Consider the following 203,665-nt stretch of genomic DNA (forward strand, 5'->3'; position numbering starts at 1 on the left):
TGTTAGTTCGTAATGAATTAACTGTTCAGTCACTCTTCAAGACTTTAATCTTTTTTTGCCTTTCGGCATGTCGATAGTGTCTTGCGAGTGCCCACACAGATTGTCTGATTAAGTTGTTAAAGAGCGGTGCAACCGGAAGTGTCTTCCGTGTTGCGAGGCTGCGTATCTTACGCTTTTCGCCTCCGGAGTCAAGCGTTTATTTTCGCTTTCGTTCCGCTGGCCTCGGCGGCTGTGTGCAGCTCAGCGTCGGTCAGTGGTGGCGCATTATAGGGAGTTTTTCGGCCCTGACAATAGTTTTTTTGCATTTTTTTCCGTTCGTTTCTTTTTTCAACAAAACCAGCAATAATGCTCACTTTCAATTCAATTATTGATGATATCTACAGCAGTTTTAAAATTCATGCGGCGAAACAAGAAATCTGCTGGGTATATTTTTATGCATTAAAATGATACTTAGTTACCAAATAATCATCATGACAACATCACAGGACATCTAATGGTCAAATCTGCGCGCAGCATGTCCGGATTGCCTTGGATTGCAGCCATGGCTTTTTTTATGCAATCTCTGGATGCAACAATCCTGAATACCGCACTTCCGGCAATTGCAAAAAGCCTAAACCATTCTCCATTAGCAATGCAGCCAGCGATTGTCAGTTACACCTTAACTGTAGCAATGTTGATTCCAGTCAGTGGTTGGTTAGCAGATAGGTTTGGTACCCGGCGGGTTTTCATTTATGCCGTGTCCTTATTTTCTTTAGGCTCTCTTGCCTGTGCATTATCCAGTTCACTTTCTTTTTTAGTCATTTCACGCGTTGTGCAGGGGATTGGTGGTGCAATGATGATGCCGGTTGCTCGTTTGGCTTTATTACGGGCTTATCCGCGCAGTGAACTATTATCTGTGCTGAATTTTGTCACGATGCCCGGATTACTAGGCCCTATTTTAGGGCCACTGCTTGGTGGGGTATTAGTGACTTATGCTACATGGCACTGGATATTCATTATCAATATCCCCATTGGCTTACTCGGTATTATCTACGCCAGAAAACATATGCCCAACTTTACTATGCCAAAAAGTCCTTTTGATTTTGCAGGGTTCTTGATGTTCAGTTCAGGCTTGGTGATGATTTCAGTCAGTCTGGATTTATTTGGTAATAGCTCGTTATCAAACTATGTTCCAGCTGTAGTATTCGTCTCCGGTATCATGATGCTATTCGGGTATTGCTTTTATGCCAAAAGACATCCCAATCCACTTATTAGTCTCAATTTATTTGAAACCAGAACATTCTCCGTTGGTATCGGCAGTAATATCGCGACCCGTTTAAGCACAGGATCACTTTCTTTTCTTATTCCGCTGATGCTACAGGTAGGTTTTGGTTACTCTGCTATCATTGCAGGTATTATGATGGCTCCGAACGCCATTGGCGCTATTCTAGCTAAATCTTTTGTCACTCGGATACTGTCCCTATTCGGATATAGAAATACCCTTCTTTGGATCACAGTCATTATCGGTCTTATGATTGCCCAGTTTTCGCTTCAATCCCCAGAACTGTCACTCGCATTTTTGATTATCCCTCTATTTATATTGGGAATGGTTATGTCTACTCAATTTACAGCGATGAACACAATTACTCTTGGTGATCTCAACGATAATAATGCAAGTGCTGGGAATAGCCTGCTGGCTGTGGCCCAACAATTATCTATTAGTTTAGGAGTTACCGTCAGTGCGGCTATCCTGCGGTTTTATGAAGCAGAAAATTATGGTTCTACGATAGATAACTTTCACTATACCTTTCTTACGATAGGTGTCATTACACTGGTTTCTGCCTTTATCTTTCTGCTCTTAAAGAAAAAGGATGGCATCAACTTGGTTAAGAAAAAGCGACCTAAAAAATGATGTTACGCCCGCAAAGCGGGCAACGTCCTTTGATGATTATTCCGGTTAACCTTGCTCAGACAAAAACTCATCAACTTCATTTCGCCAAGGAATGGAAGGCTGTGCACCACGACGAGTCACTGCTATCGCGGCCGCTGCATGGGCAAAACGAATTGCCGATAAAATTTCTTTTCCTTCTAATAATCCCGTAACCAAAGCGCCATTAAATGTATCTCCTGCCGCAATCGTATCGATGGCCTTTACCTGGAACCCAGAAATTACTTTACCTTGTTTGCCTTGTTCGCTGAGCCATACTCCACGACTCCCTAGTGTAATGATAACTGTGTCTATTCCTTTGTTATGCAGAACATGAGCCGCTTTTTCTGCTCCTGAATCATCTGTTACGGCAATACCAGTGAGATATTCTACTTCTGTTTCATTAGGAGTAATAATATCTACCAGAGAAAGTAGCTGATCTGAGATTTTTTGGGCTGGAGCAGGATTAAGGATCACTTTGGTATGATGTTTTTTCGCTATCTCTGCAGCCAACAGCACAGTATCCAATGGCGTTTCCAGCTGTAGCAGTAACGCATCTGCCTCCCTAATAACTTGTTCATGGTAGCGGAGATATCTAGGTGTCAATGCGCCATTTGCGCCTGAATTAATACCAATCACATTTTCTCCCTGTTGATTAACAAAAATCAGGGCGACTCCTGTTGTTTCACCTTCAATCACTTCAATGGCAGAAGTATTGATATTGTCTTCTATTAATTGCTGACGAATACGTTGACCAACATCATCCTGACCAACACAAGCAATAAATGTAATATCAGCACCACAGCGACCAGCAGCAACTGCCTGATTTGCGCCTTTTCCGCCGAATGCTACCTGATATTGCTGCCCCTGCACCGTTTCCCCTGCCTGAGGAAACGATTTAAGATTCAATATATGATCGACGTTAATACTTCCCATCACTACCAGTTTTGCCTTACTCATTATATTTACTCCTATCCGCTGACCATTCAGCTATCAAAACTAACAATCGTACAGTGATAATGATTTTTGGTAATACACCTCTGTGTAACTGTAATCGTGATATCAGTTTTTTGTACTCGATAAACATCTACATCTATTACAAGTACTGGTTCAGATATCCCACGAAGTTAATGCTAAATTAATTCCATAGGCAGAACCAGAAATTGGCAATGCAACAAAAATTCAACAAATATTCATCAAAACCTTTGCATAGATAGTTTTTTACCTATAAATAAATGACAGTTACTATTTGAGTTATGGTGTTCATGATATGCAATTGGTTGAGAAGATATCCCGGCTAAGTCAGTATCTGGAAAGTGGGCTGTATGAAAGACGGCAGGCCATCAGGCTTTGTCTGCTGGCTGCTTTATGTGGAGAAAGTGTTTTCCTTCTCGGACCTCCGGGTATAGCAAAAAGCCTGATCGCTCGTCGGATAAAATTTTCTTTTCAGAATGCCCGTCATTTTGAATACCTGATGACACGCTTTTCCACCCCGGAAGAGATTTTCGGTCCTCTCTCTATTCAGGCGTTAAAAGATGAAGGGCGTTATCAGCGTCTTACTGCAGGTTATTTACCTGAGGCAGAAATTGTTTTTTTAGATGAAATCTGGAAAGCAGGCCCTGCTATTTTGAATACGCTACTGACAGCTATAAATGAAAAAAAATTCAGAAATGGCAATCAGGAAGAACTGTTACCAATGAGGTTATTGATCACCGCTTCCAATGAACTCCCTGATGCCAATAATGGCCTGGAAGCACTTTATGATCGCATTCTGATCCGACTTTGGTTGGATAATATTCAGGAAAAGAAAAGTTTTCATGCTTTACTCACAGATCACAGCAATGAAAATACCAACCCTGTACCCGACCACTTTCAAATTACCAATGAAGAGCTTGATCAATGGCAGGATAAAGTCAGCCACATATCCCTTCCGATCCCTATTTTTGAGTTGATCTATCAACTGCGTCAGCAAATTAATACTATAGAAAATACTCCTCATACCTCAGATCGTCGATGGAAAAAATCTATTCGTTTATTACAGGTCAGTGCTTTTTTCAGTGGAAGAAACGCTATATCTCCCCTGGATCTCGTTCTACTAAAAGATTGTCTGTGGCACGACTTAAATGCTTTAAAACTTATCCCTCAACTTCTGCATAATTTACTGACAGAACAGGCTTATCAACAACGCTCTTTAACCCACAAAATGGAAGTGCTATACCAACAGTGGATGAAAGCCAGACAAGATAAAAATCCCCATCCACCTTTACAACTATCCACTAAAGTATCAGTTTTTGGTCGCCGTACTCACTATTTGCTTCCTGAAAACATCAATGGTGAGAAGCTGACACTATTTCTGTCATCTTCACTAAATTTACATGATCTTGCTGTTAATTTTATCGAAGTAGAGAAATGTCATCTGGAAAAATCCCTTAAAAAGAACGGTGGCACTTTATCTGTCCGGTTAAATGGAATTGGTTTTCCACAAAAAATTCCTTTTGAAATTAACAAAAAAAATCAAATTGAAATGCTGGATATCAGCCGAAATCGTGCTGTGTTATGTCTATCTGAACAAAAGCAGGTAATCCTGAAAAAAGAACAGGCACAATGGAAGGAAAAACTCTTGTCTATTGACGATGAAATCCAGCACCAGCACCAATTGTTTAGCCAGCATCAGCCCTGCTTATTTATCGAGCCACATTGGCTGGCTGATATTGAGCAAAGTTTTTCCCAATTAACCGAAGAGCTTCAGAAATTAAGATCAAAAATGGGGTGATGACATGCTAACTCTGACTTCGCTCGATCTTCTACTCGCCATAAATGAAAGTAATTTGATCGAGGAAATTATCTTAACATTCTTAAACACACCTCAATTGATCATCTTCTTTAAAAATTTTCCCGGAATAAAACAAGCATTGCTGAAAGAAATTCCAGACTGGCGAAAAACATTGCAGCAAAGGATAGAGGAAACCCTTATTCCTTTACCTTTGGCTGAGGAATTTCATTTATATCAACAAATAACAATAATGGAATCTGCTGAGTTTTATCAGAAATTACCTCACCTTGTTGAAAAGCTAAAGCAAATTCAATCCCCTTTTGCTAATGATGCCAACAAATTATATCAGCGATCATTTCAGGGGAGTAAAGCTGGGCATGTATTGTTTATTCAACGCTGGCGCGAGTGTCTGCTCCATCAAACGATGACAATTCATAAGACATTATTGGAACAAGAAAAGGATCTGTTTCTGACAGAGATCCAGAAAAGATTACTAGTAGCAAGTCATCTTGCGCCTATCTTCAATGAAAATGATCAATCAGCCGGGTGCCTATGGGATATGAGCAAGGGTCAGTTTCAACTGTCAGAACATAACATATCGCTACTAAATCAATATGCTGAATTCCTCAGACAACAACCTGAACTTGAGCAGTTAGCTCAACTATTGGGCCGTAGTCAAACCGCTAAATCATTACCTAAAGACAGCACAGCTCTGGAACCATTTACCCAAACTGAATGTATTCCCGATACCGTGCCAGAGCAAGTCAGCGGGCTTCAACAAAGTGATGACATTCTGAGAGTTTTGCCTACAGAGTTGGCCATGCTAGAGGTTGAAGAGTTGGAGTATGAGTTTTATCGTCGACTAGTAGAAAGAAAACTACTGACCTATCGCTTGCAGGGAAATAACTGGCAGACAAAAACTGTTTTAAAACCGGCTATTCATCATCATGACGAAAGGCAACCCAGAGGGCCATTTATTGTCTGTGTGGATACTTCCGGTTCGATGGGAGGCTTCAATGAGCGCTGTGCCAAAGCATTTTGCCTGGCTTTGATGCGTATCGCACTGGCTGATAACCGCCAGTGTCATATCATGCTATTTTCCACAGATATCGTTCATTATGACTTAACATCGCAGAATGGATTAACTCAGGCGGTGAATTTTCTGGGACAAACATTCAAGGGAGGAACGGATCTGGCCTTCTGCCTGAAAACAGCAATAGGAAAAATGGAAAAATACATCTGGAAAGATGCTGACGCTGTTGTCATTTCAGATTTCATTGCCCAGCGTTTACCGGGTGATCTAATCCATCAGGTACAAAATCTGCAACAGCACCAACAACACCGCTTCCATGCGGTCTCCCTGTCCAATTACGGGAAGCCCGGTATCATGCGAATATTCGATTATATCTGGCGTTTTGATACCGGGATTACAAGCCGTTTACTGCGAAAGTGGCAGCACTGAAAACTTAATTCTTTCAAAAAACAGACTTACAGGACACCTTCAACAGATTCAATTATTTCTGGTGACCAAACACCACACTGAACCTGACCAATGTGTGACATTTGCAGCAACAACATCACTAAACGGGACTGACCAATACCACCACCGATAGATTGTGGCATCTCACCTTTCAGAAGAGACTGGTGCCAGTCGTACTGTAAACGCTCTTCATCACCGGACAACGCAAGCTGACGCTCCAGCGCTTCCGCATCAACACGGATCCCCATTGAAGAAATTTCAAAAGCATCCTGCAAAACAGGGTTCCAAACGATAATGTCACCGTTCAGGCCAAGGAAACCATCGCTGTTTGGTGTTGTCCAATCGTCATAGTCCGGTGCACGAACATCATGTGCCTGACCATCAGACAGCTTACCGCCGATTCCCATCAGGAAAACAGCACCAAATTCTTTTGCAGCCGCACGTTCACGACCTTTGGCATCCAGATCAGGGTAGCGTTTCAGAAGCTCTTCACTGTGCATGAAGTGAATTTGATCTGGCAGGAACGGTGCCAGACCAAATTCCTTACTGACTGCTTGTTGTGTTTCTTTTATCGCTTCGTAGATTTTACCCACTGTCTGTTTTAAATAGTCGAGTGAACGGCAACCTTCACCCACTACTTTTTCCCAATCCCACTGATCAACAAAGACCGAATGGATAGGAGTCAGGCGATCCTCATCAGGACGCAGAGCCTTCATATGCGTATACAATCCTTGTTCTGCCTGAAAACCAAAGCGACCTAATGTTTTACGTTTCCATTTAGCCAGAGAATGAACCACTTCAAACGTTGCATCAGGTAGTGTCTTAACCTTAACCTGTACCGCTTTTTCGTGGCCAGACAGGTTATCCTGAGTACCATCACCAAGACGGCTCAGAATTGGTCCCTGTACTTCGATTAAACCAAGTTGCTTCTCTAGCAGACGTGAAAAGTAAGATTTCACAAAACTAATCTGCTGCTGTTTTTCAATAAAGGATGTTTTCATGATGCTGCTCTCTAAATTTTTTAGTGACCCTGTGTCCTGTTGATATATATTAAGCAACAAAACAGAGTATAAATTCAATATCTGATAATAAAAATATACACCAGTGCAGATAAACGATAATTTTTACACTATAAAAATGAATATCATTTAAAAATAGGGATTGAAAATGGCAGAAATTTATCAGATCGATAATTTAGACCGAGACATACTTCATGCTTTAATGGATAACGCACGTACCCCCTATGCTGAATTAGCCAAGAAATTCGCCGTCAGCCCGGGTACGATCCATGTTCGCGTAGAAAAAATGAAGCAGGCGGGAATTATTTCCGGCACTCGGGTTGATATCAGTGCTAAACAACTCGGGTTTGACGTATGCTGCTTTATTGGCATCATCCTGAAAAGCGCGAAAGACTATCCGGCAGCATTACAAAAGCTCGACATGTTGGATGAAGTCGTTGAAGTTTATTACACAACAGGGCATTACAGTATTTTTATCAAAGTCATGTGCCGGTCTATCGAATCTCTTCAAGATGTGCTTATTAACAAGATCCAAACCATTGATGAAATACAGTCAACGGAAACACTGATCTCGCTGCAAAACCCGATCATGAGGACGATAAAACCCTGATCCTGAAAAACCTATAACCATATTATCCACAGGTAGATCCCGGCAGACTCACAACGTACAATAGTTGCTCTTCAAATTTAGCAAGGATCATGATGAGCACGATAACCTTAATCAGCGGTAGCACAATGGGCAGCGCTGAGTATGTTGCTGAGCATATGGCAGAGATCTTGGATAATCTTGGTTTTTCAACAGAGATATTACATGGCCCTTCATTAGGTGATTTGCCTCTGAATGGGCTGTGGATTGTCGTCACATCAACACATGGAGCAGGAGATTTACCTGAAAATCTTCAACCTCTCGCGGATGAGATCGCACAACAGAAACCTGATCTGAGTCTTGTAACATTTGGTGCTGTTGGGATTGGCAGTTCTGAATATGACACATTTTGTGGTGCAATAAGATCATTGGAACAATTATTAGAAGATCGGCAGGCAAAAAGGATCGGCGATCGACTGGAAATAGACATCTTGCAACACGAAATTCCAGAAGATCCAGCCGAAGAATGGGTCAAAGAATGGGCAAAGTTACTCTGATCAGATTAAAATTTTAGCGATCAACTGTGGATAACTTAGCTAAAAAGCAGGGGTTAACCCGTAGTTATCCATTTAATAACCCTATCCCGATCTAACGGTTGTGCATAACTAGCTATTTAGATCCCAGCTTATACTGAGTTGGATCACGGATCATTCACAGCAAATGATCCTTTTCAGCATCATGATCTTTCTATGGAAAATCCACTTATCCACAGATGATCGCGATCCTAATAAAAGATCTAATAAAGAGATCTTTAAATAAAAAGATCTTATTTTAAATAATGACGATCACTCCTACTTGGTCTAATGACCAAACTTGAGTAGAATTCTCTCCCCAATGCAAACTAGCATTCTTACAATTGAAGGTTCGCACATGTTTTATCCAGAACATTTTGACGTCATCATTATCGGCGGTGGTCACGCAGGTACTGAAGCAGCAATGGCAGCCGCACGTATGGGGCGTCAAACCTTATTACTGACTCACAATATTGATACTTTGGGCCAGATGTCATGTAATCCAGCCATTGGTGGGATCGGTAAAGGGCATCTGGTAAAAGAGATCGATGCACTTGGCGGTCTGATGGCAAAAGCAACGGATCTGGCTGGTATTCAGTTCAGAACACTTAATGCCAGCAAAGGCCCTGCGGTTCGTGCAACACGAGCACAGGCTGATCGTGTACTGTATCGACAGGCTGTAAGAACTGCACTGGAAAATCAGCCTAACTTAATGATCTTCCAACAATCAGTCGAAGATCTAATCGTTGAAAATGACACAGTTATCGGTGTTGTTACTCGTATGGGACTGAAATTCAGGGCAAAATCTGTTGTCCTGACGGTTGGTACTTTCCTTGATGGAAAAATTCACATCGGTCTGGAAAATTACAGTGGTGGACGTGCTGGTGATCCTCCGGCGATCGCTTTGTCACATCGTTTACGCGAACTCCCTTTGCGTGTTTCCCGACTGAAAACGGGTACACCACCTCGTATCGATGCAAGAACCATTGATTTCAGCCAACTTGAACAACAATTTGGTGATAACCCAACACCTGTATTTTCTTTCATGGGAAACAGGGATCAACATCCACAACAGATCCCGTGTTACATCACTCATACCAATGAAAAAACCCATGAAGTGATCCGTAATAATTTGGATCGCAGTCCAATGTACGCGGGGATCATCGAAGGGATCGGGCCACGCTATTGCCCTTCTATCGAAGATAAAGTGATGCGCTTCGCCGATCGTAATGCACACCAGATCTTCCTTGAACCAGAAGGGCTTACCAGCAACGAAATTTATCCTAATGGGATTTCAACCAGCCTGCCATTTGACGTACAAATGCAGATAGTCCACTCCATGAAAGGCATGGAAAATGCGCGGATTATCCGCCCGGGTTACGCGATCGAATATGACTTCTTCGATCCACGCGATTTGAAACAGACGCTCGAAAGCAAATTTATTAATGGTTTGTTCTTTGCGGGTCAGATCAATGGCACGACCGGTTACGAAGAAGCTGCGGCTCAAGGATTATTAGCAGGCCTGAACGCTGCCCGTTATGCTACTGACGAAGAAGGTTGGTTCCCTCGCCGTGATCAGGCTTATATCGGTGTATTGGTTGATGATCTATGCACTCTGGGAACAAAAGAACCTTACCGGATGTTCACATCACGTGCAGAATATCGTTTGATGTTACGTGAAGACAATGCTGATCTACGTTTGACAGAACAAGGTCGTGAACTAGGATTAGTTGACGATCTGCGTTGGGAACATTATTCCCGTAAAGTTGAAATGATTGAGCAAGAGCGTCAACGCCTGAGTAATATCTGGGTTCATCCACACTCTGAAAGTCTGGATGAGATCAATCAAGTGCTGAAAACCCCATTGTCAAAAGAAGCCAATGGTGAAGATTTACTTCGTCGCCCGGAAATGAACTACGAATTGCTGACATCAATGCCACGTTTTGCACCGGGGCTGACTGAACCTCAGGCAGCAGATCAGGTTGAGATCCAGGTTAAATACGAAGGTTATATTGCCCGTCAGCTGGAAGAGATCGAAAAACAGCTGCGTAACGAAAACACGGTATTGCCTGTTGATCTTGATTACAAACAAGTCAACGGACTTTCGAATGAAGTTGTTGCAAAACTGAATGACCATAAACCAAGTACTATTGGTCAGGCTTCACGTATTTCTGGCATTACACCGGCAGCTATCTCCATCTTGCTGGTATGGTTGAAAAAACAGGGTTTATTGCGTCGTAGTGCCTAAGAGGACAAGGTTTTGTTTAACAAATTGGAATCGCTGTTAGCGAAGACTGACATTATTTTATCGTCGGAGCAAAAACAGCAACTTGTTGCCTACGTTGATATGCTCAACAAATGGAACAAAGCTTACAATCTAACATCTGTTCGTGATCCAGAACAAATGCTGGTTCGCCATGTTATGGATAGCATTGTCGTTAATCCCTTCCTTCAGGGAACTCGTTTTATTGATGTTGGAACAGGGCCCGGCTTACCGGGCATTCCACTGGCAATTGTACGGCCTGATTCTCATTTCACCTTACTGGATAGTTTAGGGAAACGCGTCCGTTTTCTACGCCAGGTTCAACATGAGTTAGGGCTTACTAACGTTGAGCCAGTACAGAGCAGGGTTGAAGCGTTTACGCCTGAGGTACTTTTTGACGGCGTGATCAGCAGGGCTTTTGCATCTTTGCAGGATATGCTGTCATGGTGCCATCATCTCCCTAAAGCCATTGATGGGCGTTTTTATGCGCTGAAGGGCATAGTACCGGAAGAGGAGCTGGCTCAGTTACCTGCGGGGATCAGTCTTGATGCAGTCATTCCGCTTCAGGTTCCTGAGCAAGAAGGGCAGCGCCATTTAGTGGTACTTAAGTAAAACAGATTTTGTTGTTTATCAATAAAAGTTTAAATAATTAGTGACGTCGGCCACAGTTATATTGTTACGGACGTTACTAATTATCTTCCCCGTCTTTTCATATTTATTTACCGGTAGATCACAGAAAAATAACTTTCATTTTATATTGAGCAAATTGTTCTTTCTAAGAAGAGACATCCATTTTCTTTATAAATAAATTTTAGAGAAAGTGTTCAAAATAAATCTTTAAGATTTTTTGGGGATATATTGAATAAAACTTTATGGCTATAATATTAATTAATTGATTTTATATAGAAAAAATAAAAGATAATCATCACAAATTTAATGATAAACAGTATTAATGTTTTGATTGAGTGTGATATGTATCACGTTTGTTTTCGGGCTCGATAGATTAAACGTTACAAAATACTAAATGGTATTTGTGAGCAATCTACCATCAAAGTTAGAAATTTAAATTATTATTCACTTTTTCGCTACTTATGGATTGAATTCATTTCGTCTGCCCGTATAATTTGCACGTTTTTGTCACTTGACACTCTTAAGCAAAGACAGTTTTATACAACATTCAGCAAAGCCTGATATGTAATGGTGTACTTCAGGGAGAAAACAAAAGTCATGTCTGTATCCCTTTATAGCGGTAAAATTGCACTGAAACTGTTACTTTTGCAGTTAATGACTTTTGTTATTCTCAGTGCGGCTTTTTATACCAGAAGTACCGAGTGGGGCGTTTCTGCTTTTGCCGGTGGGTTAGCATTTTGGCTGCCAAATGTCATTTTTATGCTGCTCACTCACTTTCAAAAGGTAAAAGAAGAGGGTGTACCTGTACGCATTGCATGGTTCTTCGCGATTGGTGAAGGGGTTAAAGTTATCACCTCAATAGCCATGCTGATAGTTGCCTTAGGGGTGTTCAAGGCGGCATTTGCACCACTTGGTGTGGCCTATTTAGCGGTGCTGATTGTGCAGATCATCGCACCTGCCGTAATGAACGGTTAGTGTTTTTAACAATAAAAGGGTAAAAAGCATCATGTCTGCATCAGGAGAAGTTTCAACTTCAGAGTATATAAGTCATCACCTGAGACACCTTCAGTTAGACTTGCGTACCTTTGAGTTGGTCAATCCCCAAGCTAATGGCTATGAAGCGACGTTCTGGACGTTGAACATTGACTCGCTTTTTTTCTCCGTTGTATTAGGGATGTTGTTTCTGTTTGTGTTCAGGAAGGTCGCGGTTAATGCCACTGCTGGTGTGCCGGGTAAATTCCAGACTGCAGTAGAAATGATTATCGGTTTCGTTGATAACACTGTACGTGATATGTATCACGGAAAGAGCAAAGTAATTGCCCCTCTGGCTTTGACTGTGTTCGTCTGGGTGTTTTTGATGAACGCATTGGATTTGCTGCCAATCGATCTCATTCCTTTAATCGGTGAATATGTCTTCGGCCTGCCTGCTCTGCGTATTGTTCCAACAGCAGATGTTAGTGTCACTATGTCGATGGCGCTTGGCGTCTTTGTCCTCATTCTATTCTATAGCATTAAGATGAAAGGAATCGGCGGTTTTGCGAAGGAGCTGGGGTTACAGCCTTTCAATCATCCTCTGTTTATTCCTATTAACTTAATTTTGGAAGGGGTTAGCTTGCTGTCTAAACCTATATCACTCGGTCTGCGACTGTTTGGTAATATGTATGCCGGCGAACTGATCTTTATTCTTATTGCGGCTCTCTTACCGTTTTGGTCACAGTGGATGCTCAGCTTACCATGGGCGATTTTCCACATACTGATTATTACGTTACAAGCCTTTATTTTCATGGTTCTGACGATTGTTTATCTGTCGATGGCATCTGAAGAGCATTAATTTTATCAATCATTAATAGTGTTTTAACTGAAACAAACTGGAGACTGTCATGGATATAAACATGGATCTGCTGTACATAGCTGCCGCTATTCTGATGGGTTTGGCTGCTATCGGTGCTGCGATCGGTATCGGCATCCTTGGGGGCAAATTCTTGGAAGGTGCAGCTCGTCAGCCTGATCTGATCCCTCTGCTGCGTACTCAGTTCTTTATCGTTATGGGTCTGGTTGACGCCATCCCGATGATCGCTGTGGGCCTGGGCTTGTATATGATGTTCGCTGTCGGTACCAAGTAACGAACAGAACTGAAAATTAAGCCGATTCATTAATTGAAATAGAGGTATTGTGCCGTGAATATTAACGCAACAATCCTCGGCCAGGCCATCGCGTTTGTCCTGTTTGTTTTGTTCTGTATGAAGTATGTATGGCCACCAATCATGGCGGCCATCGAAAAGCGTCAGAAAGAAATTGCTGACGGTTTGGCTTCAGCAGAGCGTGCTAAAAAGAACCTGGACTTAGCGCAAGCCAATGCGACCGACCAACTGAAAAAAGCGAAAGCAGACGCACACGCTATCATCGAGCAGGCTAATAAACAAAGAGCCCAGATTATTGATGATGCAAGGACTGAAGCTGAGCTGGAACGTAGCAAAATAGTAGCGCAGGCTCATGCTGAAGTTGAAGCTGAAAGCAAGCGTGTTCGTGAAGAGCTACGTAAACAGGTTGCGCTGTTGGCTATCGCAGGTGCCGAGAAGATCATCGAACGTTCCGTGGATGAAGCTGCTAACAGCGACATCGTTGATAAACTGGTCGCTGAACTGTAAGGAGGGAGGGGCATGTCTGAATTTGCTACTGTAGCTCGCCCCTACGCCAAAGCAGCTTTTGACTTTGCTGTGGAACACCAATCTCTCGAACACTGGCAGAACATGCTGGCGTTCGTTGCAGAGGTAACCCGCAATGAGCAGGTTGGTGAGCTGCTTTCCGGTTCATTAGCACCGGAAACGTTAGCCAATACCTTTATCACTTTATGTGATGATCAGGTAGATGAGCATGCTCGTAACTTTATTCGTGTCATGGCAGAAAATGGTCGCTTGCTGGTATTACCAGAAGTCTTCCTGCAATTTATCCAATTGCGTGCATCACTGGAATCAACAATTGATGTTGAAGTGATATCTGCGTCCGAACTGAATGAGCAGCAGCAGGCTAAAATTTCTGCGGCGATGGAAAAACGTCTGTCACGCAAAGTGAAGCTGAATTGCAAAATTGACAAGTCTGTTATTGCCGGCGTGATTATCCGTGCGGGTGACATGGTGATCGATGGCAGTATTCGTGGCCGTCTGGATCGTTTAACAGACGTCTTGCAGTCTTAAGGGGACTGGAGCATATGCAACTGAATTCCACCGAAATCAGCGAACTGATCAAACAGCGTATTGCTCAGTTCAATGTGGTGAGCGAAGCTCACAATGAAGGTACGATTGTTTCCGTTAACGACGGTATCATTCGTGTCCACGGTTTAGCCGATGTCATGCAGGGTGAGATGATCGCACTGCCTGGCAACCGTTATGCAATTGCACTGAACCTGGAGCGAGACTCCGTGGGTGCGGTTGTGATGGGGCCGTATGCTGACTTGGCCGAAGGCATGAAAGTCAAATGTACTGGCCGTATTTTGGAAGTACCTGTTGGTCGTGGTTTGCTGGGTCGTGTTGTTAACACACTGGGTGAGCCAATCGATGGTAAAGGCGCTGTTGAGAATGATGGTTTTTCCCCAGTAGAAGTTATCGCTCCGGGCGTTATTGATCGTCAATCCGTTGACCAGCCTGTCCAGACAGGTTACAAATCTGTTGATGCCATGATCCCAATCGGCCGTGGTCAGCGTGAGCTGGTTATCGGTGACCGTCAGACGGGTAAAACTGCGCTGGCGATTGATGCGATCATCAACCAACGTGATTCCGGTATCAAATGTATTTACGTAGCGATTGGTCAGAAAGCCTCTACTATTGCTAACGTAGTTCGTAAACTGGAAGAGCATGACGCACTGAAAAACACCATCGTTGTTGTTGCATCTGCTTCTGAATCTGCTGCTCTGCAATATCTGGCACCATATTCTGGCTGTGCGATGGGTGAATACTTCCGTGATCGTGGTGAAGATGCCCTGATTGTTTACGATGACCTGTCTAAACAGGCTGTTGCTTACCGTCAGATTTCTCTGTTGCTGCGCCGTCCGCCTGGACGTGAAGCATTCCCTGGTGACGTTTTCTATCTGCACTCCCGTCTATTGGAGCGTGCAGCGCGTGTTAACGCTGAATATGTTGAAAAGTACACCAATGGTGAAGTGAAAGGCAAAACAGGTTCTCTGACAGCACTGCCAATCATCGAAACACAGGCTGGTGACGTTTCTGCATTCGTACCGACAAACGTTATCTCCATTACTGATGGTCAGATCTTCCTTGAATCTGCTCTGTTCAACGCAGGCATCCGTCCGGCGGTTAACCCGGGGATTTCCGTATCCCGTGTAGGTGGTGCTGCTCAGACTAAGATTATCAAGAAATTGTCTGGTGGTATCCGTACTGCTCTGGCTCAGTACCGCGAACTGGCGGCATTCTCCCAGTTTGCATCTGATCTGGATGATGCGACTCGTAAGCAGCTGGATCACGGTCAGAAAGTAACTGAGCTGTTGAAACAGAAACAGTATCAGCCAATGTCTATCGCACAACAGGCTCTGTCTCTGTTTGCTGCTGAGCGTGGCTATCTGGAAGATGTCGAAATCGCGAAAGTGGTCAGTTTCGAATCTGCGCTGTTGGCGTATGCTAGCCATGAACATGCTGATCTTCTGAAAGAGATTGACCACTCTGGCGATTACAACGGAGAGATTGAAGCGAAGCTGAAAGCTCTGTTGGAATCCTTCAAGGCGACTCAGTCCTGGTAACACTATTCGGCCCTGTTTGATTCTGTTTAACGAAAAAACACGGGCCGTCTGGTTGAATACGGAGAAGCAGAAATGGCCGGCGCAAAAGAGATACGTACCAAAATCGCCAGTGTGCAGAACACGCAGAAAATCACTAAAGCGATGGAAATGGTCGCCGCGTCCAAAATGCGTAAAACGCAGGACCGCATGGCGGCCAGCCGTCCTTATGCAGATACCATTCGCAGCGTGATTGGACACCTTGCGTTAGGTAATCTGGAGTACAAACACCCATACCTTGAAGAGCGTGAAGTTAAACGCGTTGGGTACGTGGTTGTTTCTACTGACCGTGGTTTATGTGGCGGTTTGAACATTAACTTGTTCAAAAAATTGCTGATAGAAATGAAAGACTGGTCTGATAAAAAAGTCCAGGTTGATTTGGCACTTATTGGATCAAAAGCGGTTTCTTTCTTTTCTTCTGTTGGTGGCAACGTTGTTGCCCAGGTAACAGGGATGGGAGATAACCCATCATTGTCCGAATTGATCGGGCCAGTCAGCGTCATGATGCAAGCATATGACGAAGGGCGTCTGGATAAACTGTATATAGTGACAAATAAGTTCCACAATACAATGTCTCAGGTTCCGACAATCACTCAGTTATTGCCTCTGCCAGCCGGAGACGATGAAACACTGAAGAAAAAGTCCTGGGATTATCTGTATGAACCAGATCCTAAGGCGCTGTTGGATACCCTGCTGCGTCGCTATATAGAATCGCAAGTTTATCAGGGCGTCGTTGAAAACCTGGCTAGTGAGCAGGCCGCACGAATGGTAGCGATGAAAGCCGCGACTGATAACGGTGGCAACCTGATCAAAGAGTTGCAGTTGGTTTACAACAAAGCTCGTCAGGCCAGCATTACTCAGGAACTCACCGAAATCGTTTCGGGTGCAGCTGCGGTTTAACAGCTAGGTTTACGAATTACGTAGAGGATTCAAGATGGCTACTGGAAAGATTATCCAGGTAATCGGCGCCGTGGTGGACGTCGAATTCCCTCAGGACAGCGTACCAAAAGTATACGATGCCCTTGAGGTTAAAAACGGTGAAGAAAAACTGGTGCTGGAAGTTCAGCAGCAGTTAGGCGGCGGTATCGTTCGCTGTATCGCAATGGGTACTTCTGATGGTCTGCGCCGTAATTTGGAAGTGACTGATTTAGGTCATCCAATCGAAGTCCCTGTTGGTGAAGCGACTCTGGGTCGTATCATGAACGTACTAGGTGACCCGATTGATATGAAAGGTGACATTGGCGAGCAAGAGCGCTGGTCAATTCACCGTACTGCACCAAGCTATGAAGAGTTATCTAACTCTCAGGAACTGCTGGAAACCGGTATCAAAGTAATGGACCTGATTTGTCCATTCGCTAAAGGTGGTAAAGTCGGTCTGTTCGGTGGTGCGGGTGTAGGTAAAACCGTTAACATGATGGAGCTGATCCGTAACATCGCGATCGAGCACTCCGGTTACTCTGTATTTGCGGGTGTCGGTGAACGTACCCGTGAAGGTAACGACTTCTATCATGAAATGACAGACTCCAACGTACTGGACAAAGTATCTCTGGTATACGGTCAGATGAATGAGCCACCAGGAAACCGTCTGCGTGTTGCTCTGACCGGTCTGACCATGGCGGAAAAATTCCGTGATGAAGGCCGTGACGTTCTGTTGTTCGTCGATAACATTTACCGTTATACCCTGGCAGGTACCGAAGTATCGGCACTGTTGGGTCGTATGCCATCTGCGGTAGGTTATCAGCCAACGCTGGCGGAAGAGATGGGTGTTCTGCAAGAACGTATCACCTCAACCAAAACGGGCTCAATCACTTCCGTACAGGCCGTTTACGTTCCTGCGGATGACTTGACTGACCCATCACCAGCAACAACCTTTGCTCACTTGGATGCAACCGTTGTACTGAGCCGTCAGATCGCATCTCTGGGTATCTACCCAGCGGTTGACCCACTGGATTCAACCAGCCGTCAGCTTGATCCACTCGTTGTTGGTCAAGAGCACTATGATGTAGCTCGTGGCGTTCAGTCTATCCTGCAACGTTATCAGGAACTGAAAGACATCATCGCTATTCTGGGTATGGACGAACTGTCAGAAGATGACAAACTGGTTGTTGCTCGTGCTCGTAAGATCCAGCGCTTCCTGTCTCAGCCATTCTTCGTTGCAGAAGTATTTACCGGTTCACCAGGTAAATTCGTGTCTCTGAAAGACACCATCCGTGGCTTCAAAGGCATCCTGAACGGTGATTATGACCACCTGCCAGAGCAGGCGTTCTACATGGTTGGTACCATCGAAGAAGCTATAGAAAAAGCTAAGAAGCTTTAATACGGCTGACGGGAGGTTGATATGGCTGCAATGACGTTCTCCCTGAACGTAGTCAGCGCTGAAAAACTGATGTTTGAAGGGCTGGTACAGAAAATTCAGGTGACTGGTAGTGAAGGTGAGTTGGGGATTTATCCTCAGCACACCCCGCTGCTTACTGCCATAAAACCGGGCATGATACGTATTGTTAAGCAGTTTGGTGAAGAAGAGTTTATCTACCTGTCAGGTGGTATTCTGGAAGTTCAGCCAAACGGCGTGATCGTACTGGCCGATACAGCGATCCGTGGTAAGGATTTGGATGAAGCCAAAGTGCTTGAAGCCAAGCGCAAGGCGGAAGAACATGTCCGTAATTCCCACGGCGATGTTGATTATGCTCAGGCATCTGCTGAATTGTCGAAAGCGATTGCAAAACTTCGTGTAATCGAACTGACGAAACAGCTGATGTAGGATTACCCAATAAATTTCAAATATTAGCTGATAAGGTTAAATTTGAGAGATAAAAGGTAAATACCCAATGGATTTCGAATTGCATTGAGACAATTGGAAAGACAGAGGGTAAGGCAGTAGATAAAAAGCCAGTTAGTCATGCTAACTGGCTTTTTTGCATTACGAAATATGTAGCAATTTATTTCGTAAACAGGTTTACTTTTATACTTAAAATCGGAATTGTCAGGTTTCTTATGTCTATTACACCCAACGCAACTGTTTCCAAGCCAATTACTTCCAAATCAACGAGTGCAAAAAGTGTTGTGATACTGGCTGCGGGAAAAGGAACCCGCATGTATTCTGACCTCCCTAAAGTCCTGCACTCACTGGCGGGAAAGCCGATGGTTCAGCATGTCATTGATACTGCAATGGCATTGGGTACCCAAAATGTTCATCTGGTATATGGGCATGGTGGTGACCTAATGAAACAAACGCTTTCAGGCCAGAAAAACGCTAATCAAAACCTGAACTGGGTATTGCAAGCAGAGCAGTTAGGTACTGGTCACGCGATGCAGCAGGCTGCTCCACATTTTGCCGATGATGAAGATATTCTGATCCTCTACGGCGATGTACCACTGATTGCTCAGGATACGTTAGAACGTTTGATCGAAGCTAAACCAGAAGGTGGTATTGGCTTATTGACTGCTATTTTGGATAACCCGACCGGATATGGTCGTATCATCCGCGAAAATGGTGAAGTCACAGGGATCATCGAACAAAAAGATGCCACTGACGAGCAGCGTAAAATCAACGAAATTAACACCGGCATTCTGGTCGCAAACGGTGGTGATTTGAAGCGCTGGTTATCCAAACTGGAAAACAATAATGCGCAGGGTGAATACTACCTGACAGACGTTATTGCACTTGCACATCAGGAAGGCTGTCAGATTAAAGCTGTTCATCCAAGCCGTTTAAGTGAAATGGAAGGGGTTAACAACCGTCTTCAGCTTTCTGCTCTGGAACGTATTTACCAGTCTGAACAAGCAGAAAAATTACTGCTGGCGGGTGTCATGTTACTCGACCCGGCTCGTTTCGATCTGCGCGGAACACTAGAGCATGGCCGGGATATCATCATTGATACCAATGTCATTATTGAAGGTCATGTCGTATTGGGGAATAACGTTCAGATAGGTTCTGGCTGTATTCTGAAAAACTGCGTTATCGGTGATGGTGTGGTAATCAGCCCTTATACTGTAATAGAAGATTCTGAACTCGCAGCTGAATGTACCGTCGGGCCTTTTGCGCGCTTGCGTCCGGGATCTAAATTGGCGGAAAAAGCCCATGTCGGCAATTTCGTTGAAATGAAAAAATCCTCCCTTGGCAAAGGTTCCAAAGCAGGGCACCTGACTTATTTGGGTGATTCTGAAATTGGAAGTAATGTAAATATCGGTGCAGGAACCATTACCTGTAACTATGATGGCGCCAATAAATTTAAGACTGTCATTGGTGATGATGTATTTGTGGGGTCTGACAGCCAGCTTGTTGCTCCTGTAAACATTGCTAAAGGTGTGACAATTGGCGCAGGAACTACCGTAACAAAAGATGTTGCTGAAAATGAACTGGTTATCAGCCGTGTTAAGCAAACACATATTAGGGACTGGAAACGTCCTGTTAAGAAAAAATAAAATATATCTATAAATAATAAAAATCCCCATCTCTACAAAGCTCGGGGAACGGTAAATCCAGAACGAGATTTGCCGGAACACAATCAGGTTGTGAGACATAAAAAGGGCGTTTACAGCCCTATTTTTAGGAATAAAAACACATGTGTGGAATCGTTGGTGCAGTAGCACAGCGTGATATAGCAGAAATATTGATCGAAGGTCTTCGTCGTCTGGAATACCGTGGTTATGATTCTGCGGGGTTGGCTGTCGTTGACAGCGAAAATCAGATGACTCGTCTGCGTGAAGTGGGCAAAGTACAGATGCTGGCTGATGAAGCAGATAAACAGCCTGTTATCGGTGGTACAGGTATTGCTCATACCCGTTGGGCGACACACGGAGAGCCAAGTGAGCGTAATGCTCACCCTCATACTTCTGAGCATATTGCAGTTGTGCATAACGGTATTATTGAAAACCATGAAGAACTGCGTGAAGAACTGAAAGCACGTGGTTATGGTTTCTCTTCAGATACCGATACTGAAACCATTGCTCACCTTGTTCACTGGGAACAGCAACAGGGTGGCTCATTACTGGAAATCGTACAGCGTGTTATCCCACAATTGCGCGGCGCTTATGGCACCGTCATTATGGATAGTCGTCAGCCAGATGTGCTGGTAGCTGCGCGTTCCGGTAGCCCATTAGTGATTGGTCTGGGCGTTGGTGAAAACTTTCTGGCATCTGACCAGTTGGCATTACTGCCGGTGACTCGCCGCTTTATCTATCTGGAAGAAGGCGACGTTGCTGAAATCACCCGCCGCACTGTTCGCATTTTTGATGTGCAGGGCGAAGCCGTTGAGCGCGAGCAGATTGAATCCAACGTTCAGTATGATGCAGGTGACAAAGGTGTTTACCGTCACTACATGCAGAAAGAGATTTACGAACAGCCAATGGCGATTAAAAACACGCTGGAAGGCCGTGTGAGTCATGGTGAAGTTAATCTGTCAGAGCTGGGCGCTAATGCAGCAGAATTACTGTCTCAGGTTGAACACATCCAGATCGTTGCCTGCGGAACGTCTTTCAATGCCGGTATGGTTTCCCGTTACTGGTTTGAATCACTGGCGGGTATTCCGTGTGATGTAGAAATTGCCTCTGAATTCCGTTACCGTAAACCAGCCTGCCGTAAAGGCAGCCTGCTGATCACCCTATCCCAATCCGGTGAAACAGCGGATACACTGGCCGCACTGCGTTTATCCAAAGAACTGGGTTACCTGACTTCCCTGACTATCTGTAACGTTGCGGGTTCATCGCTGGTACGCGAATCAGACTTTGCTCTGATGACCAAAGCGGGTGCAGAAATCGGCGTAGCATCCACCAAAGCGTTTACCACTCAGCTAACCGTATTACTGATGCTGGTGGCTTACATGGGGCGCCTGAAAGGTGCGGATGACTCTCTGGAGCAGAATATCGTTCATGCCCTGCATGCGTTACCAAGCCGCATTGAAAGCATGTTGTCGAAAGACAAAGTGATTGAAGCACTGGCAGAAGACTTCTCTGAAAAACACCACGCATTATTCCTCGGCCGTGGCGATCAATATCCGATCGCGGTCGAAGGTGCGCTGAAACTGAAAGAGATCTCTTACATCCACGCAGAAGCTTACGCAGCGGGTGAACTGAAACACGGCCCACTGGCACTGATTGATGCAGATATGCCTGTTATCATCGTTGCACCAAACAACGAACTGCTGGAAAAACTGAAATCCAACATTGAAGAAGTCCGCGCCCGTGGTGGTCAGCTGTACGTCTTCGCTGATCAGGATGCTGGTTTTACTGACAGCGAAAACATGAAGATCATCTCCCTGCCACACGTAGAAGAACTGATCGCCCCGATCTTCTATACCGTGCCACTGCAATTGCTGTCTTACCACGTTGCCTTGATCAAAGGTACAGATGTGGATCAGCCGAGGAATTTGGCGAAATCTGTGACCGTGGAGTGATCGTGTAGTACGCACTAAACTAAATCTAAATAAATTCTTAATCCGGTCATGCGCTAAGCAGGCCGGATTTTTTTATGCTCAGCGATATGATTTAACCTAAACGTACGATATCGTGACGAACAGAATTCGGGTTAACCACTCATTTCACAAGCAATCTAACTATTGGGTTCATGACTTTTTTGAATGCAGCCCCTGACGTCGTTGCGTTTTACACACTGCTTGGATTTGTTTAACTGGGAATGCCTGCATCCAATGGTACAACCCCCATATTTTCAAAGGTTCAGGATTCATTGGCAGCAATAAAGTTGTTTTAGCAATCCCATACCCGCGAGCGTATTAAACTGCAAACCGGAAAGTCTGCGTCAGCAATGGCAGGATATCTGCTTTTCTGGGTAATGCGTTTTCAATAGGACCCCATTTATATTCAATCGTTACAAATCCCCAAAACTGCAAAAAACGTGTTATAAAGCGAGATTCGATCACCATGTTGAGTGACTCTGTTGGCGAAAAGTACTCACCCGGTATGAACTGATCAAGTAAAGCAGGGAATGCAGTAGTGACTTCTTCACTTAATTGATCAACAGAACCATGGCATTGTAGACGCCAAACCATAAACAGCCAGAAAGTGCGTATATCAATGTCTTCCCAATTGTCTAAGTAGCCCCAATTATACTGTGTGGTTGCGGCTTCTAGCATAGGTAAGAAAAAGGCATTAATGCCATGGGTTTGATATTGCTTCTGCGCATCTTTTTTCACATAGTAGCGACCACTTCTACGGTAAATAATGCCTGCAATTTCTGCCAATATCCGAGTGTAGTGCAGTGCATTAAATTTATCTTCATTACTACCAGAAAATTCATTGATCCTAATAAACTTAGCCACTGGAAATTCAGGCAACAAATCACAGGCTTGTTTTACCAGTTTTGTGGGTAAGTTACCTTTGGTGGTCGCTTTAAATGAGCCTTCATTTTGCATCGCTTCATCTAAGATTAACCCTAAATAGCGCATCACCGGGCTACTTGATAAATCATCCGGCGTGCTGATGGTTACACAAGACAATTGATCGAATGGTGCATACATCCAATTGTTCATTTGGGTTGGTGATAGGCCACAAAACTCAGTATTAGGCTGATTATTATGCTCATTTATTCTATGTTGAGTAACCGCATTTAGCTCATCTAGCGTCAGATTGGGGTTCATAGCAGCGAATTGCGAAATATCATCTAACAATTTCGCCTGTTGCTTTGAAACGCTATCCATACAACAACGTTTGTATTTTTTCCCGCTGCCACAGGGACAAGGATCATTTCTGCCAAATTTCATTTAAAATTGCTCTATTTTATTTTTGCTGATGTACGATTTCGGTACTGCTTACCCCATTTTAATTAAACTTATTAGTGGGTTAACCATACTTACGGGCAAACTCTTCATCGGAATTGCACAGGTAAATAATGAATTCAATGAAAGAAATGATGTAAGGGATAAACGTCCAACAGAAAATCAGATATAAAAAGCCTTGCGCGATTTTACCCAGATAAAACTTATGAACGCCAATACCCCCTAGAAAAAATGCTAAGAGCGCAGCAGCGATACGGTTTTTAGTTCCTACAGTGCCTTGTATTGCACCACAGTTTGGACATGCCTTAGCTGTTTCGTGAATTTTATTACCGCACCCACGGCAAAATACCATAATCGACATTGGGATTAATCCTTTTAATTAACCTGAGTTCTGGATAGAAATTATCTAACCACCTGTTTAAGAAGAAAATTTTTGGTAGATAATGAAAAACTACTCTGAGGAAGAACAAGCTATGGTTAAGCTAGTAGAAATTTTTTATCATGTCGACGATTTTTGTCATTTATTCATTCTTCCGGCTGGAGTCAATTACCCTAACCTAATAGATATCCTATCTTAAATAGTAGTTACAAATTTATTCTAAATATAGATAAAAAAGTAAAATGAGTCTTCCATAAGACACCCACCTCAGCCTCACTTATACTCACTGCTTCCGAACTGTAGTGGCACACGGAATTTGATTGTCTGAATAGATATGATATGAATTACTATGCAGAGGATCACTTCTAGGTAACGTATTCTCTGCTTGAGGTACATAGGCTGCTTTATTTTATGCAAGAGGCTGGGGAGCCACTGTACTGGCTGATTAAGTATGAACACACAATAAAGTTCAAAGTAAATAATTCGGGCTTGTACACAGTTGGAACCAGCACAAACAGCAGGTTATTCCAAGGCAGTTTGAAGTTGCCGTTAAAACCCTTAATAAAAATCCATTGGTTAGCATTTTAACTTAAGGTGGAACTAATTGTGGCTATTAAAACGAGAGGAAATTTATTATGAAACTAAAAAAGCTTAAGAAAGAACTCGATACATTAGGGTTATCTGAAAAAGATCCTGATGTGGTCGGTTATGTACTATTTAACACGCGTAATCGTCGATTTGTGACGCTGGATGAAAATGAGTTTGGCATGGTGATGTACGCGGATGATATCGAAGAAGCCTACTTGGCACCGTCACGGTTTGCTGCATTAATGGATATTGATTTTTTGCCGGAGCCAGACAAATTTGATACCGCGGCTGTCCCGGTTGTCGATAATCCTTTATTTGGTTTAATGCTTAAAGATCCTATTTGAATTAATACGATAAATAAGAAAGGATAATAATAGTGTTCGATCCAGAAAAGTATCCCGATAAAGCAACTATCCTTAAAATTATTAAGGAAAAAAAGATGTTCCGAGAAAGAATTATTACACAGGCCCATCAATGGATCACGGAACGTGCATATATTCTGGATACTGAAACCACAGGTTTAGATAAACAGGCACAGGTCGTAGAGATAGCCGTTACAGATATCGATGGGCAGGTGATTTTTCAGCGCTATCTCCGCCCGTCTGTACTGATTGATCCTGAAGCTCAAGCTGTCCACGGTATAACCCTGAGTGCTTTGAGTAATGAACCTCAATGGCCGCAGATTGCTGATGAACTTATCCCGCTTTTGGCCAGCCGTCCTTTGATTATTTTTAATGAAAAGTTTGATCTCAGGCTTATAGCCCAGACTGCGAAGGCATTTGCGATGGATACACGTTGGATAAAGCAGTTGCAGTCTCAGTGTGCAATGGAATTAGCTGCTCAGTTTTATGGCGCAACAAACCGATATGGCACTATTTCACTGGCCAATGCAGCACGTGCTGCGGGAGTGTCGGTGAAGGGAAAGGCGCATACGGCTGTGGTAGATTGCCAGACGACTGCCGCAGTGATTCGTTCCATTGCGGATTTATACTCTCAGCTAAAGTAGGAAGTTATCCTGCTCACTGTATTCCCCACCCAAAACAGCCACAAAAGGACGGGAAATTAAATTACATACTACCCTGATACTTATTAATTTCCTGATTGAGTAATTCCAGTCGTTGAACTAATGTTCTTCTTCTCTCTATACCCTTGGCAAATACCTGATAAATTGTCACAAATTCGGCTAATGCATTATTAATCTGATAAGCAGCGTACAGATCTTTTATTTCTCTGACCGCTTTATCGTAAGTGCTGGCATGGCCTTGTTCACTGTATGTCTTCGCATTTTTCCAGTGAATTTCTTTTGCGGCAAAGACCGCATTGAGCAGTTTTAATGTTGCAAGCCGCTCTTGTTCGCGCTTTCTTTCTTCAGCCAGCAAGCGTTTCCGCTCCACTTCCTCATTTGCAGCCTGCCAATAAGTATGAAGTGAGGAAGGGTTCAGCCAATATTGATAATCATTGCTGGTTGACGGTTTGCAAACTAATGCTCTCGCTTGATGTGCAGTAAGTTGTCCTTTCTCAAATAAGGATTTCAATAATAAATCTTTATCTACATCAGATAGCCGACTAATTTGCTCTTTTGCGGTCAACTGTTTAACCTCTGCGGGATGTGTTGGTGATGATTTAAGCAGCATATCCAAAGCCTTGTATGCTTCAGGAGGAATACCGAATAATTCTGCAAATGCCAATTGTGCTTCAGATAATTGATTAAAATCGAAATTAATCAGAGGGAGTTCAGACAGAGTCTCATCGTTATCAAATGCGAGTTTCAGCCAGGGGAGATATAGCAGACGGTAATCTCCTCTCAGTAACTCTGAACGTAACTCAACCAAATGATTCAGATAATCATTTGCATCGTCATCGTCCATATAATAATCATTTTCATCCACAGAAAATGTGAATAGTACGTACCCATTCACATTCTCACAGGTTACAGAGTCACCATCATCAATGCGCATAAATACTGGAGGGATCGTATCTAACGGTACTTTTAGGTAGAAAATAACCTGGCCCCAATTCGCATAGTAAAGCCCGATATCAAAATACTGAACCATTAGTTTATCTGGATCAGCTTTTAAATCACTATAGTTATAATGAACAGAAAAATGACTCGAACTGATTTCAGCGCGGCTGGAGATCATTCTCAGACTGGCTTTTTGTTGTGCGGACAACACGCCATCCAGCCGTTCAAAATGGTAATATTGGTATTCACTCATGGGCAGAGCTCTATAAATTCAGGTTAATATGATGTTGTGATAACCTCACTTTAACACTTGATCAATTCAAGAGGAAATTACTGTGGCAGTCTACCAACCTCCTTACCGTATCACCTCATCTATACTTAATCGTGTTATAGAAATAGGTGAGTTATTGGGGCGCTGGTCAGTACAAAGTGAGATGAGTTCTCCTTTGTTACGTAAAGAAAACCGGATTCGCACAATACAAGCGTCATTGGCTATTGAGCATAATAGTTTATCTATTGAGCAAGTCACAGCAATTATGAATGGTAAACGTGTACTGGCTCCTGCAAAGGATATTCAGGAAGTACACAATGCCATATTAGCTTATGAGAAATTACCGGATTGGCGTAGTCACCAATTATCTGATTTATTAGCCGCACACCGATTATTGATGATGGGATTAATTGATTTTCCGGGGCAATTACGTGGCAATGATGTTGGTATTTATCGTGAAAATAAACTTATCCATATGGCACCTCCTGCCAGCCAAATATCCCGTTTGATTAACGAATTACTTACATGGTTAAAGCAAACTGATATCCATCCGTTAATTGCCAGTTCTATTTTTCATTATGAGTTTGAATTTATTCATCCATTTGCTGATGGTAATGGCCGCATGGGCCGTTTATGGCAAACGTTGATTTTGAGTGAATGGCGCTCGGAGTTGGCATGGTTGCCGGTTGAAACCATTATTCATTATCAGCAGCAGGCATATTATCAGGTGCTTAGAGAATGTGATAAGACCAGTGATTGCACGGTATTTATTGATTTTATACTGGAAAAATTAGCTGAAGCACTTAAGGAAAGTATTGATACAGAACAGCAGGATACTATCTTAGAGTCGGAAGAAATGTCGGTACAAATGTCGGTACAAATGTCGGAAGAAAATACACAACAACTGAACGCGACTGCGAAAAAAATCCTGTCTATTATTGTCAATCATCCAGCTATAACAATATCTCAACTAGCTGATGATTTAGGCGTTACTCCTAGAACAATAGAACGAAATATTAAAGTATTGCAGGAATGTGGGTATTTAATTCGGGTTGGTGCGAAAAAAGGGGGATATTGGCGGGTTAGATAAAATTGGTTGATTTTAATTTTAGTTAGATCATTTTTAGATCCCTGTGAATTCGAACAATTAGCCTCAATCCTAATGGGATTTTACGACTATAAATTAGCTATTATCATGGTATAACATCATCATTTAAACGGAAGTTATCCTAAAGCATGATGCAATACACAGACAGAGTTACCCATTCATTAATTTGCATAGCAGTTTATATCGGCTGGTTTGCCTTGTCTTTCCTGCTGATTTTCTTTCCTAATGCGGTAGAACTATATCGTTCTGAATTAGCTCTCCCTGTATTAGCCCTGCTGATCTGGTTGCCCTATTCAATAATTTGTTGGCGCAGTTATCAGAAAACATTTAACTTAATGCCGATGGGTAAGTTAAGTTTAACGGATCTTGTTCTACCCGTGCTGGCACTTTTCACTCTGAATTGGATAAATGGCACTCTTGGGATAGAAGAATCCTGGACTTCAAATCTTGTTTATCTGCCCGCTTTTACTGTTTTCCTACATATCATTGCTATTTGTATTGCAGCTCCGATTGTTGAAGAGATTATATTCCGTGGTTTTTTACTCAATGCAGGAATGGGATACGGGGAAAGAGGAAAGCAGGTAGCCATTATAGCGACATCGTTGTTATTTTCTGCTGGGCATGTGCAATACTCATCACCCACTATTTTTATCGTGTTGTTCATCTTTTCTGTTATCCTATGCCATGTCAGGATACATACTCGTTCTCTTATTATTCCGATGGTGCTACATGCACTTAATAATATTCTTGCTGTTTTATATGATTTTTAATTGATTTCAGGGTATGGAAATTTCATACCTATTTGATATTTTAAGTTTCAGAGAATAAATCTAATTGTCAAACATTATTATAAACAAGGAAACTAATGTATGAGTAACCAAAAGAAAGAAAAAAACGGGTTTAAAGATTTTACTTTAGATTTCTTAAAAAAATTTATTGTTGGTAATATTATTGGTATGATAATTTTTTTTGTAATTACGACTATAGCTGCTTATGTTTTAAATGTTATTTTTGGAGTTGCTGCAACTTTAGCGATTTTTATAATTATATGTGTTATTTTGTTTTTTATTTTCACATAAATAAACCTCTGTTTAATTATATAATGAGTCATGTGAACTATATATTTTCAAATCTGACTCATTAATAAGTTAATTGCTAAACCAATAAAAATGAAACTTGTCACTTTATTTAAAATAGTTTGTACAAATGAATTATTAGCGATAAATTTATGTAAAAAACCAGACAAGTAAGATATCATCGTAAATGAAATAAAAGCTACAGCGACAAATATTAATCCTAAGTATAATAATTGAAGTGAAACAGGGATCGCATCTTCGCAGTTGCTGGTAAACTGAGGAAGAAAAGCCAAAAAGAAAATAATTACTTTTGGGTTTGATAAATTCATTATCAGCCCTTTTTTAATGAGTTTTCTGCTTTTACTGAAAAGCCTAGAACTATCATTGAGGCTAACAGGCTTGGCATTGAAAGCTCCCCATGCCAGATAGGTTAAGTAAAGTACTCCAAGCCCTCTAATAACCTCAAAAGCGATAGCATTTTCCCGTATTATTGCGGCAATACCTAATGAGACTAAAGATGTCTGTATGATTAATCCGATACATAATCCAATGGTAATGGATATGCCTGTTTTCCGTCCATTCAGGGCTGATTGACTTAAGACTAAAATATTATCCGGCCCCGGTAAGAAGCATAAAAATGATGATATTCCAATAAATGGAATGAGTGTTTCTATTGATGGCATTATATATTCCCTCTATCCTTCGTCTTTCAAGTTGCCTCTTTGTTGGCTGCGCTCACTCACCCCGGTCACATAGTTATCTATGCTCCCGGGGATTCATTCCCTTGCCGCCGCGACGCAACTTGAAATCCATTGGATATATATTGATTGGATAGTATATTAATGCCATTAATCTGCGTGTAAATATAATAAATCTACTTGTGGGTATGAATTAATTTCATACCGTATTTTATTGTTCTTTCAAGGTGAATTTTAATTAAAGGTAAGCAAAGTTCTCTGAACCATTTATGCTCCGGGTCTTCATGGTGTTTAGCATGCCAGAGTAAGTAGTATTGCTGTGGTTTGATATCAATAGGTAAGGTTTTTATTTTTAAATCATATTGTTGAGCAAAATCAGCCGCTATATGCAGTGGCATAGTCAGCATTGTGTCCGTTTTTAATACCAATTCAATGGCTGATTGGAAAAAAGGAACTGTTGCGAAAATATGTCGTTTCAGGTTCATCATTGCCAATTGCTGATCAACCGGGCTGTTTTTATCTCCGCCGCCACTGATGAGAATATGTTGGCCATTAATATAATCGTTAATAGTTATATTATTATCAGAATACGGATGAGCATTCCTGAATACCACTACAAGCGGGTCTTCGGCCATTAAATTCCCGTATAAATTATCAGGTACTGAATCAGCAATTGTTGCTACTAAATCCACATCCTGCTCAGCTAAGTTATACAGGTTATCATTATGCCACTGTTTATATTCAATACTGACATTAGGTGCTTCTTTTTCAATATGGCTCAATATAGAGGGTAAAATAGCCTGAGCAACATAATCGCTGGAGGCTAAGGTAAACTTCCTGTTACAAAGACTTGGCTTCATTAATTCAGGTAAATACAGATTATTTAACTGTTGAAGTAAGTCTGGTAACTGTGTTTTCAGTCTCTCTCCTTTTTTCGTCAGGATGAACTGATTGGCTTCCCGCACAATAATTCTGTCATGAAAATCTTCACGTAGCTGATTTAACGTTTTACTCATTGCAGACTGGGTAACATTTAACTGTTTTGCAGATTCGGTCAGGTTAAGTGTTTTCAGTATTGATACCAGTGCAGGGAGTAGTTTGTAATTATTCAAAATATGATTTCCATATATTAAATGGATAATGATTTTATGTAATTAGCGTGTGCTTATCTATGAGAATTATCGCTCTATTCCAAATAATGCTCCTTAAAATAACGCTCTAAAAACTCAACTGTCACTCTGATACGGGCGGACATAGCCAAGCGTGTAACATAAACCGCCCAGATATTCGCAGATTGGTAATATTCCGGCAGAATATGTACCAAAGCGCCTGATTTAATACTTTCTCTGACATCCCAATATGATCGCAGGATAATACCGTGCCCATCCAGACACCATTGGTGAATGATCTCACCATGATTGGATGACATTGGCCCAGTGACTTTTATTGATTGGACTCCTGTGCTGTGCTGTAGTTTCCAGATCCCGAACGGATGATCCCGCTCTTTGATCACCAGACAGGCATGAGAAGGGAGTTCATTAATTGATTTTGGCACTGAATACCGGGCAAGGTAAGCCGGTGAGGCACAGAGGATCCGGCGGTTGGATGCCAGTTTGCGGGCAATAAGATTGTCATCAATCTCATCGCCGATACGAATATCGAGATCAATCCCTTCCGTCGCCAGATCCACGAGGCGATCTTCCACATCAAAGCGAAGATCAAGCTGTGGATAAGTCTGGATCAAGGCTGATAATGCCGGAGCAACGAACTTCCGGCCAAAGCCAAAGCTGCTGGTAATTCTGATCTTTCCCTGCGGTTCTTGCCGAAGTTCACAAAGCTCATCCATCATCTGGTTAACATCATTCAGAATATGCTGCGCCCATTCATAAATCCGCTCACCATCTTCTGTAATAGATACCCGACGTGTGGTTCGGTGTAACAGACTGACATTCAATACATTCTCTAATATTGCAATGCGCTTACTGATAAAAGCGGGAGAGGCGCCGATCTCTTCCGCAGCGGCGGCAAAACTGGCTCTTTTCGCCACTAAAAGAAAGACGCGTAGATCCTGTAAAAAGGGAAGATTATTCATATATTGTAAATTATGTTTCTACATTTTTAGTATTGAATACAAATCAGTCAATTATAAGATATCCAGAAAGTCAATTCTGTACCCTGATAAATGAGATATACTCGATGAAAAAAACGTTTAAAATTGCAGCAATTCCGGGTGATGGAATTGGTCATGAAGTGCTCCCTGAAGGTATTCGGGTTTTGCAGGCGGTGGCTGAAAAATGGGATCTTCATTTATCGTTTGAATATTTTGAATGGGCAAGCTGCGATTATTATCTCAGGCACGGCAACATGATGCCGGATGACTGGTTTAATCAATTAATGCAGTTCGATGCTATTTATTTTGGCGCGGTAGGCTGGCCTGAAACCGTGCCTGATCATATTTCACTTTGGGGATCATTACTTAAGTTTCGCCGTGATTTTCAGCAGTATGTTAATTTGCGTCCTGTGCGTTTGTTGCCGGGAGTGCCTTGCCCGTTAGCGAATAAGAAACCGGAGGATATCGATTTTTATGTCGCCCGGGAAAATACTGAAGGGGAATATTCCGCGATTGGTGGTCGTTTTAATGAAGGTACAGAGCATGAAGTGGTGATTCAGGAATCAGTTTTTACCCGCCGTGGGGTTGATCGCATTCTGAAATATGCATTTGAATTAGCCCAGAGCCGTCCCCGTAAATTATTAACTTCCGCAACGAAATCCAATGGGTTATCGATAAGTATGCCTTACTGGGATGAGCGGGTTGAAGAGATGGCAAAACAGTACCCTGATATTAAATGGGATAAACAACATATTGATATTCTTTGCGCCCGCTTTGTGCTGAACCCGGAGCGATTTGATGTTGTTGTCGCTTCCAATTTATTTGGCGATATTCTTTCCGATCTGGGGCCGGCATGTACCGGAACTATCGGAATTTCACCGTCTGCTAACCTGAATCCGGAAAGGAATTTCCCTTCTTTGTTCGAACCTGTACACGGCTCTGCGCCGGATATTTATGGCAAAAATATTGCTAACCCGATTGCTATGATTTGGGCGGGCGCCATGATGTTACAGTTTTTAGGTGACGGAGATAAACGTTATCAGGATGCTCATGATGATATCTTAGCAGCGATTGAAGCGGTAATAATGCAAGGGATCGTTACGCCGGATATGAAAGGCAGTGCATCAACACAGCGGGTCGGGAAAGCAATTATTGATTGTTTGAATTATTAAAATTTATTATCTTTTTTTTAAAAAACCGCTCTTTATTCAAAGAGCGGTTTTTTATTATTTATGGCTTTAGCCAGCTTAAGAAGCTAAGGTATATTAAACTGGCTAAAGCCATAATAAAAATATTAATAATATAAATGTAATATATACCTTTTCATAATAGTGAGAGTATCAGCATACGTTGTTCCTTACCCCGCGTGTCACGCGGGGTAAGGAATACTTTTATCATTTTGAAAAGCTATTTATTGGAATTTAACATCATTTTTTGTTTTTTGAGATAATTGTGATAGTTTAGATATTGAGTGACTTGCTATATTAAGTCCGTAGTTGCGGATTTTGGAAGTAAATTTATTAATTTCATAATAGTATGTGTTAAATATAAAGATATAAAAATATTATATATATTATATGTGTTTTTTATATATCAAATACATAATTTTATTTTATATGTTTAATTGAAAATTGAAATATAGGTATTTTTATAATGAATAAAATAAATGTGGTTGTTATAAATCCTGCACCATCAAGGCAGTATCTATATGAAAAAATTAAAGATAATAATATAAATTGTTATGCTGTTTATACCACACCTTTTCTCAATGTCCCTAAACTAACTCCTGTTGATAATAACTTATTTGATGCAATATATTATATTGAGCAGGATGAGCTCAGTGAGGTAAAAAACGTTCTTTTTTCTCTTAAAATTGATTATGTTTTATGTGGATCTGATGCCAGTAGCTATATTACAGATATTATTGCAGAAAATATAAATTCTACTTACTCTAATAACAGCGCGACTTCTTGCTTTAGGAGTGATAAGTATTTGATGCAACAGAAAATAAAAGAGAGTTCTCTTAATTATATAGAGACAATTAGGATTAATGTTCAGGACGATAATATTGAGGATTTTAATATATTATGGCCACGATTTTGCAAGCCTGTAAATGCAGCAGGATCTATTGGGGCCTTTATAGCTACAAGTAATGACGAGTTTAAAGAAAAAGTTAATACACAGTACTCTGGCTATATTATTCAAGAAATTTTAGTCGGTAGAGAATTGTTTGTTGATACTTTTTCTGTATTCGGAGAGCATTTTATAAGTTCAGTACAGCAGTATAAAAAAACGATAAAAAACAATACTCCTATTCCTCAATATAATGAAATAGTTACTGATCCTATCCTTTACCAAGAGTGTATAGATTATGTTACTCAATGCCTAGATGCGTGCGGTTTAAAAAATGGTTTTTCTCATACTGAAGTATTTTTGACTCAGGAAGGATTCAAACTAATTGAAATAAATAATAGGATCAGTGGTGCTTCAGGAATGCCAAATAAAATGGCAACATATGTTGGTCTTAAATCACAACCCGATCTACTAAGCTGTTTTTTGAAGGATGGCTTATCTGTACTTAGGGGGCTTCCAACTGTACCAAGAGGTTATTCCCGAACTATTTCTTTGCACAAATATGATGATGGAATATTGAAAGACCCTACAGAGACCCTAAAAAAATTTAAGTCTGTAAAAGAAATACACTTTCTTTTTCAGCCAGGTTCGAGAACATTTAAATCTTTCTTTGGTGATCTTACAACTGTCTGTTTTGTCCTGCTCTTTAGCAACTGTGCTGACGAAATAGATAGAGATACTCAAGCTATTCTGGAGCTTGAAGCCGATAACTCATTTCTCTGTGTTGATATTTCCTGATAACTAATGGGCTTAACTCAGCCAATTATCTTTGTATATTTAGGTTTACATAATGGGAAAAAAGATGAATGAATTTATAAAAATAGGTAGGATTATTAATCCTCCACTAAGAACATATTCAACTACCACTCCGGTTGCCAAAAAATGTACTGTTGTAGCCCCGGCGAGAGTTGATACCTTTCTTTGTAAAACTCAATATTTCGTCGATCCCCCACTGAGTCAGTTTTACCCTATAGGATCAATAAATTTCGTCGTTAATCAATATACTACTGCTTCAGTAGAAATAAATACTCAGAATTCTGGCAGCAAAATCTATTCCAGCAGAAAAAAAATTATTTCTCATTTTTATCAGATACTAAAAAAAGTCTTAAATTTTAAAGAAGAGTTGATAATTAAAGCTGAAAATCAACACAATATTATTCATGGTGGATTGGGTTCGACAGTATCATTGATCAGCTCCATTGCTGTTGCGATTAATGAACTTTATGGTTGTCCGTTATCTTCAACTGAGTTAATTACTTTTCTTTCTCGGAATTATGGTGAGGAAAGTGAAGAAAATGCATATGTACTCCATCCGGCAGCAAGCATTGGCGGTGGTTTTGCTGCATCTCTATTACCCGGTGATATTATTATTATGCAGAGTGATAGCGGTGAGCCACTTTCTTTCAATCTTCATTCATCTTATAAAATTGTAACTTTTTTTCCTGAGTTACAGAAGTTACCTTCTGGATATGATGATTATCAGTTGACAGTGATTGGCTACTCCCGGCTAAAAAATATGGGATTGGAATATGGAGAAATGCGTAAAAATATTTTGGAGGAAATCATTATTCCATCTTTGAAATCAGGGGATTATGCTGATCTTTTTTTTATATTAATCAATATACGTTGGGACGATATGGCAATATTCCAGAATATTTCTCCAATAGATGGGCTACTTCAGGGTTACGATTTGAAGAGATTTTATCGTTTATTAGTAATCGAATATTTAGTATTTTTAGTGATAAGGAATGTTGTTTCTTTGTTTCATCAGGTGGACCATTGATCAGTATAATAACACCTGATGTACATAAAACGCTTCAATCTTTACAGGGGCTTTCCGGTAAATTATCAGTACTGGATTTGCATAACTCTGCCGCGATAGTTAAGTGTAATAAATAATATTATTACCTTAAAGTATATTCTTTTTTATTCAAGGGGTAATATATGAAACCAAGAATAATGAATGTTTTCTCTTATGTTAGTGATATATTAAAAGACATTCATTTTGATATTTGGGTATATTTTCGTCATAGAGATGAAAGTTATTATGAGTGTGGTGATAATCAATCTAATTATTATACTGATTTTATTGAAAGTAATGTGGATTATTTAAGAAGGTCAGTTGATCATGTTCTGGATGAATATTTTTATATTCCTGAGTTTTTTGATCAAAAAATAGAAAGCATCAGGTTGCGTCGATACATTAATAATGAGGAGGAAAATAGAATATTTATGATAGTTAAGCTTCCTGATAATATTGTTAATGATAATTTAATCAGGGAAGTGATTGTCTTTATTTTCCGAGAAGATCAGTCTATCAATAAACTTTATGAGAGAATAAAAAATATAATTTATAAAACTTTTAAAGTGGAAAATTCATTTATGATTGATAAACAGAGATCCAAATATACTTTATTTGAGGAACTTCACACGATTGATAACCATCAGCAAGGTTCTTCACTAAGAATTACTGTTGATAAAATAAATCGCGTTATAGATCTATCAAAGAATAAAGACCTTACGAATCTTTTACCAAGCACTCTGATTATTGAATTTGAAAGACCTTATTATGGCTGGTCAGAGCAGGCAGAAAAGCAGTACTCTGAAGTCACTTCCCGAATTATTGGTGTGATGAAAAAACAGGGTATATTACGAAAAAACAAGAGTAAGTTTTGTAATATTATCCAATTTTAAATTTACTTTTAGTTTAATAAAATACTGTAATTAAATGAGTCAGAATAAGGGAAAATATAGTTTATTTAAATTAAATATAGGAAAGTTATGCAATTGCGTAATAATATCTTCCGAGCGCTGAAAAGCCGTAATTTTAGAATTTATTGGTTAGGTATGAGTGCTTCGCAAATAGGAAATTGGGTGCAACAAATAGCCATTGGCTGGGTTGCCTATCGATTAACTGAATCAGCGGGAGCTCTTGGCTTACTGAGCCTCTGTAACAATATTGGCGTTTTAATTCTTGCGCCATTTGCCGGTGTATGGATTGATAAACTGAATAAGCACAGACTTATTTATTATACTCAGGCGTTGTTTCTTTTAGAAGCATTGGTACTTGCTGTGCTTTCTGTGACAGGAAGTATACAATTCTGGCATTTGGTTACACTTTCCTTAACTATGTCAGTTGTTGCTGCTATAGATATGCCATTACGTCAGACATTAGTCGCTGAGTTAGTTAATGAAAAAGAGTTATTATCTAATGCTGTCGCTCTCAATTCACTCTCATTCAATTTATCCCGCATCATTGGCCCGGCAATCGGGGGATATTTACTTGCTAATGTTTCTGAATCTGCCTGCTTTATCCTTAATGCCTTCAGTTTTCTGATGATTATGTTTTCATTATCCTGCCTTCGTTGGTCATTTGAGCCCAAAATACCATTTACTGAAAAACATCACTTCTGGAAAAACTTGCGTGATGGTATTCAGTATGCGTTTTTGTTTGTACCGATTAGGTCTTTATTACTGACTTTATGCTTGAGTGGTCTGACTCTTGCGCCTTTTTCAACACTGGTTCCTGCTATTATTCGCCAGTTATATGATGGTAATTCGGTCATGGCGGGGAGTATTTACGGTGGATTTGGGCTTGGAGCTATCATTGCGGTGGGCTATTTAGCTTATCACCAAAGCGCGAAGGGGCTAGAAAAAGCCATTTTTATTGCCATACTTTCTGCCAGTATTGCGTTAATAGTGTTATCCAGCACTCATGTTTATTGGGTTGGGTTGCTCTTATCGCCAATACTGGGAGCAGGGATCATTACCAATATAGTAGCCAGTAACAGCTTGTTACAGATTTTGGTAGAGGATGATAAACGAGGTCGAGTGATGAGTTTATTTGTCATGATTAGTGTAGGGGTTTATCCATTAGGTGCTTCTGGAATTGGATTTATTTCAACTTATCTTGGTCTATACCTAACTTTGATAATGGCTGGCGGGTTCGGTGTGTTAGCTGCGTTCATATATTGTTATTATCTGCCTCATCTTCGTACCGCCATAAGCTCAATAGATTAGTATCGCGTTAGCTACCAACGGATACCTTAGATTTTCAACCTGCTTCACAAAACATTAATTACGATATGTGTTTTATCTATTTACTGTTTGGCTAATTGTTTAAATAGTGTAGCGACACTATATTTTTATTGTTAACAAAAAGAAGCGATAAGTTTTGTTCTTACTTAGTTGCACGTTTTCCTTTTGTCCTGTCCATAACAACGATAACAGGCAATTTTGTGTATTCCATAAAAAATAAGGAGATATACAAAATGGTAAAGCGGAGGTTTTATGCTGAGCAACCCAAAGAAAGATATTCCGTTAATTGTCATCAGTCTGGCTTGTATTATTGTGATAGCAATAACACTCGGTGCGTTTCCTGAAAAAACAAGTGTTATTGCTAATACAATTTTTAATGGTCTGACTCGTTTACTTGGGTCAACCATTCAGATTTTAGTGCTTGTCGCTTTGATGTTTGTCCTTTATCTGGCTCTGAGTAAATACGGCAATATTCGTCTTGGAGAAGGGAAGCCAAAATATGCCACTGCACCGTGGTTATGCATGTTTATTTGTGCGGGGCTGGGTTCATCGACGTTATATTGGGGGGTGATGGAGTGGGCCTATTATTATAAAACCCCCGGTCTGAATATTGCTCCTCATACTCCTAAAGCTCTCGAGTACAGTATCAGTTACTCTTTTTTCCATTGGGGAGTCAGTGCCTGGGCTACTTATGCTTTGGCTTCATTGGTCATGGCTTACCATTTTTATGTCAGAAAAAATAAAGGTCTGAGCCTGTCAGGGATCATTTCTGCCATTATCAAAATCAATCCTCAGGGTTTTTGGGGCCGTCTGGTTGATATGACATTCTTAATTGCGACGGTAGGCGCATTAACGATTTCGTTAGTGGTGACTGCATCGACATTAAGTGGTGGGCTTTCAGTGTTAACCGGCATACCGAACAATTTTATGATTCAGGCCGGAATTACATTATTAGCCGCATTAATTTTCAGCTTAAGTTCTTATATTGGTATTGATAATGGTATGCGGCGATTAAGCCAGATGGTGGGTTGGGGTGCATTGGGGTTTGCGTTTCTGGTTCTGATGGCAGGGCCGACAGAATTTATCATTAATAATATTATTCATACCATTGGTCTGACGACGCAGAATTTCCTACAAATGAGCTTGTTTACCGACCCTATGGGAGATGGCCAATTTACCCGTAGCTGGACTGTTTTCTATTGGTTGTGGTGGATTTCATATACCCCCGGTGTTGCTATGTTCGTGACGAGGGTTTCTCACGGGCGAAAAATCAAGGAAGTGATTTGGGCGTTGTTATTAGGCAGTACGTTTGGTTGCTGGTTTTTCTTTGGTGTTCTGGAAAGTTATGCGATGCACCAATTTATTACCGGAGCCATTAATGTCCCTGAAATATTAAATACGTTAGGTGGTGAAACTGCGGTTCATCAACTATTGAATGCGTTGCCATTCGGCCAGTTTTTCCTTATTGCCTATCTTTGCATTATGATTATTTTTCTGGCCTCACATATGGATGCCGTGGCCTATACGATGGCAGCAACCAGTACTCGTAATTTAAGCGAAGGTCAGGACCCGAGCCGGAATTTACGTCTTTTCTGGTGCGTGGTGATTACACTCATTCCCCTTTCGATTTTGTTTACACAAGCTTCTCTGGAAACAATGAAAACAACGGTAGTGCTTACAGCACTTCCCTTTCTGGTGATCCTATTATTTAAGGTCTATGGTTTTATTCGCTGGATAAAACAAGATTACGCACATGTTCCTGCTCATCTTATTGATACTTCTGAACAGCAGGCGAATGTTGTTATTCCGGTGCCGATAAAAGCAAAAAATACTAACAATACCTTCATCCACGACAGCAATAACTAACAGAATAGTCAATGAACGCCATAAAAAGATTAAGGAATTGATATGAGCATCCAACATCCTGATTTCACATTGCCAAGAGATTTTTGTGCGAATCCGACAGAAGCTTATACCATGCCAGCCCGTTTCTATACTTCTCAACGTGTATTTGATTATGAGAAAGAAGCGATTTTCGCTAAGAGTTGGATCTGTGTTGCACACATCAGCGAGTTGGCTAACCCGAATGATTACATTACGCGTGAAATTATTGGTGAAAACATTGTCATCGTGCGTGGGCGTGACAAAGTATTACGGGCATTTTTTAACGTTTGTCCTCATCGTGGGCACCAGTTATTAAAAGGGGAAGGTAAAGCAAAAAATGTGATTACCTGCCCTTATCATGCATGGGCCTTTAAACTTGATGGCACCTTAGCACACGCACGTAATTGTGAGAATGTGGCCAATTTTGATAAAGACTTAGCGACTCTGACCCCTGTTAAACTGGAGGAGTATGCTGGTTTTGTCTTTATTAATATGGATGTGAATGCTGGTACAGTTGAACAACAGTTGCCGGGATTAGGCGCCAAAGTACTGGAAGCCTGCCCTGACGTTTACGATTTAAAACTGGCGGCGCGTTTCACGACATCAACTCCCGCTAACTGGAAAAGTATTGTTGATAACTATCTGGAATGTTATCACTGTGCGCCTGCACATCCGGGTTTTGCTACTTCTGTTCAGGTAGATCGCTACTGGCATACCATGCGTGATAACTGGTCATTACAATTTGGTTATGCCGTTCCCTCAGAACAATCTTTCAAATTTGAAGGTGAATCTTCATTCCATGGTTTTTGGTTATGGCCTTGTACTATGTACAACGTTACGCCCATTAAAGGCATGATGACGGTGATTTATGAATTTCCGGTTGATGCGGAAACTACGCTACAGCACTACGATATTTACTTTACTAATGAGGATCTGACGCAGGAGCAAAACGATTTGATCGAATGGTATCGCGATGTTTTTCGCCCGGAAGATCTTCGTTTGGTTGAAAGCGTACAAAAAGGGCTGAAATCCCGTGGTTATCGTGGTCAGGGGCGCATCATGGCAGACAGTACCGGAAGTGGGATGAGTGAGCACGGTATCGCTTATTTTCATAATCTTATCGCGCAAATCTACCATGAAGAATGAGGTGTAGTTTATGGCTACTTATCAAATGGTTGGCGTTATTGTCAGCGATATTGAAATGATGACGCCAACCATTAAGCGTTTCACGTTAATCCCTGATCAAAACACGTATTTACCTTCGTTTACTGCTGGCAGTCATATTTTTGTGCAAATGCAGGATGGTAGCAGCAATTATAGTAATGCCTATTCGTTGCTCAACTCTCCTTTTGATGAACAACGTTATCAAATTGCGATTAAGCGGGAAGCCTGTTCACGCGGTGGTTCGGCATTTATGCATGAAAAAGTCACTATCGGGGATAAACTTTTTGTTTCTGAGCCTAATAATTTATTCTCAATCGTGCCTGAAGCGAAAAAACATATCTTAATTGCGGGAGGGATCGGGATCACGCCGTTTATGTCTCACCTGCATCAGCTGGAACAGCAACATGCTGATTATGAACTGCATTATTGTTACCGGGATGCCAATGAAAACGCATTCTGGCAGGAATTAATGGCATCAGAATTTAAAGATAAAGTCATTTGCCATGTTTCATCTGAAGGTTCCCGTATTGAGCTGGATACTTTTATTACTCAATTGCCTGAAGGAAGCCACATTTATACATGTGGTTCAAATTCATTAAGTGAAGGCGTAAAACAAGCGGCACAAAAAGCCGGGTTTCCACAACATCAGTTACATTTTGAGCAGTTTGCGGTTGAAGATAAAACCGGTGATGCCTTTACCCTTGTGCTTGCCAGATCAGGCATTGAACTGGAGGTCGATAGTGAATCGACAATTCTGCAAGTCATTGAAAGAAATAACGTCGCAGCGGTTGAAAGTTTATGTCGCGAAGGTATCTGCGGAACTTGTGAAACCGCGATTTTAGAAGGTGAGGCTGATCATCGCGATCACTATTTTAGTGATGAAGAAAGAGAGAGCCAGACATCCCTGCTGATTTGCTGTTCCAGAGCGAAAAGTAAACGGCTGGTGATTGATTTATAGCGAACGTATTTTCTAGGGCTACGCGGAATATTCAGTAGCTCTATATTCCACATTGCTCAATTTGCCTGTTATGTTGTCAGCGCTTGCTTATTTTTGTCACAACCATTGCTGTACAAAAGCTATCCATACCCCCGCCTCGATTAATATTAGTCCCCCCTCATAAATACAAATGGTTGTTTTATTGAATAAAAAATAACATGTCGTGATGGTGGAAAATTGCCCTTGTCAGAAAGTGTGTTTTAGAGGAGGTAACATGGATAACCATTATGATGTTTTGATTATGGGGGCTGGCGTTGCTGGTATTGGTATGGCATGCCATTTAAAAAGAGAATGCCCCGCTAAAAAAGTCATGATATTAGAGCGCCGTCAATCCATTGGTGGTACCTGGGATTTATATCGTTATCCGGGGATCCGTTCTGATTCCGATATGATGACTTTTGGATACAGATTCAGGCCCTGGACTGAAACCAGTGTTTTTGCTGATGGGCCTTCAATAAAAAAGTACGTTATTGAAACTGCAAAAGAATATGGAATTGATAAAAAAATCCAGTTTGGATTAAAAATCACGAATGCTAACTGGTCTAGTGTGACCAGCCAATGGACGATTACGGCTATTGAGGAAACGAGCGGGGAAATTCAAACTTTCACTTGTAATTATCTGATCGCCGCAACGGGTTATTTTAATTACGATGAGGCATATTTACCTGAGTTTAAAGGGGCTGATGATTTTAAAGGCCCGATTATCCATCCTCAATATTGGCCTGAAGAATTGGATTATAAAGGGAAAAAGGTTGTCGTCATTGGCAGTGGGGCCACGGCAGCGACGATAGTTCCGGCAATGGCAAATGATGCTGAACATGTCACTATGTTACAACGCTCTCCCAGTTATTTTCTTTCTATTCCCGCGATAGATAAAATCTCCATCTATCTCAGTAAGTTCATGCCAAAGCGGTGGGTATATAATATCAGCCGAAATCGTAATATTTTCCTCCACCGCTTGCTGTATAAAAGCAGCCGTCATTTACCCACTGTATTGAAATCATTTTTGTTGTCATCAACTCGTAAAAGAGTCGGAATGAATTTTAATATGGATCATCTGACACCAAGATATATGCCTTGGGACGAGCGGTTATGCGTGATCCCAAGAGGGGATTTTTTACGGTCACTGGAACAAGGTAAAGCATCGATTGTCACCAATCAGATTGAGCGTTTTACTGAAAATGGTATTTTGCTGGAATCTGGCGAGGAATTACCTGCGGATATTATCGTTTCGGCGACAGGGCTGAGATTACTGGCTCTGGGGGGAATAACCCTTTCGGTTGATGAGAAAGAAGTTCGGGGTAATCAGCGTATGCTCTATAAAGGGACACTGATACAGGATATTCCCAATTTCGCCTACTTGTTCGGGTACAACAATAGCTCTTGGACATTAAAGGTGGATCTCTCTGCGGATTATGTTTGCCGTTTATTGAAAGAGATGGATCGCCGCGATGCTAAGGCTGTGCTTCCACAAGCTCCGCCAAATGAAATGTTGAAACACAGTAGTGTTTTTGGCGAATTAACCTCAGGTTATTTAAAACGTGGTGATCATGCTCTTCTTCGTCAGGGACGCAGCCCGAATTGGCAGGTACCACATGATTATAAAAAAGATAAACAGGTGTTGGGTCAGCCCGTAGAAGATTCGGCACTAAAATGGACATAATCATTATCAGCCTGTTGTGACAACGGGCTTGGTCGCGTTTTTTAATCAGTCTGACGCTGGTTCAGGGACTTAGTCAACCAAGAGAAGGCTAGCCCTGAAATAGCCCCAAAAACGTGGCTTTCTGTTGAAACATAGGCATGCCAGGGGAACAGATTAATAGCTATACCGCCATAATAGATAAGTACAACAATGGCGAAGAATAAATCTTTGGCTCGTTTAAGGAAAAAGGCGTTAGCCAGCAATAAACCCCACAGGCCAAAAATCCAGCCGCTGGCACCAACATGAATGGCACTACGCCCGAATAGCCAGACTAACAACCCTTCTGTAACAATAATGAACAGACTGGCCAGAATGTAATATCGGATGGAGTGAGCCATCAGTAATGCACTCAGGATTAATAAAGCGGGCAGGTTACTGAACAGGTGTGCCCAGCTACCATGCAGAAACGGAGACAGAGGAATGCCAATCAACCCCTGAATGTATCGGGGAATAATACCAAAATTACTTAATGCTCCGTCGGTTAAGGTATTGAGTAATTGGAGGAGGATAAGCAGTGAGGTTAGCCCTATCAGGATATAAAGACGTTGTTTAAGCCATATAGCCATCATTATCTACCTCTGTTTAAAATGCCTATACACTCGTCTTTCAAGTTGCCTCTTTGTTGGCTGCGCTCGCTCACCCCAGTCACATAGTTATCTATGCTCCTGAGGATTCTCTCTCTTGCCGCCGCGATGCATCTTGAAATCCATTGTGTCTATTCTACTATTTTTTTCGCTGTTTTTTTCTGGGTTTCTTGCCTGTTATTTCTGGATTATCAATAGGAGAAAAGCTATTGATATAATTTGCTAGCTCCTGATAGTTAAAGGCAATAAATAAAAAACAGCTCAGAAAAATAACGGTACTAACAAAAAACAGGTGTATACCCCCTATCCCTAAAAATAAAAGTATACTTAATATACCAAGGTTAGGGAAAACCCCCAGTGCAATTGTACCCGCAGCAATATTAGATAAGACTCTTAGAATAGGAATTCTTTCCAAAATACCTAAAAAAATTAAAGGAATAAACATACCAAAGGTAGAAAGAAAAAGGATATAGGCCGGACCTTGCACAATGCTATCGGCAAATCCAAACAGATTGAAAGGGATGGTCAACATGGAAGATCCTCACTCGCCGATTATATAGGAATTAAGCATGGTGCGTGGTTTATAACCCAGAATTTTAGCGAATATCAAGTTGGGTAATGTTTGTATTCCGGTATTATACAAGGCGACACTTTCATTGAAAAACTCACGGCGATCAGCGATTTTTGCTTCCAGCAACGTTATACGTTTTTGTAATTTATTCAGATTATGTATTGCCTGTAATTCAGGATAACTTTCTGTCACCGACATAATCTGTTTTAAGTAATCAGTGAGTTGATTATTAATAATGATTTTTTGTTCGGCCTGATGGTGGTTTAAATAGCGTTCGCGTGATTGAGTGAGTTTTAGTAGCAGAGATTGCTGATGTAACATGACTTTTTCAACAATATTCACCAATTTTGGTATTTCGTTGGCCCTTTGCTGTAAAAGTACATCAATATTGGCAAATGCTTTTTCAGTATAGTTTTTTAATGCAACTACTTTATTGTAGGTATCCATCAGATAGTAAAACAAAAGCACTGACATGATAATAATGATAAAAGCTGAAATTAGAACATTCATTTTAAAATAACCAGCTGAATAAAGGCGATTTATTAAACATAATCGTTAGTGTTTGTTCGTGATACTCATAAGGGATAGTTAAAATAACCGCAATTAAAAATACTGCGGCCAAACTGAAAACCAAAGCCGATCTGACCAATGGACGATGTTTATTCCAATGTGTAACAGATTCAACGCGTGAGGCGGCCAATATGTTATTTTCGACATCTTTTTGAATAACGATTTGGTTGCCTTTTCCGGGGATATTTTTTTCAGCCGCAGCACCAATCAGCATGATCATGTCATGATTGAATATTGCCCGTTCAACATAGCGAATATTGTTTTTCTCATATTTTAGGGTGGGAGGCAGAGAGACTAATGATAAATCATGAGTAATAACAGCGACTGAACCTGTTTCATCCTGAATCTTGAAAGGTGCACAATAAGTTTTATCAGTAATGGTTTTATAATATGTTTTCCCTTCGGAATCCTTAGTTTTTTTATGTTCTGTATAGAGGTAAGCAATGCATTTCTTTTTGCTGAGTGGCGCGGTAGCTAATCGCTGTTTTTCTGCGATGGCTTTCCCTTGTACTTCAACTAACCCCATTGCCATTGAACCTATCTTGGATGTGGGGAGTATTTGCTGGAGTTTGAAAAACTGTTTTTTGGGTGTTTTTTCTCGCCAAACTAAAATCAGAGCAGTGGCAAAAAATATGGCAAACAAACCGAAGATGATGAGGTTGTCTAAAAAATTCATTGCGTAAATAATACCAATAGTTACAGCAGTTAATATTGATTGAATGATCGTTTTTAAGACCGTTGTCTTACCTTGTCTTATATCATTTTTCAGGCTGATAATATTGCTTATAAATTCTCCAGCCGGGACAGAAAATGATGCAAGAAAAGGGAGTGCAAAGAAAAAAATAAGTACATACAATATATTATCTTTATCAAGATAAGTTACGATACAGGCTAAAAAACTGCTGACGATGATTGTTATTGCCATCCATTTTAGCGTAATTCGAAAGTTAAAATTTGATGATAATACGAGTAAAGTAGTACCACTCAATATGGCACTAAAAACGAGTGCCATGATAATCGTAGTCATCCATTACCTGCTTTTATTTTGTTTAATCGAATTTAATTCCATTGTATTTTATTTCTTCCGCGGAAATTTCCAGCAGAGGCATCGATTGGTATTGCAGGGCTTTTGCCATGATAAGTGCAGGAAAAACCTGAATGCCAATATTGTAAGTTGTCACAGCATCATTAAACGTTTCACGGCGGCGGGCGATTTTATCTTCAACGTCGCTGACTGTTTTCTGAAGTTCGATAAAACTTTTACCGGAGATTAATGTGGGGTAGTTTTCTGAAATCGCAAACACCGTTTTTAGAGCGTTAGTCATTTGGTTGGAAGCATCGATTTTTTCAGGCAGTGAACCCGCAGTTAAATACTTTTGGCGGGCATGACTGAGGGCTGTAAAAATTTCATTTTCATGCTGCATTGTTTTATTAACTATTGAAACTAACGCAGGGATCTGATCGGCACGTTGTTTCAGGATAACGTCTATATTGGCAAAAGCGTTGTCTACATTGTTACGCAGTAGAACCAAACGGTTATACAGTGAGATCCCTGCACTTATTAGCCCAGTTATCAGGAGAAAAATCACTATAGCAATAATTACTATTTCCACATTATTTCCTTTATAAATTCTTTTTAGTTATGCCCTAATGCCTGAACACTCTCAACCAAATCAGCAAGCTGAGCTACAACCCGATCGCCTACATCGGCGTTATCGCCACCCAATGCTTTATTGCGCATAAAATCACGTTTTATCTGCTGCCAGCGTTGTTCTTCCTCTGGTGTCAGGGTGCCACGAAGTTCTGCCAGTTTAAGTAAGTTTTCTTCTGCTCCGCTGGTCAGTAGTTGTGCTTCACCTAAATAGTGATCATCCAGAATGCGCTGTATTTCTGCTTCGTTCATGACCGCAGAAACTTTTTCGCTGAGTTTATTCATATTGCGGTAACTACCTTGTAGTTTGAACGGTGGTTCTGTCCGGTATTTGTCTGACTGGGCGGCACTGGCAATATATTGCTGGTTAACTTTGAAAACGATACGCCTCATGATTAACAACCGTTCAAGGATCGCGACGATTTCGGTAATTTCAGCATCACTATATGGGTAACTTAAGGCATTGCCGGAGAAGGGCTTGCCCATTGCTTTATCGATAAACAGGTAAAGATCGTTCATATCGCGTAATGCCAGCGGAGCCAATACCGGGTTTGAGGTCAGGCTGTTTTCGATATAGCTCAGGGTGAAGGCTTCTTCCATACCTCCCAGTACTTCACCGAGGTTATAAATATCGGCACGGTTTGCCAGCATATCAGGAATTTTGAATAACTCACCGGATTCGGTATAAGGGTTACCGGACATAACGACGCAGAATTTCTTACCGCGCATATCGTAAGTTTTGGTTTTGCCTTTCCAGACACCTTCTATACGCCGTGTTCCGTCACACAGGGAAATAAATTTTTGTAGAAATTCAGGGTGGGTATGCTGAATATCATCAACATACAGCATCACGTTATTGCCCATTTCCAGTGCCAGATTGAGCTTTTCCAGCTCCTGACGAGCTGTCGCATTCGGTGCCTGAGCCGGATCGAGTGAGAGTACATCATGCCCTAATGCAGGGGCGTTAATCTTCATGAAGATCAAACCAAGACGGTTGGCGATGTATTCCATTAAGGTGGTTTTACCGTAGCCCGGCGGGGAGATCATCAGTAACATGCCCATCAGGTCTGTTCGCTTACCTTCTCCGATAGCTCCAATTTGTTTGGCAAGGTTATCGCCGATTAATGGCAGATAAACATCGTTGATCAGTTTGTTGCGGACAAATGAACTCAACGGTCGGGCCTTGAATTCATGGAGTTTTAGGGATTGACGCTGCTGATTAAGGACACTCTGACGTAATTCCTGATAATGATGATAAGCAGGAATAAATACCTTGCGCTGTTTTCTCATGCGGCAGAAATAGTCATCAAGGCTGAGAGTCAGCGTCTGGTTAATGATGGAAGGATGTTCGCCAATTAAATCGGTGACAGTAAAATGTAGATCGACTTCACTGAAGCGGGCGTTAAGTGATTTATCCAACACGGTCAGAGTAACCGCTTCCGAAATATAATTTTTTAGTGGCGCAAATTCAGCTAAGGAACACAGCCCGTTCAACCAGTTCTCCACCAGCATCCAGCGTTGAGCAAAGCGCTGGCCGAGATTTTGCTGTGAGTGAATGAAATCACCCCACATATGTGCTTTTTCCAGCGCAGATTGCAGACCTTCCAGCAAGGTTCGGGCATATTTACTGAAAGTAAATTCTACAGTCATGCGGTTCAACGCCAGACACAGATATTCAGCGGCCTGTGTTTGCTGATAGGGTTCACACCTGATTGGATGGCGTTCAAGGAACAGGCTGATTTCTGCTTCTATTTCGGCTTCCAGATCCCGTAAGCCAGCATCATTACGGAACAGCTGGTAAATATTGGTGCAGGTACGTGCGCGTTCCGGCCATAAAGATGGTTGCTCTTCTTGCTGAACCTGCTCCCAGAACAGAAAGGCAATTGCTCTGGCGTGGGGATTGAAACGCAGAAGATCGGCACTTTCCCCTACAGGAATGAGTTTGCGCAGAATGGCGATGGCATCATGATCATGAATTCCTTTTTCATACCCTTCTTTATAACGGGGAGCAGCAAAATCACGCACGGTTTTTTCCAGCATAGCCGGCTGGCTCATCAGGGTTTTTAGCCCATCCAGCGTTAATCCGGCCTGCTCTTTGCTGGCTGAGTAAATGAGTGAGTAAGCAAGGTATTCAGCCCGGTAGACTGAGGGGGATTCAGATTCAAGGGAAATCGCCCAGTAGGGTTTCAATGATTCAAGTTCCGGGCTGTTTATCGGTTCCTGATAATCGGTACCTGTTAAATGCAGGTATAATTTGTCGCCTCGTGGCAGGATGGTCAGATCCAGTTCCTGTGTATTTACACTGAAACGGTGACGAGGCCCGAGTTTGATAATGTTGCCGCCATCTTCGTAGATGTCCTTTTTATCCCGCAGGCTGCGGATCGCCTGATCACGTGCGGCTCTGAATTTGGCATCGATATCATCCGCTTTAACGCTGTCTTTCAGGTCACGCAGGCGCTCGATAATTTCACGGGCTTTCAGCGCCAGAGTATCAGCAGCAAAGAAGGCATTAAGTTCATCAAGAGAAGAAAATTTAGCTGTTCTGCGATTGATGCTGTCCAGTAAGCGTTCTGCTGCAACCTGTAAATTCTGAGCCTTGCGCTGGCGCTCATCCAGCAGCGATTGTTTGTGCGTTTCAAATGTTTCCAGCAACTCTTCGCGTTTATCCAGAATGTCATTCAGGAATTCATCGTGGTCACTGAACTGGCTTTCAAGTTCTTCTAACTGAACTAACAGGCGTGAGAGTTGTTCCTCACAGCGTTCGGGATCAGTGGAAAGAGTCAGGGCGTTGGTGATCCCTTGACTGAACAATTTAAATTGCGCACTAAATTGTGCGACGGATTCAACCGCGCCTTTTTCTTTGCGGCGCTGTTGTAGTCTGGCTTTCGCCTGATTCAGCAGGGCGTAAATTTCAGAGATGGATTCAATAATATGCGTTTGCTGGGTTGTATCTTCAAATTTCAGTGAAGCCATCAGGTTTGACAGCATATCCAGATCAGCTGACATCTTCTCCATGCCCGCCAATGGTTCTGCCAGTTGAGCGCTGTTAGCCGCTTCTTGTATTTGTTTATCCAGTATTTGTAAATGTTGATTGAAAGGCTGTAATGCTTTTTCGCTGGCGAGGAAATCTGCGGTTGCCAGTGAAATACGTTGTTGACTGTCAGCCAGTTGTGCTTCCATTTCATCAAGGCGGACGAGGTCAATATAACGGTGGTCACGCAGGGTAATTAAGTGACCACGCTGGATACTCAGGCTGTTTAAGGCATCAATATATTGCTGAGTTTCAGTCCAGCTTTCCGGCAGCATGGCAATCATCAGCTCTTTTTGATGCGATGTGGCCTCATTCATCGCCCGGACGGATTGACGACGAATACTTTCAACTTTTTCGTATTCATCTAATACGCGTTCGCCGGTGTTGGCGATCTCTTTGAGAAGTGCTGCAATATGCAGGCTCTGTTCGTCACTCAGCCACTTTTCGTCACTTAGCCAATAGTAGATATCCACCAGACGGCGGGTATCCTGACAAAGTTTTTCATAAAGCTGAGAAGAGATCTGCTGTTGTTCTATTTCTTTAGCGATATGGTAAAGGTCGGAAATTCCCCGCACCAGTTCAGCATTGCCGATACGTCCCAGAAAGCTGTTTTTTGCCGGTTGGCGGGCGGCATATTCGTCAGAATAGAAAGGAGTTTGCCAGATTTGCATTGGATGGATACGTGTTGGCTCATCTGACTGGCCTTCGAACAGCACCATCTGGCCATCTTCAAACATGGCATAACCGTGTCCGAACAGCGGGTTTTGCAGTTTACGTTCGATCAGGTTGTAATTGAACAGTGCCAGCCGGCCGAGTTTAGGCTCATAGAAGATATACATAACATCTTCGCCATTCGGAGAGCGACGAACCCGCCTGAAACGCATTCCGTCCATAGGCTGGTCGAAGGTTTTGTACTCGCCGTTTTGCAGATAATAGCCGCCAGGGAAAATAATGCCGTGATCTTCCGGTAGCTGAATACAAGCCAGCCCAATGGCATCAATGCGTTGTACCGTCTGAGTCAGCGTGTTGTAAACCAGATAACGCCATGTATCCTCGCGATAAGGCAGAATTTTCAGCAGAATAAGACTGCCGGTCTGGGCATATTCGATCTGTGCATCATCCAGCGATTGGGTTTTATCCAACACCGCTTCCCGATAAATACCCAGCCCATCTTCGGTATTATTTTCACATTTGATGGTCAGGTCGCCACCAATCGTTTCCACAAATACCGTATCGAGAATGTTCATATGTGGATAGCGACCATGAACAGTATTTTCCCGTGTTGTTCGCTGCCATTCAAAATCATAGGCCGGAGGCAGGGCGATATCACGTTCTCCGCGATTATCAATGTACTTGATTTCGGTTTTATCGCTGGAGATTGCCCAGCGGAATACGCGGATATCGGTGATACGCTCACCAATCTGGAAACTGGCAAGGAGTTTGCCATCCCGCTCAACCAGTTCCAGTAATTGGGTGTTTTTATAGTAGGTATAGAGTTCGTGGAAATCCTGCACAAAGCTGGTGATGTTAAGAAACGTGCCCGCCAGCGGGACGGATTCAACATCATATTCATCATTTTCTTTTTTCAGTTTGTACAGGGAGAAAACATCTTCGACCCGCGTTTCTTTTTTCAAGCCAAGGAAAACATTGTAGCCAAACAGTAGCCAGTCACCGACGCGGACAATATCCCTAGCAACGCAGTTATTTTCTGTGCGGATACGAATACGGCCAATAATATCTGTCTGGTTTTTGCCAAATTCTTCCAGACGACGGTTATTCAGCAGGCTGACTTTTTCGTGGAGCTGTTGGCCCTGTTCAGACAGACGATTGCGTAAGATATCATAGGCTCCACCTTCAGCGACGGCGTTATCCAACAATTCCTGTTCGCGGGTGTTTACTTGATTATCATTCAGTTGGCTATCTGACATGGCGTAAGTGTTTCCTTGCTTTGATGAGATTAATTCGGGTTTCAGGGCATGTGGATCACCCACCGGCACGGTTGCCGTGACGGTGGGGATGACTGATTACTCTACGGAATTATCTTTATTCGGGTTTTTTGGAGTCTGATCTTTCTGACTGCCACTGAACATATTGACCAGAGACTGGACTTCCGGGTTTTGCAGCAGGGAGTTGAAATCCAGTTTCTTCTCGCCCACTTCTTTTTCCATAAATTTTTCTACAATGCCCTTATCACCTTTACCCGTCAGCAGCTTATCGACGGCTGATTTGACTAATGGACTTTTGTCTACCACGCCATTAATGGCTTTGCCGACAGTAAGCGCTTTGGAGAAAGTATTGAAGAAGCTACCGTCGCCACCCACGATATCAATGTTGGTTTTGCTGAGTGCCGCTGCCAGAACTTCTGCCTGCTCTTTGGCGATCTCTTTATTAGCGGCAATGGCAGACATGGCCTGCTCAAAGTCTTTCTCAAGACGCATACGGAACTCTTCGTGATCACGGGCTGTATCGTTAAGGTTGCCCATGGCAGTGAATTTATCGGTCAGACCATCAGCTTCTGCTTTCAGGCGCTGGCGAATAACTTCTGCTTGTGCTGTACCGAGCTGACCTTCACCGCGCGCCTGTGCCGTCAGTTTTTCTTCCAGTACTTTGGCATCTACCAGCCCCAGCTTCTCTTTGGCGTGAGCTTGTTGTTCATCACCACGAGCCTGAGCTGACAGCTTTTCTTCCAGAACTTTCGCTTCTGCCAGCCCTTGTTTTTCAGAGGCATCAGCCTGAGCTTCCATGACCCGCGCTTCAGCCAGACCTTTTTCCTGTGTACCACGGGCTTCTGCCAGTAATTTCTCGGCAATGATATTGGCCTGAACCAGACCTTCTTTCTCTTCTGCTTCAGCTTTGGCCTGACGAATACGGGCTTCAGCCAGACCCAGAGCCGCTTCTTCCGCTTCAATACCTTCAGCCATCCGTTTTTTCGCTTCAGATTGTTTAGCTGCGGCTTCGAGTTCTGCCTGTGCCATCGTGCTGATTTCCAGCGCTTTGTATTTTGCACTGTTCTCATCCGCTTCGGCCTGTTTCACCTGCCTAACCAGCTCCTGCTCTGCTTTGGCATGAGCATCAATAATGGTGATTTGTTTCTTGCGATCAGCCTCAGAAACCATGCGCACTTCTTTAATACGTTCTTCTTCCTGCGCAACGGTTTTTTCTACCGCAACACGTTCACGAATGACGTTGGAGATATTTTTGCGCTCTTCTTCCAGTGCCTTCTCTTTTTCGATGCGCTGGAGTTCGACTTCACGCTCGCGGGAGACAATTTCCAGCTCTTGCGCGCGGGTGACCTTTTCCATCTCGATGATCACGGCCCGTTCACGGTTTTGTTGAGCCACTTCTACCTCGCGCAGACGGTTCTCTTCGCGAATTTCAATTTCTTGTTGGGTCTGAATGCGGGCCTGCTCTGCTTTCAGTCGCTCTTCTTCTTTGACTTTCAGCGTTTCGGCTGATTCGCGGGCACGAATGCTTTCAATTTCGCGTTTCTGGCGGGCTTCGGCATCAGCCTGTTGGCGTTCTAAAGCAAGGCTGGCTTCGCGGGTTTCCACGTTTTTCTTCTGGATAGCCAGTTCCTGATCCCGCTCTTTCTGGTTGGTTTCAATATTATGGATTGCTGTAATTTCAGTGATTTTACGGATACCTTCGGCATCGAAAATATTGTTCGGGTCCAGCGAGTTTTTCGGCGTTTGTTCCAGATAATCGATGGCAACGTCTTCCAGAGCATAACCATTTAAATCTTTGCCGATCACATCAACAATACGGTCGCGGAAATTCTGGCGATCTTCAAACAGTTTTGATAGTTCGAATTGTTTACCGACGGTTTTCAGGGCTTCCGAGAATTTTGCGCTGAACAGGGCGTTGACGGCATTATGGTCAGATGCGCGCTCAACACCGATGGATTTTGCCACTTTCAGAACATCTTCAGTGGTTTCATTGACGCGCAGGTAGAAAGCAACCGTAATGTCTGCACGCAGGTTATCTTTACAGATCAGGCCATCTTTACCCCGGCGATCCACTTCCAGCGTCAGCAGGGAGATGCGCATAAATTCTTTCTTATAAATAACGGGGTAGACCAGAGCACCGGTGAAATGTACTTTGGGCTGCGCTGACATATCGTTAACGATCAGGGCGGTTCCCTGTGGGACTTTGATATAAAACGCTTTGAAAAGCCCAAAGAAACCCAGAATGACGATAATAATTGTCGCAATAATGATCAGGAAAGGCATGAAATCAGCCAAGTTAATATCTGACATGTGTATGTGTTTCTCCATTTTGTTTTAGGGCAAACATTGTCGAGCAAACCTGTTTCGGGGTTAACGTAATTCCCCGGAGTTTAAGCTGCTATTCATCCATGACCGGAATGTAGAGTGAGGCATGTCAGATAGCAAAATTTACGGTACCGGATTGAGTAACAAGCACGTTGTCACAACCTGAATTCATCTTCACTGACGACGGTATAGCTGTTCGTTGTGGCATCATAGCTAATCAGGACGACACGATCCCCACGGGCAATGCCATCATTTTCCGGCGCACGGATCTGCAAGATAAGGCTGGCACCATTGTTATTCATCAGTGCTTCGCCCCGTTGTTCGGTGACAACAGGAGAGCGGACTTCAGCGATTTTCCCGATTAAGTTATCAACACTGTTGGAACGATTAAGTTTGGCGAGTTTCGGTTGTAACGGGCGCAGGAGCAGGGTTGTCAGTAATAGGGCAATAAAACCAACGATAAGCAGCGCTACTGTACCTAGTAAGTAACGGATGACATCAGTTTCAATGAAACGCAGCATTAAATGTTCGCTGAAATAGCTGAGTGGCCAGCCGATCAGAGTAATCAGAGTGATAATAATGGTGACGGGAATTCCGCTCAGGCCAAGTTTTGTTAACCATCCCGCCAGAACAGAAGCATCAGAGGCATCGAAACCATCGACATCGATATTAAGAATATCAATGTCTAATAAGCCAAAAGCAGCACAAATCCAATAAAATAAAACAATAAGTAATAGCCCGCTGAAAATAACCACCGGGAAAGCTAAGCAGTTTTGTAAAAAAAGCTCCATTGGAATGCTATCTCTGGATGATAATAATTTTTAATAATACTCAATTAAATCAGTTTTCAAAATAACTGAATAGAGGAAGAGATGGTTTTTTTGAACCCTAATGTAATAATTGAAAATTGTTATTTGTTTATGTTTTTATGGTGAAGGATAAAATAATTTATTTTCTTGATTGGTTTTTATTCTGTGTGGAAATAAAAATAACTATAAGAGTATTTAAGATGTAAATTCAGCGTGGAATATTATTTTATATAATTCATTGTATAAATTATAAGTTAATTAATTATTTTTCTATAGCTAATTATACTCGCTGAAAAAGAACTAAGATGAGCTGTAAAAAATGGTGTTTAACATCACAAAACCGTTATGCCTGTAGTGCATAAATTTACTTGCACCTTTTCACATATTTTGTCAGCTTTAGTGGTGTCAGGGGTGCTGACAACGACTTTTTTAAGACAGGGTAAAGATGATGAAAAATGTAGGTTTTATCGGCTGGCGTGGCATGGTTGGCTCAGTATTGATGCAGAGGATGATCGAGGAAGGGGATTTTAATGAGATTAATCCCGTCTTCTTTACCACTTCCCAACACGGGCAAGCAGCGCCGGAATTTACAGGTAAATCAGGTGTATTGCAGGATGCTTTTGATATTGAAGCACTCAAAGCACTGGATATTATTATCAGCTGTCAGGGGGGAGATTATACCAATAACATTTACCCTAAACTGAGAGCAACGGGTTGGCAAGGGTATTGGATTGATGCAGCTTCTGCACTGCGTATGAATGATGATGCTGTCATTATCCTTGATCCTGTTAACCATCAGCACATTCAGGACAGCCTGAATAAAGGCATTAAAACGTTTGTTGGTGGTAACTGTACCGTCAGCCTGATGTTGATGTCATTGGGGGGCTTATTTGCTAATAATTTGATTGAGTGGGCATCTGTTTCAACTTATCAGGCCGCTTCCGGCGGTGGTGCCCGCCATATGCGTGAACTATTGACGCAAATGGGAATGCTGCACAATCAGGTCGCGGGTGAACTGCAAAATCCGGCTTCTGCTATTTTGGATATTGAAAAGCGCGTCACAGACTTTACCCGCAGTGGCACGTTGCCGACAGATCAATTTGGTGTTCCGCTGGCGGGAAGTTTGATCCCGTGGATTGATAAGCAATTGGAAAATGGCCAGAGCCGTGAAGAGTGGAAAGGGCAGGCGGAAACCAACAAGATCCTGAATACAGGCAATAATATTATTCCGGTTGATGGTCTGTGTGTTCGCGTTGGTGCATTACGCTGTCATAGTCAGTCATTTACCCTGAAACTGAAACGAGATATCCCGATCCACGAAATTGAGACGCTGCTGGCTTCCCATAATGAGTGGGTTCGCGTTATTCCGAATGATCGTGAGCTGACCATGCGTGAATTAACTCCGGCTGCGGTAACGGGGACTCTGAATACACCAGTGGGGCGCCTGCGTAAGCTGAATATGGGGCCTGAATACCTGTCTGCCTTTACAGTTGGTGATCAGCTATTGTGGGGAGCGGCGGAGCCACTTCGTCGTATGTTGCGTATTTTGTTGTAGAAGTGATTTAATCATCCAAGGTGATAATTGGATTAACCCGCCAATAGAATCAATGAATGATAATATTGGCGGTGATAATTAAATATAAATCTTCCAAAAATAAGAATGGGAAGAATTTAAATGCTCTTAAGAAACCGTTGTTCCCAATGTTAATGTGACACAACGAATAAACGCAGTACTGACTCCTTTACGATTTTCAAGGTCTATCACCGATGTCGTGTGATATTTCGGACAAAGTCTGTAAAGTAGTTCAGGCGATATTTCTGCTCCCAAAGATTTAAGTACAGCAGAAGCTGTTTCAGGACTAAAATTCATCAGGGCTTTATGTTCAGGAAGAGCATGGCGAATTTTCTGAAATATCTCTTGGTTTTCATCCAGAATTTTTTCCAGATTACTGTCATTAACGTGTGATAGAACATGATCAAAGTCCGTGACTCCCCGCAGTGCGAGAAAACTCACATCCATATTATGTTCGGTAGCAAGTGATTCAGAGCCTGCTTGGGATTGGATTTTAGCATAATTGAGAGATTTAATTTCATGGTGGATTTTACTTGCTACTTCCGGAACGAAGCCGAGTGTCAAAGCAATCTTTTCAAGGTACTCAGGAAGCATTGCGAACATGACACCTTCCCATGAATCGGTCAGTTCCATCGCTTTAGCCCGAAGAGCATCAGCATTGCCCTGAAGGCGGTGGAGATCATGTAGACTCACCATTTCAGCATTAATAATATGGGGCGAAGTGGACTTTTGATCAGTAGAAACATGCATGATTTTCTCCTAAATAACATTACAATATATTTATTAATAATGAAGCAGGATTTATTAAATCACAGGGTATAAACGAACTGATATTAACTATTGGAAAGAAAAGTATTTTTTAAAATTAAAATATGGAATAAAGAATTAACCAATATATTAATTAACATAATAATTATATGATTGCCAATGAATGATTAAATTGTTTGATTTATTATTTGTTATATTTTCATTTTATAGCGGATAAATAAAAATGATTATCATCATTTTTGTGTTTATGCAGGGAATATTTATCTGTTTTAATATTTTTTAATTTTACTGAAAATAATAGATTAGCAGGGGGATTTATCGCATTATCATTCGATAAATGAGTAATGAGGTTCAACAGCACCCTCCTCCACTAAGTAGAGTTCAGCGTGAGCCAGATCACGTTCCTGACAGTCAGCCAGCCCAGAAGGCCCGCCAGATCCAGTGCATCTTTACGGCGGGTCATTTTGGTATTTCTTGGATCATAAGCACAAACCAGTGAATCGAAAACCCCCATGTTCAGGAGAAAATAACCAAGCACGGTTTCCATTTGGGATTAGTGACATTTCTTCCTCTGTATAGTGGGTAAACCCCATCCGATGATAAGCATCTGAAAGTGCTGGTGTTGCAATTAATAATTTTAAATTTCCTTTGCAGCCTATTTTATGGGATAAGTTAACCGCTTTTTCTACCAATAAATAAGCCGCATTTTTTAATCCTGGGTGCATGATAAGGTAAGTAATTTCAGGGTAATAACGCAAATCAGGATCATAGCGGTATAACATAACTTCTTCGTAGCATCTCACTATCATAATTCCTACAGGGATATTATGCAGATAGCAAATAAAATAAACAAAGTTTTTATCTGCTTCATCTTCTCTTTTATCATCAAGATTATTCTGAACACTAATTAATAAATTAAGTGTTATGCTATATTTCAAATTCCAGGAGTCATCGGTTGTTTTTCCTGTTTTCTCATTTAATTCATCAATGTAATCGACTAAATCACTAGAGTCCTCAATGCGGTTTAATATATGATCAAGCCAACCATCATTTCCTATTGAGTAGTAAAGTTTATTCACAGCACTTATCATTTCATTCAAGCTTACTTCTTTAACTATTGATGGTATATATCCATTAATTAATTTAGCGTTACAATAATTAATGTTTTTATTCAAAATGTCATTTGGTGGTAGAGTATGGAAAGAGTTTGAACGGGACAATGTTCTGTATGATGTTTTGTGTATATAACTATTAAAGGAACTTGTTCTTTTTAGCATTCTAGGAATCCTCATAATCAAGGAGATATCAGGAATATTTAAAGCGAGTACATAGAATATTTCTTTAACAATAACAATTTTTCTTAATATGAGGGTTCATAAATTAATATTTATGAGTAATTACCTCAATCCAAACATGCTTCTAAAAATATTATCACGTTTTCTTGGGCAATGCCCAAATTTGTATTTTGTTGCCTTATTGTTATCTCTTAATTTATCGCATAATTGTGCAATATCTTTAGGTGTCCAATATAAATTTTTCCCATAAGCGATTCTATTAAAATTGTTCAATAATCTCTCTACTCCGCCTGCTTTCAATATTCTGCTAACAACGGTTGAGCAATTTTTTAATAAGAAACTGTAATGCATATTAGGATGACATATGTTTCTTTTTGCTTCGAGCATTGCATCTACATCCAAATCATATAACTCATAAATTACATGATACATTTGCTGCACCATTTCTCCAAAGGGCTCGTCATCTCTACACATTCCGTCTTGCCACAGTACATCTCTAATATTCTCTTTATTATTAGAAGAGTAAACATCCACACGTTTATGCATATACTCAAGCCCTGGATGTGGGTCATGTTGACCAATATACATTGCCGCATGACCAGACGGTGAGTCAGTACAGGGATATCTAATAAATACTGTCGCGCTAATTGGTTTAGGTGGTTCAGTGGTTATTATCATTTATGACTCCTTTTGAATTTATATACACTTCGTCTTTCAAGTTGCCTCTTTGTTGGCTGTGCTCACTCGCCCCCGCTCACCGTTTTTATAAACATACGGTTGGGAGTGATCTCTCTTTCTGCCGCGACGCATTTTGAAATTCATTGTGTATATTTTCTATTATTTGGGAAGTATAAACATTTTTCGCCTTTTACTCGGAATTCATTCCATGCAATCTTGTAGATACTAAATGAAACCTAATCGTCGATAGACTCTTATAGGTAACTCATCCATTTTGTAATATAGTTCTTAATTGATTGATTATTATGATGACTATCTAAATTAAAATATTAATTGACGGCCGAGAATTGAAGGGTTCTGATATCAATAATGGAGGCGGAATATAATTTATATTACTATCGAGATCACTGTTCTTTCATTATTAAATGTTACTAATTATTTTTCAATCGGCCTTGGAGATAATATAAGGCAATTTTTAATGGTTTCCAAGTAATCAATAACTATTTCAGGAATGAAATTCAATCGGCTATTTTACCCCGGATAATGATAAGTTATCCGGGGTAAAATGATTCCCTTTATATTTCAAGCTGAATCTTGAAATCTATTGGGGGATGATAGGGATATCAGATATCAATATTCGCTGATTTCAGCGCATTCTCTTCGATAAATGCACGGCGAGGTTCAACCGCATCACCCATCAGGGGGGTGAACAGTTGATCCGTTGTAATGGCATCTCAGGGTTGCCATTTCTTGCGAAAAGAGCATTTTGTCAAAACGCTATTTTTCAACGTTCAGAATCTTACCTTTCAGTGACAGGATCGCCCGATTCTTACGGTTATGTCCCTGTTTTGCAGAACCACCTTCCACTAAATATGCCACATTGGAGAGGTAGGTTACTTATTATTAGATATTCTGTTTATTAACGGAATTTAATAATAATTATTATAAACATTTACTTATAAAATTGAATTTTTGCAATGACGAATCGTATTTCCATTGCTGACTCACTAGAGGTTCTAATACCATTTCCCCTAGTGATTGCTCAATAAATCCTATTTTGGCATAAACATCTAATAGTGATTCTGCTGCTGTTACTAGTTTTAGATTTCCTTTATATTCCTTTGATTGAGAAAAATTAACTGCTTCTTCTATAAATAAGTAGCCACAATTTTCTAGTCCAGGATGTATAATAAGAGTATCTATTACAGGGTAATTAGGTTTCCTGCTTGTATTCAGCGTAATCTTCATAATTCCTATAATAATTCTTCTTGTATCCAAGGTGTTAAGATAACCCAAAAAATAAATATCATTTTCAGCTCGGCTGCTTGATAAAGTTCTTATAAGAGTACTTAACAGGGATTTTGTTAAAAAAAATTTAAGTGTTAGCCGTTGATCTGAACTCAGTTCTGTTTTTTTAGAGTTCATCATTTGGCTAGCATCTGTTATGTATTTAAACCAGTCGTTTTGAATTAAGTGTTTTTGGAATTCATTAATATATCTTCCTACTTCTGTTATGTTATCACATTTTTCAATAGCTATTTTTTGATCTATAATAGATATTCCTGATAATGGATTGGTACTGCCTGTTCGCATAGTAAAATCCCTCATGTTTTTCAGAAAAATATATTGTTAACTTTTCAATGTGTTTTTCGGGCTACAACTATTTTTATGATATATTATTGAAAATTATTTTGATTATTTTAAATAATAACGAAGATATTATATTTCCGGATGTATAAGTTTTTTTAAAAAAATTTTAAATAATGTAAATACTACATGTTTATAATGAAAACAATATATATTTTAAGTCTAAAAAATTATTAATGTACTTTCATTTATTTTTCCATATGATAGGTTAAAACCACTGTCTTTAGACGGTGACTTTGACTTTAATGTTTTGACCTATGCGCGTTTACGAGGTGCGTGGTTCGACGACTTTCAGTCGTCGGCACCGAAGTGCGCTAACCCACCTACTTCAGTAGGTGGTAGTTAAGTAAATAGTCTATATCCACCCCATTTAATTGGAGGTGTTTTTGGAATTGGTAGTGTGAATATTGCTGCTGAAGTTGTAATTATAGGAAAAATATTTGAATAGAGTGGGGAAGGATGGGTTTAGTTCTGTAAAGAATAAGTAACCCAGATAATGGTCGTTATCTGGGTTAATGGATGAATATTAAATATCAATATTCGCTGCTTTCAGCGCATTCTCTTCGATAAATGCACGGCGAGGTTCAACCGCATCGCCCATCAGGGTGGTGAACAGCTGATCCGTTGCAATGGCATCTTTCACCGTAACACGCATCATACGGCGGGTTTCCGGGTTCATTGTGGTTTCCCACAACTGTTCCGGGTTCATTTCTCCCAGACCTTTATAACGCTGAATAGAAAGGCCACGGCGTGATTCTTTGCCCAGCCATTCCAGTGCCTGTTCAAAACTATTGACTGGCTGATGACGTTCACCACGTTCAATGTAGGCACCTTCTTCAATCAGATTACCAATCAGTTCACCCAGTTTGCTGATACGACGGTACTCGCCGCCGTGGATGAAATCGAAATCCAGATTGTAGTTGGTATCAACACCGTGGGTGCGGATACACAGAACCGGCTCATAAACCTGACGTTCGCGGTTTTCATGGATTTGATAGCTATAAGTGCTGCCATGCTGCTCTTTATCATTCAGGCGAATAGTCAGAGCACTGACCCACTCTTCCACTTTGGTCTGGTCGGTTAAGGTTTCTTCTGTCAGTTTCGGATGATAGATCAGGTTGTTCAGTAACGCCTGAGGATACAAACGCTCCATACGTCTGATGATTTTTTGCGAGGCATTGAATTCAGTGACCAGCTGTTCCAGAGCTTCACCTTTCAGAGCCGGAGCATGTGGATTGGTATACAGTGATGCGCCATCCAGTGCGATGGACATCTGATACGCTTCCATTGCATCATCATCTTTGATGTATTGTTCCTGTTTGCCTTTCTTCACTTTGTACAGTGGTGGCTGGGCGATATAGACATAACCACGCTCAATGATCTCAGGCATCTGGCGATAGAAGAATGTCAGCAGCAGGGTACGGATGTGGGAACCATCAACATCGGCATCGGTCATGATGATAATGCTGTGATAACGCAGTTTGTCCGGGTTGTATTCATCGCGGCCGATACCACAGCCCAATGCGGTAATCAGGGTTGCCACTTCCTGTGAAGAGAGCATTTTGTCAAAACGCGCTTTTTCGACGTTCAGGATCTTACCTTTCAGTGGCAGGATCGCCTGATTCTTACGGTTACGCCCCTGTTTTGCAGAACCACCCGCAGAATCACCCTCCACTAAGTAGAGTTCAGAGTGGGCCGGATCACGTTCCTGACAGTCAGCCAGTTTGCCCGGCAGACCCGCCAAATCCAGAGCACCTTTACGGCGGGTCATCTCACGCGCTCTACGTGCTGCTTCACGGGCACGGGCTGCATCAATGATTTTGCCGACAACGGTTTTGGCATCGTTCGGGTTTTCCAGCAGGTATTCCACCAGCTTCTCATTCATCAGCGTTTCAACGGCGGTTTTCACTTCAGAGGAAACCAGCTTGTCTTTGGTCTGGGAAGAGAACTTCGGATCCGGAACTTTAACGGAGATAACGGCAATCAGACCTTCACGGGCATCATCACCGGTCGCGCTGACTTTGGATTTTTTGTTGTAACCCTCTTTATCCATATAACTGTTGAGGGTACGGGTCATCGCGGTACGGAAGCCCACTAAGTGAGTTCCCCCATCGCGCTGAGGAATGTTGTTGGTGAAGCAGTAAATGTTTTCCTGAAAACCGTCATTCCATTGCATGGAAATTTCAACACCGATACCGTCTTTTTCGGTGGAGAAATAGAAGACGTTTTGGTGAATCGGATTTTTGTTGCGGCTCAGGTATTCAACAAATGCTTTGATCCCGCCTTCGTAATGGAAGAGATCTTCAGCATTGGTACGTTTATCAACTAAACGGATGGAAACGCCGGAGTTCAGGAATGACAATTCGCGCAGGCGTTTTGCCAGAATATCGTATTCGAACTCGGTGTTAATTTTGAACGTATCCATACTAGGCCAGAAACGCACGGTTGTTCCCGTTTGTTCTGTATCACCGACGACTTTCAGTGGTGACTGTGGAACCCCATGCTGGTAAGTCTGTTCGTGCACTTTGCCGTCACGACGGATAGTCAGTTCCAGTTTTTCAGATAAGGCGTTAACAACAGAAACCCCTACGCCATGCAGACCGCCGGAAACTTTATAGGAGTTGTCATCGAACTTACCCCCCGCATGCAGCACGGTCATGATGACTTCCGCTGCTGAAACACCTTCTTCTTCGTGTATGCCGGTAGGAATACCGCGGCCATCGTCCTGTACAGAAACAGAGTTATCTGCATGGATAGTAACAACTATTTTGTCACAATGACCTGCGAGGGCTTCGTCGATAGCGTTGTCAACAACCTCGAAGACCATGTGGTGCAGGCCAGTACCATCATCGGTATCGCCGATATACATGCCTGGACGTTTACGAACAGCATCCAGCCCTTTTAATACCTTGATACTTGAGGAGTCATATGTATTCGACATCAACGTTTCTCGCTTATCTTAATCCTGTGGTTGAACCTCTTACCCTTCGTCTTTCGAATCACCTTTACTATGCTGGCTGAATTCGAAATCCATAGGGCATATTTTGCCATGTTCTACGCTAAACATCCTGCTATTTACGTCAATCATGTCTGCAACCTGCTCGGGAGTAATTGCACTGACAAACACCTGAGCCTGCGTAGATTTAAGACGCTCGGCTAATAACTTACGACGGCCGGCATCCAATTCAGAGGCAAAATCATCAAGCAGATACAGGCATTTTTGCCCGCTCTGTCGGGTGAAATATTCACCCTGCGCTAACCTAAGAGCACACATCAGTAACTTAAGCTGACCACGTGAGAGCATATCCTCTACAGATGTGCCGTCTGCCCTGATCCGCAGATCGGCTTTGTGGGGGCCGGATGCGGTATAGGTTAATGCTTTATCGCGCTCAAACTGCCGCGCGAGGAGTTCTGCATATTCACTCTCTTTGTCCCAGCCCTGCTGAAAAGAGATATTGAGAGTGAATTCAGGTAAAAACTGTTTACAGGTTTTCTCAATATCTTCAGCAATACCTGCAATATATTCAGCCCGCCATTGGCTTATCTGAGTTGCCAATGGTGCAAGCTCATGATCCCAATGCTGGATCTGGCTATAGCGTGTGACTTGCCGTAATGCCGCATTCCGTTGTTTGAGTAACCTTTTCAGATTAGCCCAGCCCGCAAAAAAACGCGGTTCATTATGAAAGCAGCCCCAGTCGATAAAAGCACGGCGGTATTTCGGGCCGCCATTTAACAACGTAAAACCTTCCGGAGTGATAAGCTGCATCGGTAGCATTTTTGCCAGTTCTGCAATTTTATGCCCATCACTGCCATCTATTCTGACTTTGCTGTCACCCTGACGATTTTTGCTCAGCCCAACGGATAATGTTCGCTCGTGGGATTGCTGTTCCAGTCTTCCATGAAGAATGAATTCTTCACTATCATGGCGAATGACTCTTCCCGCCTGAATACTACGAAAAGCGCGCCCGTGACCTAATGTGTAAATGGATTCCAGTACGCTCGTTTTTCCGCTGCCATTCGGCCCGACCAGAAAATTAAAGCCCGTCGCCAATGGCAGGTCGGCATTGGCGATATTACGAAAATCGCGGATCAATAAACGCGAGAGAATCATGTTCAATGAGTTAATATACAGGCGTATTATTTACAGGCGCATCGGCATCACGACATACGTCGCGGCCTGACTGGCTGAATTCTCTATTTTTACACTGGATGTTGCATCCGTCAGTAGCAAACTGACCTGCTCGCATTTCAGTGCATTGAGAACATCCAGTACGTAGCTGACATTAAAGCCGATTTCCATTTCTGTGCCCTGATAGCTGACATCAACAATCTCTTCTGCTTCTTCCTGCTCCGGGTTATTAGCCGTAATTCTGAGCTGATTTTCGCTCAGATAGATGCGAACCCCACGAAATTTTTCGTTGGATAAAATTGCAGCCCGTGAAAATGCCTGCTTAAGTGTGTCGCAATTTGCTATCAGTGTTTTATCCGGATTTTTGGGCAGGACACGGCGATAGTCAGGAAAACGCCCATCAACCAGTTTTGATGTAAATATGAAATCACCAACGTGGGCGCGAATATTGTTACTGCCGATCTGCAATTGAAGCGGGTTATCTCCGCCATCCAGTAACCGCATCAATTCGATAACGCCTTTACGTGGAACAATCACTGAGTGTGAAGGCAGACTCTGGCCGATATTCATAGAGCAGACAGCCAGACGGTGGCCATCTGTGGCAACAGTACGCAGTTCTTCCCCTTCGGTTTCGAACAGCATCCCGTTCAGATAATAGCGGACATCCTGATGTGCCATTGAGAACTGGGTGGACTCAATCAGACGTTTCAGTGTTGCCTGTGGGAGAGAGAATTCAACTTCACTTTGCCAGTCATCCAGATTGGGAAAATCGGAAGCAGGCAGAGTAGAGAGCGAAAAGCGGCTGCGGCCGGATCGAACCAGAATGCGGTCACCATCCAGTTCAACGCTGATTTCGGCACCGTCAGGCAACCCGCGCCAGATATCAAAGAATTTACGCGCGGGAATGGTGGTTGCACCCTGTTCATGTGGCTGAGTGAGCGTCACCCTAGCCTTCATTTCCATTTCTAAATCTGTACCTGTCAGTAACAGGGAGCCTTCTGTCACCTGCAATAATAAATTACCTAAAATAGGCAGGGTAGGGCGACCGCCTAAGGGGCTGCTGACCTGTTGCAGGGGTTTTAATAATTGCTCACGTTCAATGATAAATTTCATAGCGCTAGGACGACAATGTTCTGATTAAGTTAGAAAAATCTTCTTTGATATCATGACTCTCTTCACGCAGTTGTTCGATTTTACGACATGCATGAAGTACCGTAGTATGGTCACGACCACCAAAGGCATCCCCGATTTCAGGCAAGCTGTGGTTTGTCAGCTCTTTTGCCAGCGCCATTGCCATCTGTCTTGGACGGGCAACGGAGCGTGAACGGCGCTTGGAAAGCAGATCGGCAACTTTGATTTTGTAATATTCAGCAACCGTTTTCTGAATATTATCAATCGTTACCAGCTTTTCCTGTAGAGCCAATAAATCACGTAATGCTTCGCGTACAAAATCAATAGTAATCGCCCGACCCGTAAAATTGGCATTGGCGATAACCCGATTCAACGCGCCTTCGAGCTCACGAACGTTGGATCGCAGGCGTTTAGCTATAAAGAAGGCCACTTCTCCCGGCAACTGAATCTGGTTTTCGTCTGCTTTCTTCATCAGAATCGCAACGCGGGTTTCCAGCTCCGGTGGTTCTATGGCAACGGTCAGGCCCCAGCCGAAACGGGATTTTAACCGATCTTCAACGCCATTAATCTCTTTTGGATAGCGATCTGATGTCAGAATAATCTGTTGATTACCTTCCAGCAGGGCATTGAACGTATGAAAGAATTCTTCTTGAGATCGCTCTTTATTAGCGAAAAATTGAATATCATCGATAAGCAGGGCATCTACTGAGCGATAATAGCGTTTAAATTCTTCTATCGCATTGTTCTGCAATGCCTTAACCATATCCTGAACAAACCGTTCAGAATGCATGTATACCACTTTTGCATTGGCTTTGCGTGCCATGATGCTGTTACCGACAGCATGTAAAAGGTGGGTTTTACCTAACCCGGTGCCGCCATACAGGAACAGAGGGTTATAAGCTCCGCCCGGATTATCGGCAACTTGCCTGGCTGCGGCTCTGGCGAGTTGGTTGGATTTACCTTCGACAAAGTTATCGAATGTATGCTTTGGATTCACATTCGAACGATAAGATAACTCAGGCTGCGCTTTTGCATTATCCCAGCTAGGGCGTACAGATAAACTGGATGGTGCAGCAGCCACCGGCATATCAGCAATGATTTTCTGAGATGTAGACTGGCTTGCTGAAACAGGCTTATTACCTACTTCAAAACGCAGTAACGGTACTTCAGGACCACAGAAATCATTTAATAACAAATTGATATTATTTATATATTTCTCTCTGACCCAATCCAGCACAAAGCGGTTGGGTGCATAAAGAGCCAAAGTGTTATCACTTAGTTCTGCCTGAAGGGGTCGTATCCACATACTGAATTCTGTGGCAGGTAACTCATCCTGCAATCGGGCAAGACATTGCTGCCAAAGCGAAAGTGACACGGCGAACTCCCCTAAAACAAGACCAATAAAAGAAACTGGAATAATAGATACGTTATACTGGGCACAAGGCATTACTTTTTATCGATAAGATGCTCTCGATAAAGATATTACCGATAAGAACATTTCTCGATGAGAAGACTCGCAGTACCTTGTGGCGATTTCTAGTTTCATCGCTCTCCCAACGATCCGTACAGCGAGATCGGAATCGTGACCAGTGATCATAACGCAAAAGACGACATAAATCCTCATTCTTTTACACAGCTTTGATGCTTTTTATCCACAGGGAGATCACCACGCTTTGGTACGCGGAGAAGATAAAGCCCATAGAAGATACTGTAGTGGAATCATGGTATATAGCAAATTCCATTTAGCTATCGTTTAAAATTCAAAGGGAAAGCAAGAGTATAATTACTACTCAAATAGCAGGATCGGTGTAGGATCCTTGCGCTTTATTACACAGTCCGTATAATCTTGCACCCTGTGTGTAATACCAAACGATTTTTTCCGGCGGTGGCTGGTGGAAGTCAGGGTTAACACTTTAGATAGCAAAAACTTTGGGTAGCAACAAGTCTGGCGCCCGCTGAAATGCGGTCAGGCTCGCGTCATCTTGGAATTGACTAAGGGTAGTACATTTTATTACAATCCTGCCTCTTTCTATATATTGATGTTGCGATTGAGGCATCGGTGTCTACTTATTTCCACTGGTCGCCAACGCATTTGCTGAATCAGTTACAAATTTTAAGTTAGGTAGAAATCGCTATGAAACGCACTTTTCAACCATCCGTACTGAAGCGTAACCGTACTCACGGCTTCCGCGCACGTATGGCCACTAAAAATGGTCGTCAGGTTCTGGCTCGCCGTCGTGCGAAAGGCCGTGCTCGTCTGACTGTTTCTAAGTAATAAAGCTAACCATTCCACGTGGTTAAGCTCGCTTTTCCGAGGGAGTTACGTTTGTTAACTCCCGAGCATTTCACTTATGTTTTCCAGCAGCCACAACGGGCAAGTTCCGCAGAGATAACGATTCTTGGACGCCTTAATCAGCTGGGGCATCCCCGTATCGGTCTGACCGTCGCCAAAAAAAATGTTAAACGCGCCCATGAGCGAAATCGCATCAAACGATTAGCCCGTGAAAGTTTTCGTTTAAACCAGCATAAATTACCGTCAATGGATTTTGTGATTTTGGTGAGGAAAGGGGTCGCTGAGCTTGATAACCGTGAGCTAACGGAAACGTTGGGCAAATTATGGCGTCGTCACTGTCGCTTGGCTCGCGCCTCTTGATTGCGTTAATCAGAGGTTATCAGTTAGTGATTAGTCCACTGCTGGGGCCTCGTTGTCGTTTCAATCCTACCTGTTCTCAATATGGCATTGAGGCACTGCGTAGGTTTGGCATGATGAAAGGCAGTTGGTTAACGGTGAAACGCATATTAAAATGCCACCCTTTACACGAAGGTGGTGATGATCCTGTCCCACCTAAAAAAAACGAAGATAACAGAGAACATTAACGATGGATTCGCAACGCAATCTTCTTTTCATCGCTCTGCTGTTTGTTTCGTTCCTGGTCTGGCAGGCGTGGGAAAAAGATCAAAACCCACAACCAACAGTACAGGTCTCGCAGCAAACCAATACGCTGAGTAATGAAGCAGTCAGTGGGCAAGGTAAACTGATCACCGTGAAAACGGATGTGCTTTCGTTGCACATCAATACCCGTGGTGGTGATATCGAAGAGGCTGACCTGCTGGCCTATCCTGATACCCTCGGTTCCAAGATGCCGTTCAAACTTCTGGAAACAACCCCAGAATTTACTTATCAGGCTCAAAGTGGCTTAACAGGCACTAATGGCCCGGATAATCAGGCTGAACGCCCTCTTTATACCGCAGCTCAGAACAACTACGTTTTGGCTGAAGGTCAGGATGAGTTGCGTATTCCTATGACTTATACCGCGCCGGACGGTGTTGTGTATGTCAAAACTTTCGTATTGAAACGCGGTAACTATGCTGTCTCTGTTGATTACAGCATTGATAACGTGACTGACAAGCCGTTACAGATGGCATTCTTCGGTCAGTTGAAGCAGAGTGTTGATCTGCCGAAACATCGCGATACCGGCAGCAGCAATTTTGCTCTGCATACTTATCGTGGTGCGGCTTACTCATCTGATCAAGAAAAATACGAAAAATACAAATTTGATGAAATTGAAAGTAAACCACTTTCCGTAACCACACAAGGCGGCTGGGTAGCGATGCTTCAGCAGTATTTCGCCACTGCATGGGTTCCCGGAGAAGGTAAAACCAGCAATTTCTACACCATTGACCTGAAAAACCAGAAAATGGCGATTATCGGGTACAAAGGTGACACCATCAATATTGCACCGAACAGCAAGCAGAACATCGCTTCTACTCTGTGGGTCGGTCCTGAAATTCAGGACAAAATGGCGGCTGTTGCACCACATCTGGATCTGACTGTTGATTACGGTTGGTTGTGGTTTATTTCTCAGCCTCTGTTCAAGTTACTGAAATTCCTGCATGAGTTCATTGGTAACTGGGGCTTCTCCATCATCGCTATTACCTTTATCGTGCGCGGTATCATGTACCCGCTGACTAAAGCGCAATACACTTCTATGGCGAAGATGCGCCTGTTGCAGCCGAAAATCACTGCCATGCGTGAGAAATATGGCGATGACCGTCAGCGCATGAGTCAGGAAATGATGGCGTTGTACAAAACAGAGAAAGTAAACCCGCTGGGCGGCTGTTTACCTCTGGTTATTCAGATGCCAATCTTCCTTGCACTGTATTACATGCTGATGGGCTCTGTTGAATTGCGTCACGCGCCATTTATCGGCTGGATTAATGACCTGTCTGCACAGGATCCATACTACATCCTGCCATTGCTGATGGGTGTGACTATGTTTGTGATCCAGAAACTGTCACCAACGACGGTTACTGACCCAATGCAGCAGAAGATCATGACTTACATGCCTGTCGTGTTCACTGTTTTCTTCCTGTGGTTCCCGTCTGGTCTGGTGCTGTACTACATCGTCAGTAACTTGGTAACCATTATCCAGCAGCAGGTTATTTTCCGCAGTCTGGAAAAACGCGGTCTGCATACCCGCGAAAAGAAAGAGAAGAAAGAAAAGAAAATCGATCTGACAAAGAAATAATTTCTTGAGAAACGGGTCTTTTAAAAAATAAGTAGAAGGCGGTCATTGGCCGCCTTTATTATTTCCATTCATTGGCAAATTGGTAAAAGAGAGAATTCCATGAATACCACCGATACGATAGTTGCTCAGGCCACCCCTCCGGGACGAGGTGGTGTTGGTATCCTGCGTATTTCTGGTCCCAAAGCTGCGGCAGTTGCTGAGGTGGTATTAGGGAAACTCCCGAAACCCCGCTATGCTGATTATCTGCCGTTTCGTGATGTAGATGGCACCGTTTTAGATCAGGGCATTGCTCTTTATTTCCCCGGCCCTAATTCCTTTACAGGTGAAGATGTACTGGAGCTTCAGGGGCATGGTGGCCCGGTTATTCTTGATTTACTGCTGAAGCGTATTCTGACTATTTCCGGCGTACGAATTGCTAATCCCGGTGAATTTTCTGAACGTGCTTTCCTGAACGATAAACTGGATTTGGCTCAGGCTGAGGCGATTGCCGATCTGATTGATGCCAGTTCTGAACAGGCTGCGCGCTCTGCGATGAACTCCTTACAGGGAACATTTTCCAATCAGGTTCACCAAATGGTGGAGGAACTGACTAACCTGCGCATCTATGTTGAAGCAGCGATTGATTTTCCTGATGAAGAAATTGATTTTCTTTCTGATGGCAAGATAGAAGCCAAGCTGGATGAAGTGATCGCGGAGCTTGAACAGGTCCGTTCGCAGGCTCGTCAGGGGAGTCTTTTGCGTGAAGGGATGAAAGTCGTCATTGCAGGCCGCCCGAATGCGGGTAAATCCAGCCTGCTGAATGCGTTGGCGGGGCGTGAAGCCGCGATTGTGACGGATATTGCGGGAACAACTCGTGATGTGTTACGCGAGCATATTCATATTGATGGAATGCCCCTGCATGTGATTGATACTGCGGGTCTCCGCGAAGCCAGTGATGAAGTAGAACGCATTGGTATTGAGCGGGCATGGCAGGAAATCGAACAGGCGGATCGCGTGTTGTTTATGGTAGACAGTACGACGACGGATGCCATCGAACCTGAAAAAATCTGGCCGGAATTTATGGCTAAGCTGCCGGAATCCCTGCCGGTAACGATTATCCGTAATAAAACAGATATGACAGGTGAAGCCAGCGGTATATCAGAAATTAATGGCTACACGTTAATTCGTCTTTCTGCTCTTGCAGACGAAGGGATTAATTTGCTGCGTGACCACCTCAAAGAAGCGATGGGCTTTAACAGTAATACTGAAGGCGGGTTCCTCGCCCGACGTCGTCATTTACAGGCATTGAATACCGCAGCAGAACATTTGCAGGAAGGCCATCAACAATTGGTATTCGCTCGTTCCGGGGAGTTATTAGCGGAAGAACTCCGGCTGGCACAACAAGCATTGACTGAAATCACCGGAGAATTTACATCTGATGATTTGCTTGGGCGGATTTTTTCAAGTTTTTGTATTGGGAAGTGATGTTCTGATAAATCAGAAAAATATATTTTATTGAGCAAATCTGAGATTTTCTGCTTCGTATGTGCTCCGATTTTGGTATTTCGGAGCACGATTTAACATTGCTTCTGAGAATAGTGTATTGATTTTTTTTACATTTGTCTGATTCTTGCTCAATAGGTCGGTTATGGCATGTATATTATCGAACCAGCTCAAAGCTGATTCGCAGTGTGATATCCGCTGCCAGTGTTGCTGGTCTCGGGCCAACAGATTTAGCAAGACCGAGTGCTTTCAGTGCTTCATTATCCATTGCACTGTAGCCTGAGGATTGAACGATTCTGGCGGCAGTAATTGAACCATCATCCTGAAGGATAAAATTGACGGTGACTGTCCCTTCCTGCTTCATTCGTTTTGCTTTGCGGGGGAAACGCTTATGACGATCAATTTCCTGCCGGAGCCTTGCATAGTAGTTATCTGACTCACTATTACCCTGCCCCACTAAAGGTTGAGAAGTTGTCGCCTGACTCATCCCACTTTGTGAATTGACCTGATCAGTACCATCCGTTTCAAGTTCCTCTGGGTTGTTTTGGAGAGTTGGAGACGATTGGACAGATTTCTTTTCTGTATTTTCTTTCGGTTTTTCTTTTGGCTGTTTTTTAGGTTTTTGAGTTTTAACCGGTTCAGCCGGAGTATCGATCTTTTTTTCTGTTTGAGCGACTTTATCCAGTGCAATGACCGGGGTTACCGGTGATTCAGCAACAGTCAGAACTGGCTGAGATAATTCAACCGGTTCCGGTTCTTCTGTTAATGCTGAGGCCGCCACCATCGTGATTGAAAAACTTGTCAAAGGAGAATTCTGATTAAGATGATGGGCACTGTCATCGTTTGGCTCGGTATGTCGGTTTAACAGCCATATCAGACTGATATGCAGTAAAACAGCGATAAGAATACCAACCAGAAAATGTTTACTGAATGTTTTCTGAGCGTTGATCACTGCGTTGTCTGATATAGCTGTGTTGAGCATACTATCCTCTAAAACTGGCTGGTAAGACTGAGTTTAAAGGTTCTGCCCGGTGCCGGTATCATTGAGCGAGTCAGTGGATCAAGATAATAGCGGTTAGTTAAGTTTGTGCCAGTCAGTTCCATTGATATCGCTGGGGTGATCTGGTAGCTCACATAAGCATCAACGGTAAAGACGGAGTTCCAGCGCATCGGGTTATTGGATATCCCTTTATATTCATTCGGCAAAACATCCATCAACCATTTTTCATCTTTGTTTTCTGCTCCGCTGTGGTAGAGCATCCGGCTACCGAGTTCCAGTTTTTCATCAAACAGGCGTCCGCCGATATTCAGATTAGCGGTATATTTTGGCTGAATGGAAGTACGCAGGTAACCGCCCGGAAAGCCACCATCAATACATTCAGGAATGCCATAACGATTCTGAGAATCCATTCTTGCGGCGGAGTTATTGTCACACACCTTGTTTTTCATGTTGTAGACCAAACCCATATCAGTAAAGAAGCTGCCGTTGTCGTAACGAGCTTGTAATTCTAAACCTGCCAGTTTTTGTTTATCTAACTGGGCGAAACTATAGGTATTATCCCGGTCGAACACATTTTCAATAACCGTGTTGTAATAGGAGAGTTTGACGTCAGCATTACGCTCAGCATTCACTAACTGGCTGAAATCATAAACGAAACCTGTTTCTATGGTTTTGGCTCGTTCTGGTTTAAATTTCAAACCAATGTAATTTTCTTTAACGCCAGAAAAACCGACAGTATCTTCAAAAATACTGGGCATTCTTACTGCTTCGGCATAACGGGTATAGGCCCGTAGATCGTCAGTGATATAGGCAGTAGCAGAGAAGGTCGGTGCCCATGCATGAGATTTACGTTTTGGGGCTGGTTCCCAAGGAGAATCTACATCTTGTGAGAGTTTATTATTACTCAGACCGTTTGCACTATACTCATATTTATAGGCTTCTTTGCCACTGATTGGGTCTATAACCCTTTCACTCATATTTAGTTGGCCATTGAAATAGGGGTTATTGTTTTTATTGAGTCTGCCGTTATTGGGATCATAAGACCAAGTGAATTCTTCTTTAACCATCCTACGAGTTTGTTTATCTCGATTATCAGAGTGAGTTTCACCAATCTCCGGATACTTATCATCCACCTTCCTGAGGAGTTTAAATTTCTCCATAAAGTTCATTTTTGAAGCTGCAATAGATTTTATATAGCTCTCTTTTTCTCGTACTACAGCAGCTTCTTCGGTTGTCAATGTTCTCCAATAACTCATTGAATACGCGGTGATATCACCGGTTTTTTTATAATCCTCATCTCTGGCAGAACGTCTTTCATTAAGAAAATCATCTTTGGACCAATAGGAAACACGTTTAGCACCAGCACCTAATGCCAGCCATGAAGTAGGACGCCAGTCAAAGTTAAAAGCGAGATTAATTTCCTGACGTTGCCCTTTTCTTGCTGGGGACTGAAAGAAATACAGATTATCAATATGGCTGATGTCATCATCAGAACCCAAGCGTTCGCGTTGGAAATTTCCCATCAGAGTAAGATCCAAATTTCGGGTCAGTTCGAATTTATTGGAAATATCTACACCCCAACGATTATTTTGGGCATTGGTGACGGCTGTATTGATTAAGGTCCCATCAATATTAGTGCTCCTGCCTTTTCCTCCGTCCCAATCATAGTCTCTGGTAACCGGACTACGCGGATATCCACCTGAAGTATTGGTGTTACTTGTCGTGCGGGTTGCCCACAGATTCATATCAAAATCAATGTAGGGGTTTGCAGTAGGATGCCATTTATAATTCAGGTTAGCCGCTTGTTGGCGAGAGTTGGCCAGCGGCCATTGAGGAACCCTATTTTCCTCAGCAAGCACCGATGCCAGCCTTGAAGGCATAATATCGCCGAACTCCATACGGGTATTGCGGAAAGCAAGTTGCAGTGCCTGATCATCGGTGAAGTGCCAGGTGTTTTTGATTAACACCGATTGCATTTTGCTGGAAGTATTGGGGACTTCATTACCGGGGCGATAAATGCGTGCTGCAAAAGGGAGGTAAGGATCTAAACTCGCTTTTGGGTTGAGCATTAAGTTTATATCGGCTTCTGTTGCTGCTGCATCATAGCGATGTGCACCACCTTTACCGGCAAAATAGTTACCTTTATGGCGGTAAGCATAGGCCAGCATTAAATCAAAATATTCTTGCCGCGTTCCCACGGCAACGCGAAAGGCATTATCTTTGAAGCCGAACAATTTATTGTCTTTTGATGAGTGAGGAGTGATTTTTAGTGCAGGATCGGATTCGATTCCATTTTGGATAAAATTGGGAATATCACGATAGTCCTGCCCTAATGACAGTGACGGTTTTCTTTCCCTAACTGAATTACTGCTGGTTTCCAGTTTGGTATTAATGCCAAATGTTTCACCTTCCGGCACGACATCATCAATATTGAGTGTTTTGATGGAGACAGCACCCCCGACTGAACCTTTCACCCTGCGATTCAGGGAGGGGCCTTTTTCGATTTCAATACTGCTGATTAAGTTAGGATCAATATAGTTGCGGTTATTAGCACCGTTATAGCCACGTCCAACGGTAATTGCCTGTTCTGTTCCATCAATCGTGACGGGAATTCGCCCTTGTCCCTGAATACCACGAATATTGATATCCAGAGCACCGCTATTGCGGGCATCACCGCTGTAAACACCAACAGCACCTTTAATGACATCAGCAGGAGATGCACCTTTGTAGCGTTCTATCTCTTTTTTACCGATATAAATATTGGAGATATCTTTGTCATAAACCGCATCATAACCGGCTTCATCTTTATCTCTGTTATCTGTCACCCGGATTTTACCTAAATCAGCTTTGCCATCTGACGTCGTTGTAGCCGGTTTGGATTCAGCAAATAAAGGAGGTGCTGCTAGTGAAAATGCCAGTGACAGAGCGATTGTGATGGGTGTTAGTCCGGTTTTAATTTGATATGCCATTGATATTTCTTGCCTCAGTTATCATCGCACAAATAAAAAATCATCAGATTTTGATTAAAAAAACTTTTCCAGCCTGAGCAGCACTTCGTTTTTGTTATAGCTGTACAGCCAATCCACATTGCTGTGATTGCGTCGGTGGCGGAAAGTAATAGCAGGAGTCATACCCATTATTTCAGCCGCAGGCGCTTTAATAACAGCGACATAAATTTGCTCCGTATCATGGCGTCTGGCATTCAGCATCGGGCTATAAGCGCCAAAGTGCCGATCACGCAATGTGGCAAAGAGATAACCGTCAATGCCATCGTAGATCTGTCCTTTTACTCCTGCCCGAACTTCCCACTGCTGATAGCGGTCAACGGGATATTGGTCGTTACCGCGATAAGTCCAGTCTCCACCACCAAGCAGAATAAAATCTTTGCCGATGTCGTGGAATAAATTAAAGGAGGAAGAGGTCAATCCTCCGTCTTTTCTGCGGTAATTGTGTTGATGGCGTAGTTGTTTATGTTCAAATTCAATATCAAGAGTTGTCTGAGTGGTTATTCCCCATTGCCATACTGTTTTGATCCCAGTGGCGTGGTAGAAGCGATCGCCAGCACTTTGTTTATATTCAAACAACGGGCTAAAGGAGATATCGTGGTTTCTGTTTTTATAACTGTAGCCACTGGCTAGCTGGAAAGTATTTTCATTGCCATCTTGGTAATTTCGGTAGTTTTCACCATAAATAAGACCACGGATAGCAATGCCGTGATAACCAGAAAGTTGGTGTCTTCGGCTTAGTGTCGCGTCATAGGACATACCCCATGCTTTGACGGCTTTTGGTATCTGCTGTTGAATACATTGATTTTCGTTTATTTTCAGGCAGGCAAAGTTCCGATTAGAAGACATATTCACATTATCGTTGTAGGCGTAACCGACAGAGAATGAACCACGCCAGCTATTTCTCAGCTCTATTGCTTCAAGATAACTGTTAATGTTCTTCAAAACTGATTCTGGTACTTGTTTTTTTTCACTCAATTCTGCAAACAGACGTTCAGCTTCCCGATTTTTATAATCTTCAAAATAGACTCGGGCCAGTTCTACTTGAACGCGCGGAAAATTAGGCTGTTGGCTCAGAATTTGTTGGTAATGATAAGTGGCCAGATCTAAATTACCATCAAAACGAGCGAGTCCACCCTGAGCAAAATTCACTAATAAGACATCATGCTCTGATAATTTTTTATAAGCAGTGAGAAAACGTCTTACATCCGGCCATTGTTGGTGATTTATTGCAAGGAAAAGCGCCAAACTAACATTGTCCAGATTATTCTCTACCTGAAATTTTTTCCCATCAATGACAATCAACGCAGCATTATTTTCAGCAAAAATGGGGTCAGGTGTAATCAGTTTTTTTTCATTTTCCTGTTGATGATGTTGGGCTTCCTGCCAAATATTGCGTGAGGTATCTTCATTGGCATATATCGGCAAGGAGATGAAAAAAGCCATCAATACGGTTAATAATATCGGTATTTTTCTATCAGACATCGCAAAATCAGCTCACAAAACTTACGTTATTAAAAATAAAAACAGAGAACAGTGCCATTTTTGGCGCTGTTCTCTGTAAAATTAACAATTACTGTTTAGAGCCACCGAAAGCAGTATCTTTGGAATGATCACCATCAAATTTGGCATATCCAGCCAGACTTGATGCATTGTCGCCAAAGAAGTGACCTTCTGTTTTGCCTACCAGATCCTCTGTGAGCGCTCTACCCGTAAATTTTGCGTCAGATTGGATTCGGGCATCAATGCCAATTTCCATTGTATTATTGGCCATTGAGCCAACCAGTGTTTTCTCACCAAAATCTGCGGTAAATGTACCGGACAGCGCGTTATTACCGCTGTATTGGTTAATACCAGTCACGGTATAGGTTGCTGTGCCATCGGTTGGAATATTGGTAGTCACATCCTTGCCTGCATAATAAACCGTATGGGTATTATCATTTGCCTGACCGGTCTGAGACCATTCACCGAAGTAAACCTCTTCATTAGCGACTTTGCTGAAATGGAATACGCCCATACCACCATGAGTGCCCGGAGCACCAGCCATTGCGATATTGTGAATTCCATTATTATCGGCAGGTGCCATACGGGTCAGGCCAGCAAAGCCAGTGATTTGACCACCATAAACGGAGCTAATACCGATACCCGGTTCACCACCTTTGCCGCCGTGTGGGCCTTTACCGGGTTGAGTTGGGCCAACCTCAACGTATGTTGGTGAACTTACCTGACTCTGACCAAATCCTACTGCTGCGTGAGCCTGTGCCATAAATCCCAAAGCACCTAAAGCGGCGACTAATACCTTAACTTTTTTCATCATTATCCTCATTTAGAGTGGGGGATCCCTCGTTACCCAATCATAAAAATGGCCTGATTTATTGCGCGGGAGAAATGTACATTCTTCAAATGCTAATGTAAATGATAATTATTTTTATTTGATATTGATTTTGTTGGGGTTTTAATCAGTAAAAAAGTCAATTAATTGTATTTTAATGATTTTAATTTTTGATAAGAAGAAGAGATATTTTGTCGTTTTTCTGAAAATGTGATGAGGTTAAATTTAATGGCCTGTAGTGATTGCGTGATTAATAGTCCCATTCTGGCTGCAAAAACACATTTATTTTACTTGGCTAATTCATTAATTTTTTTGTATATATTATTTTGATTCAAAGAACCGCCTTTAATAGGGAGTTAATTATGGATGCAAAAGTTATTATTCAGTCTGCCAGAGAGAGGGAAGATATTGAGGAAAAATCGAGTGATTTTATTGATGCCAGCTGGCCTTTATTTTCGAACTACGACAAGGTGTCTGAACAGTATTGGGATACCTTATATGAACCCCCGTTTAGTCATTTTCAAAAATATGCCATTCTGCAACAGGGGCAGGAAGAGCGTCTTATTGGGGTATTAAATTCAATTCCTTTTTTATGGGAAGCTCCTTCACTGGAGCATCTGCCTGACGAGGGATGGGATGCAATACTGCGGCTTGGTATGGAGGCTAAGGGACAGGCGAATATGTTGTCAGCACTTTCTGTTACCGTTGATCCTGAATTTCGTGGTTGCAATATTCCAGCGCTATTAATTAATAATGTGAAGCAAACCGCTCGTGAAGCTGGATTACAAGGTGTCGTTGTACCTGTCAGGCCAAGCCGAAAAAGCTGTTATCCATTGCAAGATTTTGTCGAATATTGTAGTTGGAAAAATGAAAGAGAGGAGCCATTTGATCCCTGGATACGCACTCATTGGCGTTTAGGGGCCAAAATCATTAAACCTGCATTCCGTTCTATGAATATTGACGGAACAGTGGAAGAATGGGAAAAGTGGACAGAAATGAAGTTCCCACAAAGCGGGGAGTACATTATTCCGGGCGCATTGGTTCCCTTGGTGGTGGATACAGAAAAACAGATCGCCCATTATATTGAACCTAATTTATGGATGCTTCATAGCATTGATTAATTAGTTAACCTCTGAGAATGTGTATACACCGTTGCTCGCCCCGGTTTACAGAAGCTTACCAGCGTCAGATTACATTTTTCTGCTACTTCGATAGCGAGTGAAGTCGCAGCAGAAACGGCAAATAATATTTCCACGCCACAATTGGCAGACTTCTGTACCATTTCATAACTGGCACGGCTGGAAACCAAAACAGCACCTTGTTGCCAGTCTGTTTTTGAACGCATTCCTAATAGCTTATCTAAAGCAACGTGGCGGCCAACGTCTTCACATCCACCAAGTAAATTGCCTTCTGGGTCAATCCAGCCAGCAGCGTGTGTACAGCCAGTCAATGAACCGATTTCTTGCAGGAGCGGTAATTGTGCGAGTGCCTGATCCAGATAATCCAATGAAAAAGTTTGTGTAAAAGGCAGTGGAGTGATGGGGCGGAAGATTTCTGATATTTGCTCAGTGCCACAAATACCGCAACCGGTTCGGCCTGCCATACTGCGTCGGCGTTCTTTCAATTCAGCGAAACGGCGACTGGAGAGTTCGATATTGACTTCAATACCGCCGTGGCAACCGGAAGTGGTATCAATCCCGCGAATTTCCTGTGGAGAAGTGATAATCCCTTCAGATAGGGAAAAGCCAATTGCGAAATGTTCGAGATCTTTTGGACTTGCCATCATAACAACATGGGAAATGCCATTGTAGACTAAGGCCACCGGTACTTCTTCAGCCACCCAGTCCAGCTTAGGGGTATGCAGATGATTTTTTTGTTGTACATAGATGCGGGTAGCGCCACTGACAGCTTGCTGATTTTCTGGCTTTTTTTGATCCATCTGGCTAATTCTCAATCGGCTTCACTTTTCATTTCATTGCCAAGTTTACATTATTTATCCGTAAATAAAAAAAACATATTTCAGTGACTAAATTAAATACAGGTTTTTTATATTTTATTTAGTAGATACCGATATTATAAAATAATCGTTATTGACATAAATTATATTTTTATTTGAGTTGTAAATATTGGCTTGAATATTTTGTTTTTTATATGTGTTTTCTGTGAATTTTTAATGTGTTGTTTTTGAATGTTTTTATAATAACTATTTTGTTTATTTTAATAATTATTATATATGCTTTTAGAACGTGATGATATGATTTTGAATGTTTTATTGTTTGTATTTAATATTTTTTATTAATAAGTTAAATTTAAATTACCCTTCCTAAATAATAAATTATTTTATCTTTCAATAATTACATTAAATATTCGTTCAAAGGGTAGTTATCGCTATATTAAACACGTCTTCTTTCTATTAATGAAAGGTGATTTAAGTGAATATATTAGATAAAAATCTAGGTGTTACAAAATTAATCTCACAATCACAAGTGAATGAAAGTGAAAAAGACTGGCATCATACTGTCCTCAGTGATATAGGATTTAGGCTTGATCATGTTGATTTTCCTTGTGTCTTCTCAAAGAGAGCATTTAAAAAGAAGTTATTAAAATTTCTCTTCGTAGATAATATAGAGACAAGTGGCATTCAGCATTTAGCTGAAGGGCTTAAAGATTATGTTGAACTTTCGCAGAACTGGGATGGTGATTTAAATACAGCATACCCGCTGATTGTTGCGTTCTCACAAGAAGCAATAAGTGTTCAGTCTATTAGTGATTATCACGATTTTGGCTGGGAAGTTTTGCAGAAATTACATGAAATAGATCCTGAACCTTGGCCGGAAGGTATTAATAAAGATCCCAATTCTTCAGCCTGGTGCATGTGTTTTAACGGGATGCAGCTATTCTGCAATATGAGCAGCCCGGCGAATCAGTTACGCCATAGCAGGAATCTAGGCGAGCATTTTATTATGGTTATCAACCCGCGTGAGCGCTTCGATATCGTAGCCGGTAATACGCCGGATGGCCGTAAAATCCGTGAAAATATCCGTAATCGCATTGATAAATATGATGATATTCCCCGTTCTTTGCAGCTTGGCTCTTATGGTACCGAAGCACTTGAATGGCAGCAGTATGGCCTTCTGGATGAAAATGTGAAGAGAGAGGGTAAGTGCCCGTTTATGCACAGGAAAAAATGAAGCCAGCCTATTTTTTATGAGTTATGACCGAAGGTTAGCCTGAAATTTTTATTGATAATAATGAAAAGGAAACTGTTCCATGATTGATCTTATCGTTTCTCAGGGTCGCATAGCTGATAGGGCAGCACATATGATCGAAGGTGCTGCTCGTACCGCTGAGGCGTTAAAAAAACACTATGGTATTCAGGGGCATTTTATTGGAAAGAGCTCACCCCCTGAGAACGATGACTGGAGTGTTAGTCTTCCTCAAGCCCGTGAAACGCTTGTTGAATTGCGTCAGGCTATTGAAGCGAGCATTAAGGGAAAAAACCGGACGTTTATGCTCGCTAATACCTGCTCTGCGAGTCTTGCTTCATTACCTGCTGTCGCGCGGGAACACCCGGAAGCGGTGGTGCTTTGGATTGATGCACATGGTGATTTTAATACCCCAGAGACAACGGAGTCAGGTTACCTTGGTGGTATGGTACTTGCGGCTGCCTGTGGTCTGTGGGATAGCGGACACGGTGCTGGTTTACGTCCTGAACAAATTATTCTGGTTGGTGCCCGTGATATAGATCCACCTGAGCGTGAAATTTTGCAAAAGCAGGGTGTTCGGATAATTCCACCAGCAGAGGCAACACCTGAAAATATTCTGAAAGCGATTAATGGCGCTCCGGTCTGGATCCATATCGACTGGGATGTCCTTGAGCCCGGTTTTTTACCGGCAGATTATTCAGTGCCGGATGGTATGTTGCCATCGCAAATTCAGGCGATATTTGAAGCAATGCCTTTGGAACAGATTCTGGGGGTTGAACTGGCAGAATTTAATGCTTCGGATGATGAAGAAAAGAACGAAAAAGCGCTTTCAATTATTCTCGATATTGTTGCTCCTGTATTTGAAACCGCAGCAAAAGTGAAATAACAGGAGACGATTTTCTTATGCCTCTCTACAACAGTATTCTTGAGACAATTGGCCGTACGCCTATCGTTAAATTAAATCGTATGGCTCCCAGCCATGCCACGGTATACGTGAAGGTAGAGTCTTTCAATCCCGGCGGATCGGTAAAAGACAGGCTGGCTCTTTCCGTTATTCTTGATGCCGAAGCAAAAGGGCGACTGAAACCCGGCGATACGATTTGTGAATGTACTTCCGGTAATGTCGGCATTGCATTAGCAATGGTAGCCGCTGCCCGTGGCTACAAATTTGTGGCGGTGATGTCTGATAGTTATTCGGTAGAACGCCGTAAATTAATACGTATGTATGGTGGAAAAGTTATTCTCTCCCCCGGTCATGAAGGAAGCAGTGGTGGGAACCGTCTGGCCGATAAGCTTGCCGCAAAACATGGCTGGTTTCGTGCTAATCAATTCCAAAATCCGGCCAATCCCGCTTATCACCGTGAAACCACAGCAGCAGAAATTCTCAGTGATTTTGCCGGAAAACGGCTGGATTACTTTGTCACCGGTTTTGGTACCAGCGGTACTCTGACCGGAGTCGGTCAGATGTTAAAACTGGCACGGACTGACGTAAATATTATTGCTACCGAACCTGAAAATGCGGCGGTACTGGCGGGTAATCAGTGGAATTTACATCAGATTCAGGGGCTGGCACCTGATTTTATTCCTGACATACTCGATAAAAGTGTTATTGATAACTTACTGACCGTAGATGAGATCTCGGCGCGTGATACATCCCGCCGCCTCGCTAGGGAAGAAGGCATATTTGTGGGTATTTCCGCAGGGGCGACTTTGGCAACGGCACTTCGCGTTGCTGAGAATGCACCAGAAAACTCAGTATTACTCGCAATGCTGCCTGATACGGGGGAACGTTATCTTTCCACGTTCTTGTTCGAAGGGATAAATGAAGGATCAGATGATGAGTGGCTGGCATCTCTGTAATCATTTTTGAGGACACTTGCACTGATGGGAATTGCTTAATGAATACAGTTGCATTGATTACCGATGAAGCCAGCTTGCCAGAAGATTATGATATGCCGCTGTTACTCGATGCTTGTCGCACAATCGGGCTGAGCGCTGAGATATGTTCCTGGCAGGATCAGTCTATTGATTGGTCACGTTTTGATGCGGTGCTTTTGCGCTCTCCGTGGAGCTACGTCGATCAACTACCTGAATTTCTGGCTTGGTGTGAGCGTATTAGTGCCTTAACAGAACTGTTGAACCCCTTGCCAGTAGTACGCTGGAATCTTGATAAGTTTTATCTGGCTGATCTCGCTGCGTACGGTGTGCCGGTTGTACCGAGCAGGTTTATTAGCCCCGATATGAATATATTACAGAATCTGCGGGTATTTCTTGCTGAACATACGGAAGCGGATGAAATTGTCATAAAGCCTACCGTAGGAGCTTATTCGAAGGATGTTCAGCGTTATAAACGACAGCAGGAGGATAAGGCTGTCGAGCATATCACTTATCTGACAGAAAAAGGTTGTCACGTAATATTGCAGCCCTATCTGGCGTCAATCGATAGTGAAGGCGAGACTGACCTGACCTACTTCAACGGGGTTTATAGTCATGCTATCCGTAAAGGTGCTTTGCTTATGTCCGATGGAACAGTGAATTTTCCATTACAGGAATTTCGCAAGGCGCGAGTGGCAGATGAAGATGAACGTGCAGTTGCTTCACTTGCCCTTGATACTGCGGTTCGGCATATGGGGCTTGAACATGCTTTGCTTTACGGGCGTGTGGATCTTGTGCGGGGTAATGATGGTAAGCCGATGGTTCTGGAAATAGAGATATGTGAGCCTTCGCTGAACCTGCCTTTTGCTGAGGATGGTGCGATACGATTCGCACAGGCTCTGGCTGACCGACTGATAAAATAACGGAATAACATCCCTGAGAAGCAGGAGTTTGCTTCTCAGGGGGACAAATTTAGCCCTGATAATCCAGATAATTGAATAAGGAGCCAAGTCTACGGTTAGCCTGTTGTTTATCAAAAGGCTCTAGTGGCTGATGCGGAGCCAGTTCCAGTAATTCTAAGATTTCTGCTTCTTCTTCCGTCAGCAGTTTCTTTTTTCTCAATTTGAGTACATGGTTCCACTGCCAGATACCGCCGGAATCTTCAGCCGGGCATGTCCCGTTTCCTGCGGTGACTTTAGGTTGAATGATGTCTTTTTCCAGAACTTTTTCTACTGTGATCTGATGATCCCAGCAGTCACCAAAGTCATATTGGTAGTAAAGCTCGCTTCCGACATCACGTAAAAATAGACCAAGACAGACCTGATCATAATTTTCTTCCGGGATTGTTATTCCGCCAAACTCAAAACAGAACAGGTGTGCATCTTCCCATCCCATAGCAGCTTGTATCACATCATGTACTTCATTCAGTGTCATCTGGTTACTGAGATGCACCCGGCGCCAGACCGCAGGGCTTGCTTCATCTAAGCTGATTTTAACAACCAGCCCATGTGGGGATATTGAATCTGAGGTATCAGTCATCCCCATAGCAAAGAGTTGGAAACTGGTTTCAGACAGACTGTCGAATAAGCCAAATCTTTTGCGATTGATAGCCGGATCGTAAAGTGCGTGAGCCAAATCCAGATATTCATTGGTCAGGCGAGTCGCTTCTGGTGGTAGCTTATATCTTTCGATAGCAGCCGAGTAGGTCAGTCGCCCGGCAAAAACGTCTTTGTTGGCATAGTAGTAGAGTTTCAGTAATTCTCTGGGTTTTTTCGCTTTCAGTAGATACTCTTCAGGTGGCAACCAAGTCATCATGAGCGATGATTGAATATTGTGACCATAATTGGCGTAACCGAGACGGCTATTTTCCTGTCGCTTAGGATTGACCTCATAACTCAGTTTCCGGCTCCATTGCTCAAGATCAAACTCTTCTGGCTGCGTCCAGTCGATGGGAAGTTGGGCAATCCAATACAGTGAGTAGAGGTCGAGTGGTGTGTTCTTATTTTTCTGAACGGAAAGGATCCAGGGTAATATCTGTTTTAGCCAGTCCGGAGAAACCGGAGTGAAGTTAATATCGTTGCTTAACTGTTCTAACAACTCAGGAATGGGTTGGTCAGGATCAATATTCAGCATGCTCTCTCTGATGCCTGATTTAAAATCGAGCATCATACTTAACTGATATTCCTGATTATTCAGCATGATTTTCATCATCATACTGGCACAGTCATTGCCATCCACCTCAGAAGCGTATATTTCATATATTTCAGCGGCTGCCCGTGCTTTATGGTGTGCCATCGCGCGTTTTTTCCATCGCTTCATATAGGATTTCACTGAAGGATGCCGGTTGAAGTGGGCACACAGGTTCACAAGCTGCAAATAGGATAAATTTTTCCACGCCGAAGAAGGGCATTGATCCAGCACTTCAGCACTGGCAAGTGCAACTGGCTCTTCAAAATATTGTGTCAGCAAAAGCAAAGCATCAATACCCCATGGATATTGAACGACTTCCTCCAGAATATAAGGCAGCACTTCAGGTGGTGCGACAGAAAAACCACTTTCAAAAACCTCAATGAATTCGATACTGGATTTCAGGTTAAACTCATTAATCAGTTGCCTGATTTTCTGGGGTTTTTGTGGGAAAGGGGTAACATTAGTCTCATCAGGATACTCAGATTTCTGCATCAGTTGTGCAAGGTCCGTCCTGATATGAAACTGATATCGTTTCAGGATTGAGATACATAAAAGTACATTCTTGTGATTAAGCTCGAAGTTTTCTTTGCAATACTCCAAAACTAATCCAACAGCCTGCTCAAATTGTTCTTTGGTTCCCTTCGGGGAATGAATCGCGACTAACTCTAGTTCTGCGATGGCAACATCAAGCCAGTCTTTAACGGCATCCCTGATATCATCCATCGTTTCTTCAGGGAGTGTTACCACCAGAGTGAGCAACATAAAGACATTCTCTGGCTCGGAAAACCAACGTGTTTGCTGTGGAGTTAATTGCCGTTTCTGCTCAGGCTGTTTGGCGTATTCTTCTATTGCTGAGGATAATTTTTCAGGGGTTATTTTCATCACTAAGCTCTTTATCTATTGATGGGGAACTAAAAGAGTGATCATGATTACTGTCAAATCCACCCTTCCGTTTTTTATGAACATGAATAATCTAGATTGTAAACCCAGAATTAGCGGAATTTCATGCTGATAATACCTGTTATTGTTGTCTTAATCGCGAATTTATTCAGTAAATGGATAAGCTGGTAGCTAATTATCATTAACTTATTGATCACTGTACTAAAGTTAAAATGACAGGCGCACAATTTCATCAAAACTCAGTCTTATCATCTGAACGATAAATTCACCATGGCGTGAGGGGCTTTGTTTTATTTGTAGTATGTTGAGAAACTTGTGTTACTTTCATTTACTGATGTTAAACCGGTCTCATACACTCATACATGGAACACAAGAGTATGAATAAAAAAATAATTTCAGGATGCTATTTTGGGCTATTGTTGATTGCATCCTTGCTGTTAGTGTTTGAAAAAAGCAGTGATATCTATCCTGCACTGATTTCTGTTGGGGTATTCAGCATTCTTTTTGGCCTGACTTTTCTGCTTTCAGCGCGCTGGTTATTTTCCGTGGTATTTACCGGAACCCTTTTTATCATCACCAAATTCCTCAATCAGATAAAAGTTCATTATTACAAAGATCAACTGATGTTTTCTGATTTGAATATTATGCTTGATCCTTCAAATCAGGAAACATTACAGCATTATTGGCTGGCAGGTCTGGCGGTTGCAGCGATGCTGGTCTGGCTAATCTTCAATATGTTCCTGAGCTGGAAAAGTGTAAAGCCTGTACCGGGTATCAAGTGGCGTGGATTAAGCGTAGTACTGGTTGCTGTCGGTGTCTGGGATGTCAATATGACAGCCAATGCTTACCATAACGAATGGCAGGCAGAGTTGCCAAAAGGGCGCGGAACGATGACTAATATGGTCATGTCAGCCCGTGATGCACAATATCAACCTCCCCAATTTGGTGTATCCGCTGATTACTTTTTGCAACAGGCAAAAAATGTTTCCCTGCCTGAACCACAGTCAGAGATAAAACCTGATGTAGTGGTGTTATTGCAGGAATCGACAGTTGACCCACATATTTATCAATTACCGGCAGGTATCCGTCTGCCTGATCTCTTTATGTTCCGGCATGATGCCGATGTAAGCGCGCAGAGTTTGCTGCGGGTACAAACTTTTGGGGGGGGAACGTGGTTATCAGAATTCTCTGTTCTGACAGGATTGGATACAGATGATTTTGGCTCGCGTAAAAATGGTGTGTTTTATTTTGTGGTTGATCACCTGCAAAACAGCTTGTTCCGTACGATGAAAGATAATGGCTACTACACTGTTGTACTGACTCCATTCAATAAATCGGCTTATCATGCCGGACATGCTTACCAGACACTGGGTGTTGACCGCATTATTCAGCCACAAGAGCTGGGTTATCCGGCAAGTATGGATGAGAATTTGTGGAAAATCAGCACACAGGATATGTTGTCTTATGTGAAAACTATTCTGGCGAAGGAAACGGATAAACCCATCTTTATTTATTCTCTGACCATGTATGAACACGGGCCTTATGAAGAGAGCCATAGTGATGATTATGGGCTGGCAGGCAAATTGGAGAATTCATCGGCTGTCGGAAAATTCAGTCATTATATGGAAAAAATCATCGCATCAGACCCATCGATCAGAGAATTCAGTGAGTTTGTGGCTAAACGCGAAAAACCGACCATTTTTCTGACATTCGGTGATCATCAGCCCAATCTCCATTTTGACGATTACGCTTCTACCCTTTCTGATCCGGCACATCTGACGCAATTTACGATGAGAGATAACCTGAAACAGGGAGCGCCGATAACGACAGGTAAACTGACCGATATTTCTTTTCTTGGTGGTATGATTTTAGAAAGAGCACGGTTGAGCGTTCCCGCTTTTTATCAGGCAAATATGACCATGCGTCATTTGTGTGAAGGTGAACTTAACGACTGTCAGGATAAGGCGCTGGTAGAAAGCTATAAGCATTACATTTACCAGCAGTTATCTGTGGCGGGTAAGGAATAGCCACTGTTCTGGATGCAATAGCCTGACTATGCTCAGATAAAATGCAGATAAACCTACACCCGCTCATTGGTGTAGGTTTATCCCAGTGGTGTAATACGGTAAGCACAGCGCCGATCATCATTCAGAATATATTCAGTTCGTTCTACTTGTGCCTGAAGAATATCCCGGAACATTTTCAGCTCAGTACGACAAAAACTCTGGCATATACTGGCGGCAGCACAGATGGGACAGTGGTTTTCGACAAATAAAATCGCGCCATCTTCCTGAATAAAATATTGCGCCATGTAACCCTCCTGACAGCGGATTGTAACCAGACGCTCAATCTTTTCTTGTAGATCGACAGCGTTTTTTAGCGCCGTTTTATACTTTTCAGTAATTTCCTGCTCGCGGGATTTGATCACTAAATCCAGTGCGGATTCACCTAATTGCTCACGGATGATTGTAATCATCTGAACGGTCAAATCTGCATGTGTATCCGGAAATTTGGCGTTCCCTTTGTCCGTTAAATGCCAAAGCTGGATAGGACGGCCGACTCCCCTTGACTCAGATCGCCCTTCAACCAGCCCTTCTTTAGCCAGTTTCACAAATTGTTGACGGGCTGCTTCCCCTGTCGTGCCTAAGATCTTACCGGCATCTGCGGCTTGCATAGCGCCTTGTGTTTTTAACAGCATCAATAACCGTTCACTAACGGATTGTACGGAAATGGTGCTATTTTCCAAGTCAATACTTGACATATTGTTGAACCTGACAGTAATTTATTCCAAGATTTACCTTGTTTAATTTAACGTAAGATATTTCACAACTCAACCTGAGTTCAGGATAATAAGCATGATAATAACTGAGGAAAATCGCTGGAGGGATCTGTTTTCCAGTAAAAACGCACCCAGTGCAATAGTACTTTCGATCGGTATCGGACTGATGGCCGCCAATACCTTAATTGCGATTACGCTCCTGCCTTCTGCTGTAAAGGATATCGGAGGATTAAATCTCTATGCCTGGAATACAACGCTGTTTGTTGTGGCATCCATTATTGGTTCCATACTCTCAGCGAGATTACTGCATACATCAGGTGCGAGAAATGCCTATTTGGTGGCTGCCCTGATTTTTTTCATCGGTAGTTTGTGTTGTGCTTTAGCACCGACAATGGAATCCATGCTAGTTGGGAGAACCATACAGGGACTTGGTGGCGGATTTTTATTCGCGCTTTCTTATTCGATGATTAATTTGGTGTTTGAGGAATCTCTCTGGCCTAAAGCAATGGCGTTGATTTCTGGTACTTGGGGAGTGGCAACTTTAATCGGGCCGGCTATTGGTGGCATTTTTGCTGAAATGAACGCATGGCGTTATGCATTTGGCATGATGTTACCTGTTATTTTGCTTTATGCCTTATTTAGTTATCGAATCTTACCTCCGAAGCAGGAACAGAAGACAAGCACAATGGCTTTACCCATTACACAGCTGATTCTGTTATCTGTTGCTGTACTTGCGGTGTCCTCAGGAAGTCTGTCACAAGATGTGATAATCAATGTTCTCGGTATTCTGACGGCGGCAGTACTCGTATTTCTGTTAGTTCTCTATGAACGTAAGGCGTCTGTGAAGTTACTGCCCGAAAATACCCTGAGTCTGAATTCACCTCATCTCATCTTATTCGCAACCATGATGTTTTTGGTTATTGGGTTGTCAGGAGATATGTTTGTTCCCTATTTTTTGCAAGTTCTGCACGAGCAGTCTCCTTTAGCTTCTGGTTATATGGTCGCAATGGCAGCAATTGGCTGGACTATTGGGGAAGTAATGAGTGCCAGTTGGCAGGGGGCGAAAATGCGTTTTGCGATTGTAAGCGGCCCTGCATTTATGCTGGTGGGGATGCTGCTACTGCTTGCTATGCTGCCTTATAAATCCATAGGTGAATGGCAAATCATATTACCAATCATTCTGGGTCTTGGGCTATTTGGTTTTGGTGTAGGCTTTGGCTGGCCTCATTTACTGACCCGTATTTTGCAGGTTTCCAGTGAGGCTGACAGAAATATTGCCGGTTCATCCATTACAACGATTCAGTTGTTTGCTGCTGCATTTGGTTCTGCACTGGCCGGAATGGTGACCAATATCTTCGGGTTTTATCGGCCGGGTGGTTTAGAAGGAGCGGCTTCTGCTTCTCACTGGCTCTTTTTACTTTTCGCTATTGCACCCATACTGGCGCTATTTACTGCATGGAAATCAGCAAAGATTATCGCAGAGAGCCGTTAGAAAAGAGAGTCGTTAGAAACAGATCATCACCGCAGGCACCGCCTGAAATCCGTTACCTATATGATGGCTACATTGGCTTTCTTTAGAAAAGCCAATGTAGACGAAACCGCGCTATTTTTTCACTTCGTTCCATATTAAATTCGGCATTATTAGGTAAATTATTTAGATAATTACGGTATTAGACGTCAAAAGAAAGATAAATATAATATATTGCCGCAATATATTAGAAAATAAACCTAAGGATATTTGATGTTCATGATTTCCAGCCAACCAACGGATGGTTTTAGTACCAGCAAGACATCCACCCAAAGATACAGCCACTCAATAATAAAACATATTGTTATCCTATTTACGCTGCTTTTAAGCATAAGCAGTGTATCCGCAAAAGAAGTCCGACAGGAAACGAAGCTCGTTGAAGTTCCGGCTCTTAGCCAGAGTGTCACGGATATACCCAATATCTTGACTAAGAATGAACATCAGCGACTGACTCGTCAGTTGGAAAAACTGCGTTCGGAATATAAAGTGCAAATGGCGGTTTTGATTGTTCCAACGATAGGAAGCGATAGCGTTGAAACTTTTTCTTCCCGCGTATTTGCAGAATGGAAGTTAGGTAGTGAACAGCGTAATGATGGCATTCTGTTTTTGGTGGCATACGATGACCACAAAATGCGGATTACTGTAGGTTCTGGCCTTACAAAGCCGCTGCCTGATTCAAAAGTAGCGAATATTCTGAGTAAGGATGCAAAACCGGCCTTCAAAGAAAATGACTATTACGAAGGAATACGTACCAGTATTGATTCCATCGGGTTATTGATAAAAAACGCAGGGCAAGAGAAAGCACCGCAGGGTGTATCGAACATTGCTGGTGATAACGACAATATTTTAGATAACATATCATCAGGTGAAGATTTTTCAGCTCCGTTGATCTTCTTACTGCTTGGTATGATAGTTCTGCCATTGGCTGTATTCCGCACAGGTGGCTGGTTTAAACGTTTTCTCAAATGTGCCTCAACAGTCGCTGTTAGCACGTTTGTACTTAGTCTGGTAGGCGTGTTTCCTTCTCTTCCTCTGGGATATTATCTGTTTATTTTCTTCCTGCCCGTTATTCTGGTGTTAATTGTGCTCTTTTTAGGCGCATCGCTGGTGGGAGGATTATTTAAACGCCTCTTTGGTGGTTCGGGTGCAGCATCTCCTGTTAGTCATTCCGATATATCCGTTGAAAATTCAGAAATTTCTGATAATAAAGATATTTTCACTGGTGGTGGCGGTAAGAGTGATAATAAGGGCGCCTCAGATAGCTGGTGATTTATTTAGTTAGGAATACAGCATTGATGAACAACTGTGATTTATCTACTATTGTGATATGAAATTTTTATTTTTGTGATCTTAGCCAAAATAAGTAGATAAAAGCGCTTTTTTTTTTGCTTTTTTCGGGAAGCTGTCAAGAGAATATAAAGGGTTATTTTTAGTCAGTCATATTTTATGGCTGGCTAAAATGAATTTTTTACATTTTCTTTTTTACAAAAAGGGCATGGATATGAAAAAAGTTTTTTTGTTGTCTTTGCTTACATCAGGATTGGTGGTGGGTTCTTTTGCTTATGCTGATTCACAAAACGCTTCCATTGGTTATGCACAAAGTAAAGTAAAAAATTTCAAAGATATTAAAGGGGTAAATCTCAAATATCGATATGAATGGGATGATCCTGTCAGTGTTATTGGCTCTGTGACCTATATGGCAGGCAAGGGTGGTTTGTCTAATAAATCAGTGACAAAAGGTTTGAAAAAACATGAAGGTGATATTAAATACACTTCATTCCTTGTCGGCCCTGCTTACCGAATACATCCTCAGGTGAGCTTGTATGGCTTAGTGGGTTTGGCTTATACCAATGCTAAGATTAATTTCGAGCATGGTAAAGGTCGCGGTGATATATCCAAGAAAAAAACCTCGTTTGCGTATGGTGCCGGTGTTGAAATTAATCCCATAGATGATTTCGTGATCAACTTGGGCTATGAAGGTACTACGTTCAAAATGGCGGATATGAACAGCCCTATAAATGGATTTAATATTGGAGTAGGTTACAGATTTTAAGCCCGATATTCTCCCCGCCATCTGGCGGGGAACTATTCGTGTTGAGGAATGGGGGGGCAATTTAATCTCAGGGGAATTTGGTAAATATCGGCCAGAGCTATTTAGCTATCACGAATATGATTAATATTCCGATTTATTTCATGGCGTATTTTATTCGCAAATATTTCTTTTTCCTGCAATGTCATTTTCTGTTCATACTTGCTAAAGAAATCATCCGGGGAATCAAATAGACCTAAGTCTTGTACAATACCCTCTCGTTGAATATAAGTGTTATTATCTCCATACCATTCAATAGGCGCATTAGCTAAATCATCAATTGCTACACCATAACCCACAAATTTTCCTTTATGAGTTGCGTGTTTTTTCTGTAGCGACGTAAGATAGCTTTTATCTAAAATGATACCTTCAAAGTTTAGCCATTGCCCATTAATATAGACTTCAACCCATGTATGATAAATCTCCTGTGGCACCATTTCATATATTTTTCCCTGCATAATTCCGTACTGTAGTGATTTATCAATAGTAAAGCCGTGTAAGCGGCAGGGAAGGCCTAATGCACGAAGGAGAGCCATAAATAAAGTAGATTTGGTATTACACTGACCATAACCCGCTTGTAAAATATTTGACGCTGTAAGCAAATCATCCTCATTAAATCCAAAAGCAATATCATCTTTAACAAAATTATAAACTGCTTTTATTTTTTCAGTCTGAGTCAGGTTTATCCAGCCTTTCTCTGTAATGAGTTGTTGAATATTTTCAGCATAAAAATCTAATAAAGGGGTACTTGAGAGATAGCGTTTCATTACTTATTTCCTCCTTATTTAAATTAATTAAGTCTAAAAAATTTATGAGGAAAAAACTTTCAAAAATCCGCTGATTTTTTTCGCAAAGCTCGGTTTTATGCCCATCAATTTTCTGGCTGTGGAGGAAAGGTGTGAAGCACTATCAAAATCACATTGCATAGCAGCATCTGTTACTTTTTTACCTTCGGTGATTAAAAATAAAGCATTAATGAGCTGGTGAAAAAGAATATAATTCTTTAGGTTTCCTCCTGTTTTTTCAGAAAAAAGATGTGATAAACGGCTTGGAGAAAGAGGTGTTTTTGCTGATATATCGAGGACACTATGATAGATTTCTTGTGAAAAAATCAGGTGGCCTAATATCGCTTTTAAGCGGTTATCAGCTATTGTGTGATTAAGATTGCAAGTCTGCGTCAGTATCTTTCTATGTAGATTATTCCAGTATGCGAGATAAGTTTTTTCGTGCAATGAAATATATTGAGCGGATATTGCCTTACACTCGGATGCCAATTTACTGTAATCCAATACTAAATAACTGACTTTCCCATTTATTAACTGATGTTTTAAACACAATCCTAAAGGTGATGTGTGATTAATCAAAGTAAGCCAATAAAATCTATTATTCAATGTAACATCATGAATGATATTACTATTAATTAAAATCGATTTAGTTCGTAGCGTTTTCCCAGAAATAGTCACTGTTATTGGTTTGCCATCTAAGGAGATCAGTAATTGCAGAAAAGTATGTTTATGGGCATGAGTATCAATATCTGTTCCGATGAGAGTTAGATGATCTTCAGCAGCAAATACTGTGACAAATGGAGCAGAAGACATATTTTATGACTCCTTAGTAGAGCGTTTATATTATGGGAATTACCCATGAACAGTAATCATAAGTTTATTAACAGAAAATACGGCACGAACTATCAGAAAAAAGCCATTCGTGCCGTGGTATTTTCAGGCTAATCCGCTAATAACGTTGCTTAGGTTGCCTACTATTAATAAAGTAAGAAAAACAAAGCACGCCTATTGCCAGAACCAGACAATAAACGATAATCGGCCAGGTAGTGGTATTGGAGAAAAATGTAATAGTGAGTGTTCCACCGATTCCCAATAACACCCCACCCAGACAGGAGTAGAATGCTGTTACCGTTCCTGCCATATGATCAAAACCCTGTAATGCACCATTAGGTGCGACTGCAATTGCTATAGCGACTCCAACGCCGACAAGCCACATCGGGACAATGAAACCAAATACTGAACTAGGTATGAGAGTTTCGCCGGCTGATAGCAACAATGCTCCAGCTATCAGGCAAAACATACCCATTCGTAACGTATTCAGTAGCCCCCAACGGACGATTAAATTTCCCACACTTCGCGCTGCCACCATCATTGCGATAGCCACCGTGGCAAACAGCAAGCTGAAAGTCATTTGTGATAATCCTTGCCGGTTCATCATTACCCATGGCGCGGTTGAAAAGAAGACGAAGAAGCTCCCCAGACCTGCACTGTAGCAGAATGTGTATAGCCAGAAATTCATGCTTTTTACAGGAAGAAGTAACTGCGACCATTTTAATGCAGCCGTCCTTTGTTGCCGGGTTTCTGGGCAGAATATCCCGTACACAATAACCGTAACTGCCATCGCAATTCCCAATAAAACAAAAATTACGCGCCAGCCCAGCCAGACATCAACCATCGTTCCGAGCAAAGGGGCGATAGCTGGGACCATAGCAAGCATGGAGCCGAGTAAGCCATAGATAACGTTGATTTCTTTACGGCCAGAATAAATATCGCGTACAGCGGCGAACATTGCGACGAGACATGCTGAAGCTCCGCAGGCTTGAATAATTCTCAGACCCAAAAAAATTTCTGGTGATGACGTGATGGCAAGGCCAAATGAAGCTAATGCGTAAACAACGCCACCACTAAGTAAAACCGGGCGGCGACCAAACCTGTCTGACAGCGGGCCAAATAGAAGCTGACCAACGCCAAACAGGATCATGTATACCGTCAACGTCAGTTGGATTATTCCTGCTCCGGCACCAAGTGCATCAGCGATGAAAGGCATTACGGGCAGATACATATCCATCGCCAGTGATGGCAGTAAATTAAATGGGGATAACAATAATATTGTGGCGGTAAGAGAATATTGCCAGGAAAAATCTTTTGTATGCACGAATCCATCTCCTAAAATTAAGGATTTGGCGGCGTGCTCATAGAATTGATAGGTTCTTGAGGACGCCGCAACAATCGAAAAACGAGGATTGTTGCGGCTTATCTATCTGTTGTGTATTCGTTGACCATTCTCATAGGGTTATCCTGTTAATTTGGGAGACAAAGCGTCTTAAATTACGATGGATACTTTATAGACGATAATTCATTTTTTCTAACTATTTTTATTTAATTGTGACCGGCACGACATTTATCTGTTCGTCGTGATAGGGCTGTTAATTCTGCTGCAATAATTCCACACACTCCTGTGCACCACGCTTAAGCACATTTCCTTTCAGGCACACAACATGTATAGGTAATACTAATCCATTTTTTGTATTACGGAATTCCAGTTGTTTCAGTGATCCATCAATTAATTTTTCTTTAATGAGCGAGTGAGGAAGATTTCCCCATCCCATACCAGCTTCAACCAGACCGAGTGCCATCGCAAAATTATCCGTGCGCCAATATTTAGTTGCTACCTGAGTACGAAGGTCACTCGGTTCACGATGGTGACTGGCGATAATAATCTGCCGGGTTTGGACTAAATCCTCAATATAAAGGGAAGTCTGATGAGATAAAGAGGGATGGGAGGATGAAATTGTTGCAATAAATGACTCATGACCAATGCAATAAATTTGTTCCTGTGGATTAACATGTAATCCGCCAAAAACTAATGCCAATTGAATACGATTCTGATGCAGTAAAGGCAGAATATCATCCTGAGGAGCGGTAATAATCTCAACATTCATTAATGGATAACGTTGATTAATTGTATGCAAAGCGAGGAATAATTTTTGTGGATTAACTCCCGTAGATACACCAATAGTGAGTGTACTCTCGACTCCTTGCGTCAATTCATATGAAAAAACATTAAGCTGCCGTAAGTTATCGACAATCTCCCTCGCGTAAGGAGCCAACGTTTTTGCTTTCTCAGTCGGTACGGGTTCCCGGCTTTTTCGATCAAATAAGGCAAATCCCAATTCCGCTTCAAGATTAGCGATTGCCATGCTAATCGCAGAAGGAACCCGGTGTAGTGCTCTGGCTGCGGCTGAAAATGAGCCTTTATCTAATACTGTCAGGAACACGAGCAAGTTGTCACTGGTGAATGGCATATCCAACCTTTCAATAGAACTGATAGTAGTTAACTTTTATTATCACGTTTGTTGATTTAATTTGCCAGTTTCAAAATAACAGCACAAAAACAGGTTTCGAATAAAATATGCAGGGCATTAAACGTAAAGTGGTTTTCATTACTGCTTATGAAGTTATCGGCTGGATGACTTCATCGCTGACACTCGCTTTCTTATCCGGTAATTCAGCAGGCGTTACAGGTCCATTGGCTCTGGTTATTACAACCATCGCAGTCAGTTGGAATTTTCTCTTTAATACATTGTTTGAATTTTGGGAATCGCGTCAGCAATCACGCATCCGGACATTTCGGCGTCGAGTTGTACATGCTGTTTTATTTCAGCTAACTTTGGTTATCTTCTTAATCCCACTTATCGCATGGTGGCTTTCAATCAGCTTGCTTCAGGCGCTTGTACTGGATTTCGCACTGATTATTTTTATCCCTATCTATACGTTCTTTTTTAACTGGGCTTTTGACAAAATTTTCGGATTGCCCAAATCCGCTCTTCCACAGGAAGAAACCGTGCTTCGTTAAAATCATAAAAGCCAGTAATACTCAGATATTACTGGCGTTGTGATTTGTTATGAGTCGCTAAGAACTGTTTGTATTTGAAACGCTATTCAATATTTTGAATCTGCTCACGCATCTGCTCAATCAACACTTTCAACTCAATTGCAGAGTTTGTCACATCGGCATTAATTGATTTTGATGCCAACGTATTCGACTCACGGTTAAATTCTTGCATCATGAAATCCAACCGGCGGCCGACCGCTTCTTTCTTTTTCAGAATATTATGTGTTTCTTTGATATGTGCGTCTAAACGATCCAGCTCTTCCGCAACATCAATACGTTGAGCCAACAGGATAAGCTCTTGCTCAAGACGGTTGTTTTCTAACTGAATTTGGGCCTCTTCCAGCTTAGTTTGTAAACGCTCTCTTTGCCATTGCAGGATGGCCGGCATCTGTTCACGAACTTTACCCACTTCTACTGTTACGGCATCTAAGCGCTTTTCGATCAGCGCCTTAAGTGCCTGACCTTCCGTTTCACGGCTTTGAATAAAGGCATCCAGTGCCAGATCGAGTTCCGCCAGCAGTTGTGTGCTGATGGCATCCAGATCTTGTTCTTCGGCAGACATGACACCCGGCCAGCGCAGGATATCGACAGGATTGATTTCCCCTTCGTTACTCTGCTGTTTAATCCAACCAGCGGCTTCAACGAGCTGTTTTGCCAGCTTTTCATTAAGAATCAATGTGCCCTGAGTACGAGTATCCAGTTCAAAGCGTAAGTTACACTCCACTTTGCCGCGAGTCAGGCGGGAACGGATACGCTCACGGATGACGGGTTCCAGACTTCTGAATTGCTCCGGCAGACGAATGTAAGTTTCCAGGTAACGTTGATTGACAGAACGCAGTTCCCAAGCTGCGTTTCCCCAGTCTCCCTTGATATCTCGCCGCGCAAAAGCGGTCATGCTACGGATCATAACTCATTCCCAATTTATAAAATGATGAAAGATTATAACGCTCCATGCAGATGCAGGATAGGCATTCGCCACGTTAGGCCGTATAATGCGCCCCCAATAAAGTACTAACAGCGGAGAGAACACTATGAGCCAGATAGGAATGCGTCCGGCAGGAAGAGCGGTAGAGCAGGTTCGTCCTATTAAAATCACCCGTAATTACACTAAACATGCGGAAGGCTCAGTTCTGGTTGAGTTTGGGGATACCAAGGTGTTATGTAATGCCTCCGTTGAAGAAGGGATCCCTCGTTTCCTGAAAGGTCAGGGACAGGGCTGGATCACAGCAGAATATGGGATGTTGCCGCGGGCGACAAATACCCGTAATGCCCGTGAAGCAGCAAGAGGCAAGCAGACTGGCCGTACAATGGAAATCCAGCGTCTGATTGCCCGTTCATTGCGTGCGGCAGTCGACCTGAAAAAACTCGGTGAATATACTATCACATTGGACTGCGATGTTATTCAGGCGGATGGCGGTACTCGTACTGCTGCGATTTCCGGTGCATGTGTGGCTCTGGTAGATGCGCTGAATAAACTGGTTGCTGATGGCAAACTGAAAGAAAGTCCATTGAAGTCAATGGTAGCAGCAGTTTCTGTTGGTATTGTTGAAGGTGAGGGCCGTTGTGATTTGGAGTATGTAGAAGACTCTGCGGCTGAAACTGATATGAATGTCGTCATGATGGATGATGGCCGGATGATTGAAGTTCAGGGTACGGCAGAAGGTGAACCATTCAGCCACGATGAACTGCTTTCATTACTTTCCCTCGCAAAAGGGGGAGTGGAAACTATTTTTGCAGCGCAGCGAGATGCGCTAGAAAAGTAAATAGATCAGGCGACTGAAGAGTCGCCTTTTTTATGTCTGTAATTTGCTTTATGTCTGTAATAACAGCGACAAGAATGATAATAACGCACAAAAGGAGAAACCCATGAAAGCCTATCAGCGCGAATTTATTGAGCTGGCACTGAAAAAACAGGTGCTGAAATTTGGCGAGTTTACGCTGAAATCCGGTCGTAAGAGCCCATATTTTTTCAATGCGGGTCTTTTTAATACCGGGCGCGATTTGGCATTGATTGGTCGTTTTTATGCTGCTGCACTACAGGATAGTGGTATCCCGTGTGATCTGCTGTTCGGGCCAGCTTATAAAGGGATCCCAATCGCAACGACAACCGCTGTGGCATTGGCGGAACATCATGATATTGATATGCCTTATTGCTTTAATCGCAAAGAAGCGAAAGATCATGGGGAAGGTGGAACGTTGGTCGGCAGCCCACTGCAAGGCAGAGTTGTGGTGGTAGATGATGTGATAACCGCCGGAACTGCGATTCGTGAATCGATGGAAATCATCAAACAACACGGTGCAACGTTATCTGGCGTTCTTTTGTGTCTGGATCGTCAGGAGCGTGGGCGGGAAACACTTTCAGCAATTCAGGAAATTGAACGTGATTATCACTGTCAGGTCTTCTCTATCATTACTTTAAATGACTTGATCACTTATCTGCGGGAAAATCCGGAAATGCAGTCTCATTTGGATGCTGTGGAAGCTTACCGTCGCGAGTATGGTATCTGATTGATAAGTTCTGCCGTAATAGCAGGCTAAAAAAAAATCCCTCGCCCAATGGTGGGCGGGGTGAGTAGTAGAAATAACATTCCTTATATAATATGGCTGGAATGTCATTACTGAGCGATTGGGTAGTCAACTCAGCTAGCCAAATCATGTTAACACAAATTAATATAAAAAAACGCCTGTTATCACATTTCTATCATGAAAAGTGGTAAGCGTGATTTATTGTAATTGCGTTAATATCAAAGGCCAGCGCACTTCAAATTCTTTTGTTGGTCGATAACGAAATTCAGAGCGAACGAAGCGAGAGAGCATTCCTTCACAAAAAGCCAGCAATTGTGATGCCAACACGGTTTCATCATAACTGAACCCCTGACCATCCCGTATTTTCTTCTCTTTTAAGATCTGGCGAAGCTGTACTTCAATGCGTTCAAACAGCTGGTTGATGCGACTTTGTAGCTTGTCCTGCTCAAACATCAGGGCATGGCCTGTCATAATGCGGGTCAGCCCCGGGTTTTTTTCGGCAAAGCCTAAAATCAGCATCAGGATTAACCGGAGCCGGGGAATAGTCTCTTTTTCATCCTGTAGGATGAGATTGATACGTGAAATCAAAGAGTCTTCAATAAACTCGATCAGGCTGTCAAACATCCGGGTTTTGCTTGGAAAATGACGATAAAGTGCGGCTTCAGAAACGCCGACGTTGGCGGCAAGTTTTGCTGTAGTAATACGCTGGCTGCCATCACTGGATTCAAGCATGTGTGCCAGTGCCTGCAAGATTTCTTCACGTCTGTTTTTCTTTTTTGTACGTTCTATTTCTGCCATGTCTGGTAATACCCCTGCTAAGACAGCAAAATATCTATACCCTTCGCCTTTCAAGCTGCCTCTTTGTTGGCTGCATTCATTCACCCCGGTCACATCGTTATCTATGCTCCCGGGGATTACTGAGAGGCTCCTGCCTCTCACCGGAGGCCAGCCTTTGGCTGGGCAAATTCGTTCCCGACGAATTTGTCATTCCCTTGCCGCCGCGATGTAACTCGAAATCCATTGGGTATAAATCGCAACTCAAAACTGATTGGGTATACATTTTGCCCATGCAAAGATGGGCAAAAATATAAAAGTGGATTGATGGTATCAGGCGTTAGGAAAATTATTGACGACCGGAATGACCAAAACCACCACTACCACGTTCACTGCTTTCAAAATCTTCGACTAAGTTAAACTCAGCCTGAACAACGGGGACAAACACCATTTGTGCAATGCGCTCACCCGGTTCAATGATGAAGGTTTTATCTCCGCGGTTCCAGACCGAAACCATCAGTTGCCCCTGATAATCAGAGTCAATCAGCCCGACCAGATTACCCAGTACTACTCCGTGTTTATGGCCCAGACCAGAGCGGGGAAGAATGACAGCCGCTAGTTGTTCATCCGCGATATGGATAGCCAGCCCCGTGGGAAGAAGTTCAGTCTGACCGGGAGCCAGTTCCACTGCATTATCCAGACAAGCACGTAAATCTAAACCCGCAGAACCAGGAGTAGCGTAAGTCGGTAAAGGAAACTCTTGCCCGATGCGGGGATCAAGGATTTTAACGTCGATTTTTTTCATCATAGCGTTTGAATATCTCGTCTAATAAGCGGTGACTGAGTTGTAATTTACCACTGTGCGGTAAATTAATGCTGCCATCATGCCAGAACAGCTGTAATGCGTTGGTATCACTGTTAAAGCCATGTTCAGCCAGCGATACATCGTTCGCGCAAATCAGGTCCAGATTCTTCTGCCTGAGTTTTCCGCGGGCGTATTCTTCCACATTCCGGGTTTCGGCTGCAAATCCAACGACAAAGGGGCGATGTTTTTCCATTGCCGCAACACTCGCTACGATGTCAGGATTTTTGACTAATGTATAGGTGATTTCATCACCCTGTTTCTTGAGTTTTTCAGTTGCAGTCTGTTTGAAACGATAATCAGAGACGGCAGCACAGCCGATGAAAATATGCTGTGAAGCAGCCGTTTCCTGTACTTGTTTGTACATTTCCAGTGCGCTGGTGACATCTATGCGTTTGATGTTCAGAGGCGTTGGTAAATTAACAGGGCCGGTAATCAACGTGACTTCCGCACCACGTTCCGCCGCTGCCTGAGCGATAGAAAAGCCCATTTTTCCGGAGCTATGATTAGTTATAAAACGGACAGGATCTAATGCCTCACGAGTCGGGCCGGCAGTAATTGTGATTTGAAGACCCATCAAATCTCTGACAGGATTGAAGTGTTGGGTTGCCCGTTCGACGATCTCCATCGGTTCAATCATTCTTCCCGGCCCCACATCACCACAGGCCTGACTTCCTTCATCCGGGCCCCAAATCAGCACATTACGCTCTTTGAGTATGTTGAGATTATGCTGAGTCGCTTGGGCACGGTACATTTGCTGGTTCATGGCAGGAACGACCGCCAGAGGTGCTGCTGAAGCCAGACAAATAGTCGTTACTAAATCGTTTGCCATACCAGAACTCAAACGGGCCAGTAGATCGGCTGTAGCAGGGGCAAGAATGATCAAGTCAGCCCATTTCGCCAGTTCAATATGCCCCATGGCCGCTTCTGCCGCTGGGTCTAAAAGATCATCAGAAACCGGATGGCCTGAGACGGCCTGTAATGTCAGAGGAGTAATAAAAGCTTCTGCTGCTGGTGTCATCACTACGCGCACTTGTGCACCGCGATCGCGTAAACGACGTACCAGCTCTGCTGTTTTATAAGCAGCAATACCTCCACTGATACCGAGCACAATCTGTTTACCAGAAAGATGCTTACCAGAAAGTTCGTTGCCGGAAAGTCCTGCCATTCTGATTGTCCACCTGTAAGTTACGATTACCAAGATTCTATCATAAGAAAATAAGGTACTGAGAATACCGAGTTGAGAACGCCGCTGTTTTGTGATGGGTAAATGACAAGTTTGCGAAGCGTTACGCAAAGCATAAGAATGGCGCTGGCGGTTGTTTTTTCATCATGAGATATTGGTGATGTGAGTATCGGTAGTACGCGCCATGATGGCTGTTCACCAGACAATGGATAAGTAAAGGGGGGGAGCGAATGGATATCACTATGGTGGAAAAAAGCGATGAAGTGAACTCAGATCTTGCTCCCCGGGAGAAATTACTGGCATATGGTGCGGTTGCTCTGACGGATGCAGAACTGTTAGCGATATTTTTACGTACAGGAGCCAGAGGAGTACCTGTTGTACAAATGGCAGAGCATTTATTGCAATCATTCGGTTCCCTTTACCATCTGCTTTCAGCTGATTATGCTGATTTTTGCTCACATAAAGGCATGGGATTATGTAAATACGTGCAGTTACAGGCAGTTTCTGAACTGGCAAAGCGTTTCTTCTCCAGCCAATTTATCAACGAAGATGTGATGAGCAGCCCGACTGCAACCCAAAATTACTTGCAGGATTTATTATCCTGGCAGGATCGGGAGGTTTTTGTCGTTCTGTTTTTGACAAATCAGAATAAAGTCATTTGTCATGATGAAATGTTTAAGGGAACGATAAACAAAGTTGAAGTCCACCCGCGTGAAATTGTAAAACAGGCCGTTAAAGTCAATGCTGCATCAATTATTCTGGCTCATAATCACCCTTCCGGTAACCCGGAACCCAGTCTGGCGGATAAACAGGTAACAGAAAAAATCATTGAGGCTTGTGATTTAATCGGGGTTAAAGTTTTAGATCATATTGTTATTGGCAGGCAATATTGTGTTTCATTTGTAGAAAGAGGCTGGATTTAATACGGTTTTTGCACGAACCGATCAGATCTTAGCTGTTCGGGACTTGAGCATCAGCGAATGAGGGCGTATACTACGCCACCTTTGAGGATCTTGGGCCTGGCGAGAAGAGCCTATCTCAGTGAATTTTTTGCTGAGAGATTGTGAGTCTTTTCAGCAACGTTTTTTATCAGTAAAGAAAATTTGCTGAGATGGGCTCCTAAGCCTGACGAGGCGGCCATACCCAATACAAAGCTCGAGCTGAATTGATTTTTGGAGAATAGACATGTCCCGAGTCTGCCAAGTTACTGGCAAGCGTCCTGTGAGTGGCAACAACCGCTCTCACGCATTAAATGCGACCAAGCGTCGTTTTCTGCCTAACCTGCACTCTCACCGTTTCTGGGTTGAGTCTGAGAAGCGTTTTGTAACTCTGCGTGTATCTGCTAAAGGTATGCGTGTGATCGACAAAAAGGGTATCGATACAGTTCTTGCTGAACTGCGTGCCCGCGGTGAGAAATACTAAGGAGCTGAAAAATGGCTAAAGGTATTCGCGATAAAATTAAGCTGGTTTCTTCTGCTGGTACTGGTCACTTCTATACCACTACGAAGAACAAGCGTACTATGCCTGAAAAACTGGAAATGAAAAAGTTTGATCCAGTGGTTCGTCAGCATGTAATGTACAAAGAAGCTAAAATTAAATAATTTTAGTGGATTGAAAAAACCCAGCTATTGCTGGGTTTTTTTATGCCTGATGTCATTGAAACCCTCATATATTTAGACGGATACGGTTACTCGTGAACGTAAACGGTCGTTCAGTTATACTACGCTTTTTTGATATATGAACTGTCAGGCGTAACTCTGAAAATGACTAGAAAAAGCTTAAATATCTTACACACAGAATCATCTTGTGGTTGGGGTGGGCAGGAGATTCGTATTCTGACAGAATCTCAGGGTATGATGCGTCGCGGGCATCATGTCGTTATCGTTTGCTGTCCTACTTCTACACTCTATCGTGAGGCTCACCATTATGGTGTTCCTGTTGTGGCGCTGCCGATCGAAAAAAAGCGCCTCTCATGTTTTACCGCAATGCGCCGCTGGTTAAAGGCGGAAGGCCACCGGTTTGATGTCATTAACACCCACAGTTCGACCGATTCCTGGCTGGTAGCTGCGGCGAGTGCCACATTAAAGAGAATGCCCCCGATAGTCCGGACCCGACATGTTTCCACTAATGTTTCAACTTCTATAGCGACCCGCTGGCTTTATTTGCAGTCTAGCCGTCATATTGTGACGACGGGAGAAAAATTGCGCCAGTCCCTGCATACAAATAATCGTTATCCTTTATCCCACATGACATCTGTCCCTACCGGCATTGATCTGACCCGTTTTCATCCTGAAAATAAACAAGTGTGCCGCCAACGTATCGGAATTGCGGATAGACCGACAATTGGGATTGTGGCGACAATGCGAACCTGGAAGGGGCATCGTTATCTGTTGGATAGCTGGAAAACACTCCATCAACGTTATCCGGGCTGGCAATTACTGTTTGTTGGCGACGGACCACAGCGAAAAAACCTCGAACCATGGGTTAAGCAGGAAGGCCTGACGGATAGTATTATCTTTCTTGGCAATCGTCAGGATGTACCGGATTGTTTAAACTCAATGGATATTTTTGCATTGCCTTCTTTTGGTAACGAAGGGGTGCCGCAAGGTATTATGCAGGCAATGGCGTGTGGTTTACCTGTCATATCAACATCGGTTGGCGCTATTTCTGAGGCTGTGATTGATGGTGAAACTGGCTATATTATCGAGCCTAAGTGTGTTGAACAATTAACTAATAAGTTAGAATTGCTAATAAGAAATGCTGAACTACGTTCACAGATGGGAGAGGCCTCACTGAAGCGGGCAATATCTGAGTTTGGTATGGATAATATGCTGGATAAAATGGAATCTATATTTATTACCAGTGGTAGAAAATAGTAATTTATGCTCTTATCCTTGCTTTATCAAACGCAGCACGAATTATTATATTAAAGCAAAATTGGTAATTAGTTTCACCAATACATATTAAATAACCTTAATTTCAGTTATTTTAAGCAATATCTCTAATGGATAATTTTATAATTCATCATTATGCAGCCTAAAAATATTTTGATCATTAATATTGCACGTTTTGGCGATACATTACTCGTAACACCAGTAATTCGGGCTTTGAAACTAAAATGGCCCGAAGCCAATATTGATGTATTGGCGCATAAAAGAACAAAAGAGATCCTTGAGAATATAGATGACATCAATTCAATAATTGCTTTTTCAAAAACAATAGCGAAGTGGAGGGGATGGTTTTCTCGTCGTAGCTATGATTTGGCATTGGTATATAGTAATGACAAGCCATTGTTACAATATGCCAGAAGAAAGGCGAATGTTGTTGTTTGTTTTTCCGATCATTCCCGTCAAACTTTAAATGAATTATTTGTAGCAAAACCGCCAGAGCTTATGCAGGCTCAGCAGGAAAGAGCGTTATTAGCAAATGCCCTTGGTATTGAGATTCATGACTGGCGTTTGAAGTATTGCGTCAGTCCGAGTGAAGCTGAGTATGCCCACTCTTTTTTACATCTCCATGGGCTTGAAGATAAATTCAGGATTGGTTTCCAGTTACAAAGTTTTCCAGCGAAATCCTATCGTGACTGGCCAGTAGAATATTTTTATGAGCTAGCTGAACGAATTTATTCTCATTACCCGTCTGCTGCTATTTTGTTATTGGGTAGTCAGGATAGTGCTGAAGTGGCAGAACGTTTGTCTGAGCAATTAGGTACACAAAGGTGTATATCCCTGGCTGGGAAAACGACAATGCGCCAAAATGCAGCGATTATAAGTCGACTTAGTTTATATGTTGGTGTTGATACGGGAACAACGCACCTGGCAGGCGCATTGGGGATACCCATGGTTGCTATGTACCATAGCTTTCACCCCGGTCGCTTTCTCGCTCCACAACAGCATGCAAAACTGGCTGTCATCGAGCATCCGGTAGATTATCGACAGGCAACTCGCGAAGATCATATGTCAGATATATCGGTGGAACAGGTCTGGCAATCAGTGAAAAGCATACTGGAAGCCCAAGACAAAGGATAATGAAAACGATGAAAATAGGGTTTATTGATGTCACCGTGACGATGTCCTATGGTGGTATTCAGACCGCAGTTTGGGAACTGGCGAAGGCGTTGACAGATGCAGGGCATGAGATCCATATTTTCGGAGGTACAGGGGATATTAAACCAGAATTGGGCAATCGAAATATTCGGGTTCATACTTTCCCATTTATCCCCAGAGAACGTGTCATCAATATTGGTCGTCGTTTCCAACGAATTGTTGAACGTTACTCGTTTGCCCGTCATGCCCGTGAGGCCGTGATTACTGAAAATTTTGACTGGGTCATACTGACAAAACCTTTTGATTTTTTCTGGCCCAGAATGATGCCACCTCATTCCCGTACTAAATTTTGCTATATGAGTGGGGGAACCAGCTTTTTTAAAGGCGATCGGCTATTAGGGAAAAAAATATCAGCTTGGGCCGCTTGTAGCCATTTTAACGGTTGGCAGATTCAGCATCATTTCAAACAATTTCCAAATGTTATCTACAATGGAGTAGATATTGATAAATTTAAACCCGCTCATTCTGATGTCAGAAGCAAGCTGGGGATCCATGACAATACCTTTTTGCTGACTTTTGCCGGCCGATTAGTAGGCTGGAAAGGCATGAAAGTTGCTATCAAGGCAATGGCTTTGCTGCGTGATAAGGATGTTAAGTTATTAATTATTGGCGCAGGTGAAGAACTAAAACAGCTTGAAAGAAAAGTTGCTGAGTTAAAATTAGAACAATCAGTTCTTTTCCATCCTCCTGTCAGCCATGACCAATTACCTGAGTTTTATGCTGCAGGGGATGCTGGGATATTTCCGAGTATTGGCGATGAAGCATTCGGTATTACTATTGCAGAGGCAATGGCATGCGGACGCCCTGTTATTGCCAGTTATATCGGCGGAATACCTGAAGTGGTGGGAAATGAAAACCAGTCTGGTATTCTGGTCACACCGGGTAGTGAAACGGCTATTGCCGAAGCAGTTAATCATCTCCTGTCTTTACCGGATAGAGGAAAAGATATGGGAAAACGTGCTCGTCAGAGAATAGAAACCCTATATACCTGGGAGCACTCTGCAAACCGTTTATTAGACACTATAAAAAAATAATGAAGATTGCTTATATTGACCCTTACCCTGTCCCTGATTTTCGAGTTGCCTCTCTGCAAATTTTGCAGAATGTGGATGCTTTTGCTCGTCAGGGGCATGAGGTTTGTTTGATTACACCTGCTGGCCAAAATGATGTCGAGGAGATCCTCGGCAGAAAATTACCTTCTTCTGTTGAATTAATTGCTTTGCGTGATATGCGCCGTAAATGGTATTTTCCTATCAACACGCAAAAATTATTTTATTTTCAGGTTTCCTGTTGGTTGCAAAAAAATAAGGTAGATGCCATTTTTACTCGCAATATTAAGATGGCTAATTACCTGTTGCACAAACATCCTGATATCCCTCATTTCTTTGAAAGTCATGAAGTTTTTTCTCAGTCTTTTAAGGAGTCTCGTGGTATTAATACTTATGTTAATAAACGCAAATACGCTAAACTGAGAAAAATTGAGCAGTACGTTTATCAACGTTCCAGAGCTATTTTTGTGCTGACTTCACTACTGCGTGATGATATTTATACCGAATATGGTGTAAAAACGCCGATTATTGTTGCACCTGATGGCGTTGATATGTTGGCAGTTGAAGAAACCAAAATGGCTGCTTTTGGTAGACAATACCAGAAAGGAAAAACAATACAGATATTGTATCTGGGCAGTCTTCACCGTTGGAAAGGTGTACCGACTGCGATGCAATCGATGTGTTACCTAAATGATGCGGTATTGAATATAGCTGGCGGAAATAGTGAGCAGGTTGAGCAGCTGAAATCTGTCGCGCAGCAGATTGGTGTCAGTGACAGAGTCAATTTTATGGGGTTTATCCACCCTAAAGATCGTTTTCAAGTCATTGCAGATAATGATATCTGCATCCTGCCGTTGACAAAAACCAGCATTGGTAGCCGTTATACCTCTCCTCTTAAACTTTTTGAATATATGGCAATGGGAAAACCCGTTGTTATTTCTGATTTTCCTTCCATTCGTGATGCTGTCGATGAAAAGTCAGTGAACTTTGCCCACAGTGAAAACGCGGAAAGTTTCGCGCAGCAGATTCAATTATTAATTGATAACCCGGCTGAAATAGTACTGAAAGCGGAACACTCCCAGAGATTGGTTGAGGAGCATTTTAATTGGGATCAACGTGCAAAATTAATTATGCAGGAGATAGAGAAAAATCTTTCTTGAGTATAATCTGCTGAAATAGGTGCTGTAGAACGTTTACCCAAGGAGAAAATATGCCGGAGCTACCAGAGGTTGAAACCAGTCGCAGGGGAATTGAGCCACATTTGGCCGGAAATGTGATTCATTATGTTGAAGTACGAAATTCTCGTTTGCGCTGGCCTGTTTCTGAGCAGATTATGAAGTTATCGGATAGCCGTGTAATCAGTGTGCAACGCCGGGCAAAGTATCTGTTGATAGAATTATCTGATGGATGGATTATCGTTCATCTGGGTATGTCCGGCAGTTTGCGTATTTTGCTGCAGGATTCTCCTCCGGCAAAACATGATCATATCGACTTAGTGATGGCAGATGGCAAAATTCTTCGCTATACCGACCCACGGCGATTCGGTGCCTGGCTGTGGAGTCAAAGTCTGGAAGAGTGTTCTGTGTTAGCTCATTTAGGCCCTGAACCTCTGTCTGACTTGTTTGATGGTGACTATCTTTATAGCCTTTCCCGCAACAAGAGAACGGCAATTAAGCCATGGATAATGGATAATAAAGTGGTTGTTGGTGTCGGTAATATTTATGCCAATGAAGCTCTGTATGTTGCTCATATCTTGCCTGAACGCCCCGCACATTCATTGACTCAGGAAGAAGCACATCTGCTGGCTGATACAATAAAGCAGATATTGCGCCGTTCTATTGAGCAGGGAGGAACAACGCTGAAAGATTTTCTGCAATCGGATGGAAAACCGGGATATTTTGCGCAGGAGTTATTTGTTTACGGTAAGAAAGGCGAGCCTTGCCCAATGTGTGGAGAAAAAATTGACAGCATAAAATTGGGGCAGAGGAGCACATTTTTTTGCCGACAATGCCAGCATTAATTGGGCTGAGATCTGTACTTGGGGGCTCAGGTGCCCCCGGGAAGATTAATTCCCTAGCTTCTTCAACATGGCTTGTGTAACTGGTTCGGGCAAGAATGATGAAACATCGCCATCATGACGGGCAACATCTTTAATCAAGGATGATGAGACAAAGGATAAATTTTGAGAAGGTAATAAGAAAACGCTTTCCAGCTCGGACATAAAATGCCGATTCATATTGGCAAGCTGCCATTCATATTCAAAATCAGAAATTGAACGAACACCACGAATTAAAATTGTCGCCTGCTGTTTTTTCGCAAAATTGGCCATTAATTCGCTGAATCCAACGACTTCAACATTATCTAAATGAGAAGTCACTTCTGTTGCCAGCGCGACGCGTTCTTCGAGAGTGAACATAGGGTTTTTTCTGTCACTATTGGCGATCGCCAGCAAAACATGGTCAAACATATTAGCTGCACGGGTCACAATATCGAGGTGACCGTAAGTTATCGGATCAAACGTACCGGGATAAATCGCTTTTTTTTTCATTGTCTTTGATTCTCTGCTTGGGTGAGTTCCCAGAGTGCTGCATATTTATTGAATGTATACTGAGCATTGACAACAGCTAATATTAACCCCTGTTTGCCATCAAGGAAACCTGCTCTTAGCAGCCATGTTTTGAAAAATGCGCCCATTGTATGGCTGATAATAGAAGAATACCGGGTGGTTTTACCCTGTTCGTGGCGTTGTCTGGCCCAGTCTTTTGCGTAATTCAGTTGTTTCTGCTGGAATTCCATCAGATTGCGACAAGTTAAATGGCGTAAGTCGCCTTTTAATGTCACGACACGGACACCCAGAGTATCAAGTGATTCATGAACCTGATTATCGTTATATTGATAACGTTCACGGCAATAAAGGCGGGTGACTTTATCAGGATACCAGCCACTGTGCTTCATGAATCGGTTCATAAATAAGTTCAGACGAGCACAGGCATAGACTTTATTATCGTCAGGCGATTCCAGAATCTGCTCAATTGAAGCCTTTAATTCCGGAGTAACCCGCTCATCAGTATCAATCATGAAAATGTAATCACCACTGGCATAGGATTGTGCAATTTGCCGTTGGGGACCGAAGCCTGGCCATTGTGTATTGGTGTACACCTTCGCACCCATCTCTGTGGCTATTTGGCAGGTAGCATCGGTACTGCCAGAGTCCAGAACGATAATTTCATCCGCCCAATCCACAGATAACAGGCAATCACCAATCAAATCAGCGGCATTTTTGGCAATCATTACAACGGACAGGCGTTTTCTCGCACTCATCAATGGCTCCGTGGTGGGAGGTAGGGTTCCAGTAATTTTAACAAACGTTGCAATGCGCCCTGATTTTCATGTAGCACTTCGGCTGCGTGACGACCGTAATAAAGGCGGTAGTCTTCATCTGTCAGCAGGCTATTAACAGCACCACTTAAAGATGGGCTATCTGTCACTGTAATAAGACCATCAGCTTTATTCAGCTTGGCACAGATATCCTTAAAATTGAATGTATGTGGACCCATTATGACAGGGATTGCATGAGCGGCAGCTTCCAGAGGATTATGACCACCACGCTCGATTAAGCTACCACCGACAAAAGCTAAATCAGCGATACCGTATAAGAGCATCAGTTCGCCCATTGTATCACCGATAACAACCTGAATATTGGCATCAGGGATAGCGCCGGAACTTCTCAATACTGACTTTAGCCCTGCTTTTTGTGTTAATTCCTCTGCCTTAGCAAAACGCTCAGGGTGGCGAGGAACTAAAATTAACAGTAAATCAGGATGCTGTTTTAATAAATTTCGATGCGCATCCAGTATAATTGTTTCTTCGCCCTCATGAGTACTGGTGGCGATCCAGACGGGACGGTGTGCAGCCCATTGGCGGCGAAGCGTAACCGCTTTGGCAGCCAATTCTGGTGTGACTGAGATATCGAATTTAAGACTACCTGTAACTGCCAGTTGGGTTCGTTTCAGTCCTAATTCAATAAAACGCTCACCATCTTCCTGATTTTGTGCTGCGATGAGTGTTATTTTATTTAGAATAGTTTTAATAAAACTGTTTATTTTCTGATACCCGGTGGCGGAACGTGCTGAAAGTCTGGCATTAGCAATAACCAGTGGTATTCCGCGCTGATGTAGTTGGGTAATGAGATTAGGCCATAGTTCAGTTTCCATAATAATCACCAGCTTGGGATTGGTATTATCAAGGAAGCGTCCCATAGAGCCCGGTAAATCATACGGCAAATAAACATGGTTAACATCAGCCCCCAGTGCAGAAAGTACCCTTTCCGAACCGGTTGGCGTCATCGTTGTTACAGTGATTGGCAAAAAAGGATAGTGGTGCCGTAATATCCTGACGAGAGGAATAGCAGCTAATGTTTCTCCGACTGAAACCGAATGGAGTAAGATTCCTCCCGGTTTAACCTTGTGGGCACAGAAACCATAGCGTTCACTCCAGCGCTTACGGTAAGCCGGAGATTTACGGCTGCGCAGTAGCAGGCGCAACCAGATAATAGGTTGGATAAGGTAAAGAAGTACCTGATATAAGCGAAGCAACATTCTATCAAATTCACTGAAATAGACTGCGGCTATAGTATCACATTGGATTGAAGAAAGTGTGCAAAATGCGGATATGTTGTTCGTATTCCCCTAAAAAGATAAGGGGAACAATTTGTTGTAAGTTTCAGCTTTTTTTGAGATGTACAGGCATAAGTCCGGAGCCTGTTATTCTGAGAATTTAATAAATATATCTGCTATCTGATAGCTATTGGAAATGTAATGGGAAAAACAACCACTCAATACCAAAAGATTCTGCTCATTAAGCTCAGGCACCATGGTGATACATTGCTCATCACCCCTGTTATTAATACTTTGAAAGATAATTTTCCTGATGCTGAAATAGACGTTTTGCTCTACAAAGAGACGGAACCTATGTTGAGAAATTTTAGCCGAGTATCCAATATTTTTACCATAGACAGACTGTGGAAAAAGGAAGGCATAAAGTTTCTGCTCTCCCATTACTGGCATTTGTTAAAGGCATTGAAAAATCGAAGATATGATCTGGTTATTAATTTAGCTGATCAATGGAGTAGTGCATTGGTTTCTTTATTGGCAGGTTCTGCACGGCGGATAGGCTTTGATTTCCCTAAACGACAAAACCTGCTATGGAAAGCCTGTTTTACAGATTTAATGTCTACGGAAGGGGAAGAATTCTTACATGTAGTTGAGCAAAATTTATCAGCACTAAAGCCTCTTAATCTTCCTGTTACTAATTTTGACGTCACGATGAGCTATTCTCGTGAAGATAAAGAAAAAATATTCAGCCTTCTTCATATTGGTAGAGTTCATCAGAAATACATCGTGATTCACCCTGCATCACGCTGGTTTTTCAAATGCTGGGATGAAGATAAGATCAGCCAAACTATAAATACATTACAGGCAGATGGTCATACAGTTGTTGTTACGTCAGGAAAGGATACTCAGGAAAAAGATATGGTTGAGCGAATTTTATCCGCCTGTTCTCAGGAAAATGTCATTTCTTTAGCGGGACAGATAACATTGCCTCAGCTGGGAGCTTTGATTGATCATGCGGAACTATTTATTGGTGTTGATTCTGTCCCCATGCATATGGCTGCTGCATTGAAAACACCTTGTATTGCGTTATTTGGACCATCTAAGTTAGTCTTTTGGCGGCCATGGCAAGTCAATGGGGATGTGATTTGGGCAGGGAATTACGGTAAATTACCGGATCCTGATGATATTGACACTAAAACTGAGACCCGATATTTAAGCGCTATCCCAACAGATGTGGTGATTGAAACGGCCCGGAGATATTTATCATGAAACCTGTGCGTCTGGCTATTGTCCGGCAGAAATATCGCCCTGATGGTGGTGCTGAACGTTTTATTTCCAGAGCATTAGGTGCATTGGATAATGAGAACCTGGAGTTAAATGTTATCACTCGATCCTGGCAAGGCGATATGAATCCGAATTGGCATGTGCATTTAGCCAACCCTTTTAAATGGGGACGTATCAGCCGTGAAAAGGGTTTTGCTGACGCAGCCAGAGCTATTTGGCTTAAAGAACACTTTGATATTGTCCAGAGCCATGAGCGAATAGCGGGTTGTGATATTTATCGGGCTGGTGATGGTGTACATCAGCGTTGGTTGCAACAAAGAGCAAGGATTCTGCCGAACTGGAAAAGTAAATTACTTTTTGCCAGCCGTTATCATCGATATGTCATGGATGCTGAAGCACGGATGTACTCGTCACCTGAGTTGAAGAAAGTTATTTGTAACTCAGAAATGGTCAAACAGGAAATTATGGAAGATTTTGGCCTCTCAGCAGAGAAAATTTCTGTGATTTATAATGCTATAGATCAAACACAGTTTTTTCCAGTTAGCGAGGATGAGAGAATCGTACTGCGGCAACAATATGCCATTCCGGCTCAGGGTAAGTGCTTTGTATATGTTGGCTCCGGTTTTGAAAGAAAAGGCCTGAGAGCGGCAATTGAAGCAATCAGTATGACTGACGCTTATTTAGTCGTAATTGGGCAGGATAAGGAAGTTAATAAATACAAAAAGTTAGCCAATTCCCTTGGTTGTCATGAACGAGTGCGGTTTTTGGGAGTCCAAAAAAAGACATTACCTTTTTACCAGATGGCAGATGGTTTATTATTACCAACATTATATGATCCTTTCCCGAATGTTATTTTAGAAGCAATGGCATGTGGCTTGCCTGTTATAACCAGTAAAACCTGCGGTGGGGCTGAGTTCGTGGAGTGTGGAGTAAATGGTTTTGTCTGTGATGCTCTGGATATTAATGCGTTGTCAGAAGCGATTTTTTTAGTACCTTCAGATCATTTGACCAGTAAGATTTCTATGTCAGCAAAAGAAAAGATAATGGCTTATACACCTGCTTATCTATCCCAACAGCTTACTGCGCTATATAGTGAGGTACTCTCCCTATGAGTAGGCATATCCTATTTATCATTGATGGATTGCCGGGCGGAGGTGCTGAAAATGTTGTTGTGCGTCTGTGTCGTGGGTTGAAACAGAAAGGTTTTGCTATCACCTTGTTATCGTTATCTGACAAATGTGAATATCCTATTCCTGAGCATGTTGATTTAATTATTAATGCTGACGAATATACAGGTCCTTTTAGAAGACAGACTGAGATTTTTCGTAGAGCTAAATCTTTGGATAGAGTTTTGAAAAAAAACTTTCTTCAAAAAGGAATCCCTGAGCTGGTGATATCGAATTTGCATAAAACCGATCGCATAGTAGCCAGATCGAAAATATTGTTTGATCTAAATGTATGGTTTTGTATTCATGGCGTATTTTCTAAGTCTTACCTTGAAAATAAAACAGGTTTAGCACGCTGGCTTAAAAAACGTAAAATTCAGCGAGTCTATCAGGATCGTAACTTGATTTGCGTCTCCGATGCGGTTGGCTCTGATTTGAAAGAAAATCTCTCTGTTACGGCACGAAGGATGGTCACGATTTATAATCCATTCAACATTGCTGAAATTAAGTTGGGTTCATTAGAAAATAATCCCTATTCTGATCAAGATTATATTCTCCATCTTGGGCGTTTTCACCAAGTAAAGCGTCATGATCGTTTGCTGGAGGCGTTTGCCAAAGCTGCCCTTCCCTGTAAATTATTAATTGCAGGTAATGGTGATGAGAAGACGACAAATGAAATCAAACAAAAAATTATTGATCTCAGTTTACAGTCCCGAGTGAAGTTAATTGGATTTTTAACAAATCCTTTACCTGTAATACGTGAAGCTAAAGCAGTTGTACTCAGCTCGGACAGTGAAGGATTAGGAAATGTTCTGATTGAGGCTTTGATCTGCAATACGCCGATTGTTAGCACAAATTGTCCGGGTGGAGTGAGTGAAATAATGGTTGGAGAGTTAGAAAAATATAAATCTGAGCTTACTTCAGATTCACTGGCAGATAAAATGCGTTTGGTTTACCAGAATCCACCAGCCATTACGGAAATGATGTATAAAAAGTTTGATCAGAAAGTTGTGGTTAATGAGTATTTATCATTGATAAAAAAATGAAGTTTTTATTTTATTCTTTGAGATGAGCTAATGGTTGAAAAAAGATTTAAAAAATTTCGTGAAATAAATAGAAGGAAAAACTATTTTTTCAAAACAATAAGATTTAATTTAGCTAAAAAACTTTTTGATAAGCGGAAAAAAAAAGATTTTTCCCTTGCTGGTATTAAAAAAATTCTCTTTTTAAGAGACGATAATAAAATAGGTGATATGATAGTGTCTACACCTATTTTTAAATCTTTATCTCAGAATGGATATGAACTGCATGTATTGTCAGGTCATTCTAATTACTGTGTTATAGAAAATAATCCGTATGTTGATAAAGTATATTTCTATCCTGATAAATATATAGATATAATTAAATTAGGATTGGATATGAGGAAAGAAAAATATGATCTTATTATCGACATGGGTGAGCAAATACCTGCCATCTATCTCTTGTTTATAAGATTAATTAACTCTAATAATTTGATTGGATTTAATAAAGAAAAAATAAATTTGTATAATAAAAATATAACCTATTTAGGATATGACTTGCATATTACAGAGAGGTATAAATCCTTAATGTATAATATGAATGTTAAGGATTTTAATATGAAATATGATATACATATTCCTGATAGCCTTAAGACTAAAGTGCATGAATTTTATTCTCAATTACCCGGGGAAACAACGGTTGTCATTAATCCATTTTCTGCAGATGAAAAGAGAGATTTATCTAAAGAGCAATTAATTAGGATTATATCTCATCTTGAGAATTCATATGGTTCAATAAATATTATATTGATTGGTAACCATGAGAGGATAAAGGATATTTCGTATTTAAGTAATTGTATTTTAAATCCATTTGTTGATTTTATTAGTGCTGTGGAAATAATAAGGAATTCCGACTTGGTCATTTCACCAGATACTTCAATTGTACATGTTGCCGCTGCATATGAAAAAGATATCATTGCATTATATGGTAATGATAAACATGGTGAATTTATCAATAATCATGTCTGGGGGCCGGGAAATAAGAATGCTATTCAATTAGTTCAAGAAAAAGCTAATAGTAAAATTAGTGAAATCCCCACAGAGAGAATTTTAGAAAAGATTGACGTTTTTTTATCTTCATTGGAGAATAAAAATAACCACTAAAAAAATAGAGGTTCAAATATTACCTATGGTAGATATAAATAAACTATAACAAGGTGCATTTCTCATGAGTAAGCCAGCATTTATTATCACAATTGATACTGAAGGTGATAACCTTTGGATGAATAATAACCACATTTATACTAAAAACACACGATACTTACCTAGGTTTCAGAATCTTTGTGAGCGTTTTGAGTTTAAACCTGTTTGGTTGACTAATTACGAAATGGCAATGGATGATAGCTATATCGAATTTGCTAAAGATGTCATTGCCAGAAATACAGGAGAGATCGGTATGCATCTGCATGCCTGGAACAATCCTCCGATTATACCCCTGACTGATGATGATATGCATTATAAGCCGTATTTGATTGAGTATCCGAAAGATCAGATCAAGGCGAAAATCGAATTAATGACAAATCTGCTTGAAGAAAAACTTCAGACTAAAATGGTGAGTCACCGTGCTGGTCGCTGGGCATTTAACGAGTATTATGCGCAATTACTGGTTGAATATGGTTATCAGGTAGATTGCTCTGTTACACCTAAAGTTAACTGGCGTTTTACGAAAGGCGACCCTAATGGAAAGGGAGGAACAGATTATAGCTACTTTCCATCTCATGCTTATTTTATGGATTTGCAAGATATTTCTAAAGAAGGAGGGTCTTCTTTATTGCAAGTACCAATGAGTATCCAGTATAAACACTCTCCGTTTATGACTTTTATTAAGCAAAAATACGATACTCTCAGAGGGAAACAACGTTCTCCATCGGTTAATTGGTTGCGCCCAAAAGGCGGTAATCTGGAACAGATGAAAACTGTTGTCCAGCAAACATTGGCATCTGGTAGTGATTATGTTGAATTTATGTTGCACTCATCAGAATTTATGCCTGGAGGAAGTCCAACATTTAAAGACGCTGAGCAAATAGAATTACTTTATCAAGATTTGGAAGGATTATTTGAGTTTTTGAAACCGTTGGTTGATGGAATGTCATTGACAGAATTTTATAATTTAAAATGCAAACGTTAATGATTTATTTTTTTGAGTAGCAATATATTCAATTAACTACTTTTTAAATATGTAATTATATATTTTTAGTATTATACTATAATATTTCCTCCTTTTTTATAAGGAATTAATCTATTAAGGTTTTCTATGTCTACAAAAAAAATAATGATTGTTGGTTTTGAACTTAGTGGGTTAGGGGGTACAGAAACAGTATGTAAAAAATTTTACCATTTATTGAATGGTATTTCATACACAACATTTGTTTTTTTAAAACAGGATAATACAAAAAATAGCTATGATTGGCTTGGAAACATAAAATACACTACATTAGTCTGTCATCAAAAAAATACACCTTTACGTAGATTTATATTTTCATATAAGCTATCTAAAATAATTAAAAATGAAAATCCAGATATAATAATATCAATTGATAGTATTAGTTGTTATATTTCTAATCTAGCTAAAAAGTTATCTTTTAAAGATATAAAAACATTCTCATGGATACATTTGTCGCTATTTACTGCATATAAAGCCAAGTTTTCTCTAAAAGCAGAAAATCATTTATCTATTAGTAATGGGAATGCACAATATTTTATTGAACATGGTGTTAAAAAAGAAAAAATACACACTGTATTTAATCCATTTGAAAGAAAAAAAACAATAATATCAAGACCTAATGGTGTGGCTAAATTTATTTTCATAGGAAGAGTTCTTGCAAAAGAAGGTAAAAATTTACAAGAAATGTTTAATGCATTATCCATGGTTGTGGGGAGTTGGGAGTTACATATAATAGGTACTGGAAATGATTCTGATGTAAATTTTTTAAAAAAATTAGCTAATGATATAAAGATTTCTAATAATATATTTTGGCATGGATGGATTAAAGATCCTTGGGGGTTTGTACGAAAAAATATTGTTGAAGTATCATCATTACTCTTAACATCAACAAATGAAGGGTTTCCTATGGTATTAGGAGAAGCTATTTCTTATGGTGTTTATTGTGTTAGTTCTGATTGTCAGACAGGGACAACAGATATTATTAAACAGTATAAAAATGGAGAACTATATCCGTTAGGAGATATTAAAGCATTGTCTTATATACTACAGAGTATTATTTCTAAAAAAGAACTTCCAGAATATGATGAGATAAAAAATACAATAAATGATGTTTATGATGAAGAATATGTTATGAAAATAAAGTTAGCTTTAGGGATTTTTGATCGTTAACATAATAAATGTTATAGTTATTTTTTTGATATTTTAGGTGTGGTTTTATTAACCGCACTATTTTTGTGCAAGATATATATATATTGTTATATATAAAACTATCACTATTTATATAGTGTTATAAGTTTGTTTAGAATACTTTTTATTTATTGTATACTAGGCGTAGTGATGGTGATTTAATATAAACCATATAGTGAGTTATTTTAAAAATAATTATACGATTTTAGTATTTACGGATTTCATATGAGAAAAATAAGTACATTTATTTCAGGATGGAAAAAATGCAATTTTGAGCAATATAAAGAAGCTCACGCTCTTTTTGGTGGTTGTGTCTTAACTCATCCTAATATTATCTCTTTTTTAGACAGGCACACTGGCGGAAATCAATTTTTCTTCCATCTTAAAGAAGAAGCGGACTCTATTCATGGAGCTTATTTTTCTGCTAAAAAAACAAAATTAGTAGAAAAAATACACGGTGAGTATCCGTTACCGATAGATGAAGTTATATTTCCTATCGAAGCAGATAAAAAACTATTCTTACCGATAAAATCAAAGAGGCTTTCTCCTCTACATAAGAATAATGCCCGTAATGCCAGCTATAAAGTGCCTTTTAGCAAGCGTCAAATTTGCTTGATTAAAGATAATTTTTCTTACAAAACCCGCCGAAATCGTAAAAATGAAATAAATAGATTTACCCGTGCAGGTGGAGAGATTCGTGCTTCAAATGAATTCAGTGCGGAAAAATTAGTTGATATTTACATCGATTTGTATCAAAAACGCTGGAATTATCAGCATTCGTCAGAAGAACTTCAGCGTTTGCTTGAAATATATACGGAACTCAGGGAACATGTTTTTGGGTATGTCTTACTCATTAATGGTACGCCATGTGCGTACGATTTTGTATTACGTGCGGATAGCCCGAAATGGATCTCCTTTGATGCCATTAATGGAGGATACGATCCCGAATATGCGCATCTCAGCGTTGGTAGCATTTTGATGTGGGTTAATATCCAGGAAGCAAAAGCACTATGTCAGGCAGCAGATAAAACGATGCGTTACTCATTGGGTAACCCTACTCTTGAGTATAAAAACCGTTGGTGTGAGACGTTTCCGTTAGGAAAGATCCTCTTTTAGCACATCCTGCAAGAACAGCATAACTTCTGATGGTTTAATACTCTTCATTGTATTATCTTTTGACTTCAGAGCGTGCTGTTCTTTCCCATAGCCGCCTATCAAGCCGGGGTCTGTTGGGCCGAACAGGGTAATATTTGGGCGATCAAGTGCCGCTGTAAGATGACTCAATCCGGTATCAACAGACACAATAGCTTTCGCGTTGGCAAGTACTTGTGCGACTTCTGCTAATGTCAGTTTTGGTAACACTTCAACATGGGAAAAACCGTCTGCCAGCCGTAGTGCTCGTTGGTGTTCATGTTCTGCTCCCCAAGGAAGTTTGATTTTCATACCAGTAGACTGAATTTCTGCAATAAGTTGCCTCCAGTGCTCTTCCGGCCAGTGTTTTTCATCACGAGTCGTCGCATGCAGGAATACAAGATAACTGCTTTTACTTTCCGTTTGCTGATTCAGAAAATGGCGGGCAATAGCGTAATCACCAGAATCTGCCGGTTTCTGATAACCCAGACTATCTGCAAACAATTTACGGATGCGCTCTACAGCATGTTGCTGCTTGCTCACTGAGTGACGCTGATCGTAGAAAAAACTGGCAAGTGGTTCACGAACACTTTTTCTGTCATAGCCATGTTTTATGCCATGTGCCAATCGCGTCACGAAAAAAGCACTTTTCAACAGACCCTGAGCATCAATAATTGCATCGTATTGTTGCTGCTGTAATTGCTCTCTGAAACGTGTCCGTTCTTCACAGATATCTTTTCTGAACCAGTTTTTTCTCCAACGACGAATAGCAACCGGAATAACATTTTCAACTGCACTGTGCCATGTGGGAATTTGGGCAAAGCCTTCTTCAACAACCCAGTCAAATTTAATATTCGGTATCTGTTTTTTGGCATCTGTTAATGCGGGCAAGGTATGTAACACATCACCCATTGAAGAGGTTTTTACCAGTAAAACACGCATTAACGCTGGTTCTCCGCCTGTAAAAGTTTTTCCAGTGAGGCCAAAACCAACTCTGGCTGAATATCAATAAGACTCTGATGATAGCCACCATCACTGTCGCCTTTCCTGACCTTATGGTAGCCGGTAATCAGGCGGATCACTTCAGCTTTATCTGACAGCGGGGGAGTAAAATCAGGGCTGCTTGGGCCATATAGTGCCACCAGCGGACGGTTCAGGGCTGCCGCGACGTGCATTAAACCTGAGTCATTGGTAACAATAGCATCACAGGCTGCGATAATATTCACTGCTTGTTCAAGGGAAGTCTTGCCTGCAAGGTTGAGGCACTGTTTACGGGCGTCTTCACTCAAAAGTGCGCGGATATCTTCACCGGCTTCATTGTCTTTAGCAGAGCCAAACAGCAGTATCTGATAGCCCTTTTGGGTGATCAGCTGTTCGGCAAGTACGGCGTAATGATAATGCGGCCAGCGTTTCGCCGGGCCAAATTCTGCACCAGGACAAAAACCGATAACTGGGCGATGATCGTCGATATTAAATGCGGCGGTTGATTCTGCAATATCTTGCTCACTGACAGCCAATTGAGGCCATAACAGAGGATGAGAAAGATCTTCAGCACTGCGTACAGTTTTTCCGTTATATGCAAGCGCCACATAGCGCTGAACCATAAGCGGAAAAGCACTTTTATTCAGAGTGCGGATATCATTCAGCAAACCATAGCGCATTTCACCACGCCAGCCTGTACGCAAAGGGATATTGGCGAAGAAAGGCACCAAAGCAGATTTAAACGAATTAGGGAGGACGTATGCGCGATCATATTTACGTTCACGCAGTGCTACCCCAAGACGGCGGCGCTCACCAAGGGCAAGTGCCCCATGCCCCAGAGGCATTGCCAGAGCTTGATTAACCTCCGGCATTTTGGCCAGTAATGGACGACACCATTCCGGCGCCATCACATCAATTTCTGCATTTGGGTACAAAGCCTTCAAGGTACGGTAGAGGCTTTGTGACATCATCATATCACCCACCCATGATGGGCCGATCACCAATATCTTCATAAAGGTCGATTAATTATCCTGATTAAGCCATTGCATATATTCGGTAACACCTTCAGCAACGGTTTTGAATGACTCGTCATAACCCGCAGCCCGAAGTTTTGTCAGATCAGCTTGAGTGAAGCTCTGATAACGGCCTTTTAATTTTTCCGGAAATTCAATGTATTCCACGGCTGGAGACTTTTCTTTATGGAACCCGGTAACAGCGTCAGCAACAGCTTGGAAAGATTCGGCACGTCCAGTTCCGCAGTTAAAAATGCCAGAAACGCTGTTCTTCCAGAACCACAGGTTCACCGCCGCAACATCACCCACATAAATAAAATCCCGGCGGAAATGCTCGCTGCCTGCAAATAATTTCGGATTCTGGCCTTGATTAATCTGGGTATTTAAATGGAAGGCGACACTGGCCATGCTGCCTTTATGCCCTTCACGTGGCCCGTAAACATTGAAATAGCGGAAACCACAAATTTGAGAATCTGCATGTGGCAGAATGTCGCGCACATACTGATCAAACAGGAATTTTGAGTAGCCATATACATTAAGAGGTTTTTCGTACTGGCGCTCTTCAATAAAATTGTCACTGCGACCACCATAAGTGGCGGCAGAAGAGGCATACAGAAATGGGATCTGTCGCTCAAGACAGTAATGCAGTACATCTTTAGAGTACTGATAATTATTGTCCATCATATACTTGCCATCCCACTCTGTTGTGGAAGAACAAGCACCTTCATGGAAAATAGCATCAATATCGCCGAGATCATCACCTGCAACGATACTGGCAATGAAATCTTCTTTATCCATATAATCTGCGATATCCAGATCAACCAGATTGGCGAATTTTGTGCCATCTTTCAGATTATCAACAACCAGAATATCCTTGTAGCCTTCGTCATTCAGTGCTTTGACAATATTGCTGCCAATAAACCCTGCGCCGCCAGTGACAATAATCATTTGGCCCACCTCTAAATAGTCAGTTCGCTTTACTTGGGGGCGTATCATATCACTTAACCCTACTGACGACAGCTGCTGATATAGGGGAATATCCTGAAATCCTGTAACATCTCAGTTTTCAGGCCGTGATCCGCTTTACAAACTTGATATTATCTCTTTCTCTCTGTCGTCACTGGCGATATCTATAAGTAGAATACATTGTGCATTATTACTTCATTTATTCAGGTAATCAGGAGAGAAAGATGTCAGCTTCGTTTTATCAGAAAATTAATGAGCAGTTGGAACAAACCCGTGCGGAAGGGTTGTTCAAAAGTGAGCGTATTATTACCTCTGCACAAGATGCAGATATTGCCGTTGCCGATGGTAACAATGTCATTAATTTCTGTGCCAATAACTACTTAGGGTTGGCGAATCACCCTGACCTGATCGCGGCTGCAAAAGCAGGAATGGATAGCCATGGTTTTGGTATGGCATCAGTCCGTTTTATTTGTGGTACGCAGGATTCCCACAAAGAATTAGAAAATAAAATCGCTGAATTTTTAGGCTTTGAAGATGCTATTTTGTACTCTTCATGTTTTGATGCAAACGGCGGTCTGTTCGAAACGTTATTCGGGCCAGAAGACGCGATTATCTCAGATGCACTGAACCATGCTTCCATCATTGATGGTATCCGTTTGTGTAAAGCAAAACGTTATCGTTATGCCAATAATAATATGCAGGAACTCAGGGCACAGCTGGAGCAAGCAAAAGCGGAAGGTGCGCAGAATATCCTGATTGCAACTGATGGTGTGTTCTCAATGGATGGCGTGATTGCCGATCTGAAATCTATCTGTGATTTGGCGGATGAATTTGGCGCACTGGTCATGGTTGATGATTCTCACGCAGTCGGGTTTGTAGGCAAGCATGGCCGTGGTACTCATGAATACTGCGATGTCATGGGACGTGTTGATATCATCACCGGTACACTCGGTAAAGCCTTGGGTGGTGCATCCGGTGGTTATACCGCAGCCCGTAAAGAGGTTGTGGAGTGGTTGCGCCAGCGTTCACGCCCTTATTTGTTCTCCAATTCCCTTGCTCCTTCCATTGTTGCCGCATCTATCAAAGTGCTGGATATGCTGAAAGATGGAGACGAACTACGCGAGCGCCTCTGGAGAAACGCCAACTTGTTCCGTGAAAAAATGACAGCGGCTGGTTTTACTCTGGCTGGAGCTGATCATGCCATCATTCCTGTCATGTTAGGGGATGCAAAACTGGCGCAGGAATTTGCTGCCGAGCTGTTGAAAGAAGGTATCTATGTGATTGGCTTCTTCTACCCGGTCGTGCCGAAAGGCCAAGCGCGCATTCGTACTCAGATCTCAGCCGCCCATACCAAAGAACAAATTGAACATGTAGTGGATGCATTTACTCGTATCGGTAAGCAATTGAATATTATTGCATAAGGTATCACTATGAAAGCGTTGTCAAAATTAAAGCCAGAAGAAGGGATTTGGATGACGGAAGTGCCCACACCGGAATTGGGCCACAATGATGTGATGATTAAAATTCGTAAAACCGCGATCTGCGGGACGGATGTGCATATCTATAACTGGGATGAGTGGTCTCAGAAAACTATTCCGGTGCCAATGGTCGTCGGGCACGAATATGTAGGTGAAGTGGTCGCAATTGGTCAGGAAGTCAAAGGCTTCAGGATTGGCGACCGCGTATCAGGCGAAGGCCATATTACCTGTGGTTATTGCCGTAACTGCCGTGGCGGGCGTACTCACTTGTGCCGCAATACAACGGGAGTCGGAGTAAACCGTCCCGGTTCATTTGCGGAATATCTGGTTATTCCGGCATTCAATGCCTTCAAAATTCCCGACAATATCTCTGATGAACTGGCTGCAATTTTTGATCCCTTTGGCAACGCTGTTCATACTGCTCTTTCCTTTGATTTGGTGGGGGAAGATGTACTGGTATCCGGTGCTGGGCCTATTGGCATCATGGCAGCGGCTGTGTGCAAGCATGTTGGTGCCCGTCACATTGTTATCACGGATGTGAATGAGTATCGCCTTGAGCTGGCTAGGAAAATGGGTGTCACTCGTGCCGTGAATGTCAGTAAGGAAAACCTGACAGATGTTATGTCAGAACTGGGTATGACGGAAGGCTTTGATATCGGCTTGGAAATGTCAGGAGCACCACCAGCTTTCCGTACCTTGCTCAATGCCATGAACCATGGTGGGCGTATCGCTTTATTGGGGATCCCGCCTTCTGATATGGCGATTGACTGGAATCAGGTTATTTTCAAGGGGCTGTTTATTAAAGGTATCTACGGACGGGAAATGTTCGAAACATGGTACAAAATGGCGGCATTGATTCAGTCAGGTCTGGATCTGACTCCAATTATCACTCACCAGTTCTCAACAGACGATTACCAGAAAGGCTTTGACATCATGCGTTCAGGGCAATCTGGCAAAGTGATTCTGAATTGGGATTAGCTGATAACATCATATACAGCTTAGTAAAATAGCTGTTAAGAGCCGGAACAGGTGCTGACTGCTTTATGAGCACCTGTTTTATTTTGTGTGGTCTTCTCTTTTATTCCGGTCTTATCTTGCATAGTTTTATCCTTCATAGTCTCGCCCTGTTGTGACTTGATTTGGTCAGTACCATGTCGCTTTTCAAAGTGCTGTTGCAGGATATGAATGATTGCACTGGGAACTAATGTTTCTCCAACCATTTTAAGATATTGCACTCTGGACTCTGATGTTATTCCGGATTTAGTTTTGGATTTCTGAGAATGAATACACTCTTGTTCAGTCTGTTTATCTGGTCGAGTTTGGTTAAGTAATTTGCTGGGAGCTACCAGCTCAATATCATCTGGTAATGTTGCCAATCCTTGCTGTAATGCACGAATCGTTGTTGGGTACGGGTGACCAATTGCGATAGCGGCTCCTTGTTTACGAGCCAGAGCAATAGCACGATTGAGTTGGTGCAGAGTTTCTGCTTCTGTCTGGACATTGTCCAGAAAGACATTCCGGCGGAGTACCTGTATAGGCGTTCCTATTGATGCCTTAGCAACTTGAGTGCTGCCAATGGTTACACTATCCAGAAAATAGAGATGATATTGAGATAGAGCACCCATGACTTTTTTCATACCACTAAGATTCGACGTCATTGCGCTGCCCATATGGTTATTCATACCAGTCGCATAGGGCACTTTCTGTATGGCGTTGCGAATAATGGCTTCAATTTCCTCTTTATTCATCGATGGGTGCAGGGTATTTTTTTCCAACGGTTGTTTGCTAAGCGGTGACATGGGCAGGTGAATTAAGATTTCCCGCCCTTGTTTGTGGGCTTTTTGTGCCATTTCTCTGCCATGTGGTGAGTCAGGCAATACTGCAATTGAGATTGCCGATGGCATTTGTAATATTTTGTTTTCATTGTGAACGCGGTAGCCAAAATCATCAATGACAATAGCCAAACGCGCAGCATGAGCATTCAGAGTAAATAAAAGAACAAAGAGCGGTAATACTTTCCAGAACCGAGTAAGCCGAAAGCGCAGCATTCCAAATAATAGAGTGAATGAATGGAGGCACTGTATTAATAGATGCTGCACGATGGTTTCCCTCTATTATTTTCCTAACCACGGTAACGGATTCACAGCACGTCCCTGACGGCGAATTTCAAAGTACAGTGAAGGCTGCTGCTGCCCACCACTACTTCCTACCAGAGCGATTGGCTGTCCGGCACGGACTTGTTGACCAACGCTGACCAGAGCACTCTGGTTGTACCCGTAAATACTCATATCTCCCTTGCCGTGTTCCACCACGACAACCAGACCATAGCCCTGTAACCAGTCAGCCAGTAATACTCGTCCGTCTGAAATTGCTTTGACTTCCGTTCCTTCCGCTGCGGAAATAACAATACCTTTCCAACGTAATTCGCCCTGTATTGTTTCCCCGAAGCTGTGAATAACTCGGCCCCGAACAGGCCAGATTGCCTGCCCGGCAGGACGGCCAAGTCCACCCGTTCGTGCCATCAACGCACGTTCATCTTCTGTTGGTTTATAGCTTGAGCCTTTTTGTTGGGCTTGTTTCTGCTTGGCAGCAACTTGTGCACGAACACGTGCAGCTTCACGCGCTTCACGCTCTGCACGAGCCTTAGCTTCCCGTTCTGCTTTTGCAATTTTATTGCGTAGGTGAGTTTCGTTTTGCCGAAGTTGAGCCAGACTCTGTTGATCTTTTTTCAATGCGGATTCGAGAGTTGTCAGCGTGTTCTGCCGGGCTGTGCGGGCAACTTCCATTTTTTGTTTTTGTTGTTTTTGGTTGCTGAGTAGCGTTTGCTGCTCATTTTGTTTGCCCTGTTGCAGTTTTTTTTGCTGATTCAGTTTCTCTGTTGTTTCTTGTAGTTTAGCGATAGTCTCTTCACGAGCCTGATTCAGGTAACTGTAATAGGCCAATATACGTTCTTTACGCTGAGCTTCTGGGCCATTCAGCAGTAACTCTAATCCTTGATGATTTCCTTGTCGGAATGCTGCATCCAGTTGGCTGGCAAGCCGTTTACGCTGTTCTTTTTGTTGCATTTGCAGGTGCTGAATATTTTTCGTCAGGGAGGCGATTTCATTCCCCAGTTTGTTCAGATGAAGTTGCGTAGTATGCAGTGAGCGACCGACTTCTGAAATTGTACTTTCTTGCTCCTTGAGCTGGCCAAGGAGTTCTGTACGTTGTTTTTGCTGTTGTTTGACACTTTTCTCTTTTTCAGCAATGTCCTGCTGAATATCTTTGAGCTGGTTTTTATTTTCTGAAATTTGATTGGCAAAGGTACCCGAACAGAAAAAAGCAAACAGTAGGGCACAGAACAGTAAAGCACAGCTACTAAGTTGCCACTGTTTTTGCTTCTTCCGAAAGTTACCACTTTTGAAACCCTGATTATCAGCCATTTGATTCAGTACCTTTCCCCGCTCTACACTAACTATTTATAGTACTTGTCTATTATATGTCTGTTGTGCCCGATTATTTCATGTGAAATTGCCTCTGACCAGAGAGTGGACTATTTTTTTGTCTTCCCGAATCATAATCTAAATTTTAGTGAATTTAGTTCATTTATTATCGAAAATCCTCTATCTGACCAGTTTGGCATGAAATATTTTGGTGGAATATGGCAATCAAGTATTTCATGGGGATTTTTTATTTTTTCTCGAAACTCTCCGCAAAAACTGCATTAGGTTGATGCTAACTGGCTGTAATTGACACAACACACAGGTATACTCTGTTACCTTAAGATTTTTGTTATTAACTAATGGGAGTTGTTGCCCTCCATGCTGCAAGAAATCATGCAATTTATTAGCCGGAACACGATCCTGAGCCTCGTCTGGATTGCCCTGTTAGTGGCTGTTATCGTCCTGACACTAAAAAGTGTGTTCTCCAAGAGTAAAGATATCACTCGGGCACAGGTTATCCATTTCATCAATAAAGAAGATGGTATCGTTGTGGATTTACGCTCCCGTGACGATTTCCGCAGAGGGCATATCATTGGTTCTGTTAATCTGACTCCATCTGAGATTAAAGATAACAATCTGGGTGAGTTGGAAAAACACAAAAAGCAGCCTGTTATTGTTGTTTCTGCGAATGGTCTGGAATCCAAAACACCGGCAGAGAATCTGGTGAAAGCAGGATTTGAACAAGTTTATACCCTGAAAGAGGGAATTGCCGGGTGGACAGGTGAAAACTTACCATTAGCCCGTGGCAAAAAGTAACGAATGTAAATGTAGGCAGTATACTTAGTACTTACATAATCTAGGTTTAATAAGGACATACAAAAGGTAAAAATTATTATGTCAGAACAAAACAACACAGAAATGGCTTTCCAGATCCAACGCGTATACACGAAAGACATTTCTTTCGAAGCCCCTAAAGCGCCTCAAATCTTCCAAGAAGAATGGCAGCCAGAAGTTAAGCTGGATCTGGATACAGCTTCTAGTGAATTGGTTCAGGGAGTTTATGAAGTTGTTCTGCGTGTCACTGTGACGGCGACATTGGGAGAAGAAACTGCGTTCTTGTGTGAAGTTCAACAGGCTGGTATTTTCTCTGTTGATGGCATCGAAGGAACTCAATTGGCTCACTGCTTAGGTGCATACTGCCCGAATATTCTGTTCCCGTATGCCCGTGAATGCATCACCAGTCTGGTAGGCCGTGGTACTTTCCCACAATTGAATCTGGCGCCAGTTAACTTTGATGCTCTGTTCATGAATTATTTGCAGCAACAGACTGATGCCCAGTCTGATGAGGCAACACAGGAAGCCTAATGAATACTGCTTCTATGACAGTTATCGGTGCCGGTTCATACGGCACCGCTTTAGCCATTACACTGGCTCGTAATGGGCATGATGTTGTGCTCTGGGGTCATAACCCCGAACATGTTCACACTTTACAACAAGCCCGTTGTAATCAGGCATTTTTACCGGATGTTTCTTTCCCTGATAGTTTACAGCTTGAAGCTGAGCTGAAGAGTGCTATTTCAGCCAGCCGAAATATCCTGATCGTGGTTCCCAGCCATGTCTTCGGCGATGTTTTACAGCAAATAAAGCCCCACCTACAACCAGATTCCCGCATTGTTTGGGCCACTAAAGGCCTTGAAGCAGAAACTGGTCGTTTATTACAGGATGTGGCACGTGAGATATTAGGCAATGAAATCCCGTTAGCGGTGGTGTCCGGCCCAACATTTGCGAAAGAATTGGCGGCAGGTTTACCGACAGCAATTGCGGTATCTGCGACAACGTCTGAATTTGGCGAAGAACTCCAGCTTCTTTTCCACTGTGGCAAAAGCTTCCGAGTATACAAAAATCCTGATTTTATCGGAGTACAGCTTGGTGGTGCAGTCAAAAACGTGATTGCTATTGGCGCCGGGATCTCTGATGGTATGGGTTTCGGGGCCAATGCCCGCACTGCATTGATAACTCGTGGTCTGGCTGAAATGAGTCGGCTTGGTGTTGCTTTGGGAGCAGACCCTTCCACATTTATGGGCATGGCAGGATTGGGCGACTTAGTACTGACCTGTACTGACAATCAATCCCGTAACCGTCGTTTCGGTATGATGCTGGGGCAGGGCGTTAATGTTGACGCTGCACAGAGTGACATCGGACAGGTTGTTGAAGGTTATCGTAATACCAAAGAGGTTCGGGCACTAGCCAGACGAGTTGGTGTGGAAATGCCGATAACAGAGCAAATCTACCAGATACTATACCGTAACAAAAATGTACTCGAAGCGGCTCAGGCATTATTGGGAAGAGCGACAAGGGATGAAGGAGAAGATTCCCACATTTAAGTTACCCAAAATAGCCATTATAAAAACAATCACATGAGAATGATTGATATGTCTCGAGAAGAACTGAGAGAAGTTTGGGAAAATATAAAAAATGAGGCGAGGTCGCTGGCCGATTGTGAGCCTATGTTAGCCAGCTTTTTCCACGCAACACTACTTAAACATGAAAACCTTGGTAGTGCTTTAAGCTACATGCTGGCAAACAAGCTGGCGACACCAATCATGCCCGCGATTGCGGTCAGAGAAGTTGTTGAAGATGCTTATGGCAGTGAACCAAAGATGATCGAATCGGCAGCGAGTGATATCAAAGCCGTCCGGCTTCGTGACCCCGCCGTAGATAAATACTCCACCCCTCTGCTTTACCTGAAAGGTTTCCATGCACTACAGGGATATCGAATTGCACACTGGCTATGGAAGCAAGACCGCAAAGCGTTGGCCGTTTACATGCAAAACCAGATATCAGTTTCTTTTGGTGTGGATATTCATCCGGCTGCAAGAATTGGTTGCGGCATCATGCTTGACCACGCAACAGGCATTGTTATCGGTGAAACAGCGATTGTTGAAAATGATGTTTCTATCCTGCAATCGGTGACGCTTGGCGGGACTGGGAAAGCATGCGGAGATCGACACCCGAAAGTGCGTGAAGGTGTGATGATTGGTGCTGGAGCTAAGATCCTCGGCAATATCGAAATTGGTCGTGGAGCGAAAATTGGTGCAGGCTCAGTAGTGTTAAGACCTGTTCCACCACACACCACAGTTGCCGGTGTTCCAGCGCGGATTGTTGGTAAACCGGAAAGCGAGAAACCATCTCTGGATATGGACCAGCATTTTAATGGAATGAATAATGGTTTTGAGAATGGGGATGGGATTTAAAACCTCTTCGCTTTTGATAGCACAGAATTAAAAGCATTCAGCGTTGTTAAGCGCTGAGTGCTTATACCCAATGGATTTCGAGTTGCATCGCGGCGGTAAGGGAACTCATCCCCGGGAGCATAGATAACTATGTGACTGGGGTGAGTGAGTGCAGCCAACAAAGAGGCAGTTTGAAAGACGACGGGTATATGTATTAATCCCTCAATAAAGCACCCTGATAACCAAGTTGCCGCCATGCTTCAAACACCACCACCGCCACAGTATTAGAAAGATTCATACTGCGACTATCCGGCAGCATTGGAATTCTTATCTTCTGTTCGGGTGGCATGTTATCCAGCACGTAAGGCGGTAGACCACGAGTTTCTGGCCCAAACATCAGATAATCACTATCACGATAACTCACATTACTGTGTGTTGGAGTACCTTTTGTTGTTAAGGCAAACAAGCGAGCTCCGGAAGGAGATTGTGAATTTACTACGCTTAATCCTTCACTTTCCAGAAATGCTTGGTAATCGTGATGTTGTTTGATATTAGCGAACTCGTGATAATCCAGCCCTGCACGGCGCAGGCGCTTGTCATCCCATGTGAAACCTAAAGGCTGTATTAAATGGAGCTGACAGCCTGTGTTGGCACACAGGCGGATGATATTGCCTGTATTAGGCGGGATTTCTGGTTCGAATAGGACGATGTTTAGCATGGGCGTCTAAGTCTAAATAGTTGCGCATTATAAAAAAATATGAGGCAATTTTATGAACAGGGTCAACAATTTTAAGTAATAAAGAAAAATTAATTGCAAATTGGTTGCCATAAACTTCCAATAGCGTATTTAGCTCATATTCCATTGTATCCTGAGTTCAAGTGATAAAGCGTTGCCAGTGATATTTGGTCTGTTTTCAGATGATTTCAATCAGATTTAGCTCTGGGCTGTAGGTGGGAAGATAAAATAAAAACAGGTTGTGCTTTTGTAACCGGAGATTTCTGATTTCTTCCTCGATCCCATGGTGGATAGGCGCATTATCCAACACTAAAAACGTCAGACGGTTATCCCCTTGTTTGGCAACCTGCTCAAAAAAAATCAATCAAATATGCCTGCGTGATGGTCATGCTTCCAATGATTAGATATTGCGATAAACTTCCTGCTTTTTATTCTGGCTGAGATATGGCTAAAGTTGATGTGGTTTGTCGTTACTGTCATAAAACAGACGAGGTTAAAGGGCCTGGAAAAGGGCGTACTGGGCATCCCCGCTATCACTGCTATCCTTGCCGTAAAACCTTCCAACTGAACTATACCTATTAAGCCTGCCATCCCGGCATGAAAGAGCAAATTATTGATATGACGCAGGTGTCAGGGACACGGCTCGGGTTCTGAAAGTCGGTATTAACACGGTCATTCGTACATTAGAAAACGCACACCAAGACAAGTAACTACGCTGCCGCTTGCGGGCAGTGAGATTCAGATTGTCTGTGAAATAGACAAGCAATGGTCATTTGTCGGTAATAAGAAAAATCAGCGCTGGCTCTGGTATGCCTGGGAGCCGTATAGAAAACGGGTAGTAGCACATGTGTTTGGGGATCGCAGCAGTAAAACGTTGAAAAAGCTGCTGGCACTTCTGTCTCATTTTAATATCCGGTTTTACTGTACAGATGATTATGCCGTTTACGATTGCCTGCCTAAGGAAAAACACCTCACGGGAAAGAAATTTACCCAACGTATCGAGAGAACGAGTCTTACGCTTCGTATCCAGATAAAGAGGCTGAATAGAAAGACAATAGGTTATTCCAAATCCGAAGCGATGCATGACAAAGTGGTAGGTATGTTCATTGAGCGTGAATACTCTATTTCATAACAGACCTAACTATTGGGAACATGACCCATTTTCGAGCAATAGCAACTAAATAGCTTGTCAAAATGGTAGGAGTATCAAAGAAATTCGATCCTAAATTTGCGAAATTTTTGTTCCCAAAACGCAAAATCACAGAAAAAAGGATCGAGTCATGCTCATCATACCACCCACTTAACAAAATGAACGTCGGCAAATGAAAAAAATCATTCAAAAAACATCTGATAAAAATTATGTACGGCGGATCATGGGGATACTTCTACTGGGTAAAACACATTCTGTCCCCCAAGTGGCGAGGATACTTTGTTGCGCCGAATCTTCCGTTTGGCGTTGGCTGAAAAAGTTTAGAGAACAAAGGTGGGCAGACTTACAGAGCTTACTTGCCGGGCGTCATATTCAATGGCATTTAGCTCGTTATCTACCTCTTCTCTATTATTTCTTAGAGCATGCTCCCCAGCAATTTGGCTATATCGGTTCTCGCTGGAGTCTGTCGTTTTTTGTGTTTTTACTCAGAAAATATATGCATATTGCTCTTTCCATCAGCACACTTTACCGTTACTTCTGCAAGCAAGGTATTGTCTGGCGACGAGCGGCCCCGACATTAAAACAATCTGATCCCGAATATGACGAAAAAATGGAGCGTATTACTGAAGGCTTTCTCAGGCTTGCGAAAAACATCCTGTTGTTTATGAAGATGAAGTTGATATTGATTGTAATCCTAAAATTGGCGCTGACTGGTACTTTAAAGGCCAACAAAAACGGATTGTGACACCCGGTCAAAATCAAAAATATTATTTTGCCGGCTGCCTTGATGTCCAAACAGGGAAAGATCGTGTCTACGGGTGACATGAGAAAAAACTCGGATTTATTTATCAATATGTTATGGACTGTTGACGTTTTATCTTCATCATTTATTCAACCCACATGGGTAACCAAATAATGACAAATGCCAGTGTCAATGTGCTGGCGTAATTTCGCGCCAACTTATCGTATCTTGTTGCGGTAATCCCCCCTAAAATCCGGAGTGTCCATAAGTAGAATTTTCTCATACGCTTAATGTAGCAGAGGAGATCGAAATCTTATGAAAAAGTCACGTTTTACTGACAGCCAGATCTTAGCTATTCTGAAACAGGCTGAAGCAGGTACGCCCGTGTCAGAACTGTGTCGTGAACACGGCATAAGCAACGCCAGCTTTTACAAATGGCGAACTAAATATGGGGGAATGGATGCCTCTCTGATGGCTCGTTTGAAAGAGCTGGAAGAAGAGAACCGTCGCCTTAAAAAGATGTATGCTGAAGAACGGCTAAAAGCCGAGATTATTCAGGAAGCCATGGCAAAAAAGTGGTAAAGCCTGCTCAGCGTCGACAGATGGCAAAAGACGCAGTTGAGCATAAATCTATTAGCATTCGCCGTGCGGGCCAGATCTTTAGGGTCAGTGAAAGTAGTTATCACTATAAGGCCCGGTTATCTTCAGAAAATCAGCAGATTGCAGAGTGGTTGCTCAATATCACGGAACAACAACGAAACTGGGGATTTGGGCTGTGTTACCTGTACTTACGCAATGTGAAAGGGTTTCATTGGAACCATAAACGAGTTTATCGGATTTATTGTGAACTGGCCCTGAATAAACGTATAAAGCCCAAAAATCGCTTAAAACGCGAACATCCTGAACCGTTGAAAGTCCCTGACACCCCAAATGAAAGTTGGTCGATGGACTTTATGTACGATCAGTTGTCAGATGGGCGTTCAGTTCGTTTGCTCAATATCATTGATGATTTTAATCGCGAAGCACTCACGATAGAGGTGGATTTTTCATTACCCAGTCACCGTGTAATACGTACGTTGGAGCAGCTGATAGAGTGGCGGGGCAAACCGATTGCAATTCGTTGTGATAACGGTCCCGAATATACCAGCACTGAATTTCAGGTGTGGGCAAAGCAACATAAAATCCAGCTGAATTTTATCCAACCAGGTAAGCCGCAACAGAATGCCTATGTTGAGCGTTACAATCGAACGGTGCGTTATGACTGGCTGGGACAATATCTATTTTCTACCTTGAGTGAATTACAAAATTCGGCGCCAAAATGGCAGTGGTTTTATAATCATGAAAGGCCCAATATGGCATTAGGGGGTTATACCCCGAAGCAGCATTTATTACGCGCTGCGTGAATTCTACTTTTAACCTCCATGAAAAATGGGAGGATTACCTTGCGATTGCACGAAAATGTTTGATTCTGGCAAACGCATTTTCGACTCAATGACGATAACGATATAAACCCTTATCCAGCTTTTTGTCTGGATTTCGATTATTTTTTCGGTAGGGAATAACCGCTGTGGCCCCTTGTTCTTCAATATAAGTTCTGAATGCTTGACTATCGTACCCCTTGTCAGCAATGACAAAATCAGAGGGAGGTGATTGCTCTACCAAACTTTCCGTATGCACCATGTCGTGAGTTTGCCCCTCGGATAATTCAAAATGAACAGGCAGACCGTAACTGTCCACGGCCAAATGGATTTTAGTCGAGCGCCCGCCCCGGCTTTTTCCAATCGCTTCATTCTCCTTTGAAGCCGCGCCTGAACTGTGCTGATGAGCACGAACAATACTGCCATCAATAAACAATCATTCCGTATCAGAATCTTTCGCAAATTCTTTGAATAATGAGTTAAAAACTCCTTTTTTTGACCACACATTAAAACGCTTAAAGACCGTATTCCATTTCCCATATTCATCAGACAGTTTCCGTCAGGGGATCCCGGTTCTCATTCGAAAAAGAATACCTTCCATGATAAGGCGATGCGTTTTTTTATGATAGACAAGCCGGCTTTGTTGCATAAATACAAATAGCTTGTCCCAGACGGGATCTGATAACATGGATCGTGGCATGATAGTTTGGGTGACGAGTTTTTTGGCGCAAATAAGGAGACCAAATTATCATGCCGCTCAATTCTCTTCGAGTCCTTTCAAGCAAACGTCAACACGCCCTAGAAGTATTAAAGCGAACCTATCGTGATGCAGAAATAATGAGTGTGATTTTAGATAACTACGGTATCTATAAAAGTAAAAAGGTCAGAGAATGGCTGTTGAATAATCCCACCGTGACGCTTCTATTTCTTCCGGTCTACTCGCCTTGGTTAAACAAAATAGAACGGTTATGGCAATCACTCCATGAAACAGTGACACGCAATCATTGTTGCCAATTTATGTGGCAGCTTATTCGTAATATGAGAATTTTTTTGAAAAGGACCTCATTAACGACTTGTAAAGAAATGAAAAATATAAGATTCTCATCATTATGACAAACTATTTAGATGCGATAAGCTTGAACGGAATTATGCCAGCATGGTGGCACTGGCATTTATTATTGTTTGGTTGCTAGAGCGAACGGGTCTAAATCATACAGATGAAAAACCCACCGTCAGGACTTTCAGCATGTAATTATTATTCCATCACAATTATTCTGGACAACTACATTATTCATAAAAGTCGGCAAACGCAGATATGGTTAAAGAATAATCATAAATTCAATCTGTTATTCCAACCTGTTTACTCGCCTTGGATTAATATGATTGAGAAACTTTGGCACGCCTTACATGAAACGGTAACCCGCAATCACAAGTGCCGATATATGTGGCAACGTCTCAGGCAGATTAAGCATTTATGAATACAGTATCGCCCTATCCCGGAAATAGGTATGAAATGACAAGAATGTAGCATAATTAGGAACAGCTATTTAGTACATCATTAATTACACCGGACACTAATTTTAGCTACGAAATTTTATAAGTACAATTTTTCATACATTTGAGTGATCGTGTCCCATTTATATCTTCTCATTGCAATTTCTTTCATGGATTTAGAGCAGTTTTCCATTGATACACTAGTTATATTATTCAGCTTGCTAATAAGATCTTGAAAGTCTAAAAAATAGAAAGCATCATTTTCAGTGCTATAGCGGTTAAAACTACAATCAAAAGCAAATATTGGTTTCTCAAAGTGCATGGCCTCAACTAATGAAGGATTAGTTCCTCCAGCAGAATGCCCGTGAATATATCCGACACACCCCTTTCTTAATTCGTAAAGTATATTAATGTCATAAATAGGGTCTAGAATTTCTATATTCTTATATTTACTATATTGGTCTTTTAGTTTTTTTCCATATAAGCTACCATCCCAATTTCCTATAAATTTTAATTTTATATTTTGGGTTGATGAGAAAGCCTTTAATATTAACTCAACATTATTCTCTGGCTCTATTCTACATAATGAAAAAAAGTAATCTTGTGGATAAACAACGGGAGGGGAAATAGGAATTACGTGATCCCCTCCATAAGCTATCACGATACTTTTTTTTCTATATTCCTGTTCTACATAATCAGCAATAGCTTGATTATCTGTTATGATAGTATCTGAGTATTTTACTGCGATAGATTCTGATAATTTTAAGAATTTCCGTGTTAATTTTCCCCATTTATTTCTTTTCCATTCTAAGCCATCTATATTCGTTATTATTTTTGATGTGGATAATGCTTTGTATATAGGAAGGAAAATACAACCAGATACACCTAAAATTAATGTTACTTCTGGTTTTCTTTTTAAACAATATATAAGCGATAATATATCAAAAAATATACTTTTAACGCCATTGGCTTTAATAGGCATATAGATTAATTTAGCATTGTTATGAGTTTTTACTTTAGTGCCATAGGTCATAGACGAGCAAAAAACTTCGTAGTTAAAACTACCAGAGGAAAATAATGTTAAATTTTCTACTAATGTTTCAAAGCCACCATAGCATGCTGGAATTCCAACAATTCCAATTACTGATACCGTTTTCACTGTTTCCTCAAAATAAACGAATAAATGAAATTATTAATTTTCTAAAAAAATATCGAGAGAAAGATACATCTGATAAGTTCTTACATAAACTATAATGCGCCCTTATTTTCTTTAAAAAACAGACAGATTTATTAATTATTTTCTTAAAATCAAAATTTTCTGCGCCTATAACATTATAACTATGCTGTCTATATTTTATTAATTCTACATTGCTATATGTTATACAACCATTTTTTGAAATTAATACTGATATCCATTGATCATGTAAAAAAAACGCTGGCCTAGAGTATAGGGTTTCTATTTTTTTTACTTCTTTCGTAAATGCCATAGTACACCCCGTAACCATACTATTGCAAAGAAAGTTACTCCAGAGATTGAATAAAGAGGGCTTTATTTTTTGCAATTCCCATAATGAAATATTTAGATACTTACCTGTATCATTCACTAAAGATAAATTGCTAAAAAATAATATGGGTTTTTTACCAAAATCTTTATGAGAAATCAAGGATTGTACAGATATAGAAATTTTATTTTCATGCCATATATCATCTTGATCGCAAAATAAATAAATGTCTGCATCAACCTCTTTTAGTAAGTATAAAAAACTATCTGACGCTCCTAAGTTATTTAACACAGTTTCATTTTTTTTAAAAAAATTTGGATATTGATTGCAATATTGATTAATGATGTTTGCAGAATTATCGCTAGAGCCGTCATCACGTAAAATGACATCGACTTCATAATTATCAATGTTTTTTTGTTGTAATAAGGATAGTAATTGTTCCTCTAAATGAGACTCACCGTTATATACAGATAGCAAAATAGAGACTTTAAGATGCATCTTTTGTTTAACCTTTATGATCTATTTTTAATATTTTAAGGTGTTTTTTTGAAAGTATGTAAAAAAGTAGAAAGAATGTCACCCCATATGGAGAAATGAAGTAAACGTCTTTGCAGTTCAATAATAATATAGATAGAAGAAAGAATAATACTAATTTATCACATGATTTATAACTTAATGAAATTAAGAATAAAAAATAAAATAAAAAGAGTGTTATTCCAATAATTCCAGAGCTGACCAATAAACGGATAAATCCTAAGTCAGAGTTAACGCTTAAAAAGGAAATTTTATCGCCAATAATGAAATTATTAGGAAAAAATATGTGATTTATAACACCGTTAACTGAGGAGTCTATATTATCACTTCTGGCTAATAAATTTTTTATAAATCCAAATGCCCAATTTTTTATCCATTCATACTGCCCTAGATCTGTATATGAGAGAGTTAATACTCCTATTGCGCATATCGAAATTAAAATTAATAGCCTTATTCTCAATTTAATAGAACACATTATAAAAAATAAAGTAACTATTAAAATTCCTGCTCTACCACTTAATACGATTGCGGTGAATATTATTATACCTTTGAATAAGAAAGATGAAAAATTAATTTTTTCTATAAGAAAATTATGAATTAACAAACAAAGGCCAAACGCATGTAGTACTGATACATATGAAAAAGCATCAAATGCAAAACCTGGATATCGAGGAATGGGATATTCAAAGACTCTTGGATTAGTTTCTATTATAGAGTAGAAAAAGTCTAAGTTCATTAATTTTAAATTCAACATTATTATTATTATTGAGTTTAATACAATAACGTTTATAATTTTATTTTCAAAAGCCACTTGATCTATAGAATATTCTTTAGCTTTATTAACAATATACAAAGAGGTATAATAGATAAAGAATAACAATGTAAATAAAATTATCAGTCTATAACTGATAGCTTCTTCATTATTTTTATATAAGCCAATTGAAATGACAATAACTATAGATGCTAATATTAGGAATAACAAAGGATAAGAAAATCTTTTTTTTGGATATTTTAAAAGATAAATAACTGTTGCACTAAATAATAGTGGGTATAATGTCGGTAATACTATACTATTTCCTATATTTAGATAAGGGAATAGAAGGGATAAGAATATTAAAGAATAAATATGAAAATTTTCATATAGTGTTTTTTTATTTATTTTTTTCATTTTGTTACCGATTAATTATCATTTTATAGACTGATGATAAAATATTCTTAACTTTAATGAATAAAATTACGTCAATGTAAGTAAGGTACGAATTTATTTTTTTATCTGACTTGATGTTTAATATTTTTGTGTAATAAATACATCTTCGTGTAAAGAAGAAGATTTTTTTATTTTTATGGATTTTCTTATATAAATTTAAAAAGTCATTGGTTAATATCGGATTGTTAGATGTGGAAACTCCAGTTGTATCATATTTGATGACTTTTTTTTCTAGGAAAAATATTTTTTCTTTATTTAATAATGCATTAATGTAAAATGGAAAATCTTCTAATAATTTATAATTTTCATCAAATAAGCCAAATTTGGAGAAAATATTTCGTCTATAATATGTAGATGCTCCAGAAATAATATTTCCTCCTAATAATAAATAGTTGATTAATGCACTTGAAGATGATCGCTTTAGCCAAAAAACTCCTAATTTTCTGGGTAATATATTTTCTATATTTTCTGATATTATTACTCTCTTTCCAGTTACAATATTATATTGGGGGTAAGTGACGAATGTTTCTATTATTTCCTCTAAGGTTCTATTGTTATAAAATGCATCTCCTGAGGATAAGGGAACTATGATATCTCCTTTGCTGATTTTTATTGCATTATTGAAAGATTTCACAGTGCCTACATTTTTTTTATTCTGAATTATTTTAACTGATATGTTTTTATAGCACATGGGTATGAGACTTTCTATATGTTTTTTATCAAAGTCATCTGTTCCATCATCAACAATTAAATATTCAATATGTAATTTTTCATGATCAAATTTTTGGCTAAATACTGAATCTATAGTGGTGTTCAAAATTCGCCAATTTTTATACGTAAGAGATATAATCGTAATATTGCTTATCATAGTAACTGCTTAATCCCAGATGATCCATTCAGATTTTTTTAAAGAGAATACGTGAATTAATTTCTTGTTAAAAATATTATTTATACACCAAATTAAATTAAATTGATTTGATGTATAAATATTTCAACGAAATTGCATAATGGGTAAAATAATTTGGGTGATTATTCTATCTTTATACTCAAATGTATTACCTTCAGTTTTTTATCTAAAATAAATACAACACAGATCTAAAAATTAATACTTTTTTAGTGAAAAATTTAATTTTCTGTAAAGTGATTATTCTTAATAATTAAATCGTCTAAACTATTAGAAAGTCTATCTTTATCTGACAAAATAATTTCTTTTGTATCGAGAGGCCAGGTGATATTTAATTTTTTGTCGTTCCATAAGATGGAACTTTCGCTTTCAGGGTGGTATAAATTAGTGGCTTTATATAAGAATTCTGCTGTATCACTTAAGCAAATAAACCCATGAGCAAAACCTTCTGGTATCCATAATTGTCGTTTATTTTCTGCAGAGAGATTTACACCTACCCATTGACCAAAAGTAGGTGAACTTTTTCTAATATCGACCGCTATATCAAATACTTCTCCTAATATACAACGAACAAGTTTTCCTTGCTCATATGGTTTTTTTTGAAAATGTAGTCCTCTTAGTACACCTCTAGTGGATTTCGAGTGGTTATCTTGTACAAAATTAACTGGATAACCCACTATTTCTTCAAAAGTTTTTTGATTAAAGCTCTCAAAGAAAAAACCGCGGTTATCTTTAAATACTTTTGGTTCAAAAATTAAAACATCTGGAATTTTAGTTTTTATTAAATTCATTTTATTTTTCATTAACCATATTTAATAGGTATTTACCATAGGTATTTTTTGATAAAGGTTTAGCTAATTTTTTTAGTTGTTCTGTATCTATAAAGCCTTTCCTATAAGCAATTTCCTCAGGACAAGAAACTTTTAGCCCTTGGCGTTCTTCTATAGTTTGAATGAAATTACTTGCTTCTATTAGACTTTGATGAGTTCCTGTATCTAACCAAGCATAACCACGCCCCATCATAGCTACTGATAATTCATTTTTTTCAAGATAGAGGCGATTGATATCGGTTATTTCAAGTTCACCACGCTCAGAAGGAGTAAGATTCTTAGCCATTTCTACCACGCAGTTGTCGTAGAAATAAAGCCCAGTAACTGCGTAATTACTTTTAGGCTTCAATGGCTTTTCTTCCAGTGAGATAGCTTTTCCTTCTGAGTTAAATTCCACGACACCATAACGTTCAGGGTCATGTACGTGGTAAGCAAAGACTGTTGCACCATGACTTTTTTCAGAAGCCTGTTCTAACTGTTTTTGTAAGTCGTGACCATAGAAAATATTATCACCTAATACAAGGGCACAGCTATCTTCCCCAATAAACTCTTCAGCCAAGATAAAGGCTTGAGCTAAGCCATCGGGGCTTGGTTGTACTTTGTATTGAAGATTAAGCCCCCACTGACTACCATCTCCCAGTAAGTGCTCAAATCTCGGAGTGTCTTGGGGCGTACTGATAATCAGAATATCCCGAATTCCAGCTAACATTAATGTGCTTAATGGATAATAAATCATCGGCTTGTCATAGATAGGTAATAACTGCTTACTTATAGACATGGTGACAGGATAAAGGCGAGTACCAGATCCGCCCGCCAGAATAATACCTTTGCGTGTTGTCATATTGATTATTGCGTATTGTAAAATGAAAAGAAAATCAGCGGGCTGATTTATTGTTCCAGAATTTCGGCTAGCATGCGATCAACGCCTACTTTCCAGTCAGGCAGTATTAGATCGAAAGATCTCTGAAATTTGTCAGTATTGAGCCGAGAATTATATGGGCGTTTTGCTGGTGTCGGGAATGCGGAAGTGAGTACTGGTTTAATTTCTTTGACAACGAATTCAAAGCGAGTCTGTTTTGCACGTTCAAATACATATTGAGCATATTCAAACCATGTAGTCTCACCTGATGCGATTAAATGATATAACCCGGCTAATTCTGGTTTTTGTTGTGTTGTCCGAATCGCATGAGCAGTACAATCTGCCAGCAATTCAGCGCCTGTTGGCGCTCCGAATTGATCATTGATGATAGAAAGCGTGTCTCGTTCTTTGCCTAGTTTTAGAATTGTCTTGGCAAAGTTAGCACCACGAGCAGCATAAACCCAGCTGGTTCGGAAAATAAGATGTTTTTTACAATGGGATTGTACGGCAATTTCACCTGCGAGCTTGGTTTCGCCATAGACATTAAGAGGAGAGGGCGTATCATTTTCATCCCAAGGCTTCTCTCCGCCGCCATTAAATACATAATCAGTAGAGTAATGTATCAACCAAGCACTTAGTTTTTGTGCTTCTTTGGCTATAGCTTCTACACTATGTGAATTTAACAGTTCAGCTAATTCTCGTTCTGACTCTGCTTTATCTACTGCAGTATGTGCAGCTGCATTGACTATTACATCAGGCTTAAGTATTCGAATAGTATTTGCAATACCCTCTGGATTGCTGAAATCTCCGCAGTAATCACTTGACTTCACATCAAGTGCTGTTACCTTTCCCAAAGGTGCTAAAGCACGTTGTAACTCCCAGCCTACCTGTCCGTTTTTACCAAACAAGAGAATGTGCATTATTGATTTTCCCCATAATGTTGGTTAACCCAAGATTGATAGGTACCGCTTTTCACATTTTGAACCCAAGCCTGGTTATTCAAATACCAACTAATGGTTTTACGGATTCCTCCCTCAAAGGTTTCTTGTGGTATCCAGCCTAAATCACAGCTAATTTTGCTGGCATCAATGGCATAACGGCGATCATGCCCGGGGCGATCTGCTACGTAAGTAATTTGATCCTGATAGGAACCTTGAGATTTTGGTTTGAATTCATCAAGGAATTTACAAATGGTGCGCACTACTTCAATATTTTTTTTCTCGTTGTGCCCACCAATATTATATGTTTCACCATTTTTACCTGTGCTAACCACTAAGTGCAGTGCTCTTGCATGATCTTCAACATATAACCAGTCCCGAATTTGATCCCCTTTACCATAGATAGGTAGTGGCTTTCCATCTAATGCGTTTAGGATAACCAAAGGAATTAATTTTTCTGGAAAATGATAAGGTCCATAATTGTTGGAACAGTTAGTAACAATCGTTGGTAGGCCATAAGTTCTGTGCCAAGCTCTGACTAAGTGATCACTGGATGCTTTTGATGCCGAATATGGGCTGCTTGGAGTATAAGGTGTTTTTTCAGTAAATAAAGGAAGGAAAGAATGTTCTGTACACTCGTCTGGATGAGGTAAATCGCCATAGACTTCATCAGTTGAAATATGATGAAAAACGAAAGCATTTTTTTTGTTTTCGGGTAATTGTTGCCAGTAATTTCTGGTGGCCTCTAGAAGAGTGTAAGTACCAATTATATTGGTTTCAATAAAATCACTGGGGCCACTAATTGAACGATCTACATGACTTTCTGCAGCCAAGTGCATCACTGCATCAGGTTGGTACTTTTCTAATATGCGGTCAAGTGCATTACGATCACAAATATCGGTCTTTTCGAAAGAATAACGTGAGCTATGCTCAATTTCTTTGAGGGATTCTAAATTACCTGCATAAGTCAGTTTATCGACATTGATAACACTATCATCGGTGCTGTTAATTATATGTCGAATTAAGGCAGAACCAATAAAGCCTGCCCCACCAGTGACTAAAATTTTCATTTGTAATTTTCTTTGAGTTGATAAAAATTAGATGGATAAAAATATTATTTAATAATTATATGAAAAATAATATTTTTATTATTGGTTTCTTCTTAGATAAAAGTACATGATGTAAACCATGCATAAAAAATACATAAAATACTGCATGAAATAAGCATAGCTCATACCAATTAAACCATATTTATCTACAAGATAATATGATGCTATTAAGAATAAAATGCCAAATATTATTTCAGTAAAAATGAATATTTTTGTCATGGCTTTTGCTAACATTATATATGACAATAACCATGATGCAATTTTAAATATGTCACCTATCAGTTGCCATAAAAATAAACTTCTCATTTCGATGAAATCGTTAGTAAATAAAAGTTCTATGATTTGATCTCTAAGTGAAAAAATTAATAGAGCGCATCCTATTGCTATAGGAATTATTAATTTATATCCATTTTTAATTTCACGAATTAATTCAGAGTTATTGTCTATTTCCGATAGTCTGGGGAGGTAATAAGTACTTAGAGCTGTGGTAATTACTATTAAGTATGTGCTTGATATATAAAATATACCTTGCCAATAACCAGCTTGATTCCAACCAACAGTACTTCCTAAGTAATTTCTAATAATTAAATGTGATAAAGGAACCATTATTGCAGAGGTTATAGCCATAGCTGAATAGGCCATCAATTTTTTTGCAATAGTTTTATTAAATCCACCAATAAAGTATTTCCATTTTATTAGAGGGTGTTTTCTTAGAAGAAATAATGTTATTATTAATATCACAGATTGGTTTGTAGTTAGAGCGATTAAAGCTCCATTCAACCCAAAACTAATGACCAAAATGCTGGTAAATATCAATGCATAAATACTTTGTGTGATATTTATTTTTATATAATCTCTAATTTCCTTTAATCCATTTAATATAGAAAGTAATAATCCATTTAATACAAAAAGGATAATAGTCAATCCAAAAATAATAAATATAAATTTGAATTGGGGATTAGCTAAAATTTTTTCTGAGAAGATAGTGGAAAAGGAAATTAAGGTTATACCAACAATAATTGAACTAGCTAAGCTGATTTTCCCTGCTGTGCTGAATAAGATAGGTAATTTATGGCTTTTTTCACCGTACTCCGCTGTATATTTTACAACACCACTGTTAATTGCACCTTGTGCAGCAATAAGAACAACTTGGCTAAAACTTTGAAACTGACCAATAATTGCAAGGCCTGCAGGACCTATATAGACAGAAATAGCCTTATTTATTACTAAGCCTGAAAGCATCTTAAAAAATGTTGCTATCAGGCTTAAAATAGAAGTTTTTATTAATGTCATTATTAAATCGAAAAGCTATTACAAACAGTTATAATTTTATTAATTTCATCCTGAGTCATCGTTGGTCCTATCGGGAGGCTCAATAATTCATTATGAATCCTCTCAGTTATAGGAAGACTCATAGAATTAAATTGACTATATGCCTGTTGCTTATGTGGAGGGATTGGATAATGAATTAATGTTTGAATACCATTATCAGATAAATATTTTTGTAATAAATCTCTTTCAGAGCAGGATACTACGAATAGATGCCAAACATGGCCATTTGGATTATTTCTATATTTAATAGGATATTTTGGAAGTTTAATTAAAGGATTATTAATTTTTTCTAAGTACTCTGATGCAATTGCCTGTCTGATTTCTGTTTCTTTATCTAGGTACTGTAATTTAACTGCTAAAATAGCAGCTTGAATTTCATCTAAACGACTATTTACACCCTGATATAAGTTTACGTATTTTTCATGTGAACCATAGTTTCTGAGTGCAAGTAATGTTTCCATCAGTTCATTATCATTTGTTGTTATCGCACCAGCGTCACCTAATGCTCCAAGATTTTTTCCGGGATAAAAGCTAAAACCAGCCGCATGTCCCCAATTACCTGCTTTTTTACCATCAATACTTGCCCCATGTGCCTGAGCGCAGTCCTCAAGTACCAATAAATTGTGTTTTTCAGCAAGTGTCATAATTTCTGGCATTAATGATATTTGCCCATATAAATGCACTGGTAAAATAACTTTGGTTTTATTTGTGATTGCAGCTTTTACATTATTAATAGATAAGTTATACGTATTAGGATCTGGTTCAATAAAAACAGGAACTAAATTATTTTCGGTGATAGCTAATACTGATGCGATATATGTATTAGCTTGAACAATAACTTCATCTCCAGCTTTTAGTCTGCCAAGCTCCTTCCAGGCTCTAAATACTAAAGTCAATGCATCTAGGCCATTTGCTACACCAATAGTATATTTTGTATTGCAATATTCAGAGAATTTTTTCTCAAAGTTATCTAGTTCTTTTCCCATAATATACCAACCAGATTCAATAACTTTTGAAAATGCTTCTTGTATTTCTAGTTGATATTTATTATTAATTTCTTTTAGATCAAAAAATTTTATCATGACACATCCTAAATACACGAAAGAAAATTATTATATTTTAAATATTTAATTATATAAATTTATTATATATATTTGATATTTTGTTATAGTCTTCATTTTGATATGTGAAGTAATAATTAAGGTCATCCTCATTGATTATTTTAGCACCTAATTTTTTATGGAAACTAATCACTTTTTCATTTTCTTTTCTTACATCAAAGTGACTTTGCTCAAAATTTTTTTCATCGAAAGCAAATTTATAAACTAATAAAGCGCTTTCGATAGCCGAATTTGGAGTTTTATTTTCTGTTAAAATCCAACTACCCCAACAGAAAGATTTAGGATTATCTTTGAAATCATATAATCTGACTGTTCCTATATCAATGTTATTATCAATTCTTTTTATCTTAAAATAATACTCTAAATTTTCCTTTTCTCTTTTTTTATATTTTTTAATCCAATTTAATTGATCTATTATATTACCATCTGTTTTTGATAGATATTTATTGAGTTTGTTATTATTTCTTAAGCTATAGATAAAACTAGCATCATCTTCACTAACTAATTTAAGAAAAATAGAACGGCCAAATAGTTTTTTTTCATTGTTCACTTTTTTTTTCTCTTAAAAATTCATTATAATTACGAATATAATCTTCCTCATTATAATATTCACTTGCTAAAACCATTAACACACAATCAGGTGAAAAATCGTGCATTTCTCTCCATATAAATGAATCTATAAAAATGCCTTTTTGTGCATTATCGAGAACTATATCTTCTTTTTTATTTCCATTATCTAACACAATCCGGCAACTTCCACTGATGGAAATTAATATTTGTTTTAGTTCCTTATGTGCGTGAAACCCTCTGGCAACTCCTGCTTTAGTATTAAAAATATAATAAACACGTTTTATTTCAAATGGTATATTTTTATTACCTTCTAACGAAATAAGTTGACCCCTATCATCGCCTAAAGAATTAAATTCTATTGCTTTTATTATACTCATATTTTCCTCTAAAAAAGAGACTGTAAATATTTTCCATATCCATTTTTAGACATAGTGTTGGCGATGTTAATAATATCATTTTCTCTAAGCCAACCATTACGCCATGCAATCTCTTCCAAACAAGCTATTTTAAAACCTTGCCGTTTTTCAATAGTTTCAACAAAGGTTGTGGCCTCTAAAAGACTGTCATGTGTGCCTGTATCTAACCACGTAAAACCACGCCCAAGTAATTCTACTTCTAAGGTACCATCTTCAAGATACATTTGGTTAATAGATGTAATTTCTAACTCACCTCTATTTTGTACGATTGCCATAATATTGTGTGTAGTATTATGAATTAATTTTTTAATTTAATTTAATTTAATTTAATTTAATTTATATAAGATCTGATTTTTATATTTTCTGTCCATTCTTTATTATCCAGATACCACTCAACTGTTTTCTTAATACCTGATTCAAATGTTTCAAGTGGTGCCCAATTTAACTCAGATTTGATTTTTGTTGCATCAATAGCATAACGGCGATCATGTCCTGGTCGATCAGAAACAAATGTAATTTGCTTTGTGTATGAAGTCTCTTTAGGAATTAATTTATCCAAAATTTGGCAAATTTTTTCGACAACTTCAAAATTAGTCTTTTCATTATGACCACCAATATTATACGTTTCCCCACTTTTACCTGAGCTAACAACTAAATGTAATGCTCTGGCATGATCTTCAACATATAACCAATCTCGGATTTGGTCTCCTTTACCATAAATGGGCAATGGCTTTCCTTCTAATGCATTCAGAATAACAAGAGGGATTAATTTTTCCGGGAAATGGTAAGGACCATAATTGTTGGAGCAGTTGGTTACTATGGCTGGTAATCCATAGGTCCTGTGCCAAGCTCTCACTAAATGATCACTGGATGCTTTTGAAGCAGAGTATGGGCTACTTGGGGTATAGGCAGTTTTTTCAGTAAATAAAGGAAGGGAAGAATCTTCTGTACACTCGTCTGGATGTGGTAGGTCACCGTATACTTCATCGGTTGAAATGTGGTGAAAAAGGAATGAATTCTTTTTGTTTTCGGGCAATTGCTGCCAATAATTTCTGGTAGCCTCTAGAAGAGTATAAGTACCAATAATATTGGTTTCAATAAAATCATTAGGACCACTAATTGAACGATCTACATGGCTTTCTGCAGCCAGATGCATCACTGCATCAGGTTGGTGTTTTTCTAATATGTTATCAAGCGCATTACGATCACAAATATCGGCTTTTTCGAAAGAATAACGTGGGATATGGTCAATTTCTTTGAGGGATTCTAAATTGCCTGCATAAGTGAGTTTATCAACATTGATAACGCTATCATTAGTATGATTTATAATATGCCGAATCAATGCAGAGCCGATGAAGCCTGCTCCACCAGTAACTAGAATTTTCATTTTTACGTTTTCAGTTGAATTTAATGATGCGGAATTGGAAAGGGAGGGCTAAAGAATATATAATCTGGCTTTGAAATAAGCTACCGCACTAGGTTATGGCTCCCAGAGTGCCTATTATTTTGGAATTGGTAAAGCCTATCTTATTAAGATAAAACAAGTTTATCTCTTAACAAAAATAATCATATTAACAATTTGTGTTAAGCAGCGACGAGATTAGTCCCTCAACGCCTCAAGGTCAAGTATAATAATCTTTTTTCTTTAATTATTACATGCTGTTATTAGCTGAATTTTAGTCAGGTCACTATCTATCTCCCATGTAACGGCAACCAAATCACCAGTCTAAGCCCACCTAAAGAGCTATCCTCTGCCTTAACCCAGCCCCGATGTTGTTCCACCGCAGTTTCAACTATCGCCAGCCCTAAACCTGTTCCACCTGATTCTCTATCCCTCGCTTCATCTGTCCGATAAAACGGGCGAAAGATGTGCTCACGGTCTTCAGGACTGACTCCCGGACCATCGTCATCAACGGTAATCGTTACTCCGTGATTATCAGCTTTAAATGCAACAGCGATATGGCTTATGGAGTAGCGGACGGCATTGCGGACGATGTTTTCTAGTGCACTACCGAGTACTGCTGGGTTACAGTAGATAATCCATGGGCCGGGTGGTGAAACGATATCCAGAGTTTTGTTCATCTGTTCGACTTCAAATTTGGCATTTTCCAGTATGTCATTCCAGATCTTGTTAGCCTTGATGTTTTCGCGCAGTAGTTCGTTCTTATGCTGGTTACGGGAAAGTACCAGTAGGTCGTTAATCATGCTATCCAGTAACTGTGCTTCTGTTTCAATGCGCTCCAGTTCTTTACTTTCTCCGTGACGGCGGCGCAATAATGCTGTGGCGAGCTGTAAACGGGTAAGGGGAGTGCGTAATTCATGTGAAATATCGGAGATGAGACGTTGCTGAGCGGTCACCATCCTTTCTAATGCACTAATCATCTGGTTAAAGCTGCTGCCGGCTGCCAGAAATTCCTGTGGGCCTGATTCCAGTTCTGGATGTTGTTTCAAATTACCTTTTGCTACCTGATCTGCTGCATTTTTTAGTTTACGCGCGGGTCTTGCTAAACTCCACGCCAGCCATAAGAGCAGTGGTGCGCTGATGAGCATGGTGGCAGCTGGTAACAGAAGAGGGCGATCAAACATCAGGTTGATAAAGTCTGATTGTGGGCTGCTTGTCGGGCGAAGAAGGTAGAGATGATAGTAATCTTCACCATCTCGTATTGAAAAGGGTCCCATTATTTCGACACGACCATATTTTTTCTTTTTAGGGTGGTCGGAGTTATCGGATTGCCCCATAAAATTGCGTACGAGCTGCGTATCGCGTTTCTCAGTACTGATAACGCGTCCTTCTCCGGTTGCGAGAAATAAGCGTTGGTCGGGTGGCACCCATTTGACTATGGCGCGATCCAGCCTTAACCACCAGAACAGATCACTGGGTGGATGTCGGGTTAATTCTGCTTCAATATGTCTGGCTAACTGATTTCCCTGATGGTACTCACTATCTAATAGCGGAGTTAATTGCCGGGAATCCAGCTTAGGCACCATCAGAGCCACCATCAGAACAAGTGCCAGTGTCAGCCAGAAGATTGCAAATATACGGGCTGTTAAGCTATTAATCATTTCTCTGAAACCATTAAGTATCCACGCCCACGTAGTGTTTTGAACCAGGGTAATTCATCAGTCCGGTTAGGTAATTTACGTCGAAGGTTAGAAATATGCATATCTATGGCTCTGTCAAAAGGTGTTAGTCGTTTCCCTAATACTTCTTGACTCAAATGCTCACGAGAAACAACTTGCCCAATATGTTGAGCTAACAAATAGAGAAGTGTGAATTCTGTACCGGTTAAATCCAGAATATCGCCGTTAAAACTGGCTTCCTGACGTCCGGGATTGAGTTGTAGCTTATCGATTTCCAGTATAGGTGTACTGTTATCGGCTTGTTGTTCACTCCAGTTGGAGCGACGTAAAATCGCGCGTATACGGGCTACCAGTTCGCGATCGTTAAATGGTTTGGGTAAGTAATCATCTGCACCTAGTTCTAGCCCCAGAACACGATCTAGGTCGCTTCCTCTCGCTGTTAACATAATAACGGGAGTCTGATGATATTGACGCAGCTCTTTCAGGGTTTCAATGCCATTTTTGCGCGGCATCATAATATCCAGCAGAAGAAGGTCAATTGAAGAGTCAATAAATTGTAATGCCTGTTCACCATCATGGGCGATAACCACATTGAACCCTTCCATCTCAAGTAGTTCTTTCAATAAAGCTGTCAGTTCGCGGTCATCATCAACTAATAATATCTTATGCATTCATTCTTCCTCCGAGAGCAAAATACGATAACAAATTTTGCTATTCCATGACTTTACGTTCTTTTACATGCTCTGACGCTAGTTTGCAGCCGTGGGGCTATATTACCTGCACTGAATCGAATAGTGCTATTCGATAAAGTAAGGAATTACCAAAAATGCGTAAAATAGCAATGTTAGCTTTAGCATCGATACCCGTTCTTGGAACGATGATGGTTCTAGTTAAAACTGTTGATACGTGTAACGACTCTGAGGTTGATTCGTCGCTTTGTCTGCCATACGACAACAGTGATTCTGGCAACTCTCTGCATAACTATAACTATAGTTGTGTCTTTGGGGGAATCATATTATGAAAAGCAGCGATAGCTGAGTGAGTTCTGGCGAAAAAACAGTATCTGCATGAGTACATGAGTAATTAATAACGAATATGCAGACAGAACATCAGGAGACATACCGTCTTTTGATAGCAAAGAATTTTGATGAAGTTTCGCTTAGAGTGCAGCTTGAAAAAATAGCAAAATATAATGTTGATATCGGTGTAGAAATTTGCGCGTATTCGCAATCAGATTCTGACACCTGAGAAAGAAAAACAACATCATAGATGCTATCAGGCATGAAATACCCAGTATTTGCATTGGTGTTGTTATAACTATCTATAGAACAGCATCAATAACGATTTTCCTTGCCATAGACACCATCCCTGTCTTTCAGCCCCGTTTCGGGGCTTTTTTTTATCATCAATTGTGGATTCTAGATTGTTGACTTAAACTCAGCATTCAGCCCGATTCTCTACCTCATCGATAAATTATAAGATTAGTTGCTTTTATGAAGAAAATTGTTTTTATTGCTCCTGAGTTTCACTCTATCCCTCCAAATTATGCAGCCGCGGTGGAATGGTGGATTTATAATGTCGCTAAGGTAATGAGAAGTAATAATTCAGTTATCTGTAAGCGAGAGAAATCAGAGAATCCTATTGAAAGAATTAGTGATTACTCTTCAATCAACAGGATATATACTAGCGCGCTTTATAAGCGAATTTTTAGGAAATGGTCTCGTTTAGACCCTTATCCTTATGCTAAGCGGGTTGTGGATATGGTTTCTCATAATCAAGAGTATGGCAATAAACCCATCTTGATTATTCAGAACTCTGTTGCTCTTTATGATGCTGTTAAGCAGTATTATCCCGAAGAATTGATGGTACTTCATCTACATAATAGGCATAGTGCTACTACTTTGGGAACTCAGACTAAGCTCATCACTCCAAGCCATTCGTTAGCTAACTTTTTCCATACCGAAGCAAGATTAGAGAATATTAAAGTTGTACCAAATGGCATTGATAAAATGCTTTATATGCAAGAAAGCAACTGGAATAGAGAAAAGTTTGGCCTAAAAGAGGCTGCAAAGGTCATTTTGTATGCAGGACGGTTAGATAAGAGAAAAGGTGTGCTTGAATTAATGGAAGCAGTGTCCTTACTACATAAAAAAGATTCGCAATTTACGCTTTTATTAGTTGGAGAGCATACAAAAGTTACAAAAGGCGAGCGTGAGATTTATCGTAAAAAAGTGCTCAATAAGGCGCTGGACATGAAAGAATGCTGTGTTTTGGCTGGTAATATTCCTCCGGCAAATATGCATCAAGTTTATTCGCTAGCTGATTTAACGGTTGTACCATCATTAGGTGAGGAAGCATTTTGTATGGTTGCTCTAGAATCAATGGCGAGTGGTATACCAGTTTTGGTTAGCCCAAGAGGAGGGATTAAAGAGTTTGTAATCCCTGAAAATACAGGTTTCTTACTGCAAGAACCATTATCCTCTGAGAGTATAGCTCAGGATATTTCAGATACGTTGTTAGACGGTAGATTGCAAGAGATTACTGAAAAAGGTAGAGAAGTGGCTCTCACAAACTACGATTGGCATAATGTCAGTGAGTCTTTAATTGATGTATTGTCTGAATGGTTTTAATTTTTTGATTTTACAGGCTATTCTTCTTGATAGCCTGTATGTTCTTGACGTTTAACTTCTATTTATTTTATTCAACCTTTTCTGGCAGAGTGTTATCAGTAAACCGAGATAAATACCTAAGATGTTTAAGTGAACGCTTTCAAAATTTCCTCTTATAACAAAATATCCAAAGAAAGAAATAAATAAAATTAATGCGGCTTGCTTATAGTTGTCATTATCGAGCATCCATTGTTTGCCTGATTGTTTTAGGTAGGTAAATATTAGAAACAGTAAAGCTCCAAATCCTAATATTCCGGCAGCAAACCAGATTGTTAGGAAAATATTGTGAGGGCCAATAGAATACTTAGCTATCCACTCCGGATAATTTTTAGCATTATCATTATAAATCTGGTCGTAGATCTTGTTACCAGCCCCATAGCCCTTGAGCGGATTCTCCAGAATTAAGGTGAGGGCTGAGCCTTGTGTGCCATTGTGATATCGATTACTGCTATCAGTTTGAGTTAGCTTATAATTTAAGGTTGCGTCTTGAGCTAGATAATTATGTTCAATAGCAAATAAAGCTGCATAAATAACAACGATACTTGCGAACAATGTTTTCCAGTTTTTATTCATCAGTATCATCATGAAAAACATAACGAAAACAGCCAGCCAAGCCCCTCTTGCCAGTGTTCCCAGCAGCACAAAAGATACAGATAAAATCAGTAAAATCGTCAGCGCTAGGCGGATATAATTCTGAGGTTTTTGAAAATGCCAGAGAGCGACTAAGGCAGGGAAGAAGAAGACGATACCATCAGATACACTACGGTGATTATAGTTAGTGAAAGGCATAATGCCGTTTTGATAGTCTTGATAAAACAGGTACATCTCTTTCACTGTGATAAATAGTAATCCAAGCAGAAATGAGCCGATGATCATTTTCTGGATTTTCAATTTATCCGTTTGGCTTAGCGCTAAAGTAATCAGTATGGCAGAAAGTACTACGTCTCTAAAAAAAGGTGTTTTTATCTCATGAAAGCTGAGTTTTGGGTCAGGAGAGATAATGACGGAATAAATCGTGGTTAGCGTGAATATTCCCAAAGCCAATACAAGATTATTCTTCAGTGCAGCAAGACATCCCTTAGGGTTTTTTATGATCCAGTAGAGCGCAGCCAGTGCTATCAAAGCAAAGAACAAGTTTTTATAACGGGTAACGCCTGTAACGTAGACGAGTGAAATGTACCCTCCTACGAAAAACGTACTCCAAGATAAATGATTTCTGATTGTTTCTTTAAACATAATCATACCTGAACAAACACGGATTTTAGCGAATATTCTCTATTATTTTAGGCTTTGAGGCACGAATAAATAACAGGGCGATCATGTAAATTCCGTCAGGCAGGCATTGTAAGCAGTAAATTAGGGGGTATTTCAGTTCCTGTTTTAAGTTATAGGTCTGTTGTTATTTTAGACAATCTTGATTATCTTACCTTGCCAGTCTATTCAATTAAAAAATCTTATCACTGTTACTCTATATAAAAAGGGATAGGGATACCCTATATGGGAAAAATTCATAAAATCAGTTTGCTGTCGAGAAGCATGGGAGCGATGTTATCGGGCCTCTGTCGTGTCCTGACGGGAGTGCGTGTGCGATGGGTGGGTTGCCAACCATCGACCAAGAGCAGGATTTATTATGCCAATCATTCGAGTCATCTGGATGGATTAGTCATTTGGTCAGGTCTTCCATCTGTGTTGCGTCATTTGGTACATCCGGTTGCCGCTCGTGATTATTGGGATAAAACCAAACTGCGCCGTTATCTTATCCATAAGGTATTTTGTGCTGTCTTAATCGAGCGTCAGGGGGAAAACAGTAGCAGAAAAGAAATTCTGGCGCCGTTGGAGCGTGTTCTGGCGCAAGGGGAATCTTTGATTATCTTTCCGGAAGGAACTCGTGGGAGCGGTGAACAAATCAATCCGTTCAAGAGTGGTCTGTATCATCTGGCTCGAAAATATCCTGATGCTGAACTTATCCCAGTCTATCTGGAAAATTTAAATCGCGCTTTACCAAAAGGAAAGAGGATATTAATCCCCGTTATTTGCTCGGCGACATTTGGTCAGCCTCTGGATAAATTGGCGGATGATGAAAGTAAGGATATCTTTTTACAACGTGCCCAGACTGCATTAGAGGAGCTGGTGTTATGACAGGGATAGATCAGGATTTGATGCTGTTGTTTAGCGGGATTTTTGGGGTGCTGATTATTGCCAGTGTGATTGGCGGTATTCTGTCATTTTGTTATTCAGGGGAAAAACGGAACGCGACCATCGATAATCTGAATGCCCGTATTCGTGGCTGGTGGATGATGTGTATCGTCTGTGTGCTAGCCGTAGTTATCGGGCCAATCGGGTCCGTTGTGTTGTTTTCTGTTATGTCTTTTTTTGCCTTGCGTGAATTTATCACTCTCACCCCGACTCGTCGTAGTGACCATGAGGCCCTGTTCTGGTGTTTCTTCGGTTTTCTGCCGGTTCAGTACGTGTTAGTTGGAATGCAGTGGTACGGGTTGTTTTCGGTGTTTATCCCCGTTTATGTTTTTCTGTTTTTACCGGCCCGTATTGCTTTGGTCGGTGATACAACTCACTTTCTGGAACGTACCGCAAAAATACAGTGGGGAATGTTGGTAACGGTGTTTGCCATTAGCCATGCCCCGGCTTTGTTGATGTTAGACATAGCGGAATATCAGGGGCAGAATATCAAGTTATTGCTGTTTTTGATGATTGTGGCGCAAATGTCTGATGTTTTACAGTATGTGTTCGGTAAATTATTCGGCAAGCGACCGATTGTCCCGAAATTAAGCCCGAATAAAACGGTGGAAGGGTTTATCGGTGGTATCTTAGCTTCAGTATTACTGGGGATGTCGCTGTATTGGATAACGCCATTTTCTCCGTGGGTAGCCGGAGGGATGTCACTGGCTATTACCTTGATGGGGTTCATCGGTGGGCTGTGTATGTCAGCGATCAAGCGTGATAGTGGCGTGAAAGATTTTGGTGAGATTATTGAAGGCCACGGCGGTATGTTGGACAGAATCGATTCCCTTTGCTTTTCTGCCCCTATATTTTTCCATTTAACGCGCTATTTTTATACCTGATACAGACCATCCTGAATAACGTTGAGGGCTGTGAATATGGGTATGAATTATGGCCGATGGGTCAGTACTGCGGCATTGGTGGCGACAATACTGGCCAGTGTATTGTTAGTGGTGAAAATTTTTGCCTGGTGGTTTACCGGCTCGGTGAGTTTATTGGCGGCACTGGTCGATTCTCTGGTCGATCTGGCTGCTTCTCTGACTAATTTTTTCGTCGTGCGTTATTCCCTTCAACCTGCGGATGAAGAACATACTTTCGGGCATGGTAAGGCCGAGTCACTGGCCGCTCTTGCCCAAAGCATGTTTGTTTCCGGCTCAGCTATTTTTCTGTTTTTGACCGGCTTTCAGCATTTGTTTTCTCCCCAGCCTTTAGAACATGCCGCTGTGGGTGTTTGGGTCATCATTATTGCCATTATTTCAACAAGCTGTCTGGTTATTTTTCAGAAATGGGTGATTAATAAAACTCAAAGTCAGGCTATTCGTGCCGATATGTTGCATTACAAGTCTGATTTATTAATGAATGGCGCGATTTTGGTGGCATTGGTTTTGAGTGTCTACGGGTTCCGACGTGCAGATGCTTTATTTGCGTTGGGAATTGGTGTGTATATTCTCTATAGCGCATTAAGAATGGGATACGATGCGATACAGTCTTTACTGGATCGTGCCTTGCCAGATGAGGAGCGGCAGGAGATTATAGAGATTATCAGGAATTACCCCGGTGTTTCCGGCGGGCATGATCTGCGAACCCGCCAATCGGGACCGACGAGGTTTATTCAGTTTCATCTTGAGATAGATGATAATTTACCGTTGGTACAGGCTCATGCGTTAGCCGAAGGAATTGAAAATAAATTGCGTGATAGGTTTCCCGGTGCCGATATTATGATCCATCAGGATCCCAACTCTGTTGTTCCCGGTGAACGTAAAAACCGTTGGGATTGATAGAAGAATTTATTCATTATCAAAATAATGTCAAAAAGTAGACAAAAGATTGATGCAGACTGAATGTTTTTCCGTATCATGGGCGCGATTGAATCAATTCAGCTAATGAATTGGTAATCAGAGTTTAGTGAAATAATCGTCGTGAATCTTCCCTTTGGGAAGGGCAGTCAGCAGATTAGGCAAATATTACATCGATAAGTCAGAGGTCATCATGATCAACAAGATTAAAAGAATCGGAGTCTTAACGAGCGGTGGAGATGCACCGGGTATGAACGCCGCTATTCGTGGAGTTGTTCGTGCCGCTTTAACCGAAGGGTTAGAGGTTTATGGTATTTATGATGGCTATCTGGGGCTGTATGAAAACAGGATGAAAAAGCTCGACCGCTACAGTGTTTCCGACATGATTAACCGTGGCGGCACGTTTTTAGGCTCGGCACGTTTCCCTGAGTTCAGGGATGATAAAGTGCGTGAAATTGCTATCGAAAACATGCGTAAGAATGAAATTGATGCGCTGGTGGTGATTGGTGGTGATGGTTCTTATCTGGGAGCGAAAAAACTGACTGAGGCGGGTTTCCCCTGTATTGGCCTGCCCGGTACGATTGATAATGATGTTGCGGGAACAGATTACACTATCGGTTATTTTACAGCGCTGGATACGGTTGTTGAAGCGATTGACCGTCTGCGTGATACCTCAACCTCCCACAAGCGTATTTCTATTGTTGAAGTCATGGGGCGTTATTGTGGTGATTTAACGTTGTCTGCGGCAATTGCAGGTGGGTGTGAGTTTATCGTGCTGCCTGAACGTGAAATTCCGTTTGATCGCGAAGAACTGTTAGCTGAAATTCAAGCGGGTATTCAGAAAGGTAAGCGCCATGCCATTGTTGCGATTACAGAGCATGTTTGTGATGTTGATGAACTGGCAAAATATATTGAAGCGGAAACACGTCACGAAACGCGGGCAACGGTATTAGGCCATATTCAGCGTGGTGGTGCGCCAGTGGCTTATGACCGTATTCTGGCATCACGTATGGGGGCTTATTCTGTTCAGCTGTTGCTGGAAGGATGTGGCGGCCGTTGTGTTGGTATCCAGAACGAAAAACTTGTTCACCATGACATTATTGATGCGGTGCAGAATATGCAGCGTATCTTCAAGAAAGATTGGTTAGAAACAGCGAAGAAACTTTACTAACTTTCATAAGAACATTTTTTCGAAACAGCCATAGGATATTTATATGGCTGTTTGTCTTTTTATCTCTCCTTTCTGTACGTTATATTCCCATAATGAATAAGCAGAAATTTAAAATTATTTCTGCGGCATAACGCTTTCTGTCAATTTTACGATGAAAATCGTACCTAATATTGAGGAGAGCATTTCCGATGATTACGCCTATGAAATGGAAGAGAATGAAATGGAGAATAAGCCGGTATTCCCCATTAATGGTGCTATTGCTGGCCATTCTGACCGGAGGAAATGCTTGGGCGAAAGATTTGCAGCTCCTGAATGTTTCTTATGACCCGACGCGTGAGTTATATCAGCAATATAATCAGGCATTCAGCCAATACTGGCAGCAGAAAACCGGAGATCGGGTCACCATCCGGCAATCACACGGTGGTTCAGGCAAGCAGGCAACTTCAGTTATCAATGGCCTTCAGGCCGATGTGGTCACACTGGCTCTGGCCTATGATGTGGATGCGATCGCAGAGCGTGGCCGGATTGCCAAAAATTGGCTTCACCGCTTACCCGATAATTCAGCGCCTTACACATCCACTATTGTTTTTCTGGTAAAAAAGGGAAATCCCAAACATATAAAGGATTGGTCAGATTTGATCCGGCCTGATGTTTCGATTGTCACCCCAAATCCTAAAACATCCGGTGGTGCACGCTGGAATTATCTGGCTGCCTGGGGATATGCGCTGGCTCATAACGAGCAGGATCAATCTAAGGCAAAAGCCTTCGTGAAGGCGCTGTATAAAAATGTTGAAGTCTTAGATTCAGGTGCCCGTGGCGCAACGAATACGTTTGTTGAGCGTGGGATTGGGGATGTGTTGATTGCATGGGAAAATGAGGCATTACTGGCAATTCATACGTTAGATAACGGAGAGCAGGGGAAAGGACAATTCGAAATTGTCACTCCGAGTATGTCTATTCTGGCAGAGCCAACTGTGGCGGTAGTCGATAAAGTTGTCGATAAGCGAGGCACACGTGAATTGGCAACAGAATACTTGAAATACCTGTATTCACCGGTCGGACAGGAAATTGCCGCAAAAAACTATTATCGTCCTCGTGATAAAACGATTATCGAAAAGTACCGTGCCGACTTTCCTGAGCTGAAGCTATTCACAGTTGATGGCGTATTTGGTGGCTGGGAAAAAGCGCAGAAAGAACATTTTGCCACAGGTGGGGTATTTGATGAGATTATTCGCCGTTAACTGACAGGGTAAGAAAAAGAGTCAGAAGGATAATCGCCACGGCGTTCTACGGTGGCGATTATCTTTGTAAGCGCTTAGGCTTTTTTCGCTTCAGCGGCTGCCTTCACGATAACTGCAAATGCATCAGCCTTCAGTGATGCCCCGCCAACCAGAGCACCATCAATGTCTGGTTGAGTAAACAATTCTGCTGCGTTGCTGGCGTTAACAGAGCCACCGTATTGAATGATGACTTGATCAGCGATAGCCGCATCCTGCTTAGCAATGTGATCACGAATGAATTTATGAACAGCCTGTGCTTGTGCAGGAGTCGCAGATTTGCCGGTACCGATGGCCCAGACAGGCTCGTAAGCAATAACAGTATCTTTAAACGCTTCTGCGCCCAGTGTGTTAAGAACGGCATCAATCTGGCGCGCACAGACGGCTTCTGTCTGGCCTGCTTCGTTTTCTTGTTCAGTTTCGCCGATACACAGAACCGGAATAAGCCCCTGTTCTTTCAGGATAGCGAATTTTTTCGCAATGAACTCATCGCTTTCTTTGTGGTAAGTACGGCGTTCGGAGTGACCGATAATGATATATTTTGCGCCTGCATCTTTCAGCATTTCTGCGGATGTTTCGCCTGTATATGCGCCGGAAAGGTTAATGCCTACATCTTGTGCGCCCAGTGCGATACGGCTACCAGCCAGTGCATTATTTGCCAGAGTGACATAAACAGTTGGTGGTGCAATAGCGACGCCACAGCCGTCAACGTTGCTCAGTTCTTTACGCAGGCCTGCAATCAGGTCGTTAACCATGTGGGTACTGCCATTGAGTTTCCAGTTACCCATAACTAATGGATGTCGCATGTTTTTCCCTCCAACCAGAAAAATAATCAAATTGCGAACTAAATGAATGTGCTTTCGTGAGTAGCGATACGCCATATCTCTATCAGTGAAAGGCCGACAGTATAAAGATCATCGGCTCGAATAGCTCTGCGCTATGTCACTAATTTTCATTTGCTGGTACGTCAGATAGTGATAGCTTAATCGGTTCAATAGCGAAGGTCATTATATTTTCGCTGCTGTTTACGATGATATAGCGTATTGCTCCGATTTTCAGGCTGTAAAAAGGTTGTGTTTCCGCCATCTTAAAAAGTTTCTCCGTTTGTGTCTGAGCCTGCTCCTGAGAAAGTGTGGGTTCAAACTGGCGGGTTATGGCGGCGATATACTTTTTCGTCAGGAGCAGGTTTTGTTCTTTTTCCTGTGAGCGTTGGGATGGCAGTAATGTAATTTGCAGGCTTTTGATTTTTTCGCTGCCTCTTTCCAGTACGGCGGAAGAGTAGATTTTTTCGTTGATCTTGCTGGCAGCACGGATAAAAGGCAGAGAGATATCGGTGCTCGTAATAACTTTATATTCGTGCAGCAGAATGTCAGGATGACTTTTATTGTATTTTTCCCGGAAGGTCGGGATATTGTCTTCAAAAGTCGGGGAATCAGGCAGGAGATACATTGACTGTGGGCGTATATCTGGTGTGACAGAAGGCTCACCCGCAGTGCTTGAGAATGGTAAACCAATACCAAAAGCGATTAATATTGTCAGCAGAAAATTATTTATGCCTGTTTTCATGTTGTTACTCGCCGAATGTAAGTCGCGGAAAAAGTGTCAATGGCAGAAAAACAGTATCCACAATTGGGAAAGAATACATGACATTACAACAATGGGGATTTTCATTCAAAGGTCGCATCGGGCGACGGGAGTTCTGGATCGGGATTGGTCTCTGTTTTGCCCTGATTTTTATTCTCCTTACTCTGCATGGAATGAATGTTCTCTCCATGAATTTTACGGCAGTATGCACGGCACTGCTATTGTATCCGACAGCAGCGATTTTTTCGAAGCGCCTGCATGATCGCAATAAACGCGGAGTGTGGGCATTATTGTTGGTATTGGCCTGGTTTTTACTCTCTCTCGACTGGAATATGTTAGCGCCCATATGGCAGTGGGGAATTGGCCGTTTTATCCCGACACTGATTTTTGTCATGATCATTCTTGATTGCGGAGTATTCCGGGGTACGGAAGGTGTAAACCGTTTTGGTGAATCGGCAGAAATGGTTGAATACATCTCTGCCGGCAATTCTGCGCAAAAACATTAAATGGCCATATATCCAATGAGTTGATTTATGCATATACACAATGGATTTCAAGATGCGTAGCCAACAAAGAGGCAACTTGAAAGACGAAGTGTATATCACCAGTATTGTTCACTGGTCACATGCCCCGGCCTACGGCGTAGGTGCTTTGTCATGCCACGTTGTTCTTTAAGTAATTGTTGGGTATCTCTGACCATTTGGGGGTTTCCGCATAACATCACGTGGCTGTTTTCTGCCTGCATTGATAAGCCGATAGCTGATTCCATTTCACCATTTTCAATCAGTGCCGGAATTCTCCCCATGAGTGAATTCTGGCATTGTTCCCGGCTAACGATGGTCTGGATCCGCAATTTCCCCTGCAACGTTTTTTCCAGTTGCCGCATGAGAGGCAAATAACTTAAATCCTGCTCCCATCTGACCGCATGAACTAAGATAATATTTTCAAACCGCTCTAAATCATTTCCCAGTTGGAGAATGGAAAGATAAGGCCCTATACCTGTTCCGGTTGAGAGCATCCAGAGGTTCTGGCAATCAGGGATTTCATCAAGAACAAAAAAACCGGCGGCCTGTTCTGTCACCAGAACTTCATCACCGACCTGCAAAGTGGCAAGTTGAGGGCTGAGTTTTCCATTCGGTACGGTGACTAAATAAAACTCAAGACTATTGTTATTGGGAGCATTGATATAAGAATAGGCCCGCTGGATACGTTCCTCTTCAATTTCGAGAGCAAGTTTTGCAAATTGGCCAGCAGTAAATTTTTCTATTGGTGCCTGTAGCCTGATACTGAATAGTGAATCTGTCCAATTGGTGACGTCAGTGACTTTTCCTGTAACCCAGTTTGCCATTGCATTTAGCCTCTCTGCACTATTACAAAATAAAATGATACGGAATGAAATGGTACGGAGTGAATGATTCATCACTCGGTGATTCTACGCGATTGAGGGAAATAGGCTTATCGATTACGTGTTGCAGTCTAATTAACTGTATTTGTGTTGTATTTTAAGATGGATATGTACACTTTTATTGACATTGCAGAGTAATGTGACTGCAATTTTTTCCTCATGTAAAATTGTATACTGCCGATAAAAAATATACATTGCTCAGGAAAATTTAATCTAGTGAAGTCTGTAGTCAGGTTTGTTCATTAATAACCTGAGGGCTTCGCTGTTGCCGTTGTACCTATCTGATTAATAGGAAATGTACCTTAATCAGGCGGTATATTTTGCTTAAATAAAATTGTATGTAAATGCGATGAGAAAAATAGCACATTTCAATTTATTGCTGATGTTAATTGCGTTAGCCGCTGTTGGGCAAATGACTCAGACAATTTATGTTCCGGTGATTGCTGATATGGCGAATAGCTTCGGCAAGCCGGCGGGGGAAGTTCAACGGGTTATGGCAGCCTATTTGTTCGCTTATGGGTTCTCACAGCTCTTTTATGGGCCACTGTCGGATAAAGTCGGCCGTCGGCCGGTCATTTTGGTAGGAATGTCAGTTTTTCTGGTTGCTACGATATGTGCACTGTTTGCTCCCAGTTTATTGGTATTGGTGGTAGTCAGTGTATTTCAGGGGTTGGGGACGGGAGTCGCAGGCGTAATGATACGTACTGTGCCAAGAGATTTATACACGGGTGCATCACTACGTTGTGCCAATAGTCTGTTGAATATGGCGATACTGGTCAGCCCTTTATTGGCACCGATGATTGGTGGCGTCGTAGGCCATTATTTTGGCTGGCGTGCCTGCTATTGGTTTTTATTATTGCTGGGTTCGGGCGTGATGCTATTTTTATTCCGGCATTTCCCGGAAACACGCCCGGAGCAGACAACGCAGAGTACAATGCTGGTTTCTTTCCATCAACTGCTATCCAATGGCATTTTTGTTTCTTATCTGATTATGCTGATTGGCGGTCTGGCAGGAGTGGCTGTTTTTGAAGCCAGCTGTGGGGTTTTGCTCGGCGCTGTTTTAGGACTGGATAGTTTAACGGTCAGTATTTTGTTTATCCTGCCTATTCCTGCTGCCTTTTTGGGGGCATGGTATGCAGGGCGTGAAAATAAAACGTTTTATCAGCTGGTGTGGAATGCGGTTATTTGCTGCCTGCTGGCGGGGACGTTGATGTGGTTGCCTAGCTGGTTTGGCATTATGAATGTCTGGACGTTGTTACTTCCGGCTGCGCTGTTCTTTTTTGGGGCGGGTATGTTATTTCCGCTGGCGACGACAGGGGCTATGGAACCGTTTCCTTATCTGGCTGGCGCGGCGGGTGCGCTGGTGGGCGGATTACAGAATGTAGGTTCTGGTGTAGCTACATGGTTATCGGCGATGCTGCCACAAAATAGCCAATTCAGCGTGGGGATGCTGATGTTTTGTATGGCGCTGCTTATTTTATTGTGTTGGCTGCCAATTTCTCAGAGGATCCAGCAGCAGGAACGTACTGTCTGAGATATTCACTGTATTCACCGGATACTAAAAAGCTCTGACAGATTAGCGTCAGAGCTTTCGCATTTATGCGCTTTTTAAGCGCGGTCTTCCCATTCCTGAGCACGGGCAACGGCTTTTTTCCAGCCATTGTATTTGTGGTTACGCTCTGTGGTTTCTATGCCAGGGCGGAATTCTTTTTCGATGGTCGCTTTACTTTTCACTTCATCGAGATCTTTCCAGAAGCCGACAGCCAGACCAGCCAGGAATGCCGCACCTAATGCGGTACTTTCGCGAACTTCAGGGCGCTCTACACGGGTGCCGAGGATGTCAGACTGGAACTGCATCAGGAAATTATTCGCAACTGCTCCACCATCTACGCGCAGCGCCTGTAAACGTGCACCGGAATCAGCCTGCATTGCATCCAGTACATCACGGGTCTGATAAGCGATTGATTCAAGCGTTGCCCGAATAATGTGGTTGCTGTTTGCTCCGCGAGTCAGCCCAAAAATGGCACCACGGGCGTACGGATCCCAATAAGGTGCGCCAAGCCCGGTAAAGGCCGGAACAACATAAACGCCATTGCTGTCTTGCACTTTTGTGGCGAAGTATTCGGAGTCTGCTGCATCAGCGATGAGTTTCAGTTCATCACGCAGCCACTGGATTGAGGCTCCTCCCACGAATACGGCACCTTCCAGAGCGTAATTCACTTCTCCTCGTGGGCCACAGGCTATAGTGGTCAGCAAACCGTGGCTGGAACGTACTGCATCGGTGCCGGTATTCATCAGCAGGAAGCAGCCAGTGCCATAAGTATTTTTTGCCATGCCCGGATGGACACATAGTTGACCGTACAGTGCGGCTTGCTGATCGCCTGCGATACCTGCGATAGGAATACGAGTACCGCCTTTACCGCCGATATTAGTCTGACCATAAATCGCCGAGGAGGCAGCAACTTTTGGCAGCATAACGCGAGGAATATCCAGTTCATCAAGGATCTTCTGATCCCAGTCGAGGTCATGGATGTTGAACAACATAGTGCGGGAAGCATTGGTATAGTCGGTAACGTGTACGCGACCTTGTGTCATTTTCCAGACCAGCCAGGTATCAACGGTACCAAACAGCAGTTCACCATTTTCAGCGCGATGGCGGACACCCTCAACGTTATCCAGAATCCATTTTATTTTTGTTCCGGAAAAGTAAGGGTCGATAACCAGACCCGTGTTATGACGGATATACTCTTCCAGACCCTCTTTTTTCTTCAGTCGGGTACAGATATCTGCTGTTCGGCGGCATTGCCATACAATGGCATTGTAAACGGGTTTACCAGTCTCTTTTTCCCAGACAATCGTTGTTTCCCGTTGATTCGTGATCCCGATACTGGCAATTTGGTCTGAGCGAATATCGGCTTTTGCCAATACCTCAACCAGCGTTGAGCTTTGGCTGGCCCAGATTTCCATCGGATCATGTTCCACCCAGCCTGGTTTAGGGTATATTTGCGGAAATTCACGTTGTGAAATACTGACAATATTGGCATCGTGATCAAGTATCACCGCCCTTGAACTGGTTGTTCCCTGATCCAGTGCAACGATATATTTTTTATCAGTAGTATTTTCTGTTGTCATAACTATAACCTGGTCTTATTTAATAATTTTTTATTTTTTAATCTGTTATCATATTCTAAATATAGGCAAAACTAATTTTCACGTGGTAAATGGCGGGAAATTAATTTGCGGTAACCAAATGCACCCAGAATGGCACCAACGATGGGGGCTACCAATGGAACAAGGAAATAAGGGATGTCCCGACCTCCGGTCAGAGCAATATTTCCCCATCCAGCAAGATAAGCAACTAATTTAGGTCCAAAATCACGAGCGGGATTCAGAGCAAACCCGGTCAGAGGGCCAAAAGAGCCACCGATAACGGCAATCAGAATACCGATAGTCAATGGTGCCAAAGGGCCACGTGGAATACCGTTGCCATCGTCTGTCAGAGCCAGAATCAGGCAAAGCAAAACAGCCGCGATGATAACTTCAACAATAAATGCATGGAATACGGATATTTGTGTTGCAGGGTAAGTGGAAAAGACGCCAGCCGTGAAAAGACTTTCTTGCGACCCACGAACAATGTTGTGAACTTGCTCATAATCAAGGAAAAGGTTGTAATACATCATATAGACAATAGCTGCGGCGACAAAACCGCCCAGCATTTGGGCAATGATGTAAGGGAGCACTTTTTTTCTGTCAAAACTGGCAAATAGGCATAGAGCAATAGTTACTGCGGGATTAAGGTGTGCACCAGAAATTCCGGCAGTAAGGTAAACAGCTAGGGCAACACCAAAGCCCCAGATAATGCTGATTTCCCACTGTCCAAGTTGTGCTCCTGCAAGACGTGCAGCAGCAACACAGCCTAAGCCGAAGAAAACAAGCAATGCTGTACCCAGAAATTCTGAAATACATTGACCTGATAATGTTGGAGTGGTGATCTGGCTCATATCTACATCCTATAAAAATACAGAGAGGAGATTAATTTCTTGCTGCGTTCTGAGCACGCAGAGAAAGGTGGTGTGAATTTATCGTTAATGAGCGGAAACGAGAAATAGCGAAATTGAAATCTGCGTGTTGCGTCAACAAAATGAGCGAATTCGCATTTAATTGGGGTTTTATTCATCGTTGAAATGTGATCTTATCTTCATTTAGGATTAGTCGCTATATTTCTCGTCATACCCGGTAAATTTAGGGTTACCTCGCGTAATAAATAAGGAGGTAGCTCGCAAGATGAAGGGTATATGCCACACATTAGAAGTATGAAACTAGACAGGCGTTAACAGGCTAAATACAATCAAGGCATTGCTTATAAGAGGGGCTCGAGAATGTCATTTGAAGTTTTTGAAAAGCTGGAATCTAAAGTTCAGCAGGCAATTGATACCATTACTTTGCTGCAAATGGAAATCGAAGAATTAAAAGAACAGAACGCAGTGTTATCTCAGGATGTCCAGAATGCGACAGACAGCCGTGATTCACTGGTACGTGAAAATGAGCAGCTCAAACAAGAACAATCAGCATGGCAAGAACGCTTACGTACCTTGTTGGGTAAAATGGAAGACGTGCAATAAAGTGCCCGCTGACTTTACCGAAAGATAGTTTTGCAGAAATTATTTTGCAAAAAAAAGGGCGATAATTATTGCGCCCTTTTTTATCAGGAGTGATAGCTGGATTATAATCTATTACACTTCATCATTATCCTCATTCCCATCTATTTCCAGCGGAACTTCTGACAAAATCATTCCTGTGTTATCTGCATAAAGATAATCACCGGAAAAGAAAGTCACTCCGCCAAAATTCACTCTGATATCGCTGTCCCCGATGCCTTCATTGCTTGAGCCAGCAGGGATTGCTGCCATCGCCTGAATACCAATATCAAATTCAGCAAGGTAATCAACCTGACGCACGGCACCATAAATGACGATGCCTTCCCATTCGTTATTGACAGCAAGCTGGGCCAGCTCGGCATCGAGCAGAGCCTTGCGTACCGATCCGCCACCATCAACCAGTAAAATGCGCCCGCGTCCCGGCTCTTCCAGCAAGTCATAGAGCAGTCCGTTGTCTTCAAAACATTTCACCGTGATGATTTGACCACCAAATGAAGTACGCCCACCAAAGTTGGAAAATAATGGCTCTACCACATTCACATCTTCTTGATAGATATCACAAAGTTCGGAAGTATCATATTTCATGGGATTTACGTCTGGTTTATGCAAGGAACGGACAGTATATCCTTTTAAGACTAGCGTTGGCAAAATCATCAATCTTAAAACGTGAGGATAAAATTGATATGTACTCGCTTAATTAAGTATCAGTCCAATTGAAAACAGGATGTTGGTCAGGAGTGCCACTTTGACCATCTGTACTAATTGAGGGCGCATACCTTCGGCTGTTGGATCGCGCAGAACCTGTAGTACATGCTTCAATAGCATTGGGAAGGCCAGCAAAAATAACCAGCTATACCCGCTGTTGTTCAGGTACAGAAGTGTAAAGGCGATAAAACAGACCATAGCTCCCGTAAGCAGAGCAGCATGATAATAACGAGCTTTTTTGCCACCGAGTCTGACTGCCAGAGTATTTTTGCCATTCTGGCTGTCTGTTTCGATATCCCGCAGGTTATTAATATTCAGCACAGCTACGGAGAGTAAACCACAGGCAGTTGCTGGCAGAATGGTACTTAAGGAAAAAGTATGGGCCTGTAAATAATACGTGCCAAGGACACTGAGCCAGCCAAAGAAAATCAGGACTGAAAGATCACCCAGCCCCATATAGCCGTAAGGTTTGGCACCAACGGTATAAGTAATGGCTGCAATAATTGCCAGTAAACCTAATCCCAGAAAACCGATAATATCGCCGAAGCTATGGCAGGCTACGGTGATAAGAGCAATGCCTGACAAACAGGAGAGTAGCACGGTAATTTTTAGTGCGGTTTTCATTTGTTGGGCGGTAATCAGGCCTTTCTGCATACCTCGCATTGGGCCGATACGCTTTTCGGTATCACTGCCTTTGGCGACATCACCATAATCATTGGCGAGGTTAGACAGAATTTGTAGCAGGGAGGCAGTCAGGAGGGCTAATAATGCCACAGGCCAGCTAAAATGACCGGTCCATGAAGCAAGAGCTGAACCGGTCATAATGGCAGCTATCGCCAGCGGGAGGGTTTTCGGACGCAAACTTTCCAGCCATGCCTGCATTTGACTGCTTGTCGTTGTTGAGTTCATATTGTCATCAAATATGTCATGTGTGATAAATTTTGATTTAAGCAGAATAGAGAAATGGGAGGCAAGCCTCCCATTTCATTTTTACTGTTACTAAGCAGGATCCAGATCAATTACAGGATGAATCGACTCAGATCTTCATCAGCGACCAGTTCGTCTAAGTGTTCTTTGACGTAGTCAGCGTTGATTTCAACTGACTGGCCCTGAGACTCGCTGGCGTCGAAAGAGATATCTTCCATCATACGCTCAAGAACAGTATGCAGACGACGGGCACCAATATTTTCGGTTGTTTCATTCACCTGCCATGCTGCTTCTGCGATTTTGCGAATACCATCAGTGGTAAATTCAATATGCATGCCTTCTGTTGCCATTAATGCCTTGTATTGTTCTGTCAGTGAAGCATTTGGTTCAGTCAGGATGCGTTCAAAATCTTCGGTAGTCAATGCTTCCAGTTCGACGCGGATAGGCAGACGGCCCTGTAGTTCCGGGATCAAATCGGAAGGGCTGGAAACCTGAAATGCGCCGGAAGCGATGAACAGAATATGGTCGGTTTTTACCATGCCATGTTTGGTGGAAACCGTACAGCCTTCAACCAGTGGCAGCAGGTCGCGCTGGACTCCTTCACGGGAAACATCCGGGCCGGAGGTTTGACCGCGTTTACAAATTTTATCGATTTCATCAATAAAGACGATACCGTGCTGTTCAACAGCATCAATGGCCTGCTGTTTCAGCTCTTCAGGGTTCACCAGCTTCGCAGCTTCTTCTTCCACCAGCAGCTTGAATGCGTCTTTGATCTTCATCTTACGGCTTTTTTGACGCTGACCAGACAGGTTCTGGAACATAGACTGCAACTGGTTGGTCATTTCTTCCATGCCCGGAGGAGCCATGATCTCAACACCAACCGGGGCAGCGGCCACTTCGATCTCGATCTCTTTCTCATCCAGCTGACCTTCACGCAGTTTTTTGCGGAATGCCTGACGGGTAGAGGATTGTTCTGGCTGCTCTTCAGCTTGTCCCCAGTTGTTTTTCGCTGGTGGTAACAGAACATCCAGAATACGTTCTTCTGCCAGTTCTTCAGCACGATAGCGGTTTTTTTCAATGGATTGCAGGCGCACCATTTTTACTGCCGCATCAGTCAGATCGCGGATGATGGAATCAACTTCCTTACCGACATAACCCACTTCAGTGAATTTTGTTGCTTCTACTTTGATAAAAGGCGCATTGGCCAGTTTAGCCAGACGACGGGCGATTTCGGTTTTACCCACACCAGTTGGGCCAATCATCAGAATATTTTTCGGTGTCACTTCATAACGCAGTGATTCATCCAACTGCATACGACGCCAGCGGTTACGCAGAGCGATGGCAACAGCACGCTTGGCTTTATCCTGACCGATGATGTGGTTGTCAAGTTCGCTGACAATTTCGCGAGGAGTCATTTCAGACATGCTATCTATCCTTACGCTTTTGAAGGCAGTTCTTCGAAGTTATGATTTTGGTTGGTGTAGATACAGATATCGCCAGCGATAGTCAGGGCGCGTTCTGCGATTTCCCGGGCACTGAGTTCAGTAGTTTCGAGCATGGCGCGTGCAGCCGCCTGTGCATATGAGCCACCGGAGCCAATAGCGATGAGATCATTTTCTGGCTGAATGACGTCACCATTACCTGTAATAATCAGAGAGGCATTTTCATCTGCAACAGCAAGCAGGGCTTCCAGCTTACGGAGCATTCTGTCTGTCCGCCAATCTTTTGCAAGTTCAACAGCAGCTTTGGTCAGGTGGCCCTGATGCATTTCCAGTTTGCGTTCAAACAGCTCGAACAGGGTGAAGGCATCAGCGGTACCGCCGGCAAAACCCGCGATAACCTTGTCATTATAAAGGCGGCGTACCTTACGGACATTGCCTTTCATAACGGTATGGCCCATTGTTGCTTGTCCATCACCACCGATGACGACCTGGCCATTACGGCGAACACTTACGATTGTAGTCACGAGTTAGCCCCTGGTTACAAAATAGAAGATGGTACACACGATACTTTTGCTTACTAAAACCTTGGCTGTAAGCCACATTGTTTATCAAAAACAGCGTGTGCACGTTATTAGAAATCAAGATGGGGGGAACTTTCCTGTTTTTCAACCCCCTGCAGGGCGGAGAATACAGCTGGGAATACCTGTATTAGTCACACGCTTGTGCATTTTTTCTGCACTTTCTCTGTTTTTATACGGCCCTAATACCACCCGATTCCAACTGTCCTTAGTTGTGATCTTACTCTCAATACCTGCCAGTGCAAGGTTGGCACGGACAGATTCTGCCTGTTCCATCGTACGGAACGAACCGCATTGTAACATTAATCGGGATCCATTCGGCTCTGTCTTGGGTTTATTGGTTTCATTAGGTACTTGTGATTGAGGCACCTGAGCCTGAGGTGATTGTAGTGGCACAGACGGCTTATTCTGCTGTGGAGCATATTCTGAAGGCGGCTGTTGTGACGGGGGATTGATAATCACACGTGAGCGGGGTACTGGCTCACTGTTATAGGGAACTTCAGCCAATTGGACAGGCGTCTGACGCATGTCAGCCTGCATTTGTTCAAGTAACTGGCGCTGCTCTGGGGTTAATTCTGCTGGCCGGTTGGTTGGTTGACCGGATATTGGCGATGGATCCTGAATGGATGGCAGACCTACAGGTCGGTTTTCCAGCTCTTTAATATAGCTCCAGCGTTCTTCTGGTTTTGGTGGCAGACTATGGCCTTTAGGCTGGTGAGCAACTGGCGGTATATTTTTTTCACTTTCATGTTTAGTGTGTACGATGAAATAAAGCCCGCCAATAAATGTGACGACCAGAGCTCCAGCAATGACTAATAATGTTTTAGGCAGCCCTTTAGCCTGATTTTTTTTCTTACCAGTCCCTTTTTTGCGGGGATTAGAATGCCCGCGCCCCACATAATCTCGTTGTGCCACTGTATTTAATTCGCTGAGTTATTAAAAAATTAAGGAATAGAAACCTAATGTTACTGAACATGCCTTTCTTTGCCTAGCTTTTAGGCGAACAAGTGCTTCCTCGAATAAGAAGTTCGGCATCCAGTAATCGTGAACCTTTCGAAACCATACGGCCCTGAAGTTGTTCCAGCAGCAAAAGCATTGAGTTATGCCCAATTTCATAACATGGCTGTGCCACGGTTGTCAGAGGGGGATCGCTATACTGCGCTGTGCTGATATTATCAAAACCAATAATGGAAAGATCTTCTGGTAATTTTAACCCCATTTTTTTAGCTTGCCACATTGCTCCGATTGCCATGACATCACTATGGCAGAAAATAGCACTGGGTGGGTTGGTTAGGGTAAGCAGCTTTTCTGCTAATTCGGCGCCACTTTCGTGCGTAAAATCGCCTTTGATAATGTATTCATCCCGGATAGGCAAACCGGCACGGCGTAATGCCTGAATGTAACCCTGAAGCCGATATTGGCACAAAGGCATTGATTCTGGGCCGGTGATACAGGCGATGCGCTTATGGCCCAGTGTTTGCAGGTGATGCGTGGCATTGAAAGCAGAGGTCAGGTTATCAATATGGACGGTAGGAAGTTCCAGCTCAGGCGCAAATTCGTTGGCCATCACCATAGGAGGCATGTTTTTCTGTTCTTCTTTGGACACATCGAATGGAATGTTTGAGCCGAGCAGTATCATGCCATCAATGCGTTTGGTGATAAGCAGGTTAATAAAGGCATGTTCCTGCTGTTGCTGGTGTTTACAGTCACCAATGAGAACCAGATAACCATGTTGGGCTGCAGCTTCTTCAATGCCACGGATAATTTCATTGAAGAAAGGGTCGCAGATATTAGGCACAATGACCAGAATGGCTCTGGATTCATTCCGCCTTAAATTTTTGGCGAGATTATGGGGATAGTAACCCACTTCCAGTACGGCATTTTCTACTTTTTGGCGGGTGTGTGCAGAAACTTTATCAGGATTCATTAGCGTTCTTGATACAGTTGCGGTAGAAACACCAGCTACTTTGGCTACATCTTTCATTGTCGCCAATGCACAATTCTTTTTTTCCATAGCCGCTCCTCGCTTTCTACTGGCAGTGAAACGATTGCTATACCCTTCGTCTTTCAAGTTGCCTCTTTGTTGGCTACGCTCACTCACCCCGGTCACATAGTTATCTATGCTCCCGGGGACTCGCTCCCTTGCCGCCGCGATGCAATTTGAAATCCATTGGGTATATCCGTAAATTTAAAAAATTAACGACAAAAAACGCCAGCCATTTCTGTGGGGAAACGCTGGCGGATTCGTTTTCTACAGTCATATTAATAAATCCATTTTAAACAGATTAACAGTTCAAGCTGTTACTTTGTTTGCATAAAAAATGTGATACGCATCATTTATTAGAGCTGCTTCGCAAATTAAGGAAATAAGTTTCACTGTTTTTCATGGGGTTCTGCTTAGTTTTGAATTTTTATGGCCGCGTTTTTTTATTAGCCTTCAGTCGGATCGACATCAACATTCCATTTTACTCTACGTGCCAGAGGCAGCGCTGTAATGCCCGGATAGACCTCAGTCATCATTTTCTGGAGAAAAATCCGCGAAGGATGCTGTACCAGCAATTGCCAGCGATAACGACCACTGCGTTTGGCCTGTAAGGCGGGAACAGGGCCCATAATCCACAGCTGGTCATTATACAGGGGATGTTGCTCAAACAGTTGGCGCATTTGCTGTAAAAAAGCAGGAGACTGCTGATTATCGTGATCTTCTGAGCGCAGCATGATATGGCTGACAAAAGGAGGCAGAAGAACCTGTTGGCGCTCTTCTATTGCTTGCCGGGCAAATGCGTCATAGCCTTTTTCCAGCAATACCTGCAAAAGCGGATGTTCGGGATGGTGAGTCTGAAGGACGACCTCTCCCTGCTTGCCAGCGCGTCCTGCCCGGCCGGAAACCTGAGTATATAGTTGTGCAAAGCGTTCAGCGGCACGAAAATCGGCAGAAAACAGGGCCCCATCAACATCCAGTAAAGCGACGAGTGTGACATCTGGGAAGTGGTGGCCTTTCGCCAGCATTTGGGTGCCGATGAGAATGCGGGCTCCTCCCTGATGAACTTCAGCCAGTTGTTGTTCTAAAGCTCCCTTGCGGCTGGTGGTATCTCTATCGATACGGGTAACCGGAATATCGGGAAATAGTTGGCTGATACCATCTTCAAGTTGCTCTGTTCCCAGCCCCACCGGAATGAGATTTGTTGTCCCACATTGTGGGCATTGGCGTGGGATGGGTCGTTGGCTGTCACAGTGATGGCAGCGCAGATGGCGATGATTCTGATGGAGCGTGTAATAGTGATCACAACGCTGACATTCTGCTATCCAGCCACATTCATGGCAGAGTAGGGCAGGTGAATAACCGCGCCGGTTCAGGAACAGGATAACCTGATTATCGGCTTTTAAATGTTCACTAATGCGGTTAATCAGTGGCTGAGATAAACCGACAGTCAGCGGTAATCCTTTCATATCAAGCAGGTGTTGAGTGGCTGGTTGGGCGTGACCTGCCCGCTTTGTCAAAGTGAGTTGCCGATATTTACCTTGCTGTACATTGTGCAGTGTTTCCAGGGCAGGTGTTGCGGTTCCCAGAATAATGGGAATACTCTCTTTTTTGGCCCGGAATACTGCCAGATCACGGGCGTGATAACGCCAGCCTTCCTGTTGTTTATAGGAGCTGTCATGTTCTTCATCAATAATGATGACACCTAAGTGGGCAAAAGGGGTAAACAGTGCGGAGCGAGTGCCGATGACAATCGCATTTTCGCCCCGTCTGGCTCTTAACCAGACCGATAATCTTTCGCTGTCATTTAGAGCTGAATGCAGTACATCGACAGGGGCATTGAAACGTTCTCTGAACCGGCGAATAGTCTGGGGTGTTAAGCCAATTTCAGGGACTAAAATCAGTGCCTGTTTTCCCTGTTCCAGAATATTTTCCAGTATACTCAGATAAACTTCGGTTTTACCTGAACCCGTGATACCAGCAAGTAACCAAGGCGCGAAAGTTTTATCTTCTGCACGAATAGCGCCAACTGCGGTGGCCTGTTCAGTGTTGAGTTTCAGCCGTTCGCCGATAACCTGAAAATGTTCCTGCCAGTTCTTAGTTTCCGGCTGTACCGGATGCAAATCAATGAACCCCTTTTTTTTCAGTGCCTGTAGTGCACTTTCGCTGATTTCCAATTCAGAAACCTGATGGCGATAAATTGACTGCTGGCGCAGTTTGGCTAATGCCTGTTGCTGTTTGGCGGAGCGTTTAAGTTGCTCTGGTAGTACTTTCTGGCCGGTGTCTGTAATTTGCCATTGCCAGAGCGGGGAAAATTCTGCTGGTTTGCCCTGCCGCAGCAAAACAGGCATAGCATGAAAAAGAACTTCTCCGAGCGGGTAGTGATAATAGCGGGCAGACCATTGGAGCAATTGCCAGAGATCGTCAGGGAAAAGGGTAGCTTCATCAAGAAGTTCAGTAATTGATTTAAGTTGTTCAGGAGCGAATTCACTGTGGTCGGTGATCCCGGTGACAACACCAATTGCACTGCGTTTGCCAAAAGGCACTCGCACCCGTATTCCAAGAGCAGGAACGGGCAATCCTTCGGGTAACAGGTAATCAAAAGAGCGGGCCAAAGGGACAGGTAACGCAACCTGAACAACAGTCATAAAGTGATTTCCGGATGATTAATGGCAAACATATAAACAAAGAGTATCATAGCAACTCAGCAGATTTCATTGCGCAATAAAACGATATTCTGTATGATCCGCCGCCTTTGGTATCAAAATTACCGAACTTATTTTAATCAACACGACGTGTGGTGTCTGGCGGCAATAAGGCCGGATAGCGACACGGCCTTAACAGAGGTTTTCCCCATGAGACAAGGTATTCACCCTAAATACGAAGAAATTACTGCATCCTGTTCTTGCGGTAACGTTATCAAAATCAAATCTACCGGTCACGATGTGAACTTGGACGTTTGTGGTGCATGCCACCCGTTCTACACTGGTAAGCAGCGTGACGTTGCGACTGGTGGTCGTGTTGATCGCTTTAACAAACGTTTCAGCGTTCCAGGTGCTAAGAAGTAATTCTTACTGCCAACAAAAACGCCCGGTGTATACGCCGGGCGTTTTTGTTTTAAACGAATGTAATGTTAACTGCCTACATCTGATTGATTTCAAGTCGCAGTACCGCATATAAACAACGACTTGAGATAAAAGAGATATCAATATTCCCAAGTATCGGGATCGATCCCACACTCGCGCATTATCTCTTTGGCTGCTTCAGGAATTTCATCATGACGCTCTTTGCGTAAATCATCATCGTTAGGCAGAGGCTGTCCGGTGAATGCATGGAGAAATGCTTCACACAGTAATTCGCTATTTGTTGCATGACGCAGATTATTTACCTGACGGCGGGTGCGTTCATCAGTCAGTATCTTCAATACCTTTAATGGAATTGAAACTGTAATCTTTTTGACTTGTTCACTTTTTTTGCCATGTTCAGCATAAGGGCTGACATACTCACCATTCCACTCAGCCATGAGATACCTTAAATAGTTTTAAATCAAGCAATTGAAATCAGAAATAAAAGAAATTATTTCTGAACTATGTTCGTGTCGATAATCCCGCATTTTAGCATATTTCCCCTATCGACTATATCGCTACGGTTAAGGAATTCAGAAAATATGCCCTAATCTGATATCAAAACAGGGGTAATAGACGGGTTGTATAATTAAAGCGTAAATTTTTTTGGATGTCTAGATGTGTTGACGTCTATATTTCTGGAGGTTATTCTTCTGTCACTCCTAAAATACAATAATGGGTAGAGCTATGGGGTTTAAACAAATCGTGGGGTGTAAACAAATAGCGGGTTGTAAACAATCAACGGTTGCAGTTCAAAGTGGTATAAATATTGACGAACAATATGGCTGCGTTGTCCCTCCCGTCTATCTTTCCAGTACGTATAATTTCACGGAATTCAATGAACCGAGAGCGCATGACTATTCCCGGCGAGGTAATCCCGGGCGTGATGTTGTCCAGCAGGTTCTGGCTGAATTGGAAGGCGGTGCGGGAGCGGTGCTGACCAGCAGTGGGATGTCAGCGATTCACTTGTTATGCACGGTATTCTTACAGCCGGGAGATCTGCTGGTGGCTCCCCATGATTGTTATGGCGGGAGTTATCGTCTGTTTGACAGTTTAAGCCGCCGTGGAGCCTACAATGTTATTTTTGTGGATCAGTCGGATGAAACAGCATTGAAGCAGGCTCTTGCCCAAAAACCTAAATTGGTACTGATTGAAACCCCCAGTAATCCGTTACTGCGGATCGTGGATATCCAATATATCTGTGAACTGGCTCGTGAAGCCGGCGCATTAACGGTCGTTGATAACACATTTCTGAGTCCCGTCTTACAGAAGCCACTGGATTTGGGCGCCGATTTGGTTGTTCATTCCTGTACAAAATACCTGAATGGGCACTCTGATTTAATTGCGGGTGCTGTGATTGCTAAAGATCCCGCCATTGCCGAGGATTTGGCATGGTGGGCGAATAATATCGGCGTAACAGGCGGGGCTTTTGACAGCTATTTGCTGTTGCGGGGAATTCGTACATTATCAGCCCGGGTACTTCTACAGCAAAATAATGCGGCGGCCATTGCGGCATATCTGCAACAGCAGCCACAGGTGAAAAAACTCTATTATCCGGGGCTGAAAGATCATCCGGGCCATGAAATAGCGCGCCGCCAGCAGGCTGGATTCGGTGCGATGCTGAGTTTTGAACTTGCTGGTGATGAGCAAACAATGCGTGGCTTTTTATCTGAGTTAAAATTATTTACGCTGGCCGAATCACTGGGTGGTGTGGAATCATTGATTTCTCATACCGCAACAATGACACATGCCGGTATGTCGGCAGAAGCAAGGAAACAGGCGGGAATTACGGATTCACTTCTTCGTATCTCGGTGGGAATAGAAGATAGTCAGGATTTAATTGCTGATCTGGATAGTGCATTTCAGGCAGCGGCAACGAGGTAAGCATTCATTATGGTTGAACTGGCAATAGCGGGGGCGGAATCTGGCCGCCAGTTACATAAATTTGGCGGTAGCAGCCTTGCAGACGTGAAATGTTATAAGCGGGTTGCGGATATTATGGCGAACTACAGCCAGCCGGGTGATTTGATGGTGGTCTCGGCGGCGGGGAGTACGACGAATCAGCTGATTGACTGGCTGAAACTGAGCCAGAATGACCGTATTTCAGCCCATCAGGTACAGCAGGCCTTACGGCGTTATCAGCAGGAATTAATCCGGGGATTGTTGCCAGAAGCTGCCGCCGAAACACTGATCGCAGATTTTATTGCTGATTTGGAAAGGCTGAGTGCATTACTGGATAAACCGGTGAGTGATATTACTTACGCTGAAGTTGTTGGTCATGGCGAAATATGGTCTGCCCGCCTGATGGCCGCAGTGCTTGAATCTCAGGGTATTCCCAGCGCATGGCTGGATGCGCGTCAGTTCCTGCGGGCTGAGCGGGCGGCTCAGCCGCAGGTCGATGTTATCTTATCCCAGCCTTTATTGAGCCGGTTATTAGGTGAGAATTCTGATAAGCGTCTGGTGGTGACAGGTTTCATATCCAGTAATCAAAAAGGAGAAACCGTATTATTAGGGCGTAATGGCAGTGACTATTCGGCTACACAGGTTGGGGCATTAGCAGGTGCCAAAAAAGTGACAATCTGGAGTGATGTGGCTGGGGTTTACAGTGCAGATCCACGTAAAGTCAGCGATGCATGCCTGTTGCCATTATTGCGTCTGGATGAAGCCAGTGAGCTGGCACGTCTGGCTGCTCCTGTACTTCATACCCGAACATTACAGCCTGTTTCGCTCAGTGATATCGATTTACAATTACGTTGCAGTTACCAGCCTGAACAGGGTTCTACCCGTATTGAACGGGTTCTGGCATCAGGGATGGGCGCAAAAATTGTGACCAGCCACGATGATGTTTGTCTGATTGAGTTACACCTTTTTTCTGCCCTCGATTTTAAACAAACTTATAAAGATATCGACTCATTACTGAAGCGTGCCCAAATCAAGCCGTTGGCAATGGGGCTGCATACTGACTGTAATTTGATTCAGCTTTGTTATACTTCTGAAATAGTTAATAGTGCCTTCGAAGTATTACAGGATGCCTCTTTGCCGGGAAAACTTTCTCTGCGCGAAGGGTTCTCGCTGGTTGCGTTGGTTGGGGCGGGTGTATGTAAAAATCCGTTGCATAGCCACCGTTTTTATCAGCAGCTTAAAGATCAGCCGGTTGAATTTATCTGGCATGCTGAAGATGATATCAGTCTGGTTGCTGTACTGCGTTTGGGTCAGACATCACATCTGATTCAGGGGTTACATCAGAGTTTGTTCCGGGCAGAAAAACAGATCGGTTTAGTTCTGTTTGGAAAAGGAAATATTGGTTCACGTTGGCTGGAGCTGTTTGCGCGTGAACAGAAAAATATCTCGGCGCGCAGTGATTTTGAATTCATTCTGGCAGGCATTGTTGATAGTCGCCGAAGCCTGCTGAATTATCAGGGGATTGATGCAAGCCGGGCATTGGCATTCTTCAATGATGAAGCCAACACTCATGAAGATGATGAGCTGTTTTTGTGGATGCGGGCACACCCTTATGATGATTTGGTCGTTCTTGATGTGACGGCGAGTGCAGAATTGGCGAGCAACTACATCGATTTTGCCAGTTATGGTTTCCATGTGATTAGTGCTAATAAAGCGGCCGGTGCTTCCGACAGTAATACTTATCGCATGATCCGGGATGCTTTTGCAAAGACAGGTCGTCACTGGCTATACAACGCAACTGTTGGTGCAGGGTTACCTATTAACTATTCCGTCAGGGATTTACGGGAAAGCGGCGATACAATCCTGTCCATCAGCGGCATTTTCTCTGGCACATTATCGTGGTTGTTCCTCCAATTTGATGGCACAGTTCCTTTCAGCGATTTGGTGGAACAGGCATGGCAACAAGGGCTGACAGAGCCTGATCCCCGTGTTGATCTTTCAGGTCAGGATGTGATGCGTAAGCTAGTCATTCTGGCTCGTGAGGCGGGTTATGAGATAGAGCCGGATCAGGTACGGATAGAATCACTTGTACCACCAGAAGCCAACGTTGGCTCGATTGACGAGTTTTTTGAAAACAGCTCTGCTATCAATGAGCAGATGCAGAAACGGTTGGATGCCGCGCGTGAAATGGGCATGGTACTACGCTATGTGGCCCGCTTTGATGCTAAAGGCAAAGCTAAAGTTGGGGTAGAAGCTGTGCGTTCAGAGCATCCTTTAGCCTCGTTATTACCGGGAGATAATGTGTTCGCCATAGAAAGCCGCTGGTATCGTGATAATCCTTTGGTCATTCGTGGCCCGGGAGCAGGGCGTGATGTCACGGCCGGTGCGATTCAGTCAGATTTGAATCGTTTATCGCAGCTTTTATAGTCATCCGCACTTTTTATCAGAATATTGGGTTTACGCCTGTTCCTTCTTTTATTTTTGATTGGAGCAGGCTCACGTAACCCCCATTCACCAGCAAAATTTCGTTGTTTTTCCTTCATTGTTGGGAATTTTCAAAGCCAATAGTCTGATTCTGATTAAAGAAAGCTTTGAGTAAAATTTCATAAAATCCGCCCAATTTGTTTGTTTTCTGATATGAATAGTAGATTAGAAATAAAAACTACAGCAACACAAGGTCAGAACTCACATGAATCAACAATATTCCGCAATGCGAAGTAATGTCAGTATGCTGGGTAAGATACTGGGAAACACGATCAAAGAGGCTCAGGGAAAGGACATTCTTGATAAAGTTGAAACGATAAGGAAGTTATCCAAATCATCTCGTGCCGGAAACGACGCTGATCGCCAGCAACTGCTATCGACACTGCAAAATTTATCTAATGATGAATTACTGCCGGTTGCCAGAGCGTTTAACCAGTTCCTTAATCTGGCGAATGCTGCTGAACAGTATCACAGCATCTCACCGCATGGTGAGGCAGCCAGTAATCCGGTGGCATTGGCCGCGCTCTTTGAACGGCTGAAAAGTAAAAATTTCAATAATGATGATTTGGTTCAGGCGGTCAATGAACTTTCCATTGAACTGGTGCTGACCGCACATCCGACAGAAATCGCCCGCCGCACTCTGATCCATAAACTGGTTGAAGTGAATACCTGTCTGGCACAGCTGGATCACGATGATTTGGCTGATTACGAGCATAACAATATCATGCGTCGTCTACGCCAGTTGGTTGCTCAGTCCTGGCATACCGATGAAATCCGCAAGATCCGTCCGACTCCGATTGATGAAGCGAAATGGGGTTTTGCGGTAGTGGAAAATAGCCTGTGGGAAGGTGTTCCTGCGTTTTTGCGTGAATTCAATGAGCAACTAGAAGAATCTATCGGTTACAGCTTACCGGTGGAAGCTGTGCCAATCCGCTTTACTTCTTGGATGGGCGGCGATCGGGATGGAAATCCTAACGTCACCGCAGAAATTACCCGCCATGTGTTGCTGCTCAGCCGCTGGAAAGCCGCTGACCTGTTTCTGAAGGATATTCAGGTTCTGGTCTCCGAGCTTTCGATGTCGGAATGCACGCCAGAGCTGCGCCAGTTGGCAGGAGGGGATGAGGTTATCGAGCCTTATCGTGAAATTGCTAAACAGTTGCGTACTCAATTAAATAATACGCTGGAATATTTGGAAAAACGCCTGAAAGGTGAACAGGTTATCCCTCCCGCAGATTTATTGCTGCATAACGATCAATTGTGGCAGCCGCTCTATGCCTGTTACCAGTCCCTGAAAGCCTGCGGTATGGAAATTATCGCCGATGGTCAGTTGCTGGATATTCTGCGTCGTATTCGTTGTTTCGGTCTGTCACTGGTTCGTATCGATATTCGTCAGGAAAGTACCCGCCACACCGATGCTATTGCTGAGCTGACCCAATATCTGGAAATGGGCGATTATGCGAGCTGGTCAGAAACAGAGAAACAGGCCTTTTTGTTGCGTGAACTGAATTCGAAACGCCCGTTAATTCCTCGTCACTGGCGGCCAAGTGCAGAAACTCAGGAGGTTTTGGAGACCTGTAAAGTCATTGCAGAATCGCCACAGGGTGCGATCGCCGCCTATGTGATTTCCATGGCGAAAGTCCCTTCAGATGTACTGGCAGTGAAATTACTGCTGAAAGCGGCAGATTGTTCCTTGTCGTTACCTGTTGCTCCATTATTTGAAACGCTTGATGACCTGAATAACGCAGAAAGCGTGATCCAGCAATTGCTCCATATTGAGTGGTATCGTGAACTGATTCAGGATAAACAAATGGTCATGATTGGCTATTCTGACTCAGCAAAAGATGCGGGCGTGATGGCAGCATCGTGGGCGCAGTATCGTGCTCAGGATGCACTGATCAGAGTGTGTGAAAAAGAAGGTGTGAAACTGACACTGTTTCACGGCCGGGGAGGATCAATCGGACGTGGTGGTGCTCCGGCCCACTCGGCATTACTTTCTCAGCCGCCGGGCAGCCTGAAAGGAGGGTTGCGTGTAACAGAGCAGGGGGAAATGATCCGCTTCAAGTTCGGTTTGCCACAGGTGACGATCAGTAGTCTGGCAATGTACGCCAGTGCCATTCTGGAGGCGAACTTACTGCCGCCACCAGAACCGAAACCTGAATGGCAGCAGATCATGGATACACTTTCCGATATTTCCTGTGATATGTATCGTGATTACGTCCGTGAGCAGCCGGAGTTTGTGCCTTATTTCCGTTCGGCAACCCCTGAACAAGAACTGGCGAAATTACCGTTAGGCTCACGTCCTGCCAAACGCCGTCCGACAGGAGGAGTCGAAAGTTTACGTGCGATTCCGTGGATTTTCGCGTGGACGCAAAACCGCCTGATGCTGCCGGCATGGCTTGGGGCAGGTGCTGCATTACAGCATGTGGTAGACGCTGGTCAGCAGGGCACTTTGTTGGAAATGTCCCGTGACTGGCCATTTTTTACGACGCGTATCGCTATGCTGGAGATGGTTTTTGCCAAAGCTGATTTATGGTTGGCGGAATATTATGACCAACGTCTGGTTGATAAAAAACTGTGGCCGCTGGGTACAAAACTGCGTAATCAACTTTTAGCCGATATCGAGACTGTTCTGGCTGTTTCACGTGATGGGCAACTGATGGCGGATCTACCGTGGATAGCTGAATCCATCGCATTGCGTAATGTCTATACAGACCCGCTGAATGTTTTGCAGGCAGAGTTATTACAACGCTCCCGCCAGCAGGAACACCCTGATCCTCGCGTAGAGCAGGCGCTGATGGTGACAATAGCGGGTGTTGCGGCAGGGATGCGCAATACAGGTTAGTATGTCGTTTTCCTGATGAGAAAAAGGGTGAAACCGGATGGGAAACTGTCCGGTTTTGCTTATGCTTAAAATGAAAATGGGGTAAACATACAGTTCCTTTTCACAAGATGATAACCGGCTACGGTAATGAATAGAAACTACTTAAATGTATTTTTGCTTTTTATCGGACAGGGCTTTACCGGAAGTATTGTTTCCTTATTAACGCTGTCATCACCACTGGTAGGAAGACAGCTGTCTCCCTTTGATTTTTTATCCACATTACCTGTCACTGCGACGGTATACGGTGCTGCATTGATGGTTTATGGCGCTTCCATGCTGATGGAGAAATATGGCAGAAGAAATGCTTTTATAGCGGGCAATCTGATTGGGTTATTCGGTAGTGGTTTGGCTGGTGGAGCAATAATTTTTCAGTCTTTTACCTTTTTTACTCTGGGTACTTTTATTCTCGGTGGTTCGACCGTTTTTAACCAATACTATCGTTTTGCAGCGGCTGAAGTTTTCGAACATGAATCCAGCAGGAAAAAAGCGATTTCATTAATTATCGGTGGTGGAGTTTTTGGCGGTATTTCAGGGCCTTATCTGGCATCAAAAGGCGCTGAGTGGCTGCCTGATTACCCCTTTGCAGGGGCATTTCTGATATCGGCGATCATTTGTATTCTGACATTGATAACCCAGCTTTTTATTCGCTTACCCATAGTTCGACAAAAAAACACCCTGCTTTCATCGAGAAATGATAATAAAAATAGCAGCCTTGAGCGGTTGCTGAAGTCAAAACTATTTTTGTCAGCGACAGTCAGCTGTGCTGTGGCCTTTTCTGTGATGACTCTATTGATGAATGCAACGCCATTGGCTATGTCACATCAACAATTCGCCATAGAAGAGAGCGCACTGGTACTGCAATGGCATTTCTTTGCAATGTATGCCCCTGCTCTACTACTGCCGTTTTTGGTAGACAGATTTAAAATATCCAGCCTGATTATGTCCGGTTCGATATTTTTCATTATCGGTATCGTTATTGCTCTTACTTGGGATGGCGTGTCAGGCTTTTTGTTGTCACTGGTTTTTATCGGAATAGGCTGGGCATTTATGTTTAACGGCGGAACATTTTTATTGAATGGATTTATCGGTAGTCCATTCAAGCATAAATTACAGGGAGTGAATTCGCTTATTACCTACCTGTCCAATATGCTGGCTTCTCTGTCGGTAGGTATGGTGATGAGCGATCAGGCTGGGTGGCATATCCTGAACATTGTTAGTATGGTTATTATTGTTGGATTTGTGTTTTGGTTTATTTCCAAAAATAACAGGATATATTGATGGGAAATTGCGCAGATTTCTGTATGATTTAAAACCAACTTGTCCAGTGTGAGGGGCAAAGTATGCATAACGATAATCATGAAGGACAGAGTATTTCGATGCCATATTTGATAGCAGACGTAGATTTTAACCGTAAACTGCGTATTTCTGAAAAGAATGTAGAACATACGGTTTCTTTTCTTGAAAATGGTGCGAAAGATTTCATCTTGCCTGATTTTGTGACTCCACATGGATACCGTTTTGTAAAATCCTTAAAGCAGGCTCAATACCGTATGATCACATCAGGTGATAAGCCTGAAACGGTTTATGCTGTCAAACTGATTTTCCGCAACGACATTATTGTTGATAAAGAAACCTGTACTCAAATCATGGTCTGGCGTACTTTCAGTCCTGAACATCAGGATGCTGTCAGTGATTTCCCCCGGCGTTTTTTCAGATTCTTGTTGGATAATTACAGGATTATTGTGACAGATGAAGAGCAGACAGGTGATGGTAAACGTTTTTGGCAAATTATGATCGCTTGGTCGATATCTGTTGGTTACCACGTTTATATTTCTGATGGCGGAGAAATAGATCGCCCACTAACAGCGGTAACCAGTATGGATGAACTTCTTGATAAATGGGATGCGTTTTGTTGGGGAATCGATACAGATTTACATCGTCACCGTTTGATTGTAATCAGTAAGGAAGTTTTGTCTTCGCCGAACTAAATAGTTCGGCGGAAATGAAATTTAACAAGGGCGAACCCCTAATGTATGGCAGATTGCATAACTCAATTCCGCTCGGTTCAGAGTATAAAAATGGAAATCTTTCACTCCTTCGCGGCTCAGAATTTTCACCATATCCATGGCAATGGAAGCGCCCACTAAGCTGCGGCTTTCAGGGTCATCATCCAATCCTTCAAACATTCTGGTCATCCAGCTTGGGATACGAACATTAGTCATAGTCGCAAATCGCTGTAATTGACGGAAGTTAGAGACTGGCAGAATGCCCGGCACGATTTCTACATCAATTCCCGTTGAAACACAGCGATCACGAAAACGAAGATAACTTTCCACATCAAAAAAGAATTGAGTAATGGCGCGATTGGCACCAGCATCAATTTTTCTTTTCAGGTTAATCAGATCCGCTTGTGCACTTTTTGCTTCGGGATGCACTTCCGGATAAGCAGCCACAGAAATATCAAAATCAGCTTCTTTTTTTAATAGTTCAACCAAATCAGCACCGTACATTTCAGGCTGATTGCTACCATTTGGTAAATCACCCCGCAAGGCCACAATGTGACGAATCCCGCTGCTCCAGTAATCGTGGGCGATGTTACACAATTCTTCACGGTTGGCATCAATACAAGTTAGATGAGGCGCAGCTTCAAGGCCTGTTCTGTCTTTGATGCCTTTAATGATGCTATGAGTACGATCACGCTCACCAGAATTGGCGCCATAGGTCACGGAAACAAAATTAGGCTTGAGTTTGCTTAGACGGTCAATGGACTTCCACAGAGTCTGTTCCATTTCGGTTGTTTTGGGTGGAAAGAATTCGAAGGAAACACGAATTTGACCTTCAAGTTCAGCCAGATTCTGATTTAGTGCCTCTTGATGATTAGCGTGAAAGAAACTCATACCCTGTACCCTCGTAAGCAAACGGAGTTTTTCTCCGATTATATTTAGATGCTTAAGTGTTTATATGTCTATCCGTTTAGATGTCCAAATAGAATGGGCGAAGCGGGATTTTTAGTCAATTAGGAAATAGCTTATTTCTAGTGAGGAATATTCAGTGTGATCAGGAAAGAAATTCATGTTGGGGAAAGAGGAATAAACAAACTGCTTAATGAAAGCAGTCAGGTATGGAGGACTATTGGTAAAATCAGCAATGGTACGGGTGCTGCTTGAAGTTGTTGCCGCTTTACTTTTTACGATTAAGAGGTATCAGTTGACTTAATATACCAATAAATAATCAATGATGGTTATCAGCACACAGAGAGGGGCTGTAACATTGTTTCAATAAAAAATTGACGGCATCACATATTTTCTTTACGTCAATGTCGTTTACTATACTTCCTTCTTTTAAAAGAATATTTTCAACATTAAGAGGATGCCAACGTAAATATTTTTCAGGTCTATTTTCAAACAAAGAAACCACAGGTATTTGTAACGCTGAACTTAGGTGAACAGGGGCGCTATCTGCTGAAACAATAATGTCCATGCAGCTAGTGGCAGCAATCATATTTTGAACATTTTCTGTTTGAAGATAATGAACTGAAAGGTCAGTAAAATATTGTTCTTTTATTTCTTCATTTTGGTCATGGAAAATAAAGAAATTAGATTTATTTCCTATCAATCTTACTAAATCAGCCCATTTGCTTATATCCAATTTCCTGTTTTCTGATTTATTAGAAATAAACAAACCTATTTTAGGCTTATTTCCCCATCCTATTTTTTTCATCCATTCCCTACGCAAGATTGGGTCAGGATAAACACAGGGTTTTAATGTGTTGATGCTTGGCGTTTCAACTTCAGGAAGTAAATCAAACCCAGATAAAACCTCATGTTTTATTGGTCTATTAGCAATATGGTTAGGGTCTCTATCATCAAATTCACTTTCCTTTGTGTGCCAGCGACAATCGCGTATATTTAACTGTCGAATAAACTGAATGCTATTTTTATTTAATCCACCATTCGGAATGATTCCAATATCAAAGTGCATTCTTCTCAGTCTGAAAATCAGAGCAATCCTACTTATCAATGAGCTTAATATCCCAGAATGTACGTTGCGCTCACGATTTTTGCTATATACATAAGTGTGAACAAATGAAATATCAGGATTTCTATCCAGCACTGGAGCGTTATATTTATTGGCTAAAACATGAATTTCAACATTTGGAAACGTTTTCTTTATGGTGTGGATTAAAGGTGTTGTACATATCATATCACCAAGAAAATCTATTCTGATTATTAAAATTTTCTTTTTTTTCATATACTCGTCATTCTGTACGTGATTATTAAATTTATTTCATGGTGTTATCCATTAACTAATTAATATTAGTCAGTTTATTATGTTTATCCAGTGTGCCGTAAAATTTTGGCCTTCAGACGTGGAATATAAGGTGTGTAGGAGTCCCCAGCCTTCGGGCTGGGGAGGGGCAAGTTATCTTGGATAATATTAATCCACACCTAAACAAAAATGCTCCACAATCTGGGCAATCAGTTTCCTTGTCGGTTCAATCATTGACACTTCTATATACTCATCAGGTTGATGGGCCTGCTCAATGGAACCCGGTCCCAGAACGATTGTCGGGCAGAGTTGCTGAATAAAAGGGGCTTCCGTACAGTAATTGACGGTTTCTGCTTTTGTTCCCAATAGTCTTTCGATAACACCGACCAGTTTGTGATTGGTCGGGCATTCATAGCCGGGAATAGGGGGATGAAGTTCTGTCACATTCAGGCGTCCCGGCCAGCGTTGCTTGACGGGTTCCAGTGATTCATTCAGCGCTTCATTCAAATCCTGCAATGTCAGGCCGGGTAGCGGGCGAATATCCATATGCAGCTCACAGCAGGCACAGATCCGGTTTGCTGCATCACCACCGTGAATATGACCGAAATTCATGGTGGGGTAGGGAATGGCAAAAGCCGGGTTATGGTAACGCTCCTGTAAGGTATGACGTAATTTCATCAGCTGTGTGATGGATTCATGCATCAAATCAATGGCATTAACTCCGCGCGCGGGATCACTGGAGTGTCCGGATTTTCCTTCAATGCGGATAGCATGGGCAACATGTCCTTTATGGGCGCGGATGGGCTGTAGTGATGTCGGTTCGCCAATAATGGCAAAATCAGGTTTGATCGTTGCGTTTGCGGCAAAATATCGGGCACCAGCCATTGAGGTTTCTTCATCTGCGGTAGCCAGAATATAGAGAGGGTGAGACAGTTTACTAATATCAATATCTCGTATTGCATCAATGATAAAGGCAAAGAAGCCTTTCATATCCGCAGTTCCCAGCCCGTATAACTTGCCATCACGCTCTGTCAGTGTGAATGGATCCTGAGTCCAGCGCCCGGCATCAAAGGGTACAGTATCTGTATGACCGCATAAGAGTAGCCCTCCAGACCCATTCCCTAGCGTTGCCAGCATATTAAATTTTCCGCGAGATTCCGGAACAGGCTGAACCTCAATTTCAAAACCAATCTGTTTCAGCCAGTCAGCCAATAGATGGATAACAGATTCATTACTTTGATCTAGCTCCTCATCCACGGCACTGATGGAAGGTGCTGCGATAAGCTGGCGATATAACTCAATAAACGGTGGTAATTTAATATTCACTGTTGACAGCCCTTATTCAAGATAGTATCAATATTAATGCAATTTAACTGAATATAAATTCAATTGTGTAATCGGGTTACTACATTGGGTTAATACAATACATTGGGTTAATACAAGGTGAATAAATCCCATGCTTAATACGCTGATAGTTGGTGCCAGTGGTTATACCGGAGCGGAGTTAGCAGCTTGTCTGCAACGCCATCCTTATATACATCTTGCGGGACTGATGGTTTCTGCTCAAAGCACTGATGCCGGAAAGTGTTTATCAGAACTTTACCCACAGTATAAAGGAACTCTGGATTTACCTTTACAGCCGTTAACTGATGTAGCTGAAGCTGCAAGCGGTATTGATATCGTTTTCCTTGCTACCGCACATGAAGTCAGCCATGACATTGCTCCGGCATTTCTACAGGCAGGCTGTATCGTATTTGATTTATCTGGTGCCTACCGCGTACAAAATACACTGTTTTATTCAGAATACTATGGATTTGAGCATAAAAATAACGATTGGCTTAAGCAGGCGGTATATGGGCTGGCGGAATGGCAGGCGGCGAAAATTAAAACAGCTCAGTTGATCGCGGTTCCGGGTTGTTACCCTACGGTTTCACAGCTTTCGCTGAAACCACTGCTGGAAGCTGGTTTATTGGATACAGAACAGTGGCCCGTTATTAATGCTGTCAGTGGGGTGAGTGGTGCCGGGCGTAAGGCATCGATAAATAGCAGTTTCTGTGAAGTCAGCTTGCAGCCCTACGGTCTTTTCAATCATCGTCACCAGCCGGAAATTGCTGCGCATTTAGGCACAGATGTGATTTTCATCCCCCATTTAGGCAATTTTGCGCGAGGGATCTTAGCTACGATTACCTGCAAGCTGAAAGCCGGTGTGACAGAAGAACAAGTCAGGCATGCATATCAACAGGCGTATCACGATAAACCACTTATTCGGTTATATGAAAAAGGTGTTCCTGCCCTGAAAGGGGTAGTCGGGTTGCCATTCTGTGATATTGGTTTTGCTGTACAGGGGCAGCATCTGATTATTGTCGGGGCTGAGGATAATCTTCTGAAAGGTGCAGCAGCACAGGCCGTGCAATGTATGAATATTCGCTTTGGGTTCGAAGAAACTCAGGCATTACTTTAATTCAATGTGTTTTGAATTCAGAACTTTTTTATTTCAGAAATTATGTGAGACCGACAGAGGATAAATCTGATGGAGCCATTAGTTATCAAACTGGGTGGGGTGTTATTAGATAGTGATGAAGCGTTGGGGCGATTATTTTCCACCTTACAGTTATATCGAAAAACGCATAAGCGCCCACTCGTCATTGTACATGGGGGCGGTTGCTTGGTTGATGAACTGATGCAGAAATTACAGTTGCCGATTATCAAGAAACAGGGCCTGCGTGTAACGCCAGCAGATCAGATTGATATTATTACCGGCACACTCGCGGGCACAGCCAATAAAACCTTACTCTCATGGGCGATAAAATACCGTTTACCTGCGGTGGGTCTATGTTTGGGTGATGGATGTGTTGTGAAAGTTTCTCCACTGAGTGAGGAATTTGGTCACACAGGTATGGCTTCTCCCGGTAATCCGGATTTGCTGAAAATTTTACTGGATATCGGTTATATCCCCATTATCAGCTCTATCGGTATTACAGAAGACGGCAAATTAATGAATGTGAATGCAGATCAGGCTGCTACAGCTGTCGCACAGTCACTGGATGCCGATTTAGTTTTTCTGTCAGATGTCAGTGGTATTCTGAATGGAAAAGGCAACAAGATCCCTGAAATCTCAGAAAAAGAAATACAGCAGATGATTGAACAGGGTGTGATTACCGATGGCATGGTTGTAAAAGTCCATGCAGCACTGGAAGCCGCAAAAACACTGGGGCGTCCGGTGGATATCGCCAGTTGGCGTTATGCGGATCAACTGATTGCTCTATTTAATGGTATATCCGTAGGCACCCGCATTCTGGCGTAAGCATTCTTGGCATAACCATTCTTGGCATAAAGAGTATGAAAACGGGTTTGACGGATTAACAACACTACACCTCTTTGGTGAACACTTGTTGGTGAATAAAAGTAAAAGGCTACCTCTATGACAACGACGACTTCGGTAAAAAACAGTATTAAAAAGATTGTGCTGGCATATTCTGGCGGTTTGGATACTTCTGCCATCATTCCGTGGCTGAAAGAACATTATGGCAACTGTGATGTTATTGCATTTGTCGCTGATGTTGGTCAGAGCCGTGAAGATTTGGAAGGCATAGAACAAAAAGCATTGCGTTCCGGGGCCTCAGAATGTCATATCGCCGATCTGCGTGAAGAATTCATCAAAGAATATGTTTATCCGGTACTGAAAACCGGAGCATTGTACGAAGGCAGTTACTTGCTCGGTACTTCAATGGCTCGCCCGATTATTGCCAAAGCGCAGGTTGAACTGGCCCTGAAAGTCGGTGCTGATGCGCTGGCGCATGGGGCGACGGGTAAAGGGAATGATCAGGTACGTTTTGAGAGTACCTATACGGCATTGGCTCCACACCTGAAAGTCGTCGCTCCGTGGCGAGAATGGGATTTGCGTTCCCGTGAAGCGTTGCTGGATTACCTGAAAGTCCGTGATATTCCCACTACGGCAACACTGGAGAAAATTTACAGCCGTGATGAAAACGCATGGCACATTTCGACCGAAGGTGGCGTATTGGAAAATACGTGGAATGCGGCGAATAAAGATTGTTGGGTGTGGACGGTAGAGCCGGAAGATGCTCCTGACGAGCCTGAATATCTTTCGGTTACTGTTGAGAAAGGAGAAGTTGTCGGAGTCAATGGGAAGGTACTGTCCCCATATCAATGCCTTAATGAGTTGAATGAGCTGGGTGCTAAACATGGTATCGGCCGGATCGATATCGTGGAAAACCGTCTGGTCGGAATGAAGTCCCGTGGCTGTTATGAAACACCGGGAGGAACCATCATGATGGCGGCTCTGCGTGGGGTTGAACAATTAGTACTGGATCGTGACAGTTTTAAATGGCGTCAGCAACTGGGGCTGGAAATGTCTTATGTTGTTTACGATGGGCGCTGGTTTGTGCCGCTGCGTCAGTCTATTCAGGCTGCGGCAGAGATGCTGGCTGAGAATGTCAGTGGTGAAGTGATCCTGAAGCTGTATAAGGGGCAAGTGACAGCGATTCAGAAAACATCTCCTCATAGTCTCTACTCTGAAGAGTTTGCTACTTTTGGCGAGGATGAAGTTTATGATCACAGTCATGCTGAAGGGTTTATCCGCCTCCATTCGCTTTCTTCCCGCATTCGTGCGCTGAAAAGCAAAAAGTAATTTTTGGGTAATAAAAAGAAGAGGAATGCAATTATGGCACTTTGGGGTGGGCGCTTCAGTCAGGAAGCTGATCAGCAATTTAAGCAGTTTAATGATTCCCTGCGGTTTGATTATCGTCTGGCAGAGCAGGATATTGTTGGCTCTGTCGCGTGGTCAAAGGCGTTGGTCACCGTTGGTGTTCTGACATCTGAAGAGCAGCAGAAGCTGGAGTTGGCGTTGAATGCATTACTGGATGAAGTGAGAACCAACCCAGAGGCTATTTTGCAAAGCGATGCGGAAGATATTCATAGTTGGGTGGAAGGCCAGCTGATCGCAAAAGTTGGGGATTTAGGCAAAAAACTGCATACAGGACGCAGCCGTAATGATCAGGTCGCGACTGACCTGAAATTGTGGTGTAAGGATCAGATAGCAGATATCCGACAGGCTCTGACGGCATTACAACAGGCATTAGTGATGACGGCTGAGAATAATCAGGATGCCGTTATGCCGGGGTATACTCATTTACAGCGGGCGCAGCCGGTGACTTTTGCACATTGGTGTCTCGCATATGCAGAGATGCTTGCCCGTGATGAAAGCCGTTTGCAGGATACGTTAAAACGGCTGGATGTCAGCCCGTTGGGATGTGGTGCGTTGGCGGGAACGGCTTATGATATTGATCGGGAACAACTGGCATCATGGCTTGGTTTTGCTTCAGCAACCCGTAATAGTTTAGACAGCGTGTCAGACCGTGACCATGTGCTCGAACTGTTATCAAATGCCAGCATCAGCATGATCCATCTTTCGCGTTTTGCCGAAGATCTGATTTTCTTTAACAGCGGAGAAGCGGACTTTATTGAATTATCGGATCGAGTAACTTCTGGCTCCTCTTTGATGCCTCAAAAGAAAAACCCTGACGCATTGGAACTTATCCGTGGTAAATGTGGGCGGGTACAGGGGGCATTGACAGGTATGATGATGACATTAAAAGGGCTTCCCCTCGCTTATAACAAAGATATGCAGGAAGATAAGGAAGGGCTGTTTGATGCGTTGGATACTTGGCGGGTTTGCCTGCATATGGCCGCAATGATATTGGATGGTATTCAGATAAAACGTGGCCGATGTCAGGAGGCAGCAAAGCAGGGTTATGCTAATGCTACGGAATTAGCAGATTATTTAGTGGCAAAAGGGGTGCCGTTCCGTGAAGCTCATCACATTGTTGGTGAAGTCGTGATTGATGCAATAAAGAAAGGTAAGGCACTGGAAGAGTTGTCATTGTCTGAATTACAAAAGTTCAGTGAAACGATTTCAATCGATGTATACGATATTTTATCGTTACAGTCCTGTCTGGATAAACGTCTGGCAAAAGGCGGTGTGGCACAGAAGCAGGTAGCGCAGGCTATTGCTGAGGCAAAGCAGAGGCTACATCTCAGTTAACTGAAACCCTGCTGAGTATACAACTTCCCCGGCTCAATGAATTGGGCTGCCTGCTTATTGCGGTAGTCCGATTTATCTGCTTTTTAAATGATTGCTGTGATTTTTCATCGGGTAACTTGATAAAAAAACCGAAATCACAACGAATTGATAGTTTTCTCCTCTCATGCATATAATGATTTATTGATCAATTCTATCATTGATATCAAACCATGAGGTTGGGAATGAATATCCGCGATTTGGAATATCTTGTGGCACTTGCTGAGTATCGGCATTTCCGCAGGGCTGCTGATTCTTGTCATGTCAGCCAGCCGACCCTCAGTGGGCAGATACGCAAACTTGAGGATGAGTTGGGCGTAATGCTGCTGGAACGCACAAGCCGCAAGGTCTTGTTTACACAACAGGGAATGTTGCTGGTGGAGCAAGCCAAGACGGTATTGCGAGAAGTGAAGGTATTACAGGAGATGGCTTCACTTCAGGGTGAAAGTATGTCCGGCCCATTACATATCGGTCTCATTCCAACCGTTGGCCCTTATCTCCTGCCGCTGATTATTCCTGAACTGCATAAGTTGTTCCCCAAACTGGAAATGTACCTACACGAAGCCCAGACCCAGAACCTGCTGGCTCAGCTTGATAGCGGGAAACTGGACTGTGCGATTCTGGCCGCAATAAAAGAAACGGAAGCGTTTATTGAAATTCCTCTCTTTGAGGAATCCATGAAGCTTGCGGTCTATGAAGAACACAAATGGGCCGATAGGGACACGATCAGTATGAGCGAGCTGACCGGTGAAAAGTTATTGATGCTGGAAGATGGCCACTGCTTACGTGATCAGGCAATGGGGTTCTGTTTTCAGGCCGGAGCCAAAGAAGATACTCACTTCAGGGCAACCAGTCTGGAAACATTACGTAATATGGTTGCGGCGGGGAGCGGCATCACTTTGTTGCCTGATTTGGCTGTCCCCAAAGAGAAAAAGCGCGATGGGATCTGTTATCTGGAGTGCCATAGTCCCTTGCCGGAACGTTCTGTGATTCTGGTTTATCGCCCCGGTTCACCTCTGCGTAATCGCTATGAGCAACTGGCAGAGGCGATCCGAACCAGAATGAAGAATTATTTCGACATCAATGGCACAACATCAAAATAACCGGTTCAGTCCATTAAGGGCAGCAACGCGATAAGCTTCGGCCATTGTCGGATAGTTGAAGGTTGTATTAACGAAATATTCGATACTATTACCTTCACCTTTTTGTTCCATAATCGCCTGACCGATATGAATAATCTCCGCTGCACGTTCGCCAAAACAGTGAATACCGAGGATCTGTTTTGTCTCGCGGTGGAATAATATCTTGATGCTGCCTACATTCATCCCTGCAATCTGTGCTCTGGCCAGATGTTTAAACTGGGCACGTCCCACTTCATACGGGACTTTCATCGCCGTTAATTCCTGCTCAGTTTTACCCACAGAACTGATTTCAGGGATGGTATAAATGCCCGTTGGGATATCGTCTACCAGATACTGTTCGGCATTCTCAGCTCCGGTCATGATGGCTTTTGCTGCAATGTGCCCCTGATTGTAGGCGGCAGAAGCGAGGCTGGGATAACCAATAACATCACCAACAGCATAAACATTTTCATTGCTGGTTTGATAAACCCGATTTACTTTCAATAAACCACGGTTATCGGTTTCCAGCCCGACGTTTTCCATCCCGAGTTTATCTGTATTACCGGTACGGCCATTGGCATACAGCAGACAGTCTGCTTTAACTTTTTTGCCTGATTTCAGGTGGATAATGACACCATCTTCAAGACCTTCAATCTTTTCATATTCTTCGTTATGGCGGATAACAATACCGCTATTCCAGAAATGATAAGACAACGCGTCAGACATTTCCTGATCAAGAAATGACAGCAGATGGTCACGGGTATTGATCAAATCGACCTTAACGCCCAACCCACGGAAGATAGAAGCATATTCGCAGCCAATCACACCCGCACCGTAAATAATGACATGGCGTGGTTCGTGATCTAGTTCCAGAATAGTATCGCTGTTATAAATACGGGAATGGGTGAAATCGACATCGGGAGGGCAATAAGGGCGAGAGCCTGTGGCAATAATTATTTTGTCGGCACTCAATATATCTACACTATCATCAGCATAACGCACACTAACATGATGTTCATCGATAAAGGTGGCTTCACCGGCAAACATCTTACACCGATTGCGCTCATAAAACCCTTGCCGCATTTTAGTCTGCTGATTTATGACAACTTCGGCATGACGTAAAATTTCTGAAAACGAGGAGCGAAGAATGCGGGAGTTGTCACTGTAGAGAGGGTTTTGATTAAATTCAATAATACGACTGACAGCATGGCGGAGAGCTTTGGACGGGATAGTGCCCCAGTGGGTACAGCCGCCGCCAATATTGTTATAACGCTCTATAACTGCAACGTTTTTTCTTTGTTTTGCCAATCCCATTGCTGCCCCTTCTCCACCGGGTCCGGAGCCAATCACAATGGCATCAAAATGAGTATATTGCATAGAGGAAAGACCTGTTTTTACACAAAATAACAACTCTATATTAACATTAGTTGGCGTAATAACCTAATTAGCGTACGGTTTTTGTTTCCAACATTGATATAAAACAAGGAAACATTGCTTAATATCTTTAAGAGAACAATCACAGCAAATGTAGCAGAATCTGATATATTTGCTGCATAGTATAGTCGAGTATGTATATCAGGATTGCTGTGAATAATGTAACTGGCGTCAGAGCGAAACAGAAAGAAAAAACCCGTCGTTCACTGATTGAAGCAGCATTTAGCCAACTGAGTGCTGAACGTAGTTTCACCAGCCTGAGTTTGCGGGAAGTCGCCCGGGAAGCCGGGATTGCACCGACTTCATTCTACCGGCATTTTCGTGACGTGGATGAATTAGGGCTGACGATGGTGGATGAAAGTGGCTTAATGCTACGTCAGCTTATGCGTCAGGCTCGTCAGCGTATCGCAAAAGGTGGGAGTATCATTCGCACGTCTGTTTCAACCTTTATGGAGTTTATCGGTAATAATCCGAATGCTTTCAGGTTATTGCTGCGTGAACGTTCCGGCACATCCGCTGAGTTCCGTGCAGCTGTCGCACGGGAAATCCAACATTTTATTGCAGAACTGGCAGACTACCTTGAACAGGCCAGTCATATGCCTCGCCATTTTACCGAAATACAAGCCGAAGCGATGGTAACAATTGTGTTCAGTGCGGGTGCAGAAGCGCTGGATATTGATGAAGAAAAACGACGTCGTCTCGAAGAACGTTTGGTATTACAACTGCGTATGATTTCCAAAGGTGCTTTTTACTGGTATCGGCGGGAGCAAGAAAAAACGGCTAACTTAAAAAATACTGTCCTAAAAACCGCTGTCTCTAAGACTTCTGTCCCTAAAACCCCTTGAACACGACTGAAAGGAGAACAACACGATGGAACAATATCGCCAAGATAAAAGCACAATGCTGCTGGCTCTTATCGTTGGATTGGCAACTCACGGCACTTTTTCAGCATTTTTTAATTCGTTGGTACCTTTTTCAATTTTCCCGATTATCACACTCGCACTATCTTTGTATTGTCTCCATCAGCGTTATCTAAATTATCCAATGGCTGAGGGATTACCAAAACTGGCTGTCGGTTGTTTCTTCTTGGGCCTTTTTGTCTATAACGCAATTATTCGGGTTAACCACCCTGAAATTGGCTCTAACTTCCTGTCTGTTGTGGTTGGAACGGCATTAGTCTTCTGGCTTTACAGGAAGATAAAAGGGCGCAGACAGCAGGCAACTCTATCAGAAAAACATAACTGATGACTGTTTGAGAAACATGTTATGAAAACGCCATAATAATCAGTTATGGCGTTTGTAAGATAAAAACGGGTGGGTAATAACAATAGAATTAATCGATTCTTTCCAGTAATACCCCACACTCCATATGGTGGGTATAAGGGAACTGATCAAAAAGAGCCAGCTTGCTGACTTTGTGGGTTTTCGTCAATGTTTCCAGATTCTGGCAGAGCGTTTCCGGGTTACAGGAAATGTACAGAATACGCGGGTATCCTTGTACCATTTTGACCGTTTCTTCATCTAAGCCACTACGCGGCGGATCGACAAAGATGGTTTCACACTGATAACTCTTCAGGTCAATTCCCTGAAGACGGTTGAATTCCCGCTCTCCGTTCATTGCCTGAGTGAATTCCTCTGCGGACATTCGGATAATCTGTACGTTATCAATCTGATTGGCTTCAATATTAAACTGAGCAGCGGCAACAGAAGGTTTAGCAATTTCCGTCGCCAGCACACGGTCAAAGTTCTGAGCCAATGCCAGAGAAAAGTTACCATTACCACAATACAGTTCAAGCAGATCGCCTTTGGCATCTTTGGTGCTGTTAATCGCCCACTCCAGCATATGGATATTGATACTGGCGTTTGGCTGGGTAAAGCTGTTTTCAACCTGACGATAAATCATCGTCTTACCCGCGACAGGTAACTCTTCATCTATATAGTCATGATCAAGCATAATTTTGGTTTTTGATGCACGGCCAATAAGCTGAACATCAAAGCCTTCTGCTTTTAGCTGATCCCGCAATGCGGTTGCTTGTTCACGCCACTCATCTCCCAGTTTTTTATGGTAAAGAAGAGAAACAATGATTTTGTTGCTGCGAGTGGCGAGATAATCCGCCTGAAACAGTTTGTGGCGCAATACTGAATTATTTTTTACGCCCGCAATAATGGCCTGCATCATGCTATTAATGAGTTGACAGGCAACAGGAAACTGATCAATCCGGATACGCTGCTTAGTTTGTTGATCAAACATTATGTGGTAGAGGTCATCTTCCTCATGCCAGATACGGAATTCTGCACGCATTCTGTAGTGAGATGCGGGGGAACGGAAAACTTCAGGCTCGGGCGCACTAAAGGAAACCATCATTTCTTTCAGACGATGGACTTTCTCCATCAATTGGTTTTCATAATCTTCCGTTGGCAAGAGATTCTGCATTATCTGGTTCTCGTATGATCACATTAAGAAAAATTTCCGAGCGGCATTGTAGGGAAAGTACAAAGGATGTCCAGTTTTCTGGTTCATCACCCGGCTTTTTTGATAGGAAGGGGTTCTGGACTCTATCCAGTCTTCATCGTAGCATGGCGCTTTAATAGCTAGACTCCATTCTCTCCCATGATAAATAAAAAACACACTTTTATATCCGCCACTTTCATGGTGGTGTTTTCTGGCTGGAGCAATTTCTCCGCCGCAGATAATCAGGACTTGCTGGTAGTGACAGCAAACCGCTTTAAACAGCCCGTTTCTTCTGTTCTGGCACCAGTAACCGTTGTGACTCGTGACGAAATAGATAGCTGGCAGTCAAATAGTTTGGTTGATGTATTGCGCCGTTTACCGGGAGTTGATATTGCCCAAAATGGTGGAATAGGGCAGAACTCTTCTTTATTTATACGAGGTTCAGATTCACGTCATGTTTTGATTTTGGTCGATGGCATTCGGTTAAATCAAGCAGGCATTACCGGCTCTTCTGACCTTAGCCAGATCCCGCTTAGTTTAGTGCAAAAAATTGAATATATTCGAGGTGCACGTTCTGCTGTATATGGCTCTGATGCGATTGGAGGAGTGCTTAATATCATCACAACACGAGCGCAGCAAGGGACGACCCTTAATGCAGGGATCGGTTCGCATGGATACCAGAATTACAATGGTTCAACCCAGCAGAAATTGGGTGAAGATACCGCACTGAGTGCCGCAGCGGGCTATACCTATACCAAGGGATTTGATGTGGTGGCAGGTAGTGGAACTAATGAGCCGGATCGAGACGGATTTATGAGTAAAATGTTATGGCTGGGCATTGATCATAAATTTAATGACCAACTCAGCGGATTTGCCCGGACATATGGCTACGATAATCGCTCAAACTATGATGGATCCTTTACTGATACCCGAAAGTTATTTAGCCGTAGTTACGAAACAGGAATTCTATTTAATCGGGATATCTACTCATCTCAGCTTATTACCAGCTATAGCCATGTTAAAGATTACAATTTTAAGCATAAAATCTATAAGGGAAACACAACGCTAAGTGACTCGAAGCAATACAATGTTCAGTGGGGCAACAGTTGGCAGATAGGCCATGGTGCGATTAGTGGAGGGGTAGATTGGAAAAGAGAATCTGTAGCAGCTGGTTCCAACTATATTCCTGTACAAAAAAGTGTTGATAACACAGGCGTGTATTTAACGGGTCAGCAGAAAGTAGATGATTTTATTTTTGAAGGAGCGGTGCGCTCAGACCGTCATTCTGAATATAACTGGAACATGACTTGGCAAACAGGAGCGGCTTGGGAATTCATTGATGGCTACCGCTTTGTTGTTTCCTATGGAACAGCCTTTAAGGCACCAACACTTGGGCAATTGTATGGCTGGGGTGCTAACCCGAATTTAAAACCAGAAAACAGTAAACAATGGGAAAGTGGAATAGAAGGATTAACCGGAGACCTTAGCTGGCGTTTATCCATGTATCGTAATGATATTGAGCAATTGATTGATTTTGCCAATAACCGCTATTTGAACGTAGGACAGGTAAAAATCAAAGGTGTTGAGTGGACGGGAATGATGGATACCGGCATATTCCAACACCAATTAACATTACAGTATGTTGATCCGCGTGATAACAATAATCAGCAATTAACTCGCAGAGCGAAACAGCAGCTGAAGTACCAATTAGATTGGGAGGCCTTCAATATTGATTGGGGAATCACTTATCAATATATTGGGCAGCGTTTTGATCAGGATTTTAGTACGTATCCTTCGAAGAGAATAAAATTAGGCGGCGTAAGTCTCTGGGATATCAACGGGTCTTATCCAGTCACTGACCGTCTGACAATCCATGCTAGAATAGCTAATCTGTTTGATAAAAATTATGAGACAGCGTATGGCTATCGCACTCCAGGACGAGAATACTTCATCACAGGCAGTTACAACTTCTGATTTAACTACATTCGATATAAAGAAAACCGCCCGACCGACCATTCTGGTTTTTGATTCCGGTGTGGGTGGTTTATCTGTCTATCAGGAGATCCGACAATTGCTGCCGGATCTCCACTATATATATGCATTCGATAATGAAGCCTTCCCCTATGGCGAGAAAACGGAGGAAGTCATTATTGAGAGGGTTGTCAAAGTTGTTGATGAAATCCAGAAAAGGCATCCATTAGCAATTGTCGTTATCGCCTGCAACACCGCGAGTACTGTTAGTCTGCCAGCTTTGCGTGAGCGTTTTTCTTTTCCTGTTGTGGGCGTTGTACCTGCTATCAAACCTGCCGCAAAGCTCACTTGTAACCGCGTGGTTGGATTATTAGCAACGCGGGCAACAGTCAATCGTGACTATACTAAAGAACTTATCACCAGATTCGCTACGGATTGTCAGGTTCATGCTATCGGCTCTGCTGAGCTGGTCGAACTAGCAGAGCGAAAGCTGCATGGTGAAACCATTCCTCTGGAAGAGCTGGAAAAAATATTAAGGCCGTGGCTGAGAATGAAAGAACCACCAGACACTGTTATTTTGGGATGTACACATTTTCCTTTACTTGCAGAAGAACTGTCGCAGGTTCTGCCTAATGGCACGAGATTGATTGATTCAGGCGCTGCAATTGCACGAAGAACCGCATGGCTAATCAAAAATCGAGAAAATTTATCTGCAACGACAGAAAATAACTTAGCGTATTGCACCAAAATAGACGCTAATAGCGAATCTCTACAGCCTGTTTTATCTAATTATGGCTTCATTTCGCTGGAAAAACTGCCAACTTAAGTCAAATTTGACGCAATAACCAGCAGTCGGTATTTTTTTTCAAAAAAACTATTGTCAGGGCCGAAAAACTCCCTATAATGCGCCACCACTGACCGACGCTGAGCTGCACACAGCCGCGAAGGCCAGCGGAACGAAAGCGAAAATAAACGCTTGACTCCGGAGGCGAAAAGCGTAAGATACGCAGCCTCGCAACACGGAAGGCACTTCCGGTTGCCATTGCTCTTTAACAATATAATCAGACAATCTGTGTGGGCACTCGCAAGACACTATCGACATGCCGAAAGGCAAAAAAAGATTAAAGTCTTGAAGAGTGACTGAACAGTTAATTCATTACGAACTAACA

179 protein-coding genes and 9 pseudogenes are annotated in these 203,665 nt (G+C 42.1%); 100 read left to right on the top strand and 88 right to left on the bottom strand.

What is annotated here, in order from left to right; translation table 11 throughout:
- Positions 1-188: 188 nt before the first annotated feature.
- Entirely contained in the window at positions 189-353 is a 165-nt protein-coding gene (locus AAC855_RS08985; RefSeq protein WP_340609243.1) for a hypothetical protein, read from the bottom strand.
- Between the two features lie 140 nt (positions 354-493).
- On the opposite strand from AAC855_RS08985, the gene mdtD reads away from it, so the two are divergent.
- Entirely contained in the window at positions 494-1,891 is a 1,398-nt protein-coding gene (gene mdtD, locus AAC855_RS08990) for a multidrug transporter subunit MdtD (protein WP_340609244.1), read from the top strand.
- 45 nt (positions 1,892-1,936) lie between these two features.
- On the opposite strand, the gene rbsK is transcribed toward mdtD, so the two are convergent.
- Positions 1,937-2,866, bottom strand: coding sequence for a ribokinase (gene rbsK, locus AAC855_RS08995; protein ID WP_340609245.1), 930 nt, complete (start codon positions 2,864-2,866; stop codon positions 1,937-1,939).
- 310 nt (positions 2,867-3,176) lie between these two features.
- Here rbsK and ravA point away from each other — a divergent pair, with 310 nt between their 5' ends.
- The gene (ravA, locus tag AAC855_RS09000; RefSeq protein ID WP_340609246.1) at positions 3,177-4,679 is read left to right on the top strand and encodes an ATPase RavA; all 1,503 of its coding nucleotides are present in this window, start codon (positions 3,177-3,179) and stop codon (positions 4,677-4,679) included.
- Between the two features lie 4 nt (positions 4,680-4,683).
- On the top strand, positions 4,684-6,141 hold the full coding sequence (gene viaA / locus AAC855_RS09005; RefSeq protein WP_340609247.1) for an ATPase RavA stimulator ViaA: 1,458 nt from the start codon (positions 4,684-4,686) through the stop codon (positions 6,139-6,141).
- A 26-nt stretch (positions 6,142-6,167) separates the two neighbouring features.
- On the opposite strand, the gene asnA is transcribed toward viaA, so the two are convergent.
- Positions 6,168-7,160, bottom strand: a complete 993-nt coding sequence (gene asnA / locus AAC855_RS09010) for an aspartate--ammonia ligase (RefSeq protein WP_340609248.1) — start codon at positions 7,158-7,160, stop codon at positions 6,168-6,170.
- A gap of 166 nt (positions 7,161-7,326) precedes the next feature.
- Here asnA and asnC point away from each other — a divergent pair, with 166 nt between their 5' ends.
- From asnC to glmS, 15 genes are all read left to right on the top strand, one after another.
- Positions 7,327-7,788: a transcriptional regulator AsnC gene (gene asnC / locus AAC855_RS09015; RefSeq protein ID WP_099110088.1), complete on the top strand. Its 462-nt coding sequence runs from the start codon at positions 7,327-7,329 to the stop codon at positions 7,786-7,788.
- Positions 7,789-7,880: 92 nt separating this feature from the next.
- Positions 7,881-8,321: an FMN-binding protein MioC gene (mioC, locus tag AAC855_RS09020; protein ID WP_340609392.1), complete on the top strand. Its 441-nt coding sequence runs from the start codon at positions 7,881-7,883 to the stop codon at positions 8,319-8,321.
- A gap of 373 nt (positions 8,322-8,694) precedes the next feature.
- Complete coding sequence (gene mnmG / locus AAC855_RS09025; protein WP_340609249.1) at positions 8,695-10,584, top strand: tRNA uridine-5-carboxymethylaminomethyl(34) synthesis enzyme MnmG; 1,890 nt, start codon at positions 8,695-8,697, stop codon at positions 10,582-10,584.
- A gap of 12 nt (positions 10,585-10,596) precedes the next feature.
- Positions 10,597-11,211, top strand: coding sequence for a 16S rRNA (guanine(527)-N(7))-methyltransferase RsmG (gene rsmG / locus AAC855_RS09030; protein ID WP_340609250.1), 615 nt, complete (start codon positions 10,597-10,599; stop codon positions 11,209-11,211).
- Between the two features lie 615 nt (positions 11,212-11,826).
- Positions 11,827-12,204, top strand: a complete 378-nt coding sequence (atpI, locus tag AAC855_RS09035) for a F0F1 ATP synthase subunit I (protein WP_340609251.1) — start codon at positions 11,827-11,829, stop codon at positions 12,202-12,204.
- A 31-nt stretch (positions 12,205-12,235) separates the two neighbouring features.
- Positions 12,236-13,060, top strand: a complete 825-nt coding sequence (atpB, locus tag AAC855_RS09040; RefSeq protein WP_340609252.1) for a F0F1 ATP synthase subunit A — start codon at positions 12,236-12,238, stop codon at positions 13,058-13,060.
- A 49-nt stretch (positions 13,061-13,109) separates the two neighbouring features.
- Positions 13,110-13,352 carry a F0F1 ATP synthase subunit C gene (gene atpE / locus AAC855_RS09045; protein ID WP_038266976.1) on the top strand — a complete coding sequence of 81 codons (243 nt, stop codon included), beginning with the start codon at positions 13,110-13,112 and terminating at the stop codon, positions 13,350-13,352.
- Between the two features lie 54 nt (positions 13,353-13,406).
- Entirely contained in the window at positions 13,407-13,877 is a 471-nt protein-coding gene (gene atpF, locus AAC855_RS09050) for a F0F1 ATP synthase subunit B (RefSeq protein WP_099110082.1), read from the top strand.
- Between the two features lie 12 nt (positions 13,878-13,889).
- The gene (gene atpH / locus AAC855_RS09055) at positions 13,890-14,423 is read left to right on the top strand and encodes a F0F1 ATP synthase subunit delta (protein WP_099124460.1); all 534 of its coding nucleotides are present in this window, start codon (positions 13,890-13,892) and stop codon (positions 14,421-14,423) included.
- A 14-nt stretch (positions 14,424-14,437) separates the two neighbouring features.
- Positions 14,438-15,979 (top strand): F0F1 ATP synthase subunit alpha, encoded by a 1,542-nt coding sequence (atpA, locus tag AAC855_RS09060; protein WP_340609253.1) that lies wholly within the window; start codon positions 14,438-14,440, stop codon positions 15,977-15,979.
- A 72-nt stretch (positions 15,980-16,051) separates the two neighbouring features.
- Positions 16,052-16,915 carry a F0F1 ATP synthase subunit gamma gene (gene atpG, locus AAC855_RS09065; RefSeq protein ID WP_099110079.1) on the top strand — a complete coding sequence of 288 codons (864 nt, stop codon included), beginning with the start codon at positions 16,052-16,054 and terminating at the stop codon, positions 16,913-16,915.
- Positions 16,916-16,949: 34 nt separating this feature from the next.
- Positions 16,950-18,332: a F0F1 ATP synthase subunit beta gene (gene atpD, locus AAC855_RS09070; RefSeq protein WP_099110078.1), complete on the top strand. Its 1,383-nt coding sequence runs from the start codon at positions 16,950-16,952 to the stop codon at positions 18,330-18,332.
- Between the two features lie 21 nt (positions 18,333-18,353).
- Positions 18,354-18,776 carry a F0F1 ATP synthase subunit epsilon gene (locus tag AAC855_RS09075; RefSeq protein ID WP_086954833.1) on the top strand — a complete coding sequence of 141 codons (423 nt, stop codon included), beginning with the start codon at positions 18,354-18,356 and terminating at the stop codon, positions 18,774-18,776.
- A 233-nt stretch (positions 18,777-19,009) separates the two neighbouring features.
- Complete coding sequence (gene glmU / locus AAC855_RS09080) at positions 19,010-20,440, top strand: bifunctional UDP-N-acetylglucosamine diphosphorylase/glucosamine-1-phosphate N-acetyltransferase GlmU (RefSeq protein ID WP_340609254.1); 1,431 nt, start codon at positions 19,010-19,012, stop codon at positions 20,438-20,440.
- Positions 20,441-20,580: 140 nt separating this feature from the next.
- A complete protein-coding gene (gene glmS / locus AAC855_RS09085) occupies positions 20,581-22,410 on the top strand; it encodes a glutamine--fructose-6-phosphate transaminase (isomerizing) (RefSeq protein ID WP_340609255.1) in 1,830 nt (609 codons plus the stop codon).
- Between the two features lie 336 nt (positions 22,411-22,746).
- Here glmS and AAC855_RS09090 read toward each other — a convergent pair whose 3' ends face one another.
- Positions 22,747-23,733: a YecA family protein gene (locus AAC855_RS09090; protein ID WP_340609256.1), complete on the bottom strand. Its 987-nt coding sequence runs from the start codon at positions 23,731-23,733 to the stop codon at positions 22,747-22,749.
- A gap of 79 nt (positions 23,734-23,812) precedes the next feature.
- A complete protein-coding gene (locus AAC855_RS09095; RefSeq protein WP_340609257.1) occupies positions 23,813-24,109 on the bottom strand; it encodes a TM2 domain-containing protein in 297 nt (98 codons plus the stop codon).
- A 653-nt stretch (positions 24,110-24,762) separates the two neighbouring features.
- Here AAC855_RS09095 and AAC855_RS09100 point away from each other — a divergent pair.
- Positions 24,763-25,059, top strand: a complete 297-nt coding sequence (locus AAC855_RS09100; protein ID WP_340609258.1) for a hypothetical protein — start codon at positions 24,763-24,765, stop codon at positions 25,057-25,059.
- Positions 25,060-25,154: 95 nt separating this feature from the next.
- A complete protein-coding gene (locus AAC855_RS09105; RefSeq protein ID WP_340609259.1) occupies positions 25,155-25,721 on the top strand; it encodes a 3'-5' exonuclease in 567 nt (188 codons plus the stop codon).
- A gap of 61 nt (positions 25,722-25,782) precedes the next feature.
- On the opposite strand, the gene AAC855_RS09110 is transcribed toward AAC855_RS09105, so the two are convergent.
- Positions 25,783-26,931: a hypothetical protein gene (locus AAC855_RS09110; RefSeq protein WP_340609260.1), complete on the bottom strand. Its 1,149-nt coding sequence runs from the start codon at positions 26,929-26,931 to the stop codon at positions 25,783-25,785.
- An 82-nt stretch (positions 26,932-27,013) separates the two neighbouring features.
- On the opposite strand from AAC855_RS09110, the gene AAC855_RS09115 reads away from it, so the two are divergent.
- The 3 genes from AAC855_RS09115 to AAC855_RS09125 all read left to right on the top strand — a co-directional run bounded on the left by AAC855_RS09115 (position 27,014) and on the right by AAC855_RS09125 (position 29,136).
- Positions 27,014-28,039, top strand: a complete 1,026-nt coding sequence (locus tag AAC855_RS09115; protein ID WP_340609261.1) for a Fic family protein — start codon at positions 27,014-27,016, stop codon at positions 28,037-28,039.
- Between the two features lie 146 nt (positions 28,040-28,185).
- Positions 28,186-28,827, top strand: a complete 642-nt coding sequence (locus tag AAC855_RS09120; RefSeq protein WP_340609262.1) for a CPBP family intramembrane glutamic endopeptidase — start codon at positions 28,186-28,188, stop codon at positions 28,825-28,827.
- A gap of 99 nt (positions 28,828-28,926) precedes the next feature.
- Positions 28,927-29,136, top strand: coding sequence for a hypothetical protein (locus AAC855_RS09125; RefSeq protein ID WP_340609263.1), 210 nt, complete (start codon positions 28,927-28,929; stop codon positions 29,134-29,136).
- A 47-nt stretch (positions 29,137-29,183) separates the two neighbouring features.
- Here AAC855_RS09125 and AAC855_RS09130 read toward each other — a convergent pair whose 3' ends face one another.
- The 3 genes from AAC855_RS09130 to AAC855_RS09140 all read right to left on the bottom strand — a co-directional run bounded on the left by AAC855_RS09130 (position 29,184) and on the right by AAC855_RS09140 (position 31,923).
- Entirely contained in the window at positions 29,184-29,816 is a 633-nt protein-coding gene (locus AAC855_RS09130; RefSeq protein ID WP_340609264.1) for a LysE family translocator, read from the bottom strand.
- Between the two features lie 191 nt (positions 29,817-30,007).
- Entirely contained in the window at positions 30,008-30,943 is a 936-nt protein-coding gene (locus AAC855_RS09135; RefSeq protein ID WP_340609265.1) for a LysR family transcriptional regulator, read from the bottom strand.
- A gap of 74 nt (positions 30,944-31,017) precedes the next feature.
- The gene (locus AAC855_RS09140; RefSeq protein ID WP_340609266.1) at positions 31,018-31,923 is read right to left on the bottom strand and encodes a LysR substrate-binding domain-containing protein; all 906 of its coding nucleotides are present in this window, start codon (positions 31,921-31,923) and stop codon (positions 31,018-31,020) included.
- 104 nt (positions 31,924-32,027) lie between these two features.
- Between AAC855_RS09140 and AAC855_RS09145 the strand changes: the two genes are divergently transcribed.
- The 9 genes from AAC855_RS09145 (at position 32,028) to AAC855_RS09185 (ending at position 43,820) form a co-directional block, all read left to right on the top strand.
- The gene (locus tag AAC855_RS09145; RefSeq protein WP_340609267.1) at positions 32,028-33,113 is read left to right on the top strand and encodes a tartrate dehydrogenase; all 1,086 of its coding nucleotides are present in this window, start codon (positions 32,028-32,030) and stop codon (positions 33,111-33,113) included.
- A 481-nt stretch (positions 33,114-33,594) separates the two neighbouring features.
- Positions 33,595-34,812, top strand: coding sequence for an ATP-grasp domain-containing protein (locus AAC855_RS09150; RefSeq protein ID WP_340609268.1), 1,218 nt, complete (start codon positions 33,595-33,597; stop codon positions 34,810-34,812).
- Between the two features lie 64 nt (positions 34,813-34,876).
- Positions 34,877-35,857 carry a homoserine kinase gene (locus AAC855_RS09155; protein WP_340609269.1) on the top strand — a complete coding sequence of 327 codons (981 nt, stop codon included), beginning with the start codon at positions 34,877-34,879 and terminating at the stop codon, positions 35,855-35,857.
- 161 nt (positions 35,858-36,018) lie between these two features.
- Positions 36,019-36,768, top strand: a complete 750-nt coding sequence (locus tag AAC855_RS09160; RefSeq protein WP_340609270.1) for a hypothetical protein — start codon at positions 36,019-36,021, stop codon at positions 36,766-36,768.
- An 87-nt stretch (positions 36,769-36,855) separates the two neighbouring features.
- Positions 36,856-38,094, top strand: a complete 1,239-nt coding sequence (locus AAC855_RS09165; protein ID WP_340609271.1) for an MFS transporter — start codon at positions 36,856-36,858, stop codon at positions 38,092-38,094.
- Positions 38,095-38,364: 270 nt separating this feature from the next.
- Entirely contained in the window at positions 38,365-39,978 is a 1,614-nt protein-coding gene (locus tag AAC855_RS09170) for a BCCT family transporter (RefSeq protein ID WP_340609272.1), read from the top strand.
- 42 nt (positions 39,979-40,020) lie between these two features.
- Positions 40,021-41,142 carry an aromatic ring-hydroxylating oxygenase subunit alpha gene (locus AAC855_RS09175; protein WP_340609273.1) on the top strand — a complete coding sequence of 374 codons (1,122 nt, stop codon included), beginning with the start codon at positions 40,021-40,023 and terminating at the stop codon, positions 41,140-41,142.
- 10 nt (positions 41,143-41,152) lie between these two features.
- Positions 41,153-42,118, top strand: coding sequence for a PDR/VanB family oxidoreductase (locus tag AAC855_RS09180; protein WP_340609274.1), 966 nt, complete (start codon positions 41,153-41,155; stop codon positions 42,116-42,118).
- A 253-nt stretch (positions 42,119-42,371) separates the two neighbouring features.
- Positions 42,372-43,820, top strand: coding sequence for a flavin-containing monooxygenase (locus AAC855_RS09185; protein ID WP_340609275.1), 1,449 nt, complete (start codon positions 42,372-42,374; stop codon positions 43,818-43,820).
- A 41-nt stretch (positions 43,821-43,861) separates the two neighbouring features.
- On the opposite strand, the gene AAC855_RS09190 is transcribed toward AAC855_RS09185, so the two are convergent.
- The 8 genes from AAC855_RS09190 to AAC855_RS09225 all read right to left on the bottom strand — a co-directional run bounded on the left by AAC855_RS09190 (position 43,862) and on the right by AAC855_RS09225 (position 55,328).
- Positions 43,862-44,425: a rhomboid family intramembrane serine protease gene (locus AAC855_RS09190; RefSeq protein ID WP_340609393.1), complete on the bottom strand. Its 564-nt coding sequence runs from the start codon at positions 44,423-44,425 to the stop codon at positions 43,862-43,864.
- A gap of 157 nt (positions 44,426-44,582) precedes the next feature.
- Positions 44,583-44,975, bottom strand: coding sequence for a hypothetical protein (locus AAC855_RS09195; protein WP_340609276.1), 393 nt, complete (start codon positions 44,973-44,975; stop codon positions 44,583-44,585).
- Between the two features lie 9 nt (positions 44,976-44,984).
- Positions 44,985-45,524: a LemA family protein gene (locus AAC855_RS09200; RefSeq protein ID WP_340609277.1), complete on the bottom strand. Its 540-nt coding sequence runs from the start codon at positions 45,522-45,524 to the stop codon at positions 44,985-44,987.
- A gap of 1 nt (position 45,525) precedes the next feature.
- The gene (locus AAC855_RS09205) at positions 45,526-46,611 is read right to left on the bottom strand and encodes a hypothetical protein (RefSeq protein WP_340609278.1); all 1,086 of its coding nucleotides are present in this window, start codon (positions 46,609-46,611) and stop codon (positions 45,526-45,528) included.
- A gap of 22 nt (positions 46,612-46,633) precedes the next feature.
- On the bottom strand, positions 46,634-47,197 hold the full coding sequence (locus AAC855_RS09210) for a LemA family protein (RefSeq protein ID WP_340609279.1): 564 nt from the start codon (positions 47,195-47,197) through the stop codon (positions 46,634-46,636).
- A gap of 23 nt (positions 47,198-47,220) precedes the next feature.
- The gene (locus tag AAC855_RS09215) at positions 47,221-52,194 is read right to left on the bottom strand and encodes a DNA repair ATPase (RefSeq protein ID WP_340609394.1); all 4,974 of its coding nucleotides are present in this window, start codon (positions 52,192-52,194) and stop codon (positions 47,221-47,223) included.
- A gap of 96 nt (positions 52,195-52,290) precedes the next feature.
- Positions 52,291-54,513 carry a flotillin family protein gene (locus tag AAC855_RS09220; protein WP_340609395.1) on the bottom strand — a complete coding sequence of 741 codons (2,223 nt, stop codon included), beginning with the start codon at positions 54,511-54,513 and terminating at the stop codon, positions 52,291-52,293.
- A gap of 179 nt (positions 54,514-54,692) precedes the next feature.
- A complete protein-coding gene (locus AAC855_RS09225) occupies positions 54,693-55,328 on the bottom strand; it encodes a ubiquinone biosynthesis protein UbiH (RefSeq protein ID WP_340609280.1) in 636 nt (211 codons plus the stop codon).
- Positions 55,329-55,794: 466 nt separating this feature from the next.
- On the opposite strand from AAC855_RS09225, the gene asd reads away from it, so the two are divergent.
- Positions 55,795-56,901 (top strand): aspartate-semialdehyde dehydrogenase, encoded by a 1,107-nt coding sequence (asd, locus tag AAC855_RS09230; protein WP_340609396.1) that lies wholly within the window; start codon positions 55,795-55,797, stop codon positions 56,899-56,901.
- A gap of 126 nt (positions 56,902-57,027) precedes the next feature.
- Here asd and AAC855_RS09235 read toward each other — a convergent pair whose 3' ends face one another.
- The 9 genes and pseudogenes from AAC855_RS09235 to dnaA all read right to left on the bottom strand — a co-directional run bounded on the left by AAC855_RS09235 (position 57,028) and on the right by dnaA (position 67,942).
- Positions 57,028-57,669 (bottom strand): hypothetical protein, encoded by a 642-nt coding sequence (locus AAC855_RS09235; RefSeq protein ID WP_340609281.1) that lies wholly within the window; start codon positions 57,667-57,669, stop codon positions 57,028-57,030.
- 497 nt (positions 57,670-58,166) lie between these two features.
- A complete protein-coding gene (locus AAC855_RS09240) occupies positions 58,167-58,964 on the bottom strand; it encodes a hypothetical protein (RefSeq protein ID WP_340609282.1) in 798 nt (265 codons plus the stop codon).
- A gap of 120 nt (positions 58,965-59,084) precedes the next feature.
- On the bottom strand, positions 59,085-59,660 hold the full coding sequence (locus AAC855_RS09245) for a hypothetical protein (protein ID WP_340609283.1): 576 nt from the start codon (positions 59,658-59,660) through the stop codon (positions 59,085-59,087).
- A 623-nt stretch (positions 59,661-60,283) separates the two neighbouring features.
- Positions 60,284-60,394: pseudogene (locus AAC855_RS09250) on the bottom strand (DNA gyrase subunit B family protein); the annotation flags it as partial.
- 208 nt (positions 60,395-60,602) lie between these two features.
- Positions 60,603-61,253 carry a hypothetical protein gene (locus AAC855_RS09255; RefSeq protein WP_340609284.1) on the bottom strand — a complete coding sequence of 217 codons (651 nt, stop codon included), beginning with the start codon at positions 61,251-61,253 and terminating at the stop codon, positions 60,603-60,605.
- A gap of 580 nt (positions 61,254-61,833) precedes the next feature.
- On the bottom strand, positions 61,834-64,248 hold the full coding sequence (gyrB, locus tag AAC855_RS09260) for a DNA topoisomerase (ATP-hydrolyzing) subunit B (RefSeq protein WP_340609285.1): 2,415 nt from the start codon (positions 64,246-64,248) through the stop codon (positions 61,834-61,836).
- Positions 64,249-64,287: 39 nt separating this feature from the next.
- Positions 64,288-65,418 carry a DNA replication/repair protein RecF gene (gene recF, locus AAC855_RS09265; RefSeq protein ID WP_228859435.1) on the bottom strand — a complete coding sequence of 377 codons (1,131 nt, stop codon included), beginning with the start codon at positions 65,416-65,418 and terminating at the stop codon, positions 64,288-64,290.
- 30 nt (positions 65,419-65,448) lie between these two features.
- Positions 65,449-66,549, bottom strand: coding sequence for a DNA polymerase III subunit beta (gene dnaN / locus AAC855_RS09270; protein WP_099110052.1), 1,101 nt, complete (start codon positions 66,547-66,549; stop codon positions 65,449-65,451).
- 4 nt (positions 66,550-66,553) lie between these two features.
- Positions 66,554-67,942: a chromosomal replication initiator protein DnaA gene (gene dnaA, locus AAC855_RS09275; RefSeq protein ID WP_340609286.1), complete on the bottom strand. Its 1,389-nt coding sequence runs from the start codon at positions 67,940-67,942 to the stop codon at positions 66,554-66,556.
- Positions 67,943-68,701: 759 nt separating this feature from the next.
- On the opposite strand from dnaA, the gene rpmH reads away from it, so the two are divergent.
- The 5 genes from rpmH to mnmE all read left to right on the top strand — a co-directional run bounded on the left by rpmH (position 68,702) and on the right by mnmE (position 72,560).
- Complete coding sequence (gene rpmH, locus AAC855_RS09280) at positions 68,702-68,842, top strand: 50S ribosomal protein L34 (protein WP_038267117.1); 141 nt, start codon at positions 68,702-68,704, stop codon at positions 68,840-68,842.
- 18 nt (positions 68,843-68,860) lie between these two features.
- A complete protein-coding gene (gene rnpA, locus AAC855_RS09285) occupies positions 68,861-69,220 on the top strand; it encodes a ribonuclease P protein component (RefSeq protein WP_099110051.1) in 360 nt (119 codons plus the stop codon).
- Positions 69,184-69,444: a membrane protein insertion efficiency factor YidD gene (yidD, locus tag AAC855_RS09290; RefSeq protein WP_086954857.1), complete on the top strand. Its 261-nt coding sequence runs from the start codon at positions 69,184-69,186 to the stop codon at positions 69,442-69,444. The genes rnpA and yidD overlap by 37 nt, the downstream gene beginning before the upstream one ends.
- Before the next feature lie 2 nt (positions 69,445-69,446).
- Complete coding sequence (yidC, locus tag AAC855_RS09295; RefSeq protein ID WP_340609287.1) at positions 69,447-71,096, top strand: membrane protein insertase YidC; 1,650 nt, start codon at positions 69,447-69,449, stop codon at positions 71,094-71,096.
- Between the two features lie 99 nt (positions 71,097-71,195).
- Positions 71,196-72,560, top strand: coding sequence for a tRNA uridine-5-carboxymethylaminomethyl(34) synthesis GTPase MnmE (gene mnmE, locus AAC855_RS09300; protein WP_340609288.1), 1,365 nt, complete (start codon positions 71,196-71,198; stop codon positions 72,558-72,560).
- A gap of 175 nt (positions 72,561-72,735) precedes the next feature.
- On the opposite strand, the gene AAC855_RS09305 is transcribed toward mnmE, so the two are convergent.
- The 4 genes from AAC855_RS09305 to AAC855_RS09320 form a co-directional block, all read right to left on the bottom strand.
- Positions 72,736-73,560, bottom strand: a complete 825-nt coding sequence (locus AAC855_RS09305) for an energy transducer TonB (protein ID WP_340609289.1) — start codon at positions 73,558-73,560, stop codon at positions 72,736-72,738.
- Between the two features lie 8 nt (positions 73,561-73,568).
- Positions 73,569-76,547 carry a TonB-dependent receptor domain-containing protein gene (locus AAC855_RS09310; RefSeq protein WP_340609290.1) on the bottom strand — a complete coding sequence of 993 codons (2,979 nt, stop codon included), beginning with the start codon at positions 76,545-76,547 and terminating at the stop codon, positions 73,569-73,571.
- 54 nt (positions 76,548-76,601) lie between these two features.
- Positions 76,602-78,068, bottom strand: a complete 1,467-nt coding sequence (locus AAC855_RS09315; RefSeq protein ID WP_340609291.1) for a surface lipoprotein assembly modifier — start codon at positions 78,066-78,068, stop codon at positions 76,602-76,604.
- A gap of 88 nt (positions 78,069-78,156) precedes the next feature.
- Positions 78,157-78,900 carry a Slam-dependent surface lipoprotein gene (locus AAC855_RS09320; RefSeq protein WP_340609292.1) on the bottom strand — a complete coding sequence of 248 codons (744 nt, stop codon included), beginning with the start codon at positions 78,898-78,900 and terminating at the stop codon, positions 78,157-78,159.
- 377 nt (positions 78,901-79,277) lie between these two features.
- Between AAC855_RS09320 and AAC855_RS09325 the strand changes: the two genes are divergently transcribed.
- The gene (locus AAC855_RS09325) at positions 79,278-80,036 is read left to right on the top strand and encodes a transferase (protein ID WP_340609293.1); all 759 of its coding nucleotides are present in this window, start codon (positions 79,278-79,280) and stop codon (positions 80,034-80,036) included.
- Here AAC855_RS09325 and fdhD read toward each other — a convergent pair.
- Complete coding sequence (gene fdhD / locus AAC855_RS09330) at positions 80,033-80,854, bottom strand: formate dehydrogenase accessory sulfurtransferase FdhD (RefSeq protein WP_340609294.1); 822 nt, start codon at positions 80,852-80,854, stop codon at positions 80,033-80,035. The genes AAC855_RS09325 and fdhD overlap by 4 nt on opposite strands.
- A gap of 493 nt (positions 80,855-81,347) precedes the next feature.
- Between fdhD and AAC855_RS09335 the strand changes: the two genes are divergently transcribed.
- The 4 genes from AAC855_RS09335 (at position 81,348) to AAC855_RS09350 (ending at position 84,919) form a co-directional block, all read left to right on the top strand.
- Positions 81,348-82,106 (top strand): YqcI/YcgG family protein, encoded by a 759-nt coding sequence (locus AAC855_RS09335; protein WP_340609295.1) that lies wholly within the window; start codon positions 81,348-81,350, stop codon positions 82,104-82,106.
- A 79-nt stretch (positions 82,107-82,185) separates the two neighbouring features.
- A complete protein-coding gene (locus tag AAC855_RS09340) occupies positions 82,186-83,007 on the top strand; it encodes an arginase family protein (protein WP_340609296.1) in 822 nt (273 codons plus the stop codon).
- A 17-nt stretch (positions 83,008-83,024) separates the two neighbouring features.
- Positions 83,025-83,981, top strand: a complete 957-nt coding sequence (cysK, locus tag AAC855_RS09345; protein ID WP_340609297.1) for a cysteine synthase A — start codon at positions 83,025-83,027, stop codon at positions 83,979-83,981.
- A gap of 38 nt (positions 83,982-84,019) precedes the next feature.
- Positions 84,020-84,919 (top strand): ATP-grasp domain-containing protein, encoded by a 900-nt coding sequence (locus tag AAC855_RS09350; protein WP_340609298.1) that lies wholly within the window; start codon positions 84,020-84,022, stop codon positions 84,917-84,919.
- A 49-nt stretch (positions 84,920-84,968) separates the two neighbouring features.
- Here AAC855_RS09350 and AAC855_RS09355 read toward each other — a convergent pair whose 3' ends face one another.
- Positions 84,969-87,068 (bottom strand): plasmid pRiA4b ORF-3 family protein, encoded by a 2,100-nt coding sequence (locus tag AAC855_RS09355; RefSeq protein WP_340609299.1) that lies wholly within the window; start codon positions 87,066-87,068, stop codon positions 84,969-84,971.
- A gap of 395 nt (positions 87,069-87,463) precedes the next feature.
- Here AAC855_RS09355 and AAC855_RS09360 point away from each other — a divergent pair, with 395 nt between their 5' ends.
- Positions 87,464-89,113 (top strand): LTA synthase family protein, encoded by a 1,650-nt coding sequence (locus AAC855_RS09360; protein ID WP_340609300.1) that lies wholly within the window; start codon positions 87,464-87,466, stop codon positions 89,111-89,113.
- A 77-nt stretch (positions 89,114-89,190) separates the two neighbouring features.
- Here the strand turns inward: AAC855_RS09360 and AAC855_RS09365 are convergent, their stop codons facing one another.
- The gene (locus tag AAC855_RS09365) at positions 89,191-89,847 is read right to left on the bottom strand and encodes a helix-turn-helix transcriptional regulator (RefSeq protein WP_340609301.1); all 657 of its coding nucleotides are present in this window, start codon (positions 89,845-89,847) and stop codon (positions 89,191-89,193) included.
- A gap of 94 nt (positions 89,848-89,941) precedes the next feature.
- On the opposite strand from AAC855_RS09365, the gene AAC855_RS09370 reads away from it, so the two are divergent.
- The 3 genes from AAC855_RS09370 to AAC855_RS09380 all read left to right on the top strand — a co-directional run bounded on the left by AAC855_RS09370 (position 89,942) and on the right by AAC855_RS09380 (position 93,446).
- The gene (locus AAC855_RS09370) at positions 89,942-91,357 is read left to right on the top strand and encodes an MFS transporter (protein ID WP_340609302.1); all 1,416 of its coding nucleotides are present in this window, start codon (positions 89,942-89,944) and stop codon (positions 91,355-91,357) included.
- Positions 91,358-91,606: 249 nt separating this feature from the next.
- Positions 91,607-92,662, top strand: a complete 1,056-nt coding sequence (locus AAC855_RS09375) for a TPM domain-containing protein (RefSeq protein ID WP_340609303.1) — start codon at positions 91,607-91,609, stop codon at positions 92,660-92,662.
- Between the two features lie 232 nt (positions 92,663-92,894).
- A complete protein-coding gene (locus AAC855_RS09380; protein ID WP_340609304.1) occupies positions 92,895-93,446 on the top strand; it encodes an Ail/Lom family outer membrane beta-barrel protein in 552 nt (183 codons plus the stop codon).
- Between the two features lie 101 nt (positions 93,447-93,547).
- Here AAC855_RS09380 and AAC855_RS09385 read toward each other — a convergent pair whose 3' ends face one another.
- The 4 genes and pseudogenes from AAC855_RS09385 to AAC855_RS09400 form a co-directional block, all read right to left on the bottom strand.
- The gene (locus AAC855_RS09385; protein ID WP_340609305.1) at positions 93,548-94,249 is read right to left on the bottom strand and encodes a transglutaminase-like domain-containing protein; all 702 of its coding nucleotides are present in this window, start codon (positions 94,247-94,249) and stop codon (positions 93,548-93,550) included.
- A gap of 42 nt (positions 94,250-94,291) precedes the next feature.
- A complete protein-coding gene (locus tag AAC855_RS09390; RefSeq protein WP_340609306.1) occupies positions 94,292-95,080 on the bottom strand; it encodes a helix-turn-helix domain-containing protein in 789 nt (262 codons plus the stop codon).
- A gap of 157 nt (positions 95,081-95,237) precedes the next feature.
- Positions 95,238-96,422: pseudogene (gene cml / locus AAC855_RS09395) on the bottom strand (CmlA/FloR family chloramphenicol efflux MFS transporter); the annotation flags it as partial.
- Between the two features lie 271 nt (positions 96,423-96,693).
- Positions 96,694-97,572 (bottom strand): LysR family transcriptional regulator, encoded by an 879-nt coding sequence (locus AAC855_RS09400; protein WP_340609307.1) that lies wholly within the window; start codon positions 97,570-97,572, stop codon positions 96,694-96,696.
- A gap of 107 nt (positions 97,573-97,679) precedes the next feature.
- Between AAC855_RS09400 and AAC855_RS09405 the strand changes: the two genes are divergently transcribed.
- Positions 97,680-98,123: a PACE efflux transporter gene (locus tag AAC855_RS09405; RefSeq protein WP_340609308.1), complete on the top strand. Its 444-nt coding sequence runs from the start codon at positions 97,680-97,682 to the stop codon at positions 98,121-98,123.
- A gap of 82 nt (positions 98,124-98,205) precedes the next feature.
- Here AAC855_RS09405 and AAC855_RS09410 read toward each other — a convergent pair whose 3' ends face one another.
- Complete coding sequence (locus tag AAC855_RS09410; protein WP_340609309.1) at positions 98,206-99,069, bottom strand: YicC/YloC family endoribonuclease; 864 nt, start codon at positions 99,067-99,069, stop codon at positions 98,206-98,208.
- A gap of 139 nt (positions 99,070-99,208) precedes the next feature.
- On the opposite strand from AAC855_RS09410, the gene rph reads away from it, so the two are divergent.
- Both rph and pyrE read left to right on the top strand, forming a co-directional pair.
- Positions 99,209-99,925 (top strand): ribonuclease PH, encoded by a 717-nt coding sequence (rph, locus tag AAC855_RS09415; protein WP_340609397.1) that lies wholly within the window; start codon positions 99,209-99,211, stop codon positions 99,923-99,925.
- Positions 99,926-100,028: 103 nt separating this feature from the next.
- Positions 100,029-100,670, top strand: a complete 642-nt coding sequence (pyrE, locus tag AAC855_RS09420; protein WP_340609310.1) for an orotate phosphoribosyltransferase — start codon at positions 100,029-100,031, stop codon at positions 100,668-100,670.
- Between the two features lie 216 nt (positions 100,671-100,886).
- Here pyrE and slmA read toward each other — a convergent pair whose 3' ends face one another.
- The 3 genes from slmA to coaBC form a co-directional block, all read right to left on the bottom strand.
- Positions 100,887-101,486: a nucleoid occlusion factor SlmA gene (gene slmA / locus AAC855_RS09425; protein ID WP_099120957.1), complete on the bottom strand. Its 600-nt coding sequence runs from the start codon at positions 101,484-101,486 to the stop codon at positions 100,887-100,889.
- Positions 101,487-101,811: 325 nt separating this feature from the next.
- A complete protein-coding gene (gene dut, locus AAC855_RS09430; protein WP_340609311.1) occupies positions 101,812-102,270 on the bottom strand; it encodes a dUTP diphosphatase in 459 nt (152 codons plus the stop codon).
- Positions 102,248-103,492 (bottom strand): bifunctional phosphopantothenoylcysteine decarboxylase/phosphopantothenate--cysteine ligase CoaBC, encoded by a 1,245-nt coding sequence (coaBC, locus tag AAC855_RS09435; protein WP_340609312.1) that lies wholly within the window; start codon positions 103,490-103,492, stop codon positions 102,248-102,250. Before coaBC ends, dut begins: the two co-directional genes overlap by 23 nt.
- Positions 103,493-103,740: 248 nt before the next feature.
- Between coaBC and radC the strand changes: the two genes are divergently transcribed.
- The 8 genes from radC (at position 103,741) to mutM (ending at position 110,685) form a co-directional block, all read left to right on the top strand.
- Entirely contained in the window at positions 103,741-104,433 is a 693-nt protein-coding gene (radC, locus tag AAC855_RS09440) for a RadC family protein (RefSeq protein ID WP_340609313.1), read from the top strand.
- A gap of 262 nt (positions 104,434-104,695) precedes the next feature.
- The gene (gene rpmB, locus AAC855_RS09445; RefSeq protein WP_038239873.1) at positions 104,696-104,932 is read left to right on the top strand and encodes a 50S ribosomal protein L28; all 237 of its coding nucleotides are present in this window, start codon (positions 104,696-104,698) and stop codon (positions 104,930-104,932) included.
- An 11-nt stretch (positions 104,933-104,943) separates the two neighbouring features.
- Entirely contained in the window at positions 104,944-105,111 is a 168-nt protein-coding gene (gene rpmG / locus AAC855_RS09450; protein ID WP_010847629.1) for a 50S ribosomal protein L33, read from the top strand.
- A gap of 162 nt (positions 105,112-105,273) precedes the next feature.
- Positions 105,274-106,386 (top strand): glycosyltransferase family 4 protein, encoded by a 1,113-nt coding sequence (locus AAC855_RS09455; protein ID WP_340609314.1) that lies wholly within the window; start codon positions 105,274-105,276, stop codon positions 106,384-106,386.
- A 153-nt stretch (positions 106,387-106,539) separates the two neighbouring features.
- Positions 106,540-107,538, top strand: a complete 999-nt coding sequence (locus AAC855_RS09460) for a glycosyltransferase family 9 protein (protein WP_340609315.1) — start codon at positions 106,540-106,542, stop codon at positions 107,536-107,538.
- An 8-nt stretch (positions 107,539-107,546) separates the two neighbouring features.
- A complete protein-coding gene (locus AAC855_RS09465; RefSeq protein WP_340609316.1) occupies positions 107,547-108,650 on the top strand; it encodes a glycosyltransferase family 4 protein in 1,104 nt (367 codons plus the stop codon).
- Entirely contained in the window at positions 108,650-109,825 is a 1,176-nt protein-coding gene (locus tag AAC855_RS09470; RefSeq protein WP_340609317.1) for a glycosyltransferase family 4 protein, read from the top strand. Before AAC855_RS09465 ends, AAC855_RS09470 begins: the two co-directional genes overlap by 1 nt.
- A gap of 50 nt (positions 109,826-109,875) precedes the next feature.
- The gene (mutM, locus tag AAC855_RS09475) at positions 109,876-110,685 is read left to right on the top strand and encodes a bifunctional DNA-formamidopyrimidine glycosylase/DNA-(apurinic or apyrimidinic site) lyase (protein WP_340609318.1); all 810 of its coding nucleotides are present in this window, start codon (positions 109,876-109,878) and stop codon (positions 110,683-110,685) included.
- Positions 110,686-110,730: 45 nt separating this feature from the next.
- Here mutM and coaD read toward each other — a convergent pair whose 3' ends face one another.
- The 3 genes from coaD to waaA are packed head-to-tail and all read right to left on the bottom strand — an operon-like array spanning position 110,731 to position 113,263.
- Entirely contained in the window at positions 110,731-111,213 is a 483-nt protein-coding gene (coaD, locus tag AAC855_RS09480; RefSeq protein WP_340609319.1) for a pantetheine-phosphate adenylyltransferase, read from the bottom strand.
- The gene (locus AAC855_RS09485) at positions 111,210-111,986 is read right to left on the bottom strand and encodes a glycosyltransferase family 2 protein (RefSeq protein WP_340609320.1); all 777 of its coding nucleotides are present in this window, start codon (positions 111,984-111,986) and stop codon (positions 111,210-111,212) included. The genes coaD and AAC855_RS09485 overlap by 4 nt, the downstream gene beginning before the upstream one ends.
- Positions 111,986-113,263, bottom strand: coding sequence for a lipid IV(A) 3-deoxy-D-manno-octulosonic acid transferase (waaA, locus tag AAC855_RS09490; RefSeq protein ID WP_340609321.1), 1,278 nt, complete (start codon positions 113,261-113,263; stop codon positions 111,986-111,988). The genes AAC855_RS09485 and waaA overlap by 1 nt, the downstream gene beginning before the upstream one ends.
- Before the next feature lie 219 nt (positions 113,264-113,482).
- Between waaA and rfaQ the strand changes: the two genes are divergently transcribed.
- The 7 genes from rfaQ (at position 113,483) to AAC855_RS09525 (ending at position 121,275) form a co-directional block, all read left to right on the top strand.
- Positions 113,483-114,547 carry a putative lipopolysaccharide heptosyltransferase III gene (rfaQ, locus tag AAC855_RS09495; protein ID WP_340609322.1) on the top strand — a complete coding sequence of 355 codons (1,065 nt, stop codon included), beginning with the start codon at positions 113,483-113,485 and terminating at the stop codon, positions 114,545-114,547.
- Positions 114,544-115,674: a glycosyltransferase family 4 protein gene (locus tag AAC855_RS09500; RefSeq protein ID WP_340609323.1), complete on the top strand. Its 1,131-nt coding sequence runs from the start codon at positions 114,544-114,546 to the stop codon at positions 115,672-115,674. Before rfaQ ends, AAC855_RS09500 begins: the two co-directional genes overlap by 4 nt.
- Positions 115,671-116,774, top strand: coding sequence for a glycosyltransferase (locus AAC855_RS09505; protein WP_340609324.1), 1,104 nt, complete (start codon positions 115,671-115,673; stop codon positions 116,772-116,774). The genes AAC855_RS09500 and AAC855_RS09505 overlap by 4 nt, the downstream gene beginning before the upstream one ends.
- A gap of 30 nt (positions 116,775-116,804) precedes the next feature.
- Positions 116,805-117,911, top strand: a complete 1,107-nt coding sequence (locus AAC855_RS09510) for a glycosyltransferase family 9 protein (RefSeq protein ID WP_340609325.1) — start codon at positions 116,805-116,807, stop codon at positions 117,909-117,911.
- A 64-nt stretch (positions 117,912-117,975) separates the two neighbouring features.
- Entirely contained in the window at positions 117,976-118,935 is a 960-nt protein-coding gene (locus AAC855_RS09515; protein ID WP_340609326.1) for a polysaccharide deacetylase family protein, read from the top strand.
- A 126-nt stretch (positions 118,936-119,061) separates the two neighbouring features.
- Positions 119,062-120,141, top strand: coding sequence for a glycosyltransferase (locus AAC855_RS09520; protein ID WP_340609327.1), 1,080 nt, complete (start codon positions 119,062-119,064; stop codon positions 120,139-120,141).
- Positions 120,142-120,384: 243 nt separating this feature from the next.
- Entirely contained in the window at positions 120,385-121,275 is an 891-nt protein-coding gene (locus tag AAC855_RS09525; RefSeq protein ID WP_340609328.1) for a GNAT family N-acetyltransferase, read from the top strand.
- Here the strand turns inward: AAC855_RS09525 and rfaC are convergent.
- Genes rfaC through rfaD form a run of 3 tightly spaced genes read right to left on the bottom strand, consistent with a single transcriptional unit; the run spans position 121,255 to position 124,232 of the window.
- Positions 121,255-122,232 (bottom strand): lipopolysaccharide heptosyltransferase RfaC, encoded by a 978-nt coding sequence (rfaC, locus tag AAC855_RS09530; protein ID WP_340609329.1) that lies wholly within the window; start codon positions 122,230-122,232, stop codon positions 121,255-121,257. The two genes, AAC855_RS09525 and rfaC, sit on opposite strands and share 21 nt — an antisense overlap.
- On the bottom strand, positions 122,232-123,284 hold the full coding sequence (gene rfaF / locus AAC855_RS09535; protein WP_340609330.1) for an ADP-heptose--LPS heptosyltransferase RfaF: 1,053 nt from the start codon (positions 123,282-123,284) through the stop codon (positions 122,232-122,234). The genes rfaC and rfaF overlap by 1 nt, the downstream gene beginning before the upstream one ends.
- 9 nt (positions 123,285-123,293) lie before the next feature.
- Positions 123,294-124,232, bottom strand: a complete 939-nt coding sequence (gene rfaD / locus AAC855_RS09540; RefSeq protein ID WP_340609331.1) for an ADP-glyceromanno-heptose 6-epimerase — start codon at positions 124,230-124,232, stop codon at positions 123,294-123,296.
- Positions 124,233-124,474: 242 nt separating this feature from the next.
- Here rfaD and kbl point away from each other — a divergent pair, with 242 nt between their 5' ends.
- Together kbl and tdh are read left to right on the top strand one after the other, a co-directional pair.
- Complete coding sequence (gene kbl / locus AAC855_RS09545) at positions 124,475-125,671, top strand: glycine C-acetyltransferase (protein ID WP_340609332.1); 1,197 nt, start codon at positions 124,475-124,477, stop codon at positions 125,669-125,671.
- A gap of 9 nt (positions 125,672-125,680) precedes the next feature.
- Positions 125,681-126,706 carry an L-threonine 3-dehydrogenase gene (tdh, locus tag AAC855_RS09550; RefSeq protein WP_340609333.1) on the top strand — a complete coding sequence of 342 codons (1,026 nt, stop codon included), beginning with the start codon at positions 125,681-125,683 and terminating at the stop codon, positions 126,704-126,706.
- A 35-nt stretch (positions 126,707-126,741) separates the two neighbouring features.
- Here the strand turns inward: tdh and AAC855_RS09555 are convergent, their stop codons facing one another.
- The gene (locus tag AAC855_RS09555) at positions 126,742-127,776 is read right to left on the bottom strand and encodes a divergent polysaccharide deacetylase family protein (protein ID WP_340609398.1); all 1,035 of its coding nucleotides are present in this window, start codon (positions 127,774-127,776) and stop codon (positions 126,742-126,744) included.
- Positions 127,777-127,842: 66 nt separating this feature from the next.
- A complete protein-coding gene (envC, locus tag AAC855_RS09560; protein ID WP_340609334.1) occupies positions 127,843-129,150 on the bottom strand; it encodes a murein hydrolase activator EnvC in 1,308 nt (435 codons plus the stop codon).
- A gap of 378 nt (positions 129,151-129,528) precedes the next feature.
- On the opposite strand from envC, the gene AAC855_RS09565 reads away from it, so the two are divergent.
- The 4 genes from AAC855_RS09565 (at position 129,529) to cysE (ending at position 132,404) form a co-directional block, all read left to right on the top strand.
- A complete protein-coding gene (locus AAC855_RS09565) occupies positions 129,529-129,966 on the top strand; it encodes a rhodanese-like domain-containing protein (RefSeq protein WP_099110004.1) in 438 nt (145 codons plus the stop codon).
- Between the two features lie 78 nt (positions 129,967-130,044).
- Positions 130,045-130,515 carry a protein-export chaperone SecB gene (gene secB, locus AAC855_RS09570; protein ID WP_099110003.1) on the top strand — a complete coding sequence of 157 codons (471 nt, stop codon included), beginning with the start codon at positions 130,045-130,047 and terminating at the stop codon, positions 130,513-130,515.
- Positions 130,515-131,534, top strand: coding sequence for an NAD(P)H-dependent glycerol-3-phosphate dehydrogenase (gene gpsA / locus AAC855_RS09575; RefSeq protein WP_340609335.1), 1,020 nt, complete (start codon positions 130,515-130,517; stop codon positions 131,532-131,534). The genes secB and gpsA overlap by 1 nt, the downstream gene beginning before the upstream one ends.
- A gap of 48 nt (positions 131,535-131,582) precedes the next feature.
- Positions 131,583-132,404, top strand: a complete 822-nt coding sequence (gene cysE / locus AAC855_RS09580) for a serine O-acetyltransferase (RefSeq protein WP_340609336.1) — start codon at positions 131,583-131,585, stop codon at positions 132,402-132,404.
- 193 nt (positions 132,405-132,597) lie between these two features.
- On the opposite strand, the gene trmL is transcribed toward cysE, so the two are convergent.
- Both trmL and AAC855_RS09590 read right to left on the bottom strand, forming a co-directional pair.
- A complete protein-coding gene (trmL, locus tag AAC855_RS09585) occupies positions 132,598-133,101 on the bottom strand; it encodes a tRNA (uridine(34)/cytosine(34)/5-carboxymethylaminomethyluridine(34)-2'-O)-methyltransferase TrmL (protein ID WP_340609337.1) in 504 nt (167 codons plus the stop codon).
- Positions 133,102-133,297: 196 nt separating this feature from the next.
- A complete protein-coding gene (locus AAC855_RS09590; RefSeq protein ID WP_340609338.1) occupies positions 133,298-133,483 on the bottom strand; it encodes a transposase in 186 nt (61 codons plus the stop codon).
- Between the two features lie 80 nt (positions 133,484-133,563).
- On the opposite strand from AAC855_RS09590, the pseudogene AAC855_RS09595 reads away from it, so the two are divergent.
- Positions 133,564-134,251, top strand: a pseudogene (locus tag AAC855_RS09595) (IS1 family transposase).
- A gap of 190 nt (positions 134,252-134,441) precedes the next feature.
- Positions 134,442-135,128 (top strand): annotated as a pseudogene (locus AAC855_RS09600) (IS630 family transposase); the annotation flags it as partial.
- A 28-nt stretch (positions 135,129-135,156) separates the two neighbouring features.
- On the opposite strand, the pseudogene AAC855_RS09605 reads toward AAC855_RS09600, so the two are convergent.
- Positions 135,157-135,246 (bottom strand): annotated as a pseudogene (locus AAC855_RS09605) (IS5/IS1182 family transposase); the annotation flags it as partial.
- An 80-nt stretch (positions 135,247-135,326) separates the two neighbouring features.
- On the opposite strand from AAC855_RS09605, the gene AAC855_RS09610 reads away from it, so the two are divergent.
- Positions 135,327-136,414, top strand: a protein-coding gene (locus AAC855_RS09610; RefSeq protein ID WP_340609339.1) for an IS3 family transposase whose coding sequence is annotated in 2 segments (ribosomal slippage) — positions 135,327-135,579 and positions 135,579-136,414 — 1,089 coding nt in all. Because the reading frame shifts where the segments join, the coding sequence is not laid out codon by codon here.
- A gap of 88 nt (positions 136,415-136,502) precedes the next feature.
- Here the strand turns inward: AAC855_RS09610 and AAC855_RS09615 are convergent.
- A pseudogene (locus AAC855_RS09615) lies at positions 136,503-137,129 on the bottom strand (IS5 family transposase); the annotation flags it as partial.
- Positions 137,130-137,221: 92 nt separating this feature from the next.
- Between AAC855_RS09615 and AAC855_RS09620 the strand changes: the two are divergent.
- Positions 137,222-137,542 (top strand): annotated as a pseudogene (locus tag AAC855_RS09620) (transposase); the annotation flags it as partial.
- A gap of 146 nt (positions 137,543-137,688) precedes the next feature.
- Positions 137,689-137,957, top strand: a pseudogene (locus AAC855_RS09625) (transposase); the annotation flags it as partial.
- Between the two features lie 66 nt (positions 137,958-138,023).
- On the opposite strand, the gene AAC855_RS09630 reads toward AAC855_RS09625, so the two are convergent.
- From AAC855_RS09630 to cpxR, 16 genes and pseudogenes are all read right to left on the bottom strand, one after another.
- Positions 138,024-139,082 (bottom strand): DUF1972 domain-containing protein, encoded by a 1,059-nt coding sequence (locus AAC855_RS09630; RefSeq protein ID WP_340609340.1) that lies wholly within the window; start codon positions 139,080-139,082, stop codon positions 138,024-138,026.
- A gap of 7 nt (positions 139,083-139,089) precedes the next feature.
- Entirely contained in the window at positions 139,090-139,923 is an 834-nt protein-coding gene (locus tag AAC855_RS09635) for a glycosyltransferase (protein ID WP_340609341.1), read from the bottom strand.
- Positions 139,924-139,930: 7 nt separating this feature from the next.
- Positions 139,931-141,127 carry a hypothetical protein gene (locus AAC855_RS09640; RefSeq protein ID WP_340609342.1) on the bottom strand — a complete coding sequence of 399 codons (1,197 nt, stop codon included), beginning with the start codon at positions 141,125-141,127 and terminating at the stop codon, positions 139,931-139,933.
- Between the two features lie 4 nt (positions 141,128-141,131).
- Positions 141,132-142,034: a glycosyltransferase gene (locus AAC855_RS09645; RefSeq protein WP_340609343.1), complete on the bottom strand. Its 903-nt coding sequence runs from the start codon at positions 142,032-142,034 to the stop codon at positions 141,132-141,134.
- Between the two features lie 257 nt (positions 142,035-142,291).
- Entirely contained in the window at positions 142,292-142,861 is a 570-nt protein-coding gene (gene rfbC, locus AAC855_RS09650; RefSeq protein WP_340609344.1) for a dTDP-4-dehydrorhamnose 3,5-epimerase, read from the bottom strand.
- Position 142,862: 1 nt separating this feature from the next.
- Positions 142,863-143,741, bottom strand: a complete 879-nt coding sequence (gene rfbA / locus AAC855_RS09655; protein WP_340609345.1) for a glucose-1-phosphate thymidylyltransferase RfbA — start codon at positions 143,739-143,741, stop codon at positions 142,863-142,865.
- A gap of 47 nt (positions 143,742-143,788) precedes the next feature.
- On the bottom strand, positions 143,789-144,679 hold the full coding sequence (rfbD, locus tag AAC855_RS09660) for a dTDP-4-dehydrorhamnose reductase (protein WP_340609346.1): 891 nt from the start codon (positions 144,677-144,679) through the stop codon (positions 143,789-143,791).
- Positions 144,679-145,767: a dTDP-glucose 4,6-dehydratase gene (gene rfbB / locus AAC855_RS09665; RefSeq protein WP_340609347.1), complete on the bottom strand. Its 1,089-nt coding sequence runs from the start codon at positions 145,765-145,767 to the stop codon at positions 144,679-144,681. The genes rfbD and rfbB (AAC855_RS09665) overlap by 1 nt, the downstream gene beginning before the upstream one ends.
- A gap of 78 nt (positions 145,768-145,845) precedes the next feature.
- Entirely contained in the window at positions 145,846-147,099 is a 1,254-nt protein-coding gene (locus AAC855_RS09670; protein WP_340609348.1) for an O-antigen translocase, read from the bottom strand.
- Positions 147,100-147,101: 2 nt separating this feature from the next.
- Positions 147,102-148,220 (bottom strand): DegT/DnrJ/EryC1/StrS family aminotransferase, encoded by a 1,119-nt coding sequence (locus AAC855_RS09675; protein ID WP_340609349.1) that lies wholly within the window; start codon positions 148,218-148,220, stop codon positions 147,102-147,104.
- A gap of 49 nt (positions 148,221-148,269) precedes the next feature.
- Positions 148,270-148,809: a GNAT family N-acetyltransferase gene (locus tag AAC855_RS09680; RefSeq protein WP_340609350.1), complete on the bottom strand. Its 540-nt coding sequence runs from the start codon at positions 148,807-148,809 to the stop codon at positions 148,270-148,272.
- Positions 148,799-149,206: a sugar 3,4-ketoisomerase gene (locus tag AAC855_RS09685; RefSeq protein WP_340609351.1), complete on the bottom strand. Its 408-nt coding sequence runs from the start codon at positions 149,204-149,206 to the stop codon at positions 148,799-148,801. The genes AAC855_RS09680 and AAC855_RS09685 overlap by 11 nt, the downstream gene beginning before the upstream one ends.
- 8 nt (positions 149,207-149,214) lie before the next feature.
- Positions 149,215-149,502: pseudogene (locus tag AAC855_RS09690) on the bottom strand (sugar phosphate nucleotidyltransferase); the annotation flags it as partial.
- Positions 149,503-149,576: 74 nt separating this feature from the next.
- Positions 149,577-150,632 carry a dTDP-glucose 4,6-dehydratase gene (gene rfbB, locus AAC855_RS09695; RefSeq protein ID WP_340609352.1) on the bottom strand — a complete coding sequence of 352 codons (1,056 nt, stop codon included), beginning with the start codon at positions 150,630-150,632 and terminating at the stop codon, positions 149,577-149,579.
- A 305-nt stretch (positions 150,633-150,937) separates the two neighbouring features.
- Positions 150,938-152,308 carry an envelope stress sensor histidine kinase CpxA gene (gene cpxA, locus AAC855_RS09700; RefSeq protein WP_340609353.1) on the bottom strand — a complete coding sequence of 457 codons (1,371 nt, stop codon included), beginning with the start codon at positions 152,306-152,308 and terminating at the stop codon, positions 150,938-150,940.
- Positions 152,305-152,997 carry an envelope stress response regulator transcription factor CpxR gene (gene cpxR, locus AAC855_RS09705; RefSeq protein ID WP_340609354.1) on the bottom strand — a complete coding sequence of 231 codons (693 nt, stop codon included), beginning with the start codon at positions 152,995-152,997 and terminating at the stop codon, positions 152,305-152,307. Before cpxR ends, cpxA begins: the two co-directional genes overlap by 4 nt.
- Positions 152,998-153,819: 822 nt before the next feature.
- Between cpxR and AAC855_RS09710 the strand changes: the two genes are divergently transcribed.
- A complete protein-coding gene (locus AAC855_RS09710; protein ID WP_340609355.1) occupies positions 153,820-154,956 on the top strand; it encodes a glycosyltransferase in 1,137 nt (378 codons plus the stop codon).
- A 51-nt stretch (positions 154,957-155,007) separates the two neighbouring features.
- On the opposite strand, the gene rfaL is transcribed toward AAC855_RS09710, so the two are convergent.
- Positions 155,008-156,231: an O-antigen ligase RfaL gene (rfaL, locus tag AAC855_RS09715; protein WP_340609356.1), complete on the bottom strand. Its 1,224-nt coding sequence runs from the start codon at positions 156,229-156,231 to the stop codon at positions 155,008-155,010.
- Between the two features lie 261 nt (positions 156,232-156,492).
- Between rfaL and AAC855_RS09720 the strand changes: the two genes are divergently transcribed.
- The 5 genes from AAC855_RS09720 (at position 156,493) to AAC855_RS09740 (ending at position 161,441) form a co-directional block, all read left to right on the top strand.
- Positions 156,493-157,134: a lysophospholipid acyltransferase family protein gene (locus AAC855_RS09720; RefSeq protein ID WP_340609357.1), complete on the top strand. Its 642-nt coding sequence runs from the start codon at positions 156,493-156,495 to the stop codon at positions 157,132-157,134.
- Positions 157,131-158,075 (top strand): phosphatidate cytidylyltransferase, encoded by a 945-nt coding sequence (locus AAC855_RS09725; protein ID WP_340609358.1) that lies wholly within the window; start codon positions 157,131-157,133, stop codon positions 158,073-158,075. The genes AAC855_RS09720 and AAC855_RS09725 overlap by 4 nt, the downstream gene beginning before the upstream one ends.
- 36 nt (positions 158,076-158,111) lie before the next feature.
- On the top strand, positions 158,112-159,011 hold the full coding sequence (gene fieF, locus AAC855_RS09730; protein ID WP_340609359.1) for a CDF family cation-efflux transporter FieF: 900 nt from the start codon (positions 158,112-158,114) through the stop codon (positions 159,009-159,011).
- 211 nt (positions 159,012-159,222) lie between these two features.
- Complete coding sequence (pfkA, locus tag AAC855_RS09735) at positions 159,223-160,200, top strand: 6-phosphofructokinase (protein ID WP_099125614.1); 978 nt, start codon at positions 159,223-159,225, stop codon at positions 160,198-160,200.
- Positions 160,201-160,415: 215 nt separating this feature from the next.
- The gene (locus AAC855_RS09740) at positions 160,416-161,441 is read left to right on the top strand and encodes a sulfate ABC transporter substrate-binding protein (protein WP_422824368.1); all 1,026 of its coding nucleotides are present in this window, start codon (positions 160,416-160,418) and stop codon (positions 161,439-161,441) included.
- Between the two features lie 74 nt (positions 161,442-161,515).
- Here AAC855_RS09740 and tpiA read toward each other — a convergent pair whose 3' ends face one another.
- Positions 161,516-162,283: a triose-phosphate isomerase gene (gene tpiA / locus AAC855_RS09745; protein ID WP_340609360.1), complete on the bottom strand. Its 768-nt coding sequence runs from the start codon at positions 162,281-162,283 to the stop codon at positions 161,516-161,518.
- 139 nt (positions 162,284-162,422) lie between these two features.
- On the bottom strand, positions 162,423-163,043 hold the full coding sequence (locus AAC855_RS09750; protein ID WP_340609361.1) for a DUF1454 family protein: 621 nt from the start codon (positions 163,041-163,043) through the stop codon (positions 162,423-162,425).
- A 77-nt stretch (positions 163,044-163,120) separates the two neighbouring features.
- On the opposite strand from AAC855_RS09750, the gene AAC855_RS09755 reads away from it, so the two are divergent.
- On the top strand, positions 163,121-163,567 hold the full coding sequence (locus tag AAC855_RS09755) for a DUF805 domain-containing protein (protein ID WP_340609362.1): 447 nt from the start codon (positions 163,121-163,123) through the stop codon (positions 163,565-163,567).
- Between the two features lie 95 nt (positions 163,568-163,662).
- On the opposite strand, the gene fpr is transcribed toward AAC855_RS09755, so the two are convergent.
- Entirely contained in the window at positions 163,663-164,409 is a 747-nt protein-coding gene (gene fpr / locus AAC855_RS09760) for a ferredoxin--NADP(+) reductase (RefSeq protein WP_340609363.1), read from the bottom strand.
- Positions 164,410-164,815: 406 nt separating this feature from the next.
- Here fpr and emrD point away from each other — a divergent pair, with 406 nt between their 5' ends.
- Entirely contained in the window at positions 164,816-166,000 is a 1,185-nt protein-coding gene (gene emrD, locus AAC855_RS09765; RefSeq protein ID WP_340609364.1) for a multidrug efflux MFS transporter EmrD, read from the top strand.
- Positions 166,001-166,074: 74 nt separating this feature from the next.
- Here emrD and glpK read toward each other — a convergent pair whose 3' ends face one another.
- The gene (glpK, locus tag AAC855_RS09770; RefSeq protein WP_340609365.1) at positions 166,075-167,598 is read right to left on the bottom strand and encodes a glycerol kinase GlpK; all 1,524 of its coding nucleotides are present in this window, start codon (positions 167,596-167,598) and stop codon (positions 166,075-166,077) included.
- A gap of 71 nt (positions 167,599-167,669) precedes the next feature.
- A complete protein-coding gene (locus AAC855_RS09775) occupies positions 167,670-168,467 on the bottom strand; it encodes an MIP/aquaporin family protein (protein ID WP_340609366.1) in 798 nt (265 codons plus the stop codon).
- A 378-nt stretch (positions 168,468-168,845) separates the two neighbouring features.
- Here AAC855_RS09775 and zapB point away from each other — a divergent pair, with 378 nt between their 5' ends.
- Complete coding sequence (gene zapB, locus AAC855_RS09780) at positions 168,846-169,088, top strand: cell division protein ZapB (protein ID WP_099111244.1); 243 nt, start codon at positions 168,846-168,848, stop codon at positions 169,086-169,088.
- Between the two features lie 111 nt (positions 169,089-169,199).
- Here the strand turns inward: zapB and rraA are convergent, their stop codons facing one another.
- The 7 genes from rraA to priA form a co-directional block, all read right to left on the bottom strand.
- Entirely contained in the window at positions 169,200-169,709 is a 510-nt protein-coding gene (rraA, locus tag AAC855_RS09785) for a ribonuclease E activity regulator RraA (RefSeq protein WP_340609367.1), read from the bottom strand.
- Positions 169,710-169,817: 108 nt separating this feature from the next.
- On the bottom strand, positions 169,818-170,738 hold the full coding sequence (locus AAC855_RS09790; protein WP_340609368.1) for a 1,4-dihydroxy-2-naphthoate polyprenyltransferase: 921 nt from the start codon (positions 170,736-170,738) through the stop codon (positions 169,818-169,820).
- A gap of 110 nt (positions 170,739-170,848) precedes the next feature.
- Positions 170,849-172,180, bottom strand: a complete 1,332-nt coding sequence (hslU, locus tag AAC855_RS09795; RefSeq protein WP_340609369.1) for an HslU--HslV peptidase ATPase subunit — start codon at positions 172,178-172,180, stop codon at positions 170,849-170,851.
- Between the two features lie 11 nt (positions 172,181-172,191).
- On the bottom strand, positions 172,192-172,722 hold the full coding sequence (gene hslV / locus AAC855_RS09800; protein WP_099120862.1) for an ATP-dependent protease subunit HslV: 531 nt from the start codon (positions 172,720-172,722) through the stop codon (positions 172,192-172,194).
- A 141-nt stretch (positions 172,723-172,863) separates the two neighbouring features.
- Positions 172,864-173,691, bottom strand: a complete 828-nt coding sequence (ftsN, locus tag AAC855_RS09805) for a cell division protein FtsN (protein WP_340609370.1) — start codon at positions 173,689-173,691, stop codon at positions 172,864-172,866.
- Positions 173,692-173,764: 73 nt separating this feature from the next.
- Positions 173,765-174,790, bottom strand: a complete 1,026-nt coding sequence (cytR, locus tag AAC855_RS09810; protein ID WP_340609371.1) for a DNA-binding transcriptional regulator CytR — start codon at positions 174,788-174,790, stop codon at positions 173,765-173,767.
- Positions 174,791-175,206: 416 nt separating this feature from the next.
- Complete coding sequence (gene priA, locus AAC855_RS09815; RefSeq protein WP_340609372.1) at positions 175,207-177,405, bottom strand: primosomal protein N'; 2,199 nt, start codon at positions 177,403-177,405, stop codon at positions 175,207-175,209.
- 207 nt (positions 177,406-177,612) lie between these two features.
- On the opposite strand from priA, the gene rpmE reads away from it, so the two are divergent.
- Positions 177,613-177,825: a 50S ribosomal protein L31 gene (rpmE, locus tag AAC855_RS09820; RefSeq protein ID WP_099111252.1), complete on the top strand. Its 213-nt coding sequence runs from the start codon at positions 177,613-177,615 to the stop codon at positions 177,823-177,825.
- Positions 177,826-177,962: 137 nt separating this feature from the next.
- On the opposite strand, the gene metJ is transcribed toward rpmE, so the two are convergent.
- Positions 177,963-178,280 (bottom strand): met regulon transcriptional regulator MetJ, encoded by a 318-nt coding sequence (metJ, locus tag AAC855_RS09825; protein WP_340609373.1) that lies wholly within the window; start codon positions 178,278-178,280, stop codon positions 177,963-177,965.
- A gap of 289 nt (positions 178,281-178,569) precedes the next feature.
- On the opposite strand from metJ, the gene metB reads away from it, so the two are divergent.
- The 5 genes from metB (at position 178,570) to AAC855_RS09850 (ending at position 187,137) form a co-directional block, all read left to right on the top strand.
- Entirely contained in the window at positions 178,570-179,766 is a 1,197-nt protein-coding gene (metB, locus tag AAC855_RS09830) for a cystathionine gamma-synthase (RefSeq protein WP_340609374.1), read from the top strand.
- Positions 179,767-179,775: 9 nt separating this feature from the next.
- Positions 179,776-182,211 carry a bifunctional aspartate kinase/homoserine dehydrogenase II gene (locus tag AAC855_RS09835; RefSeq protein WP_340609375.1) on the top strand — a complete coding sequence of 812 codons (2,436 nt, stop codon included), beginning with the start codon at positions 179,776-179,778 and terminating at the stop codon, positions 182,209-182,211.
- A gap of 262 nt (positions 182,212-182,473) precedes the next feature.
- Positions 182,474-185,110, top strand: a complete 2,637-nt coding sequence (gene ppc, locus AAC855_RS09840; RefSeq protein WP_340609376.1) for a phosphoenolpyruvate carboxylase — start codon at positions 182,474-182,476, stop codon at positions 185,108-185,110.
- Positions 185,111-185,236: 126 nt separating this feature from the next.
- On the top strand, positions 185,237-186,427 hold the full coding sequence (locus AAC855_RS09845; RefSeq protein WP_340609377.1) for an MFS transporter: 1,191 nt from the start codon (positions 185,237-185,239) through the stop codon (positions 186,425-186,427).
- 62 nt (positions 186,428-186,489) lie between these two features.
- Entirely contained in the window at positions 186,490-187,137 is a 648-nt protein-coding gene (locus AAC855_RS09850) for a hypothetical protein (protein ID WP_340609378.1), read from the top strand.
- Between the two features lie 21 nt (positions 187,138-187,158).
- On the opposite strand, the gene metF is transcribed toward AAC855_RS09850, so the two are convergent.
- The 3 genes from metF to argE form a co-directional block, all read right to left on the bottom strand.
- Positions 187,159-188,046, bottom strand: coding sequence for a methylenetetrahydrofolate reductase (gene metF, locus AAC855_RS09855; RefSeq protein ID WP_340609379.1), 888 nt, complete (start codon positions 188,044-188,046; stop codon positions 187,159-187,161).
- 334 nt (positions 188,047-188,380) lie between these two features.
- Positions 188,381-189,400 (bottom strand): glycosyltransferase family 9 protein, encoded by a 1,020-nt coding sequence (locus AAC855_RS09860; protein WP_340609380.1) that lies wholly within the window; start codon positions 189,398-189,400, stop codon positions 188,381-188,383.
- A gap of 186 nt (positions 189,401-189,586) precedes the next feature.
- Positions 189,587-190,744: an acetylornithine deacetylase gene (gene argE, locus AAC855_RS09865; protein WP_340609381.1), complete on the bottom strand. Its 1,158-nt coding sequence runs from the start codon at positions 190,742-190,744 to the stop codon at positions 189,587-189,589.
- Between the two features lie 130 nt (positions 190,745-190,874).
- Between argE and argC the strand changes: the two genes are divergently transcribed.
- The 5 genes from argC to oxyR all read left to right on the top strand — a co-directional run bounded on the left by argC (position 190,875) and on the right by oxyR (position 196,621).
- Positions 190,875-191,879: an N-acetyl-gamma-glutamyl-phosphate reductase gene (gene argC, locus AAC855_RS09870; protein ID WP_340609382.1), complete on the top strand. Its 1,005-nt coding sequence runs from the start codon at positions 190,875-190,877 to the stop codon at positions 191,877-191,879.
- 69 nt (positions 191,880-191,948) lie between these two features.
- Positions 191,949-192,722 (top strand): acetylglutamate kinase, encoded by a 774-nt coding sequence (gene argB, locus AAC855_RS09875; protein ID WP_340609383.1) that lies wholly within the window; start codon positions 191,949-191,951, stop codon positions 192,720-192,722.
- Between the two features lie 117 nt (positions 192,723-192,839).
- Positions 192,840-194,069 carry an argininosuccinate synthase gene (locus tag AAC855_RS09880; protein WP_340609384.1) on the top strand — a complete coding sequence of 410 codons (1,230 nt, stop codon included), beginning with the start codon at positions 192,840-192,842 and terminating at the stop codon, positions 194,067-194,069.
- Positions 194,070-194,102: 33 nt separating this feature from the next.
- A complete protein-coding gene (gene argH, locus AAC855_RS09885; RefSeq protein WP_340609385.1) occupies positions 194,103-195,482 on the top strand; it encodes an argininosuccinate lyase in 1,380 nt (459 codons plus the stop codon).
- A gap of 221 nt (positions 195,483-195,703) precedes the next feature.
- The gene (gene oxyR, locus AAC855_RS09890; protein WP_340609386.1) at positions 195,704-196,621 is read left to right on the top strand and encodes a DNA-binding transcriptional regulator OxyR; all 918 of its coding nucleotides are present in this window, start codon (positions 195,704-195,706) and stop codon (positions 196,619-196,621) included.
- Here oxyR and sthA read toward each other — a convergent pair.
- A complete protein-coding gene (gene sthA, locus AAC855_RS09895) occupies positions 196,613-198,016 on the bottom strand; it encodes a Si-specific NAD(P)(+) transhydrogenase (RefSeq protein WP_340609387.1) in 1,404 nt (467 codons plus the stop codon). The genes oxyR and sthA overlap by 9 nt on opposite strands.
- Positions 198,017-198,225: 209 nt before the next feature.
- On the opposite strand from sthA, the gene fabR reads away from it, so the two are divergent.
- Positions 198,226-198,918 (top strand): HTH-type transcriptional repressor FabR, encoded by a 693-nt coding sequence (fabR, locus tag AAC855_RS09900; protein ID WP_228858013.1) that lies wholly within the window; start codon positions 198,226-198,228, stop codon positions 198,916-198,918.
- A gap of 25 nt (positions 198,919-198,943) precedes the next feature.
- The gene (locus AAC855_RS09905) at positions 198,944-199,318 is read left to right on the top strand and encodes a YijD family membrane protein (protein WP_340609388.1); all 375 of its coding nucleotides are present in this window, start codon (positions 198,944-198,946) and stop codon (positions 199,316-199,318) included.
- Between the two features lie 88 nt (positions 199,319-199,406).
- On the opposite strand, the gene trmA is transcribed toward AAC855_RS09905, so the two are convergent.
- Positions 199,407-200,507 carry a tRNA (uridine(54)-C5)-methyltransferase TrmA gene (gene trmA / locus AAC855_RS09910; protein WP_340609389.1) on the bottom strand — a complete coding sequence of 367 codons (1,101 nt, stop codon included), beginning with the start codon at positions 200,505-200,507 and terminating at the stop codon, positions 199,407-199,409.
- A 177-nt stretch (positions 200,508-200,684) separates the two neighbouring features.
- On the opposite strand from trmA, the gene btuB reads away from it, so the two are divergent.
- Positions 200,685-202,499 (top strand): TonB-dependent vitamin B12 receptor BtuB, encoded by a 1,815-nt coding sequence (gene btuB, locus AAC855_RS09915; RefSeq protein WP_340609390.1) that lies wholly within the window; start codon positions 200,685-200,687, stop codon positions 202,497-202,499.
- A complete protein-coding gene (murI, locus tag AAC855_RS09920; protein WP_340609391.1) occupies positions 202,444-203,322 on the top strand; it encodes a glutamate racemase in 879 nt (292 codons plus the stop codon). The genes btuB and murI overlap by 56 nt, the downstream gene beginning before the upstream one ends.
- Positions 203,323-203,665: the final 343 nt, after the last annotated feature.

The organism is Xenorhabdus bharatensis, assembly GCF_037996705.1.
In the GTDB taxonomy this organism is placed as follows: Bacteria; Pseudomonadota; Gammaproteobacteria; order Enterobacterales; family Enterobacteriaceae; genus Xenorhabdus; species Xenorhabdus bharatensis.

Bases quoted from the DNA above. Each gene is read 5' to 3' on its own strand.
- mdtD (WP_340609244.1), top strand. From the start codon at position 494: ATGGTCAAATCTGCGCGCAGCATGTCCGGATTGCCTTGGATTGCAGCC.
- rbsK (WP_340609245.1), bottom strand. From the start codon at position 2,866: ATGAGTAAGGCAAAACTGGTAGTGATGGGAAGTATTAACGTCGATCAT.
- ravA (WP_340609246.1), top strand. From the start codon at position 3,177: ATGCAATTGGTTGAGAAGATATCCCGGCTAAGTCAGTATCTGGAAAGT.
- viaA (WP_340609247.1), top strand. From the start codon at position 4,684: ATGCTAACTCTGACTTCGCTCGATCTTCTACTCGCCATAAATGAAAGT.
- asnA (WP_340609248.1), bottom strand. From the start codon at position 7,160: ATGAAAACATCCTTTATTGAAAAACAGCAGCAGATTAGTTTTGTGAAA.
- asnC (WP_099110088.1), top strand. From the start codon at position 7,327: ATGGCAGAAATTTATCAGATCGATAATTTAGACCGAGACATACTTCAT.
- mioC (WP_340609392.1), top strand. From the start codon at position 7,881: ATGAGCACGATAACCTTAATCAGCGGTAGCACAATGGGCAGCGCTGAG.
- mnmG (WP_340609249.1), top strand. From the start codon at position 8,695: ATGTTTTATCCAGAACATTTTGACGTCATCATTATCGGCGGTGGTCAC.
- atpI (WP_340609251.1), top strand. From the start codon at position 11,827: ATGTCTGTATCCCTTTATAGCGGTAAAATTGCACTGAAACTGTTACTT.
- atpB (WP_340609252.1), top strand. From the start codon at position 12,236: ATGTCTGCATCAGGAGAAGTTTCAACTTCAGAGTATATAAGTCATCAC.
- atpE (WP_038266976.1), top strand. From the start codon at position 13,110: ATGGATATAAACATGGATCTGCTGTACATAGCTGCCGCTATTCTGATG.
- atpH (WP_099124460.1), top strand. From the start codon at position 13,890: ATGTCTGAATTTGCTACTGTAGCTCGCCCCTACGCCAAAGCAGCTTTT.
- atpA (WP_340609253.1), top strand. From the start codon at position 14,438: ATGCAACTGAATTCCACCGAAATCAGCGAACTGATCAAACAGCGTATT.
- atpG (WP_099110079.1), top strand. From the start codon at position 16,052: ATGGCCGGCGCAAAAGAGATACGTACCAAAATCGCCAGTGTGCAGAAC.
- atpD (WP_099110078.1), top strand. From the start codon at position 16,950: ATGGCTACTGGAAAGATTATCCAGGTAATCGGCGCCGTGGTGGACGTC.
- AAC855_RS09075 (WP_086954833.1), top strand. From the start codon at position 18,354: ATGGCTGCAATGACGTTCTCCCTGAACGTAGTCAGCGCTGAAAAACTG.
- glmU (WP_340609254.1), top strand. From the start codon at position 19,010: ATGTCTATTACACCCAACGCAACTGTTTCCAAGCCAATTACTTCCAAA.
- glmS (WP_340609255.1), top strand. From the start codon at position 20,581: ATGTGTGGAATCGTTGGTGCAGTAGCACAGCGTGATATAGCAGAAATA.
- AAC855_RS09090 (WP_340609256.1), bottom strand. From the start codon at position 23,733: ATGAAATTTGGCAGAAATGATCCTTGTCCCTGTGGCAGCGGGAAAAAA.
- AAC855_RS09095 (WP_340609257.1), bottom strand. From the start codon at position 24,109: ATGTCGATTATGGTATTTTGCCGTGGGTGCGGTAATAAAATTCACGAA.
- AAC855_RS09100 (WP_340609258.1), top strand. From the start codon at position 24,763: ATGAAACTAAAAAAGCTTAAGAAAGAACTCGATACATTAGGGTTATCT.
- AAC855_RS09105 (WP_340609259.1), top strand. From the start codon at position 25,155: ATGTTCCGAGAAAGAATTATTACACAGGCCCATCAATGGATCACGGAA.
- AAC855_RS09110 (WP_340609260.1), bottom strand. From the start codon at position 26,931: ATGAGTGAATACCAATATTACCATTTTGAACGGCTGGATGGCGTGTTG.
- AAC855_RS09120 (WP_340609262.1), top strand. From the start codon at position 28,186: ATGATGCAATACACAGACAGAGTTACCCATTCATTAATTTGCATAGCA.
- AAC855_RS09125 (WP_340609263.1), top strand. From the start codon at position 28,927: ATGAGTAACCAAAAGAAAGAAAAAAACGGGTTTAAAGATTTTACTTTA.
- AAC855_RS09130 (WP_340609264.1), bottom strand. From the start codon at position 29,816: ATGCCATCAATAGAAACACTCATTCCATTTATTGGAATATCATCATTT.
- AAC855_RS09140 (WP_340609266.1), bottom strand. From the start codon at position 31,923: ATGAATAATCTTCCCTTTTTACAGGATCTACGCGTCTTTCTTTTAGTG.
- AAC855_RS09145 (WP_340609267.1), top strand. From the start codon at position 32,028: ATGAAAAAAACGTTTAAAATTGCAGCAATTCCGGGTGATGGAATTGGT.
- AAC855_RS09150 (WP_340609268.1), top strand. From the start codon at position 33,595: ATGAATAAAATAAATGTGGTTGTTATAAATCCTGCACCATCAAGGCAG.
- AAC855_RS09155 (WP_340609269.1), top strand. From the start codon at position 34,877: ATGAATGAATTTATAAAAATAGGTAGGATTATTAATCCTCCACTAAGA.
- AAC855_RS09160 (WP_340609270.1), top strand. From the start codon at position 36,019: ATGAAACCAAGAATAATGAATGTTTTCTCTTATGTTAGTGATATATTA.
- AAC855_RS09165 (WP_340609271.1), top strand. From the start codon at position 36,856: ATGCAATTGCGTAATAATATCTTCCGAGCGCTGAAAAGCCGTAATTTT.
- AAC855_RS09170 (WP_340609272.1), top strand. From the start codon at position 38,365: ATGCTGAGCAACCCAAAGAAAGATATTCCGTTAATTGTCATCAGTCTG.
- AAC855_RS09175 (WP_340609273.1), top strand. From the start codon at position 40,021: ATGAGCATCCAACATCCTGATTTCACATTGCCAAGAGATTTTTGTGCG.
- AAC855_RS09180 (WP_340609274.1), top strand. From the start codon at position 41,153: ATGGCTACTTATCAAATGGTTGGCGTTATTGTCAGCGATATTGAAATG.
- AAC855_RS09185 (WP_340609275.1), top strand. From the start codon at position 42,372: ATGGATAACCATTATGATGTTTTGATTATGGGGGCTGGCGTTGCTGGT.
- AAC855_RS09190 (WP_340609393.1), bottom strand. From the start codon at position 44,425: ATGGCTATATGGCTTAAACAACGTCTTTATATCCTGATAGGGCTAACC.
- AAC855_RS09195 (WP_340609276.1), bottom strand. From the start codon at position 44,975: ATGTTGACCATCCCTTTCAATCTGTTTGGATTTGCCGATAGCATTGTG.
- AAC855_RS09200 (WP_340609277.1), bottom strand. From the start codon at position 45,524: ATGAATGTTCTAATTTCAGCTTTTATCATTATTATCATGTCAGTGCTT.
- AAC855_RS09205 (WP_340609278.1), bottom strand. From the start codon at position 46,611: ATGACTACGATTATCATGGCACTCGTTTTTAGTGCCATATTGAGTGGT.
- AAC855_RS09215 (WP_340609394.1), bottom strand. From the start codon at position 52,194: ATGTCAGATAGCCAACTGAATGATAATCAAGTAAACACCCGCGAACAG.
- AAC855_RS09225 (WP_340609280.1), bottom strand. From the start codon at position 55,328: ATGGAGCTTTTTTTACAAAACTGCTTAGCTTTCCCGGTGGTTATTTTC.
- asd (WP_340609396.1), top strand. From the start codon at position 55,795: ATGAAAAATGTAGGTTTTATCGGCTGGCGTGGCATGGTTGGCTCAGTA.
- AAC855_RS09235 (WP_340609281.1), bottom strand. From the start codon at position 57,669: ATGCATGTTTCTACTGATCAAAAGTCCACTTCGCCCCATATTATTAAT.
- AAC855_RS09240 (WP_340609282.1), bottom strand. From the start codon at position 58,964: ATGCTAAAAAGAACAAGTTCCTTTAATAGTTATATACACAAAACATCA.
- AAC855_RS09245 (WP_340609283.1), bottom strand. From the start codon at position 59,660: ATGATAATAACCACTGAACCACCTAAACCAATTAGCGCGACAGTATTT.
- AAC855_RS09255 (WP_340609284.1), bottom strand. From the start codon at position 61,253: ATGCGAACAGGCAGTACCAATCCATTATCAGGAATATCTATTATAGAT.
- gyrB (WP_340609285.1), bottom strand. From the start codon at position 64,248: ATGTCGAATACATATGACTCCTCAAGTATCAAGGTATTAAAAGGGCTG.
- recF (WP_228859435.1), bottom strand. From the start codon at position 65,418: ATGATTCTCTCGCGTTTATTGATCCGCGATTTTCGTAATATCGCCAAT.
- dnaN (WP_099110052.1), bottom strand. From the start codon at position 66,549: ATGAAATTTATCATTGAACGTGAGCAATTATTAAAACCCCTGCAACAG.
- rpmH (WP_038267117.1), top strand. From the start codon at position 68,702: ATGAAACGCACTTTTCAACCATCCGTACTGAAGCGTAACCGTACTCAC.
- yidD (WP_086954857.1), top strand. From the start codon at position 69,184: ATGGCGTCGTCACTGTCGCTTGGCTCGCGCCTCTTGATTGCGTTAATC.
- yidC (WP_340609287.1), top strand. From the start codon at position 69,447: ATGGATTCGCAACGCAATCTTCTTTTCATCGCTCTGCTGTTTGTTTCG.
- mnmE (WP_340609288.1), top strand. From the start codon at position 71,196: ATGAATACCACCGATACGATAGTTGCTCAGGCCACCCCTCCGGGACGA.
- AAC855_RS09305 (WP_340609289.1), bottom strand. From the start codon at position 73,560: ATGCTCAACACAGCTATATCAGACAACGCAGTGATCAACGCTCAGAAA.
- AAC855_RS09310 (WP_340609290.1), bottom strand. From the start codon at position 76,547: ATGGCATATCAAATTAAAACCGGACTAACACCCATCACAATCGCTCTG.
- AAC855_RS09315 (WP_340609291.1), bottom strand. From the start codon at position 78,068: ATGTCTGATAGAAAAATACCGATATTATTAACCGTATTGATGGCTTTT.
- AAC855_RS09320 (WP_340609292.1), bottom strand. From the start codon at position 78,900: ATGATGAAAAAAGTTAAGGTATTAGTCGCCGCTTTAGGTGCTTTGGGA.
- AAC855_RS09325 (WP_340609293.1), top strand. From the start codon at position 79,278: ATGGATGCAAAAGTTATTATTCAGTCTGCCAGAGAGAGGGAAGATATT.
- fdhD (WP_340609294.1), bottom strand. From the start codon at position 80,854: ATGGATCAAAAAAAGCCAGAAAATCAGCAAGCTGTCAGTGGCGCTACC.
- AAC855_RS09340 (WP_340609296.1), top strand. From the start codon at position 82,186: ATGATTGATCTTATCGTTTCTCAGGGTCGCATAGCTGATAGGGCAGCA.
- cysK (WP_340609297.1), top strand. From the start codon at position 83,025: ATGCCTCTCTACAACAGTATTCTTGAGACAATTGGCCGTACGCCTATC.
- AAC855_RS09350 (WP_340609298.1), top strand. From the start codon at position 84,020: ATGAATACAGTTGCATTGATTACCGATGAAGCCAGCTTGCCAGAAGAT.
- AAC855_RS09355 (WP_340609299.1), bottom strand. From the start codon at position 87,068: ATGAAAATAACCCCTGAAAAATTATCCTCAGCAATAGAAGAATACGCC.
- AAC855_RS09360 (WP_340609300.1), top strand. From the start codon at position 87,464: ATGAATAAAAAAATAATTTCAGGATGCTATTTTGGGCTATTGTTGATT.
- AAC855_RS09365 (WP_340609301.1), bottom strand. From the start codon at position 89,847: ATGTCAAGTATTGACTTGGAAAATAGCACCATTTCCGTACAATCCGTT.
- AAC855_RS09370 (WP_340609302.1), top strand. From the start codon at position 89,942: ATGATAATAACTGAGGAAAATCGCTGGAGGGATCTGTTTTCCAGTAAA.
- AAC855_RS09375 (WP_340609303.1), top strand. From the start codon at position 91,607: ATGTTCATGATTTCCAGCCAACCAACGGATGGTTTTAGTACCAGCAAG.
- AAC855_RS09380 (WP_340609304.1), top strand. From the start codon at position 92,895: ATGAAAAAAGTTTTTTTGTTGTCTTTGCTTACATCAGGATTGGTGGTG.
- AAC855_RS09385 (WP_340609305.1), bottom strand. From the start codon at position 94,249: ATGAAACGCTATCTCTCAAGTACCCCTTTATTAGATTTTTATGCTGAA.
- AAC855_RS09390 (WP_340609306.1), bottom strand. From the start codon at position 95,080: ATGTCTTCTGCTCCATTTGTCACAGTATTTGCTGCTGAAGATCATCTA.
- AAC855_RS09400 (WP_340609307.1), bottom strand. From the start codon at position 97,572: ATGCCATTCACCAGTGACAACTTGCTCGTGTTCCTGACAGTATTAGAT.
- AAC855_RS09405 (WP_340609308.1), top strand. From the start codon at position 97,680: ATGCAGGGCATTAAACGTAAAGTGGTTTTCATTACTGCTTATGAAGTT.
- AAC855_RS09410 (WP_340609309.1), bottom strand. From the start codon at position 99,069: ATGATCCGTAGCATGACCGCTTTTGCGCGGCGAGATATCAAGGGAGAC.
- rph (WP_340609397.1), top strand. From the start codon at position 99,209: ATGCGTCCGGCAGGAAGAGCGGTAGAGCAGGTTCGTCCTATTAAAATC.
- pyrE (WP_340609310.1), top strand. From the start codon at position 100,029: ATGAAAGCCTATCAGCGCGAATTTATTGAGCTGGCACTGAAAAAACAG.
- slmA (WP_099120957.1), bottom strand. From the start codon at position 101,486: ATGGCAGAAATAGAACGTACAAAAAAGAAAAACAGACGTGAAGAAATC.
- dut (WP_340609311.1), bottom strand. From the start codon at position 102,270: ATGATGAAAAAAATCGACGTTAAAATCCTTGATCCCCGCATCGGGCAA.
- coaBC (WP_340609312.1), bottom strand. From the start codon at position 103,492: ATGGCAGGACTTTCCGGCAACGAACTTTCTGGTAAGCATCTTTCTGGT.
- radC (WP_340609313.1), top strand. From the start codon at position 103,741: ATGGATATCACTATGGTGGAAAAAAGCGATGAAGTGAACTCAGATCTT.
- rpmB (WP_038239873.1), top strand. From the start codon at position 104,696: ATGTCCCGAGTCTGCCAAGTTACTGGCAAGCGTCCTGTGAGTGGCAAC.
- rpmG (WP_010847629.1), top strand. From the start codon at position 104,944: ATGGCTAAAGGTATTCGCGATAAAATTAAGCTGGTTTCTTCTGCTGGT.
- AAC855_RS09455 (WP_340609314.1), top strand. From the start codon at position 105,274: ATGACTAGAAAAAGCTTAAATATCTTACACACAGAATCATCTTGTGGT.
- AAC855_RS09460 (WP_340609315.1), top strand. From the start codon at position 106,540: ATGCAGCCTAAAAATATTTTGATCATTAATATTGCACGTTTTGGCGAT.
- AAC855_RS09465 (WP_340609316.1), top strand. From the start codon at position 107,547: ATGAAAATAGGGTTTATTGATGTCACCGTGACGATGTCCTATGGTGGT.
- AAC855_RS09470 (WP_340609317.1), top strand. From the start codon at position 108,650: ATGAAGATTGCTTATATTGACCCTTACCCTGTCCCTGATTTTCGAGTT.
- mutM (WP_340609318.1), top strand. From the start codon at position 109,876: ATGCCGGAGCTACCAGAGGTTGAAACCAGTCGCAGGGGAATTGAGCCA.
- coaD (WP_340609319.1), bottom strand. From the start codon at position 111,213: ATGAAAAAAAAAGCGATTTATCCCGGTACGTTTGATCCGATAACTTAC.
- AAC855_RS09485 (WP_340609320.1), bottom strand. From the start codon at position 111,986: ATGAGTGCGAGAAAACGCCTGTCCGTTGTAATGATTGCCAAAAATGCC.
- waaA (WP_340609321.1), bottom strand. From the start codon at position 113,263: ATGTTGCTTCGCTTATATCAGGTACTTCTTTACCTTATCCAACCTATT.
- rfaQ (WP_340609322.1), top strand. From the start codon at position 113,483: ATGGGAAAAACAACCACTCAATACCAAAAGATTCTGCTCATTAAGCTC.
- AAC855_RS09500 (WP_340609323.1), top strand. From the start codon at position 114,544: ATGAAACCTGTGCGTCTGGCTATTGTCCGGCAGAAATATCGCCCTGAT.
- AAC855_RS09505 (WP_340609324.1), top strand. From the start codon at position 115,671: ATGAGTAGGCATATCCTATTTATCATTGATGGATTGCCGGGCGGAGGT.
- AAC855_RS09510 (WP_340609325.1), top strand. From the start codon at position 116,805: ATGGTTGAAAAAAGATTTAAAAAATTTCGTGAAATAAATAGAAGGAAA.
- AAC855_RS09515 (WP_340609326.1), top strand. From the start codon at position 117,976: ATGAGTAAGCCAGCATTTATTATCACAATTGATACTGAAGGTGATAAC.
- AAC855_RS09520 (WP_340609327.1), top strand. From the start codon at position 119,062: ATGTCTACAAAAAAAATAATGATTGTTGGTTTTGAACTTAGTGGGTTA.
- AAC855_RS09525 (WP_340609328.1), top strand. From the start codon at position 120,385: ATGAGAAAAATAAGTACATTTATTTCAGGATGGAAAAAATGCAATTTT.
- rfaC (WP_340609329.1), bottom strand. From the start codon at position 122,232: ATGCGTGTTTTACTGGTAAAAACCTCTTCAATGGGTGATGTGTTACAT.
- rfaF (WP_340609330.1), bottom strand. From the start codon at position 123,284: ATGAAGATATTGGTGATCGGCCCATCATGGGTGGGTGATATGATGATG.
- rfaD (WP_340609331.1), bottom strand. From the start codon at position 124,232: ATGATTATTGTCACTGGCGGCGCAGGGTTTATTGGCAGCAATATTGTC.
- kbl (WP_340609332.1), top strand. From the start codon at position 124,475: ATGTCAGCTTCGTTTTATCAGAAAATTAATGAGCAGTTGGAACAAACC.
- tdh (WP_340609333.1), top strand. From the start codon at position 125,681: ATGAAAGCGTTGTCAAAATTAAAGCCAGAAGAAGGGATTTGGATGACG.
- AAC855_RS09555 (WP_340609398.1), bottom strand. From the start codon at position 127,776: ATGCTGCGCTTTCGGCTTACTCGGTTCTGGAAAGTATTACCGCTCTTT.
- envC (WP_340609334.1), bottom strand. From the start codon at position 129,150: ATGGCTGATAATCAGGGTTTCAAAAGTGGTAACTTTCGGAAGAAGCAA.
- AAC855_RS09565 (WP_099110004.1), top strand. From the start codon at position 129,529: ATGCTGCAAGAAATCATGCAATTTATTAGCCGGAACACGATCCTGAGC.
- secB (WP_099110003.1), top strand. From the start codon at position 130,045: ATGTCAGAACAAAACAACACAGAAATGGCTTTCCAGATCCAACGCGTA.
- gpsA (WP_340609335.1), top strand. From the start codon at position 130,515: ATGAATACTGCTTCTATGACAGTTATCGGTGCCGGTTCATACGGCACC.
- cysE (WP_340609336.1), top strand. From the start codon at position 131,583: ATGTCTCGAGAAGAACTGAGAGAAGTTTGGGAAAATATAAAAAATGAG.
- trmL (WP_340609337.1), bottom strand. From the start codon at position 133,101: ATGCTAAACATCGTCCTATTCGAACCAGAAATCCCGCCTAATACAGGC.
- AAC855_RS09635 (WP_340609341.1), bottom strand. From the start codon at position 139,923: ATGCATCTTAAAGTCTCTATTTTGCTATCTGTATATAACGGTGAGTCT.
- AAC855_RS09640 (WP_340609342.1), bottom strand. From the start codon at position 141,127: ATGAAAAAAATAAATAAAAAAACACTATATGAAAATTTTCATATTTAT.
- AAC855_RS09645 (WP_340609343.1), bottom strand. From the start codon at position 142,034: ATGATAAGCAATATTACGATTATATCTCTTACGTATAAAAATTGGCGA.
- rfbC (WP_340609344.1), bottom strand. From the start codon at position 142,861: ATGAATTTAATAAAAACTAAAATTCCAGATGTTTTAATTTTTGAACCA.
- rfbA (WP_340609345.1), bottom strand. From the start codon at position 143,741: ATGACAACACGCAAAGGTATTATTCTGGCGGGCGGATCTGGTACTCGC.
- rfbD (WP_340609346.1), bottom strand. From the start codon at position 144,679: ATGCACATTCTCTTGTTTGGTAAAAACGGACAGGTAGGCTGGGAGTTA.
- rfbB (WP_340609347.1), bottom strand. From the start codon at position 145,767: ATGAAAATTTTAGTCACTGGTGGGGCAGGCTTTATTGGTTCTGCCTTA.
- AAC855_RS09670 (WP_340609348.1), bottom strand. From the start codon at position 147,099: ATGACATTAATAAAAACTTCTATTTTAAGCCTGATAGCAACATTTTTT.
- AAC855_RS09675 (WP_340609349.1), bottom strand. From the start codon at position 148,220: ATGATAAAATTTTTTGATCTAAAAGAAATTAATAATAAATATCAACTA.
- AAC855_RS09685 (WP_340609351.1), bottom strand. From the start codon at position 149,206: ATGAGTATAATAAAAGCAATAGAATTTAATTCTTTAGGCGATGATAGG.
- rfbB (WP_340609352.1), bottom strand. From the start codon at position 150,632: ATGAAAATTCTAGTTACTGGTGGAGCAGGCTTCATCGGCTCTGCATTG.
- cpxA (WP_340609353.1), bottom strand. From the start codon at position 152,308: ATGATTAATAGCTTAACAGCCCGTATATTTGCAATCTTCTGGCTGACA.
- cpxR (WP_340609354.1), bottom strand. From the start codon at position 152,997: ATGCATAAGATATTATTAGTTGATGATGACCGCGAACTGACAGCTTTA.
- AAC855_RS09710 (WP_340609355.1), top strand. From the start codon at position 153,820: ATGAAGAAAATTGTTTTTATTGCTCCTGAGTTTCACTCTATCCCTCCA.
- rfaL (WP_340609356.1), bottom strand. From the start codon at position 156,231: ATGTTTAAAGAAACAATCAGAAATCATTTATCTTGGAGTACGTTTTTC.
- AAC855_RS09720 (WP_340609357.1), top strand. From the start codon at position 156,493: ATGGGAAAAATTCATAAAATCAGTTTGCTGTCGAGAAGCATGGGAGCG.
- AAC855_RS09725 (WP_340609358.1), top strand. From the start codon at position 157,131: ATGACAGGGATAGATCAGGATTTGATGCTGTTGTTTAGCGGGATTTTT.
- fieF (WP_340609359.1), top strand. From the start codon at position 158,112: ATGGGTATGAATTATGGCCGATGGGTCAGTACTGCGGCATTGGTGGCG.
- pfkA (WP_099125614.1), top strand. From the start codon at position 159,223: ATGATCAACAAGATTAAAAGAATCGGAGTCTTAACGAGCGGTGGAGAT.
- AAC855_RS09740 (WP_422824368.1), top strand. From the start codon at position 160,416: ATGAAATGGAGAATAAGCCGGTATTCCCCATTAATGGTGCTATTGCTG.
- tpiA (WP_340609360.1), bottom strand. From the start codon at position 162,283: ATGCGACATCCATTAGTTATGGGTAACTGGAAACTCAATGGCAGTACC.
- AAC855_RS09750 (WP_340609361.1), bottom strand. From the start codon at position 163,043: ATGAAAACAGGCATAAATAATTTTCTGCTGACAATATTAATCGCTTTT.
- AAC855_RS09755 (WP_340609362.1), top strand. From the start codon at position 163,121: ATGACATTACAACAATGGGGATTTTCATTCAAAGGTCGCATCGGGCGA.
- fpr (WP_340609363.1), bottom strand. From the start codon at position 164,409: ATGGCAAACTGGGTTACAGGAAAAGTCACTGACGTCACCAATTGGACA.
- emrD (WP_340609364.1), top strand. From the start codon at position 164,816: ATGAGAAAAATAGCACATTTCAATTTATTGCTGATGTTAATTGCGTTA.
- glpK (WP_340609365.1), bottom strand. From the start codon at position 167,598: ATGACAACAGAAAATACTACTGATAAAAAATATATCGTTGCACTGGAT.
- AAC855_RS09775 (WP_340609366.1), bottom strand. From the start codon at position 168,467: ATGAGCCAGATCACCACTCCAACATTATCAGGTCAATGTATTTCAGAA.
- zapB (WP_099111244.1), top strand. From the start codon at position 168,846: ATGTCATTTGAAGTTTTTGAAAAGCTGGAATCTAAAGTTCAGCAGGCA.
- rraA (WP_340609367.1), bottom strand. From the start codon at position 169,709: ATGAAATATGATACTTCCGAACTTTGTGATATCTATCAAGAAGATGTG.
- AAC855_RS09790 (WP_340609368.1), bottom strand. From the start codon at position 170,738: ATGAACTCAACAACGACAAGCAGTCAAATGCAGGCATGGCTGGAAAGT.
- hslU (WP_340609369.1), bottom strand. From the start codon at position 172,180: ATGTCTGAAATGACTCCTCGCGAAATTGTCAGCGAACTTGACAACCAC.
- cytR (WP_340609371.1), bottom strand. From the start codon at position 174,790: ATGGAAAAAAAGAATTGTGCATTGGCGACAATGAAAGATGTAGCCAAA.
- priA (WP_340609372.1), bottom strand. From the start codon at position 177,405: ATGACTGTTGTTCAGGTTGCGTTACCTGTCCCTTTGGCCCGCTCTTTT.
- rpmE (WP_099111252.1), top strand. From the start codon at position 177,613: ATGAGACAAGGTATTCACCCTAAATACGAAGAAATTACTGCATCCTGT.
- metJ (WP_340609373.1), bottom strand. From the start codon at position 178,280: ATGGCTGAGTGGAATGGTGAGTATGTCAGCCCTTATGCTGAACATGGC.
- metB (WP_340609374.1), top strand. From the start codon at position 178,570: ATGGGGTTTAAACAAATCGTGGGGTGTAAACAAATAGCGGGTTGTAAA.
- AAC855_RS09835 (WP_340609375.1), top strand. From the start codon at position 179,776: ATGGTTGAACTGGCAATAGCGGGGGCGGAATCTGGCCGCCAGTTACAT.
- ppc (WP_340609376.1), top strand. From the start codon at position 182,474: ATGAATCAACAATATTCCGCAATGCGAAGTAATGTCAGTATGCTGGGT.
- AAC855_RS09845 (WP_340609377.1), top strand. From the start codon at position 185,237: ATGAATAGAAACTACTTAAATGTATTTTTGCTTTTTATCGGACAGGGC.
- AAC855_RS09850 (WP_340609378.1), top strand. From the start codon at position 186,490: ATGCATAACGATAATCATGAAGGACAGAGTATTTCGATGCCATATTTG.
- metF (WP_340609379.1), bottom strand. From the start codon at position 188,046: ATGAGTTTCTTTCACGCTAATCATCAAGAGGCACTAAATCAGAATCTG.
- AAC855_RS09860 (WP_340609380.1), bottom strand. From the start codon at position 189,400: ATGAAAAAAAAGAAAATTTTAATAATCAGAATAGATTTTCTTGGTGAT.
- argC (WP_340609382.1), top strand. From the start codon at position 190,875: ATGCTTAATACGCTGATAGTTGGTGCCAGTGGTTATACCGGAGCGGAG.
- argB (WP_340609383.1), top strand. From the start codon at position 191,949: ATGGAGCCATTAGTTATCAAACTGGGTGGGGTGTTATTAGATAGTGAT.
- AAC855_RS09880 (WP_340609384.1), top strand. From the start codon at position 192,840: ATGACAACGACGACTTCGGTAAAAAACAGTATTAAAAAGATTGTGCTG.
- argH (WP_340609385.1), top strand. From the start codon at position 194,103: ATGGCACTTTGGGGTGGGCGCTTCAGTCAGGAAGCTGATCAGCAATTT.
- oxyR (WP_340609386.1), top strand. From the start codon at position 195,704: ATGAATATCCGCGATTTGGAATATCTTGTGGCACTTGCTGAGTATCGG.
- sthA (WP_340609387.1), bottom strand. From the start codon at position 198,016: ATGCAATATACTCATTTTGATGCCATTGTGATTGGCTCCGGACCCGGT.
- AAC855_RS09905 (WP_340609388.1), top strand. From the start codon at position 198,944: ATGGAACAATATCGCCAAGATAAAAGCACAATGCTGCTGGCTCTTATC.
- trmA (WP_340609389.1), bottom strand. From the start codon at position 200,507: ATGCAGAATCTCTTGCCAACGGAAGATTATGAAAACCAATTGATGGAG.
- btuB (WP_340609390.1), top strand. From the start codon at position 200,685: ATGATAAATAAAAAACACACTTTTATATCCGCCACTTTCATGGTGGTG.
- murI (WP_340609391.1), top strand. From the start codon at position 202,444: ATGGCTATCGCACTCCAGGACGAGAATACTTCATCACAGGCAGTTACA.